Raw genomic sequence first — 230,686 nt, 5'->3', positions numbered from 1 at the left:
TGGAACTGGATGGCTCCAATGAATTGGATATCCGCGGATACATCGGCGCCCCGCTTTTTGGCAGAACAACAACTTGGAAGAGAGCCGATCGTTAGCTTGAGATACGAGTTATCGGAATTGGAAACGTGGTTTGATGGCTGGATGATTTGTCTTCATCAATCCCTGTTGGTTCGAGCATCCAAGATCGGATCAACGCCCGGTGAAACAAGATATCGGAATTTGAAACGGTGTTCGATGTCTGAATGATTTGTCTTCCTCATTCCCAGCTGGTTCGAGCTTCAAGATCGGATCAACGCCCGGTGAAACAAGATATCGGAATTGGAAACGTGGTTTGATGGCTGGATGATTTGTCTTCATCAATCCCTGTTGGTTCGAGCATCCAAGATCGGATCAACGCCCGGTGAAACAAGATATCGGAATTTGAAACGGTGTTCGATGTCTGGATGATTTGTCTTCCTCACTCCCAGCTGGTTCGAGCTTCCAAGATCGGACCCACGCCCGGTTAAGTATTCTAACAATAGTATCGAAAACGAAAGGCACTTACTCCCTGCACTTTAAAGGTCCAGTTGTTGGATTTCTAATGCTGCCGAACACGATGCTCTATCAGCAGAACGTTCCACTATATGGGAGTCCGAGCTTGGAAGCTCGAACTAGCGAGCAGTTCAGGTAATTGAGGATAGCAGGTTATTTTAACGTAAAATTCAAATATCGGCGCCCCGTATTTTGGCAAATAACAACTTGGACGCGAGCCGATCGTTAGCATGAGAAACAATATATCGGAATTGGAAATGGTGTTCGATGTCTGGATGAATTGTCTTCCTCACTCCCAGCTGGTTCGGGCTTCCAAGATCGGATCAACGCCCGGTGAAACAAGATATCGGAATTGGAAACGGTGTTCGATGTCTGGATGATTTGTCTTCCTCAGTCCCAGCTGGTTCGAGCTTCCAAGATCGGATCAACGCCCGGTTAAGTATTCTAACAATAGTATCGAAAACGAAAGGCACTTACTCCCTGCACTTTAAAGGTCCAGTTGTTGGATTTCTAATGCTGCCGAACACGATGTTCTATCAGCAGAACGTTCCACTATATGGGAGTCCGAGCTTGGAAGCTCGAACTAGCGAGCAGTTCAGGTAATTGAGGATAGCAGGTTATTTTAACGTAAAATTCAAATGCTGCATAAGAAAAGCCGGGGCAAGGTTCGAATGCCGGGCTAGTCTTCTGAGAAGGATAGCCAACAGTTCGATCGTTCAAGTTCGAACCGTTGGCCATCATTATCAATAAAAGGAAACATTATTGGGACCAACCGGTGGGTGTTCGATCCCAGCGGTGACCTTTCAATTCTTTTAATAATTCTTTATCCAAGCCTTTACCATCACTACAGCCCATATTGGAGATTACGTTTTTAACTTTCCGCATACCGGGAATCGTAGTGGCAACGGCAGGGTTACTAATAATAAAACGTAATGCCATCTCGGCCATCGTCATGCCCTGCGGAATTACTGGGCGGAGTGCATCCGCATGTTCGACGCTGGAGTTTAAGTTTTCCGGCACGAAATAAGTAGAACGCCAGTCATCTTTCGGAAAGCTGGTTTCCTTGGTGAATGTACCGGTTAAAGTTCCCTCATCGAATGGTACGCGCGCGATGATACCGAGATTCAATTCTTGGCAAAGCGGGAATAGTTGATCCTCCGGCGCTTGATCGAAAATGTTATAAATGACTTGCACGCCATCAATTAATCCGGTTTTTAATGTTTCGAGGCAGTTATTAGGTTCCCAACGGTTTACGCTGAGACCCCAAGCTTTTACTTTACCTTCTTTCGACAATTTTGTAATGGCTTCTTTCCATTCATCCATTTGCGCCCAGTTGTCTTCCCAAACATGGAACTGCTGCAAATCGATGCTTTCTATACCGAGGTTCTTGAGACTTTTCTCGGTGTATTCAATAATATAATCTGCCGGGAATACCTCTTCCAACTTGGCACTGGGTTTGGAAGGCCATTGCCTGTTTTTAGGCGGTATTTTAGTGGCCACGTATAAACGTTTCTGTGAATGCCGCTTCAGGGTATCCCGTAATATTTGTTCACTCAAACCATCACCGTAAGCCCAGGCGGTATCGAAGAAATTACAACCTAATTCGATCGCTTTATCCAGCGCCGTATTAACTTCGGTTGTTTCGGAACCCGTCCAACCGGCCATGCCCCACATGCCATATCCCACTTCGCTAACTTCCCAGCCTGTCCTACCAAATTTTCTATATTCCATTTACAAGTAGTTGAATAGTGAATAAAATCGAAGCATTAAACTACTATAAATTGTTTATAATTGAAAATTATCTGCTTTTTATACAAAGCGGCGAATTCAGTATCATTCATTACGGGCAATGGCGGATTATGCGGTTTTAATTACCCCGGCAGGCGTTCCTTTAAACATGGCGCAAAGGGCCAGGATATTAATGATAAATACTACGATTGATAAAGCCGTGCGCCAGGTATGGGCCAGGTTCCACTTGCCCGAGAACTGATGCCTTACAATAGATAATTGTTCACCGTGTATAGTAAGGGTAGCTAGCTGGTTATTCAGCGGAACATTGACAGCGATGGTCAGCCCAAATACGCCAATAATATAAAGCAGGGCGGCGATTGTAAACAGCCAAGCGGCGGCAATAGCACCCTGTTTAAAATTTAACCAAGCAGAAACCGGCAACAGGAAGCAGGGCAAAAGAAAGCATGCCAAGAATAACAGGTTTTGAATGCTTTCATTGATATGTTGCATCGCCTTGATATAAGCCAGGTCGTCCAATTTGCTGAATGCCGGGTTGATCGCGATACTGAATGCGAAAAAAATGCCCGCAATTAATCCGCAGGTTATGATGCTGATAATAGAACTGGTTAATCCCATGACAAAAATATATTAATATGAAATACCCGGGGTTTTATGTAAATATTGTGTTTGCGTCAATTCTTTTAACATCAGATGTGCGACATCCGCGCGGCTTACTTTCACCTTGATTTTTTTCAAATGCAACTGCTCGCCGTGCTGGTATATCCCGGTCAATGGCCCATCCGTAAGGTTTCCCGGCCTGATGATTGTCCAATCTAAACCGCTTTTCTTGATATAATCTTCCTGTACGGCATGATCATCGAATGCATTTTGTAAGAAAAATGGTACGATAATATGTTTAAAAATAAATGATGTTTGATTTAACACTTCTTTACCGTCACCGAAGCCGAGGGAGGTTTGACAAATGAGCCGCTTGATACCCAGGGCTTGCATACCTTGTATAATATTGAGACTGCCTTGTGAACGGACGACCCCGGTTTTATTGGCTGGGGCTCCCAAGGTACACATCACGGCATCCTGGTTTTTGAGGGCGGCATGCACGGCTATCGCGTTTAATACATCCCCTTGTACAACGGTCAGGTTGGGTGCTTTCAGCAAAATTTTTGCCGGGTCGCGAACGAAAGCCGTTACCTCGTAACCTGGTTCTAGTGCTTGTTTCAAAACTTGTTGACCGGTAGCGCCGCTAGCGCCAAAAATGATAATTCGTTTCATAGCATATTAATTTGAAACAAAATTATTGTATGGCACTACGCAGGAATTGTACAAAATCGACAAAATTGTAGGCAAAAGCGAAGGGGGCAACTGGGGACTTACAGGGTTCCGGTAACGCTACTATCCATTACGGTTTCTTGTAATTGTTGTAATTGTAACGGTGAGCATCCGGCAAATTCCTTGAAATTGCGGATAAAATGGGATTGATCTGTATAATCGTGTAAGTACGCGATATCAGATAATTTGTCAAAATTGGCTGTTCGTAGATAATGTAAGCTGGACTGGAATTTTGCGATCCGGGCAAACATTTTGGGTGGGAGCCCGATGTATTGTTTAAACTTCCGTTCAAAGCTTCTTTCTGTTAAGAACAGTTCTGCCCTTAATTCATGTAAGTCGATGTTCCCTTTTAACATCCAGATCTTTTCAGCGGCGTACATGATGGCTGCATCCTGTTTTTTCCGTTGGCGAACAATTTGTTCTTCTATGTACGAAATCAATCGATGAATCCTTACTTCCCTGGAAGTGGCCGCTTGCAAAATACCTGCTAACGAATCATTCATAGCTGCCTGGTAAGGATTAAATTCCTGGCAATCATCTGTCAGCTCGCCTGCATCGATCCCGAAAATGGCTTTCAGGCCGTATGGCTGGAAAAAGATGCCGACCGTATCAAAATCGCCTTCAATTTGAATACTTGCCGCCCGGGTAGCTTGCCCGTATAGGAAGGTGCCGGGTAACTTTTTATCAAATTGATATAAAGTGCCCCTGTCGCGGTTTTGAAAGATAAAACCCGGTGTCCCATCGGCCAATGTACGGAACGAAGATGGGGTTTGAGGCGCAGCAACATTCCCTTCCAACACCCAGAAGTGTTTAATATATTTCTGCAAAGCAGCAGGCGCCGGAATCATTGAATAATGCATATGGATAAAGATATCGAAATTTTCGGAACAAGTAAGTTGCATGTTCGGGAACAAGGAAAGCTTACCGGAAATATATCATGTTGAATTTCATGGAGATCATCTGGTCCTAACGGAAATTTTCCTAATTTCGGCTCATGCAATCGATATCCCGAAAGAAAGTATTTTTTCCATTAAACCCTGCTTTTAGAAATTATTTGAAGATGTATGATAGGGAGATAAAACTACCTATCTCGTATGAAGATTTAAGATATTTTGATACCGGGATTCCCGTATATGATAAAGAAGGCAAGGACACCTTGTGGGAAAGCGTAATTTATCCGCCAAGCATGATCCAACGCTTGCATGGCGGCCTGAAAAGGATATATTCCTTGTTGAAAGCAGGTGGCGACCAGGCCGCGGAAGAACATTTGCATATTGAAAGGATCGATTATTGCACTTTCGGAAATTCTAATCCATTCCGGATTAAAATTGTCAATAATTACAACGAAGTATACGATTATTTTTATATCAAGATAGCGGACTCCTCCAGGATTTACGGCTTGGAATTAGAACACATCCTTTCACCATACTGGATGAATTTCTTGATCGATGGCGATACACTCGTGGAAGAACATATTGCCGGGGTGCCGGGAGATGTATTTGCCATGCATTATATCAATCGACCGGAATTTAACCCCAAGCGTATCGCGAAGGAATTTGTCAAGTTCAATGAACGTTGCTTCGTCCGCTTATTGGGTGACATGCGGTCTTACAATTTCGTCTTCGATATCACGCAGGATTTCGATGATGTGCAGTTCCGTATCCGGGCTATCGACTTTGATCAACAATTTTACGAAGGCAAGAAAACTTTGTACATGCCCCAATTCTTTAAGGAGAACCGGGTATTCGTAGAATTGGCGATGAAGCATTTGAATGCCGAGGTTGTGAAGCAATACCAGCAGGAAGAACGCGCGTTGATGGCACGTAGGATCAAAGCGCAAAGGCACCGCATCAAGGATTTAAGGGATGTGATTATGACAGATCGTGTTTCATTGCCCGATAAAATCCAGCAGCTGGGAGAAGAATTAGCAGAACATTATGAAGATGCTGTTTTCTCAAGATGTAAAACGATGGGGGAGATCATAGAACGTAGTTTGAAACGTTTGTTAGTCAGGCGATTTAAATGATTTTAGTCCGGGTATTACTACAAGCATGTATGTTTTTAAATTGTTTTGCTCTTGCAAAATGTTGTTAACCTCTGAACCCTCGCTAGTTCCGGCTTCCAAGCTCGAACCAGCCGGGATTTTCGACATTAGGGCAAAGTAGTCAAATAAACAAACCGGGGTTTCGAACACCTGTAGCTGGAAACGCCAAAGGAAAATGGAAGACGGGACACATACCCTGGATAAGAGCCGGAAGATTTAAATAATTGCTAATATTTAACGAAGTGCCGGGTGAGAACTGCCAACTCTTTCCTATCTTTGACCATTATGCAGTTTAATTTTTTCTACATTTTCGGTAGGTACCTGATGATGCTCAAGGGCATGTTTAGCCGCCCGGAAAACGGAAAGATGTATTGGAAGGAATTCATGCATCAATGCTCGGAAATAGGAATCGGATCGCTAGGCATTGTATTAATAATCTCGCTCTTCCTCGGGGCGGTAACTACCGTGCAAACGGCCTACCAACTTGTTAGCCCGATTATCCCTCGGTCTACTATTGCCCAGATCGTTAGGGATACCATGATCCTGGAGATGGCGCCCACCATGGTTTGTATCGTATTGGGAGGCGTAATCGGCTCTAAAATCGCATCAGAACTTGGAAATATGAGGGTATCGGAACAAATCGATGCCTTGGAAATCATGGGTATCAATACGAAAGCATACCTGATCGGGCCCAAGATATTAGGAGCCCTAGTAACAATTCCTTGTTTAGTGGTCATTGCCGCTTTCCTCGGTATATGGGGTGGAAAGATGGCAGGTTACTTATCAGGTATTTTGTCTAAAGAGCAATATATGCAGGGCCTGCGCCAGTCGTTTAACGGCTACAACGTGTTTTTCGCCTTGGCTAAAGCGTATACTTACTCCTTCATTATTTCGAGTATCCCGGCTTATTACGGTTATTACGTGCAAGGCGGGGCGCTGGAGATTGGCCGGGCAAGCACGAGGGCCGTGGTAATCAGTTGTATCTTGATACTATTTGCAGATTATATATTAGCAGCAATCTTATTATAAGGCTTGGAAAAATATAAAGGATGATCAAACTGGAAAATATTCGTAAAAGCTTCGGGGAAAAGGTGGTTTTGCAAGATGTGACGGCAGAAATGGAAGCCGGGAAAACGAATTTGATCATTGGTGCCAGCGGTAGCGGTAAAACCGTGCTGATGAAATGTATGGTTGGCTTAGTAAAGCCCGATAGCGGTAGGGTTCTCTACAACGGGCAGGATTTTACAGCCATGAATGATAAGGAAAAGAAAGGAATCCGCCAGGAAATAGGGATGCTGTTTCAAGGTTCCGCTTTGTTTGACAGTATGACCGTAGAACAAAACGTGATGTTCCCGCTCGATATGTTTTCGATGGGAAATTATAAAGAAAAACAGAAAAGGGTTGCTGAATGCCTGGATCGTGTAAACCTTTCGGATGCCGCTAAGAAATTCCCGGCAGAAATCAGCGGCGGTATGAAAAAGCGCGTGGGCATCGCTAGGGCCATCGTATTGAATCCCAAGTACTTATTTTGTGATGAACCCAATTCCGGCCTAGATCCGCAAACCTCCCTAGTTATTGATAAGCTCATCAGTGAATTAACTAAAGAATTTAACATTACCACGGTGATCAATACCCATGATATGAATACCGTGATGGAGAGCGGCGATCATATAATTTATATGTATCAAGGGTTAAAACAGTGGGAAGGAACCAACAAGGAAATTGTTTTCGCGAAGGATGAGAAGCTGAATGACTTTATCTTTGCCTCCGAATTTTTACGGGATGCCAAGGAAATGCGCCAGATGGAGATGTTCCAAGATCAAAATTGGCGCTCCAAGCTGCCGGCTAATAAGAAAGAAGACCCCGGAACGGGAGCTTAACATTTTGGGTAATTGCTATTTCCCCATTATATTTTATTTTTGCCGCACCATTAGAAGAGCAAATAATCATATTTAAACCAATAAATCAAAGCGCGATGAGTGTTTTAGTAAATAAGCATAGCAAGGTGATTGTACAAGGATTTACCGGCACTGAAGGTACTTTCCACGCAACACAAATGATTGAATACGGAACCAACCTGGTGGGTGGTGTAACTCCCGGTAAAGGTGGTAACACGCATCTGGGTAAACCAGTATTCAATACCGTGGCTGATGCCGTAGCCGCTACCGGGGCCGATGTATCTATCATCTTCGTTCCTCCAGCATTTGCTGCCGATGCCATCATGGAAGCTGCTGATGCCGGTGTGGGCTTGGTGGTATGTATTACTGAAGGTATTCCCGTTCAGGATATGATCAAAGCTAAAAACGCCCTCGTTGGTAAAAATACACGCCTTGTTGGCCCTAACTGCCCGGGTGTTATCACCGCCGAAGAAGCAAAAGTGGGTATCATGCCCGGCTTTATCTTTAAAAAAGGACGTATCGGTATCGTTTCTAAATCCGGTACCTTGACATATGAAGCTGCTGACCAGGTGGTTAAAGCAGGTATGGGCATTTCCACTGCCATCGGTATCGGTGGGGACCCAATTATCGGTACCCCTACTAAAGATGCAGTAGAATTATTGATGAATGACCCCGAAACTGATGCTATTATCATGATTGGAGAGATCGGTGGTGGTATGGAAGCTGAAGCGGCTAAGTGGATCAAGGAAAATGGCACTAAGCCCGTTGTTGGTTTTATCGCCGGGCAAACTGCGCCTCCGGGTCGCCGTATGGGACATGCCGGGGCTATCGTTGGCGGCGCCGACGATACTGCTGCTGCCAAGATGAAAATCATGGCTGAATGCGGCGTGCACGTTGTAGAAAGTCCTGCCGATATCGGTAAGAAAATGGCCGAAGTTTTAGGTGTTACCGCTTAATATTCGTCGAAATAATATTATAGAAACCCGTGTCCTTCAGGATACGGGTTTCGTATTTAAAGTATATAACATAAAAATTTTTCTAATTTTTACTGCCTTTACCCACTTAGCAAGTACCCCTACCCACCTCCGAAGTACCCCTACCCACTTCAGAACTCCAACGGAGGGTCTTTTAACTCGATATTTGGATAAAATAGGTGGGTATTCAAGGTTACAAAGGCTTAATTGGATGGAAAAAAGGTAAAAAATCTCCCTGAAAGGACATTTTTTAGCATATACGACAAAAGATACCCACCTCGGGAGTACCCCCCACCACTTGCCGGGTGGGTATCGACCTTAAAATAATCCCGGGATTGGAGTTCAGAAGTACCTGCCCCCACTTCCTAGGTACCTATACCCACTTCTGAAGTACCCCATAGGGCTTCGAAAGTGGGTAACCAGGGATTCATTAACCTCAATTTTTTCGGAAATTGCCCTTTTAGGGTTAAAAACGCATTTTTACATTCGACTTGATTTTTCGCTTTTATATTCAACGTGGTTTTCGTTCGCGTAAACTTGTAGAGGAACCAAGCCGATTGAGGCCCTCCTGGCATCAACGCCAGGTTTATTCTCGATAGGATAGAATTTTTTCACACCGTTTTTCTCGATAATGGCCTGTCCAAACTTTTGTTTATGGTTGGTGTTTCTACAGATACGGTCGTATAATTCTGCGTATAATACAGGTTCGGGTTCATTTGTTGCCAGGGTTTTCTCTAATAATTTCAAACATTTTCGTTGGAAGTGGATGTCCTGGGAGTGTTGGGCTATTGCCCATGCCATCCAAGAACCATCCGGATACACTTTATTCCTGTTCTTGTTAAAAAGCCCCAGCTCCTAAATAGGAGCCGGGAAATTACTAGCCAAGATCTAAACTATTCGGAGAAAATCAAAGAAGGCCAATTTCCTTGATCAATCTCCATTTGGGGTTAATTTACATTGCGATGATAGGAGCTTGATATCTTGATTGCACATCGAGGGAAAGTGTATTCCACAATGCACGGTTCAGCTCCTGTACCTTTTTGGGGCTACAATCAATGTATGAATGCGCGAAGAATTCGTACCAAGTTATATCTGCATTTTTATGGGCCAAGGTGCTGCCATCTTCGAACTTTAATAGGATGTGATTATGGACTGGTTTCATTTCGAACCGGCCCTTGTGTTTTCTTAGGAAAGTAGCCAAATCGCTATCGAATAAAAATATGATTGCTTCATCGGGTTTGATGCTGTATAAGCGCTCAAACATTAAGAAGCAGACGAAGGTGCTGGGTACCTGTTGCTGTAATGCTACATGCTTACAGATTCCATGCAAATCGGTTCCAGGAAGTTCATGGTTAAGCATCATCATGGATTCAAGTTTAAATTGCCAATGATCAATGTAATTCAGGGTGTCGGGAATTTAAATGCCAACGTATTCGATCCAGTTTATCGTCCTATGCTCGGGTAACAAATCCGTACTAAAAAAACTCCTTTCGGTTGAGCCTATGAATTGTTCACTTTTTTATTCTAGTAGAAATGCACTTTACCATCCTGCATATAGTATTTCACGTTAGCAGTGAGTGACAAGTTTTCCAAGAAAATTTTCAAGGGTTGAACGCGATCCATGGAACCGCTAAAAGGGATATCTTGTATCTGCTGTTGATCCATGATAACAGTTACACCATACCAACGTGGTAATATCTTGCAAATATCTTCCAGGCTCGCATTTTCAAAATAATATTTACCATCCCTCCATGCCGTGGTCTTATCAATATCAAAATCCACGATCTTGTTTGATTTTCCCCGGGTCATTTGAAGTTGTTTGCCGGGTTGTAAACGAATGGAAGTAGACTTATTGACATACTTGATGGCGCCTTTCACCAGCGATATCTTCACGGACGGCTCTTCATATGCATTCACGTTAAACTCGGTACCGAGAACCTGTATATCTCCATCATCCATGTGAACGATAAACGGTTTATCAGCATCTTGCGCCACTTTTACGTAAGCCTCGCCGGAAATAGATATTTCCCGGCTCGCACCATCGAACCTGAATGGGAAGTCGAGCAAGGACTGGGAATTTAGCCACACCTCTGAGCCATCGCCCAATATTACTTTATAGCTTTTCCCAACCGGAACGATCACCGAGTTTATGCCACTGGGAAGCGGCAAGTCTTCCCGGAAGCTAAGGGTACTGTTTTGACCATTCAGGGAAACGCTATCAACTATGAAATTACCGCTGACCTTACCCAGGTTAACGACCCTGCCGTTCGAAAGCTGTAGTTGCGTAAACTGTGCCGTATCTTCCCATCCTTGCCGGTGGTAAGTATAGGTAACGGACTGGTCCACTTGCCGGTTACCGGGTCTAATCACCAGGATAGAAATTATGATGGCCGCAGCAGCAGCGCATGCAGCAAGCAGGTACCTCGTAATACTGCTTTGGGGTTTTTCCAAAACATTGGGGGGTATTGAGGCAAAATCAATGGGATGCAGCTCCCCGTTAAAGCGGCTGCAAAGTTGTTCCCTGTCCTCCTTCGTAAAATTCTTTTGCAGTTCGAGCCAGGTATCTCGAACCACCGGGTCACTTTTTATCAAATCATCCAGCCACTGCTCTTCGGAAGCAGGAAGCATTCCCGCGAGCTTTTCAGTCATTTTACGATGGATGAAATTTTGTGAATATTTCATTTTCATAGACACCAATTTTATGGTGTTCCATATATAAATGTCTTTTTTTGCGAATAAGGGTTATAAAAATGTCGATTATTTTTTCAGATCGACGATTTTTTTTCGGATGATTTTCGGAAATAAGAGCTTAGGTAAACTCTTTAAATAGTTTGTAATGAATGTTTTACGGCTATGTAAATACCTTGATTAACAGCCCCAAAGAAGGATAAATATTTTTTATTTTAATTTGACTCAAGCGAGTATAAATTGACTCTAGTGAATAGTTTGTTGCAAAAATTGAAAGATAGCTTGTTAGGTCACCTGGGAATTTAAGGCAGTAATATGGAAATAATTAGTGTGCATCATATAATAAGGTACAGAGCTATATTAAATACTTTTAATAAATCCTTGCGGTAATAAAAGGGGTATATATAGTTGTAATACCCGGAAGCATATGCCGGTAAAAAAATATCTTATATCGGCGGCATAAAATTGCTTGATACAAAATATTTGATAAGGGGTTGAGATTGAAATAATTAAGATCGGTTTAGATCGAAGATGGAATGCCCAGGTTAAATTTTTTTTAAAAAAAGTTTAATTTTTTATCACCCTTTTGAGTAGTTAATAACATTTATAAGTGTAAAGGGGAATAAAAACATTATACACCAATAAACATCATCTCCGGTTGGAGGTGGGTTACGAGTGAGTTACCATTTTTTTTTATTTGATTGACAAGTCTTCTAATGTGACTTTTCGAAAAGTCTAAAATAATTAGGGCCATTTATAAATTGATTTATCATGCCTTAAGAATCTTGCGTTACACATATACTAATAACGAGTGAATGTTAAAGACACAACATGCTTATTAAGAAGGATTTTTAATTCAAATTATTGCAGATGTGAGATGCATGTGATGAACAAGAGAATTGCAATGTCTCAATATGACAACATTCCATTAAGGTGGTTTCCTGTGTAGTCTTGCACGGGAATTTACTTATCACGTTAAAGTTTGCTTGTTATTAATTCAAGTTGTGTTTTCACAACGATTATTTATCAACCAGAATGCAAGATTACCGATGAAAAAAATCCTGTGTGTAACATTTCGGCATCTCTTCATTAGCTTGATAGGCATATGTCTACTAGGCGCCACTGCAAAGGCTCATAGCACCGAGCAGGGCGACAAGCTGGTGAATATCCCAACGGGGAGTATGCCGCTCAAATCGATCTTCCAGATGATCGAGGATCAAACGGGTCTCAGCTTTTTTTATTCAACCAAGTATGTAAAAGACCAGGAAGAAGCGAGCGCGCCCGGCAACAACCAAAAATTGGATGCTTTACTGAAGCGCCTTTTCGAAGGTAAGAGCATCACTTGGCAGTACAAAGAAGAGCGGATCGTATTGATGCCCCTGAAACCGGAAAAATACGATATGACATTACAGGACATCCGGGACATGTTGGTTGATACATTAATTGATGTAAAAGGCAGGGTAAAAGGCCCTGACGATTTGCCCATTGAGGGTGCTACCATTTCTATTGTGGGTACCCTCCGTGGAGCAAAAAGTGACGCTAAAGGAGATTTTACTTTAAACAATGTCCCCTCCACCGCGAGGATAAGGGTAACTTACCTGGGGTTCGACACGGTAATGGTAAGAGCGAACTCGGCGAGTATTTCGAATGTAGTATTGAGACCGAGCATGGTGATGTTGAAGGCAGTAGAAACCGTTTCGACAGGTTACCAGGATTTGAATAAGGATCGGGCGCCGGGATCGTTTTTTAAGATGGATAATAAATTAGTGAACAGGGCCGTGTCTACAAGCGTGATGGATCGTTTAGTAGGCGTGGTGAGCGGTATGAATTATACGACGAGCTCGCAATTGAGGCAAGGGCAAAGTAGTTTTAGTATTAGGGGGTTTAGTACAATCAGGGCGAATGCTAACCCTTTAATTGTAGTAGATGGGTTTCCGCTGGGAAACGATGTAGATCCCAACGGGTTTATTGCCAGTTTAAATCCAAATGATGTTGAAAGTATCACGGTATTAAAGGATGCCGCCGCCGCGTCAATCTGGGGAGCTAGAAGCGGAAACGGCGTAATAGTAATCAATACAAAAAGTGGTAAGAGTGCAAAAAAAACAAATGTTTCATTTAATGGAAATATTACGGTCGTTTCTAAACCGGATTTATATTATCTACCCCAGATGGATGCAGCAAGCAGTGTAGAGTTCGAATCAATTTTATATGATCGCGGCTATTTTGATTTGTACGATGATTTATATCCCTTGCTCAATCGCTATCCTGCGATACCCTCGCTTTCCGAACAATATTTAAAGTATAGAAAAGGTGAAATTACTGATGCGCAATTAAATAGTATTATAGATGATTATAAGGATAATGATTTAAGAAAGGATATAAGTAAATACTTATATCAAGATGGCATTAACCAGCAATATGCTGTGAATGTAAGCGGTGCAAGTCTTAAGCATAATTACTATTTATCTTTTGGTTATGATAAGAATAGGGGGAATTCGGTGGGAGATGAGAACGAGCGATATACAATTGCTGCTAGGAATACGATGAAAGTAGGGAGTAGGGTTGAAATCAGTTTAAATACAAATATTGCAAGGATTGAAACTAAATCAAATTCTGAAAGTTTTGGATCACTACCTAATTACTATAAATTGAAAGATAAAGATGGGAATAATTTGGCTGTTCCGGTTTTAGGTAGTGGTTTACGTGATGCTTACATTGACACTGTAGGTTATCCGGAATTGCTAGACTGGCATTATGTGCCGTTGAATGAACTTGAGTATAACGATATTAGTTCGAAGTTGAACGATATAAGAGTTGGAGCAAGTATCAGGTATAATATTATATCTGGACTGAATGTTGAGCTCAGATCGCAATATCAATATAGGAATACCAAGAATGTAAATAACAATTCCATTGAAAGTTATTATGTAAGAAATTTAATAAATAAATTTCAGTATGTAGATAATAACGGAAACGTGCAAAATCCAATTCCCATTGGAAATATTTTAGGCAATAGAAACAGTGATTATAATTCTTGGAATGTTAGAGGGTCGATTAATTATATTAATAATAGCTTAGGTGATTTTAAGATTAATTCTACGACTGGAGCAGAGATGAGAGAAGGTAGTACGGATGTTAATGGCTCAATTTTTTATGGATTCAATCCAAGGACTGGACAGTTTAAAGATATTGATTATTTGAATCGATATGCTGTAAGACCCAGAGGTTCATCTACTTTAGGAAACTCATTAAGTACCGCCTATTTAATAGACCGAGCAATAAGTTATTTTACATCTAATGCAGTTACCTTTAATAATAAATATACACTTTCCTTAAGTGCCCGTATGGATGGTTCTAATTATTTTGGTGTTAAAGCAAATCAAAGGATTATACCACTATGGTCAGTGGGGCTTTTATGGAATCTTTATGAGGAGGATTTTATTAAGAATAAGACTTGGATAAATGAATTGAAATTTCGAGCTACATATGGTATAAATGGTAATACCTACAGTGGAGTTGCTAATTATGCAACTATCAGCTATTCTTCAACAGTAGATTATGTTAGTCAATTTAGTTATGCTTATTTAACTACTCCGCCAAATAGAAATTTGAAATGGGAACGAGTACAAATGCTAAATTTTGGAATTGATTTTTCATTCTTTAAGCGTAGAGTGTCAGGAAGTTTGGAATATTATAATAAGAGGGCTACTGATTTAATTGGAAATCAAAGGCAAAATGAAACTACTGGGATAAGTTCATTATTGACAAACTATGCATCAATAAAGGGGTATGGTATTGATTTGGTATTAAATAGTTTAAATGTTGATCGCGAAATGAAATGGAGGACAAGTTTACTGTTGAGTTATAATAATGATCGTATAATTGATTATGATGAAGAAGCTACGAGTGCAGCTGGATATGTTGCAACACAAGGGATATTGCAGAAGGGGAAGCCTTTATACTCTTTATATGCATATAGGTGGGCTGGTTTGAACCCTGAGAATGGTGATCCAATGATTTATGTAGGTGATAAAAAAACAAATTTTGACGAAGTATTATCTAAGATAACAATTCAGGATGTCAAATATATTGGACCTATTACCCCTCGGGTATACGGATCAATTAGAAATTCGTTTTCTTATCGAAATTTGGAATTATCTTTTAATATGCTATATAAATTCGATTATTTCTTTTTAAGACCATCATTGATTTATAGTACTCTATTGTCGAAGTATGTTGGACATAAGGATTTCAGTCAAAGATGGAAGAAAAAGGGGGATGAGGTGCATACTAATGTTCCATCTTTTCCTGAATCGATCTCAGGTCCACGGGATTCTTATTATAACTATGCAGATATAAACTCTGAACGTGGTGATAATATTAGATTCAAGGATATTCGACTTACATATTCAATACCAAGAAAGTTGAATAAGTTAAAGAAGATGCCTTATTCTATTAGTGTATATAGTTATGTAAATGATATAGGGTTGATTTGGAAAAAGAATACGGTTGGGATTGATCCTGATTATGTTAATAGTCTTGTTAGTCCAATAAGCTACTCATTAGGAATTAAAGTAGATTTTCTTTAAAATATAAAGTATGAAATACATTTATATATTAGTTACGGCTTGTTCGGTTATGGTTTGTTCATCTTGTAATGATTGGTTAGATATTAAGCCAGATAGATCTTTAGTTATTCCAGAAACTATAGATGATTATTACTCTTTATTGAATAACGGAGCAAAATTAAATAGCTCATATCCGTGTTTGGGTTTATTTGCAACAACATCTTTCTATGTTACTGAACAAGTATTTGGGAATGGTTTTATTGATTGGCAAAAAAATGCTTATTCATGGACAGAATCGACACCATACAACAATTTGCCGGATTGGAATACGGCATATTCCAGAATATTGTTATGCAATCTCGTAATTGAGGGAATGAATGCCATTAACCCTCCAATATCAAATACGGAATATGAGCGTTTCAGGTCCGTAATTGGGCAAGCACATTTTTTTAGGGCTATCAATTATTTTGCACTAGCACAAATATTTTCTAATCCCTATAATCCTTCTTCAGATAATCAAGAATTGACAATTCCTATAAAAATTAGTACGAACATAAACGAAGTATTAAAAAACTCAAGAGTTGTCGATCTATATAATTTTATAATTAATGATCTTAGAATAGCTGTAGATTATCTACCAATGGGTTCGGAATATTTTACAAGACCTAATAAATTAGCCGTTTGGGCATTATTTTCGAGGATATATCTAAGTATGTCAAATTATGAATCCAGCAAAAAGTATTCAGATTCTCTATTGTCAAATTATTCTCATTTAATGAATTACAATAATATTGATAATGTTGGAACTTATCCTTTCAGTAGAATTGAAGAAAATAGTGAAATTATATTCTATAATACTCTTTATCCTTTTTCTAGCAGTAGACTAATTATTGATTCTAATCTAATAAAGAAATTTGATGATAATGACCTGCGAAAGGAGCTGTTTTTTAAATACAATGCAAGTGGACAGGCTTCGTATATCGGTTCGTATGCTGGTAGTGGGTTACAATTCGGCGGCTTAGCTGTTGACGAGATTTATCTAAATAGAGCGGAATCTAATGCTAGGATTGGTAATTTAAAAGAATCTATTGAAGATATAAATACCTTATTAATACAAAGATTCAAGACAGGGACATACATACCTGTATCTCATTCAATTGGTAAAGACAGTATTATTAAACTAGTTATTGAAGAGAGACGGAAGGAGCTGATTTTTAGGGGTGTTCGCTGGTACGATGTTAGAAGACTTACTACCGTAGGAGAATACAATAATACAGAAAAAAGAGTTATTAACGGAGAAGAGTATTTATTAGAACCAAGATCTTTTAAATATACATTTCCAATACCTCATAGTGTAATTGAAGGTACCAAATTGGCTCAAAATGAAGGTTGGGATAAATAATGTTATTAAGTAGAGGATTTTGGTAAAAGTTAAATGTGTAATTATGAGATTAATATTAGTATTAGCTTTTGTTGTATTAGCTCAATTTAACAATTTTTCTTTGGGTCAAGATAGACAGGTTGAATCCAATGAAATCAAAGACTCAAAAATTGTTCTAGAGGGGATTGTTCCAAGAGAGTGGTTAACTGTAAGAATTCAAGGTAAAGATTTTATAAAAGATTTTGGAGCTGTCACAAGTTATGATCCTAATAATATTGATACGGTTATTAAGGTTAGTAATGGGCGTTTTTATTTTACAACAAACCTTAATTCCCCAAAATTTTTTATGATAAATGCTGTTCCATCGATTGATTTCGTTGCTTTTGGTGTTCTCGATAGTAGATATGCTGGTTTTCATCTATTAGTTGAGCCAGGAGATAGTTTGAATTTATTGTTTGCGGTTGGAAATAAACAGTCGGGAAACTACACTTTCGGATTAGATGTGTTTGGTAAAGGGGCTGAGAAATTTTGGTGTACGCAGCAAATTGTAAATAATATTGGATTGTTTAAATATCCTATATATAGCCCTAGATTTGATGCCGATTACAAAGGAGATAAAAATCTATTAGTTGATTCAATAATGAAAGTGTCTAGTCAGGTTCTGAATGTTATCAATAAAACGATGGACATTTATAAAGATCATGTTACAAAAAGAGCTATGAATATTATCCGAGCGCAATATATACCAATGTTTTGTTATGATATTGATGAATTCTTCTATTATAATAAAAAGATAGGATTAAATTATAGAGACAAGAAATCACTCTTGTTATATAATAAATATAAAAACTTAATTAGTAGTTCCATCGTGTTAGACTCTTCAATTCTTTATCCTCCACGTGGATTTAAAGAGTTGATTTATAAGAAAATATTTGTTAGGTATAATATGGAGCATCCTGAAAATTTAATTGAAAATAGTGATAAATTTTCTAATAGGTTATACGAATATATGTTGAATAATATTGACTATGAGCCTGTAAAAAATTGGATTGTTTGCAATTATTTATGGAAATGTATGTACCGTTTTGATGAATCAAGTAGAGAATTATATACTGCAATAGATAGTTTCGTTGGTAGATTGCCAGATGAGAATAATAATAGACTTAAAGAATCCCTGGAATTAGAATATAAAAAATTTATCAAAAGTTCATCTGGCGCAATTGCTTATAATTTCAATTTGCCTGATACAAATATGTTTTATCATGAACTGAAGGATTATAAAGGAAAGTTAGTATTAATCGATTTTATGTTTACAGGTTGTAGGGGATGTATTCAAATGGTGCCTTCGTTAAAGAAGGTAGAGGAGGAATATAAAGGTAGGAACATTAAATTTGTTTCCATTTCTATATCCGGATCAAATAATCTTAGAGCTAATTCTAGCCATCCCGCCTTTGTGCCCGGCAGTCTGTATCTATTTACAGAAGATAAGCATCAATATCATCCAGTAATTGAACATTATAACATAGTCGCATATCCGACTATAGTATTAATCGGTAGAAATGGTCGTATTATTGAAAGGTTCAAGAATATTCATGCTGATGACGGAGCTCATTTGCGGAGAGTATTGAATGAAAATTTGTAACTCTCCAATTTATTAGGGTAGATTAGCATTTATGATCAGTAATTTATTATCACATAATAGAATAAGTTTGTTGTGGTATACTTTGAAATCATGTAAACTTTTGGTTCCGTTTTTTGGGATTGTAATGCTTGATATATAGTTTCCATTTAATGCACTATATATATCAAAAATATAACTATTTTGAAGTAGATTCAAAGGATCATTGTCCGCAATCAAACTGGAATTAATAATAAGTTTATCTTCATAAGAGTCTGCATATTTATTAATAATTTTGAGTGGAACTTCGGGCATGAATTGACCGCTTTTTTTTGTGTGAAATTTGCCATTTTCAATAGGGTTATGATATATTGTGTCTATCGTATGGCTTTCATAAACTAATTCTAAGTTTTTATTTAAGCAGTAGAATTTATTAGTATAATATTGTATATATAGTATTAAAGAGTCATTATGGTTAGATACGAGCATTCCATCAGTTGAGAAACCACTCTTTATATCACTATCTAAAATATTCCCCTTTGCTACTTCCTTCCCATTTTGATTGTTTATTTTTATAAATGATTGGGAATTATCTTTATTGAATATTCTTAATGTTGAGTACGTATTATCTAATGTTACAGATTTTGTAATCAGTTTTGATTCTGTACTAAATGTATTATAGGTGTCTGATCCAATATTATGTCTTATAATAAATCCCCCATTTTTTGCATAAATTAAGAGTACTGAATCAACAACGGAGGCATCGAATCCAGATTTTACATATTGAGTTAGCTTTGTGTCAAAGCCTATTTTTAAAGTATCCAATAAGTTCAAATTGTCATCAAATATGAAATAAAATCTTGGATCAAATGTTGAAATATATAAATATTTATTTTTATCATCGATATTGCATATATCCTTAATTTTTACGGGTAAGGATTTTAGATTGAATTCCTTACTCAGAACAATATCATTTGAAATGTAAATCCTTTTGAACCCATTTCTACTATTAAATGTGTTTAATAATAGAATTGATATTGTTATTAAACTTAGTAGCAATATTCCAATTATTATTATATTTTTTCTCATTAATTTTAACTATTTCAGATATGTTTATTAAGCCTAATTGTTAAGAGATTGTAGGGTACATACCCTACAATCTCTTGAAGTATATTAAAGATTTTGTTTATAATATACTCTTTTGATTTCAAAGACATTTGGTGATGTTTCTTTAAGTTCATAGCAACAAACTGTTTGTTGCGGTTCCAAACATTCTGACACTGGATTATCAATTTCCAAAGGTGCTTGAAAATCATCTAAGACAACGGATGTTGTAATATCCACATATTGATTACCACTTGTATTAGTTGGAGCTGTCCATCCTATAGGATCAGTAACGATGGATGAAGATTCAAAGCATCCTTCTTGAGTAGGAGGTACTGCACTAACTTTTGCCTGTGATGCGATAGTTGCACCTACAGCAAATAAAGCGATGATTGCTGCTAAGCTGTTTCTTAAAATTTTCATGATTAACTTTTTTAGAATTAGAAAATTGGTTTTCTCAATTTAGGCTTGAGAGTTACAGTTCGTCAACCGTGCCTTTCACTAATAGCTATTGGAAACTCTTAAAATTATTTAATAGGAATTGGAGGATTTGTCAATGTTTTTATGCGAGATAATTAGAGAGTTACTTGTTTGTTTTACTTATAATTAATATTCCAATTATAGTCAGAATGGTATATCCAATATTGAAATATAAATGGTCCTGCCATGTCATCTTATTTAATACTCCTCCACATGAGCAAGGCAGATAGTAGCTGTAATTCAACATGGCATATATATATATAGTAAATGATGTCAATAAAAATAATGAGATATAATACCCAATTAGTCTAAATTTATTGATAGATAGTAATACTACCAGAGATAATTCTGTAATGGGTACTAACCATGATAAGAAAAGTGCATATTTATCAATAAACGGAGATCGTGCCATGTTAAACAATGTTTCATCATGATCCATTAATTTAGAAATACCAGTGTATGCCCATAAAATGATTAAGAGCCCTGTAATAATCTCTTGTATAGCTCTTGAAATAATTGATTTCTTATTTATTTTTCTTTTCAGCGTGATTGATTTAGTATCCATTGGTTTTTATAGTTTAAATTCAATTATTTAGCTTTTGAAGTACACCCTATATATTTTGTAAGTTCCTGTACTAGTTTCATATTCTACATCATAGCAGCAAACTACATCCAATGGATCTAAACAAGTGAAATGGGGACCTTCGATCAAATGATCGAGTTGAGTATCCAGCACATCTGTATTGTATGGTTCTTCAAACACATAAATAAATTGATCTCCAAGTGGATTGCTAGGCCCATTATTCTCCGCATAAATTCCATGTATAGTATTAACTTGACTAAAACATCCTTCCATTAGGGACATTGATCTTTCAGCAGCTTTAATAGATCCGCCTACTACTACAATCAAAAAGAGTATTTTAAGAATTGTAAAAAATCGTAAGTTCTTCATGATAGTGAATTTTTAAGTGATAGAATCATGAGTCCTTCCTTGGTTAACGACAATGATTTATTGTTTTATTTCCTGGCATTGGTTTTAGTTATTTACTCCGGGTTTTGAAATCAAAATTACCAGGACTCAATGCTTTTAGGTTACAGTTGTTATTTATAATTTATAATATCAGTCTTGTTTGTAGTATACCCGTACTATTTGAAATACACCAGGGGTGGTTTCCTCAATCTCATAGCAACAAACGGTTTGCTGCGGATTAGGACATTGGAAATCAGGTTCAGAAATCACTATTGGGACTTGTATGTCAATTATAGTAACCGCTGGAACGATTTCTTGGAACTGCTGTTCATATGGATTTGTTGGTGGTACCCATCCAGGATCCAGTGGAGTTTGTAATCCATGAGCGACAAAACAGCCTTCTATCGGTGTAATAGCCCTGTTCTCTGCCCCAATCGCAATACTACCGCCAACCGCAAAAAGTGCAAGGACAACCCCTATGCTATTTTTGATCGTTTTCATAATTAACTAATTAGATTTGGGAAATTCATTTTGCCGACCTGGTGCCAACTATGATTAGTATCCATCAATGATGGATGATTATTTTTACTCCCCGAATCTTACAAGATAAAATCATACATCCTTTCTTTGGTTAACGTCAATAAAACAATATCAACTCCGGGCATTGGTTCATATAACCCCTTGCGGTTACAATCACTAAATTAAGATGCTTGGGTGCTTTTAAATTGCAGTTTCAAAGAAGCATATATATATTTTTTTTGAAAAGGAGTTTTAAATTGATTGTTAACCTGTTAAAATGAGAGAGGCTGAAAAAAAAATTATCCTGTTGAATTGATAGTGTGATTTTCATATCAAAAATTATACTCTCAAGTAATGATTTGGTGTAAAAGCAATGTGGTCGAGGGTTTATAGGGATAGTGAGAGCTGATTTTAATAAGAAATTTAAATCTGAAAAGTTAATTGCAAATTATTGCGAATCAATCGATAAGGTTGATTTTTTTTATCATGCACGGTTATTCTTCCGTACCTTTAATTCATGCAGAAAAAGTATTATTCCATAGACAAAACCCTCGCATTAATCGAGCAAAGGGTACAAGGCAGCTCCGTAAAGCAGGTATGCAAAGACGCCGGCATTACTACTTATACCTATCATGCTTGGCTGAAGGAATACCAAGTAGAGATCAGCTTTATGTTGGAGATAATTAAATCGAGATACAAGGAAGATCCGGAACTTTACGAGCACTTCCTTGTGTTTAACGCGTTGTTGCTAAAGATTATTGAAGCCAATAACCCTAGTATTAAGAAAACCCGGTCAAGAGGTAAAAAATAATCTTCAAGGCATAGATGCTAAAAATATTATCTCCTTTCGTGAAAGTCTGATTGTTATTTTGAGAATTTGAATAACAAGTTTTGCAGCATGATTCATCTACCTGTGTGTTCAGCCCTCCTGCTTAGCATTCACTAAAAATCTCACCGAGCTCTTGCCTGGTAAAGCGCTCATCCAGGCCATTAGGATATTCCAACATCTTCACGATATGTTCACCGGCTTGCAGGCAAATAGAGATACCCGTATTGGGAATATATCCTTCGAACATATCATTTCTTAATTCCAATTCCCCGGGTATACGGCGGTGCCTTACACGGAGTACTCCCTTGTATATAACTACCTGTGCATGGAAGGGCATGATGTTCCAAAATTTTAGCTCCGTAGTAGTACTAATCCTGAAACGGAAAGTCCACACCCGGTATTTTCCATGCCGGTGACCCAAGATCATCCATTCATGCGACTCGATTTTTACGTAGTTGGTATGGAAAGGATTGCCGGTTACCCAATCGAGTCGTTCTTCCGGGATTTTATTGGTGTTAATAAACTTGTAAGAAGGCATGGAAGGTTTTGTGATTAAGAAGATCATTTTTAATGATTGAAATTTAAAAATAAACGATCTTAAACTAGGTTATCAGTAACGTAATTACCAGGGAGTTTTAGGGTTAAAAACTCTGCTTGCAAATGTAGGTAAATTGATTATAATAGCGTCACTTTTTTGAAAACTAAATTGTTAATGACTTTTTCAAAAAAATTAATTAATTGATAAACATAGTATTGTGCCGGGTTCTTAATCTTTTTTCGATAAAACTATTTTCCTCTTTTAAAGAATCGGTTTTATTGGATGAATTATTTGAACACGACAGTTTTTATAAAGCTATGTAAGCCTTATAGATATTGAATTGTAGCAAAAAAATTTTATATCGACTTACAATTTTGTAAGACGTGGATCAATCCGGTAAAGTTTACTGGAAGGTCATTTGAAAAATTGAAATCGATCGCATTTGTAATATTTTTTTTATATCCTCCGGAAGAAACTATCCAGGTAATATTGTGGATATGCAGGGCAATCAAGAGGTCGCTCTATCCATTTGATGGCATAAAATCCCTGGCGCATATTTAACCTGATTCCCTTGTAAGGAAGGTAGGTGTCTATAGTAGTTCCTTCTTTTAAATACAGGCCTTTATAATCTAATTTATAATGCTCTGCAAGGATAGGGCCACGGTGAATATAACATTGGGCAAGGTATGATTGATCGTTGATCGCTGTTAAAACCATCGGGTTGGAGATATAGCAATAAAACGATTTCACCCAACCGTCTTTATGCCTGATCTTTTGTATCAGCCATTGATTCAGGTGTTCATAATAAAAGTCTATCGATGCTGCGGTAGGTATCACCCAGTCTTTCCAGTCGTAAGGGAGCTTCTTAGAATGAGTTGGATGCCGTCCAAATACGCGGTTGTCGATTTCAAAATACATGGGTCTTAATTTTGGTTGATTGTAATTGCATTGTTGATATGGTATAACCGGTTTCCAAGGCGACTGTAAATAAATGAAATTATCGACATTATTTTGTTAATCGTTTGTTATTGAAGCTGAAATTTTCGAAATGAGAATGAGAGTTTCATAATTGGGTATTCAGTGGTGGATTGTTTACCGTGTGCATCCAAGTAAGGCAGTCGTGTTACGCCAGGGAAGCAGTAATTGTTGGTAACAAAAAATCCCGGGCATTTGCCCGGGAATGACTTTTGCACTTTCGAGTGCATTGTATCAAGTCTGAGAATCAGGGGATAATCGGATGAATAATGACTTGATTGATGTATGTAGATAATTAGACGAATGTTCTATTTGCTATATTAGCGAAATAATTTGACATATCCATAATTTATTTTAAAAATAATTCTGTTGAGCACGATAAAATTTTGTCATGATTCTTTGAAATGCAATATTCCTTTGCTATCAAAATAAGATTGAACGCCGGCTGTTAAACTAAGATTTTCCAAGAATATATCGATCTTTTGATTTCGGTCCACTGTACCGCTAAAGAGCGTACCGGCGATCGTATTGTTATCCATCACCACCGTTATGCCGTACCACCTGGGCAGTACCTTGCAAATTTCTTCCAGCCTGGCATTATCAAAATAATATATGCCATCGCGCCATCCCAATACTTTCTTTGCATCGAAAGGTTCTTGTTTTAAAGCGGACTTTTCCCCGGGCGTAACGGTTACTTGTTTGCCCGGCTGCAACACTATGGATGCATCGGCGGTATGCATTTTTACGGAACCGTTTACCAATGAGACGGCAACTTTATCCTTGTTATAATCATTGACGTTAAACTCTGTACCTAATACTTCCACGCGCTTATCATCGAGATGTACTATGAATGGGTGTTTCGCATCCCGCGTTACTTTTAGGTAGGCTTCGCCGTGAATGGCTACCTCCCGTTGTTTGCTGTTAAATTTAAAGGGAAACTGCATGCGTGTCTGCGAATTGAGCCAAACTTCGGTTCCATCGCTGAGGGTGATCTTGTAGTTTAAGCCTATAGGTACCATCAGGGTACTGATACCCGCGGGTAGATCTTCATTTACATGGTAGCTTAAAGTACGGTTTAAATTATTCATCTTGCTACTTCCCACGGCTACGAGGCCGGTATCCATACCGAGGTTAATGATATCGCCGTTGGATAATTTTAATTGCGTGTAAGCCGCTGTATCATTCCAAGTTTCGGAATTGCTGAAAATCATTGAATTGTTCCGGTTAGGGTTCAACAAAAAGAAGACGATAGCGATACAGGCCGCAATACTGGCGGTAGTAATGATAACCGGTTTGATGATATTGCGCTTTCCCTTTTTTTCGCCGGGGATGATACTGGCAAAATCGATCGGGTGGTTTTTTGCACTAAACCTTTCGAAACGGTTGTTGATATCTTCCGTTTTGAAGGGTTTGGATATTTCTTCCCACTTTTCCCTGGCAACGGCATCATTCTCGATCAGCTCATCGAGGTATTGTTCCTGCGGTGCGCTGATGGTGCCTGCCAATTTCTCGGTCATGAGTTGGTGAATATGTTCTGGCTCCCAATTCATATTGATATTGTTGTGAACGGCCTAGTTATGATATTAGCAGTTCAATTTGTAAGATTTAATACTTCCCGCATTTTCTTGAGGGCAATTCTTAATTGTGTCTTTACCGTATTCTCACTCACCTGCATTTGCGAGGCGATCTCGCGCCTGGTTTTTTGGTGGATGTAGGCGAGTACGAAGGAAGTTTGTTCCCTGGGTGTAAGGCTGTCCAGGGCGCTAGAAATCCGGTTGGTTAATTCTTCCGGCTCCAATAGATCATTTTGTAGTACATGATCTTCCGGTATCATTATTTCGGCAATTCTTTTTTTGCGGGTGCTTTCCTTCCTGTAAACGTTGAGGCTTACATTCTTGATATACCTATGAAGATAGGCTTTAAGAGCTTCGAGCCTCGTAAAAGTTGTCCCGGTAAAAGTTTGTTCCTTCCAGCAATTAATGAAGAAGTCCTGTACGATTTCTTCGGCGATAGCTTCCTCTTTCACGATCGTAATTGCAACGACCACGAGCCATGCACGGGTGTCCCGGTACAATTGCTCGAAAGCCTGTAGATCCCCGTCCTGCAATTTCTGTAGGAATATTAGTTGATCTTGTACCTCCATGTTAAAGAAAGGCTTTACGAATACCTGTTTTGTTATTCTTTGGCAAATGGGTAGGCGTTAGACGATGATTCAATCCCCTACAATTAGGTTACGTGATTATACATAGCAAAACTCGACCCCGGCTCCATGATTATGTTGACTTTGATTGATGTATTCACCCCCCTCGCAAAGTTGAAAACAGGCGATTCCTTGTTTTAGACTTAATATTATTAACGTAAAGTTAGAAATAACGGTTTTAATTTTTACGTTATTATTCATTACCGTTATTTGGATTTTTTTCAGAACAATATTGTATTGAGTGTTTAATATATTATTAATATCTTAACTATTGACGTTAGTGAAGAATTTGGAAGCCTAACTGGTACTTAGTTTGTAATTTAACAATATATTTAAATAGTTTTTTTATATGATATAATAGTTTGTAATTATTTTTATTATGTGGAATTGAACTTTTATTTTGCAACTTCTATTTCTCATAATGAGAATTATTTTTTCATTATGAGAATAATTGCTGTTGAAAAAGGTCAGGGAAAAAATAGCTGAATTAATTATGCTAACCATACAATGTTAAGTCTCACTTGAGAAATTTGTCTTAATGTCAGTTCCACTTATATACCCCGGATTTTCTATAACTTCATTCCTAAATCCATACTTTATGTATTTGAAACTACGCTATCCTGTGCTACTCTTAGGTCTTGTATTTCAAGCCTGTCAACCCAAGTCTACCCCGGCGGAATCGACCGGCGCTTCTGCCGAGCTGCAAAAATTACTCGATCAGTATTACGAGGAAAAGGTTAAGCTATTTCCTGTCGATGCTACTTTCAACAGCGATGACCGTTATAATGATCAACTTACACTTGATATCAGCGCGGGCTTCCGTGAAAAATTAGATTCTATTTACGCGGTTTACCAGCAGAAACTTGAAACTATCGACACAACCGGTTGTACTGATAATGATAAGCTCAGCTACGAAGTATTACAGCGCGAATTATCTACCGGGCGAGAAGGTCTTACATTTCATGACAACCTGATGCCCGTGCAACAATTTACAGGGCTGATCTTAAGTTTTCCGCAACTCGGTTCCGGCTCCAGTGCACAGCCGTTTAAAACGGTGCAGGACTATGATAATTTTATCTCCAGGATGCGGCTGTTCCAAGTATGGGTAGATACGGCGATTGCCAATATGCAAACCGGTATGAAAACGGGGTATGTTCAACCTAGGGCATTGGTCGTAAAAACGATCCCGCAGCTAAAAAGCTTGGCCACAAAAGATTCGGCTAGTAATATTTTTTATGCACCCTTGGCTAGTTTGCCTTCCAAGCTAGATGATGATGAAAAAATGGCCTTGGCTAAACGTTACAAGGAGGCGATCGAAACTTATGTTGTCCCGGCATATGGAAAGCTCGCGGATTTCTTACAACATGATTATTTACCGGCGGCGAGGAAATCTTCCGGTATTGAGGATGTACCCGGTGGCAAGGCTTATTATAAATTCTTGATAAAATACTGGACTACGACCGATCAAAGCCCCGATGAAATTTTTGCTACGGGACAGCAAGAGGTTGCCAGGATCCGCTCGGAGATGGAGAAGGTCAAGAATCAAGTAGGGTACCGCGATGATTTATCGTCTTTCTTCCAGTTCATAAAAACGGACCCGCAGTTTAAAATATTTGAAACACCGGGTGCTATTATCGATTCTTTTAAGTCGATAGAACATAAGATTATGCCCAAGGTGAAAGAAATGTACGGCAGGATTCCCAAAACACCTTTCGAGGTGAGGCAAACCGAAGCCTTCCGCGCGGCTTCTGCAAGCGCAGAGTATATCCAGGGGAGCGCTGACGGTTCCCGCCCCGGCATATTTTATGTGCCGATTTTAAACGCCAAGGAATTTAGTTATACCGGGATGGAATGCCTCTTTTTACATGAAGCAATACCGGGGCATCATTTCCAGATTTCTTTACAACAAGAGAATACGAACCTTCCAAAGATTCGCAGGTTTAGCTGGATAGGCGCCTACGGTGAAGGGTATGCTTTGTATTGTGAAGGACTAGGTAAAGACCTGGGCTTATATACGAATCCTTACATGTATTTCGGCCGCCTTACGGATGAAATGCACAGGGCCATACGCTTAGTTGTTGATGTTGGAATGCATCATAAAGGTTGGACTAGGGAACAAGCCATTTTTTACATGATGCAAAATGAGCCAATCTCCGAACAGGAAGCCACTGCCGAAATTGAACGTTACATGGCTATCCCTGCGCAAGCATTATCTTATAAAATCGGTGAATTGAAGATACTGGAGCTAAAGCACAAGTACCAGCAAATGCTCGGTGACAAATTTTCTATTGCTGCTTTCCACGATGCCCTATTACTGGATGGTTGCCTACCGCTGTCGGTCTTGGAAAGGAAGATGGATAAATGGGCTGATGGTCAAAACAGATAAATGTTATAGTTAAAAAAAGAGATCGCAAGTAAGGTAAACTTCTTGCGATCTCTATATATTAATACGCTACAACCTGTAGCGGTTATATGGGATCATTATAATTGATATGTTATACTTTAGGCGCCCATCCGTTCTCGTATTCCCTTCCCCAGTATAACTTGGCAGCTTCATCGTTATTTAGGATGTGCCCGTTACTGGGATCGCATTCTAAAATGCTACCGCTTCTTTGGGCAATATTACCTAGGTGACAAAGCATGGTGCTTTTATGTCCCTCGGTAACAGGTGAATTTAAGCTCGCTTTACCACGGATAGTTTCCAAGAAATTCTGGATATGGATGGCATCGCTTTGCTCACCGGCAGGACTCACGGTATTAACCACGTTTTGATTTTCACTAGCGCCGGCTTGCTTGATTTCACGAACTAATTTACCCTTAGCATCGTAAATTTTAATGCCGTCGCCACCGTTATTATAAAGGCTACCATTTTCACCGAATAATGCGAAGCCACGGCCACTGCCTTCTAATTTGAAAGCATTGCAGCTTCGTCCTTCCCAGGAAATAGATTTCCCGCCGTCAAATTCGAAGTTCAGCGTTTGGGTATCCGGGGTTTCCCAATCATCACCGCTATATGCATAACGACCACCTGCGGAAGTGACCTTGGTGGGGAATTGCACATCGAGGAACCACCGCATGCAATCTAATTCATGCGTGGCATTATTGCAGGTTTCTGAGGTGCCCCAATGCCATCTCCAATGCCAATTATAATGAACGATGTTATCCAGGAAATCCTTTCTCGGTGCAGGACCTTGCCAAAGGTTCCAATCCAAGGTAGTTGGAACTGCAACTTTCTTACCAACCCCGATAGGTCCGCGGTTATTAGCGTACCATCCGCGGGCGTAGTAAACTTTACCAAGTATATTTTGATCGCGAACTTCCTTTACGGCCTGGTTAATGTTTACCCAGGAGCGCCTTTGGTTGCCCATTTGTACGAAACGGTTATATTTCTTTGCAGCTGCAACGAGCATTTCGCCTTCAGCGGCATTATGGCTGCATGGCTTTTCCACGTAAACGTGTTTTCCCGCGGCGCAAGCCATGATGGCTGCCGGTGCATGCCAATGATCCGGAGATGCGATCATGATGGCGTCTACATCTTTTACCGTTACCAACTTCCGGATATCTTTTATTACGGTAGGCTTTTTCGATTGCGATTTAGCTACGGCATCAAGTCCTTTCTTGATGGCACCATCTTCCACATCGCAGATATAGCCTATCTCAGCGCCCGGTAGCTTGCTGGCTACCTGTGCCAGCCAGTTTCCGCGGGAGTTTACACCCATTACGCCAAGTACGATTTTATTGCTGGGTGCGTTCTTGCCGAAAACTGGGAAGTTCAGGATCGTCATCCCGGCAGCACCAGCCCCGGCGATTGCACTGTTTTTTATGAAGTCTCTTCGTTGCATGTTGTTGAATTAAAGGCTCGTTAAACCAGTTTAAAATAACGTGAACAACCCCAATTTACTATTTAAATCTATTTATTGCAACCGATTGCAAGCATTTTTGTATGAGTGGGAAATATTAAAGGATGAAACGTTGATTTATAAAAAATGGGAGTGTTGATGGATAGGCGGGTTATACCTTAAGGCATGCAGGTATATTCGGGGAATGGTGTTCACCGTATGGAAAAGAAGAAATATTTATATCCTTTCAAATTTACAGAATAAAAATTCCTGGCGTGTATTGAACGGGGTGATATGCTCTTCGGTAAAACAGCTTGCTTTGGGAAAATAAGCCTGCCATGCCTGGCTTAAGCTCGCTGCATCATACTGTTGTACCTTTAGGCCGCTACACTTAGCGGGACCATTTTTTGAGAAGGTGGCAATGACGGCGGCTTTGTCTACGCATGAATTGGCAATTTGGATATATTTTTCTTGCAGCGAAGGTTCGGTCAAGAAATGAAAGGTGGCCCTGTCATGCCATAAAGCGTACCTCCGTTTGGGTTGAAAATTCAAGATATCCGTAACGATCCAGTTTATTTTACCGGCGGCTTCACCGAGCCTTGCTTTTGATTTTTCTATAGCAGCACCTGAAATATCCAGGACCGTAATATCTTTATAACCTAGCTGTAATAATTGCTCCGCTAATCTTGAATTACCCGCGCCGATATCAATGACCGGGTCTAGGGGTGATAAATTCAATTCTTGAATCAACCTTATGGAAGTTACCGGTGAGGCTTGCGTCCAACTTACTTCCTCGTCTGATTTGGATTGGTATATTTGTTCCCAATGTGTTTTGTTTTCCATTGTCAGTACTTTAATTGATATAACAAATAAGTAGCATTCGTTAGGAATTCAAATGGTTCCAGATGAGTGAATAAATATCCACTGCTTCCAACTCCTTGTTGGCCGCTTCAAAATTACTAATAAAAACCGGGTGATAGTCCTTATCCGTTGTAACTCTCCCGTGTGACCCTTTTACTAGTGTAGCATCCAGGGGAATTACATCCATCAGGTAACGGAATCCTAATTTTTTCTTCAATAATTTCCAGGCAACTTTCAGCATGACGAGCTTATCCTCGGGGTCGGTAAACATTTCAACCGGATCATAGCCCGGCTTGCGGTGGATATCTACAATCCTGGCAAAATCGGGCGCCTTCGCATCATCCATCCAGTAATAGTAAGTAAACCAACTATCTTTATCTGCCATCAATACAAAATCGCCGCTCCTTTCATGTTGCATGAAATAATCCCTTTTACCCTCGCGGTTAAGTATCAATTCTAAGCCGGGTACCGACTCTAATACTTCCCTGGCTTGGTTGATGATCGACGCATCGTTGACGTATACATGTGCCACCTGGTGATCTGCCACGGCGAAAACTTTAGAAGCACCTGCATCTAATAGTTCCAAACCACGCTCTTCACGGATCGCGATCCAACCTTGTTGCCTGAAAATTCGGTTCAGGTGGATGGGTTTGGAGACATTCGTAATACCGTACTCGCTCAAGATAATAACACGGCTGCCTTCGGATTCGAAATAACGCACCAGCTCTTCCACCAGTGAATCGATCTCATTCAATTCCTTCGAAATTTTGGACAAGTCCTGCCCGAACTTTTGCAGGCAGTAATCCAGGTGCGGCAGGTATATTAATTGCAAGGTAGGGTGATGCCAACGATCTACCATTATAGAAGCATCGGCAATCCATTTACTTGATTTTATATTGGCATTGGGTCCCCAAAAATTGAATAGCGGGAACTGCCCTAATTCTTTTTGCAATGAATCTCTCAAACTCGCGGGATGGGAATAACAATCCGGTAGTTTTCGCCCGTCCGACAAGTAATTAGGTCGTGGCGTTACACTGAAATCAACATCGGCATACATATTATACCACCAAAACATCTTCGCACATGTAAATAGCGGATCTGCCTGCTTGGCTTTTTCATATAATTTTTCACTTTCCACGAGGCGGTTAGACTGTTTCCAGAATTTCACCTCGCAATCGGTTCGGTCATACCAGCCATTTCCCACGATGCCATGTTCATTCGGCAATTTGCCGGTTAGGTAAGTACTTTGTACGCTGGTGGTAACAGCGGGAAACATAGGTTTGATGGTAGACAGGCCATGTTGGGCTACATATTGTTTCAAGAAGGGCGTATGTTCACCGATTAGTGAAGAAGATAAGCCTACGACATCGATTACTGTTGTCTTTTTCATCATGGATCATTAAAATTCCTATAAAAGCTAATGTTTCTTAATGCTCTAAATGTTGTTGTACCCAGCTTAGCTCCCGGGCTATAGCCTGGTCAATATTAACTTGTAACTTTTCCGGTAACACATCCCAAGTATATGTTTCAACTTCGAGGTGCTTGGAAAATGGTTTCTGTTTTTGTCTTTGTAACACTTTTATTATCTCGTCTTGCGTGGAAGCCAACGCCCCGTATTCCTGTAAAAATACAGGGACATGGAAGTGCGCTCTCCATTCTGAAACTTCCGGGTTCATCCCGTCTTCCAATGCTTGTGGCATATCCGGGTAATGAAGTAATTGACCATTTGATTTCCTGGCGATCACCTGGTGGAGATACGTTGGTTCATCAAACTTTTTAAATGATTCAATTTGCGCTTTGCGTTGATCCTCTTCTTTTGACATGATCGACTTTAATGCGGCGCTGACCTGTATCTTCCCGGTTTTTAACCCGTAAGAACTCATCCTGTTCAACACCAGGATAGGATCTTCGTAAGAGATGGCGAAGTGGCAAACATCGTAACATAACTGGATATGTGTTTTGATCGTATCTATGGCGGCGGCTTCATCTATGCCCATCTTGTCTTGCAGGAATGGGATCCCGGCTGCAAGTAAATATTGAAAATACCAATCGGTGTATTCCTTGGAATTTTCGATCAGTCCACCCGGTTCAGGTTCGATATCCAGGTGCAGCAAGGGCCCACCGGATCGCCTGAGTTTGGCAAGGTGTTCTACTACCAATAATATGTTCAAGGTGCAAGATTCCATAGTCATGGCGATGGATTCATGGCAGCGTGTATGCCACAACTTGTAAGAAAGGGGTGAAGTGGAGATGCCTCCCTCCATGCCTGCCGGTAATAAGGCCGCGAGTATTCTGAAAAGCCGGATCGTATAGGCAACCCTTTCGCTGGTGCTCCAGTCGGGTTCATGCACTTTATCTTTAACAACGGTATCGTGGAATCCCCCATAGGGGAAACCGTTCATCGTAAACACGTAAGCATTCTCGGCATTAAGCCAATCTTGGAATACTTGTAAGTTTTTTTCTTTACTTAATTCCAGGCTAGCCAGGTTAGACAGCCTTAACCCGATCCCGAAAGGGCCTTCTTGTTTCAGGTTTCTTTTTACCTTCGGGATATGCTCTTTCAGTTGGGAAAAATGATCTTGCCAGTTTTCGCCTGCGTGGATATTCGTACAGTATGTAAGATGGCCGTATGATGTTTGCATATTTGTTTACAATTTGGCTAATAAAAACAATGAAACAATTACTTGTTTACTTAATCTTGGGGCCAAATTTTTACCAAATAGATGAAAGGTATTTTAAAATTGATCTCTTAATATATTTACTGCTTCCTGGAGTAATTTTGCATCGATTTCGTGAATCTCTACTCCTTTACCGATTCCCTGCAATAAGGTTATGGTTAATTCTCCTCCCAAGTGCTCCCGGAATTCCTCCAAACCCGCTATGATATTCATATCGGCACTGCTTTCATCTTCATCGCCGGTAGTTTCCAGCAATGGATGATACAGCGGCAAACGTAATACCCTTAATAAGTCGATGATCCGCACCATCGAAGATTTATCTAACCAGCCTAATAAATAAGAATACACGCTGTCCAACGCGATGCCGATCGCTACCGCTTCACCATGCCTGATTTCGAAATCGGTAAGCTGCTCTAGTTTGTGTGCGCTCCAATGACCAAAATCCAACGGCCTATTGGATCCACTTTCGAAGGGATCTCCCGCTTTACCAATATGGGCCATATGCAGGGCTGCACATCGGTAAATCATGTATTGCATCGCGCCTGGTTCCGCTTTCGATAATCCGCCGGCATTAGTTTCCAGCCATTGAAAAAATTCTCCATCACGGATTAAGGCTACTTTAATGGCTTCTGCCATCCCGCCACGCCAGTCCCTTTCGTCTAGAGTCCCGATGAACTTATAATCGTTAAAAACTGCAATTGGCGGTGCAAAAGCTCCTATAAAGTTCTTTTTACCATGGTAATTGATCCCGTTTTTTACCCCGACGCCAGAATCATTTTGCGATAAAACCGTCGTTGGAATACGGATATGCTTTACTCCCCGGTGCGCAACAGCTGCAACAAATCCTACCAGGTCCAGGACCGCTCCACCACCGATCGCAACGATGATAGAATGCCGGTCGATTTTAAAAGTATCGATAGCGTTGAGCAACCAATAAAATAATTGCAGGTCGTTCTTGGCCGGCTCCCCACCCGGTACGATCAGTATTTCTTCGACCAATTCAAAGCCTTGGATCTGCTCACAATAAGCCGCGATCTCCTTATCCAATTCAATATGGGTGTTTTTCACGCCCTCGTCCATCACGAAAATTAGTTTCTTGCGGACGTTTGGATGGGCTTGTGAAGCTAGGAAGTCTGAAAAACTTGCATTATCGATCCCGAAAAGGTTCTCTGTAAAAAATACCGGGTATCTGAATGCAACACTAAATGATTGTTCTATTTGCTCCATCACTGGTTCCGTATAAAATCGAAAGGATAAATTAGTTTATAAAGGAAGCTAATGTACAAAAAAAACAGGAAGCGACCCCAGGTTGATCCGCAAATGGTCTTGACTGGATCCCGGTATGAATTTATAGCCTGTTGATGCCAGTTGAACAACGGAAAATTGCCGTGTCATAATGTTAATTAATGCACTATGAGAATTAAAGTAGCCATTTTTAGCGAGCAGTGGATTGTCATTCATGGGCTTTCCAGGATGCTTTCTTTTGACCCTTCTTTTGAATTAGTGGCTTCCGGCCTTGATGGGCAAGCGCTTTTAAGGGATCGTCAAATTTTGGAGCAGGTAGATGTTTTTATCTGGGATGGCGAAGCCGCTGTGAGTGCACTTGTAGGCTGGGAAAACCCGGTTAAGCATATTAAGATAGTATTGCTCTCAAGAAATTACAATAAGGGCCTACAGCATCATTACGGCAATGTAAAGGTAGATGGATTTATTCATAGAAATTGTGATGACACAACCTTGCACCGTACCATCCGGGAAGTACATAGGGGAGAATTCCCCGATAATGTAGAAGCGGCCGAAAATTTACCGGCTGAAAATAAGCGTAAACCTTCTCCAGTCAATGCGGTATCCCTTACCAAGCGGGAGCGGCAAGTATTAAAGTTGATAACAGAAGAATTTACCAACCAGGAAATTGCGGATCAATTATGTATTAGCTTAAGAACCGTAGAAACACACCGGCTCAATATGACTCAAAAATTGGCCGTAAAAAACACGGCAGGTTTAGTAAAGGAGGCAATCCGGATGGGACTGTCGGTTTATTAATTTAGTGCTCAATTATTTTAAAATTATCAAGTAAAGTGCTATCTTATGATCTATATAATTAATATTTATTAGATTATTTGAACCCTTAACCTATGCGTATCTTTTATTCATTATTAGCATTAACCTGCTTACTTCTTTTTATTACCCCGGTTTCCTTCGGTCAGAGATTTGAAAGGGGTACAATCATTCAACTAAACGGCGATAGTTTGCATGGATGGATCAATCGAAAGTCTGGCGCCGTAACCGCCAAGTATATCCTGTACAAAAAAGCTAGAAAGGATCGTTCGGAAAGGTTTAACCCTGATCAAATTGCCGGTTTTAGATATGAAAAAGATCAGAAGCTTTACCTTTCAAAGAAACTTACCCTGGATATCACGGATCGAAATATCTCCTATGCAACGGGCGCCAGGAAGACATCGAGAGATATCGAGACCGAACATGTATTTATAGAACTGGTTTATAACCATAAACTAAAACTTTACAGGTATTCGTTGGATGGACCTTATTCTTATTATATCCTGGAGGATGATGGTGGCGCATTCGTCCCGTTAACGAATTACAGTGTTTATGATGATATTACTAAAACCGTCGTCGATCATCCCGAATATAAGAATGAATTGGTAAAGTCAATAGGAAGTTGTCCTGAAGTGAATATCGGGGGGCTTACTTATACTTTTGAGAGCCTTACTAATGCTATTGATATTTATGTTAAATGTAAATACGGGGATGCTGCCGGTAAACCGGTGGCTGTACTAGGTAATGATGATGAATACCACATTCGCTGGGGGATCGTTGTAGCGCCAACTTTTGCAAATTACTATAATGCAAGAAAATTAATCGGTTCCGGTGAGTTCTCGAAATTCCTGGTCGAACCGGGGATATTTCTACAGTTGCCACTTACCCGTTACCGGAATAATTTCAGTGTGATTGGAGAGCTTCTATACCGTAGTTTCGACATTCATAAAGAAGAGAGCAAGGAAGTGAATGCCGCTGTTACGGAAACACGGAAGTTTCATGTGGCATTGTCATACCTGGGTTTAAATGTTTTATTACGTTATCAATTCACAAGTAAGAAGGTGCAGCCATTTGTAAATTTGGGTATAGCGAACAATTTTAAAATAAGTGAATCCAACAATGAGTTCAGTGTTGAGAAAGAAGATTTTCCGGGTAACGGGAAGGAAATCGACGAAATATATGGTGTGGAGCAAGCTTTGTTATTCGGGGGAGGGATTCATATTAATAAGTTTGAAGTAGAAGCGAGATATAACTTTAGTAATGGCATCGGTTGGACTAGCGGTGATAAAACGCGTTTTCATAGTACGCAAGTTTTGTTAAAATATAGTTTCAGGTAATCGCTATTTGCCGGTAATATTTTGCCACACTTGTTCTGCTGGGTATAAATCAATACGATGAGTACGGGTGTAGTAAACGGAACGGCTGCTAGAATTTATTTTTCCAGCAGCCGTTCCTTATTTATTTATACTTGGTAACAGGATTGAATGTATGTCAATTAAGTCACCGATATCCATTTAGAAATTATTAGGGAAACCGGTAATAATAACAGGACGGAAACCGCATAAGGTAAAGTTGCAAACGAGGCAGCCCATGCAGCATCCATTGCAATTAGCGCGATGATTCCGCCTTTTACCGCCGCCCCTATATTGGGGCCTACCGGGTTTTTGATAGCTTTTAATAAAGGCCGGTTTGTTAAGAAAATGAATATGGCTATAAATGGTAGCACTTGCCATATCTTACCATTCATATAAGCGATGAACAATATCGTTGCATACACCAGGAAATAACAGGTAGCCGCAATCCTCAAGGGGCCTTTTTGTCCCCCATGTACCTCGTCCCGCGAAATCAATGTGATCGCGCTGATATATACAATTGGCAAAATAGCGACCCAGCCCATGCTATCAATAGATTCATTGATAATACTCATGCCGAGTAACAAGTTTAATCCCCTGCAAATTCCCATGTTGACTGGCCCGAGGAATCCCCGGTGTTTACCCCATTTATTGTATATCAAGGCACAGGCTGCTATTGCAATAGCGATATAACCGGTCAATATACTAATGGTGAAGGCTGCAAAAATTCCGATCAACAGCAAATAAATGCCCAGTATAATAGCTTGTGTTTTTGATACCGCGCCGCTGGGTATCGGTCTTTCCGGTCGTTCTACACGATCTAGTTCCGCATCAAATATATCGTTGAAGACGACGCCGCCGCCATACAACCCGGCAGTTGCTATACATAAACAGGTGATTTGTAATATTGAATCGATATCTACAATCAAGGGGACTTTTGCCCAACCGGCAATGGCAACGCCAGCCATTACATCTGCAACTGCTGTCAGGATGTTGGCAAAGCGCATTAAGCGGAGGTATGCTAATAATTTATACTTTATGTATTGCACAAAAATTCTATTAGGTTTTCATCTATGGTATAAGGGATAATAGTTGATACTAGCGTATGATAATATCTTCTTTATCTATTCTCGGTTGCTGCCCGCCTCTTAATATTTTATTGCCTTGATAATCCAGGCTTTGGTTGACCGGCTGCGCCTGTTCAAAATCAGCCACGTTAATTTGGCCGCTTTGCGCGAAAGCGGTAATCGCATTTTGATATGTAACGAGGCGGATATCGGCATCGGCAATATTATTAACCTTCATAAGAGCGGCAGTTTTTGGTACGGCAAGGGGATCACTGATGCCCCAGTCTGCTGCGGAATTAATCATGATCCGCTCGCTTCCGTATTGTTGTACTACGGCTACCATCCTTTCATTTCCCATCTTGGTAAAGGGGTAGATCGTAAAAGCTGCCCAGAAGCCCCGGTCTAGCACTTCTTTCACCGTTTCTTCATTATTATGATCCACGATTACCATGGAAGGATCAATCCCATGCTCAATTGCAATATCCATACTGCGTTGTGTGCCCCTTTTTTTATCACGGTGAGGGGTATGAATTTGAACTGGCAATTGCGCTTCCTTGGCCAGTTCCAACTGTGCGCGGTAATATTTTTCTTCGGCGGCAGTTTGATCGTCGAACCCGATTTCACCTATGCCCACTACGCCTTCTTTATAAATAAAAAGGGGTAATATTTCCATTACCTGCTCTGCCAGCCTTTCGTTGTTAGCTTCCTTGGAATTAAGCCCTATCGTACAATAATGCTTGATGCCAAACTGCGAAGAACGGAACCTTTCCCATCCTACCAGGCTGGAATAATAATCGCGGAAACTGTCAAGCCCTGTCCGCGGTTGACCAAGCCAGAAGGCCGGTTCAATGATGGCTGCCACACCGGCATCCGCCATTGCTTGGTAATCATCGGTCGTCCTGGAAGTCATATGCACATGCGGATCAAAAAATCGCATGCCTTTAATATTTTCTTGCCAACCTGCGTGAACAGTTATTGGTTGTAAGTCTTTTTCTGATAATTCGTGACTGCAACACATATCAAATGTTATTAAATTTTGAAGGTGGATGTGCTGTCCAACCTGGTTCTAATTTTATCTTACCGGATTTTATATCTTCCCCGAACCCGGTAGCATCCAGCCATTCCTTGATAGGCCCGGATGGACTTAACGATAGTCCTAATGCCATTTCTTTCTTTTCTTCCCCCGGTGACCCGTCATAAAAAGCCGTTAATTTTTGCCAATCAATGGTATCGGCAAATGGACCTACCAAGTTCCAGAGCCCGTTAGGTACCCTGCGCCCGGCGGATCTCCGCTCGTTTGCATAATCCCATAAGATTCTCGCTAAGGTAGGGTTCGCCCTTTCCATAAGACCATTTATAGCGCTTACTTTCATCTCTGTAAAAAAGGCTTTTAGTACGAGTTGGTTCCAGGCAGCTTCATCCAGGTATTTGGCAGGGTAAGGATTATGTTCCATGATGGCGGCCAATACGTAGCCGATATTGGAACGGATTCCTTCCTTCGTTTGATGAACCCAGTATTCCGGGTAAGCGTAATAAGGTAAGAACTTGTACAGCGCCACCAGCTCGCGCATCTCGGCAGAAAGGAACAGTTGTTCAATGGCTTTACAATAGGCTTCTTTCGAGTTCACCTGTATTTGCATTAGCCACCATAACCGCGCCAGTTGATCCGTTGTAAAGAGAGTATATGAATAATAGCATCCCGGTATGATGCGTTCGAAATGATCATTATCTAAATAATTGCTGATATTAGCTTTCCCTATAAACCTTGGAATAGCCGTAAAAGTAGTATTGAATATCTGCAATTGAGGGTTTTCCTTATAACGGGTCAATTTCTCATGTAGCCATACCAAGGACTTTTCATCCGAGTTTAACTTGATGATTTCTAATAACAACGATTTTGCCGTATCTACATCATATAAATACTCCATACATTAAACCTTAAATTAAACCAGGAGATAAAGCTACTGGAAACAAATATTTACATCCCGGAAAAATGTTAAACAGTTAAATTCAAGCTACAACCGTTAATTATACCTTACAATCGGTTGATAATGTGTGAATTTAAACACAGGTATACCAGTTTTCATGGAATGCGAGGTAATATACTAACATCTACCAAAATGTTCCTAGCGTGTTTTCACCCCGGAATTATTGAAAAATCAATTGTTATGAATCTTATTTTTTTCTCTGCTCTTCAAAATAACAGAAAAACTTGCAATTTTAAACCCCTCTTTTCGTGTGATTAATATCAAGTTATGAAAATTTATAATTTATAAAAGGGCTGTAATTGCCGGGTTTCCCGTGATGTAAGGATATCGGGAAATCCAACTTAGGTGGTAGTACTTTGTTTATGTTGCCTGTTTGGGATTCAGTTGATAATATTTCATTTTCTAAAAGCTCGTTAGGACTTTTAACCGGCCAATATTGTAGGAACAATTGCAATATGGCCTGTTGAAATTATTTTAGTAATAGTTGCCTAATATTTAAATAATTACCACTAAGCCCAAATATTTAAGAACTTTGCGGCTTCTTTAAATGCCCGGCCGACAGGTTATATTGCTGGCCCCGTTAAATAAGATAATCATGGTAGATAAAAGAGTGCTCCCTTTAGCAGTAGGAGGTTTAGCCATCGGAACAACGGAATTTACGATCATGGGTTTGTTGCCATCTATCGCGGATTCATTGCAGGTAGATATCCCAACCGCGGGACACCTGATCTCTGCATATGCCCTGGGGGTGGTGGTCGGTGCGCCTTTATTCATCCTGTATTCCGTGAAGTTCCCCCCGAAGAAAGTGTTGATGGTACTGATGGGGATTTTTATATTATTTAACGGTTTGTCTATCGTGGCGCCTAATTATACCCTGATGCTCTTGGTAAGATTTTTATCAGGTTTACCACATGGCGCTTTTTTCGGCATCGGTGCAGTAGTCGCTTCCAAGTTGGCCGCGAAGGGTAAAGAAGCGCAATACATTTCGATTATGTTTTCAGGACTTACGGTGGCCAACTTGGCAATGGTGCCATTGGTGACGTACGTCGGTACACATTTCCATTGGCGCTGGTATTTTGCGATTGTGACTTTCATCGGTTTATTAACCTTACTATTCCTGTATACCTGGTTGCCATCGATGGAAGGGAAAGAAGAATCAAATCCACTGCAAGAGTTGCGTTTCCTGAAGAATAATCAAACCTGGATGGTATTAATTATTACCGCGATCGGTTTCGGCGGGCTATTTACCTGGTTCAGTTATATCAGCCCTTTAATGACGGGTATTTCCGGTTTTAAGCCGGAGAATATGACTTACATTATGGCATTAGCCGGGGGCGGTATGGTAGTTGGTAACTTGCTGGGGGGCTATTTATCCGATAAGATTGGCGCCTCTAAAGCAACGACGATCTTATTGGCATTGATGATGGTTTCCCTGTTAGCGGTTTTCTTCTTTTCGGAAGATAAAACGGTATCCTTGTTATTGACGTTTATTTGCGGCGGCTTATCAATGTCTACCGGTTCCCCTTTAAATATCATGTTAATGAAAGCGGCTCCCGGTTCGGAGATGATGGCGGCGGCGTTTTTGCAAGCGGCCTTCAACGTAGCTAATTCGGCAGGCGCTTACCTGGGCGGTATCCCGTTGACCTATGGTTTAGGGTATAATTATCCTTCCCTGGTGGGTGTGTTCATGGCGTTGATCGGGGTTATGGTAGGATTGAGATATATGTATAAATATGATAGGGAAAAACCGGCGAGGGTTAAGACAATAATGGTTAATTAAAGTAGCATAAGTATATATAAATTTTCATTGTTGTCCGACTAAATTTTAACCGGGGAGCAATTTGATCCCTCAATAGTTCGATTCAATGTTCATCTGCTCGTTTCTTGTACTTTTTTGTTTACCCAAAAAAGCACGAAAAATGGGCACAAATTGGCATTACGGCCGCCAATTTGATCGCTCGATCTGGCCTTTCTACTACTGTATGGCCAAGCTACCCTTCGCTATCAACGGTGCGAAGTTCCACGGTTCTCTTGGCGGGGGGTGAATGTATCATCCTTCGCTTATATCCTTGACCAGGTAAGGAATTCAAGTGCCTTTAAAGCATTTTTAGTCGGACAACAATGATAAATTTTCAATGCTGTTGCTTTATTCAATGAAAAGAAAATTTGAAAGAGTCCTGTAGATGTTTAGCGTTACTGCAAGGGAAATATAGCAAGTATCAGCAATTGTATTTTTTAAGTACCGTTTTTTAATTTTATAACCGTTAAAAAACTGCCGGATATGAAGCCACTAGTGGGTCGTAAAGAAGAAAGAAGAATGCTCGTATAATATGCACGAAAACTAAAAAACCGCTCTAGCAGCGGCTTTTTAGTTTTTAAAAACTTCGCGGTGAGAGAGGGATTCGAACCCTCGGTACAGTTTAACCCGTACGACGGTTTAGCAAACCGTTCCTTTCGGCCACTCAGGCATCTCACCGTTCCCTTGTGTGGGGATGCAAAAGTAAACAAAGTTTTGAAATCTCCAAAAGACTCGTTCACTTTTTTTAAAATTTCCAATTTCCGATATATGAAAAACGCCGGGTTACGTAACCCGGCGTTTTTCAATGAGTTATGCTCTCTCGAATTACATGGCGGCGAGCTGTACTTTCTGTTGCAGTTCGATCACGCTATCGCGGAAATTATTATCCGTATCCATTAAATCTTTCACGGTTTGGCAGGAATGTATCACGGTAGTGTGATCCCGGCCTCCAAAATGTTCCCCGATGGTTTTCAGGGAATTCTTGGTAAATGATTTCGCTAGGTACATGGTAATTTGCCTGGCTTGAACGATCTCCCGCTTGCGGGTTTTCTGTAAAAGCTTTTCATAAGGCACATCAAAATATTCGCATACCATTTTCTGTATGCTGTCGATCGTGATTTCTTTAGATGATGTTTTCACGAACGATTTCAACACTCTCTTGGCTAAGTCCAAATCTATTTCTTTGCGGTTCAAAGACGACTGCGCGAGCAATGAGATCAGGGCGCCTTCCAGTTCGCGAACATTGCTTTGAATATTATAGGCAACGTACTTCACAACTTCCTTCGGCATCTCCAATCCATCGTTGCGCATTTTCATTTCCAATATTTCCATGCGGGTCTCGAAGTCAGGTACCTGGATATCTGCACTTAGTCCCCAGCGGAAGCGGCTCAACAGGCGTTCCTGTACACCGTCCAAATCCTTGGGAGGCTTGTCGGATGTTAAGATCAATTGCTTGCCGGATTGATGCAAGTGATTAAATATCGCGAAGAAAGCGTCCTGCGATTTTTCTGCCCTTGCAAAGAATTGAATATCATCAACAATCAATACGTCTATTAATTGATAGAAATGTATAAAGTCGTTGATGATGTTATTCTTGGAGTGATCGATAAATTGATTGATAAATTTTTCGGCACTCACGTATAATACAGCCTTGTTGGGGCTTTGACGTTTCACTTCATTACCGATCGCTTGTGCCAAGTGGGTTTTACCTAAACCCACACCGCCATATATAACGAGGGGGTTAAAGGAGGTGCCACCGGGCTTATCGCTGACCGTTTTGCCGGCCCTGCGGGCTACGCGGTTACAATCACCTTCAATATAAGAATCGAAAGTGTAGTTCGGATTCAACTGGGAATCAATCTGTACCCTTTTAATGCCGGGTATTACAAACGGGTTCTTGACCGGGTTGTGGATGGTCAAGGGAAAGTCTACTTCACTTTCCTTTTGAGACCTGGTAAACTGTGTGGGCATGTTCACGGTTTTGGCGTGTTGATGGGGGATGCTGTTTTCTACAACGATCCGGTATTCCAATCTCGCTTCTTTCCCTAATTCACGTTTAATGGTTTTTCCTAATAATCCAACATAATGCTCTTCAAGATATTCATAAAAAAACTGGCTGGGGACCTGTATCGTCAAAACATTATTTTCGAGCTTTACAGGTTTTATGGGTTCAAACCAAGTCTTGAAAGGCTGCCATTCCACTATATCCCTGATTATATTCAGACACCTATCCCAAACTTGTTCGCAAGTTTTATTCATGTAGATATAATAATTAGTCGTTTATTAATTAGGGTGTTCTCGAATTCAAACTTTCCAATCGAAAGTGCATTGAAAAATTTTAGACAGGATGACGAATATCTGTAGAAAATGTTGAAAAAAAAAATTTATCTGCCTTGTTTTTTTTCGAATAATTACAATATGAATAACGTCATGCAAGCTTGCAAGTCGATTTGTTCAAACCCTTATGCCATCTGCATTCTATCAGTTTTTTCAAAGTTTATAGTTGTATGATTAACAACCGATTTGAAAAACAGTTTACCTTATAATAGAAATTAATCACAATTGCTGGTAAAATAGCATCGATGGTAATATCTAAGTCCCGTTCCCATGTCCAGGATAAATTCCCAGGACCATTTTTGCAGTACATATATAAATATGTTCTACCGCATTTTTTAGAAAGCGGACGCAAATGTATGAAAGGTTATTTAATTTTGAGAATAAGTTGTGTAAAAGTAATTGTTCGTACCTAAGTCGAATAACTTATCTTTGACGCTATCGCATACTTTTTTAAAATTTTTTACCCATGAGCTTTGAAATTACCGGAAAGCTGATTGTGAAATATAACACGGTACAGCGCAGTGAAACTTTTAAAACAAGAGAGTTTGTTATCGAGAAATCGGAAGATTTCAATGGCCGCGTTATTACAAACTATATTAAATTTCAAGCAGTTCAAGATAGAACTGCCATCGTTGATCGATTCAACGAAGGAGATATGGTGAAAGTGTATTTCAACATCAAAGGTTCCCGCTGGGAAAAAGATGGCCGCGTAAACTATATCACCAACCTCGATGCTTGGCGCATGGAATCCATGATGCAAGCCGCTCCTGGAGCTGATCCTCAACCGAATTACAACACTTCGCAAGAAGCTTTTAACGGCAACTCTTCCGAAACTAATGATGATCTTCCATTTTAATTCTATATAGATTATTTATAAGATATTTATTAGTGAGAAACATGAAGTCCCGGTATTTGCCGGGATTTTTTGTTGCCTATAACCCTACACTCCAACCTTTAACGTATCTTTGTTCCCACAATTTTTTTAGGATAATTACCTAACAAGTTAACAGATGATCCAACAAATCTCTCTCAAGTTAAAGCCTGCCGAAGCAGCTAACAACGCTTTTATCTTGGAAGCTGCCGCTGCCGAGCTTGCTGTTAAAAAACAAAGCATCTCCGGTATTCAAACCTTGAAACGCTCTATTGATGCACGTTCTAGGCAAGCTTACTACGTACTTACACTGAAAGTTTTTATCGATGAACCTTTCCAGCAAAGGGAACATCTTGAATTTAATTTTAATCAAGTCCGGGCTAATGCACCCCGCGCTATCATCATCGGCGCCGGCCCAGCGGGTTTATTTGCCGCGTTGAAGCTGATAGAACTGGGCATCAAACCCATCGTGTTAGAAAGGGGGAAGGATGTTCGTGCCCGCAGGAGAGACCTGGCTCAACTGAATAAAACCGGTACCGTGAACCCCGACTCGAACTATTGCTTCGGGGAAGGTGGCGCCGGGACTTATTCCGACGGTAAATTATACACCAGGTCTAATAAGCGCGGTGATATCAACCGTATTTTACAATTGTTCCATCACTTCGGTGCTGAAGAGAATATCTTATTTGATGCGCATCCGCATATAGGTACCAACAAGTTGCCGCATATTATCACCGCCATGCGCGAACAAATTATTGCCTGCGGCGGGGAAGTACATTTTGAGCAAAAGGTAGATCGCCTGGTGCTGACCAAGGGTAAGGTGAAAGGTGTACAAACACAACAATCGGGTGTTTTCGATGCGGGGCACGTAATACTGGCCACGGGACATTCCGCTAGGGATATTTTCCGGATGTTGCATGAACAGCATGTTCTTGTTGAAGCAAAACCTTTTGCACTGGGCGTACGCATTGAGCATCCCCAATCTTTAATTGACAGTGCGCAGTACCATTGCGCAACAAGGGGCGATTACTTGCCCCCGGCTAGTTATAGCCTGGTAGAACAAGTAGAGGGCCGCGGTGTATTTTCTTTTTGTATGTGCCCTGGTGGCATTATTGCGCCTGCATCAACAGATCCGGGTGAGCTGGTAGTGAACGGTTGGTCTCCTTCGAAAAGAAATAATCCGTATGCCAACTCCGGCATGGTGGTAACGGTAGATGAGCAGGATTTCGAGATATTTAAAGAAGCGGGACCTTTGGCCGGAATGCTTTACCAGCAATCTGTTGAACGTGATTGTTACGAAGCCGGGGGCGGTAAGTTTGTTGCGCCGGCACAGCGGATGGCAGATTTTGTAAATAATAAAACATCGGCATCATTGCCGGGTTGTTCATATATACCGGGATTGAATAGTGTAAACCTACGGGAAGTCCTACCGGCGGCTGTTCATACGAGGTTGGCCGGCGCCTTCCAAGCCTTTGGAAAGAAGATGCGCGGCTATTTTACCAATGAAGCGGTATTGGTGGCAACAGAATCGAGAACATCTTCCCCGGTGCGGATTCCGCGTGATAAGGATACTTTGATGCATCCACAGGTGCAAGGATTGTATCCATGCGGAGAAGGGGCAGGCTATGCCGGTGGCATCGTTTCTGCCGCGATGGATGGGGAGAGGGTCGCATTGGCTATCAGCAGGGCGATTTAAGCCTGATCTAAATATTATTTACCGGGAAAAGCCTTTCCCCTTCTCATGGGAAAGGTTTTTTTTGTACCTTTTATACCGTTAGCTGGTACACTGAATCCGGCTGTTCGTTTCTCAAAAGCTCCTTTTCGTGTAATTTTATTGCAGTAGCTATATACTTCATGTAATTTGGTCTTATTAATTCTTGCTATGAACCTATTAGAAATTAATCACCTGGAAAAAAATTATGCTACCAAGAAAGCGGTAGATGATATTAGCTTCTCGATTCCGAAAGGAAGCATTTTCGGTTTGCTTGGGCCTAACGGCGCCGGTAAAACAACTTTGCTGCGCATGATCACGGGAATATTTTATCCTGATAACGGGCAGATTTTGTTTGACGGCCAAACTTTTGATCCTGCCAGGGATATTGCCGATATCGGTTATATGCCGGAAGAAAGGGGCTTGTATAAAAAGATGAAAGTTGCTGAACAAGTCCTGTACTTGGCGCAATTGAAAGGCATGTCTTCCAAAGATGCCCGCCTGAAAATGAAATATTGGTTTGATAAATTTCAAATCAATAGCTGGTCGGATAAGAAAGTGGAAGAACTTAGTAAAGGGATGCAGCAAAAGGTACAGTTCATCTCTACCGTGATGCATGAGCCGAAGTTGTTGATCTTGGATGAGCCATTCTCCGGCTTGGATCCGATCAACTCTGTCTTGATCCAAAACGAAATTTTTGAATTGGCCAAGAAAGGGATCACCATCATATTCTCTACGCATAGGATGGAGCAAGTGGAAGAAATTTGTGATCATATCGTATTGGTCAATAACGGTAAGAAAATCCTGGACGGTAAAGTACAGCAGATCAAGCAGGACTTCAAGAAGCACCTGTTCCAAATCAAATTGGGGCTCGTACCCAATCCCGCGCAACTCGCGACTTATCATTTTACCATCATCGAACAAGATGGTAACTCGCTAATCGTAAAGGTGAACGAGGACAGTCAAACCAACGACATCCTCAAGCATTTCATTAACCACGATTTACAGGTCACTTATTTCGAAGAAGTATTGCCTACGATCAGTGAAGTATTTATTGAACAAGTAAAGATTACCAACGACGCTGCTTAATTAACTCCAGTTAAAACTATTACCATGAATAAAATTTGGCTCATCATAAAAAGGGAATACCTCGCCAGGGTTCGGAAAAAATCCTTCCTGGTGCTTACAATCTTAACCCCCATTTTCATCATTGCCCTGATGGTTGTGCCGGCACTGTTGGCCAGGACCGGTAATGCTGAAAAAAGAATCGTAGTGGTTGATGAAAGTAAATTATTTGAAAACCGTATTCCTGACGGGCAAAACGAACACTTCATCTTCAATGACCAGTTGCCGTTTGATTCCCTGCGCACGAGCTATGCAGAGAAAGGATTTACCGGGTTGCTGCATATCCCGAAGATGGATAATTTAAACCGTCCTCCCAACATCGTTTACTACGGTGAAGGGCAATTAAACATCATGACGAAAAGTTCCCTCGAATCGAAGATCAACAACGTGATTGAAGATTTACGCATGGAGAAGGCAGGGATCGATAAATCAAAGCTGGATGATATCCGTTCTAATGTGGATATTATCAGTAAAACCGGTAAAGAGGAGAAGGAAGGTAGCGCGGAAATATCCTTGGTAATTGGTTATGCCAGCGGTTTTATCATTTATATCATCCTGCTGTTATTCGGAATGATGGTGATGCGCGGTGTAATGGAAGAGAAGATGAACCGTATCGCGGAAGTGATGGTGAGCAGCGTGAAACCTTTTCAATTGATGATGGGTAAGATACTGGGTATCGGCGCTGTTGGTTTAACGCAATTCATAATTTGGATTGGTTTGATTTACGGTTTGGCCTTCCTGGTGCCGCTGTTTATCAGCCCGGCAGAGTTAGCTGCGGCGCAAGCTAACTCCCCTAATCCCTCGGCTGGAGTGGCCATCGCGCAACAATTACAGCATATCCAATTGAGCGCTAACTGGCCGTTGATTACTTTCTGTTTCGTATTCTACTTCTTGGGTGGATATATATTTTATTCTTCCTTGTTTGCGGCTGTAGGTAGCTTGGTGAACGAAGATCCGAACGATGCTCAAGGCTTAACATTCCCGATTACATTACCGATCATTATAGCGATCCTTATCATGATGAAAGCGGTTACAGATCCAAATAGCAGCCTGGCTGTTTGGGGAAGTATTATACCTTTCACATCGCCGGTGGTGATGATGGCGAGGATTCCATACGGGGTGCCGGGTACTGTCACTTATTGGCAACTGGCTTTGTCGATGGGCATCTTGGTAATAGGATTCTTATTTACTACCTGGGTGGCAGGTAGGGTTTACCGTACGGGCATATTGTTGTACGGGAAGAAAGTAACATGGGGAGAGGCCTTAAAGTGGATTTTCCGTAAGAATTGATAAGACGAAACCAACCATTAGGATGAAAAAGACCAGGTACATCATATTGATTGCTATTTTGCTGATTATATCGCTAAGCTTAATCATGATGGGGGCTTACAGTTTTGTAAAGAACCATGATCCGGTTATTTATAATTTTTGTTTTATAATTGGCGCAATATTATTCTTGATTGCCATCGCTATAATATTAGTAAAATATGTCTTACCGCCGCAGGGTGATAAAAAGACATCATAAATTACCGGGGCAGGCTTTAAGTCTGCCCTTTTTCATGCGCTGTAAGTTTGTATAGACTACCTAGCCTAGAACTTTTACCGGTATATCTGCGAGGATTTTCATCATATTTTTCAGTTCCTGCCCCGGGATGCCGGTTTCGGTTAGTTCAATATGCTTGATACAATAATAGCCGGCATTGAATTGCAGTTCTATGCCGCTGGCAGGAAGGCTGGCTTCCCTAAATTCCCCTGTCTTGACGTGCACGATGGCTTCTTCGCATCTAGGGATTCGTACCGCGAATTTTCCCGCTTCAATGTAAACTAAGGCATGGCAAGACGCGGCGTTATCCGGTAATAAAATAATCGGTTCCCGGATCTTAAACTGATTCACCTTAACCTTGTACCCATCCTGGGCAATAGTTTGCATGTACCATTCATTAGAGCCGTATTTAACATAGCCGAACTGTTCGGCATCGGGTAACTTGATCCCTTGTTGATGGGAAGGAACATGGCTCGTGTTTTTAAACGGGATGTCTGTACTGTTGTTTTTAACCAAGAATATCATCTTACATGTAATTATATAAGCTATAGGATCCTAATGATTGTAATGTTCAGCTAACCAGCTTAAATAAAGTCATTTTCTGGAAATTAATTGTTAAGCGTTTGTTATTGATAATAAAAAAATGATGTTTGTACGATCAGTTTGAATTTGAATTTATTAAAGATGACAGCTGGAAAAGTAAGTGTAGGCGGACTTTTAAATAAAATTATTACCTATTGAGCTACAGTTACTTGATATGTAACAAATAAAGGGGCGGATTCGTTGCGTTAATTTTGGAATGCCTGGGATTAGAGGTATTCTTGAAGATGTATAAATGTTAATAAATGGCTAATTCCCGGGTAGGGTTACCAGAATTTGTACCAAGGTTTAGCATGTTTCTCCCTGATAATGCCTTGGTGAATATGTTCTTCTTCCGCGATATAATGCATTAATCGCCTGTAATTATCTTGCGAAGGGTCAAAAGCAACATCCAGTTGCGGATCATACACGAAATAACCGGCAGTTTCGCGGATAGCCTTGATAAACTTCCCGAGGTAAATAAAAAACTGGTCGCTTTTCTTCAGCGGCCATGATTCGATGGTAATAGTGACGAGGTGATGCAGTACGGATAATTGCACGGGTGTTTCCCCTTCCGGGGAATACATATCTATATGGTCGTACAGGTAAGCCGCCTCTTCAGGGCTCAGTTCTTGTACCAATGCTAAAACGGCATGGTTGAATGGAACAACGACCATACCCGGGTGGATTTCAGAGATCGCGGACACAATTTTATGTTGCATCGCGACGTTCTTTTCGCAATTACCCAATATCTCCAATTGGTTTTTGACCAGGAAAAGGGCTTCTTCCTTCAGTGGTCGACCTATTTTAGATTGATAACAAAAGATACTATGACTCATAGGTCCCAGGCTTTTTCGGTCAGACTAATAGCATTAGAAATATACAAATCCTTTGAATCCGTTATATGATAAAAAACAAGTATTCCATAAAAAAGTTGTATAAGTAAAAGATATGCTTTGAAGTTCCGGGCTAACGATTGTTTATCAATACCTTGCGAGCGTAAAATAAAAGAGAGGCACAAGTGCCTCTCCTTCCGCCATTCTAAAACCTGATTAGTAACCAGGATAAACTTTACACGAGCCCATGAGCGTCAAGCTGGTGCGTAATATCTTGTAGTTTTATTTTCTGATTGATTGTAAGCAATTGAAAATTTAGATCTTGTGTTTTGATACCAGTTTTTGCAATATATCATTAAAATTGATAATTCTCCAAACCGGGCATCATATTTTTAAATTTTCCCCTACAATTTAACCCTTCCGGGAGTTAGCAACACGGCTTATTAACAAACGATAATACGAAACTGATTTGTCTTCTTGTTAGCAGTTGCTTTCTTTATCTAGTACTAAAATAATGCCTAAATTAAGCAGATCTCTATAAAGATTTTGTTTTTATTTGGATAAACTCTGAAATGCAATTTGGCTCAGTGTTCCCTTGCATTTCATAATGTGGAACTTATAAAGTCAAACGCCTTAAATGCTTAGATTCTGGTTTGTTTTTTGTTTAATCCTATTTGCTAGGGATACTGTTTAACTATAGTGTTATACAGTTTAGTGCATTAAAACTATGTGAATATTTTCAAAAATGCAAATATTATGTGAAAAATGTTTTAAAGTTTAACCTTGATAAGTCTGTCAATTGCTGTAAGTTTATCTTATAAAATGATCATTATTAATATATAACTATGAAGGTATTTAATATTATAGCTTGTGTTTTATTTACCATCTTCGCAGGATTACAGTACAATGATCCCGATTTTTACCTTTGGATTCCATTGTATCTTTATACGGCTGTTCTCTGCGGATTGGCCGCCGGCGGGAAGTGGTATAAAAATTTATATAGCCTTGGCATTTTTATTTACCTCTGTTATGCCGCCTACTTGTTTTTTGATCAGAACGGTGTTTTAAACTGGGTTAGCGAGCATCAACATGAAAATATTGCCGCTACCATGCAAGCCGAAAAGCCTTGGATTGAAGAAACCCGCGAGTTCTTCGGACTTTTCCTGATGATAATTACCCTCTTGGTAAACCTCGTGTATGTATCCCAGAAAAATAGCAAGCATACGCGTATAAAGAAAAATCATCGCTAATTTCCTATGCAAACCAATTCCTAGATTGTAATTGATCCAGCTTTCATTTATTTTTGTGCGAAATTTTATAGCGACATGCAAAGAGACCAGCAAATATTTGATATCATTCGCCAAGAATTGGAAAGACAACGTCATGGCATTGAATTGATTGCTTCTGAAAACTTTACCAGCTTGCAGGTTATGCAAGCCATGGGTAACGTGATGACCAATAAATATGCCGAAGGATACCCTGGAAGAAGGTATTACGGCGGTTGTGAAGTGGTAGATCTCAGCGAACAATTGGCTATTGACCGTGCTAAACAAATCTTCGGTATCGAATATGCTAACGTGCAACCGCACTCCGGCGCTCAAGCTAATGCCGCCGTATTATTGGCCATCTTGCAACCCGGCGATAAAATACTGGGCCTCGACCTGAGCATGGGTGGTCACCTCACGCATGGTTCCGCCGTGAACTTTTCCGGTAAATTATATCAACCCTTTTTCTACGGTGTTAATAAAGAAACAGGTCGCGTTGAATATGACGTGATGGAAAAAGTGGCCTTGCAAGAAAAACCCAAAGTGATTATTTGCGGCGCCTCTGCTTATAGCCGTGATTGGGATTATGCCCGCATCCGCGCTATTGCCGACAAGATCGGCGCCTTCGTGATGGCTGATATCGCGCATCCCGCGGGATTAATTGCCAAAGGCTTGCTCAATTCACCATTCGAACATTGTCATTTCGTTACTACGACTACACACAAAACTTTACGTGGCCCACGTGGCGGTATGATCATGATGGGTAAGGATTTCGAAAATCCATTCGGTTTAAAAACCCCGAAAGGCGAAACCCGCATGATGAGTTCGCTGATCGATACTGCCGTATTCCCGGGTATTCAAGGCGGACCTTTGGAGCATGTGATTGCTGCCAAAGCAGTTTCCTTCTTCGAGATTCTCAGTGACGATTATACGCAATATGCACACCAGGTTGTCAAGAATGCGCAAGCTATGGCTACCAGCTTCTTGGAAAAAGGTTACGAAATTGTTTCCGGCGGTACAGATAATCACCTGTTGCTGATTGATCTCAGGAATAAGAATATCTCCGGTAAAAAAGCGGAACAAACCTTGGTGAAATCAGATATCACCATTAATAAGAACATGGTTCCGTTCGATGATAAATCGCCGTTCGTAACTTCCGGTATCCGTATCGGTGTGCCGGCTATTACAACCCGTGGACTGAAAGAAGCGGATATGCCCCAAATCGTTAACTGGATCGATCAATTATTGATGGATGCCGATAATGAAACGCTTATCACGAAGCTGCGCGGAGAAGTGAACGAGTACATGAAACAGTTCCCGCTGTACCCGGAAATGTAAAAGATTTAAGGTACTATTAATGATCAGTACTTTACATAGTTATATAATATGAAGTAAAAGAAAGCCAAGGATTGCAGTCCTTGGCTTTCTTTTTTGTAAGCCGGATTTACCCGCTACGCCCGCCTATTATTATCAAAATTTAATTGCCCTAAAGAAAAATTTGCAGGAATATTTGAAATATCGAAAAGGCTTTTTACATTTGCAGTGTACTAGTTTACTAATACACTAAATATTTATCATTTAATCTAACTATTATGATCAGTATCAAGAATGTATCTTATGCTTATCGCGGTAAAGAAAAGGTTTTGAACGATGTGAACCTGCAACTCGATATGGGTAAGGTTTACGGTTTACTGGGAAAGAACGGGATCGGCAAATCTACCTTGCTAGGTTTATTGTCAGGTTTATTATTCCCGGGTTCCGGCGAAATACTAGTAGGCGGAAATGAACCTAGGAAAAGGCAGCTATCCTTTTTCCGCGAGATTTATTATTTGCCGGATAATCCCGATGCGCCTTCAATTTCCGCGAAGAATTATGCCAAGAGTTTCGGGAAATTTTACCCAGATTTTAACCCCGATTTTTTTGATGAATGCTTGGCGAAGTTTGAAGTCTCACCCGGTCAAAAGCTATCCAATCTAAGCCATGGGCAATTGAAAAAGGCAATGTTAGCGTTTGCATTGTCTACCAATGTACCATATATCTTTTTGGATGAGCCGACAAACGGTTTGGATATCACTTCCCGGAAGAACTTCAATAAGCTGTTGGCCGGGATGGTACAACCTTTTCAATGTATCGTAATCAGTTCGCACCAGATGTTGGAATTGAATAACCTGGTGGATCATATCATCATTTTACAGGATGACAAGGTGCTGGTGAATAGCTCGATCGAAGAGATTGGTCATAAACTGTATTTCAATATCGTGAAGCAATTGGAAGGTAATGATCACCTGGTCTATAGCGAAAACATCCTGCTGGGTTATGCTATCATACAGGAAAACCGGCATCATTTATCATCACCGGTAAACCTGGAGATGTTGTTCAATGCAGCGATGGAACAGCCCGATTATTTCGCTTCTTTATTTTCTGGCCATAAAAATATTGTACATGCCGTTTAACCTTTCCCGTATCTTAAATTTAATGCGTTTGCATTGGAATATCAACCGGAAAATTTTTACCTGGTTGTTTATTTTCTTATCCCTGCTTATCATAGGAATGTTGGCTTTCGAACTGGTGATAGAGCCCTCCGGATATAATCAATCGCGTATCCAGGTAATATTAATTGCCTCGACCATCGGTATCTGTTTCTTGAACATTTTCATATTCAAGCCCTTATTACAGAAAGAAGGCGCAAGCCTGCTCATATTACCTGCAAGCCTAGCAGAGAAAGCCTTGGTAGCTTTCATCATTAGTTATATTATATTCCCCGCCTGTTGTATTATAACCGGTATGATCATTATCAAGCTTACGGATTTAATTTACATAAACTACCTCGGTGGTATCACCGATACGATGATATACGACAAATTCCAGTACTTGGTAGCGCCATATTTAAGGTTTTGCATGGTATTTACTTTGTTGATTGTTTTCATCCGGAAATATTTCTATGTCAAATTGGGTTTAGGGATTTTGGTTTACATGATTTCCACGGAAATCGTGGACAATGGCTTGGCAAGATGGATCGCCGGGGGGAAGCAACCCCCGGAGGGTAGTCCCCGCAGGCATATGGATTTGCCGGTAAAGGATTTATTCGTGGGTGACAAGAATGGACTGAATAAAATTCAACTCCAATATAATACTCACAATGGGTTCCACGCCGATGAAACCGTGTGGATGCCGCTAAATTATATGAATATCATGATTATCCTTTTCTTGCTGTTGTTGATATTTTCGTTTTATATAGGCTACAAGAGGACACAGGAACAAGAATTAACCCGTTAAATTACTTACAATGGATTTTAATCAAACACAGGCTATCTACTTGCAGATTGCTGAATATGTTTGTGACCAGGTACAATCCGGCGCTTGGTTGCAGGATGAAAAAATTCCTTCTGTAAGAGAATTGGCTGTACAACTTGCGGTAAATCCCAATACCATCATGCGTTCTTACGAATATTTACAACAGCAAGGTATTATTTATACAAAGCGCGGACTAGGATATTTCATCGATCCGGGCGCTAAAAATATCATTGTTAAAACACGTAAGGAACATTTTATCAAAGAAGAATTACCTGCTTTTTTTCACAAGGTATTCTTATTGGATATAGATTGGAAGGACTTACATCAACAATATCAAACATATTTACAATCTCAAAATAATTAGGTTTATGAAAACCTCTATATATCTATTAATCGCTTTTATACTTGTCCTGGCCGGGACACTGGTGTTCGGCAATTTCATTATGGCTAAGGAATACGAGGCGGGGCATTTTGACAAACCGGAAATGAATAGAGTTCCAGTTAAAGAAATAATCGAAGCGGCTCCTGGTTTCCACCATATATCCGTAGACGGTACCTTTAATATTTACAAAAAGGACCTAGTAACCGGGGAAGATAAAAAGGTAGAAACCTGGGGCAATACCCGCGCACTAAACGTATTCGTCATTATTGCTCCCAACGATACCCAGCGGATCGTAAGAAATAATTATTCTAAAGGTTGTGTTTCATACAATATAAAAAATGACACCCTTTTCGTAGATCTAAAAATTCCCGAGCCGTTAAAATATGATTACAACGGTTTTAATAGTGCATCTACAATTATATATGTTAATGAATTGGAGTCAATATCGAGTAATAAAGCCGATCTGCATTTGTTGAACCAATCTGGCCAAGACGACTATCCACGATCTGTATCGGTAAGTTTAAATAACCAGGCTTACGCATTTATGAGCCATTATTTCGTGGACACGCTCCGTTTGGATGTGTCTAATAATTCAAGTGCACAAATCGATACGTCTTGCAATATCAAAACATTATTCAGCAATGTAAATGGTGGAGAAATGATTGTACCGACAAAATATTGGTCTCAAATAAAAGACAAAGAATCTATCATGTTGAAATATAATAAATAAAAAACGGGACATTTTTATGTCCCGTTTTAATGTAAAATAAATCCTTGAAATTCCGCAATCCGTCATCAATCCGTAATCAGTTTGATGCCGGTCTGGGTAAAAATGATTTTCTTCTGTTTATATAAATTCCCGGTGATCATCTTGAAGGTCTTCTTACTCATACCGAAGAAATCATAAATCTCTTCGGGGTCGCTTTTATCATGATAAGGTAAGTAACCATCATTTTCATTGAGCAGGCGCAGCACTTTGTCAACCTCATCTTCTACCTTGTCATAACCGGGTTTACCGAGAACAACATCAATTTTATCCCGCTTGATATTCTTGATATATCCATCGTAAGTTTCACCGGTATCGACAGGGCGGAATATCTCATTTTTATGCAAGATTCCGGTATGTTTATTATTGATGATGACAACAAAGCCGAGATCCGTTCTCCTGTAAATAGTCACTTTAACCGGGTCGAGGATATTGACGCTCAATTCATCATTCGATAAAAATCGTTCTAACTTCTCGGTTGCAGCCACCCTTCCTGTTCTTTCATCGAGATAAATTTTCACGAGATATTCTTGTCCCGGGATCATTTTATGTACTTGTTGGGAAAGGGGGACAAATATATCTTTCATCAAACCCCAATCCAGGAAAGCGCCTTGCGGCGTAGTGCTAACGGCTTTCAGGTTTACGATATCGCCTACAATGCCTTTCGGTTTTTGCGTGGTGGCCGTCAGGCGGTTCTCCGAATCATGATAAATAAAGACTTCCAATTCATCGCCCACCTTTGTATCCTTCGGGACAAAGCGCTTGGGCATTAAAATTTCCAGCTCCCCGTAACCATCGAGAAACACGCCAAAATCGGACAGCTTCTTGACTCTTAAATGGTTGTATTGACCAATTTTTACCATGCGTGTAGCAGTTTATTATATAGCTGAATTATTTAAAATTGTGTTGCCAGGTAAGCCATTGTACCCATACCGACTTCGATAGCAGATTCATCCACATCGAATGTGGGGGTATGTACGCCGGAAGTAATGCCGCGCGACTTATTCCCTGTTCCCAGGCGGAAAAAGCAAGCCGGGATTTCTTGGGAATAGAAGGCAAAATCTTCAGCGCCCATCCGTAATTCCGTGTCATCAACTTTTTCTTTACCCAAGTATTCTTCTGCCAAGCTACGGGCTTTACCGGTAACGGTCTCATTGTTGATTAAGGTAGGGTAGCCCACCAGTATTTCCATTTCAATCTCCGCACCCATCGCGTGTACCAGTTCTGTAGCCTGCTTCTTGATTAATTCATGGGCTTTAAAACGCCAGGTTTCATCCATCGCCCTGAATGTTCCCATCAATTTCACTTCACTGGGGATCACGTTGGTTGTAAATCCGCCATTGAACGCGCATATGGATAAAACAGATGGTGTGAATGGATTGTTGTTTCGGCTGATGATTTGTTGCAAGCTCACCACTAAATGCGAAGCCACCAAGATGGTATCCACGGTAAGATGCGGGGCGGCGGCATGACCGCCTTTACCCTTGATCGTGATGTAGATCTCATCGGCACTGGCCATATATTCTCCTGCACGGAAACCTAGTTTTCCCGCTTCCATGGTAGGTTGAACATGTAAGCCTAGAATTGCCTGGGGATGGGGATTTTCCAATACGCCTTCCTTAATCATCAGGCTGGCGCCGCCCGGATGTTTTTCTTCGCCGGGTTGGAAAATTATCTTAACGGTTCCTTCAAACTCATCCTTAAGTTCGTTTAAAATTTTGCTGGCGCCGAGCATACAGGTTGTATGCACATCGTGACCGCAGGCGTGCATTACGCCCTCGTGTTGCGACTTGTATGGAACATCGTTGGCTTCCAATATCGGCAAAGCATCGATATCGCCACGTAGCGCGATGACTTTTTTCCCGGGATTTTTACCTTCGATAATAGCCACGATGCCTGTTCCGGCAATACCGGCTTGGTAAGAAACCCCGTATTGATCGAGTTGTTGTTGAATGAACTTACTGGTTTCGTATTCTTGAAATGAAAGTTCCGGGTGTGAATGTAAGTGTCTTCTTACATTGATAAATTCTTGTGCATATTGTTTTGCTAGGGAATGTATTTTAGTTTTCATTGATCATTTCTTTGCCTGGCGTTACGTTGATGATGCTAGGCACTACGAATACGCCAGCGGGAAAAAAGTTGGATAGTTTATTACGAAGTTCCGTGGCTTCTTCCCGGCTGCGGAAATCGCCCACGCGAACTTTGAAATAAGGCGCCTGGTAATCCAGGTAAGTCCTGTAGTCAGGAAAGGCTTGCATCAACTTAGTTTTAGCAGCGGTAGCCTCATTTCTTTTGTTGGTGGAAAGAACTTGTACCCGGAAACCGGGTGGGTTGCGTAGTGCTAGGGTGTTCACGTATACTTGCTTCTTGATCAATGCTTCGATTCGACCGTCTTTTACAACCTTGATGGAACCATCACTCACTTCTTGAGCACGGGCTACAGTTACAAATAAAAACATCAAGGCCGGTAAAAAAATAAATTTATGCATCATATATATTTTTAATCACCAGTTAAACCGGTTTATGATTGAGCTAAGCTTTCTTTCATGATCTGCACGCTGGCACTGGCTCCTATCCGGTTAGCCCCAGCCGCGATCAATGCTTCTGCAAAGGCAAAGGTACGAATCCCGCCCGAAGCTTTTATCTGAATATTTGCGGGTAAATGTTTTCTCATCAAGGCAACCGCTTCCAAAGTGGCACCCTTCTCGGCATAGCCGGTGCTGGTTTTAACGAAATCAACCCCTAACTTCCCGTAAATTTCGCAACATTTAATGATTTCCTCATCCAATAATATGCCACTTTCGATGATGATTTTCAACACCTTCCCTTTACTGTGAACCAACGACAGTACCGTGGCGGCTTCTTTCTCAATAAATTCCCAGTCCCCGCCCTTAATCGCGATAATGTTGGCGACCATATCAATTTCATCGGCGCCATCTAAAATCGCCATCACGGTTTCGGCTACTTTGGCCTCGATAGCGGCATAGCCGAAGGGGAATCCTACAACGGTGGCTACCTTGGTATCGGTATTTCCGACAAAAGTGCTTGTAATCCTCACGAATGGCGGTGGCACGCATACGGCTGCAAAATTGTACTCCACGGCTTCCATGCACAACTTCTTAATCTCGTTTAGCGTGGTTGTAGGTTTTAGTATCGTATGGTCAATATAACGGTTGATGGTCTTCATCCGAAAACGGTTTTATATAAAACAAGACAGCGTTGCAAACTCTTGAAAGCTGTGCAACGCTGTGACTATAATGATTTATTCGTAATTATTGGTCTTTACCGTGACACTGCTTGAATTTCTTCCCGCTACCACAGGGGCAGGGATCGTTACGACCCACCTTGGGGCCTACGCGAACGGGCTCTTGTTTTACGTCAGTATCCGGTCCATTGGTATAATGTTCCGCTTGTTGTTCCGGTTGCCCGTTAGAAAATTCCTGGTGCGATGCCCTCATGCGGCTCATATCGGTTTTTTCTTCACGACCTTCACGGATTTGTTGCGGTGGCGCTGCTTGCCTTTGCTGGTTGGCCGGTTGATCTTGGCTCACGGGGATGCCTGACTTACACAAGAATGAAACAATTTCACGGCTGGTATTATCATCCATTTCCTTGAACAACTTGAATGCTTCAAGTTTGTAGATCAACAACGGGTCTTTCTGCTCGTAAACCGCACCTTGTACGGATTGTTTCAATTCGTCCATCTCGCGCAGGTGCTCCTTCCATGATTCATCGATCAAGGCCAGCGTGATGCTGCGTTCCAACGCACCGATGGTTTCTTTACCTTTCGTATCAACTACTTTCTTAAGGTTTGCCAATACGTTGATACCTTTTTTACCATCTGTAAATGGAATGGAGATATTCTCGATATTTTGACCTTGTTCGCGGTAGATCTGTTCAATTACAGGTAAGGTACCGGTAACCACTTCGGAAGTTTTGTGAGTGTAATGTGCTTTCGCCTCTGCATATAATTTTTCAGCGATGGCATTCATATTACCTTTTTCAAATTCTTCTTCGCTGATCGTGGTATCGACGGTGAAGTTCAGGATAGCATCCAGCTTGAAGGTCTCGTAATCGCCTTGAGCACGGTTCTTCTCAAGGATGCCCATCGCCGCATCATAGAAAGCATTGTCGATATCTATTGCTAAACGTTCACCGAACAAGGCGTGGTTACGTTTGCTATAAATCACGGTACGTTGCTTGTTCATCACATCATCATATTCCAACAAGCGTTTACGGATACCGAAGTTATTTTCTTCTACTTTTTTCTGGGCCCTTTCGATGGATTTGGTAATCATGCTGTGCTGGATTACCTCGCCTTCTTTATAACCCATCCTATCCATCAGGGAAGCGATCCGCTCGGAACCGAACATCCTCATCAAGTCATCTTCCAACGAAACGAAGAATTGGGAAGAACCCGGATCACCTTGACGTCCCGCACGACCGCGTAACTGCCTGTCAACACGGCGGCTTTCATGGCGTTCTGTACCTATAATAGCCAAACCGCCAGCTTCTTTCACACCGGGGCCGAGCTTGATATCCGTACCACGACCGGCCATGTTGGTGGCGATGGTGATGGCGCCGGCCAAACCAGCTTCGGCAACTACCTGTGCTTCACGGGCGTGCTGTTTCGCGTTCAGTACGTTATGAGGTATCTTCTCGAAGGTGAGCATCTTGCTCAATAATTCGGAAACCTCAACGGAAGTTGTACCCACCAATACCGGGCGACCGGCTTCTTTAAGTTTCTTCACTTCCTCGATAACGGCCCTGAATTTATCGCGCTTGGTTTTATAAACCAGGTCTTCAGAATCTTTACGGGCAATCGGGATATTGGTTGGAATGGAAACCACGTCCAACTTGTAAATTTCCCAGAACTCGCCTGCTTCCGTAACCGCGGTACCCGTCATACCGGCTAACTTATGGTACATACGGAAGAAGTTTTGCAAGGTGATGGTGGCGAAAGTTTGCGTAGCAGCTTCTACCTTCACATCTTCCTTGGCTTCGATCGCTTGGTGCAGACCGTCGGAATAACGGCGGCCTTCCATGATACGACCTGTTTGTTCATCCACGATTTTAACCTTACCGTCAATAACAACATATTCTACGTCTATCTCGAATAAGGTATATGCTTTCAACAATTGTTGTATGGAGTGTATCCTGTCGGATTTTAAAGCAAAATCCTGCAACAATTGATCTTTCTTCTGAAGTTTTTCCTCGGCGCTTAACGGTAATTTTTCAATTTCCGCTATTTCGCTACCTACATCCGGCATGATGAAGAAGTTGGGATCTTCACCTGAACCGGTGATCATGGCAATACCTTTCTCGGTAAGATCCACGGAATTATTCTTCTCATCGATATGGAAGTATAACTCTTCATCAACTTTGGGCATTTCCCTTTGTTGATCCGCGAGGTAATAGTTTTCCGCTTTCTGCAACAACACTTTCATCCCCGGTTCACTTAAGAACTTGATCAGGGCATTACTCTTCGGCAAACCGCGCCAAGCGCGCATCAATGCTAATCCGCCGGTTTTAGGATCATCCTTACCTTCGGCAATTAATTTTTTCGCTTCGATCAGGAATTGGTTGGTCACTTTCTTTTGTTGATCTACCAATTGTTTGATCCTCGGCTTTAAAGCGTAATATTCCTGTTCCTCACCGCGGGGCACCGGGCCGGAGATGATTAAGGGGGTACGGGCATCATCGATCAACACGCTATCCACCTCATCGACCATGGCGAAGTGGTGTTTCCTTTGCACCATTTCTTCCGGGTTGTGCACCATGTTGTCACGCAAGTAGTCGAAACCGAATTCGTTGTTCGTACCGTACGTGATATCTGCTTGGTAAGCAGCACGGCGTTGCGGGGAGTTCGGTTGGTGTTTATCGATACAATCTACCGTGATACCGAGGAATTCGAACAGCGGCCCGTTCCATTCGGAGTCACGACGGGCGAGGTAATCGTTCACGGTAACGATGTGAACACCTTCACCGGCCAACGCGTTGAGGTAAGCAGGTAGGGTAGAAACGAGCGTTTTACCTTCACCTGTTGCCATTTCCGCGATTTTACCTTTATGCAGAACGCTACCACCGATCAACTGTACATCGTAGTGAACCATGTTCCAGGTTACGATGTTGCCGGCGGCGGACCAGCTATTTTTCCAGGTGGCATTATCGCCATCTATAGATACATAATCTTTTGTAACGGCCAACTTACGATCCAGCTCGGTGGCTTTGGATGTGATGGTTGGGTTTTCGGAAAGGCGGCGGGCCGTTTCTTTTACGGTTGCGAATGCTTCCGGCAATAATTTTTCGAGGATCACCTCGATTTCTTTATCGCGTTCTTTTTTGAGTTTATCAATTTCTTGATAGGAAAGATCTTTTTCGTTTACATCTTCTACCTTGTCGGCTTCGGCTTTAAAATGGGCGATTTTTTCGTCGATAGAAGCAAGATGCTCCTTGATTTTTTGCCTGAAGATCTGTGTTTGGTTACGCAGTTCGTCTATAGTAAGTGTAGATAAGCGGGCATATTCTTCGTTAATCTGCTGGACCATCGGCATCACTTCCTTGATGTCCCGTTCAGATTTATTCCCTCCAAATAGTTTTGTTAAAAAACCTAACATGTTTAATTACGTATTACGAATGATCAATTTCCAATATTTTCATACCGGTTTTTATACAGTTGGCTGCAAAAAGTTGGGCCGTAAAGATAAAAACCAGTCAAATATTGTGCTTGCTTACTTTTTAATGCCAAGCTGACAGTTTTGCTACAATTGTAGTAAGGCCTGTAAAATTAAGCTAAAAGATAACAAGAATCGGTGCGAAATATAGAAAGATTAAGTTAAAAAGCATATCAATTCACATTTTTTTATTATGTAATTCATTTTTAGCTAAAGTACAGCAGGCTTTGAACGGGCGGATCATTAACCAAAATTTAATCGCGCGATTATTATGGCGGCGGTTATTTTGCGGTGATACCGTCAATTTGAGTGCTAAAAAGTTGCAGTATATGCAAAAAAGGCATATTTCCCTGTCCATTACCGCTGGTGTAATAGTCGAAAATTGAATGTATCCATTCCCAAGAGCCGAAGCATTGTCCCCGGGAAACCCCTGGCGATTTTATGGTTTCATGTTGTGTTTTTCCAAATATGGATTATCTTGTGCTGTACTAATGTGTATTTTAGACACATTGTAGTTTGAGTATTTACGTAAGCCGTTTCCCCTGAAAATTTGATGTCAGCGTGCAAGAATCAGTCACCGTACTTGGTTCATCTATCATATAGTTTATATGTTTTATTTATATATCTATGCTGTCCATCATAAAAAAGATGGGAATATGTAATTACTTTTTTTAAATTTAAAAGTTCGTAAACACGCTTAAAACAAAAAAAATTCACGTTCATGAAACAGTCTATCCAACCGCAAAAACTATTCGTGGCCAGCTGCTTGGCGTTATTGGTGACGTCATTGTCGTTTGGTATCCGTGCCGGGATATTAAACAACTTGGGAGTTGCTTTCCATCTTGATATGAAGGAATTGGCCATTATCACCAGTACTGCTTTTTGGGGGTTCCCCCTGGCGGTGGTGATCGGTGGTTTTATAGTTGATAAAATTGGTATGAAAAACCTGTTGGTGGCTGCATTTATCCTGCACCTTGCCGGTATCTTGTTAACTATTTTCGCGACCGGTTTCTGGGAATTATTTATCTCTACTTTATTTATCGGTATGGCCAACGGTACCGTGGAAGCGGCCTGTAACCCGCTGGTAGTGTCTATCTTCCCGGAGAACAAAACAACGAAATTAAACCACTTCCACCTTTGGTTCCCCGGCGGTATCGTGATCGGTACCCTGATATCGTATTATCTCGGCGGCCAATTGGGTGTCAGTTATAAATGGTTGATGGCAACCATGTTGATACCTACTTTCTTGTATGGTTATATGTTCTTACGCTTGAAGTTCCCGCTTACAGAAAGGGTGGCTTCGGGTGTATCCAACACCAGGATGTACAAAGCGATCGGTAGCCCTTTATTTATTATCATATTTATCCTGATGGCTGGAACCGCTATTACCGAGCTGTATACCGGCCAATGGATCGAAATCCTGATGAGGAACGTGGTAGAAAACAGTATCATCATCTTGGCCATCACGGCCGGTGTACAAACTTTGGGACGGGCTTTTGCCGGGCCAATCGTACATAGGATGTCTACGACCGGCGTACTGTTATGTTCCGCGATCTTATCCGCGATCGGTCTTTACCTGATGGCAACCGTTTCAGGATCCATGGTATTCGTTGCCGCGATCATCTTCGGTATGGGTGTGACTTATTTCTGGCCTTGCATGCTGGGATTCGTTTCGGAATATATCCCTGAATCCGGGGCTTTAGGTATGAACCTTGTGGGTGGTATCGGGATGTTTGCCGTATCGATCTTCACTTATTTTATCGGTGGACACTTCGATACGATCATCGCTGAGAAATTACCTGCCGGCGCCGCTTACGATGTATATGTGAAGGCTGCTCAAGGTACCACGGAAGCGATGGCTTATGCACAGGCGCAATCTGCATCCGGACCGGAAGTATTGAAGATCATCCTGATCATTCCATGCATCCTGATCGTAGCATTCGCGATCCTGTATTTCGCGATGAAAGGCAAGAAACAAGTAAAATTAGAAACTCAAACTGCATAATCTTTAAAGCGATTTAAATTTATGAATAGGAAACTTAGAATGGGAATGATCGGCGGCGGAAAGGATGCTTTTATCGGGGCCATCCACCGTATCGCTGCTAACATGGATGGTTTGATCGAGTTGAAAGCGGGCGCGTTGAGTGTCAATCCTACTATCGCGGAAGAATCCGGTGAAATGTTATTCCTGGATAAAGACCGTATTTATACAGATTTTAAAACCATGCTGGAATCGGAAGCTGCAAAACCTGCGGATGAGCGCTTGGACTTTATCACGATCGTGACGCCGAATTTCGCTCACTTCGAACCGGCTATGATGGCATTGGATAAAGGTTTTCACGTGGTAATCGAAAAACCGATTACCCTTAACCTGGAAGAAGCGAAGCAATTGGCTGCCAAGGTGGAAGAAACAGGTTTAAGTTTGTTGCTCACGCATACCTATACCGGTTACCCGATGGTAAAACAAGCCCGCCAGATGGTGGCTTCGGGCGCTTTCGGTAAAATTCGTAAAGTATGGGTGGAGTACCCTCAAGGTTGGTTGAGCCGTTTGAGCGAACGCGAAGGAAATGCGCAAGCCGCATGGAGAACAGACCCCAAGCGTTCCGGCAAAAGCGGTTGCATGGGTGATATCGGTACACATGCTTTTAATTTGGCAGAATATGTTACCGGTTTGCAAGCTGAAAAAATTTGTGCAGATCTGAATATCATGGTGGAAGGCCGTATGCTGGATGATGATGGCGCTGTATTGATAAAATATAACAACGGTGCCGCGGGTGTATTAATGGCTTCGCAAGTAGCCGCGGGTGAAGAAAATGCTTTGAAGCTCCGCGTGTACGGCGAAAACGGAGGCCTGGAATGGGCGCAACATGAACCCAACACCTTGCTGGTAAAATGGTTGGATAAACCTACCGAAGTATACCGTGCCGGCAACGGTGGTGCGCACCTGTCGTCTTTCGCTACGCATAATGCCCGTACGCCCGGTGGTCACCCGGAAGGTTACCTGGAGGCATTCGGTAACCATTACCGCAACTTTGCATTGAGCTTAGCGGCAAAAATAGATCAAACGGAAGCTAGTCCCGAAGCCTTGGATTTCCCAACGGTGAAGGATGGTGTTCGCGGTATGGCTTTCATCGACAACGTGGTTCGTTCCAATGAAAGCGATGCTAAATGGACAACTTTCGAAGTGTAATTTCTTGATGCTTAAATTGGAAATCGTATTATGAAAACAATAAAAGGTCCCGGTATCTTCTTGGCGCAGTTCATGGGAGATCAAGCCCCTTTCAATAATCTTCCTGATATTTGTAAATGGGCCGCGGGATTAGGATATAAAGGTGTTCAGATTCCTACTTGGGAAACGCGCCTGATCGACTTGCAAAAAGCTGCGGAAAGCAAGACGTATGCAGATGAATTGAAAGGTGCCGTGCAGGAGGCAGGCTTGGAGATAACGGAATTGAGTACGCATCTGCAAGGGCAACTAGTGGCCGTGCATCCTTCGTTCAACGAAATGTTTGACGGTTTCGCCCCTGAAAATTTACGTGGAGCTAACAATGTGAAAGCCCGTACCGAATGGGCTGTTCAACAGTTGAAATACGCTGCCAAAGCCAGTGCGAACCTGGGTTTGAAAGCCCACGCTACCTTTAGCGGGGCGCTCTTATGGCCCACGGTGTATCCTTGGCCGCAACGTCCCACCGGCTTAGTGGAAACGGGATTTAAAGAGCTGGCCAACCGCTGGCTACCGATCTTGAATACCTTCGATGAAAGCGGTGTGGACCTCTGTTATGAAATCCATCCGGGTGAAGATTTACACGATGGTATTACCTACGAACGTTTCCTGGAAGCAACGGGAAATCATAACCGTGCGTGTTTACTCTATGACCCGAGCCATTATGTATTGCAATGCTTGGATTACCTCGAATTTATCGATATCTACCACGAAAAGATCAGGGCTTTCCACGTAAAAGATGCGGAGTTTAACCCTACGGGTCGCTCCGGCGTGTACGGCGGTTACCAATCTTGGATCGATCGCCCCGGGAGATTCCGTTCTTTAGGCGATGGACAGGTAGATTTCAAGGGGGTATTCAGTAAGCTCACGCAATATGATTTTGATGGTTGGGCAGTGATGGAATGGGAATGTTGCATGAAGCACCCCGAAGACGGCGCTAAAGAGGGCGCGCCGTTTATTGCCAGCCACATTATCCGCGTAACGGACCGTGCTTTCGATGATTTCGCAGGTACGGGCGCCGATGAAAACTTCAATCGTCGTATATTAGGTCTTTAATATAAGCAGCCGGGCGATTATCCCGGCTGTAAAAATGGTAAGGATATTTATTACAATACAGTAATTAAACAGTCAAGCAATGAGAAAAAGATTATTGGCACCGTTTTTTTTGAGTGCCTTATTCCTGGCGGCTTGTGGTGGTGGCGCCAAGGAAGAAAAAAAGGATGAGGGTGCAGGTATTGCCCCGGCAGAAGATCATTCCATGGTGGCCCCGCAACAAAGCGGCCAAGAACTAATGGATGGTTCCGATTGTAAAACTTGTCACAAACCGGAAAGCAAATTGGTGGGTCCTTCTTTCAAGGATATCGCGGCTAAATACGAATTGAACGACAAGAATGTAAAATTCTTAGCAGATAAAATTATCAACGGGGGGAGCGGTAATTGGGGCGAAGTTCCCATGGCGCCGCATTCCAACTTTACAGAAGATGATGCTAAAGAAGTAGCCAAGCATATCTTGGAAACTTACGGCCCGGCTAAATAGGAGCCGTTTAGTATCTATATTATTTTAAAAATCTTAGTGATTCTCTTTGTGTAAAACTTACGGGTATTGCTAAGGTTTTTTCTTTTTTATTAGGGTTCAAATGCCCGGTTTGGGATGAACGGTAAGGCTGCATTATGAATGACGCTTAATTGTTATGCAAAACCGAATTTTATCAATACTTTTCTAACGATTTTTAATTCGCTCCTGTTGCTTTTTTATTGCAGGAGAAGCTTAATGATAAAAATCACAAAAACAGGAAAAAATATCCGATTATGAAACGTTTCTTTTCTACTGCGTTGGCTCTTGGTGCTATCATGTATGTATCTACTGCCGTTGCGCAAAAAACTAAACTTAGCAAAAAAGAAAAAAAGCAAGGTTGGGTTTTATTGTTCGATGGAAAAACAACCAACGGTTGGCATAGCTACCTGAAATCTGATGTTGGGGATGCTTGGAAAATCGAAGACGGCGCCCTCGTACTCGATAAACAAAAAGGTAGCCACGGTGGCGACCTCGTTACCAACGATGAATATACAAATTACGAGTTGACTTTGGAGTGGAAGATCTCCGAAGGCGGTAACAGCGGTATCATCTTCAGCGTACATGAAGATCCTAAATACGGCGCTACTTACTTGACTGGTCCAGAAATGCAGGTGCTGGATGATGACAAACATCCCGATGGTAAAATCTACAAGCACAATTCCGGCGATCTCTACGATCTGATCCCTGCTCCTAAAAGGGCTACCAAGCCTGTGGGACAATGGAATAAAGTGCGTATCGTTAAAAATAATAAGCACCTTACTTTCTACCTGAACGGCGTAAAAACTGTTGAAACTACGATGGGAACCGACGAGTGGAACAAGTTAGTAGCTGGTAGCAAGTTCAAAAACTGGGCAGGCTTCGGTGTGTATGATACCGGGAAAATTGCTTTGCAAGACCATGGCAACAAGGTTTGGTACCGCAATATCAAGATAAAACAATTATAATGATATCAAACAACGGCAACAACATGTTGCCGTTGTTCTTTCCAAGCTACTCTTATCCTGATGAATAAACAATTCTTCTTTTCTTGTTTGCTTTGTTGTTGTAGCCTTCTCGCTTTCGCGGTCAAACAACCCAAGATCTTGGTCTTCAGTAAAACTGCTGGATTCCGCCATAGTAGTATCGATGTAGGGAAAAAGACTTTTATTGAACTCGGTAAGAAATATCATTTCGATGTGGATACCTCGGAAGATGCTTCCGTTTTCAATAAAAAAAGTTTGAAACAATATAAAGCAGTCGTATTTCTGAATACGACGGGCGATATTTTCAATGAGGTTCAGCAAGAGGCTTTCCAACAATATATTAGATCAGGTGGCGGCTTTGTAGGCGTGCATGCGGCAACAGATACCGAGTTTGATTGGCCTTGGTTCGGGCGTTTTATAGGCGCTTATTTTACGGATCACCCGCAACAACAGGTGGCGACTACCCGTGTTGTAGATCCCGATCATCCCGCTACGGCGCATCTGCCTAAAGAATGGATCAGGAAAGACGAATGGTATAATTTTAAGGATATCCGTCCAGGTATCAGGATATTGATGTTATTGGATGAATCTACTTACAAAGGTGGTAAGAATGGCCGTGAACATCCATTGGCTTGGTGCCAGGAATTTGAAGGCGGCAGGATGTTTTATACCGCTATGGGACATACGGAAGCATCTTATGATGACCCGTTGTTTTTACAACATCTTTGGGGTGGATTGCAATATGCTTTTGGTAAAAATTCTTTTAAATCAAAATAACCACTTAAATTTATAAGGCTGGTATTTTCCACGTTCATTTATAATCAACTAAGCGTACACAAACTTCTCATTACCATGAAAAAACTGTATGTTCTTCTACTATTGGCTATCGTTGTCGTTTCGGTGAGTTGCTCTAAGAAACGGGAAGGAAAACCCAAGGTGCTCGTTTTTTCGAAAACGGCAGGCTTTCATCATGAGTCTATACCGGCCGGTATAGCAGCGATTCAAAAACTAGGTGACGAGAATGGTTTCCTGGTGGATACTACTACGGATGCCACGAAATTCAACGAAGATACTTTACAGCAATATGCCGCTGTGATCTTCCTGAATACTACCGGGAATGTATTGAATAACTATCAAGAGGCGGATTTCGAAAGATATATCCAAGCCGGGGGCGGTTACGTCGGTATTCACGCCGCTACGGATACGGAATACGAATGGGGTTGGTATAACAAGTTAGCCGGCGCCCAGTTTGCCAATCACCCGCCGGGAGTTCACAAGGCAACAATTCACATCACGGATAAGAATTTTCCCGCTACCAGCATGTTGGGAGATACTTGGGAGCATACCGATGAATGGTATAATTTCAAGAATTTAAATAAGGATGTAAAAGTGTTGATGAACCTCGACGAGTCTACCTATAAAGGTGGCGCCATGGGTAAAGATCACCCCGTGAGCTGGTACCATGATTTCGATGGCGGCCGCGCGTTTTATACCGCTTTAGGTCATACGGTAGCATCTTATACTGAAGATAAATTCTTACAACATATCCTGGGTGGTATCAAGTATGCCATCGGTGAAAATAATTACTTGGATTACAGCAAGGCTACTACTTTGCGAGTGCCGAGTGAAGATCGTTTTACCAAGCAACAATTGGTAACCGGGCAGTTCTTTGAGCCTACCGAGATGACGATTTTACCTAACCTGGATATCTTGGTTGCACAAAGAAGAGGTGAAATCATGTTGTTTAAGAACGCCACGCAGAAGCTTTCCCAAGCAGGATTCTTAAATGTTTATTATAAGACGGATGTCCCGAATGTGAATGCGGAAGAAGGGGTGTTAGGGATCGTTGCCGATCCTAAATTCAAGGAAAATAATTTTATCTATATTTTCTATTCTCCTAAAGATACTTCGGTAAACCGCCTGTCAAGGTTTATTTATAAGGATGATAAGATTGATATGTCTTCAGAGAAGATGATCTTACAATTCTATTCACAAAGACAAATTTGTTGTCATACAGGTGGTTCATTAGCTTTCGGACCCAATGGTTTATTATACCTTTCTACGGGTGATAACACCACGCCATTCGATGAGCCAAACCAAAAATATACTACTAAGAGCTTTGCTCCTTTAGATGATCGCCCTGGTCATACGCAGTACGATGGCAGGCGTTCTTCCGCAAATACTAACGATTTGCGTGGTAAAATTCTTAGGATTAAAGTCAATGAAGATGGTTCTTACAGCATTCCAGAAGGGAACCTCTTCCCGGGTAAATCTGATAAAACAAGGCCTGAAATTTACGTGATGGGTACCAGGAACCCTTACCGTATTTCCGTAGACCAAAAAACAGGTTACCTGTATTGGGGCGAAGTTGGTCCTGATGCTAACGAAGACAACCCGGATCGTGGCCCGAGGGGGTATGATGAAGTTAACCAAGCAAAGAAACCGGGTAACTACGGTTATCCATTATTCATCGCTAATAACCAACCGTACCGCGATTACGACTATGAAACAGGTGTAAGCGGCCCGGCGTTTGACCCGGCAAAACCGATCAACGATTCCAAGAACAATACCGGTTTGAAAGAATTACCGCCCGCGCACCCGGCTTTCATCTGGTATCCTTATGCCGAGTCACCGGAGTTCCCGATCGTGGGTAGTGGAGGTAGGAACGCGGAAGCAGGCCCGGTTTATTACCCTGAATTTTATCCTGAAAAAACACGTTTCCCCGATTATTATACCGGCAAACTTTTCATCTACGATTGGATCCGTGGTTGGATCATGGCCGTTACGATGGACAAAGACGGCAACTTCTCCAAGATGGAGCGCTTTATGCCTTCTACTAAGTTTAACGCGCCGATCGATATGGAAATGGGGCCTGATGGTAGATTGTATGTACTGGAATACGGTAATGGCTGGTTCTCTCAAAACCCTGATGCCGGTTTAGCCCGTATCGATTACAACGGGGGCAACCGTGCACCCGTGGCTACGATGGAAGTAGAGAAGCTAACCGGCGCTGTACCTTTCAAGATGGTAGCGAAAGTGAAAGCCTCCGATCCTGATGGCGATAAACTGAAATACATATGGAACTTCGGTGGTGGAAATAAAACCTCTACAGAAGAACCCAAAGTTGAACATACTTTTAACGTTCCAGGCGAATACGATGTAAATGTTGAGGTTTATGATGATAAGGGCGCGTATGTTCGCAGTAACTCCGTAAAAGTGTACGCTGGTAATGAAACACCGGATGTTACGGTTAAGATCGATGGGAACCAACAATTTTACTTCCCCGGCAAAGCTGTCAAATATTCAGTTGATATCAACGATAAGGAAGACGGGAGCCTCGCTGCCGGGCAGTTAGATATTGCGAATGTTTTCGTGAAAACCGATTACATGGAAGGGCATGACAAGGCTGCCTTACCACAAGGGCACCAAATCATTTCGGGTGCCGTGGCAGGAAAAAGCATCATGGAATCCTTGGATTGTAAAACTTGTCACAAGGTAAATGAAACCTCTATCGGGCCTGCATTTATGCTGGTTGCAAATAAATATCGCGAACAACCCAACTCCAGCAAGTACCTGGTTGAAAAAATCATCCATGGTGGCGGTGGCGTTTGGGGCGAAACGGCGATGAGCGCTCACCCGGACTTGAGTGAAGGCGATGCAAAACAAATCGTGGAATACATCTTCTCATTAGGGGAAGATCCGAAGAATAAGCCGAAGTCTTTACCGGTTGCCGGAACAGTGATGCCTGTTTCCGCGAAAGATATGAAGCCGAACGGCGTATTCTACCTATTTGCCAGCTATACCGATAAGGGTGGTGTAGGTATCAAACCATTAACTGGTACAGGTGCTGCAACATTGCAATCTCCAGTAATCCAAGCTGCGAATTATTCAGAGGCTGAAGGTGCCTCCGCTGTCGAGTATAACGGCCAACGTTTCTTGATCCCGGGTGCTAAGAGCGAAGTGCTTTATAAAGACCTTGATTTGGGGCAAGTAAACGGTTTGGAGATCATCTACTCCGTACAGGCGCCGCTGGAGCATGGTTACAGGCTGAAGGCATTTGCCGAATCTAACGGTAACTCCGAGCCTTTAGGTGAAGCCGTGATCGGAAGTGGGAACGTTAAGCCGATGGAAGCTAACAAGGTAACCTTCACATTTGCTGCTTTAGCAGAAGGTAAACGTACCTTGCTTATTGAAATCGAACCTACCGATCCATCTGAATCTAAGCCGTTAGGAATCATGGCATTCCAATTATTATCTAAGTAGTTTTTTGATATTTATAACCGTCCCGGTAATTCCTGCCGGGACGGTTATTTTTTTTATTAATATGAGGGTAGATCGATGGAAATCACACAAAAATATCAGCCTAATAAATGGTCATAAAGTATGGTTTCCCTAAATTTACAGTAATTTCACCCTTGTTGGATTCGTACTTGGGAGGGTACGAACTATAATTTATAAGGATTTTTCGTATCATTTATTGATACAACAATAAACCTAATTCACTGCAAAAAATGAAGGCAATTATACCTGTAGCTGGAGCTGGCACCAAGCTACGTCCGCATACATACACACAACCGAAGGCATTAATACCATTGGCGGGAAAAACGATCCTCAGCATTATCGTGGATCAGTTGGTAGAAGCCGGTATCCGCGAATTTGTTTTCGTTGTAGGTTACCTCGGCGAGAAGATTCAACATTATGTTGAAAAAAGATACCCGGAATTAACTTGCCATTTCGTACAGCAAAATGCCAGGGAAGGTACCGGTCACGCGATCTTGTTGACCCGTGAAGTGGTAAAGAATGATGAAATATTAATTGTATTGGGAGATACGATTTGTGAATGCGATTTTAAAGAGGTTATCGATGCGCCGACTTCCATACTGGGTGTTAAAAAAGTAGACGATCCCAGGAATTTCGGGGTTGCCGAAGTGGATGATACCGGAACGATCACCCGTGTTATCGAGAAGCCGCAGATACCTAAGACGAACCTGGCTTTGGTAGGACTGTATAAAATCAGGGAAACGAAACAATTATACGATTGCCTGGAAGAGAATTACAAGCAGCAGATTAAATCGCATGATGAGTTTCAGCTTACGGATGCATTGCAATGCATGATCCAAGGCGACGTGAAATTTCATGCTTTCAAAGTGGCCAACTGGTTCGATTGCGGCCGGAAAGATACCTTGCTGGAGACCAATGCCATCATGCTGAAAAAATATCGTCCATATAATAGTTCGCCAATTATTCCTTTTGAAAATACAATCATCATCCCACCGGTAAGTATCGGTGAAGGATGTAATATTAAGAATGCCATCATCGGCCCGAATGTTGCCATCGGCGATAATTCCGTCGTTAACTACTCTATCGTCAAAGATTCCATCATCGGGTCTTATAGTAACCTGTACGAAGTGGTTTTGAAATCTTCCTTGATCGGGAGTGATGCCAATATCCGTGGCTTAAGCCAAAGTTTGAATATCGGGGATAATACCGAGATCGACCTGGGTTGATACTTAGGTGAATTGCCTATATTTGGCAGATGCAACAAAATCGAATTACCCGGTTATTTAATATTCAATATCCCATTATACAAGCGGGTATGATCTGGGCTAGCGGCTGGCGCTTGGCCTCGGCAGTAAGTAATGCCGGCGGCCTGGGGCTGATAGGCGCAGGGAGCATGTACCCGGCAGTATTACGCGAGCATATACAAAAATGTAAACAAGCTACGGCGAAGCCATTCGGTGTAAACGTACCCTTATTGTACCCGGATATCGATCAATTGATGGATATCATTATAGAAGAAAAGGTTCCTATTGTTTTTACATCTGCCGGTAATCCTAAGACCTGGACCGGGAAGTTGAAAGCAGCGGGGATCAAAGTAGTGCACGTAGTATCCAGCGCCAAATTTGCGAAGAAAAGTGAAGAAGCCGGTGTAGATGCAGTTGTGGCTGAAGGATTCGAAGCGGGCGGGCATAATGGTCGTGATGAAACCACTACGATGGTATTGATTCCCGGTGTTTGTGAAGCCGTTGGGATTCCCGTAATTGCAGCCGGTGGCATTGCTAGCGGTAAGGCGATGGCGGCTGCTATAGCCCTGGGGGCGGATGCCGTGCAAGTGGGTTCCCTGTTTGTTGCAACACCGGAAGCCTCCTCGCATTTAAATTTTAAAGAAGCTATTGTCAAGGCGCAAGAAGGGGATACGCTACTTTCGTTAAAAAAATTGGCGCCTGTGCGTTTGCTCAAAAACGACTTTGCTGCAAAAGTAAAAGAGGCCGAACTGCGCGGTGCATCAGAAGAAGAGTTGAAAGCATTATTAGGAAGGGCGAGGGCCAAAAAGGGCATGTTTGAAGGTGACCTGGCCGAAGGTGAGCTGGAGATCGGGCAAGTATGCGGGTTGATTCAATCGATCCGCCCGGCGGCGGAGGTGCTAGTACAAATGTGGGAAGAATATAAGGATACTTTGAAGCGGATGTGCGATAGATGAAGGCAGGCTATTAAAGATCCAGTAACCCGAATGTTTGGTGATGGGGAATATGAAGGTCTATAAAATTTAAAATTGGCCTTGATTTCTTTTTTTAGAAGGGTATAACTAGAAGTGTCAGATGATAAATAATAACTTATTCTTTTGTCAATATCGGCTTGCGCAAATAGTTTTGAATCGTTTGGAATTATATTTCTATTATCTAATCGAAGATTATTTTTTTGTTTAAAGCAAATCTTGGCATAAGCACCCGCTTGTTTGGCATGATCTAAGTTGAAGGGTATAATCTGTAAATTTCTCAATGGTAATTCATTATAGTCGCCCCCGACACAATATTCAGCTATGCTGATAGTTGAAATCAGCATGGTTATTTCTTTTTCAAGGAAATACCTGGAATAGCCATCAGCATTTTTAAATAGCGGATCTGCATCATTTAAAAATCTAATAAAGAAACTGCTATCTAATAAAACAGCCTCATGCATCGTAACCTCCCCTTATCTCTTTTAACCATTGCTCCGGATCAATCGAATTTAACCAAGACTTTTTAGCACTTCCCAGTTTAATTTTAAATTTTACCTTGGAGGGGCACAAAAAAAACATCCCGAAGAATCGGGATGCAAATGAAAAACAGTGAACAATGAAATAGTACTACTATTTCAAAAAAGGTATGATTATAAAACTTTAATCTTAATACTTTTAAAGCTTACCGCATTACCATGATCTTGCAGCAAGATATGCCCGGTTCTGGCCATGCCGAAATTCGGCCACTTCGCATATTTACTGCGGGCTACCAAGGCCTTGTAGATATTATCGCCACGTACATAACTCACTACCTTGTGCCCATTCAACCAATGCTCCACGCGGTTGTCAGGATAAACTACCACCCTACCGTGATTCCATTCACCTACAGCTTTGTGCGAGTTCGTGAAATGCATGGACGGTATCAGGTCATAAAGTGATGCCAAGGTACGGTTACCTACGGCGCCTAATTTCGCATCCGGGTGCTTCGCATCATCAAGAATTTGGTACTCCAAACCGATGGCCGAACCGCTATTGTTCTCGCTTTCTGTAACAAAATATTTAACACCGCTGTTGGCGCCTTCTGTTAACTTGAAGTCAAACTCCAAATCGAATGCCGCGAACTGTTCATTAGTTACGATATCACCACCGTTGGTTGACTCTGCACCATCACTGGCCAATACGCTCAGGATACCATCCTTGATACTCCAGCCTTTAGCGGGGAAGGCATCTTTATAAGCGCCTCTCCAACCCTTGCTTGATTTGCCATCCCATAATAAGCGGTAACCATTTTTAGCTTCCTGTGCAGAAATATTGTTAGGTATATTATTGACAACATAAATATCATCTAAAGGACTGAATTGTGATGCGCCGGGATTTTCGATGATACGGATGTTTCTCCAGCGGATCGTTTTCCCTTCGTCAGATTTATGGTTCCCGATACCGTGTACTTGCAAAGCGATAAAGCCGCTGGGTAATTCCTCATCGATCACGTGTGCAGCGGGAACACCGTTAATAAAAGTACGGATGGTGCTACCTTTACATTCGATACGGTATTTATTCCATTGACCCGGTTTGTAAGCATTTTGTGCCACGGGATTCAAGTCTAATGGGTACAACCAACCGCGGCGGCCTTCTTCGTACACACCTCCACTCCAACGCCTGCTGGAAGGATCAATCTCCATTTGATAACCGAATACGCGGCCATTTTGATAATCGGCTTTACTTTGGCTACGGAACTGTATGCCCGAGTTAAAGTCTTGATCCAATTTATATTCCAACTCCAGGATAAAATCCCCGTAGTCTTTCTCCGTAGCAAGGAAAGTATTAGGTGTCCCGGTGACGGTTTTACCGATGATTTCGTTGTTTTGCACAACGTAGGTGGCCTTCCCGCCCAGTTTTTTCCAACCATCCAAGTTTTTTCCGTTGAATAGTGATGTCCATTTTGCTTGTTGGGCCGTGGTACCCAGGGCAACCATTAGAGCTGCACCAAGCAGGATGTATTTTTTCATTAACTGAAATTTTGTTGGCATTCCTGTTATACGGGGAATATAACATAGCCGGTCGATGGTGTAATATTTTAAGATAGTCCAGGTAATCCCCCAATACCGAGGACTTTATTTCGTAAATTAATCTAACCGCAATATAAGAACATTCCGAATAAATTGCAATCGTTTGCAATTTTATAAAAGCTAGAATGGTAGCCGTTTTTGTTGAATGATGATTTTTATTGATGAACGGTCTGAATTGAACGGCTTCCCGGCAGATGTGAAGGTTTTGTGAAGATATGTTTCCTTCAACGGGTAGCTGGGTGCAATTTAGTAAATTCATATGCCGTTAACCTAATCTACGAAAGAATTGTTAATAACCGGGATTCCACAACATTTAAAATATCTTACAATGGCTCAAAAAAAGATCTTGTTTCTGACCGGCGATTACGCCGAGGATTACGAAACCATGGTGCCCTTTCAAATGCTGCAAATGGTAGGTCATGATGTGCATGCTGTTTGCCCGGGTAAAGCCGCCGGTGAAAAGGTTATTACCGCTATTCACGACTTCGAAGGCGACCAAACCTACAGCGAGAAGCCGGGACATTTCTTCGTCTTGAATACCACTTTTTCAGATGTTAAAGTGGAAGAATATGACGCGATCGTATTAGCTGGTGGCCGCGCTCCAGAGTATTTAAGACTGGATAAAAAGGTGATTGAATTTGTAAAACACTTCGCGGAAAAGAACAAACCCATCGCCGCCATTTGCCACGGCATCCAGATATTAACGGCGGCGGATGTTGTAAGGGGAAGAACTTTAACCGCATATCCCGCGGTTGGTCCCGAAGTTACTATGGCCGGAGGGAAATATGAATCTGTAAATGCCAGCGAAGCGGTGGTAGACGGCAACCTGGTAACTTCACCTGCTTGGCCGGGGCATCCGCAATGGATCGCGGAATTTTTAAAAGTACTCGGCACGCAGATCATCTTATAATTCCCTAAGGGTAAGTGCTAGAAATCCCGGCTAGGATCATGGCCGGGATTTTTTATAAATTTAAATCATTGTTGTCCGGCTAAAAATGCTTTAAAGGTACTTGAATTCCTTACCTGGTCAAGGATATAAGCGAAGGATGATACATTCACCACCCGCCAAGAGAACCGTGGAACTTCGCACCGTTGATAGCGAAGGGTAGCTTGGCCATACAGTAGTAGAAAGGCCAGATCGAGCGATCAAATTGGTGGCCGTAATGGCCAATTTGTGCCCTTTTTTGGGCAAGCAAAAAAGTACAAGAAACAAGCAGATGAACATTGAATCGAACTATTGAGGGATCAAATTGCTCCCCGGTTAAAATTTAGTCGGACAACAATGAATTTAAATATTGCCGATTTTCCGCTTATCAATTGATTTAATGATAAAAGCTGACCGAAGTTGACATTAACTAACCTATGTATTATTTTTAATCTGTAATGATGGAAAACCCTTGAACCCATCTGTGAATCCGCTTTTTCAAAAGACTTCAACTCGCGTTATAATGATGAGAAAACATGCCTTTATATGCATCCTAAGTAGCAGTTTGATACTTGGTTTATTTACGATTACGGCCAGGGCACAAATACAAAACCGCGCACCCTTACATCAAAATCCTTACATGGAATTACCCCTGGGGCAAATTAAAGCGCATGGTTGGTTAGAAGAACAGTTGAACCGGATGAAATCGGGGATGACCGGTCACCTCGACGAACGTTATGCCGAAGTAGTCGGTTCCAGGAATGCTTGGTTAGGCGGCGATGGCGATGCCTGGGAGCGTGGCCCTTATTGGATCGATGGTTTGCTGCCACTGGCTTATCTTACAAATGATAAAGCCTTGCAAGAAAAAGTACAACATTGGGTTGACTGGACATTAGAACATCAGCGCAAGGATGGATATATCGGCCCTTTACCACCCAAGGAGAAAACTGCTTATGAGCCGGGATTACAAAAAGAGCCCGCGGAAGACTGGTGGCCGCGCATGGTGATGCTGAAAGTGTTGAAACAATATTATGAGGCTACCGGGGATAAAAAAGTGATCAAGGCTTTATCCAAATATTTCAAATACCAATTGGAAACATTACCCCAAAAACCCTTGGACACCTGGAGCTTTTGGGCGAACCGCAGGGGTGCTGATAACTTGATGGTAGTGTACTGGCTGTACAACATTACCGGGGAAAAGTATTTGTTGGACCTGGGGACACTCTTGTACGAACAAACATATCCTTATACGGATATTTTTATGAATGCCTTTCCGAAAGCTTCGGCCGATCTATCGCATTTATATCCTTATAATATCCGGAACTCTTATCCTTACGATAAAAGAATTACCCGGCAAATGCATGTAGGGCAGCTTCAAAGCTTCCATTGCGTAAACTTTGCCCAGGGATTAAAAACACCGGTGATTTACTACCAGCAAGATCCCGATTCAATTTATATCACGGCTGTAAAGCGCGCATTGAAAGACATCAGGCTATTCCACGGGCAAGCACAAGGTATGTACGGCGGCGATGAACCTTTGCATGGTAATGCCCCTACGCAAGGTATTGAGTTTTGCTCCATCGTGGAAATGCTGTTCTCCTTGGAAAGCATGTTGCCCGTTACAGGCGACGTTTCATTTGCCGACCAGGTGGAAAAAATAGCCTACAATGCTATGCCGACACAGGCAACAGATGATTTTAACTACAGGCAGTACTTCCAATCTGCTAACCAGGTGATGATTACCAAAACGAAAAGGAATTTTTTCGAGGATAATTCACACAAAGCTACGGACCTGGTTTACGGCTTATTGACCGGTTATACATGCTGTACCGCCAATATGCACCAGGGCTGGCCTAAATTAGTACAAAACCTATGGTATCAAACCGCGGATGGTGGAGTGGCCGCCTTGATTTATGGCCCCAGTGAACTTAATACGACATTACCCGGCGGACAAAAAATCAGGGTCGTAGAAGAAACGCAATATCCATTTGATGACCAGGTTAGCTTTAAAGTGAACACTCGCAAGGACGTAATTTTTCCTTTACACCTGCGCATACCTACCTGGGCAAAGAAAGTAAGGGTTTCAATAAACGGTAAGCCGATTGAACAGATTGCACAAAGGGGTACAATCCTTAAATTGAACCGTCTTTGGAAAGATGGTGATATCGTGAATGTCACGTTCCCGATGGATATTGAAATTAGCCGTTGGGCAGAGCAGTCGGTCGCAGTAGAACGCGGTCCACTAGTATATGCACTTAAAATAGAAGAGCATTGGCAGAAACATCATGATGATGAATACGGGGAATATTTTGAAGTGCTGCCGGGCAATGATTGGAATTATGGTTTAGTTGAAAAAGCGATCCAGTCGCCCAATACCAGCTTCGAAGTTGTTAAGAAAGACATACCGGGAGATCAATATCCGTGGAATTTAAGCGGTGCGCCCATCCACCTGGTAGCTAAAGCGAAGAAAATTCCTTCTTGGACGATCTATAATAATATGCCGGGGCCATTACCTATGCCTTTCGTAGCAACCGAAGGGGCTGAACAGGAGATTACCCTGGTGCCTTACGGTTGTACTACCTTGAGAGTTACCGAATTCCCGGTAGTACATTAGTAAATAACCGGGAACTGGCTGCAATATATTATTTGTAATTCGTTGGTTATCAGTGTTTAAATCTTTCTATAATTTTCATTGATATTCATTTTCAAATTAAGCTGCCTTTACTTACCTTTGCAGCCAAATTGAGGGGCGAAATATCGCCTTATAAATATTTAAAAGAATATGTCTGGACAACTTAAAGAGGTTCGTAATCGTATAAAATCCATTCAAAGTACGCAGCAGATCACTAAGGCCATGAAAATGGTAAGTGCCGCTAAGTTGAAACGTGCACAAGATGCCATTACGCAAATGCGCCCTTATGCTGTAAAATTGCAGGAAATGTTGCAAAACATTGTCAGCAATAGCGAAGGTTCTATCAATAGCGCGTTAGCTGCGGAAAGAGCCGTTGAAAATGTGTTGGTGGTGGTGATTACTTCAGACAGGGGCTTGTGCGGCGCTTTTAATACCAACTTAATCAAGTTGGGAAAACAGGTGATCCGTGATAAATACGCCGCTCAATTCGCTAAAGGTCAAGTAGATGTAATGCCAATCGGTAAAAAGGCTTACGAGCACTTTACTAAGAACGGTTACACCGTTGTAGATAGCCATTGGACGATCTTTACCGATCTTACCTTCGATGCTGTAAAAGATGCAGCTACAACTGCTATGAACGGCTTTGTTTCCGGTAAATACGATGCCGTAGAAATTATTTATAGCCAGTTCATCAACGCTGCCACGCAAGAATACGTTGCAGAACAATTCTTGCCGATCGCAAAGGTTGAAAATGAAAGCAATAGCGGTTTAAAAGCCGATTTTATCTTCGAACCTGAAAAAGATACCTTGATCGAAGAATTGATGCCTAAAATCTTGAATACACAATTCTTTAAAGCGGTATTAGATTCGCATGCTTCCGAGCATGGTGCCCGTATGACGGCGATGGATAAGGCTTCAGAGAATGCCAACGAATTGTTGCGCACGCTCAAAATCTCTTACAACCGTGCCCGCCAGGCCGCGATCACTACAGAACTTACCGAGATCGTTAGTGGCGCTGCTGCCCTCGAAGCATAATGCAGGGTTTTTCACAAGAAATCAACATACTTTATTTTATATTTTTTAGAGAAGGTCAAAGACTGTAACTTAGTCTTTGACCTCTTTTTTTAGAAGCATAATATCGTATAACCTTCTTAATCGGCGATTATGGAAATTTCACAATTAATTCCCCATGTTGAAGCCCTCATTTTTGCGGCTGACAGGCCATTGCCAGTACCGGAAATCTCGGAACTGTTGAACAATGCCATGGCTTTCTTGGAAGATCGCGCCACCAACGAACAGGTGGAAACTGCCATTGAAGCGATCAAAGAAAAATATAATAGTGAATTCTATGCCTTCGAAATAAGGGAAAGCGGTGGTGGCTACCAGTTCCTTACCAAAAAGGAATATTATCAAACGGTAGCTCAATTAAATGGTGAAAAATTCTTGAAGCGATTATCTACAGCGGCTTTGGAGACTTTGGCGATCGTGGCTTACCGCCAGCCGATTTCTAAGGGTGAAATTGAGTATATCCGCGGGGTAAGCACTGATTATTCTATTCAAAAGTTATTGGAAAAGGATCTGATCGTGATTTCAGGAAGGAGTGAGGAATTGCCTGGAAAACCATTGTTATATAGCACTTCTAAAGCATTTATGGACTATTTCGGGCTCAACTCGCCTGATGATCTGCCTAAATTGAAAGAAGTATTCGACGAAGATTTAATCCAGCCCACCCTGATTGACGGGAATGGCGATGCAATAGCGGCAGATGCCGCAAATGGTGAATTGGACGAAAGCGGTCGCTTCGTTGTGTCTAATGATGGAGAATTGAGGATAGAGGCCGAAACGATAATATTAGAAAATGATGATGCTGCCGAGTTCCCGCAACTTTCCATAGATGAAAATGCAGCGCCCCCGGATCCCGAATTGTTAGACGAGCCTGAAATTTGGACAGAAGAGAATCTCTCCGCTGAAAGTCAGCCGACTAATGAAGCGATTATCCCCGGGGATGATGATGATGACGATGACAGCGACGAGGATGATTTCGAAGAGTATGAAGAATTTGAAGAATCCGGTGATTTCGAAGATCGTCCCAGCGAACTGGACGAATTTATTGAACATGCCGATGACGATGAAAAGGAAGCCTACGATGAAGCTGAACAAGAAGAAGAGGAAGAAGATAACCGCGAAGGAGATATAGAAAGATCCCTAGAAGATGACGAGGATGATTGACCGCCGGTCGCGACCGGCGGCGGCAACCGTGACCGGGCGGCAGCAACCGCGACCGGCGGCGGCAACTGCGACCGGCGGCGGCAACCGTGACCGGGCGGCAGCAACTGCGACCGGCGGCGGCAACCGTGACCAGACTGCGACCGGAAGCTACCTATGCAACCTCCGTTTATAAAACTGGATGATCTTTTGTTGAGGAAAGCCCGTCTTGTACATAAGTAGTACGATCAAATTCACGAATTGTACCTTGATATAAGAATGCTCATCGAATTTTTTACTGCTAGCGATAATGGGTCTTTTAATAACCTTAAACCTGAAATAGGCCCTGCCCCGCTGGATAAATTCATAATCTTCCAAGATAGGGTTGTCATTGTTAAAACCACCCAGCTGCTCAAAAACATTCCTGCGTATAAATAAACTTTGCCGAACGGAATTGCTAAAGATCGCGCTTATCCTGCCAAGCCATGCCCCGATCTTAGGTATGATCTTCCCCGTTTGATATTTGAACCGGAAACAACCCAGGTCGGCATGTAGCATCAACTGTAAAATATCATCAACATAACCTTTGTAAATGCGGACTTCGGGATGTAAGAATAGGAAAATATCCCCCTGCGCCAAAGCGGCGCCGTAATTCATTTGCGCAGATCTGCCCTTAATGGGTGACCGCAAGGCCCTGGCGCCACTTTCACAAGCAAGCGTGACGGTTTGATCCGTGCTGCCGCCGTCAACAACGATCAAATCGCATATAGCGGGATGCCGGGAAGCAAACAAATCATGAATCAGGTCCTTGATGTTGGATGCATTATTAAATGTGGGTATGATCACACTAATGGTCATGCATATAGATTAATACATTGGTTGTTCATAAGACTGGAACAGCCGCATCTCTTCGAAAGAGGTGCGGCTGTACTATTGGAAATATCCAAAATACATCAGTATAATAATACGTAATTGGATTGCAGAAAGTTCTGGTTGGATGCAGATTTACACTTTCGTGTGATATGCCTCAAATTATAATTTAACCACTTCAATGTTTTTCCAACGAACCTTGATACCACCACCGGCATGGATTTGCAAAGCAATTTGACCATCTACGGAACCGATCTTGGCATCTTCTAAAGTAATCATCTCGTGGCCGTTCAACCAAGTGGTTACTTTATTACCTACAACGCGAACTTTCATCTTGTTCCATTGACCCATTTTCAGGTATTTGTCTTTAGCCGGATCAGGTTTAATCAACCAACCCCTACCGTAAGATTCATAAATACCGCCAGTTGACATGTTCGGTGGCGCTACTTCTGCTTGCCACCCGGTGATTTTTGTTCCTTCTATTGAGCAATGGAAGAACACGCCGCTATTGCCATCAGCTTCTTGTTTGAATTGTAAGCTCAGTTCAAAATCTTTAAACTTTTGATCGGTACCAAGGTAGCCGTATTCTTTATCAGGGCCGCTTTCGCAAACCAGCTCACCGTTATCTACATACCATTTTTCTGTGCCGTAGATCGTCCATCCGGTAAGATCTTTACCATTGAATAACTTAATTTTTTTACTTAGAGTAGCGCTGGTAGCGATCACTAGGGCCAGGCATAAGCTAGCTACCGTAATTGCCCTTCTCATGGCCAATTTTCTCATAATCGGAAATTTTGTGTGGATGATTAGTATGCTAGTAAGATAGTATTTTCTTTCAGTGCAAGCAAGCGCCTGTTTATTAAGGGCTAATTTCAAGGAAGAATGTTAATGATTGCCCTGTCAATAAAACAAAACCCGTCACTTGGTCAATTCCAAATGACGGGTTATAAATATAGTTAGATGCTGTTATCTTGCTACGTTTACGGCGCGGCGTTCGCGGATCACCGTAACCTTGATTTGCCCGGGATATTGCATCTCGGTCTGAATCTTAGTTGCAATGTCGAATGACAAGCGATCTGCATCTGCATCCGTTACTTTTTCACTTTCAACGATTACGCGTAATTCACGACCGGCTTGAATGGCATAAGCTTTTTCAACGCCATCGTAGGCCATGGCAAGATTTTCCAAGTCCTTGATACGTTGCAGGTAGCTTTGCATGATTTCACGGCGTGCTCCTGGGCGGGCGCCGCTGATGGCGTCACAAGCCTGTACGATCGGGGAAATAACGTATTGCATTTCCATCTCGTCGTGGTGTGCACCGATAGCATTCACTACTGCCGGATGTTCACCGTATTTTTCAGCCAATTTAGCACCCAGTAGGGCATGGCTCAATTCTGTTTCTTCATCCGGTACTTTACCGATATCGTGTAGCAAACCGGCACGTTTTGCCAGCTTAGGATTCAGTCCTAATTCTGCCGCCATCACGGCGCAAAGGTTGGCCGTTTCCTTGGAGTGCATCAGCAGGTTTTGACCGTAAGAAGAGCGGAAGCGCATCTTACCAACCATCCTGACCAGCTCTTTGTGTAAGCCGTGGATACCGAGTTCGATGATGGTACGCTCACCGATTTCCATCACTTGCTCCTCTAATTGGCGCTTCGTTTTATCGACCACTTCCTCGATACGGGCAGGGTGGATACGTCCATCTTGCACTAAGCGTTGCAAGGACAAGCGGGCGATCTCGCGGCGTAACGGATCGAAAGAAGATAATACGATGGCTTCAGGGGTATCGTCAACGATCAAATCAACACCGGTGGCAGCTTCAATGGCACGGATGTTACGACCTTCGCGACCGATGATTTGACCTTTGATCTCGTCACTTTCCAAGTTAAATACCGTGATGGCATTCTCGATGGTTTGCTCGGCAGCAGTACGCTGGATAGACTGAATAATGATTTTCTTTGCTTCCTTGTTAGCTTTCAGCTTAGCTTCCTCGATGATGTCCTGGATATGCGACATAGCTTGGGAGCGTGCTTCTTCCTTCAAACTTTCGATCAGCTGCGCGCGTGCTTCTTCGGCAGTTAAAGCGGCCACTTTCTCTAGGCGGCGGATATGTTCTTCCTGGTGTTTTTCCAGTTCTGAACGCTTGATGTTTACCAGTTCAATTTGGCGGGCCAAGTTTTCCTTGATGGCCTCGTTTTCCTGGAGTTGCTTCTGTAAGTTTTCGGTTTTTTGATTGAGGGATTGTTCTTTTTGTTTGATGCGGTTTTCTGCTTCGCCAACTTTCTGATTGCGTTGGAGCACTTCCTTCTCGTGTTCACTTTTCAGTTGTAAGAATTTTTCTTTCGCTTCCAACATCCTGTCTTTCTTAATGTTTTCCGCGTTCACCTTGGCATCGGCCACTATTTTCTGGGCCTGTTGTTCCGCTTCATCAATTTTGTGCTGCGTGTTCTTGGCAAATATCACTTTCCCTAAAAAAATACCTGCTACTAGTGCAACTACAGCTATTATGGCAGTTATTAATAAATCCATATATCTATTTTATAAAATTTATTTTAATGCTTCTCAACCTGTTATCTAATTCTGCATCTTCAACAAGGTAGAGAGCCGACCCGCGAAAATACAAAAAAATGGCAGCAAAAGTCAGGAGATGTTGTGATAATGAATAAATTAAGACACAAGGAAGGTGTGTGACCGGGGCAAAACTTGGAATTTCTTGGGGGAAAGCCGTGAAATATTAACCCAAATGTGCGTTCAGTAACTGTTCTAAGTGCTCTAATTTTTCTTTTAATAAGGGTGATGTTTGTGCTTGTGCTTTACCCGCGTTCGTAACGGGGTGGGTAGCATACATAATCAGGGCCATGGCAATGAAATCTTGCATGTCTTTGCCGGCGTAGGCCGTTTTAAATTCAATGATTTTTTCATTGACCTCTTTCATAACGCGCCTTACGTCGGCTTCTTCTTCCGGGCGGATCTTGATCCGGTAAGACCGGTCTGCAACCACGATATTCACTGGAATAAGTTCGTCCATACTGTTTTGGTTTGTTGGGTGTGTTAAGCACTGAGCAGTGCTATACACCGGTCAATTTCTCGAATGTATTCATTGATTTTGCCCCTGATCTCCTTCTTAAAAGCTTCATTATCGTCGGATTGGGAATGGGCTGCATGGGCGATGGCCACCGTTTTAAGCCGGTTTTCCATCTCAGCAATAGCCTTGTACTGTAATTGAATTTCCTGTTCTTGCGAGCCTACCTGCTCTTTCAGCAACGCATTTTCAGCCTGCACCTGTTGCAACTTTTTTAACACCAGGTGCAGTTTGTTTTCAATATTTTGTATGTACTGGTCTATTTCCATTTACTTATTTCCGGATAATCGCCTGTAATTTTGATTCATAAGTCTGTACGAGCTTATCCATTACGGCATCAATCTCCTTATCTGTCAATGTTTTTTGTGGATCTAAGAATGTGAAGCTCACGGCGTAAGACTTTTTATTATTTCCTAATTTCTCACTTTCAAAAACGTCGAACAAGTTGATTTGTTGTAATAAGTTCGATTTAACTGCCTTGGTGGCGGCTTCTACATCTGAGAATTTCACTGATTTATCCAGCACCAGGGCTAAGTCCCTGCGTACTGCCGGGAATTTAGGAATCTCTTCGTAGAATTTTTCGCTCTTTTGTACCAGTTGTAATACTTCATCCCAATTTATATCGGCGTACCATACCGTAGGTTTTATGTCGAAGGCTTTTAGTTTTGCCCTGTGCACGGAACCTATTGTTGCCACGGCGCGATTTTTCACTTTCAACTCGTAGGCTTGCTGTAAATCTGCATATTGCGACTCGCTCCAGCTAAATTTTTGCATGCCGAGTTGTACCATGATATTGAGAACGTATCCTTTTAAAAAGAAGAAATCCACTGCTTCGGGCTTGTGCATCCAGTTTTCAGGGAGTTTATTCCCCGTTAGGTACAAGGCCAGGTGATTCTTCTCTTCATATTCTCCTACGGCCTTTTGCCTGTAGGTTTTCCCGAATTCGAAGAATAATAAATCTTCATTCTTCCGGTTGATGTTATATGCAATTCTTTCCAAACCTGTTTCCAACATAGAAGGACGCATAACATCCAACTCAACGGTTAAGCTATTCAACATTTTCACCGTGGTGGCTTTCACCTCCTCGCTAAAATATTGACTGTTGGTGATGGAATTCGTGAAAATCTCGTTGAAACCATTGCTGGCCAAATAATCCGCGATTTTCTCTTTCACCATCTCCGGGTTGGGCTGCGCAGCCATCGAGGGGGCAACTTGTATCATGGCCGGGATCGGAACATTATCTAATCCATCTATTCTCAATACTTCCTCCACGATGTCTGCCGGGATACTGATATCGGTCTTATGATAAGGTACGGCCAATTTAAGTTGCGCGCCATCATTCAATAATATTTCGAATCCCAATGCTTCTAATATACGAATTACTTTCGCAGGATCATAAATATGCCCGCTTAATTTATTTATATATGCAAAACTTACTTCAACTGTTGCCTTGTCAACTGGCTTAGGGTAAGCATCACTCAAGTCGGATGCCGTACTGCCGCCGGCTAATGCTGCCATTAATGCTACGGCTCTTTGCAGGGCATAAGGTACATTACTGATATCAACACCTTTTTCAAAGCGGGTCGCGGCATCAGTTCTTAATCCATGGCGCAGTGAGGTACGGCGCACACCATCAGCGGCGAACAGGGCGCTTTCCAGGAATATTTCGGCCGTGTCATCGGTCACGCCGGAGCTTAGCCCTCCGAATACCCCGGCAATACAGAGGGGAGTATCTTTTCCATCGCAGATCATTAAGTCCGCTGCATCGAGTTTCCGCTCTTTCCCATCTAGCGTAATAAAAGGTGTTCCCGCCGGTAGGTTCTTAACACGGATGGTATTGTCCTGGATTTTAGAAGCGTCAAAGGCATGTAGTGGCTGCCCGGTTTCGTGCAGGACATAATTGGTAATATCCACGATGTTGTTAATCGGGCGAACACCGATTGCCGTCAACCTTTCCGCCATCCAAGCCGGGGACGGCCCTACCTTGATCCCTGTTAGCGTGATACCGCAATAACGTGGACAAGCCGCGGTGTTTTCAACATGTACATTGATATTGAATTGCGTGCTGGCTTGAGCTACGCTTGGAATTTCCGGCTTTTTCGCCAGGTAAGTGATGCCTTCATCGTTATGGTTGCTGAGATAGGAACAAACATCCCTGGCAACGCCGATATGGCTCATGGCATCCATATGGTTGGGAGTAAGGCCGATCTCGAAAATATAATCCTGTGCGGGTTTGAATATGTCAGCCGCCGGGGTGCCGGGTACCAGGTTTGCATCGAGTACCATGATACCGTCATGGCCAGATCCGAGGCCTATTTCATCTTCGGCGCAAATCATCCCGAAGCTTTCTTCCCCGCGAATTTTAGCTTTCTTAATCGTTAGGGGCTCAGCGTTTTGGGGATAAATCGTTGTGCCCACGGTGGCTACCACTACTTTTTGACCGGCAGCAACATTGGGAGCGCCGCAAACGATGGACAGCGGTTCGGTGCCGCCAACATTTACCTTGGTCAACTTCAGTTTATCGGCATTCGGGTGGGGGGCCGTTTCTAATACTTCCCCGATCACCAAGCCTTCGAGGCTGCCCTTGATGCTTTCAAATTTTTCAAGATTTTCAACTTCCAGCCCGATGCTTGTCAAAATCACGGAAAGCTCTTCCGGTGTTGGTTTTACCGGCAAATAATCACATAACCAGTTGTACGAAATCGTCATTTGTTTTCCTTCTATTATGAACCCTTCCGGGGGGAAGGGTGTATTACATTTTTGTAAATCGATTAAATTGTTCCACCTTTGTAGGCTTCCTTCAAAACTTAGAATTGCGTAAAGTTAACAACTTCTACACAAGCTGCGTTCGGAATTTTAGTTCTAAATTGTGTAAAATCTTTTTACACAATTTTTTGTGAATAATCGGACATTTGTAGTGGATGAAGGATGGGTAATGTGGATAACATGGTTTGTGGCGGTGGATAACCGCTGTTTTGTGTGCTTAAGCCTGTGGATCACACGCTAATAAATTTTATACGCCCCGGATTTGAAAGTGATAGAAAATGCCGTTACCTTAGTTTTCCGGCCCAAAAAAATTTCAATTTCTTCAAATGCGCAGGTGTATAGGTGAGTAATTAGCATGAAAAAATGAGCCAGGAAGGCCTAAGCAGTAACCAAATCTTTTATAACTTTTTTTAAGCGCATGATATAAATGGATGTAAATCTGAAGAAAGACCGCAATGTTCGCAGGAAGCCCTCGGTGGATATTTCTACGATGGTTTACGGTAAAGTACCCCCACAATCAAAAGAACTGGAAGAGGCAGTGTTAGGCGCCGTTATGTTGGAAAAAGGCGCCTTCGATTCGGTCATCGAAATCCTGAAGCCTGAATGTTTTTACGTGGACGCTAACCAAAAGGTATTCTCGGCGATGACCCGCCTAGCGGCTAAGTCTATGCCTGTGGATATCTTAACCGTCGTGGAGGAATTGAAGCTATCGGGTGAGCTGGAAATGGTAGGTGGCCCCTTTTATGTTACCCGGCTTACGAACATGGTGGTGTCTTCGGCTAACATCGAAGCGCATGCCAGGATTGTACTCCAAAAGTTTATTCAGCGCGAACTTATCCGTATCTCCGGCGAGATCATTTCCGAAGCCTACGAAGATACGGCGGATGTGTTTGACCTGCTCGATACGGCGGAATCCAGGCTGTTCGAGATCACCAATAACCACTTAAGGAAAAATTACGATTCCATCGACCGCGTATTGGTAAATACCATCAAGCGCATCGAGGATCTGAGAAATAAAGGTGAAGACATGACCGGGGTTCCTTCCGGTTTCCCTTCCCTCGACAAGATTACTTACGGCTGGCAGCCAACCGATTTAATCATCATCGCGGCCCGTCCTTCCGTGGGTAAAACGGCATTTGCTTTGAACCTCGCGCGTAACGCGGCTTTACATCCCAAGTATTCAAAAGGCGCCGCCATCTTCTCGCTGGAGATGTCGAGCGGGCAGATCGTAATGCGTATCCTCGCGGCGGAATCCGAAATACAGTTAGAAAAAATTTCGCGTGGTAAGCTGGAAGAATACGAGATGAAGAAGTTGATGACCCACGGTATCGAACGGCTCGCCAAAGCGCCCATTTTTGTGGATGATACCCCGGCATTGAACATCTTCGAGCTAAGGGCCAAGTGTAGAAGGCTGGTGCACAATCACGGCGTAGGTATTATCATTATCGACTACTTGCAACTGATGAGCGGCTCCGGCGATGGTAAAAACTCGAACCGCGAACAGGAGATCAGCAAGATATCCCGCGATTTGAAAGGCTTGGCGAAGGAGTTACAAGTGCCCGTAATTGCATTATCGCAGTTGAGCCGGGATGTGGAGAAACGGAAAGACGGAAACAAGATGCCGCAGTTGAGTGACTTGAGGGAATCCGGTGCGATCGAACAAGATGCGGATATGGTAATGTTCTTATACCGTCCAGAATACTACGAGATCACGACCAATGAAATGGGAGAATCCAACAAGGGTGAAACGCACGTCAGGATCGCGAAACACAGGAACGGGCAGTTGGACACGGTGAAGCTCCGCGCGGTATTGGAATACCAACGTTTCGAAGATGATGGTTACGTGGATGGCCCCGGCCCGGGCAGCAGCCCATTTGCAGGGATGAGTAAAGGTAGCGGTGGCTTCGATAATAATGATGAAGCGAAACTTTATATCCAAAAGGGATCTAAAATGAACGATATGGACTTCACGGATGAAGGGTTTGGAGATGCTCCCTTCTAATTCGGTCAACGATATTTATACGAGCCGGCATCTCCACGATGCCGGCTTTTTTATTTGAAAACTGGTACGCAGCTCCCCTAATTGTTTGATTATTTAGTTTATGAAAAGGATTTATTTCAAGTACAGGGATTATTACAAGGATAATTTTGCCCTGGCTTACCCGGTGGTGATTTCCCAGTTGGGACATACGCTGGTGGGATTGTCGGATAGTATCATTATCGGTCACACGGGTAAAGTGCCGCTGGCGGCCGTATCACTGGGTAACAGTATTTTTACCACCTTCATGGTGGCAGGCATCGGTATGTCTTACGGTCTAACGCCGCTCATTGCACAGGAAAGCGGGAAAGGCAATAAAAAACGTTGCGGCCGGTTATTGAGCCATAGTTTATTGATCAACTTGTTGGTGGCTCTCGCCATGTTTTCTATCATCTTCACCGGTAGTAGTCACCTGGATCTGTTGAAGCAAGAAGCGGATGTTTCCGTGCAAGCCAAACCATTTTTGCGCTTATTGGCATTCTCCATCATCCCCTTGATGGTATTCTTAACCTTTAAACAATTCGCGGAAGGCTTGGGATTTACCCGGCAGGCGATGAATATTTCCATTATCGGGAATATCCTGAATATATTATTGGGGATAACCTTGGTATACGGCTTGTTCGGTATTCCCAAAATGGGGGTGCTGGGCGTTGGTATTTCTACCTTCGTTGATCGGCTGGTTATGGGAGTAACGATGGCTTGGTACGTGCTGAAAGCGCCCCGCTTCAAGGCTTATCTCCATTCATTCCGCTTCGGTAATTTTAAAACGGAATTACTGAAAAAGATCACCGGGATCGGTACTCCGGTAGCCATGCAATATATTTTCGAGGTAAGCGCCTTTAGCGGTGCTGCCATTATGGTGGGTTGGATCGGTGCAACAGAATTGGCGGCACACCAGATCGCGTTGAGCTTGGCTGCTATGACCTATATGATGGCTAGCGGCATATCGGCAGCGGCGGGCATACGTAGTGGAAACAACTTCGGTAAGCAAAATTTCAGCGCGCTCCGTTTATCCGCGATTGCCAGCTATCACCTCGTAATTGTATTGATGAGTTTCTGCGCCTTGATATTCCTGGTCGGTAACCAGGTATTGCCGGGCTTTTATATCCAGGATGATTCTGTGATCAAGGTGGCCAGCGGCTTGCTGATTATCGCCGCTTTATTCCAATTGTTTGATGGAACCCAGGTGGTAGGGCTAGGAGTTTTGAGAGGACTGGGGGATGTGAAAATCCCTACATGGATCACCTTCCTGGCTTACTGGGTGATTGGTATCCCGGTAGGTTACCTGTTGTGCTTCCATTGGAACTGGGGTGTTAACGGGGTATGGTGGGGATTAACATTCGGTTTAATGACCGCTTCCATATTGTTGTTTTTCCGTTTCCATTACAGGACGAAGCAATTGGAAGCCAATAGCTAAAATTGACCTGGAAAGTGGCATCGAAGATTCGTTGGATGTTAATGAACTGATAATCTAGCCTGATTTTGATGCCATTTTTCATAATTCATTACATTTGTTACTGATGGAAGTACCTACTTTTTATGCTAAAGGCTTGGAAGCAAATCCAACCGAATATACGATGGACGAAGCTACTTCGAAATACTGTATCCAGGTATTGCGAAAAAGCAATGGCGACACCGTGAAATTAACAGATGGGAAAGGCAATCTCTATGATGCTACTATTGTTGATGACCACCGCAAACGTTGCTCCGTGAAGATCAATTCCGTGGAACATACAGAGCCCCCGGCAAGGCAATTTACGGTAGCTATTTCATTTACCAAGAACATGTCGCGCATAGAGTGGTTCTTGGAAAAAGCCGTGGAGATAGGGATTCAAAGGGTCATTCCATTAGTGACTCAGAGAACGGAAAAGGAAAAATTCAAACAAGAACGGTTGGAGAATATCTTGGTTTCCGCGATGCTGCAATCCAAGCAATCTTATTTATTGGAACTATGGGACCCGATAGAGTTCAAGGACCTGTTAATGTATGAACAGGATTGGGCAAAATTCATCGCGCATTGTATCCCATCATCCAAAACCTATTTCCTGGATGCGATGGATGCTGCTAAAGACACGATTATCTTAATTGGGCCTGAAGGTGATTTTACGGCTGAGGAAATAACCGCTGCCCTAGAACGCGGGTTTACCGCTGTTTCCCTCGGTGATACCCGTTTGCGTACAGAGACGGCGGGCGTCGTTGCTGCAACCTTGATGGCTGCCAAGCAGTATATGTAATTTGTTATTAAGCAATCATAAAAAAATCCCGGTAATATTTATATACCGGGATTTTTTATGTTATGTTCTTTATAGTATTTCTTCTTTCTTGAGGTGGGGTTCTCTCAATTGTACCGGCGGCGCAGATTTTTTGCGGATGCGCATATTCAATAATTCTACAACGAAGGAGAATGCCATCGCAAAATATACATAATTCTTCAAGTGCATGTCGTGCGCGCTCTCGGCGCTCCATCCCTCGATAATCAATACTACGCCCACCATCACGAGAAAAGATAAAGCCAACATTTTCAAGGTTGGGTGCTTATTGATGAAATTGCTGATCTGCGCTGCAAATAAGAACATCACGAACATTGCGACGATGACCGCGAAGATCATGATTTCCGTGTGTTTGGCTAATCCCACCGCTGTTATGATACTATCGAAAGAGAAAACGAGGTCGATCATGATGATTTGTCCCATCACTTTTGCCATCGAGGTGGCGCTCTTTGATTTTTTGCCACCGCTTACATGGGTATCTTCTTCCCCTTCCAGCTTATGGTGAATTTCGATCGTTGTTTTCACAAGCAAAAATAGACCACCTCCCAACATGATTAGATCGCGGATGCTTAATCCGTTGCCGAATACGGTTATTACCGGTTCTGTTGCCCTGGCGATATACCCGATGAAAAGCAATAAGGTAATGCGTACCAAGATCCCTGCCACCATCCATATTTTTCTTGCGAGTGGCCGCTTATGTTCCGGTAAGCGGTTCATTACGATGGAAACAAAAATAACGTTATCAATGCCCAGAACCACTTCCATTACAACTAACGTTAACAAGCTCACTAATGAATCGAAAGTAAAAAGATGACTAAAGTCCATTTGGATGAATTCTTATTGAATTAAATAATATCGATAAACTTAATCATTTATCTTCTTAAGCCTGCACAAATTTTCTTTACAATGGTAGGTCCCTCATATATAAACCCGGTATATACTTGCACCAGCACCGCGCCTGCATCCAGTTTTTCTTGTGCATCGGCCGCAGTAAAAATACCGCCTACGGCTATGATCGGAATTTGATGGTTTGATTTCTCAGCGATATAACGGATCACTTCGGTCGACCTGCTTTTTACCGGCAATCCGCTTAGGCCGCCTGCGCCAATTTCTTCCAATTGTGCTACCGGTGTTTTAAGTCCTTCGCGGCTGATGGTTGTATTTGTCGCAACGATACCGGCCAGCTTGGTATCCTGGACGATCTCGATAATATCATCCAGTTGCTCCGCCGTTAGATCAGGGGCGATCTTAAGCAGGATGGGTTTTGGCTTAATTTTTTGATTATTAATCGTTTGTAAATGATGGAGCAGTTGTTTTAAAGGTTCTTTCTCCTGCAAGGCTCTTAAACCGGGCGTATTGGGCGAACTCACGTTCACCACGAAATAGTCAACGACATCAAAAAGCGACTGGAACCCTTTTTCGTAGTCATTGATCGCTTCCCCGTTTGGCGTGACTTTATTTTTCCCGATGTTACCGCCCACGATGATATTGGACTGCTTTTTCAGTAATCTCTTGGCAGCGGCGGGAGCGCCCTCATTATTAAAGCCCATACGGTTAATGAGCGCCTGGTCTTCCGGCAGCCTGAACAAGCGGGGCTGATCATTGCCCGGCTGAGCCTTCGGCGTAACCGTGCCGATTTCTACGAAACCGAAGCCCAGTTGGGATAATTCGTCTATATATTTGGCATCTTTATCGAAGCCGGCGGCTAAACCTACGGGATTTTTAAATTTTAACCCCCATAATTCGCGTTCCAAGCCCTTGTTATCCGGCTTACAAAAGGCGCTGATGATAGATTTGCCCAAGGGCATATTGTATATCATCTTTAATCCACGCATGACGCCGTGGTGAATGCTTTCCGGTTGAAAGCTAAACAGTATTTTTTTAATAATCGAGTACATGAGTGCTGCAAAGATATAGTAACAAAAGGAATCTTTTACCGTGTTTCAGCGGCTGTTTTTGATTGATTTTTACTATTTCTTTGTGTTGATAATTACTAGAACAATTAAAATATTCATAATATCTTGCGGATCAGGAAACCTATTTTGGCAATTCAAATCTGATCGGGCTGACCTAAAAAAAGGAGTATCCATTGTTTTGTTTATATATCGGCATATAGAATATTGATATAGATGTAATGTAAAATCCTTGTTATATATGCCGGTATAAGGTATTTTTATTTTTTTTAAACGGAATGCTTATGTCCCCTAATCTTAACGGACCAGGTGATGTACCTGCCATGAAACTATGTTAATTTATGAGGTTCCCAGCTATTAGATGCTGTTTTATAATATTACTGATTTGGCTCCCTATGCAGGCGATGGCTTGGAATTGGCGTACCAAGATAAGTTTACATGTGAAGAATAAAACGCTTTCAGAAGTTTGCCGCTTATTGGAGCAGCGTTATGATATTCACTTTTCCTATAGCCGCGATATTCTCCAGATGGAACAGGTGGTCTCAATCGATGTAGATCATGTTCCATTGAAAAAAGTAGTAGAAAGGATATTTGAATCTAAAGGAATTACCTGTAAAAAAGTAGGGGATCAGATCGTTTTATCTGCCTACCGTAGTACGCATAGGACCATCAATGGTTACGTGCAGGATTCGCGCACGGGGGAGAAGCTCATCGGTGCAACGGTGGCCGTACCCAGGTTTAAATCGGGTACCGTTACAAATGAATACGGCTTCTATTCAATCACTTTACCGAAAGATACCTGTAGCCTGTTGATATCTTTTATCGGCTACGAACAGCAACAGCTAAAACTCCAGGAGACAGATAAAAATAAACAACTCACTTTTCAATTGAATCCTTCCAATACGTTGAAAGAAGTAGAAGTGACGGACGATGGGATCCCGTTACAGGAGCAAACCCAGATGAGCAAGGTCGGCATCGCCTTGAAAGAAGTGAAAGCGATGCCCAAATTGTTAGGTGAAAGTGATGTAATCCGCACGATTCAAAGCTTACCGGGCATTTCGGCGGGTGGTGATGGCGCCAGCAGTTTACATGTTCGCGGGGGTAGCCCCGATCAAAACCTGGTTTTGATGGATGGAACGCCCGTTTATAACTCTACCCATATTTTCGGAATCTTCTCCGTGTTTAACCCGGCATTAATTAAGAACGTGGATTTGTATAAAGGCGCTTTCCCGGCGCGTTATGGCGGCAGGCTTTCATCCGTGGTTGATATTGCTATGAAAGATGGCGATATGAAAAAATATCACGGGGAAGTATCTATCGGTTTCCTGGCTGCTAAATTCATGGTAGAAGGACCGATCTTTAAGAATAAAACTTCTTTTGTTATCACGGGGCGGCGAACGTATGCCGACTTGATAGCAGGCCCCGTATTTGCTGATCAACTGGATCTGGGTGAAGGAGGTAGATTGTTTGCCTATTTTTACGATGCGAATATCAAGATTAATCACATCTTTTCTCCCAAGGATCGGATGTACCTCAGTGCTTACGGTGGACAGGATAATTTCAGGATGCGCAAAAGACCATTGCTGGAAAATCCGAAGGATTATGACGAACAATTGGACTTTCAACTGGGCTGGGGCAACCAGGTTTATTCTTTGCGATGGAACCATATCTTTAATCCCAAGTTATTCTCCAATGTCAGTACTGGGTATTCACAATATTTCTTTTTAACGGATTACAGTTATTTGTTTAACACCAAGGATAGCTCCGAGGTAGATGACTGGTATGGAAAATATTTCTCTAAAATTCATGACGGTACTTTTAAAGTAGATTTCGATTACAGGCCAAGTCCCAGGCATTCCGCCCGTTTCGGTTTGCATGCAATCACGCATATTTTTGAGCCGGGAATTACACAGTTCAGGAATAAATCAAGAACGGAAACCCCTACGCTTGATACAACTTATAACAAGGAATATACCACCAGCTTGGAACTCATGCTATATGGCGAAGATGATTGGAAGTTGACAGATTCTTTGTATGTCAATGTAGGCTTACATGCCTCCACCTTTATGGTCTTTCCGAAAACATACGTTTCCCTTCAACCGAGGATCGGCATGCGTTACGTGTTGCCCAGAAATTGGGCCATGAAATTATCGTACACCCACATGGCGCAGTATATTCACCTGCTTACAAATAGTACGAACTATTTGCCGACGGATTTATGGGTGCCTTCAACCGATAAAGTGAGGCCGATGACCAGCAAGCAAGCGGCATTCGGCCTAGGTAAAACAAGTAATAACAAAGCTTGGGAAATGTCGGCGGAAGTTTATTACAAATCGATGCGCAATGTTATCGAGTATGTAGATAACTACGATAACTTCCAATCGGCCACCAAGCAATGGGATGAAAAAGTAATCATGGGCGATGGTTGGAGCTATGGAACGGAACTCCTCATTCAAAAAAAGAAAGGAAGTTTTACCGGTTGGATTGGTTATACCTGGGCGCATAGTCAAAGACGTTTCCCGAATGTCAACAACGGGGAAGCTTTTCCTTATAAATATGATCGCCGCCACGACTTGGAAGTTACCTTGATGAAGAAGTTTAAAAAGCATTGGGAGATAGCCGCTAGTTGGGAATATACATCCGGTTTGCCATTAACCTTGCCAACTTCAAGCTATGAAAGTATCGACAACGGTTCCCCGTTCGATCCGCCGCCATTAGAAACTGGAAAGCCGGTAGACTATGTCAATCAACGGTATAATCTCCGCATGAAAGAAATGCATCGCTTGGATCTTAGCTTTACATATTCTTGGCAGAGAAGGAGGGTGAAAAATGCATTTAACCTGAGCTTGTATAACGCGTATAATAGGAGGAATCCTTACTTCTATTACTATTCATATAATAAGGATTCAGGGAAACGGGAGCTGACAGAATTTAGCATTCTGCCGGTGCTTCCCAGTTTAACATATACCTTAAGTTTTTAGAAAAATATCGATATGAAACAAGTATCTGTATTACAGGAAATATTTTTATTGATATGTATATCTCTTTCATGCATCGCGTGTGAAAGAACGGTGGAGATAGATGTGCCCTATGATGGGGATAAGCTAGTGATCAATAGTTTTATACAGCCGGACAGTATTGTTTACATCCGTGTTACAAGTTCCGCTAAGGGCGGCGCCCAGGACTTTATCGAGCCGCAAGGTGTGCAGGTCAATTTGATGGCAGGCGACTACCCGATGGTTTTGCATTACCGGCTTATTTCTGGGAAAGGATATTATGTTTCGACGGAAAAAGCACAACGAGAGGAAGCTTATTTGGTTACTGCCAGTGCAACCGGCTTTGATCCGGTTGATGCTTATGATACGATACCCTTTCCGCCACAGATATTATCTTTTACGGCAAATAAAGGTAGTATCCGTGCAGCTTTTGCCATGAAGGACGATCCTGCCAATAAGGACTTTTACCGTTTCAGGATTTATAAAGCCGATACCCTTAACGGTAAAGTAGTGCCTTACGAACGATTAAAGTTCCGCTTTGACCCTTCTTATAGCAACGTGTTTACCGATATCATGATCGATAGCTATTACGAAAGCGCATTGATTAAAGATGACCGCTTCAATGGTAAAGAAATTAGCGCTGTCATACAATTCGAGAACCCCATTGTTGATACGGGTTACCTGGTATTGGAAATTACATCGCTCAGCGATGCCGCTTTCCAGTATTTAAAAACGCTGGATATTCAAAACCTCAATAATGGAAATGTATTGACGGAGCCATCAAAGGTGTATTCTAATGTTAATAACGGTTACGGGATTGTTGGTGGCGTGAATGCCAGTTTCAGCAGCGTGGAATTATAAGTTTTTTTGTGATGGCAAATGCTTATATTTAATAAGCTAAAATTTGCGTTATGAAGTCCATTCAACAATGGCTTTCCGAATATGGAGAAAGCCACCAAAATGTGACCAACAAAACAATCCATTGGATCTGTGTTCCTGCAATTTTTTTTAGTATTGTTGGCCTGCTCTTTTCTATTAAGCTGGGTGTTATGCTCACCCCGGCATTTGAATTAAATGTTGCTATAATCGTGTTGTTGTTAGTCGTATTGTATTATGTCCGTTTGTCCCCGTCTTTAGCCGTTGGAATGCTACTATTTTCCTTGGCCTGCCTGGCTATCGCGCAACAAATTGAATCATCCGGTGCAAAACTATGGTTAGTTTGCACGATCGTTTTTGTATTAGCTTGGATCGGGCAATTTTTCGGTCACAAGGTAGAAGGTAAGAAGCCTTCATTTTTAAAAGACATACAATTTTTGATGATAGGCCCCGCTTGGTTAATGAGTTTTATTTACAAAAAATTAGGTATCGGTTATTAGTTTTAGCGGGTATAAACCTGAAACGTTAAAGCTATGTAAAGTTGAACGTTAACCTGTTATTTTATCTTATATTTGGTTATATAGAACGGAATTAGATTTTTTCATTATAAATTTTTGACCATGCAGGATGCATATATTGTAGCGGGCTACCGCACTGCTGTAGGAAAGGCGAAAAGAGGCGGCTTCAGGTTTTATAGGCCGGATGATTTAGCGGTCGACGTGATTAACGGTTTAATGAAATCAGTGCCCCAATTAGATGCCAAGCAAGTGGATGATGTGATCGTCGGGAACGCGGTACCTGAAGCAGAACAAGGTTTGCAAATAGGCCGTATGATCTCCGTGAGAGCATTAGGTATAGAGGTGCCTGGCATGGTAGTTAACCGTTATTGTGCTTCGGGCTTGGAAACAATCGCGATAGCTACCGCGAAAATTCAAACCGGTCAAGCTGATTGTATCATCGCCGGTGGAACGGAAAGTATGAGTCTCGTTCCTGTTGCCGGTTGGAAAACGGTTCCAAATTACACCGTTTCAAGCACCACGCCTGATTATTATCTCAGTATGGGTCATACCGCGGAAGCCGTTGCCAAAGAATTTAACGTGAGCCGTGAAGAGCAGGATGCTTTCTCTTTACGATCCCACCATAGAGCCATCAATGCTATCGAAAATGGCTATTTCAAAAATGGCATCTTACCGATCGAGGTAGAAGAAGTGTATGTTAATGAAAAAGGGAAAAGAGCTACTAAGTCATATACCGTAGATACCGATGAAGGCCCGCGTGCCGATACTTCGATGGAAGCATTAGCCAAGTTGAAACCGGTATTCGCAGCAGGCGGAAGTGTTACGGCTGGTAATTCATCCCAAACTTCCGACGGCGCGGCTTTCGTTATCGTGATGAGCGAAAAATTGATGAACAAATTGGGGCTTAAACCAATCGGAAGACTGGTTTCCTGCGTTTCTGCCGGCGTGCATCCTAGAATTATGGGCATCGGGCCGGTAGCGGCAGTTCCAAAAGCATTGGATCGCGCGGGATTGAGCCTTTCCGATATAGATTTGGTAGAACTCAACGAAGCCTTTGCTTCCCAATCGGTGGCAGTAATCAGAGAACTGGGTCTTGATGAAGAAAAGGTAAATATCAATGGTGGGGCAATCGCATTGGGTCATCCGCTGGGATGTACCGGGGCGAAGCTTAGCATACAGATTTTGAATGACTTACAAAGGTTAAACAAAAAATATGGAATCGTTACGGCCTGTGTCGGTGGAGGGCAAGGTATTGCCGGCGTGATTGAACGATTGTAATTTAAAATCATAGTAACAACCAATATTGTATAGTGTTTTACGGTGTAAACCAGTTCGGCTGTTTGCACCGTATTTTTTTGATTTCCTACCAAATATTAGGATTTGGATGAATGGAAGGAAACTTTTTACTATTTTGCTTTCGGAAAACCGATTTAAAACCTGTGTAATCCTATATATTGTCAACCGTATCGCATGGATCGTAGAGCTTTTTTAAATTTAGCTACCCCGCCGTCCCGTAAACCATTTACCAAGGTACAATATGGTAGAACTAGGACTGGTATGGCTCCCTATACTGGGGAATGGACTACTGCTCAAGTTGTTCACCTATTAAAGAGGGCCACTTTCGGCGCAGCTCCCTCCGATGTTAATTATTTCACGGGATTGAGCATGGATGCTGCCGTTGAGGCTTTATTAACAACGGGTACGGCACCTAATCCCCCGGTAAATAATTATAATGTAGACGGCTATACCGACCCTACGGGAATACCCCAGGGCGCTACCTGGGTAACTGCCGCCCCCGGTGATGAAGAATTACAGCAATTCCGCATTCAATCTTTAAAATATTGGTGGATCGGCCAAATGATTCACCAGGAAAGGAACATCCGCGAAAAGATGGTGTTGTTCTGGCACAATCATTTTGCCACGGAAACCGATATGGTAAGGGAAGCCCGTTACTTATATGCCAATAATGCCTTGCTAAGATCTTACGCCCTAGGTAATTTCAAAGCGCTTACGAAAGCGGTAACTTTGGATCCTGCCATGCTGGTGTATCTCAACGGCTACCTCAACGAAAAGTCCGCGCCGGATGAGAACTATGCAAGGGAATTGCATGAACTCTTCACGGTTGGGAAAGGGCCGGATTCGCATTATACTGAAGGTGATGTTCGCGCAACGGCAAGGGTTTTGACAGGCTACCGCATCAATAGCGAAACGATCACTTCCTATTTCGATGCTACCTTGCATGATATTGAAAACAAAACATTCTCCGTGTTTTATGGCAACAAGGTGATTTCCGGGAAAACAGCCCAGGCCGGCGCTACGGAACTAGATGATTTATTAAATATCATTTTCGCTCAACCGGAGGCCGCGAAGTTCATTTGCCGCAAGCTGTACCGCTTTTTCGTGTATTACGATATAGATGCGCAAGTTGAAGAAGAAGTAATTACCCCCTTATCAGAAATATTGATAAGTAACAATTTCGAGATACGCCCGGTGTTGGCAACGTTATTCAAGAGTGAACATTTTTATGACCCCTTGAACATGTCCTGCTTGATTAAAAGCCCGTTGGATTTCGCCGTGGGTGCCTGCCGCGAATACGGTGTCGTTTTTCCTGCGGAAACGAATTACCAGGATGCTTACCCGGCATGGCGTGTCATTCACCACGTGGCTGCCAACTTGCAGCAGGATGTTGGTGATCCGCCGCTAGTATCGGGCTGGGAAGCTTATTTCCAAGAACCGCAATTCCACGAGTTGTGGATCAATACAGATACGTTGCCGAAGCGGAATATGTTCACTGACCTGGCTATTTCTTCAGGCTACAATTATATGGGATCAAACATCATTATCGACCCGATTCATTTTGCGGAATCGCTGCCGGATCCCGGCGACCCTGTAAAGCTGGTTTCAGATTCGCTGCATATCTTATACCGGATGGATGTTTCCGATAATACGAAGCAATTCTTGAAAGAGATGATTTTACTTTCGGGTACGGAATCGGATTATTACTGGACCGGAGCTTGGAATAATTACGAAAGCAACCCCGGGAATATGGCTTATAAAAGTGTTGTCACCACGAGGTTGCAAGCCTTGTATAAATACATCATGAACCTATCAGAGTATCAACTGGCATAAACTGCCTGAAAAACCTACACATGAAACGTAGAGACTTCCTCAAATATACGGCACCTGCCTCCCTATTGCCTTCATTTATCAATGGCTTTTCTATACAGGCCTTTGCCGCTTCCCCCATGTTGAGCGCTTTGCAAAATGTTGCGGATGATAATGATCATGTCCTGGTCATGATTCAATTAACGGGCGGAAATGATGGGTTGAACATGGTTATCCCGCTGGATAAATACGGACAATATCAAAATGCTCGTACGAATATCGCGATACCGGAAGGTAGCGTACTGAGGTTACAAAATTATAATAAGGCCGGGTTACATCCTTCTATGACAGGTGTACAGGAATTATATGATAATGGTAAGGTGTGTCTTTTACAAAGTGTCGGTTACCCTTCACCGAATTTCTCGCACTTCAGGGCAACGGATATCTGGTTAACAGGCTCGGATGCCAACGAGGTATTGTCGACCGGTTGGGGCGGACGTTATTTAAATTATGAATATCCTAATTATCCTGCCGGGTACCCGAATGCGGAAATGCCGGATCCTTTGGCGATACAAATAGGTTCTATCGTTTCCCCGGCTTTCCAGGGGCCAGCTAATACGATGGCCATGGCAGTGACCAGCGCCACGGATTTTTATAACCTGATTAACGGGATCGAAGACCCTGTGCCGAATACAAAGGCCGGTAATGAATTGAAGTACATCCGCTTGATTGCCAAGCAATCCAATAAATTCGCTGATTCAATCAAGCTAGCTGCCGGAAAAGTCACCAATCAAGGTGAATACCCGCAATACCACCTGGCCCAACAGTTGAAAATTGTTGCGAGGTTAGTTGCCGGCGGACTAAAAACACGGTTGTACATGGTTAGTATGGGTGGCTTTGATACCCATGCCAGTCAAACAAATTCCGGGGATACTACCACCGGTCTACATGCAAACCTGATGGAGCAATTATCATCATCCATTAAAGCATTTATGGATGATTTGACGGCATTGAGAGCTTCAAAGCGGGTGATGGGGATGACTTTTTCGGAGTTCGGTCGCCGGATCATGTCTAACGGTAGCATGGGAACCGACCACGGGGCAGCGGCACCAATGATCGTTTTCGGTGATTACGCCGAATCCGGCGTATTAGGAAATACCCCGGAAATCCCGGATGCAATTTCTGCAAGCGCCAACATACCGATGCAATACGATTTTCGTTCCGTTTACGGATCTATTATAGAACAATGGTTTTGTGTAAATTATGGAGATGTTCAATCCGTCTTATTGAAGGATTACCAAAGTTTACCTATCGTGCGTCCGCAAGCCTGCGGTTTAGTGACCGGGGTGGATCCAAACAACCCGATCGGGGATACATTGATTAGTAATTATCCTAATCCGTTTACGACTAAGACAAAGGTTACTTATACTACGAAAGGCGGTTATACATTGATACAGGTTTTCGATACTACTGGTCGACTGATAAAGAACTTGGTAGACAGTCACCAAGCTGCGGGCGATTATACCGTTGATTTTGACGGGGAGCGTTTGCCCAACGGTGTTTATTATGCCCGTTTCCAAAATGGTATGCATCAACAAGTCCGGACAATGTTAAAAGTTAGATAAGCTTGCAACTTTGTTGCAAATAGTGTTATATTTGTAACTTCTTACTTAATCGGTGCAGGTGAAACTTAAATGGATGCAGAAAATATGGTCTATTATCTTGCTCGGCGCGTTTGCTTTCCATACGCTTCCGGGAGATTTTATACACGATATTTTTGCAAACCACACTGATACCAAGGACGATGAAATTCACCATATTGATGGTGATTATGTTGGTATACCGCACCGCCACTGTGAATTTATACAGATTGGTTATTCTCCCTACGATGTATATGAAGTGGAACATGTGATGACCTTTACGGAGGTAAGATGGTTTTACGCGATCCCTTCATTAACATACCATGTTCCTTCTCTTGAAGGACTATCTTCCCTGCGGGCGCCCCCGATCGTTTAACTTCATATTTACTGGCTTCCCTTGTAACTACCGGGGAAGCATATCAATTTTCATGTTCTGAAAATTCAGACCTGTATTAAAGTTATCCAATCTCTTGCTGAACCGTCTGGTTGTGGGCAAGGTGTTATACAATGATATATGAATAGATTGAGGCGCATATTGCCTATGCTTATTTTGGGCGTACTGATTTCCCAATCTGTATGGGCGCAATGCAATTATACATTAAGCGGAAAAATACTGGATCAAAATTCAAATGCCAACTTAATCGGTGCAACTATTGCCGTGAAGGAAACACAGCAAGCGGTGATGTCCGATGAAAATGGTAATTATAAACTGGATGGGCTTTGCGCAGGGGAATACACCATCAGGGTTTCCCATATCGGTTGCCACCCTTTGGAATTTAAGATTAGTATTAATAAAGATACCCGTAAGAACATCAGCTTGGAACACGCGGTGAGCGAATTGAGAGGTATTACGGTGGAAACCACCAATGCTGCCAAATCCATGACAGGACCAGTCTCTGAAGTGAGCGGGCGCGACTTGGAAAAGCTACGCGGTTTATCGCTTGCTGAATCTCTTAAGGAAGTGAACGGTGTGACCATGCTACAAACCGGCGCCACGGTTTCTAAACCCATGATCAACGGCTTACATAGCAACCGGGTATTGATCTATAACAACGGTGTAAGGCAAGAAGGACAACAATGGGGCAGTGAACATGCGCCGGAAATTGATCCTTTCGTGGCTAATAAACTCGTTGTGATTAAGGGCGCCAACGCGATCCGCTACGGTGGCGATGCCGTGGGGGGCGTTATCCTGGTTGAGCCTAAACCTTTGACGACTACGCCCGGTATTCAAGGAGAAGTGAACCTCGGTGCTTTCTCCAATAGCCGTATGGGAGTAGTTTCAGCCTTGGTTGAAGGCAACTTTTCGAAATTGCCGGCCCTTAGCTGGAGAGTGCAAGGAACTACAAGGAGAAGTGGTTCTATCAGGGCGCCGGGATATTGGATGAATAATACCGGGATGGATGAGAAGAACTTTTCATTAACCGCGGGTTGGCGGAAACCATCCTATGGGATTGAATTATTTTATAGCCAATTCAACACGGATATCGGTGTGTTCACAGGGGCGCATATGAGTAATAGGAATGATCTGAAGGAAGCCATCAAGCGGGGACGCCCCTTGGAGGAATTTACAGGGGATTTTTCTTATGATATCAACCGCCCGGAACAGATAGCCGAACATGAATTGTTTAAAGTAAAAGCCTATCTCAACACCGGTAAAATAGGTAAGTTGAACTTAAACGTAGCCCGTCAATTTAATTATCGTGATGAATTGGATCGAAATTCTGCTTTATCTGTAAACAGTCTTACCCTCAACTTAACCACTTACACGGCGGATCTGACCTGGGATCATTTCAATTGGCATGGCCTTAAAGGTACGATCGGTGCAACGGGAATGTATCAACGAAACCATTATCTCGCCAGGAGGTTTATACCCAACTACGAGCTGGAACAATGGGGACTTTTCGTTTCCGAAAGATGGGAAAGCAAGGATAATAAATGGATGTTAGAAGCAGGGGGACGTTTTGATAGCAGATCGTTTTATAATATAGATGATAACCTTGGAGAGATCAATTTTCCCGAAAGGGATTATAATGGATTTACCGGTATCCTTGGCGCCACTTATTATGTAAACGATAGGTTGTCGATAACGGCTAATGCCAGCCATGTTTACCGCGTACCCGGTGTAAACGAACTATATGCCGATGGCTTGCACCATGGTACGGGTTTGATCGAGAAAGGGAATGTAAACCTTGATGCCGAACATGGCTGGAAGTTTAATCTTTCCGGTAATTACAGGCTCAACGATCAATTGGAGGCCGATGTAAATATGTATTATAACCGGTTCAATAATTTTATCTACCAGCAATTATCGGATAGCATTATCGTAACCATCCGGGGGGCATTCCCCTTTACTTATTATGCGCAGTCCGATGTCAATATGAAAGGGATCGATGCGCAGGTGAAATGGTTGTTTTTACCGAGATGGCGATTTAGTAGCAAGGCCAGTATCTTGCGGGCTAAAAATGAATCTATTGATGATTGGTTGATCAGTATGCCATCTGACAGGTTCACACAAGAGCTGAGTTTCTATCCGGTAAATACGAAAGCCTGGAAGGATAATTTTATTTCATTAAGTATGACAAATGTTACCAAGCAAACGAGGGTGCCGTTTGAAGCGGGGAAAGATGGCGAAAATGCATTGGATCTAATGCCGCCACCGGATGCTTATACCTTGGTCAACTTGGAAGGGGGAACCACGCATAACATCGCTAAACGTCCCGTAACATTTACGCTAGGCGCCAGCAATTTATTAAACACCCGTTACAGGGAATATCTCAACACTTTCCGCTATTTCGCAGATGAAGCAGGTATCAATGTTTACCTGAAGGTAAAAGTGCCTTTTCAAATTAATCCGAAGAAATAGCGGTGCAATCAACAATTCACACACAAATTCTAATCACTTATGTTAAAGAAATATTCAACACTTGCCTTATTTGCAGCCTTAATGTTGGCTTTTGCTTCATGTAAAAAGGAAAGTAACGATAAACCTACAGAAAATGAGAACGAAGAAATTTCAACCGTAAAATTGACTTTCGTTAACGATGCAGATGCCAATGACAAAGTAATTGCCACTTGGAGAAGCATTGATGGTAATGTTACGATTGATAGTGTAAAACTAAAGTTAAACACCACATACACTGTTAATACAGATTTTATCGACGAAAATGCTAGTCCCGCCGATACGATCACTAACGAAATCAGGGAAGAGTCGGATGAGCACCATGTATTTCATTTGATTTTTACCCAGGCAGATGCGAGTATCGCGGATGCTTTAACAACGGTTGCCACCATCACGCCCTTGGATAAAGATGAAAACAACCTGCCCGTTGGATTGGAATATTCTGTAAGCACCAAGGAAGCATTTACCGGGTTTTACCGCGTAATTGTTCGTCACCAACCCGATGGTGCGAAAGATGGTACCTTCGCCCCGGGATCAACGGATGTGGATACTGAATTTCCGCTTGTAATAAAATAATCAGGATCATTAATATAATCTTGGCGCTGCTTTTTGTAGCGCCATTTTTTTACTATGATTTTAAATTGACGTAGCCCGATAGATAATGGTCGAGTTAAATATATACGGGGCGGCCGGTAAGAATGCAATAGCTTTACAGATTATTAAAATATCATTAAAAAGGCGCCTTAGGGTGCCTTTTTCGTATTTTTGTGAGGTGAATGAAAGAACTTTGCATACTGTAATCAATTGAAAACTTTGAAAGTATCCCGCAGGGCTAAGGTTTATTTTGATTAAATTGTCGGAAAAATTATTCTTTATATAAAAATCTTATCTGGCTAACTGCTCAGATTTTGGATGAAAAGGAAAAAGGGCCGTTTTTACGGCCCTTTATAGTATGAGAAATTGTATTCCTATTAGTTATTGGATATAATATCTTGATTTACCGGTTTATGAACGTGACTTGGTCCAGGGTTGGGTAAATCGCAGGTGCTTTCATCATAAGAGATAAAGAAATATAAGTAAATCACTCGGGAAAGCCGCATTAACCATGGCTGAACACCGACCAAGATCACCCCGTTGATAGCCAACCAATAGAATACGCTATTGTCTTTCCATGAGAAACCGAAAAACAAGGCGTACCAGATAAAGTTAAATACCGATAAAGCTACTCCCAGCGCATAACTCACATATCCCGTTCCAAACCAAAACCCTGTTTCCAACTCATATTTTTGACCGCATACCGGGCAACGATCATACATATTAAATATTTTAGATATGCTTAGGTGGAATGGTTGTTTATCTTTGAACATGTCCCCCCTTCTACAATGGGGACATTTCATCTTGATTATACTTGCAAAGTAATTGGGCTTATTGCTCATAATATTGTTTTATTGCATCAAATTCAATCACAAAAATACCTGTATAAATAAAAAATATTATTGATCTTGATCAGGTTTACATATGAGTTTACGTATGTATTAACTATTGACGGCCGCAATTGTTGATTTCCGCTCCCCGATTTGTTGGCGCCACATTGCGTAATACAAACCTTTCTCTGCTATTAGGCTGTCATGGTTGCCGGTTTCGATAATATGACCCCGTTCTAGGACAAAAATCCTGTCTGCATGCATAATCGTACTGAGCCTGTGGGCAATCATCACGGTAATATGTTCCTTGTTAGATGTAACTTCCCTGACGGTTTGCGTAATTTCTTCCTCGGTGATGGAATCCAATGCAGAGGTGGCTTCATCGAAAACCAACAAGGTCGGTTTGCGGAGTAAGGCCCTCGCTATCGACAATCTTTGTTTTTCTCCCCCGGAAATTTTTACTCCGCCTTCACCGATCACGGTATTGATGCCTTTATCGGCACGGGCCAGTAGGTTTTGCGCCGATGATTGTTGTAATACATTCAGGATTTCTTCATCTGATGCAGTAGGATTCACAAAGAGCATATTTTCCTTGATGGTGCCGGAAAATAGCTGGATATCCTGTGTTACGAAACCCAGCTGTTGCCTGAGTTCCTCCTTGTTAATCTCTGTTCCATCGATGCCATTATATAAAATTCTGCCATCTTGAGGCTGGTATAACCCTACGAGGAGCTTCACCAGCGTCGTTTTTCCTGAGCCGGAAGGACCCACGAAAGCAATGGTTTCCCCCTTTTTAGCGGTGAAGCTAATATTGTCTAACGCTTTGTTGGGCGCCGTTAGATGCTTGAAACTGACATGCTGGAACTGTAATTCTTTCAATGTTCCGAGTTCTATTGGCTTGCTGGGAACCGGTTCAACGGGTGTGGCTATGATGTTCTCGAAATTATTCAGCGACACTTCTGCTTCCCGGTAAGCCAGGATAACGTTGCCTAGTTCTTGTAATGGGCCGAATAGAAAGAATGAATAAAATTGAAGGGTAATCAACTGCCCAATAGTTGCTACATCTTTATATGCCAAGTAAAGTAATAAAAACAGGATGCTTTGTCTTAATAGGTTGACAAATGTTCCCTGTATGAAAGTAATACTGCGAACGCTTCTCACCTTGCGCAACTCCAATTGTAGAATCTTTAATGTTGTACCGTTTAAGCGACCGATTTCCTGTTGGGTTAAGCCGAGGCTTTTTACCAATTCGATATTCCTGAGCGATTCCGTGGTGGCGCCTGCTAATGCCGTTGTTTCTTTTACGATGCTGCTTTGTATCACTTTGATCTTCCTGCTCAAAATATTCATCAGGAAAGCCAATAATAAACATCCACCGAAATAAACCGGCAACAGGCTCCAGTGAATCCTCAAAGTGTAAATCATAACATATACAACGCCAACCAAAGATGTAAACAGGATATTAATCCCGGAGGTAATAAACTTCTCGCAGTCCAATCTTACTTTCTGTAAAACAGCCAATGTTTCCCCGCTCCGCTGGTCTTCAAATTGTTGGAAAGGCAGCCTCAGCGAATGTTTTAAGCCGTCAGTGTACATGCTTGCCCCCAATTTCTGGGTAATCACGTTCACGAAATAGTCTTGGAAAGCCTTCGCGATCCTGGATACCATGGCAACACCGATCAATATAGCCAAGAACAAGCCGATTTGTTTCAAAAATGGATGAAGCCCCACTTTATCATGTTGATCGTTGAAATAATCCACCAGTTTACCAAATATTTGGGGATCCATTAAAGAAAAGAGCTGGTTGACCGTTGCCATTAGCAAAGCTATAAAAATCAACCATTTATAATGTTTGAGGTACGATAGTAATATTTTCATAGCTTGCAAAATTAGTTAGAAATTCCAAGCAATAGAAGTTGTCACATCAATATGACAATAAGTTTAAATTCAGTGAAATTTCTTAATTTAATAGAAGCTTCGTCTCCCGGTATTTTTTGATTGGTTTTCTTTTTCGAGCTTGGTACTTCCAAAACAAAGCGGTTTTCTTTCTCGGTTTCACGGTACAACCCTACATAATCCTTCATTTTAAGGGCGACGAAATAAATTCCTGGGTATGAAACTCTACGATGAAAAACACATCAAGAACTTGGTGCTAATCGGCGCTGCTAAAAGTGGTAAAACAACCTTGGCTGAAACGATGTTATTCGAAGCCGGAATTATTAACAAGAGAGGTCGCGTGGAGGAAGGAAATACCGTTTCTGATTACCACGAAATTGAGCAGGAGCGCGGGAGTTCCGTTTACGCAACTAATATGCATACTGAATGGAGGGACTATAAAATCAATATTATCGATACGCCGGGTTTGGAGGATTTTATCGGGGAAGTAGTAGCGGCTATCCGCGTGTGCGATACTGCGCTTATAGTATTAAATTCCCAATATGGGGTTGAGGTCGGAACAATGCAGTTATGGGATTATGTGGATAAATATAAAAAACCGACCATCTTGGCAATTAATCAATTGGATACGGAACAGGCTAATTTCCAAGCTACATTGGATGAGGCTTCCGCGTTCTTTGGGAAAGCTGTTACCCTAATGCAGTACCCGGTAAACGCGGGGCCCGGATTCAATTCAATAATTGATTTGCTAAAAATGGTAATGTATCAATTCCCGGATGACGGCGGTAAGCCGCAGAAACTCCCCATCCCGGATGCCGAAATGGAGAGAGCCAAACAATTGCATAATGAATTGGTAGAAAAGGCGGCAGAGAATGATGATGAATTGATGGAGCTATACTTTGAAAAAGGAAACCTGGATGAAGATGAGCTTCGGAAAGGATTGAAAATCGGGATGATGAAACATGAAGTCTTCCCGGTTTTTTGTGTGGATGCTAAAAATAATATGGGTAGTGGCCGCTTGATGGGATTTATTGACAATGTTGCGCCTTCTGCTATTGAAATGCCCCCGGAGAAGTCGGACAATGGAGAAGATATCCCCTGCAACATCGCGGGACCTACCTGTTTATTCGTTTATAAAACGTTATTGGAACCACATATCGGTAAATTGAACTTCTTTAAAGTGCTTTCCGGAGAAGTAAAGGTGGGGGATGAACTCACGAATGACAAAGGTGATACGGTGGAAAGAATCAATCAACTGTTTATCGCGGACGGTAAAAATCGACAAGCAGTGGATCGTTTAAAAGCCGGGGATATCGGGTGCACGCTCAAGTTAAAGAATACCTTGGTGAACCATACCCTCGCGTCGAAGCAATTTCCACTACAAGTCGCCGCAATTGAATTTCCTTCGCCCAAAGTACGGGCTGCCATTATTGCAAAAAAAAAATCTGATGAAGAAAAGCTAGGGGAAGTATTAGCCGAAATTCATATGGAAGACCCCACCTTGGAAATAGAATATAACCGTGAATTGAAACAAGTAATCTTACATGCCCAGGGGGAATTACACCTAGCCGTTACCAAATGGCGACTAGCAAATATTTACGGGATGGAAGTTGAATTGGTACCCGCCAAAATTCCATACCGGGAAACCATCCAAAAACAAGCGATGGCTAATTACCGGCATAAGAAACAATCCGGTGGCGCAGGACAATTCGCAGAGGTATATATGAAGATCGAACCTTATTACGAAGGTATGCCTGCCTTAAAAGATTACCCGGTGCGTGATTCGGAAGAAATAGATTTGAATTGGGGCGGAAAGTTGATTTTCAACAATTGTATCGTGGGTGGGGCCATCGATGCCAGGTTTTTGCCCTCTATCCTGAAAGGTGTTATGGAGAAAATGCAAGAAGGTCCATTAACAGGTTCCTACGTTCGGGATATCAGGGTTAGTGTTTATGACGGTAAAATGCACCCGGTTGACAGCAATGATATATCATTTAAAATTGCTGGAATGATGGCTTTCAGAAACGCATTCCATGAAGCGGCCCCACAGTTGCTGGAACCGATATTTGATATGGAAGCCACCGTACCCAACGAATCTATGGGTGATGTAATGGGTGAAATACAAAGTCACAGGGCCATCATCATGGGGATGGATAATGTTAATGCCCTTCAAATTATTAAAGCGAAAGTACCCCAAGCAGAATTAGATGATTTATACGCAAGCCTGAGAAATGTAAGCCAAGGAAGGGTAAAGATACAAGCCAACTTCTCTGAATACGGCAATGTTCCTTCCGAGATCCAACGCAAACTCAGCGAGCAATACGCCAAACACGAAGAACACGCCCTAACCTCGTAAAAATAAAAATCTAAAACTGATTGCTAATAACTAATAGATAAAATACCATTATTGTCCGACTAAATTTTAACCGGGGAGCAATTTGATCCCTCAATTGTTCGATTCAATGTTCATCTGCTCGTTTCTTGTACTTTTTTGTTTACCCAAAAAAGCACGAAAAAAGGGCACAAATTGGCCATTACGGCCACCAATTTGATCGCTCGATCTGGCCTTTCTACTACTGTATGGCCAAGCTACCCTTCGCTATCAACGGTGCGAAGTTCGACGGTTCTCTTGGCGGTGGGTGAATGTATCATCCTTCGCTTATATCCTTGAACAGGTAAGGAATTCAAGTAACTTTAAAGCATTTTTACTCGGACAACAATGATAAAATACCAATAGCTAAAAGCTAAAAAAGTAAAAAATCTAAAACACAAAAAGCAAAACACAAAAAGCAAAATAAGAAGAATCCGTGCAATCCCTTAATCCCTAAAAATCCGTGAACCGATCACGGTGCCGCATCCCGAAATCCGCGACCCCAGTTTTCCCGATCCAGCGATCTATACTGGATCGCTTCCGCTAGATGATGCGTTTCAATATCCCGTGATTGTTCCAGGTCCGCGATCGTACGGCTCACTTTCAAAATCCGGTCAAATGCCCGTGCCGAAAGTTGTAATTTCTCCATGGCATTCCTTAACAATACCGTGCTGGATCCAGATAAACGGCAATGCTCATTTAACAATCTTCCGTTTACCTGAGCATTGCAATGAACACCCGGCGTATCTTTATAACGGTTTCCTTGTAAATTCCTGGCATTCACAACCCGCCTGCGGATGTTGTCGCTTTTTTCTTCTTCGGCGCCATGCTCCACCAAGGCCGATAAATTCACCGGGGTTACTTCTATATGCAGATCAATCCTGTCCAGTAATGGCCCCGAAATCTTGTTGAGATATTTCGCAACTACTCCGGGCGGGCAGGAGCAGCTTCTCTGCGGATGATTATAATATCCGCAAGGACAAGGGTTCATCGAAGCGATCAACATAAAATTAGCTGGGAAATCCACGGCCGACTTGGCCCTGGAAATTGTTACTTTCCGTTCTTCCATCGGTTGCCGCATTACTTCTAGAACACTTCTTTTAAACTCGGGTAATTCATCCAGGAAAAGTACCCCGTTATGTGCCAAGGATATTTCGCCGGGTTGTGGTAAGCTGCCGCCGCCAACTAGTGCAGCATCGCTGATAGAATGATGGGGAGAACGGAACGGGCGCCGGGTTAATAATCCTGATTCCTTCTGTAATTTCCCGGCCACGGAATGAATTTTGGTCGTTTCCAATGCTTCCCATAAAGTAAAAGGGGGTAAAATACTGGGAAAGCGCTTCGCTAACATCGTTTTTCCGGCGCCGGGCGGCCCGATCAAAATGATATTATGTCCCCCGGCTGCCGCGATTTCCATCGCCCTTTTAATTTGTTGTTGGCCCTTTACTTCATTAAAATCATTATTAATATCCGTCACACCCTGGAATAGATGATCTTCTAATTGGATGGCCGGCATTGCATGCAGCGTTGCAGGATTGGCAAGAAAATCTATAACCTGTTGTAAATGGGTGACACCGTAGATAGAAAAGCCTTCCACTAAGGCGGCTTCCCTTGCATTCTGTGCAGGCACGATTAAACCTTCAAATCCTTCTTCTTTCGCCTGCATAGCCATTGGTAAAGCGCCTTTGATGGGTTGTATCGTGCCATCGAGCGATAGTTCGCCCATCATCATAAATTTGCTAAGATCCAGTTGGCAAGGAGATTGTTCGCTGGCAATTATGATACCTACGGCTATCGGTAAATCATATGCGGCGCCTGCCTTTTTAATATCAGCCGGGGCCATGTTGACTACAAGCCTGAACCTCGGCATTTTAAAACCGATATGCTTGATCGCGGTTTCGATTCTTTGCTGGCTTTCTTTAACGGCATTATCCGGCAAACCTACGAGGTAAAATTTTACGCCGTGTTTCTCTACGCTGACTTCAATGGTAATAGTGAGCGCATCAATGCCTTGGATGGCACTTCCAAAGGTTTTAACAAACATGGGTTAACATTTAATAAAGTAAAAATAACGGATTCTGTTCAATAGAAAAAGGCTACGATGAAAATTACTTATTTTCGTGTAGCCTTTCAAGTTATATTGTAGAATACCTATTTCATCGCATCCAGTAGCTCAAGGACTTTTTCTCTTTTCAATATTAAGTAACCCAGTTTTTCCTTGGCGATGCCGTCTTTTAATTGATATGTAAATCTCATCGTATCATTAAGAACTTCGGATTCAAAATATTTAAAGATAATTTTCTTTTCATCTTTTAATTCTTCCGCGATTTCATACAAATGTGTAGAAAGTATATAAAGGCATGTAGAATTTTTGATCAACCCGCGGATAACCGCCAGCGAGCAGTTTTTAGCGTCTTCCATATTGGTGCCTTTAAACATTTCATCAATCAGGATGAGCCATTTTTTTCCGTCACTTATCTTGATAACCGTATTTTTAATACGCTGCACTTCGTTGAAAAAGTAACTTTCTCCCTTGAAGATATTATCCTGGACTTGTATGTTACTCAAGATGCCGTCAAAGAAACTTACTTCCATACTTCGGGCAGGTACGCCCATCCCGATATGTGCTAAAAATACGGCTACGCCCACGGCCTTGATAAAAGTTGTTTTTCCTGCCATATTAGCCCCGGTAAGGAATAAAAAACGCTGCTCCGGGTCAAGGGTGATATCATATGAAACGGGCTGGGGTAAAATGATATGGTATAATTGCCTGATATCAATCTTCGGGGTGGCGCTATCAACGATGACGGGGAACTGCAAGTTGAAATGTTGAATAGCTTTCGCCATGCTGTAATAAGCATCCAGTTGGGTATATAATTCCAACAATTCCCATAAAACATTTTTATGCTTTTTCCTGACGAAGTGATCGAACTGTAAAATATTTACGAAATTCAGCCCGTTACGGGCATCGACGGCCAGTATCTTATCGAACTCATCTTGCCGTAATAATTTTTGCACCCGTTCCATTAAAGTTCTCAATATAACGGGGGCATCAGGTGTATAATATATATCAATAAATTCATGAAATCCCTTTAATAAGGCTACCAACTGCTTAAACGAAAACTTGATAAAACCAAAATCCGGTGCATAGAAAGTACGCATCATGAATGCCGATACGTAGGAGCCAAGTCCCCTGGCATCTGAAATTGGCTGTATAACGGCTTCAAGGTAGTTCTGGATCACGACAATGGTGCCATTGGAGATCGTCGCGGGCCAAGCCGTATTCCGCTCGTTGATAAACCGCAACATCTCTTGCCGCTGCTGTATCGCTTGTATATTGTTTAGCGGGCGACTGAATAACGTTCGCAAGTACTCCCTGCCTCCCGCCGTAGTCGCGAAATCAAGTTTATGAAATAATGAAAACTCCTCTTCCCGGTTGAATATAGATAGGTCTTGATACGTGGTTTTATCCAATTCCATGCATGTAGGTTTTGTTTGAAATTACACAAATAATTCAAGGTTGTGGTATTAGAGATGCAGTTAACGGGATTATCCATAAAAGTTGGGCGAAACTTTTAAATTATGAAGTAACTCTACATGCATTGCATGCTAAGATTAAAGATATCGAAGATGTACTGCAATATTATGCTGCTATTCATCATGGAATTGATTATTTTAAATTGTTGTCCGGCTAATATTGCTTTGAATTTACTTGAATTCCTTACCAGGTCAAGGATATAGGCGAAGGATGATATATTCAAAATCCGTGGTAGCGCCCCCAAGAGAACCGTGGAACTTCGCACCGTTGATAGCGAAGCCATACAGTAGTAGATATGCTAGATCGAGCGATCAAATTGGTGGCCGTGACGGCCAATTTGTGCCCTTTTTTGATACTTTTTTTGGCATGCAAAAAAGTACAAGAAATGAGCAGGTGGACATTGATTCGAACTTTTGAGGGGAATGATGATTTTTTTATTGAAAATTTAGCCGGACAATAATGATTATTTTATAAATCGAGATAAAGCTTTACATAAAGAATCCATCTCGTCATTGCCGGTTTATACGCCGGCGGAGTTTGTCGAATCGTTCAAGAACTTGGGTGGTTGCTCCCTGGTTTATCTAATAAAAAAACGCCCGCGGGTTCGCAGGCGTTCCATATAAAAGGTAAATTCTTAATCCCGATCAAATAACAACCTTTCCCCTTTCACTTCATCATGGAATTGCCCGTTTTCATATGCTAAATTACCGTTCACAAAAGTGTGGGTAACTTTCGCCGGAAATGTATGCCCTTCGAACGGACTCCATCCGCATTTGTAATAAATATTCGATTTTTCTACGGTCGTTCCTTCCTGTAGGTCAACAATTACCAAGTCTGCATGATAACCTTCCCGTATGAAACCGCGTTCCCGGATCTGGAAACATTTGGCGGGAGCGTGGCTCATCTTTTCAACGACTTTCTCGATACTAATGCGGCCTTCTTTCACATATTGTAACATTAACAGGACGCTATGCTGCACGAGCGGCACACCTGATGGCGCTTGTAAATAAGGTTGTTGCTTTTCTTCCCATGTATGGGGCGCATGATCTGTCGCGATGATATCCAAACGGTCGTCTAACAATGCTTTCCATAGTGCCTCCTTGTTGTGCGCGGCTTTAATAGCCGGGTTACACTTGATCAGGTTGCCGTATTGTGCATAATCATCGGCTGTAAAATGTAAATGGTGTACACATACTTCCGATGTAATACGTTTTTGTTCCAAGGGCATCATGTTGCCGAAAAGTTGTAATTCTTTTTCAGTGGAGATGTGCAGGATATGTAAACGGGAATCGTGTTTTTTCGCTAATTGTACAGCCAAAAATGAGGACTCGAAACAAGCTTCTTCATTACGGATAAGCGGGTGATCCGCGGCGGTAAGTTGATCTCCTTTTTCCTTGATAAAAGCTTCCATGTTGCTTTTGATAATGCGTTCCGACTCGCAATGCGTTGCAATCAATAGTTCGCTTTCCCCGAAGATGTTTTCCAAGGTAAGAAGGTTGTCAACCAGCATATTGCCTGTAGAAGATCCCATGAAAACCTTCACACCGGGTACGCGGTCTTTTTTCGCATTGGTTTTCAGTACTTCCTCGATATTGTCGTTAGAAACACCCATGAAGAAAGAGTAGTTCGCGATAGAAGTATTGGCGCCGATAACATATTTATCTTCCAGCAATTCTTGTGTCAAAGCGGCCGGCTTGGTATTGGGCATCTCCATGAAGCTGGTTGTTCCGCCAGCTACTGCCGCACGAGCTTCTGTTGCAATGGTGGCCTTGTGGGTGAGGCCCGGCTCGCGGAAGTGCACCTGGTCGTCGATCGCACCGGGTAAGAGGTATTTCCCTTCACCGTTGATTTCCGTTACGTTCCCTTCGGTCGTGATTTGACCCGCAATTTTCTCAATCCTGCCATTGCGCAGTAGCACGTCTTGTACGGTAGTTTTGTTCTCGTTGACTACGGATATATTCTTTATCAGGTATGATTGCATAGGGCAAAGATAGGACTTGGCATAAAAAAAGCTGCCTTTCGACAGCTTTTTCATTGATTTATCTTGGGCAACTAGCCTTCTAAGTGGATGGAGAACACGATCATCCTGGATTGTAATTGCTCTACCACGTTGGAATATCGTAGGTTTTTATCTTTTACGTGTACATTCCCGATCCCGTTGCTGATCTTAAATTCAGGGGCGAAGATGAAATTGGGAAAATAAAACTCGAATCCTGCGCCGATCTCGTAGCCGTAATCACTGTTTTTCACTTTCACCAGGTCTTCTGCCCGTCGTGCGCGACCATTGGAAGCCAGGTCATAATCGAATTTTAAGCCCGTGATAGTGTATACCCTGAAGTTGCCGAAGCGGTCGCTTTTGAATTTCAGTTGTATGGGAAAGCTTACGAGGATGGATTCAATCTTTTTCGTGGTTTCGGTCTCGGCCTGGTACTGCTCCTTGTAATATAAATCCTTGTTAGCGAATACCAGTTGCGGGTTAAACCTGAGGTCAAACCGCCGGTTGAGCCGCATGTTAGCCAACAAGCCGAGGTTGAACCCGACTGTTTTCAAAGGTTCTGCCACCATGATGGTATCCGTTTTCAGGAATAGATCTGAATGGCTGAGTTTGAAATTGGATTGATTGGCGGCGAGGGTGATGCCGAAATAAAACAATTTCTGGTCGTGCTCCTGCATATGGATAATTTGTTGAGCCTTTGCAGGGGCCAAGGATTTGCATAGGATTAAAAACACTACTATCGAGTAGCGCAGTAAACGGAACTGATGCCGAATGTGAGTGTTTTGCATGTAACTGCTTGAAAGCCGATGTTTGTTAAGATATCGCACATCACTTGTCCTTGTGGGAACGCTTTTACCGAATCCGGTAAATATTCGTAGGCATCCCGGTTCTTGGAAACGAGTTTCCCCACTCTCGGGGTGATATACTTGAAATAAAAATGATATAATTGCTTGATGGGGAAGGCAGTAGGGTTAGAGAATTCCAGGATAATCAGTTTTCCACCCGGCTTCAATACCCTGAACATCTCGGATAATCCTTTCTCGATATTCTCAAAATTCCTTACGCCGTAGGCCACCGTTATCGCATCAAACGTTTGATCGGCAAAACTTATTGTTTCACTGTCGCCCAATTGAAGGCTAATTTTCCCTGACAACCCGGCATTTTCTATCTTTTGACGGCCGAATTCCAGCATCCCGGCGGAGATATCGATCCCGGTGATATGCTGCGGCTGTAAAATTTTATGGGCCATAATGGCAAAATCCCCGGTGCCGGTAGCCACGTCCAGCATTTTTTGCGGACGATCTTTTTTCAGCATCCGTAAGGCTTTTTTACGCCATATGACATCAATTCCCAACGATAGGAACCTGTTCAAAAAGTCGTACCGCGGGGCGATATCATTGAACATGTGTGCTATCTGCTCCTTCTTGCTTAAATTTGAGGCTTTGAAAGGAACAATTTTCTGAACCGTTTCTTTTTCCGACATACGCGGCAAAGTTAGCTAAATAGTTGTTAGAAAGTTGAAGCAATTAGGTCCTTCAATGAAAATTGAGACCATATAAAAATGAATGCAATATGATAATTAAATCCGCAGAATACCTGATCAGTAGCCCGAATTATACAAGCTGCCCGCCTGATACCTTGCCGGAATACGCTTTTATAGGCCGGTCAAATGTAGGTAAATCATCCTTGATTAATATGTTGACCAATTATGATAAATTGGCAAAAACATCTGCTTCGCCGGGAAAAACGCAGTTGATCAACCATTTTATTGTCAACAAGGAATGGTACCTGGTGGATTTACCCGGTTATGGCTTCGCAAAAGTATCCCAGTCGCAAAGAAAGAGTTGGGAGCGGATGATCGAGGATTATTTACGTAAGAGGCCGAACCTGGTGAATGTGTTCGTATTGCTGGATAGCCGCCTTTCACCGCAGAAGATAGACCTGGAGTTCATCAATAAACTCGGTGAATGGCAAGTACCCTTCGCAATGGTATTTACAAAATCGGATAAGAATTCCCAGGCTGAAACTAGTAAAAATGTAAAGGCTTTCCTTAACAAGATGCGGGAAGATTGGGAATTTTTGCCGCCGCATTTCGTGACCTCCGCCACTAAAAAATTAGGAAGGGAGAAAGTATTGGGGATGATCGAGGAGTTGAACGCTTCTTTCCGGGGGATTGCTTAGGGGAGACAAACCTATTGCCGATATATATTTATATCGACAGGCATTATTGTAAATAAAAAAAGCAATGGATTCTTTTGAATTCGTTGCTTTTTGCTTAGTTCACGATCCTGTTGGCGCAGCTACTACTGGCAAACGCTTCCGGCTTGGCTTTGAAGGCAAATCCCATTCCCAGGATATAGCCCATGGCTTCGCGGAGCGCTAAATTGCTTTTGAATTGCGGATTGGTGTTGATGTCTACATGTACTTCCATATCCACATCATAGGTTGTGAACAGATCGCATAATTCGTAAGCGATCTCGATCGTCTTGGCCACTTCCACGAGCATTCTTTCTTTGATAGAATACTTGTCGCGGGTCTTTTCATTATGAATAAACATGAAGCCCCCGTGGCCTTCCCTAAGGAAAACGATTACCGTGGCAAACTCGGTTTCGGCTCCTTTTACCTGCGAATCCGTGCCGATACATACCTTCAAACGGTAGCCATTATTTACTTCGCGGATGATGGCACTGCGAACTTCCTCTTTGATGGGTAGCTGTATGGCTTCGCCGTTAAATCTCCTCCATTTCATACTGATATATTTTAATGGGTGAATAAGCAGCGCAATCAATTGGGCAAGCGTCTTCTATCGGGTTAATGCCAGGCTATTGGTGGTCAGCTTGCGTTCTTTCGTATTTTCAAATAACTACTTTTCCGAATATACGAAAAAAGTTGATGGTGTAACTGTTCGGCAACGCGGGATTTAATGATATTTTAACTTTATTGTCCGACTAAATTTTCAATGATAAAATGATGATCCCCCCTCAAAAGTTCGATTCAATGTCTACCGGCTCATTTCTGGTACTTTTTCGCTTGCCCAAAAAAGTACCAGAAAAAGGCACAAATTGGTCATCACGGCCGCCAATTTGATCGCTCGATCGAGCTTTTGTACTACTGTTTTGCTTCCCTATCAACGGTGCGAAATTCCATGGTTTTCTTGGCGGGGCTGAATAGATCATCCTTCTCTTATATCCTTGACCAAGTAAGAAATAAAAGTGCATTGAAAGCAATTTTAGCCGGACAACAATGATTTTTTAAGAAAAAAATTGTTAAAGGGGATCTTGTCGTTAGTGATTTATTTTATAATTAATGCAGGGTGGATAGCGCCGTTGTTTTAATATTTGAAACAAGGTATCGCCTATGATCTGAATGTACCTGGTTTTGAAATTGCATCACGTCGGAATCAATCTTCAGCCTCGGTAAATAAGTGGCTTTATCTATATAAAACTCCCGGGTAATTTCTTGCGTTATTAGTCCATCTACCTGCTGTTCTGGATGTTCCAAGGAAACTTTTATAAAATAGCAAGGCACTCCCGCTACGGTGGTATCGGGCATTAATCGCAAGCTCCGGATGTTTTTATGGTAATTATTGGCTGTCATAAGGTATGCATCAACTTTTAGCAAGTTAATATAATCATACAACGCGTCCTTGTAATCGTAATCATGCAAATTGCTGGTTCGCTTCACCTGTTTATGATCTTGATTTATCGTGAATACTTTACCATCGAATTGCAGTGTTTTGGCAGTGGTCCTGATGGTAAAGCAATCTTTGCCATCTGCATGCCAAAGCACAACAAAGGCTTCCAAGTCAGTTGTATCATTATGGGTGAGCTCCTTCTTCCAAAGATGGATTTGATAAGAAACGGAGCTTAGTTTCGATAATGCGATGGCCGATTTATGCAAGATGGCTTGCGCTTTCAAACTATCCTGGGCTGTAGCCGGGAACATTTTCATTATAAAGAAGAATAAAAATAGGATAGGGAACTGTTTCATAAGTTTAAAATTGCCCGGTGCTCAACAGCACGAGTGTGCAAGCTTCCTGTGGTAAGATATCATTGTCCAGCGCTATTTTTTTCAACTCTGGATTTTCGGCGCCGGGGTTGAAAATGATTCTCTTCGGTTTCAAAGACAAGATGTAGTCGTAATACTCTTCCTGGTGCTTAGGGTTTAAATAGATAGTGACCGTGTCAACATCATCTACCGGCGGATGTTCAGTAATGATAGGCGTATCTTCGATCATGCCTTCTTTTTTGCCGATGGCAATAACGGGATGGTGATGCGCTTTCAATTTATGTACCGCTAAATTGCTGTACCGCTCCGGGTTAGTTGAAGCCCCGAGAACAACCGTCTTTTTTTCCATAAGCCAAATTTACAGATTTAGCTTAAAACAAATGGTACTTGGATCTCGGTAAGGATTGTTTGATGTTTTCGAAGGCTGCCCTTGCGGCTGGGAATTGAAATTTAAAACCTTCCTGCATGGCCCGTTTCGGCAATACGTATCTGCTTTTTAATAGTAATTCGGTTTCCGTCCCGATGATAAATGCCCCTATCTTTAACGTCCAGGTAGGTAAGGGAAAACCGAATTTGTGCCCGAAAACTGCCCGCAAGGTTTTCATCATATCCCGGTTGCGTTCCGGGTAGGGAGCGGCGCAATTATAAACACCCTGGCAAGTGGGCGTTTCATAAACCCATTCCATCATCCTGGCCACATCGCGGGCATGTACCCAGCTAAACATCTGCTCGCCATTGCCCTGCTTGCCACCGAGCCCGCACTTCACGAGGTTGAGGTAATATCCGAAAACGCCACCCTGCCGACCGAACGTCACGGCAATTCTTAAAATGACTTTCCTTGTTCCGGGGAGTTGCAAACTTGTAAAACAAGCTTCCCATTTTTTGCAGACTTGCACGGAAAAATCGTTCTTGATTTCATGCTGGCTTTCGGTCATCGGCTGGTTTAATGAATGTGCATATATAGTGGCGGAAGCAGCGTTGATAAATACTTTCGGCGGATTTTGACAAGCTTGTATCGCTGCTCCCAAAACAGTAACTGCATCAGTCCTGCTATCAAAGATGGCCTTTTTATTGGCAGGAGTGTAGCGACAATTAACGCTTTTGCCGGCAAGGTTTACCAGGAGATCACAGTCCTCTAATTGTTGTTGCCAAATACCCAGTGTTTGGCCATCCCAATATACTGTTTCAGCTAGCGGGTGCTTATAATTCTTCTGGCGACTCAAGACAATGATTTGGTTGTGTTTGCCCCATTCATCGCACAGGGCATGACCAATAAAACCACTTCCCCCGGCAATGACAATCTTTTTATTTTTCATTTTATCATGGTTTACTATTTTTCTGAAATTTCAGAAAATATTGAAAATTTATAACAAAAAAAATTATTTCATCAATTTCAATATGGTGCTATAGAACCAATTTTCTTCGGCTTTAATCATGGTGTTGAGCGTATTATCAGTTTGTTGGGCGAACTTGTAGATGCCTTGGATCGCATCGCGGAAAGCTTTCACGGATTTGTCCTTGTTATCCCCTTCTACTTTCTGGAGACCTTGTAACACCCTCAGCATGGGATCAAGTTCACGTTTTTTACGTTCGCGGGTAATGGCTGTCCCTACTTTCCAGATATCTTTTTCGGCCACGAAATATTCCTTGCGTTCGCCGGGAACCAATACTTTATCCACGATACCCCAGTTAATCAATTCTCGCACATTCATATTTGTATTCCCGCGGGAAATGTTTAGTTCTTCCATGATTTCATCTGCACTCAAAGGCTCCGGTGCAATCAGCAGCAAGGCATGGATTTGCGCCATCGTTCTATTGATTCCCCATTGCGCACCCAATGACCCCCAAGCTTGGATAAATTGCGCTTTAGCTTCCTGTAATTTCATACTTCGAAGATATACAAAGTTTTCGAACTTTCAAAAGTTAGTGAAAATTATTTTAAGAAGGAAGGATGCAGCTATTATCCTGCCGAATAAAGGGCCAGGCGGTTACCTTCTGTATCGTAAAAGATGGCGAAGTAGCCTAGTTGTTGATCAAGGGACAAAGGGGTTTTCCCGAGCTCTATTTTGCCTCCTGCATCAGGTATCCTGTCCAAGACCTCTAACAGGTCTGGTTCAGCTGTTAAATAAAGTAAACTTCCGCGTTGGCTGCTGATATAATCCGGGCCTTGCACTATGGCGCCTCCAATTCCTTCCGCTTTAACCGGGAAAAATCCCAGCCTGTTAATCCCCATCTTGATCTCCTGCAATTCGAACTGGAATATCGCGCTGTAAAAATCCCTCGCCCTTTCGAAATCCTTTACGGGGATTTCAAACCAACTAATCGAGTTTTTTGGAATTTCCATACCGGGTTTGTTTTGGGACGGCTTCTATAAATGTAAAGATAAATTCTCATAAAACCTTATATGTGTATGGTTTATAGCGTAATCGGGAGGATTTAACGAATGGATGGCGATTCCTGGCTGGGTATTTACAAAAAAAATCCCGCTCCATTCATGGAGCGGGACCTGATATATTTATCAAAAGATATTTTATACCAACATGGTAACCGGGTTCTCTAGATATCCTTTCAATGTTTGTAAGAAAGTGGCGCCTACAGCTCCATCAATGCTACGGTGATCACAGCTCAAGGTAATCTTCATAATGTTGGTAGCTTTGAATTGCCCTTTTTCTACAACCACCGTTTCCTTGATACCGCCTACCGCGAGGATAGCCGAATCCGGAGGATTGATAATAGCGGTAAACTGGTCGATTCCCATCATACCCAGGTTAGAAATAGAGAATGTATTGCCGCTGAACTCCTGCGGTTGCAGTTTCTTGTTCTTGGCTTTGTCATACAATTCTTTCGCTTCACCTGCAATTTGGCTCAATGACTTCTGATCGGCAAACTTAATGACCGGTACGATCAAACCATCTTCGATTGCAACGGCGGAGCCGATGTGGATATGTTGATTCTGGCGGATGAAATCACCCATCCAGCTACTGTTTACTTCAGGATGTTTACGCAATGCCATGGCGCTGGCTTTGATGACCATGTCATTGAATGAAACTTTTACAGGAGATATTTCATTAATCGCTTTGCGAGCCTCCATGGCCTTGTCCATGTTGATTTCCATGGTCAGGTAGAAGTGCGGTGCGCTGAACTTGCTCTCACCTAGGCGGCGGGCAATTACTTTACGCATTTGGCTCAATGGAAGATCAGTATGGCCTTCTTCTCCCGCGATATAGGTAGCAGCGCCTGCGGTTGCAGTTTTTGCTGCTTGTGCCGGGGCTGCGGATGGAACGTAATTGTCAACATCACGTTTCACGATCCTGCCATTGTCGCCGGAGCCGGTAACTTTACTTAAATCAATTCCTTTTTCAGCGGCTAATTTTTTAGCTAACGGAGAAGCTTTCACCCTTCCTTCTTCACCGGTACCCGTGGCAGCTTCGCTTGCGCTGGCAGCAGGGGCGGAACTTGTGCTTGCAGTTGGCGCTTCTTCTGTAGATGCAGGAGCGGCGCTACCGCTATTATTTTCCATCGCTAAGATGGCATCCACGTTGGTGCCTTTTTTACCTACGATAGCTATGATATCATTTACTTTGGCGGCATCGCCTTCTTTTACCCCGATGTATAACAGGGTACCGTCTGCATAGCCGATTACTTCCATGGTAGCCTTGTCTGTTTCAACATCAGCTAACACGTCGTCGGATTTCACAGTATCACCAACCTTCTTATTCCATGCTACGATTTTACCTTCCGTCATGGTATCGCTAAGCAGCGGCATACGGATTACGGTTGCATTTTTCAATGCTTCGTCGGCTGCGGCCTTGTCGAAAGACGCGGCGGCCGGAGCTGCTGTAGGAGCGGGAGCAGCTTCATTTTTAGCAGGTTCTTGGGAACTGCTGGCGGGAGCTTCTTCCAATAATGGTTTATAATCTTCGCCGGGTTTACCCACGATCGCGATGATTTGATTTACTTTAGCGGCTTGACCTTTTTCTACACCGATGTATAGCAGCGTGCCATCTACATATCCAACAACTTCCATGGTTGCTTTATCTGTTTCCACCTCAGCAATCACATCGTCGGACTTTACGGTATCGCCTACCTTCTTATGCCATTCCGCAATCACCCCTTCTGTCATTGTATCACTTAAGAGGGGCATTCTGATAACTTCTGCCATAGTGTTTCTTCCAAATTTTGCCCAAACCTACAAGTTTTTAAGCAAAAACACAAAGCAAGTATTACAATACCTATTAAAATTTAGAAAATTTAAAATGTGTCGAAGCTACTTACAGGCATGGAAATACAGGACAAATGCCACTTGGCATTGTCGGCCATGTATTTTTTACACGAACTGAAAATTTTTTAGAAATCTAGCTCCATCAATAGGCGGTCTTTCAGCTCTTTCACCAGGGGGTATTTTTCTACCATTTTGGCAAATTGTTCGCGGCTGCTGAGCGGTTGTGGACCGATGTCGGTATTTTCTTGGAGGGATTCATCCAATATCAAGGTCAGGACGATGGCCGGGTTATTAAATTTCTGTTTGAAGAACTCCGAAATTTCGAGTTTTTCCTCCTCCATGAAGCGGTGCTGTACCAAGTTGCGGCTTTTCAGGCCTATTTCTTCTTGACCGAGCATTTCCAGGCTTGCCAATTGGAGGTTACTCACAACCGTCATCTTGTTGGCCTGGCGGAATCTTTCTATAAATTCCTCCCAATATACATGCAATGCGCCTTGGGTTATCGGGATAACCGCGTTACTTTCTTCCCTGGTTTTTTCGGCCAGGGCTTCTTTCATGGCGGCCAGGCCGGTAAGCTTGGTATGGCCGTTAGAAGGTTTCTTGGTAGCTGTTTTTGTATCTGTAGGCTGGGGAACGGTTTTAGTGATGGGCGTTTCAGCCGGCGCCGGTTGTACAGGGGGGCTAGTTAAAGTTGCCGCCGCTGCTTGCGGCTCCTGCTTGGCAACAGGGGTGGAAACTGGCGAAGGCGACGAAACAGGTTGTGTCTCCATCTTCACCCCGGCCGCTTTCATAAAAGGACCTCTTAACTTCTGGGAGGCGCCCCCGTCAGGAACTAAGTTTTTTTTTACCACCTCGCCGGTGGAATCGTTACTGACAAGGTTAACAGCTTGTTGCAGGTAACAAAGTTTTATCAAGGCCATTTCTACGTGCAAGCGTTTGTTACGTGCTTGCCTGTAATGGATCTCGGTATCGTTGAGCAGGTTGAGGGCCGTCACCAGGTAAGCGGGGCTGAGCTTGCCGGAAAGTTCCTTGTAACGATCGCGCAAATTGCCGGAAACTTCTACCAGGTGCAATACCTTTTCATCTTTACATACCAACAGGTTGCGTAGAAACTCGGACCAGCCGCCCAGGAAATTATCGCCTTCGAATCCTTTTTGCAGGATTTCATCGAACAGTACCAGGGCATTGGAGATATCTTGCTGCATTACGGCATCCATCACCTTGAAATAATAATCGTAGTCAAGGATGTTGAGATGTTCAAGGGTATTTTGATAGGTAATATTTCCCGCGGTGAAGCTTACAATTTTGTCGAGCGTACTGAGGGAGTCGCGCATGCAGCCGTCTGTTTTTTGCGCGATCAGGTGCAGGGCATCGGTTTCGGCGGTGATATGTTCCTTGGAAACGATCTCTGCCAGGTGATCTACCGTGTCCTGGATCGTGATCCGTTTAAAATCGAAGATTTGGCAACGGCTCAGGATCGTCGGTAATATTTTATGTTTCTCTGTAGTAGCGAGAATGAAGATGGCGTACGATGGCGGTTCTTCCAAGGTCTTCAAGAATGCGTTGAAGGCGGAAGAGCTCAGCATGTGTACCTCATCTATTATATAAATCTTGTATTTTCCTGCTTGCGGTGCAAACCGTACCTGTTCTACCAGGGTGCGGATATCATCTACAGAGTTGTTGGAAGCGGCATCCAGTTCATGGATGTTGAATGAACTGCCCTCGTTGAAAGTGCGGCAGGAATTACATTCATTGCAGGCTTCTCCATCGGGTTGAAGGTTTTCGCAGTTGATGGTCTTGGCAAGGATACGCGCACAGGTTGTTTTCCCCACACCCCTGGGTCCGCAAAACAAGAAGGCATGTGCTAGCTGGTGGTTGCGGATGGCATTTTTAAGCGTGGTGGTAATATGCGATTGCCCTACTACTGTTGAAAAGTTCTGGGGGCGGTATTTCCTTGCTGATACGATAAAATTTTCCATAAACTTACTTCACTCCGAGTGCCGAAAATAAGCACAAAATTGTAATTAGCCGTCAATAAATTTAACGGTTTGTATTTCAATATACAACTGTCACCCCAAAATTACCCCCGCAGGGAAATACCTGTGGGCAGCGCTATTTTTTATATATAATTTAAAAAAATAATAACACCCTTGGTTCTATGATAAAATGGGATGCCTTTTAAAAGGTTGATTCCTGTCGAATAAATACCGGTAGGTTGTCAGCTTACGGTTGACGAAACCTCCCAAGCCTTCCGCCACGTTAATCATCTTGGGATTAAAATCACCGATCCATTGCATCTCGTATTCCTCGTAAAGTTTTCCCACTTGAATGACCTTTGCACCTTCGACGATCAGGTAAGAATCCAGGCCTTTACCTTGGTATTCCGGTATAAAACCGAACAAGATACCGGTAAATTTAGGGTTGCGTTTGAATGTTTTTATTAACAGGAACTTTAGCTTGGCCCAGAGGTTGAATTTACCGTTGAGGTATTTAAAGTATTGATTAAGTTCCGGGAGGTTCAGCCAACAACCGATCGGCTCATCGTTATGGTACACATACCAAACAATTCTTTCATCCATCACCGGTTTCATGGATTTGAACAATGCCAATGCCTGCGGCAGTTGCATATCCTTACCACCGCCGTGCTGTTTCCATGCTTTATTATATATGCTTACAAAATCTTTCGCATACTTCTCAACCTGGTCTTTTTTCAGGTGTTCGGCGCGGTAACTGGGATCGCTCGCGATAGCCGCATGCCTCCTGTAATGTTTGTCTTCCAGGGGGTTCTTCACATCTAAAGAGAAGCATTTTTGATGGAAGAACGGTTGGAAACCATAGTTTTCAAATAGTTGGATATAATAAGGCGGGTTGAAATTCATACCGTACAAGGGCTCATGAAAACCTGCCACCAATAACCCCCACCAGCGGTCGCGTTCACCGAAGTTGATCGGGCCGTCCATCGCTTCCATCCCTTTACTTTTTAACCATTCTTTGGCCGTATCAAAAAGCAGGTTGGCGGCAGATTGATCATCGATGCAATCAAAAAATCCGATACCACCGGTAGGTTGTTCATCGTCTTTATTTTTATATTTCTTATTAACAAAGGCGGCGATCCTGCCCACCAAGTTGCCCCGGTCATCTTTCAATATCCATCTTGCTGCTTCACCTTGCCTGAAGGCTTTATTTTTCTTCGGGTCAAAAACCTGTTCAATGTCTTTGTCTAACGGACGAATCCAGTTAGGAACGTTTTTGTTGATGATCGTATGCACCTTGAGAAATAAAGCTGCTTTTTCATCATTGTCTACGAAAATCAGTTCCATACTATATTATTGTGAGCGAATTGTGCCGCAACTTACTAAAATTTTATAATTATTCCCCCGTAAATAATCGTTTGTAACGCCCGTAAGCCATATTCAGCGGCGGGTGTATACTTTTCTTGGATGATCCCACCTGTGAATAACCGCGTCAATTTTATCTTCGTTTTACTGGTATACATATCAAGTAACAAGTTTATGGATGATTTGATATGGGTAGTGATAATAAGAAGTGATAAGTTGGCGTTATGCTCTTCGTAAAATGGAAATATGATCAAAATACCAATTATCCCTGAACCAGTGCGTTTGTAAATAATATTAAATGCATGTGCCCTGGATCCGTGTGAATTAACATTTTCTTTAGGTTAGTAAAATTATTTTTATGGAAATCTATCGGAATTGCATCTTAGCATCAATGTAAAAAAAGGCATTATTTAATAACTGTATGTTGAACATCATTTAACCAAGCATCCCAATTAAAATTACACACGTTACTATGCTTAGAAAAAAATGGTGGTTGATTGCCACCGCCCTTGTAGTATTAGCGGGAGTATCTTATTTCGTGTTGGCTGGAGAATCAAGTAGTGTTAATATCCCTGTTACTGTTCGGAAAGGAGATTTCAGAAGTGTGATCACCAGTCCCGGTGAATTGCAAGCTGAAAATACCACCTATATTTCGGCGCCCAGCGATCTGATGAGTAATGATATTTACGAAGAGATCAAGATCCAAGATATGATCCCTGAAGGAACGATCGTGAAAGAAGGGGACTACGTTGCTACGCTCGACCCTGCCGTTGTAAGTAAGAAGATCAGCGACTTTCAAACACAATTGACCAGCGCTTCGACAACCTTGTCGCAAACCGCGCTGGATACGGCGCTCACCCTTAGGGAAGCCCGTAACAACATGTTGAACTTAGAATTCCAGGTGGAACAGAAAAGGATTGCATTGGAACTTTCCAAGTTTGAACCGAAAGCAACCATCCGGCAAGCTGAAATTGATTATGAAAAGGCACAACGTGATATCACCGAGGCCAAGCAAAACTATACGATCAAACAAAGGCAGGCTGAGGCTAAGATGATACAGGCGGCCAACTCCTTGAGCCGTTTCCAAAGAATTATTTCAGACCTGGATGACTTACGTTCCCGGTTCAGGCTAACTGCCAACAAGCAAGGTTTGCTCGTTTATATCCCGGACAGGATGAGCGGTGGTAAAAAGAAGGCCGGTTCGGTTGTGCGCTCTTGGGACCCGAAAGTGGCCATGGTGCCGGACTTATCAAGCATGATCTCCAAAACATATATCAACGAGGTTGATATCAGTAAAATAAAAAAATCGCAAACGGTGGATATCGGTCTGGATGCCTTCCCGGAAGTGAAACTTACCGGGGTTGTAATGAACGTGGCCGGCATCGGAGAAAACCGTCCCGGGTCTAACGCGAAAGTATTCGAGGTAAATATCATGCTTGATAGGGTCGATACGATCTTAAGACCGGGTATGACTACCTCCAACCGGATCTTGGAAAGCAAGGTGGCTAACCAATTAATGATTCCAATCGAAGCAGTTTACGCTGAGAAAAATACCAGTTTCGTTTACCTGAAAAAAGGTGGTACCATCATCAAGCAAGAAGTCAAACTCGGTAAATCTAACGAAGAGGAAGTGATCGTGTTAAAGGGCTTGCAGGAAAACGACCAAATTTATTTGAACGAGGTGGCCAGTGCTAAAGATGACGATATAAAGAAGATTTAACTCACCATCAAAAACTATAGCATGTATAAATTATGGGGCACAAGAAACCTCAATAATCTCCGTATTGCATTAGATTCATTGGTGGCGAACCGGTTGAGATCGTTCCTTACCGCACTGGGCATCATCTTCGGGGTAGGCGCCGTGATCGCGATGCTAGCCATCGGGAAGGGGGCGCAGGAAGAAATCCTGGAACAAATGAAATTGGTGGGTGTGAATAATATCGTGATCAAACCTAAAGTTTCCAATACGAAAGATAACGAGGATAATAACAAGGAAAACTCCGACGGACCTAAAGATCCCAACGCCGTGAAGCGGTTCTCCCGCGGGTTATCTTTAGCAGATGCGAGAAGTATTGCGAAAGTGGTGCCTACTGTAGAAGAAATCAGCCCGGAAATCATGAAGCAAGAAGACGTTATCTACGGTTCTAAAAGCAAAAAACTGCAACTTGTTGGAATCGATACTTCCTTTTTTAATATTAACAATATTGCCATCGCCGAAGGAAAAAACTTTAATAGCGACCAATTAATCGATGGTGATGCCGTATGTATCATCGGGAGCGGTGTTAAAAAGCGTTTTTTCGTCGGTGAAGAGGCTATCGGTAAAAGGATCAAATGTGGTCCGCAGTGGTTAAAGATAGTCGGTGTTACGGAGGAAAAGAATATCAATAGTGCTATGAAGGCGAACCTGGGCATCCGTGATTATAACATGGATATTTATTTACCAATTAAATCTTATTACACCCGGTACATGAATCCTGCCAAACAAACCTTCTTGCAAGATGGGGAGGAGAATATGCAGCGATCCATGTCCGGCAATAATGACGCGGTTGCCAAGGAAATCGACCAGTTAGTGATCAAGGTAAATAAACCCGAAAACCTGACCGTTTCCGCGGATATCATCAACCGGATGTTAACACGTATGCATAATGATGTTGTTGACTTCGAAATTTCAATCCCTGAACAATTACTTAAGCAACAGCAAAAAACAAAGGATGTATTCAACATCGTACTGAGCGCTATCGCGGGAATTTCCTTGTTGGTAGGCGGCATCGGGATCATGAATATCATGCTTGCTTCGGTGTTGGAGAGGACGCGCGAAATCGGTATCCGCATGGCAATCGGTGCACAGAAAAGGGATATCGTGATGCAATTCTTGTTCGAAGCCGTGCTGATTAGTTTAGCCGGGGGAATTTTAGGGGTGCTGCTCGGTGTAGTGGGCGCATACCTGGTTGACAAGGTGGCCGAGATCAACACGATCATCTCCGGCTTGTCCATTTTTGTTTCTTTTATATTGGCCTCGGCAGTTGGTATCGTGTTCGGGATTACCCCGGCGCGGAAAGCTGCGAGCCAGGATCCAATTCAATGTTTACGCCATGTTTAAATTCATTCGCCTAATTATATGCTGCCTGGTATTATTAACACCGATGCTGGTCAGCGCCCAGGAAACTTTAACCTTGAACGGTGTAATCGATGCCGCTAAAGAGCAGTCGCCATCGTATAACCGCGCCAGGAGTAACGCTTTAAACAGTTTATACCGTTACCGTTGGTTCGAGTCGGGATTAAAGCCACAGCTTGTTTTAAACTTTGATAACAATAGTAGTTTCATGGGGCAAACTGTTCCAATCACCCAACCCGATGGTACTATCGACTACCGTCGCCGATCTTACTCTTCTTCCGCCTTAGGTTTGTCATTGCGACAGGTTGTACCATGGACGGGTGGGGTGTTTTCTTTCCGGTCTGACCTGGAGAGAACGGACCAGTTTTCCCCTACTAAAATGCAGAATTATTTAAGTACGCCATTTTCCATTAACTATTACCAGCCTACCTTGATGTATAATTCTTACCGTTGGGATCGGCAGATAGAACCCCTGCTTTACGATGAATCCAAACGTAAGTATATAGAGGATCTGGAGGTGGTAGCACTGGATGCAACACGTTACTTTTTTGCAGCGGCAGCAGCACAAAAACAAGTGGAGATTTTACAGGATAACGTGCGTAATACGGATACGTTATACACGATTTCGAAAGGTAGGTTCGAATTGGGGAAGATCGCTGAGAACGACCTGTTACAAATCGAGCTGAACTTATTAAAGAGTAAAACCAACCTGGAGCAAGCGTTGATACAACAACAAATGGCATATCAAGATTTAGTATTATTCTTGAATATGCCGAAGGATGCCAATATTCATGTTAATTTACCTGAGAATACGCCCAACTTTACCGTTGATTTACCCAAGGCATTTGCTGAAGCATCTAACAACAGGCAAGCCGTCCTTTCATTTAGAAGGAGGCGGTTGGAAGCGGCTAAAAGTGTAGCGGAAGCCCGGGGAAACAATGGTTATGAATTAAATATTTCCGCCCAATTGGGTCGTTCCAATTCCAGCGATATTCTGAAAGATGCTTATACCGGCGGAAATACGCAGCAAAACCTTTCCGTTGGCGTGGCCATTCCTATCGTAGATTGGGGTAGGGCCCGTAATCGTGTCAAGCAAGCTAAAGCCAACCGCGATTTGGCAGAAATTGACATAGAGTTGGCTGAACGTGATTTTGAACAGGAGATTTTCTTGCAAACACAACAGTTCAATATCCAGCAAAAGCTATTAGAAGGCGCTGCCAAGGCTGATACCATCGCGAAATTGCGTTATAATATTACCCGCGAACGTTACCTGATCGGGAAAATATCCATCACCGATTTAAACCTTGCTCAAGAGGAGATGAACCAGTCTAGCCGCGGCTATATCGATGCGTTAAATAACTTTTGGACGGCTTATTACACATTGAGAAGGCTGACTTTATACGATTTCGAGAGAGACGAAAAAATTCAATACCGGTATTCAGAAAATTGATGAAAAATATTCCGTAATTCAGCAACCAGGTGCCGGTCAGACTATTTGTTTGATCGGCATCATTTTTATGTCATCACCTGTTGGCATTATTTTTTCTATGTGAATGATATGCCATGGAATAAGATTATTATAGGGATATTAGCTTTTTTTGTGATATTATTTGCCGTTGATGCTTATAAAGAACGTCGGCATGCAAAGAATCTATTAGCGGCTAACGAGCGCTTATTGAATGAAAACCGCAGCCTGCAAGCCAATCTCAAGCAAACTGCCCAAACTGCACAACAGATTGCCAACCGGCAGGAAGTACAGTTCACACAACAGCAACCTACTTTCGTAGATCGCAGGGTTTATTTCCGGAAAAATTGGGATCAATTTATCACGATTCATCACGGCGATTATAAAACGGGGTTTTTAGGCGGCATCAAGGACTTAAAAATCTCGATCTCAAATCAAACTGAATACCAATTGGATAACGTTGAAATCGAAGTTCGGTACCTGAGAAGTAAAGGAGATGTTTTTAAAACAGAACGTTATACATTAAAAAATATCCGGGAGCAATCTACCGCCAGCGTAAAAGCTGCCGACAGCAGGAAAGGTATGAAAGTAATGGTCAGGTTAATCAGCATCACGAGCCAAGCGATGAACTTTTGTTGGTCATATGATAAGAAAGCTGCTGCGGGTGACGAAGATCCGTTTAAGTGTTCTTGAGCCGAAGAAAATTTAAAGCGTCAAACCTAGCAAATAAGTTTTAATCCTCCGTGGTATACTGTTTCGAACGCTGGGTTCGTTTTTTTTTTTTGAATACTTTGCCTCCACATCTCCCTCCTTGCTGGTTCGAGCTTCCGAGCTCGGACCCACGTACAATTTGAGGACAATTACAATTATATGGAACACTGAAAGGCAGCAAATCATCCACATCTCCCTCCTTGCTGGTTCGAGCTTCCGAGCTCGGACCCAGGTACAATTTGAGGGCGTTTACAATTTTATTGAGCACGGAAATACAGCAAATCATCCACATCTCCCTCCTTGCTGGTTCGAGCTTCCAAGCTCGGACCCAGGTACAATTTGAGGGCGTTTACAATTTTATTGAGCACGGAAATACAGCAAATCATCCACATCTCCCTCCTTGCTGGTTCGAGCTTCCAAGCTCGGACCCACGTACAATTTGAGGACGTTTACAATTTTATTGAGCACGGAAATGCAGCAAATCATCCACATCTCCCTCCTTGCTGGTTCGAGCTTCCAAGCTCGGACCCACGTACAATTTGAGGACAATTACAATTATATGGAGCACTGAAATGCAGCAAATCATCCACATCTCCCTCCTTGCTGGTTCGAGCTTCCAAGCTCGGACCCGCGTACAATTTGAGGACAATTACAATTATATGGAACAGGGAAAGGCACTTACTATTGAACTATAAACTTCCATTTGTGAGATTTCAATCACTGCCGAACACGATTTTCGATCAGTAGAACGATGCGCCCAATAGGGGTCCGAGCTTGGAATCTTGAACTAGCAGCGTTTTTAGCTTATTTTAATAAATCAGCAAGTCCAGAACTTGAAAGGCCAAGTTTCGAACAGCAATGGTATGGAAGCTGGAACCGGCAAAGAACGTTCCGGGAAAGCATCCCGGTATTTTCCTTAACAAAACCAAACTAAAAAACCGCCCCGATGCAATAGCTGAGGCGGTTCGGTAATATTCAGAACGAGGTTTATCTTTTCGATTTTAAGTCAACTTTCCCCACTTCCGTTCCATCATCCTTGAGCATTCTCAAGGACAGGTTTTTATGATCGGCTTTAATCTTGATCAATGTACGTAAACCTTCTTTCGGCCCGCCACCGATAACGATCGGGAAGTCAAATTTGCCTTTCTCCGGCATATGAACACCGTAGCGATGCGTATGCCCTGCAATGAATAAATCGATATTATGCTCGTTGAAGATCGGCCCGAATAGCTCGCGGCAATGCGTTGTTCCGTGCCATTCGCCGGAATGGTAATGCGGTATATGCATCATGACAACGCGGAATTTCGCTTTTTTAAACGCTGGGGTTTTCACGGCGCGCAATAGCCAATCCCTTTGTTGTTCGCGGTAATGATCAAAATCAACGATACCTGCATAAACCGGGTGATCATCCTCTTTGTCTTCGCCCGTATCCAGTACGATGGCATGAACGGGTCCACGGGTGAAGGAGAAATAGTACCTGCCTTCCGGGTTACTGAAATAATCATCGATGTTGCGTGAAAATTTGCCCCGGGTTTCATGGTTACCCCTTACGAAATAAAAAGGTTTTTCAGACGCAAACATGCCCGTGGTGGGTGTGAAAAGATGGTCGATTAACTGTTGTTCCCCGGTTTGATAATCAAACATATCGCCGTTTAGGAACACGAAGTCGTATGGATCGTTCCCGTTCATAGAAATCAAATCCTTGAAGGAGTGCGGGCGATCATGTATGTCGTTAAGCACCAACCAGGAAATTTCCTTGGCATCCGGGTTCACGGTAGTAAATTCAAATACCTCACTTTCAATAGTTTCGCCATATGTAAGTTGATATGGCTTAAACTCTGCAATTTCTTTGGATTTTACCTTGTATTTGTAAGTTGTATTGGGTTTTAGATCCGTCAAAACAATCTTGTGCAAGGTATTATTGGCATCAACAAGCCCGTTGGTCACATGGTGGGCCTTCATATCGAGTTGATCACCTTCACCGAATTCGACCCAGCTATAGGTCGGTTTGTTCGTAATCCACATCACGGTAATACTGGTATCGGTAGGATTTTGCAGGTACGGGGGGCAAAGAAAAACATGGCCTTCTGTTCTTTTTTCGGGATCATGTTCGTTTCTTTGCAGGATGGATGCAGCAGTTCCGGCGAGAGGAGCCATCCCAAAAGCCCCTAGTAGTCCGGCTTTGGAGATGTTTCCCAGGAAACTGCGGCGGTTGACATGCTGGTTTTTTAAGGAAGTCATAAGGGTGGAACTTAATTTGGTAAGCGATAAAGGTAATATGTACACCTTAAAAATGATAACCAGTCATCAAAAATTCATAGAACAGTAACGGGTTATAGCGGATAATCGATTTTTCCCTCTTTATAATTTGGGTTTTCTTTCATTTACGCTTACCTTTGCGCGAAATTTTGCGCAAGCTCATTTATAGCATTTTATAAACTACATAGCAATATGCCTAACACAGGTAAGATCAAACAAATCATCGGTCCCGTAGTGGACGTTCATTTTGACGGAAATTTGCCCGAAATCTACAACGCCCTTGAATTGACCCGTGAAAACGGACAAAAAATCATCCTCGAAGTACAACAACACTTAGGTGAGGACAGTGTTCGTACCGTGTCAATGGACTCTACGGACGGCCTTGTACGTGGCATGGAAGTAGTAGATAAAGGCGCTCCTATCAAGATGCCGATCGGTGATCAGATTAAGGGTCGTTTATTTAACGTGGTAGGTGAAGCTATCGACGGATTGGGTCAGTTGGATAGCAGCAATGGGTATCCGATCCACCGCCAACCGCCAAAATTTGAAGATTTAGCAACTGAAACTGAAGTATTATTCACTGGTATCAAGGTGATCGATTTGATCGAACCATACGCAAAAGGTGGTAAAATCGGTCTTTTCGGTGGTGCGGGTGTTGGTAAAACCGTATTGATCCAGGAATTGATTAATAATATCGCGAAAGGCCACGAAGGTCTGTCCGTTTTTGCAGGTGTAGGTGAAAGAACCCGTGAAGGTAATGACTTGATGCGTGAGATGATCGAAGCGGGTATCGTGAAATACGGTGAGAAATTCATCGAATCCATGGAGCACGGTGGCTGGGATTTAGCTTCCGTAGATAAAGATGCGTTGGCTGCTTCGCAAGCTACTTTCGTATTCGGACAGATGAACGAACCCCCGGGTGCGCGTGCCCGTGTAGCTTTGTCTGGTTTGACCATGGCGGAATATTTCCGTGATGGCGACGGTTCTGCCGGTGGTGGTAAAGATATCCTGTTCTTCGTGGACAACATCTTCCGTTTCACCCAAGCTGGTTCCGAAGTATCTGCCCTTTTAGGTCGTATGCCTTCCGCGGTAGGTTACCAACCAACATTGGCTACGGAGATGGGGCTGATGCAAGAGCGTATCACTTCTACTAAAAATGGTTCCATCACTTCCGTACAGGCGGTTTACGTACCTGCGGATGACTTGACGGATCCGGCTCCCGCAACAACATTCTCCCACTTGGATGCGACAACGGTATTAAGCCGTAAGATTTCCGATAAAGGTATCTACCCGGCGGTGGATCCATTGGATTCTACTTCCCGTATCTTGTCTCCAACCGTAGTTGGTGAAGCGCACTATAACTGTGCTCAACGTGTGAAAATGATCTTGCAACGTTATAAAGAGTTACAAGATATCATCGCGATCCTCGGTATGGATGAATTAAGTGACGAAGATAAATTAACAGTATCCCGTGCCCGTCGTGTTGAGCGTTTCTTATCTCAACCGTTCCACGTGGCAGAGCAATTTACCGGTTTGAAAGGGGTATTGGTGCCGATCGAAGAAACAATCCGTGGTTTCAATATGATCATGGATGGTGAAGTGGATGAATATCCTGAAGCAGCGTTCAACCTTGTTGGTACCATCGATGATGCTATCGCGAAAGGTAAGAAGTTGTTGTCTGATGCTAAGAAATAAGATCATTATATAACCGTTTGAAGTTGTTTATCTTCAAACGGTTATTTATATAGCGGCCGCAACCGCCTAACGTATTAACTTTTATTCATGCTATTAGAAATATTAACACCGGAAAGAAAACTATACTCAGGAGAAGTGTACGGAGTGCAATTGCCGGGTATAGACGGTTCTTTCGAAGTCCTCGATAAACACGCCCCACTCATCGCTGCATTGGGTAAAGGTGGTATGAAGATTTTGAAAGATAAAAATAGCGCCGAACACTACACCATTTCTGGCGGATTCGTAGAAGTGTTGAATAATAAGGCTACTGTTTTAGTCGAAGGTGCAGCGAAATAATGTTGTCTTCGATTTGTAGAGAAATTGATTGATGCATAAAAGACCGTTCCAATTCCATGGGACGGTTTTTTTTATGTCTAAAACTAGTTCAGTTGCGGATCGATGGGATAATTAGCCATGATGGCAATATCGGGGTTGTCCGTATCACGCAATGCCTGCTTCCAGGCTTCCTGCTCTTCCTTGTCAAATACCAGCGGGATATCAATAGCATTGCTCAATATCCAGCTATGTTCCTTGAGCTCCCCGGCCAATTGTCCTTCTCCCCAACCGGAATAGCCGATGAAAAACTTGATCAGGCCCGGGTCTACCGTATTTAATTTTAACTTTTCCATCAACTGATCAAAGTCGCCGCCTAGGAATAAGCCATTTTGCAATTCGACGCTCCCTTCGAGTAAACCGGGCGACCTGTGGATAAACTGCAAGCTGTTCACTTGTACCGGGCCTCCGTAATAAATTGGGAATTGATCGTTGGAAACATCGGGTAATAACTGTTGCAAATTGCCTTCTAATGGTTTGTTGAGAATCAGCCCATAGCTGCCTTCATCTTCTTCATGGTCGCAGAGCAGGACGATGCTGCGATGAAAGTGGGGATCTTTTAAAAACGGATCTGCAATCAACAATTTTCCAGGAGAAATAGAAGCCATATACCACGAATTTGTTGCAATTCAAATGTAAAGGTATGCGTTGTAAATAACAAATAGATTTGCGCACAAAGTAGGGGGAAAAGAAAAAGGAGGCTAGACAACCTCCTTACCATTTTATCAACCAAAATCTAAATCGCTTATGGAACGAATCCACGTCGATGTATGTAGAAAATTTAAACTCTAATTTGTAGTGTTCTTGGAGTCATTTCCAAGTTCATTATGAACTATGCAAATTTAGTACCAAGATTCTGAAGCAAAGGTATGGAATCGGACAGAAATTTCGATATAAATTCTCCGTTAAAATTACGTTAAAGTGATGCCTTTTTCATAAAGCTAGACTGATATGGGTTTTCGAGCTATTAATTTTGTATTATAGTTGCTATAGCAAATAATATTTTTTAACAAATCTCTCGTGGGTGGCTCGGATTTCTTTGAGTATATTTATGCCCCAGAATTAAGCACATGTGGCCTTTAAAGAAAATTTTTCCAGTAATTGTCGTACTAATTACTTTATCCTTACTCGGTAGTATTGCCATCCAGGTCAATTGGATCATGAACGCGGTCCAATTGAAGCACGATTCGTACAACGAACGGATGCAAACCGCTACCAGGCAGGTTTTGGATTCCATTATCGAGAAAATGAAACCTTCGGATATGCCGATCTACGGGGGCAGGACCCTCCGTATCACCGGCTCCACTTTCGACCCTTCGGGAAACCGCTTCAATATCGAGGGATATACCTCTGAATATCGCCTGAATACCACGATCAACAAGGTTTCTGCGCAAGAAATTCACCATTATGTGGACGAAGCCTTCAAGAAGCAAAAGTTGAAATCGGATTACGAATTCGGAATCATCACGAAAGGCGTTTTTGGCAGTACTGTCAGGATGACAACCCCCGACTTTATCCGCCAGTTCGAATTGGCAGATTCAACCCGCTTTATTACTTACTATGGCCCGATAATCAATGATTTAAGTGATCTGGCAGTAACGACGGACGAGTTTTGGCTCATCGTACCCGAACCAAGTTTATGGAAATCCCTAGGACTGATGATCGTGGGGAACGTACTATTTACAACCATCATTATTTTAGCTTTTGCCTTGACAATCAGGACTGTATTCAGCCAGAAAAAATTGTCTGAAATTAAGTCTGACTTTATCAATAACATGACGCACGAGTTAAAAACACCGCTGGCTACCATCTCCCTCGCTATCGATGCCATCGGCAATGAAAAAGTGATGGAAAACAAGGATAAAATCCGCTATTTCTCCGGTATTATCAAGGAAGAAAACAAGCGGATGAACAAGCAAGTGGAAACTATTTTGCAATCTTCCTTGTTGGAAAAGGATGAACTGGTAATGAAACTTACCGCCATCGATGTACACCAGGTTATATCGAGCACGGTAGATAATTTACAATTGCAATTAGAAAGTAAGAATGGGAAAGTAGAATTACAGTTGAATGCCCATCAACCGATTATACAAGCCGATGAAGTGCATTTTTCCAACCTGGTATTCAACCTGTTGGATAATGCTATCAAATATTCGAAAGATGATTTGTTGATAAAAATTCAAACATCCAATACCAAGAAAAGCCTGGTGCTTTCTATAGCAGACAATGGTATCGGCATGAGTAAAGATACGGTATCGAGAATCTTTGAGAAGTTCTACCGCGCCCACACCGGCAACGTTCATAACGTGAAAGGCTTCGGCCTAGGCTTAGCCTACGTTAAAGCGATAGTAGACGCACACAAAGGAAAAATCAAAGTTGAAAGCGCCATTGGAAAAGGCAGTAAATTTATCATAGAATTTCCTCAAGAAAATTAATCCAAGGAAACTCAAAAACAAACAACACAAAAACAAGCAACACAAAAACAACACAAGAATCCGTGTAATCCGTGTAATCCATTTCAAAATAATCCGTGATGGCTTTAACAGAGAAAGAAATATTAAGATACAAACACCCGATGGGCGTACCCGGTATGGGCATCGATATGCAGGAAGGCTTAAAAGCAGCCAGGATTTTGGTTGTAGGCGCCGGTGGATTGGGTAGCCCTATTTTACAATACCTCAGCGCTTCCGGCGTTGGTGTACTTGGAATTGCAGATTTCGGCGTAGTGATGGAAGAAGATTTGCACCGCATGCCGCTCTACCAAATGCAGGATATCCGCAAGCATAAAGCTAAAATGGCAGCAAGCCGCTTATGGGGATTGAACCCGTTCACGAAACATTACCCTTTTTTATTGCAGGTACACCCGGGGAACGTGGGCGACTTAATCGAAAATTTCGACCTGGTTTTGGATTGCTCCCAGGATGCAGCCACGCATTTAGTGATCAATGATGCTTGTATTATAAAGGATAAACCTTTCATCATCGCGGAAGTACATAACTGGATGTCTTGGTTCGGCGGGTTTAATTTACCGTTAAAAGATAATGAAAGAACAGCCAGCTACCGTTGCAACCAAGAATTGATCGATGAATACCGCAATTTTGACGCAGGTGCCTTGGGAACAACGCATGGTGCCACAGCGATATTGTTGGCTAATGAAATCCTCAAATGGATCGCCGGGGTTTCCACATTCGCCGGAAAGCTCTTTACCTACGATTTCCTGCATAATACCCAGCAAATCATCGAGCTTAGTCCTGATATGGCGCGCCTGGAAGCAGTAAGGGTGGTTGGTATCTTGACAGCCGAAGCCTACGGTATGGAATTAGTACCTGAAATAGACGATTAAAGATAATTTAGTAAAATACCGGGGCATCAAGGAGATCATACCTTGATGCCTGTTTTTTAATAGCAAAAGGTTATGGCCGTAGCATCAAAGAGATTATTTATCAGGATTACGCTAATCGCGGTATTATTATATGTACTGGGGGGCCTGGGCTTATATTTTTACCAGGAAAAAATCATCTTTCACCCGAAGGTGCTGCAAGATGATTTTAAGTTCCGGTTCAACCAACCATTCGAAGAAATAACGATCCCAGTAAACGACCATGAACAACTTAGCGCCGTTTTGTTCAAAGCCGATTCCGCGAAGGGGATCGTACTGTATTTTCATGGTAATGCGAACAATATTTCTGCCTACGCGAAATACGCCGGCAACTTTACAAGAAAAGGCTATGACGTGTTGATGATGGATTACCGCGGTTTCGGTAAAAGCAGGGGGAAATTAACGCAGCAAGGGATGTTTGATGATGCATTGGTCATGTACCGGTTGGCAAGAAAAAGGTTTGAACCCGGGCAAATCATCATTTATGGGAAATCCATAGGAACCGCCGTGGCTACCGAATTGGCGAGCATCCGGGATTGTAAAAGATTGATCTTGGAAACACCGTATTACAGCATACCTGATATTGCCGGTACCTACGGAGCTGTTTATCCCTTGAATTGGATATTGAAATTTCCTTTGCCTACATATCAATATTTACCAAAGGTTACTGCCCCGATCAATATATTCCATGGCACTGCCGATGATGTGGTACCTTATGAATCCGGTAAGAAATTGGCAGCATTATTTAAAAATCCCGCCGATGAATTTATAACAGTTCCCGGTGGTAAACATAATGACCTGGCAGGTTTCCCGGTGTTTTTAGAAAAATTGGATTCATTGTTGGAACAATGATCCGGGATTTTGCGGGATTCGGTCGCGACCGAATCCCACATGTGACCGAATCCCGCATGTGACCGGATCCAGCAAATCAGTTTTTAATTTCCCGCAGCAAACAATCTGCCCCGATTTTTAATTCGTGCATCATCCCGTGTTTCAGGGCGTAATTTTCATGTTGATGCCCGACGGGGAAATTATAACATACAGGGAAATCATATTCCTGCACGATATTATGTATGATCTCAAATTCATTTTGTCCAAATGGAGTTTGAGTGTCTTTGGACTCGGTAAATGAGCCGACGATCATCCCGGCAAGATCCTCGAGATAACCGGCTCTCTTGAGGGTGTACATCATCCGGTCAACACTGTAGCGGTATTCCCCGATGTCTTCCAAGAATAAAATGGCGCCCTTGGTCTTAGCCTGGGATTTTGAGCCGCAAAGTCCTGCCAACAAGGTCAGGTTGCCGCCCACCAAATGCCCTTTGGCTTTGCCGGGGCGATTCAGTTCGTGGGCTGCAAATTCATATTTATACTTTTTCCCGGTAAGGGCATCGTGCAAGCTTTGTACGTATTGATTCCCTTGCGTTACCTGCGTAATGCCGGAACACATCGGGCTATGCAATGTCGCGATCCCGGTTTTTTGGTAAATATGCGAATGCAAAGCCGTCACATCACTATAGCCGCAAACCCACTTGGGATGCTTCTTGAACTTGTTGAGATTCAATTGATCCAGCAGGCAAATCATCCCGTAGCCGCCTCTCCCGAACAGGATCGCTTTAATTTCAGGGTGATCCAGCATGTCCTGGAGCTCTTCGAGTCTTAGTTCATCCGGGGCGGAAAAATTATGGAAACTGGTGCCGACCGTGATACCGAGGTATACCCGGAAACCCCAGGATTCAAGCACTTTGGCGGCATATTCGGCTTGGTGAAGCTCCATTTTGCTACTGGCGCAGGTGATGCCGATGAGATCACCTTTTTTAAGATATGGGGGAATTTTTATCATTCTAATACGCTTTATTTACCTTTGCTGATTAATTGTTGTTAGATAAATTTAACTTCCTAGCAATTTAAGGGCTTGAAACCTGCTACAGTATTGATTTTTGTACTTAAATTAGCGCGGTCAATTGCCCTGGTTGCTCTAGCGGCTAAATTGGTAAATTGTTTTGGACATTCCAAAACCGGATCAACGATTAGGGGATTTTTAACATTACGGATTTATTAACAATATGAAACAATTTAACAGGTATCTAGTTACCGCCGCGCTTCCTTATGCAAATGGCCCTGTTCACATCGGCCACCTTGCCGGTTGCTATTTGCCATCCGATATCTATGTTCGTTATCTCCGCGCGAAGAAAGCGGATGTAAAGTTTATCGGTGGTACCGATGAACATGGGGTGCCTATTACCATCAAGGCGATGCAAGAAGGTGTTTCTCCTCAAGATATTGTAGACAAATATTACGCGATCATCCGCGATAGCTTTGCAGCGATGGGAATTTCTTTCGATATTTTTTCCAGGACTTCCAATAAAACGCATCATGAAACCGCCGCCGCTTTCTTCAAGAAGATGTATGAAGACGGCCTTTTCGAAGAAAGGGAAAGCGAGCAGTATTACGATGAGAAGAAGCAAATCTTCCTGGCGGATCGTTATATTATCGGTACTTGCCCCAAATGCGGTAATGAGAAAGCTTACGGCGATCAATGCGAACGCTGCGGCACCGCGCTCAGTCCCGATGAATTGATCAACCCGCATTCTGCTCTCAGCGATGCCGTTCCCATTAAAAAGAAAACCAAGCACTGGTACATGCCTTTACAGCAATATGAGCCCTGGTTAAAGGAATGGATCATCGATGGTCATAAAGAATGGAAAAATAACGTGTACGGCCAATGTAAAAGCTGGTTGGATAATGGCTTGCAAAGCCGCGCTATGACCCGCGACAGCTCCTGGGGTATCCAGGTGCCGATCGAGGGTGCCGAAGGTAAGGTGTTGTACGTTTGGTTCGATGCCCCGATCGGGTACATCTCCGCCACCAAGGAACTTACACAGGATTGGGAAAACTATTGGTGTAAAGAAGATACCAAGCTGGTGCATTTTATCGGGAAAGACAATATCGTTTTTCACTGTATCATCTTCCCCTCAATGTTAAAAGCTCATGGAGGCTTCGTATTGCCCGACAATGTCCCGGCAAACGAGTTCCTGAATATAGAGGGCGAAAAAGTTTCTACTTCACGTAACTGGGCCGTATGGGTGCACGAATACGTGAAAGATTTTCCGGGGCAAGAGGATGTATTGAGATACGTATTGTGCAGTACGGCGCCAGAAACAAAAGATAATGATTTCACTTGGAAAGATTTCCAAGATCGTAACAATAATGAGTTAGTTGCCATCCTCGGTAATTTCGTGAACCGCACCATGGTGCTGATGCATAAATTATGCGGTGGAAAAGTTCCCCCCTACCACGTGGAACTGAAAGATGAAAAGGACGAAGCCATCGTGGCAATGCTGCAACAGGCAAAGCAAAAAGTGGGCGATGCCCTGGAAAACTTCCGATTCCGCGATGCATTGGCAGAAATGATGAACGTAGCCCGCGAAGGCAACCGCTATTTGCAAGAAAAACAGCCTTGGATCGTTGCGAAAAACTTGGAAAGTGATCCCGATGCGCAAAAATTGATCGATAATTGTTTACATGTTTGTTTACAATTGACAGCTAACCTGGCCATCCTGATGAACCCTTTCATGCCTTTCACCGCGAAGAAAGTTTGCCATATGCTGAAAGTGGTAGACCGCATGTTGGATTGGGAAAATGCCGGTAGTATGAAATTGGTTAGCGTTGGATATTCATTGAGAGCCCCGGAATTATTGTTTAGCAAGGTGGAAGATGAAGTGGTGAAAGCCCAGGTGGATAAATTGCACGAAGGCCTGAAGAGGGCGATGGCGGCTAATCCTACTACAAGCGAACCAACCCCCGAACCGGAACCGGAAGTAAATATTAAACCGGAAATTCAATTCGATGATTTCGCTAAGATCGATCTGAAAGTAGGTACGATTACCGCCGCGGAGAAAGTACAAAAAGCGGATAAGTTGTTAAAACTTACCGTGGATTTAGGTTTTGAACAAAGAACCGTTGTATCCGGTATCGCGATGCATTACCAACCTGGCGATATCGTAGGTAAACAGGTGACCTTGGTAGCCAACTTGGCTCCACGGAAAATGAGGGGGATAGAAAGCCAAGGTATGATCCTGATGGCTGAAGATAAAGATGGGAAATTGGTATTCGTGAATCCTTCCGATACGGTAAGCCCGGGTAGCGGCGTAAGCTGATACCGAGGTAAAGTAAAATTATATTGAAAAAGCCAACGCTAACTCCAAGCGTTGGCTTTTTTTGTTTTAAAGTCATGTTAATTATTAGGTTACCATTGGTCGTTGTCACTTCCGGGTTGTCCCATTCTCAAAAAAAACAAGTATATTCATCTATCTAAATTTCCACGAAGAAATAGTATCGTTAACCGATAAAAAGCAAGCTAAATCATGCAAAGAAGAATCAATAAAGTAGCCGTTTTAGGCTCAGGTGTAATGGGATCTAGGATTGCCTGCCATTTTGCAGGAATTGGCGTGAAAGTATTACTGCTTGATATTGCCCCAAAAAGTTTAACGGAGCAGGAAAGCAAGAAGAATCTCAGCCTGGATCATCCTGCCGTTAAAAACAGGATCGTGAATGATGCTTTGCAAGCTGCGCTTAAATCGAACCCTTCCCCTGTTTTTACCAAGGATGCCGTGAAACACATCACCACCGGGAACTTTACCGATAATATGAAAGATATAGCCGGTGTGGATTGGGTGATCGAAGTGGTAGTTGAAAACCTGGATATCAAGAAACAGGTATTCGAACAGGTCGAACAATTCCGTAAACCCGGTACGCTTGTTACTTCTAATACATCCGGCATTCCTATTCACCTGATGAGCCAGGGCCGGAGCGAGGACTTTCAAAAGCATTTCTGCGGCACTCACTTCTTTAATCCCCCGAGGTATCTAAGGTTGTTGGAAATTATTCCCACACCACAGACATTACCCGGGGTGGTGGACTTCCTGATGGAATACGGCGACTTATACCTTGGCAAAACCACCGTGCTTTGTAAAGATACCCCTGCTTTTATAGCAAACAGGGTAGGCGTATTCTCTATCATGGCGATATTCCATATCATGCAACAAATGAGTTTGAGCATCGATGAGATTGATGCCTTAACCGGGCCTATCATCGGTAGACCCAAATCCGCTACTTTCCGCACTGCCGATGTGGTCGGGATAGATACACTGGTGAAAGTTGCGAAAGGAGTAGCTGAAAATTGTCCTGATGATGAAGCGATTGCCATCTTTAAAATACCGTCGTTCCTTCAAAAGGTAGTGGAGAACAATTGGTTGGGAGATAAAACCGGTCAAGGTTTCTACAAGAAAACAAAAACAGGTAAAGGCAAGGAGATATTAACGCTCAACTTGGAAACCATGGAATATGGCCCCAAGGTAAGAGCCAAATTCGCGGGTATCGATGCCGCGAAACCGGTAGAGGATTTGAAAAAGAGGATCAAGATGCTCGCCGCGGCCGGCGATAAAGCCGGGCAGTTCTATCAAATGTTCCATGCATATTTATTCTCTTATATCTCGCACCGCATCCCGGGCATTGCGGATGATTTGTATAAGGTCGATGATGCAATGAAAGCCGGTTTCGGTTGGGAAATCGGAGCCTTCGAAACCTGGGATGTAATCGGCGTAAAAGCCGGTATCGAAACGATCAAAGCGAATGGCTTAACGGTAGCTCCCTGGGTGGAAGAGATGTTGGCTAACGGGAATGAAACTTTCTACAAGGTTGAAGATGGGAAAAAACTTTATTATAATCAAGCCTCGAAGTCATATGAAAGTATTCCGGGCGCTGAGAACTTCATCATCCTGGAAAATAAATCAAGCAACATTGTTTGGAAGAACAGCGTCAGCCATTTGTATGACCTGGGGGATGGAATCGTTTGCCTGGATTGGAAAACGAAGATGAATACGATCGGAGGGGAAGTGCTGGATGCAGTGAATAAAGCGGTAGACCGTGCGGAAAAGGATTTCAGGGGATTAGTGATCGGTAACGACGGCACGAACTTCTCCGCGGGAGCTAACGTGGGTATGATTTTCATGTTGGCTGCCGAACAGGAATACGATGAGCTGGATATGGCAGTGCGCTTATTTCAAAGAAGCACGATGCGGCTCCGGTATTCTTCGATCCCGGTAGTGGTAGCGCCACATGCATTAACGTTAGGCGGCGGATGCGAAATGTGTTTACATGCCGATAGTGTACAGGCCGCGGCCGAAACTTATATCGGCTTGGTGGAAATGGGCGTAGGTCTCATTCCCGGTGGCGGCGGAACCAAGGAAATGACCGTCCGGGCTAGCGATGAATACCATGCCGGGCAAATTGAATTACCGCATTTACAGGATCGGTACATGACCATTGCCACTGCAAAGGTGGCTACTTCCGCGCAGGAAGCATATGGGATGGGTATATTGGATGAAGGGAAAGACCTGGTTACGATGAACTTGTCGAGGTTAATTGCAGATGCTAAGACCCGCGCCATTGAATTAGCGGATGCAGGATATACGAAGCCACAAGAAAGAACGGATGTAAAGGTATTGGGGAGAGGTGCATTGGGCGCACTTTTAGCGGGAATTAACGGTATGAAGTTCGGTAATTATATATCCGAACATGATGCTAAAATCGCGCAAAAATTAGCATACGTGATGTGTGGTGGTGATTTGACTGAAATGTCCCAGGTGAGCGAGCAATATTTGCTGGATCTCGAAAGGGAAGCATTCCTTAGTTTGGCCGGCGAACGTAAGACCTTGGAAAGATTGCTGAGCGTAATTAAAACCGGTAAACCTATCAGGAACTAAAAGAAATTAGAACCGATCAAATTCAAATTATATATTTATATCAACAAAAATCCTATTCTTTGGAAAATAATGTATTATCCCTTAACAATATCTCCAAGAGTTACGGGCCAGTTAGAGCTTTGACGCAAGTTAGTTTCGATGTGCCAACAGGGAGTGTATTTGGAATCCTAGGACCCAATGGTAGTGGGAAGACCACTTTGCTCGGCATTATCATGGATGTTTTGAAATCCGATGAAGGAGCTTACAGTTGGTTTGGGCTGGGCACCAACCATGAAAACAGGAAGCGCATCGGCACCCTTTTGGAAACACCTAATTTCTACCACTACTATTCCGGCGAAAAGAACTTGCAAATCGTGGCTGCTATCAAGGGGAAAGGAGAAGAACGCATCGGTGAAGCGCTGAAAATTACAGGTTTGTACGAACGCAGGAAATCCAAGTTCAGCACCTATTCCCTCGGGATGAAACAACGCTTGGCCATCGCGGCAGCGCTGCTGGGAGACCCAGAAGTACTTTTGTTTGATGAACCTACCAATGGTTTGGATCCTGCCGGTATTGCAGAAATACGCAAACTGATCCAGGATTTAAATAAATCGGGGAAAACGGTAATCATGGCGAGTCACTTACTGGATGAGGTAGAGAAAGTTTGTACCCATATGGCTATTTTAAAGAAAGGTGATATGCTTACAACGGGCATCGTGAACGAAGTGCTTTCGCATGAAGATACGATCGAAGTTAAAAGTGATGATCTTGGAAAACTGGCAGCGGTCATTAAAGAAATGCCTTCGGTAAAACATGTACAGGAGGTAGGCAGTACTTTGCATGTTACTTTCAACGAGCCAGTCGGCACCGCGCAATTAAATCAATATTGTTTCGAGCAGGGAATCGTGTTAACACATCTGTCGATCCGCAAGAAGAGCTTGGAAGCCAAGTTCATGGAATTGACCAATTAACCGTTTCTTTTCCAAATCTAAACCGTCATTTTCCATCACGTAATTAAATCAGTCGATGTATAAACTTCTTAGAGTAGAATGGTTTAAAGTTAAAGGCTATAAAGCATTCTGGATTATATTAGCCCTGTTTGCCATCCCGTTCCCGATCGTATTTGTTCAGGTAGTAAAGAAACTGGATGAGCAATTAAGCGCTTTCAGCACCTTGATAACAGCTTACCCTAACCTTTGGCAATTCACTGCTTATTGGGGTAGTTACAATATTATCTTGCTGGGTATGCTGGTGATCTTAATGATTACCAATGAACATACCTACAGGACCATGCGCCAAAACATAATCGATGGTTGGAGCAGGCAACAGTTTTTCTATGCCAAGTTGATGCCCATATTTATCCTCGCCTTGTTTTCAACAGTGTTGATTGCTTTGACCGGTTGGATCGCAGGTTATGAAGTAGATGACCTGTTGAATGTTAACAAGGGAACCACTTATATTTTTTATAGCTTTTTACAATCATTGGATTACCTGTTGGCGGCATTGTTTATAGGGGTGTACGTAAAAAGGGCGGCATTGTCGATCGCTATATATTTTATGTACGCGATTTTAGGAGGAGAATCCTTGGTTCGTTTCTTATTGAACCGGTATATAGGAGGCGAAGTTGGTAATTTCTTACCCTTGCAGGTATCTGATGAAATGATCCCGATCCCGGGACTTGATAAATTACCGGGCAAAAGCGGTTTTTCATCAGAATATAACACCGAAACCTATCTCATCGCAACACTAATTTACATTGCAATTTTCATTTACCTTATTTACCGTAAGTTGCAAAAATCTGATTTGTAAGCACTTGTTTATATAAAAATAATGTAACGATACCCGGCTTTACCGTAAATACAATTGGTTGCTTGTTACTAAGAACGTACATTTGAATATAAATTTATCTGCCGTGGCAAAGAAGAACGAACCTATAATCTTAGTAACAAATGATGATGGTATTACAGCGCCGGGTATCCGTGCTTTGATTGAAGCCGTGCATGGTAAAGGACGGATTGTTGTCGTGGCGCCGGATAGCCCGCAATCGGGGAAAGGGCATGCCATCACTATCGGCGTACCGCTCCGGTTAGATCCCGTGGATATTTTCGATGGAATCGAGGCTTGGCAATGTTCCGGCACACCCGTAGATTGTGTGAAACTAGCCAGGGATAAGATTTTAAAAGGACAGGTGCCCACTATATGCCTTAGTGGTATTAATCACGGGGCGAATCATTCGATTAACATCATCTATTCAGGTACAATGTCGGCCGCTATGGAAGCCGCGATAGAAGGTATACCATCGGCAGGATTTTCATACTTGGACTATAGTTTTGATGCAGATTTCACGATTTGCAAAGAAGTGGTAGAAGATGTGGCGGATAAAATGTTGACAACCGACTTGCCCAGGGGTACCCTGTTTAATGTCAACATCCCAGAAGTTAGCAGGGAGCAGTTTAAAGGCATTAAAATTTGCCGCCAGGCGAATGCCAAATGGGTGGAGGAATTTGATGAAAGGAGAGATCCGCATGGAAAGAAATATTACTGGTTGACCGGTGAATTTAAGAACCTTGATTCCGGTAATGATACCGATGTTTGGGCCTTAGAGAACGATTACGCCTCGCTGGTGCCGGTACAATTTGATTTAACAAGCTATCAACTAAAGGAAAAGCTTTCGAAAGATTGGAAGCTATAATGAATCCTTATCTATAAAATCCTATTCTATAAAACTATGCTCAAGAAAGACAATCTCACATTAGGTATGATCTTGGGATTTCTAACCCCGGTATTAGCCTTTGTGTTGTATTGGATATATGCCAGGGTGCAGAAGGGGTATTCCTTCTCGCAGTTATTGGATCTTATCAGTATCAACCATTTCATGTTGTTACCTAAAGTGATGAGTTTATGCCTGATCGCAAACGGCCTCGTATTCTACCTCTATACCCGGAAAAGAAGAGATATTACCGCCAAGGGAATCTTCTTAGTAACAATGTTGTATGCAATTATAATTTTGTTGCTCAAAATCTTCCGGTAAATTTGCCTTAGCCACCGTGGCAAAAGAAGAAAAAGGATTTTCATGAAATATTACATAATTGCTGGGGAAGCTTCAGGGGATTTGCATGGCAGTAACCTAATTAAGCAACTCAAAGTTTTAGACCCGGAAGCCGATATCAGGGCATGGGGAGGAGATATGATGGAACAAGCCGGGGCTAAAGTGGTGAAGCATTACCGCGACTTGGCCTTTATGGGTTTCGTGGAGGTGGTGATGAACCTGAGAACCATTTTTAAGAACCTGGATGCCTGCAAGCAGGATATCGCTAATTTTCAGCCTGATGTGTTGGTATTGATCGATTACCCGGGATTTAACCTGAGGATCGCGGAATGGGCTAAGCAGCAAGGTCTTAAAGTAGTATATTATATTTCCCCGCAAGTGTGGGCATGGAAGGAAGGCCGGGTGAAGAAGATCAGGGAGTGTGTTGATAAAATGCTATGCATCCTACCCTTTGAGCAGGAGTTTTACAAGAAATGGAATTATGATGTTACCTACGTCGGGCATCCGTTAATTGAAGTGATTAAAGATGCCAGGGAGCATTTACAAGCGCCGCCTTTTTCAGATAAACCGATCATCGCTTTATTACCAGGAAGCCGCAAGCAGGAAGTAAAAGAGAAATTGCCGATCATGTTGTCGGTCGCTAAATATTTCCCCGAATATCAATTTATAGTTGCGCAAGCGCCTAGCTTGGAAGATAGTTTCCTGGAGACCTATACATCGGCCTACCCGAATGTTTCCACGGTAAAAGGAAAAACGTATTCATTGCTTTTGCAAAGTTCCGCAGCCTTGGTAACCAGCGGCACGGCAACGCTTGAAACAGCCTTGTTCGGTGTGCCGGAGGTTGTTTGCTATAAAGGAAGCCCGGTATCTTATTTCTTCGCCAAGAGGTTGATCAAAGTCAAGTATATTTCCCTCGTCAACTTGATCATGGATAAGCCGGTCGTAAAAGAATTGATCCAACATGATCTTACCGAGGAGAACCTGCTCAAAGAATTGACCCTATTGTTGAAAGATGATCACAAACAGCAACAATTAAAAGCGGATTATGCCATGTTGTGGACGATGTTAGGTGATGGCACGGCCTCAGCGAAAGCGGCCAAGGAAATAATGATCACGGATGACACGGATGGCACAGATGTTTAATGTACAGATGTTTAATGTACAGATTTTTAATGCCCGGATTTTTAGATTGGCTTTTTGATTAAGGGGTGGCATTTTTGTACTTTTGGATAAGTAATTGTACCTGGATATGAAAAAGATTTTCGATCAAATTTTACGTTATTTATATATCAAGAAAAGGGATCCCGATGCCCCAACAAACACCAATATCAAGTTGATGCACGGCATGAACCGTATTTCCATACTCCTGTTTGTCATTGCCTTAATTATTATGATTACCCGTCTTTTTTTTAAGCACCATTAAGTTTTAAATACAAGTCTTTATCCCCCCTTAGCGCCCTTATCCTTTCATTACCCAACACAAAGTATTGAGTGCGGAGTGCCTAATACCCGGTACCAAGTAATCAACCTCCGATTTCCAACCTCCAACTTTAAGTTGAAATTCCTTATCAATCCATCTTTTAATCCTAATAGACACCCTTCAAATAGAACAAATATCCGTGCAATCGGTGCAATCCGTGATTTAAAACGTAAAATTGACGCTTTATAAATGTCGATAAATCCCTATAAATGTCATTAAAGTGCCAGGTTATAGAAGCTAAATCGAAAAAGGTGCTTTTTTATGATATTTAATTGTCACAAAAATTTCATAATAAAAAAAGTAATTAGAACGCTTTATCCTAGCTTTTTATTTTGTGCTTAGATAGGATGGAGAACTATCTATTTATAGTGAGCAATAGATAAAATTGAGTATCAACCAAATAAGGAATATTTAAACCGTATGTAGAGTGACCTCGTGAACATGTTATAATAAACTACAATATTCCCAAAAACAAAATCCAAAAACAAGAACGTAACTAGAGATTAGTTACAAAGATTTATTGTCTGCTTTTTCACCGGACTTGACTTTTTGCAATCGGTCGCAAATAGTTCCAGGGAAAGCTATGCTTCAAAAATCGCTAGGTATAAAATTCATTATGCCGAAAGGGCATTTCTATTGATAAAACTATTCCGTAATTTCTAAAATTTCACCTATGACGAGTATGGATTTTTTATTATAATTAATTTATAATCAATTCATTAGGCGATTTTAGCCTTATTCCTTAATCACATTTATTATGCCGGGAAGCATTTCCCGTGGCAGGTGCCCTTCGTGGACCTGGCTGGACAGCTATTGTTTACATGAAACAGTCTAAAATACTTCTAACGATGAAAGATCACCTGTATATGCGGTTGCCAGGGATATTCCGATTTACAATGCTTACCATAGCATTGTGTTCTTTCGGCATTCAATGGAGCTTTGCATCGGATGGTTTAATGAGTTATAGAGATACCATCCCCGGGGATTCCGGGCAGCCGGTTAATCTAATCATACCGAAAGCTCCCGTAGGCCTTAAACAAAATGATACCCTAGATATCCTTAAAAATGCTATGTATCCTAATCTCTCTGTTCAGCAAATGTTGAAGGGGAACTTAAGGGGATTATTCGTACAAGAGCCGAACGGCGAACCCGGCACCGAACAAAATATGTTTGTCCGTGGCCTTGCAATGCCGCTTTTCAGTAAAAAAGATTTGAGTGCCGTTCAACCAACCGTATTTTTAAACGGGATTCCCTTATTGCAGGATAACGTGTTGGTTTACGATATACAACAATACGAATTTAACCGCCTCGGTCCAGCTACCAACTTCCTCAATAACTTGAACCTCGACAATATTGAAAGTATCGAGATTATCAAGGATGCAGACGGGAAATTAGGACCATGGGCTGCCAATGGGGCCATCAATATTATTACCAAGCAGGCTAAATCCGGTGATAAACTGATCAGTGTAAATTCTTATTTCGGCATGAATTTATACGATCCTATTTATACTACGAACGCGGCATACGAGAATAATTTCCGCAGGCCATTCTACCAGAAATATGCGGGATCCGGCGATTCATTGATATATCCTGCATATTTGAGAGATTCTTCCAACATGGATTATTATGGTCCTGCAAACTGGACTGATAAATACTTTGACAACACTTTTCTTTACGGCATAAACGCTAGTATTTCAGGTGGCTCCGAGAGGGCCAATTTCCGTTTTTTTGCTAATAAGGAAACCAATAACGGTGTTGCCGATAACACGAAGATGGATAAATACAATGCCAACTTCTTGGTAAATATGTCACCGATAAAATGGTTAATGGCTTCTGCTATGGTGAATGCCACGCGCATTGATCGCCAGCGCAATACGAGCATGCGCGATCGTTTCGGGGAAATGAATTATATCCCGGACGTGTCCGCCCCGCTTCCTCCTTCCGCCAATGGCTACCAGAAATACCAGGATGCCCTGGATAAATCTTTCGACAAAAACCACCTTAACCTCGTGCAGGGTTCTTTCTCCCTCTCGTTTGACCTAAAGAAATTTCAGTTCATCTCCCGCATTGGTTACGATTATAACGAAAGCAGCAGGGATGTGTTCTGGCCTTCGATTTTAAGTGATAACAGTAACTATGTTTCCAACTATTTCGGCGGCAACCAAAGGGTGATGTTGGAGAATATCCTACGCTCCGCATGGAAATTGAGCGCCGATAGCCGCGTGCAGATCGAGCTCGGGCAATCATTGCAGTCTGATGAATGGAAATATTCTTACACCCGTGCTTACAGGGGATACAGTGATCGTATCAAGGTGAACCTGGTTGATGGAGACAAAAATAGCGTCAATTACTTGTTGCCTACAAACTTCGGCAACCAGTTAGTATTCCGTTATATCGATAAAACAAAGCATCGCCTCGTTTCTCTTTACGCTAACGCCGTATACTCCTTCAGGGATATATATCAATTATCTGTAACCCTAAGAAATGATGGTAGCTCTTATATGAATGCTGCCAATAGGTGGTTCTTCACGCCTACCATCTCCGGTTCTATGGATATCAAGTCAAAATGGTTTGAAACTAATGACGCGATCAGCGATTGGAGGTTATCAGCATCCTGGGGCAGGATGGGTAGGTTGTTAAATGATGATAGGTTCGGTGCTGGCCCGCAATACAGGGTTGAGCTGGGTTGGGAAGGTAATAAAACGGCCTATTCTTACAATGCTTTTGCAGGGCTTTCGCGCCCTTATACTTCGGGCTATGTTGCTGATGACTTTGCATGGCCTTACACTGATATTACGAATGTTAGTACAGATATTAGCTTGTTTGAAAACCGCTTGATGTTAAACTTGGCGGTATACAACAAGAACGATAAAAATATGATTATCGGGATGCCTGCCATTGCAGAATCGGGTTATACCGTAAATTATGCGAACGGGCTAGAGGTCAATAACAAGGGCTTTGAAATTGGCCTGGCCGCTGCCGTTATTAAAAAGAGAAAAGTTTCCCTCACGCCATTCGTGAATTTCAGCAAGAACAGGAATGAATTGAAGGCCTTACCGGGTGGCGCAACAGAATTTGTTAGCGGTAGCAGGAAACTTGAAGTAGGAAAACCTATTGATGCGTTCTGGTTATATGAAAATAAAGGCATTTACAATTCGGATTCAGAAGTACCAATCGACAGTAAAACCGGCGAACCGATGAACTTTATCGGCGCCCCTTTCCAAGCTGGTGATCCAATCTGGAACGATACTAACGGCGACTTCGTTGTGAACGATGAAGATAAAGTGCTGAAAGGTCACAGCTTGCCTACCTATAGCGGCAACTTCGGGTTTGACTTCGTTTACGGCAAGTTCAACTTGGGTGCAACATTCTATTATGCAGGTGGCCATAGCGCTATTAATGAAAAAACTGCCGCCCGTTATGATTTTATCAACCGCGATGGTCGCACCGATATGAATTCCGTGAAAGACATCACTTTCTGGCAAAAAGACTTGGATATGAAATCTTATCCAGTGTATAACCCTTGGAGCGCAGTTGTGCCTTACCGTGTAGACCAGGATTTGTTCCTAGAGAATGCATCCTTTGTGAAATTACGTGCACTTACCATTGGCTACGACCTGACAGGTTGGAGGTTGATCAATAAGAAAGGTTATTTCAAGAAGTTCTACGTGTATGCGACCGGTAATAATTTACTCACATTCACCAATTATACAGGTGGAGATCCGGAGTTAGTGCAATATAATGGTTATGATAACTTTTATGCATTGCCTATTCCTAAAACATATACCATCGGTATAAAAATGGACTTGTAAAATATTATCATATCAAGATGAATAGTATGAAAAAAATATTTCCTTCAATAAAGAAAACAGCGATCGCCTTGGTGTTGCTATCCATGTTTGCTTCTTGCAACAACTTCTTGGATGTAAGGCCATCAAGGTTAGTAAAGGAAGATCGTTACTGGAGATCGATCGAAGATGCGAGAAGTGCTTTGATCGGCGCTTATGGCCTTTCCAGGGCTGCTTTAAGTGAAAATGCAGCTTTTTGGATGTATGGCGAATTCAGGATGGGTGACTTTGTTGCCACTTCAAGGACGGATTTAAAATCCATTATCAATAATAACTTGGGTGTATCCTTTCCCTTGGTTCAAAAGTTAAAAAACTGGAGAGCTTTTTATGCTGCCATCAACTCGATTAACCTATTCATCGAGCGTTCTCCAGGTATCAAGGAATTAGATGCTTATTATACCGATATCAACAATCGTTTGGACATTGCCCAAATGCGTTGCTTGAGGGCCTTCCTTTATTTTTATATGTCCCGTATCTGGGGAGATGTTCCTTTAATAACATCTTCTTATGATGGGGAGTTTCCTCAATTCGAAAGAACACCGCAAGCCACCGTTTTAGCTTTCGCTGAAAAGGAAATCGTTGAAGCGGCCTTGGATCTACCTTTTATTTATAATGGAACCGATCCGCAGTCGCCGGGTGATTACTACAACGAAGGTTACGGTCGTTGGCGTGGAACGATCTTTAACAAGATTAGCGCCTACTCTGTATTGGCGCATATTGCGGCATGGCAACAACAGTATGATCGCGTGATGTCGTACACGCAGTTTATTTTTGACAACTACGATTATGCAAATATTTCTTTTACCAATCTTACGGAAAACTTAACGAAAGGTAAAGATGGATTCTTCTCGCAAAGTAGTCCCAGCCAGATTTTGAATTTTGCTTTCGATTACCAGAGTGCGGAAGGGACCTTGGCCGGTCATCTGCAAGAGTTTACTTTGGCAGCGCCGATAACAAGTAAATTATTGCCGGATGTATATATGCCGAGGGATACGATCTTGAAATATTTCAATCAACCAAATGATGAACGTTTCAGCATCGATTTAACCACCGGTTACCCTAAAACCGATTACTACTTTTCAAATTATAATACGAATATCCCGGTATTCTCAAAGATCAAGGTGATTGAAGATGGTGGCGAAGATAAGGGCGCTTTCCGCTTGAATAATGCCACGTTGATGTTTACGCGGATGGAAGAATTGTCGTTGCTGCGTGCAGAAGCCGCGGTACAAACAGGCGATAGGGGTGAGGCGGAACTTTTAGTGAGTAACGTGATGAAAAGCCGCGGCATCATCAATCCGAGCTTCAAAGGGAAAGACATGATCGATGAAATTTTCGCGGAAAGGAGAAGGGAGCTGGCAGGAGAAGGATGGAGGTTTTTTGACCAGATCAGGTATCAAAAAATTAAGAAAAATAACCCGGATATGATGACTTTGATCAATAGTGGCGGTATCTACTGGCCCATTGCAGATGAAGTACTCAAATCCAATCCTAAACTTACACAAAACGCTTACTGGTTAAATTAATTTCAACTATGAAAAAAAGAAATGCTTTAACAGGTATAGCCATCTTGAGCTTTGCATTGGTTGGACTATTCTTCTCGGCTTGTCAAAAGGACGGTGGTTATTATGAATTTGAGAAAAATCCAAATGTTATCAACTCCAATATTTACGAACATCTTAAAAGTAAAGTAGGGGTTTATGATTCCATGGTGTACTTGATAGACCGTTTAGGTTTGGAACGAATTTTTAGAAGTAATAAACTCACTGTCTTTGCCATACCCAATGCTTCTTTTGAAACGGCCTTATACAATTTAAACGTACTCCGACAAAGCGAGGGTAAAGAGAAATTATACCTCGCGGATTTGGATAGGGAAAATCTTGATACGTTATTCTGTAGGTACGTGATACCCGGTTCTTTTACTACGGACAGCGTTGCCAGCTTCGTAGATGGACGCAATTTCAATTCGCTGAAGTACAACCAGGAAATGAATATGCAATTATATGTACAACCTGCTTCCGGCTTTGAAGATGGAGGACCGAAGTACATTATTTACAGTGACACCAAGCAATCATTTTATATTGTTCGATGGGTAAGGACGAATACTTCAGCCATGGATACATATCTCTCGAACGGGGTGCTACATACTTTGGCGAGCGACCATGAGTTTGGATTTGATGAATTCATTACACGTTTCAATCGATAAAATTCTAATTGACCAATGAAGAGTTTATATAAATATTTGATGTTGGTAGCCCTGGTAGTTTCGATTACCGTGGGATGTATCAAGCTACCTGCGGATGTCGACTTTTTTAGCCGGGGAGCTAATTACTCCGTGACTACTTACGAGCCGGTATTGGGGCGCAGTAGTATTATGCCGGAAGATGAGTACGGTTCTATATTTAATGCTGATAATTCTACTTATCCACTCACTTTCAAAATTACGAATATCCGCACCGCGAAAGGTGATAGCGCGGATGTTTTCAAGTTGACTTTCCCAGTTAAAGTGTGGAAAACCCCGTATACGGGCTTGGAGAAAACGAGGGAGGAACTTGAATCCAAAAGGGAGATAGAATACCACAAATTATTTGAAGTGAGGGAACACAGCGGGCATTTCATTTTCTGGAGACCGGAAACACTGGAGTACCTTAACCAAGTTAAGATGCAACCGGATCCCGGTTATTTATTTGATGTTGAAGTTTCCAACAGTGGTGGTAGCAAATCTTTCAAGAATTTAGAGTTAAAGCCAATGCGTCCCAGGGCATATGAACCCTCGGATATCGATCCGATTACAGGGAATACCTTGGGTTATATTGTGCCTACAAGTGTTAGTAACATGAAGATGGAAGGTGAAGATGCTTCTTATTTATCAAACTATAATGTACGGGTACTTTTTTATAAAGACCAGGCATCGAAAGGAAATACATTATCATTCGAATTTAGAGATACTGCATACCAACCGATCGATCCATTAAAATTTGAAAGGACGAAATGGAATGATTTATTGCACCATTTCGGTGAGCCGGTATTTACTCCCGTAGATGTGAAGTATGAAGTGCCTTACCCGATCCCTTGCGCCATTAGAAATACACAATACACCAATTTATTGGGCAATATGGCTAAAGTATCCTTCTCATACGATAGGATCAACCAGGGAACTTTTGTTGAAAGCGCCTTCCTGGATTTCAACTTTGCCATTTATGAACCCGGTGATTGGAAGATCGTCTTCTGGTTCAAAGACTTTAACCCGGATTTTGAGGACAATTAATCGGACCGGTAAACTTGTTTCAACACGAAAAAATAATTTGGATGTATCAACAATATATTTTATCACGAAAAGCTAAAGGCCTGTGGGCCCTCTTGGTGGCAATGATGATCATGGGCCATGTTGCAGCGCAACAAAAAATGGTAACCATGAAAGGTATTGCCTACGAAAAAAGTACCAATACGCCCATCCCGGGATTGGGTATCTATACCGGGAAGCCATTGAAACCGATCGCTGCCACGGCGGCTGATGGTAGTTTCTCTATCACGGTGCCGGAAGGGGCGGAAGTTGTATTCCGTTCTATCTCCTATGCTGCCTATTCTATAAAAGCAAAGGAAGGCGCCAAGTATAAGATCATGATGGCGGAACAACAAAGCAAGTTGAAAGAAACGGTGATCATCGGTTACCAGAAAAAATCGCGAGAAGTTGTTTCCGGGGCAACCACCCTGATCAGCGGGAAGGAATTGCAAGACGTACCCGTTGCGAACGTAATGGAACTGATGCAAGGTAAGGTTGCGGGTTTGAATATCCAGAATAATACGGGCGCTCCCGGTTATGCCGGTACAATCCAGATGCGTGGTTTGAACTCCATCGCGATTTCTGGTTCCGGTAGCGAAGCTTTCCTTAGACCAACCTCCCCATTATTCATCATCGATGGTGTGCCGGTAGATCCGAACTCCAACTATCAATATGGATTCGATCAGGCTGGTCCTGGTTTAAGTCCTTTGTCATTGATTCCCCCGGAAGACATTGAAAGTATACAGGTGTTGAAAGATGCACAGGCAACTGCCTTGTACGGTTCAAGGGGTGCGTACGGTGTTATCTTGGTAACAACGAAACGTGGTAAATCAAAAGTGCCGATTGTTCAGTATACCGGTAATTTCTTCGTGAGTATTCCTCCAACGTTACGCCCCGTAATCGGTGGACAAGAAGAGCGCCGCAGACGTATTAACCAATACATGGAATATACCGATTCGCTTTACAAAGCCGCGGAAATTGTCAATGAAACACCATTCTTATCCGATAGTTTAAATCCTTTTTATAACAACTCTACCAACTGGCAAGGCCTGTTTTATGATTATGCTTACAACCAAACGCATAACCTGATCGTTTCCGGTGGTGATGATCGCTTCAACTATAAGGCAAACGTTGGCTATTACAATGAGAAAGGTATCATGAAGAATACCGGTTTCGAAAGGTATGCCTTAAGTACGAACATGACCTATAGGCCAACACAAAGGTTGCGTGTATTCTCCACGATATCCACCAGCTTGGGGCTTAATAAGAAAGGTAGCGGTAACGGGTTATTGCAAACCGATGTCGCGAAGGCGGGCGCCCAATCATCGTTGATGCCTGCGCCATCGTTCTACTCCTCGTCTGCTTCGGCCATAGCGGCATTACGAACGGATAATAATAATAAGACGGCCAACGTAAGAACGAGCTTAGATGTGGATTATGAACTGTTTCCCGGTTTGCACGTTGCAAACAATGTAAGTTTCGAAAACCAATCGGCAACGGAAGAAAATTTCGTTCCTGCCGCGATCAATAGTAACTTCTCCTCGATGTATTCATTTTATGATAAGAAAACTATCTTCAATAACAGGGCTAGTTTATCTTATTTCAAAACGGTGAATAATGTACATAATTTCACGATCGCCGTTTTTAACGAGTTGAACAGGAATACTTACCAAGCCAACACCGTGAAACTCGAGCGGACCCCGAGCGATGATTTCAAGGGGCCTTATGGTAATGATGGTTATTATTCCCGTGGTGGTGTGATGCCCGGTTCTTACGATGAACGCATCGTGGGTAACGCGGCCACCTTCTCCTATAACTATGACCAAATGTATGTTTTGGATTTGAGCTACCGCTTGGATGCCAGCTCTACATCTGGAAAGAAAACACCTTATTCAAATAACCCTTCTATCGGTTTACGTTGGAACTTCAACCGCTTGAGAGCGCTTTCAACTTCCACTTGGCTGGATTACGGCGCCATCCGTGCTACCTGGGGTAAAAATGTAACACCGCAGGGTGATATCTTCGATGCCTACGGGATTTATACCGATCGCAACGGTGCTAGGTATAACGACCAGCCCGTGAGCGGCATAGAGTATGAAAACTTGCCTAATAATGATTTGAAGCCGGTAACCAATACAACGTTGAACTTCGGTTTCGATATGGGCTTATGGAGAAGCCGTATTACGGGAACCTTCGATTTCTATGTGAAGGATGTGGATAACTCATTATACGAAATTGATTTGCCTGATGTCAACGGTTTTAACAAGGTTAAATCGAATGATTTGGCCTGGAGAAACATCGGGTTTGAATATCAAATCACGGCACGTTTATTACCGAGCACCAGCGAATGGAATATGACTTTCAGCCTTAACGGAAGTTATGTGAAAGATAGGATCACGCGCCTGCCAAACGGTAAACGTGAGATGTATTACTACGATAAATCCGCGGGGCAAGATATCCTGTACAGGGTTGGTAAAAATGCCTTGACCAACGTTCTTTATAATACTACGGGCGTATATGCAACAGATGCCGATGTTCCGGTGAATCCTGTAACGGGTAAACCCGTAGTTGTGAAAAGTGTTGTAAATGATAACGTTTATTATACTCCTTTACGCGGCGGAGATCCTATCTGGACGGATATGAACGGTGATTATATCATCGATGAACATGACCGTGTATATGCAGGTAACTCGCAGCCTTTAGTGAACGGTGGAGCTAGCCTGTTTGTTCAATACAAGAATTACTCTTTGAATATTTACGGCGCCTACATTGCTTACAGGAAAATCTTGAACAATGCCATAGCTGAACGTTTTGCCAGCTTCTCTAAACCGAGTGGCAACCTGGCCATGGTGCCGATCGATGAATATAATTACTGGGAAAAGGCAGGTGATAAAGCAACATATCCGAACCCATATGATTATGCACGTTCTCCTTACGTAAGACCTTATAGGATTGATCAAACCTTGTTTGAAGAAGATGGTTCTTACTTCAAGATCAACCAGATCACATTCTCTTACAACTTTGACAGGGCTAAAACACGTAGGTACGGAGTTACTTCGGCCAGGGTGTATGCAACGGTATATAATATGTTCATGTTCTCTAACTATTCTGGTCCGAACCCTGAAAACGTAACCGCTTTAGGACGTGACCAAAGTGGTGGGTATCCTGCACGTCGATCTGTGACAGTAGGTTTGAGTGTACAATTCTAAAGGCAGCAAACAACATTGAATCAAGCAATTAATACTAGCAATATGAAGCGTATAATATTTGCAATCGGGATGATTTTCTTATTAGGCACTTTGCCTAGTTGTGAAAAGTTCCTGGATACGGAGTCGCCGGATAAAGAGTCCGGGGCTAGCTTCTGGCAAACTAGGGAAGATGTGGAAAAGTTTACCAACAACCTGTACGCCGAAATGGCCGACATATTATTGGATAATTCCTTCTTCTTAGCAGCAGAATTTAGAACAGGTATTTACCGTGAAACAAATTTCAGTCGTAGCGGTTTTAACAGGGTTTATTATAATTACCTCGTTACTAATGATCTTAAATCATTAATGCGGGAAACATATTGGAACAGTTTCTTTAGGTTTAACCAAATACCTGAATGGGGAGCTTATTTTAAGGTTATCCAATCCTGCGGCGTTTTAATCGATGCTGTAGAGAATCTCGATGCCGGCATTTTAGATGAAACAGATAAAAAGCGTTACATGGGTGAAGCGGTTTTCGTGCGAAACTTCATGTATTTCATCATGGTACGTCTTTTCGGTGATGTACCATATTACACGGATCCCTACTTCAGCGGCATTATAGGCCGCAGCAACTTTGTAGATGTTCTAAATAGTTGTATCAAGGAAGTTGATGAATACAAAGATTACCTGCCCTGGTCATATACAGATCCTAAAATGCGCGCGGTACGTCCTACGCGGGGGGCAATGTATGCCTTGATGATGCATATGAATATGTGGAATGCAGGGTTTGATGATGCCAACAAGGAAAAATACTACCAGGAAACAGCACGCTTAGGCAAGGAATTACGCGAAACCAATAACGGCGCTTACCGCTTGTTAACCGTAAGTGAGTTCCGCCAACTGTTCAGGGGCGGTTCCCAGGAAGGCTTGTTCGAGTTTACGCAAAACGTCAACTACGGTGAAGTACGTGGCTTGGGATATCAATATTTCAATGACAACGTACTGCGCCAACCGCAATACAGCCAAGCTTACGTTTACTGGTTGAATAAATATATCGAGAAATATTACCCGATCGGTGAAGTCGATAAACGTAAAGAGCTTTGGTTTGATCAAAATATTTACAACGAGAACTCAACCGCGGAATTTTTGAAGTTTAAAGGAAATACCGGCAGCGGCATCGCTTTCGATGGTAACCTGATCGTATTCCGTTATGCAGATGCCATTTTGTTGGAGGCGGAAGCTAATGCCGAACTAACCGGCGGTACAGGTGAGGAGCTCGCCAAGCAATTGCTCAATATGATCCGCAACCGTGCCGAAGCTACTTTATATAATGGCCTTGGTGGTACGGATTTAAAAGATGCCATCTTCTGGGAGCGCTGCAAAGAACTTCAAGGGGAAGGACATGCTTTCTACGACTTGGTGCGTACGCGTAGAATACTGAATAGTGAATATTGCTCTAACCCTATCTCGCAATCAGCATTCTTACGCGGGGCTTGGACTTGGCCGATCACTGAAACGGCGCTCGTTAATAATCCTTACATGAAATTGAACGAATACTGGCGCTAATCAATCACCTAAAAAGCAAAATGATCATGAAATCAACATATAAATGGCTCTTCGCAGTTTTAGGATGTATCCTGGCGTTAGCAGCATGCAAGAAAGATTATTACGATGATTCAGGTACCCACAATGGTAAGTTTGATGGAAACATCATGCAATACTTGGAATCGAACCCGTACTATTTCAGTGATGTAGTGAAGGCTATCGATTTGGCTGGCTTGCGCGAAACGATGGAGAATGAAACTGTGACCTTCTTCGCGCCAGGTAACGTAAGCTTTGATAGTACCATTTATTATACGAACCGCGAATTGTTTAACATCGGGCAAGATACGATCCGCACTTTGGATCAGGTACCCGGCCCGGTATGGAAAGCAATGTTGAGCCGTTATCTTTTTAAAGATAAACGCTTGTTAAACGACTATCAACAATTTGATCCGAACGTATTTAATACTTATCCCGGGCAGTTTTTTAATTCCTACCTGGAAGAACCGATGCATATCGGCGTTTTTTACCACGACGAGGGAGGGGCGAAATATGTTGGTTACCGCCAGTTACAACTGAGTTATAGCCGTGATTATTCTATCTCGCCAATATTTTGGACAACGGTAAATGTAGCCTCCGTAAACATCGAACCTACGAATGGGGCCGTGCATGCACTCCAGTTTAGTAATCATAGGTTTGGGTTTATCGTGAATGATTTTTATCTCCTTATCAGGCAGTATGGCTTGAATGGGCAGTAAGCATTACATCAGTCGAAAAAAATTACAAGATGCAATTATCAAAATATTTTATCCTGGTTCTTTTAGTAGCAATGGGCTTCCTTGCTTGTAAGGAAACTGAAACCGTTTACCCGGATCCTTATGCCGGTGGTTTGCCGCCATTAGGCATCGCCTTCGATAGGGGGCAGCCCACGCCCGCTGAAGGCGGTACTGGCGATATCGTAACCTTTAAGGTAACCGGCCTGCTGCCTTATAAAGATAGCGTTGAATTTTATATGGGCGACCAACTTGCGGAGGTTACCAATATCGGTGAAAATTCTGTTTCCCTAAAAGTGCCGCCATTCGCCAGTTCCGGCGCTGTTACAGTAAAAATTGGCGATGAGTTACTTTATACTCCCGTTTTTACAGTGAAAGGTAAATTGAAGATCGACCGCACTTTCTTGGCTGGTCGCGGTGCAAACGGCGCGATATCCAGTATCGTACCAACCAGCAATAATCGCTACTTGTTAGTCGGCGCCTTCACTCAATACAATGCCGCAGGTGTAAGTAACCCTTTATACGGCATTACGATGACGGAAACCAACGGTGCGTATGTAAGCGCATTCGGTGTGGATTCCGCTGTTGGTGCAACGGGGATCATCCGCCATGCAGCGCAGTTGCCAAACGGTAAAATTCTGATTGGCGGTAGTTTTAGTCGTTATGGTTCACATACTTCTTTGATTTCCGGTATCACGGCGATTAATCAACAAGGATATTTAGATACGATGATCGTTAATGTGATCCCTACGGAAGATGATATTGATGCAGCAGGGGAACATGAAGGGAACGCGGAAGTAGTTACTGTGGATACCGTGCCTGCATTTAACGCTGGTTTCACTGGATCGATTAATAGGATATATTATCACGATGAAAAGGTTTACGTTGTCGGAAACTTCTACGTATACCAACAGGTGTACTACCCTAACTCCACCCGTTATACCAAGGTCTCTGATTATAGGCAAGTGTCCAATATTGCCAGGATGGACATAAACGGTAACCTGGATTCTACTTTCCATTATGACTTGGCAGAACATAAGGGAAAGCAAGGCGTAATCGGGAATATAGGTTCTTCTTATATGACTGAAAACGGCCAACTGATATTGGTAGGTAGATTCACTTCTTACGATGGAACGCCTACGGGAAACATCGTCCGTTTGGATGAAAATGGTGATATGGATCCGACCTTCATGGCCGGCACCGGTACAAATGGCGTCATCAACTCGATCACCTACAACGCGACTACTAAGAAATATGTGATCACCGGGTTGTTCGACACCTATAATGGTCAACCACGCAAAAACATGGCAGTTTTGAATGAAGACGGTTCCCTGGATGCGAACTTTATTCCACAGGCAGTAACCGGCGGTGTCATTGTTTATGCTAAACAAATGTCAAACGGGTACATCATCACCACGGGAACTTTCCAAAAATATGGAGATGTAACCCGGTACGGATTAATGGTATTGAACCCTGATGGAACACTTTCTGCCGATCATAACAACACCGGTAAATTCAACGGTATCGTGACAGATATGGTTGAAACGGTTTCAGCAGAGGGCGATCCTGCCATGATCTTGGTTGGTTTTATTCAATCATTTGATAATAGCGCGGTCGGCAACATCGTACGTCTTGTTTTCGAGAGATAAAATAATTGGTGGTTAATACCACGGTTTCACGGTTTAAAAATCGTTCAAATGAAAAAAATATTCTTATACTTCTTGGCTACCACCGCTTTCTTGGCGGCATGTAATAAATCGGATGATGGACCGAAGAAGGACTATGTTTATAATAATGATTACGGTAAGATGCCCGGCGCTCCTAAATTATTGTTTATTACGATTGACGGAGCAAGGGGTACAGCCGTTCAAGCATTACGCCCGTTAAAATTATGGGAGATGCGCGATAGCGCCCTGTATACCTGGAACGGTTTGTCTGATACTGCAAGCGCTTACGGTGAGAACTGGACGACGATGCTAACAGGTGTACGTTCTGCTAAAAGCGGCGTAGTCGGTGATGATTTCAGCAATGCTGATTTCTCCAGTTTCCCGACCTTTTTCGAAAGGTTAGAGGCGAAAAAGCCGGGTTTACGTAGTGCCGCATTCTGTTCATCTCCTGAATTATTGAACGAAGTAATTCGGAATTCTGCTACTCAAAATCAATCATTCGCATCTGATCTGCAAACCCGCGATGCGGCTATTGCCGAGCTAGGGAATGCAGATGCGGATGTGGTGTTCGTTCAGTTCAATGAAGTTGATAAGGCCGGGGAGCAATACGGATACGATGCCTCGGTGCCTCAATATGCCGCGGCTATCAATACTGCCGATCAATATGTTTCAGACTTGATGGCTGCCATGCAAGGCCGCGCTACATACGGCGACGAAAGGTGGTTGGTGGTTGTTACCTCCAGCCGTGGTGGTGATTATGCCATTGATCCTGAGGATAGTGATGGTACCATCTTCAGTAATCCCCTCAGCAATACCTTCACGATGTTTTTCAACACGAGGTTTGAAGCGAGCGTGGTCGGTAGGCCAGAAAACTTGAGGGTTCCATTCGAAGGTAAGTACATTCGCCTTTCCGGTCAGCCCGGCCAACCTACGAAACCGATGGTAAGGGCCGCCGTTCAGGATAATGGTTTATATAATATCCATAATACGGATGAGTTGACCATCGAGATGAAGTTTAAGCTTAATAAAGATGCAGATGGCGATTATAATTATTCCTATCCCCCGTTTTTAACAAAAGGAGATCGTTACGGTAGCACACCGGGATGGTCATTCTTTAGGAACGGCGCTAAGATGCAATTTTGGGTTGGGGTTACAGCCACTAACCTAAGTGCGCAAACCGTGGATGTGAAAGATGGTGATTGGCACCACCTGGCGGGCACTATTCGTTATTCCAATAACTCTTACTACCTATCGGTTTACCTAGATGGAGAGTTGCAAAATTCATCTCAAATATCCGGTTATGAACCGAATGCCAATTCAAGTTCACCATTGAGGTTGGGGTATAATACTACCGTATTTACCGACAATACGATCGATTTCAGTGCTGCTGATGTAAGAATTTGGAATACGATCGTGGATGATGAAACTATTAAGACCTGGGCGCCCCGTACATATGTGAATAAATCTCACAAATATTTTTCACATCTAATCGGTTACTGGTCTTGCCTGGATGGTGAAGGAGATCAATTTAAAGATGCAACGGCGAATCACATGGATATGACCTTGGAAGGCCCTTACGCTTGGACAGAATTCAATGATTTCAGTAACTATTTATACCCGGTCATTCCTAACCAGGAAAAATATGTTCCTAATACGGTGGATATACCTTTCCGCATCATGGAATGGTTCCAGGTGCCGATCGATAATAGTTGGTCTTTGGATGGACGTAGCTGGCCAGCGACTTTCCGCGATTTTCCAAATTATAACCAGTAATTGAACCTTAAAATTCGATGATGATGAAATCATTCACCATAAAAAGTTTGTTAGGCGCGGCATTCCTAGCCATTGCCATTACGGCTTGCGACAAAGAATATAATTTTAAAGATGGCTATGATGAGCCACCCAAGGTAGATACGGCGGGTTTGTCGAGGTTAGATACCAATATGCTGATTATTGATAGTAGCGGTTTCCCTGATGCGAAGAAATTTCCGGGCTTAGTACCCGTAGTGGAACCGCGCTTGATGGAACAGGCGGTAACCTTGGATTTTTATTATAAAGTTCCGACAGACCAGATCCGTATCAGCGTTGTGCCGGGCAACTGGTTAAGTACCGGCTTTTATGCAGCTCCGGGCGAGCTTGTAAAAGTAGTGGTTCCTGATAACGTGGATGGGGCTTCTATCCAGATCGGCGCCCATACGGATAATGTGAGCGCCAAGTACCCTTTGCTCCGTGCCGGGGTAATTTATACCAGGAAATTGCTTGTACCGGGTGTTAACTACATCCGGAATATATACGGGGGGAATATCTACATATTACCTTCCAAACCTTCGGACAAGAAGGTCACATTTACATTCTCTAACGTTTGCAAATCGCCCGATTTCGTATTGGGCGAAACTTCGGATTCTGAATGGAAAGAATTGCTCCGCAGGTCAAATGTTCCGGTATTTGAAATGCGCAGTAAGCGGGTAGTGTTTACCTTCTACCGCAAAGTAATGCTTTCCTTACTCGATAAATTCAACGCCGAAGAGGTGATGAAACTGTGGGATGAAGCCATCGAAAAAGATTATAACGAGTGGTATGGTCTTTCGGATGAGCCCGCGGATATCATCGACCAGGCTCCAACAACGCAGCACCGTTTCGTATTGGACATTCAAATTAGCTTGGGTAGCGGCCACAGCGGTTATCCTTGCATGGCTTACCTCGATTGGCACGACACCTTCATAGATACCGCCCTGATCAGGGATGGTGCGAGCTGGGGTGCATTCCACGAGTTTGGCCATAACTTCCAGATGGGTAGCATTTGGAGCTGGGGTGGTGCAGATGGTTTAGGCGAAACATCCAATAACTTATTCGTGTTCAAGATTGCGAATAGGTACGGTAGGAAGCCGAGACGTATTTACCAGGAAGATTTTGTGCAACCGGCTTTAGACTGGGCAGCACAGGCTGTAGGCTCCAGGAGGTTCAGCGAGGTGAAGGATGTATTCCAAAGGTTGGTGCCATTTGTTCAATTGTTCCAAAGATATGGATACGGTATGATGACCTACATCGCATCGGAAGGAAGAAGGGAACCGAGACCATTTTTAATCAACGAAGCCAAGAAGAATTTCTTCTTCGTTAAGGCTTCCGAATATGCACAAACCAATTTAAAGCCATTCTTCGATCATTGGGGTATCGTGGTGTCGCCGTCAGCAGTAGATGAAGTATCGCATCTGCCGTTGTTAGACGAAGAATTGTGGACAAATGATATCCGTTAATCATCTGAAAAAAAGAAATTATGCGAATATTTTCCGCGAAGCGAGGCATAGCATTATCATTGATCGGTGCAGCCATCACTATTGCCGCTTGTAAAAAAATAGAATTGGTAAACTCCAATAAAACCGAGGTGCCAAGCATCACTTCCAGCAAGAGTAAAGTTTTGTTGGTCGTGGTAGACGGATTGGTGGGAAAAGAATTGGCTGCCATTAACCCGCCTACTATTCAAACTATATTGCCACATAGTACTTATAGCTGGGATGCGTTGGCAGATACCGTTACGACAGATGGCGCTTCATGGGGAAATATCATGACTGCCGTAGGATCGTCCGTCAATACAATTACCGATTCCACGTTAACAGCTAAAACAGCAAGTGGAGAAAGGTATCCTTCATTCCTACAATTAATGGAGCAAACTAGCTCTAGGAATATACGTACCATTGCTATTACACCTTGGGAGCAGTTGAATCAAACTTTATTATCTAATGCAGATGTGAAAATCAGCATCCCGAATAATGATAATGACCTGGTTCGTGATTCAGCAGTGGCACACCTTAAATCCGATAGCGCCGATTTGGTAATCGTTCATTTCAACAATGTTAATTTAGCTGGAAAGGAAGACGGGTTCTATGCATCTTCGCCTGCATATGCGGCAGCGTTAGAAACTTTTGATAGCTACTTGGCTGACCTTTTAAATGCAATCAATGACAGGACAAATTCTGGTGATGAAGATTGGTTACTGATCGTGCAATCAACGCATGGTGGTGTAGATAAATCGTATGGTGGTAGAACAGATCAAGAGATGAATTGTTTTAGCTTGTACTATAACCCATCATTATACGGAACCAAGATTTCATTGCCGCAATCGATCAAATATAATACCCGCTTGTTCGGTAAAGATGAATCAGCTGTAAATGCCGTTTTGGAAGATGATCAGGCGTATAACTTCGGTGAAACAGGCAATTATACAATCGAGTTGAAAATGCGCACTTTTAATAAGGGAGCAAACGCTTATTATCCTGCATTCTTTTCCAAGAGGCAATCTTTCGATGGGGGAGTTGTTGGATGGTGCATGTTCTTGGAAAGTAATTATTGGATGATCAACTTCGGTAAGGCCGGCTCCGGTAATAGTCAACTAAAAGGTGCTACTATCAATGATGCAAACTGGCATCACTTGAGCGTGGTAATTTATACTAATACAGACAATAACAAACGTTACGTGAGAACGTATACAGATGGAGCGCTAAACGGGGAGAAAGAAATCACAGATAGGGGAAATGTCAACTCCCCGGCACCTTTAAGGATGGGCTTTATTCCTGGATCTGTAAGTACGCCGGCTGACATTTATATGAGTGATGTAAGAATATTTAATGACAGTTTAAGCACGGAAACAATACAGCAGTTCAGCTGTACCAATGTTATAGATGAATCCCATCCTAAATTTAATAACCTGGTAGGACATTGGAACGCTACCGAGGGAACCGGGAATGTTATCCGTAATACTGCCCCGGGAGGCGGACCTAGTTTCGTTCTTGCAAGCGGCGCCCGCTGGGATTTATTGAATTATATATTGCCTTGTGCCGGGAATGAATCTGTAGTGCCACCGTATAATACGGAAGTATTTAACCAGATCGCTTACTGGTTAAACGTTCCGATCAACAACGATTGGCAAATTGCAAACCGCTTCTGGTTGAAATTCTTCTAATATTAATCTCCTTGATATGATCAAACATATTTTTAAATATAGCGCCCTTGCCGCCTTGCTGACTGCAATCAGTCTCTCTTCCTGTGTGAAAGAAGATTTTTTGCCATCGCATTACGACAACGACTCCACCACCCAAGATTTTGGTAACGTGGAATTTAAACGCAGGAAAGTACTCTTAATTGCGATTGATGGATTAGCCGGTAAAACCGTGCAAGATATGGCGCCCCCCGTTATCAGCGGATTATTACCGAAAAGCGTGTACACTTTCGAAGGACTAACAGATACAGTAACGAGCGTTGCTACCGGTTGGGCAACCATGACTACCGGTGTTCCATATATAGATCACCTGATCATGGACAGTACCCTGATTCCTAAAACCGTTGTAGGAAGCCATAGTGAAATCAAATATTACGATAACTTCATTCACTTCCTGAAAAATGATAACCTGGAATTTAAAGTAACTGCGATCACGCCCTGGGATGATATCAACAGTTTTATTATCCCGCAGTCTGATAACGTGGTATCTCTTGGTTCAAGCGCCAGCACGGAAGATATCTCCAATGCTGCTATCGATCGTTTACAAACTACGAATCCCGATTTGATGATTGTAAACTTCAATCAAACTGCATTAGTTGGGCAACAGTATGGTTTCGGAGAAAATGTGGCCGAATATTCAAATGCAGTATTATCGATCGATCAACAGATCGGGAAAATTATGGATGCTTTGGCTGCCAGGGAGAATTATGAAAAAGAAGAATGGTTGGTTGTAATACAATCTACCAGCGGCGGTGCAGGGCATGAATTAGGAGGTAAGCTTTCTGCGCAAAGGAATGTATTCAGCATTTATTACAGCCCCATAATCGTTCCCGGAAAATATACAGGACCGAAAATCTTGGATAAGGGCTTACGTTTGAATGGTACCCCTAGCACTTATGTAAGAGCTGAAAACCCGGATGATCGTTATAATATTAATGGCTCCATGACCTTTGAATTTAAATTGAAAGTGAATCCAAGGGAACCGGGAAACTATTCGTATTCATATCCCCCGTTTTTCTCTAAAGTTAAAGAGCGTTACGGTAGCGCCAATCCAGGTTATTCGTTCTTAAAAACAGGTAACGAGATGGTATTTTGGATGTGCGATGGAGAAAGTACAAAAGAAGTAAAGCAAACAACCGCTATTTTGGATAATAACTTCCATACAGTTACCGGTAGAGCCGATTTCGATGGTCAAACATATACTATGTCTATCTTTTTGGATGGTGAAAATAGGAAAGATATCCAATTTACCCCGGCCAACCCAATCACTAATGACAAACCCTTAGTGTTAGGCTATTGGCCTGCTGTTTTTACAGATCAATACTTTGATTGCTACATGGCAGATGTCAGAATTTGGAATACGGCGCTCCCCGATGAAGAGATCAAGGAACTTGCAGTATTAAGTACTGTTCCTAGCGACCATCCGCATATTAATAACTTGATCGGTAATTGGTCCTGCGATGAAGGTGAAGGCGATCAATTTATCGATGCCAGCCCTTCCCAATCAAACTTTTCCATAGTGGGGAATTACTCTTGGAACCCATTAGGTGAAATATTGGCTTCTTCCAACAGGGCGCCTAATCTTTTAGATGTGACGCCTACTATATATGGTTGGATCGGCTTAACCTTGGAAGGTTCTAACAAGCCGCAAGGAAATAATTATATCAGGATAATTGGTAAAGATAATTAACAAGAAAAGCAGCAAACGAAGAAAAGGCATGGCGTGTTCGTCATGCCTTTCTTTTTACCCCAGCCCCTTGCCATCTAAAGATTATTTCCCATTTTTATACAAACTTTTGAAGGATGAGCATGTTCAGACTATTTCTAGTCATTTTTGTATCAATTTTTGTCAATTTTTCAATATCCTTTGCCCAACAACAAAGAATGCCGTTAGATCAGGGTTGGTCTTTCCGAAGGGCAGACGAACAAAAATGGTTCCCGGCCAAAGTGCCCGGTACCGTTCATACCGACTTGCTGGGCAACGGATTAATTCCCGATCCTTTCTTCGGTACCAATGAAAAATCTTTACAATGGATTGAAAATATAGATTGGGTGTATAAGAGGAATTTGAACATTCCTGCTGATGCCATCGATGCTGATGCCCTGCAATTAAATTTTAAAGGACTGGACACATATGTGGATATCTACCTCAACGGTCAGAAAATCTATTCGGCAAATAATATGTTTATTGAGCATTGGATAGATGTAAAGCCATTTGTACATATAGGCGATAACGAATTGAAGGTGTATTTCCATAGCCCGATCAGGCATGATATGCCCAATTTTGTTAGAGATGGATGGCTGTATCCGGCAGGGAATGACCAAGCACAAATTCCCTTAAGCATCTATGCGCGGAAGGCGCCGTATCATTATGGCTGGGATTGGGGACCCCGGTTCGTAACTTCGGGTATTTGGTTGCCGGTAGACCTGGTGATTACCCGTAAAGCAAGCCTGGAAGATGTATACCTTCAACAAAAATCATTAAGCGAAAAAGTAGCTATCGTAGATGCGCAGCTGCTATTGAATATTATGCAAGCAGGGGAATATGAAGTCCGCATTTCCAGTCCCGCTAAAAAATTTGCATCCGTTAGTAAGCGTATTACATGCCAACCCGGGAAACAAGAGATTGATATCCCTTTTAATATCAAGAAACCGGATAGATGGTGGCCGAACGGACTGGGTAAGCAGGTGCTTTATCCCGTGGAAGTTTCCGTAAGTTATGCTCATAACGTGGTAGATCGACAGGTAAAGAAAATCGGTTTACGCACTGTTGAAGTAGTGAACAAGCCCGATCAATGGGGCGAAAGTTTTTTTGTAAAAGTAAACGGTGTGCCCGTATTCATGAAAGGGGCTAATTATATTCCGCAAGATAATTTTCTGCCGCGCGTGACAGATGAACAATATCAATCGATCTTCCGCACGATGAAAGACTGCCATTTTAATATGGTTCGTGTATGGGGCGGTGGTATTTATGAGAAAGATATTTTTTACGATCTGGCTGATGAAACGGGCATACTAGTATGGCAGGATTTTATGTTTGCCTGTAGCCTTTATCCTTCCGATGAAAATTTCTTTGAAAATGTTCGTAAAGAAGCTGTTTACAACATCCGCCGTTTGAGAAATCATCCTTCCTTGGCGCTTTGGTGCGGGAATAATGAAATTGCAGTTGCTATCAAGAACTGGGGTTGGAAGGGCAGTTATGCTTATACCGATCGACAGTGGGAAGATTTCTTGGAGGGATACGATAAGTTGTTTAAAGAATTATTACCGCAAGAAGTTAATAAAAATGATCCGGGCAGGTTTTATTTTTCTTCATCACCGGTTAGTAACTGGGGAAAAGCGGAAGATTTTAAGGTGGGCGATAATCATTACTGGGGAGTCTGGCACGGCATGGAATGGTTTGAGCAGCTAAATGTAAAAGTACCGCGGTTTATGAGCGAGTACGGGTTCCAGTCCTTCCCCGGTATTGAAACGATGCCGAATTTTGCTACGGAAAAGGATTATGATATTTACGGAAACGTCATGCAAGCGCACCAGAAAAGTGTTACAAGGGGAAATGCCGCGATCAATACTTATATGCTTCATTATTATAAAGAGCCCAAGGATTTTCCGTCGTTTTTATATTTAAACCAGGTTTTACAAGCAGAAGGAATAAAAGTTGGTATGGAAGCGCATAGAAGGAATATGCCTTATTGCATGGGGACGCTATACTGGCAGCTCAATGACTGCTGGCCTGCCGCTTCATGGTCCAGCATGGATTATACGGGACGGTGGAAAGCCTTACAATTCTTTGTAAAGAAAGCTTATGATACGACGATTGTCAGCAATTATATAGATGAAAACATTTTGAAATCTTATATCATTACCGATCGTCTAAATACCGCTAAAGGTAAATTTACCTGGATGTTAAAACGCTTTGATGGTACGGTTTTGAAAGATACCAGTTTGAAGGTCGAACTGAAGGGAAACAGTAGTTTGAATGTTTTTGATATAGCAATAAATGATATTGAGAATATTGCTAGTACTTCCAATGTATTTATTGAAACCACATGGAAGGAAGAAAAAGGAGGGATCGTCAGAAATGTATTTTATTTGAAAGATCCTAAAGATTTGAATTTGCAACAACCTTCAGTTGATGTTGATATCATTGCTAAATGGGATCAGTATATTTTACAGGTTCATTCATCTGGGCTTGCTAAAAATGTTTACCTGCAATTGCCCGCTGATAAGTCCGCAGTATTTAGTGATAATTATATGGATGTTTTGCCCGGTGAGACATTGAATATTTATTTGCGTTCCAATTTGACTTTGAAACAAGTCAAATCGAATCTTATCGTAATGAACTTGTTGGATGCTTATAAATAGAAATGCGTTAAAAATAATAATATGAGAAAATATTTTTTGCTGTTACTCTTTATGGCAGGTTATAACTTGCCGATGTTCGCCCAGGAAGAGCATCCTTATGTCCCGGAAACAGATACCGCCGTACTTCATAAGCTCGACAATTGGCAGGACTGGAAATTTGGACTGATGATTCACTGGGGGCCATATAGTATAAAAGGTGTTGTAGAATCTTGGAGTATTTGCCCGGAAGATGAAGGCTGGACCCAAAGAAAACCATACGGCATCCCTTACTATCAATATCTGCAAGAATATGAAGCTTTACCGACAAAGTTCAACCCTGTAAAGTTTAATCCTTCCAAATGGGCCGATGCAGCAAAAGCCGCCGGAATGAAATACCTGGTGTTTACGACCAAGCATCACGATGGTTTTAATATGTTTGATACTAAACAATCCGATTACAAAATCACAGCGGCTAATGTACCTTTTAGTAAAAATCCGAAAGCTAATATAGCCCGTGAAGTATTTGACGCATTTAGAAATGACGGCTTCCACATCGGGGCGTATTTTTCTAAACCGGATTGGCATTCTCCATATTATTGGTGGCCTTATTTCCCTCCTAAAGACAGGAATGTGAATTATGAGATAAAGAAATACCCTGAACGTTGGAAACAATTTCAACAATTTACTTATAAACAGATCGAGGAGTTAATGTCGGGTTATGGAAAGATAGACATTCTTTGGTTAGATGGCGGTTGGGTACGACCACTTAGTATGCAGACGGAAGAATCGTTATCATGGTCTAAAACGCCACCGCAAGACCAGGATATCAATATGCCGGCAATTACTGAAATGGCCAGGGAGCATCAGCCGGGTTTAATCGTCGTGGACAGAAGTGTTCACGGTCCTTATGAAAACTACCGCACACCCGAACAGCAGATACCTGCCAAACCTCTCTCTTATCCTTGGGAGACTTGTATGACGATGGGCAATTCCTGGTCTTATGTGCCGGGAGATCAATATAAATCTACTAACACCATCATCCATAACCTGGTTGATATCGTAGCAAAAGGCGGCAACTATTTATTGAATATCGGTCCCGGCCCTGATGGTGATTTTGATCCGGTAGCTTACACCAGGTTAGATTCAATTGGTCAATGGATGTCTGTAAATGGGAGTGCCATTTATAATACGAGGGTGATAGCCCCATATAAAGACGGCAAGGTATGTTTTACACAATTAAAGGATGGACATTTGGTAAATGCTATTTACCTGTTGCCTGAAAATGAACAACTACCGGGGATCATTTCCTTTACAGGGATTGTTCCAAGAAGGGGAACCAAGGTGCGGGTACTGGGCAGCAAACAAAAATTGCCATGGAAAGTTTCAGGAAATCAAATCAATATTGTAATTCCTAAATCATTGCAAAAAGCAGCCTGGAAATATGCAGTAGTTTTCCAGTTTGAAAAATAATTAGAGGGGGAAAATGAGGCATGGGGGAAATGAGGCATGGGGTCGCGACCCCATGCCAACAGACTGCCACAGACTGCCACAGACTGCCAGTCCGGGAATTATTTAAACCAATTTCCGATATCAATTGAAACCCCGAAATCGGCCATGAATGATTTAAAATAATCAAAATAATCTTCGTAATAATTGATATTGTTTTGAGGATCATACAGGGTGCTTCCTTTCAGAACAATATTTTGATAGAACTGGGCATGGAATTTTATATACCTGTAACCTGCCCTTACGGTGATGGTTGGCTGCAAAAACGGTATCGTTCCGTCACTGATCTGGTGGAACACAAATTGGTCATCCGGATCGGGCAACGCTTTAGATCCATTCCTCAGTCCGTGGAAATTTACAATCGAAAATTTCGGGGTAAAACCAACTTCCACTGCCCTGTGTACTAAGCCGATAGTAGGCTGAACATAAAATCTTGTAAAGTTAGCCGACAGTTTATAATCATCACGGCGATAATCTTGATCCTTGATATGATCATAAAATATGGGATCTAAAGTTTTGAAAGAGCCTTTCCCAAAACCCGAATAAACATCGAAGACCATTAATTTCTTAACACCGATTGTCGTGAAATAACCGAGCCCGGCCTCGATCGAATAGCCGCGGTTATATGGATCGTAATCTATGAAGTTATCATCATCAAAATCCTTGTGGTAATTGCTGTTATTGCCATAAACATATTGTCCGCTGGCAGCTACTGCGAAGTGATTACTAACGGCATAAGCTGCCGCTGCATTTTTCGTTGCAATCGAGGCTTTAAATTCGCCCGATTCTTTTAGCATGGGAACATTCGGTTGGCTTGGCACATAAATATGCGTAGGTGCAGAGCATGAATAGCAAATTGCGGCAATGCAAATGCCAATCAATGATTTTGAAATTTTCATATGGTCAGTATAATTAATTGTTAGGCTTAATTATTTATAAGGCGAATGATTAGTTTTTAGTTGATTCCCGTTCAATTAGTTCCAAGTCGAAGATGTAATTCTCATCGATGGTCAGCGCATCATTTTTATTGATTAATGCAATTAAGGTTGATACCGCTTTGGCGCCCATCTTGTAACCCGATTGTTCGATCGTTGTTAAAGAGGGGGCGATGATCCGGGAAGAGAGATCATTAGAATATCCGACAACTTTTATCTGCCCTGGAATATCGATACCTTGTTTCTTGGCTTCTTGTATAAAAGCTACAGCAGAGGAATCATTGGCAGAAAATAATCCATCAATATCCTTTCCAGAACTTAATAATTCCTTGGCCGCTACGCTACCGGCGTCCATGGTTAGGTTGTGCACATGCACCAGGCTTTCGTCGTACGGGATATTATATTTCTCCAAAGCAGCTTTATATCCCGCTAGGCGATATTCGTAGAGATTACAAGTTAATGCTCCCGCGAAGTGAGCAATCTTTTTACAGCCCCGTTGTATCAAGTGTTCCGTTGCTAAGAATCCACCTTTAAAATCATTCCCGGTAATGGAATAGCCTTCAAAGCCGATCGGTACACGGTCAAAAAATACCAAGGGAATATTGTTCTTAATAAAAGGATTAAAATGATCATAATTCGTTGTGAACATCGAAGCCGCTGCCAGCAGGCCATCTACCCTTAACGAGTACAAGGTGTTGACGACTTCCTTTTCCATCGCTACCGATTCATCACTTTGCGCGATCACGACGCTGAAACCATATTTGTGAGCCTCGTGCTGTATCCCGCTTATCGCGTTTGACTGGAAATACATCGAAGTACGCGGCACGATGAGGCCGATAATATTAGAGCGTTTCTTCCGCAAGCTGGAAGCGATCCAGTTAGGAACATAACCAAGTTCATTGGCAACTTGCTGCACTTGTTCCCTCGTTTCCTTGTTAATTAAAGCATTGTTTTGAAGGGCACGTGATACTGTAGATGCAGAAATTTGCAAACGTTGCGCGATATCGTATATCGTTATTTTTCCAGGCTGTTCTTTGTTAGACTTAGCCTTTTTACGCGGTTCTTGATTACTTTTTCTTGCTTTCACTTTGTGGATTTAAAGAACGATATTACGAATATATAACGGAAAATAGGTCTTCAATGTTACAATGGAAGGTATCTCCAGGTCGATTAACGTGCTGTTTTTTTGGTAAGATTGGCCCATACTATGGCCAGTAAAATGCAAGCCAGTCCCAGTATCTGCAATCCGGATACCGGCTCCTTTAAAACGATGGCCGCTGCAAATACCGCTACGGGAAGTTCTGCCGCACTCAAGATACCTCCCAGTGACAATCCCACTTTCGGCATACCTTTCGCGTATAACAACGGTGGCAAAACGGTGCCGAATACAGCCAAGGGTAACCCCCATAAAATTAAAGGCGATTCCCATAAGCGACCATTGACCAAATAAGTAGGCGGTAATATGATACTGACGATAATGAATGCCCCGGTCACCATCCAGGCGCTTTTTAACACCGGTGTAAACTGTAAACGGTTAGATGCATTTACCGTCATAAAAACTGTATAAAATGCAGCGGCCATTAAACCGAATAAAATGCCTACCCAGGGTAAAGAGTCATAAACATTGTTTACCATACCGCTAGCCATAGCCGTTCCTGCTAAGATTAGTAAAACACATATTAGTTCTATCCAACCCGGTCGCCTTTTGCGGATGAATGAATCTACAAGTATGTTCATCCAGGTAAATTGCATTAATAATAATATGGCGATACTAGCCGGGATATATTGAACACTATAATAATAACAAATACTCACCAGTCCCGTGGATGTGCCCATGAGCAATAAAACCAGTCCGTGTTTCAAATTACCTTGGAGACCGGTTGACTTTTTCCCAAAGGCAAAAATCAACCATAAGATCAGCATACCGATCCCGGCCTGCATGCCGCAAAGCTCGGAAAGTGTGAATCCTTCCTTGTAAGCAGACTTTACGATCGTTGATAATATTCCGAAACTACAAGCTCCCGTTAAAACTAAGATGGCTCCTTTCCACATGATAAGTCCTGGATGTTTGTGCGAATTTAGTGGATTCCCGGGGCCGGGCAAATTGAATATTGGCTACGCATGTCCACTGCGTTGGGAAAGAATAATTTTACACCTGATACTTACTATAAGTATAGGGATAAATAGCGTAACCGCTCATTCCTGGGCGGTTTTTTATTGTTTAGTTTTTGCCCATGAAAAAGCCCTGGCCGGATGAGCGGCCAGGGCTTTTCTGAAATTTATTGATCAGCTAAATGTTGTTATTTAGCATCTAAGGCAACTGTCAAGCGGTTTGCCAGGTCTTGCAAATGATAACGTGTCAACGCATCACCGCTACCGCTGGCTGCGCGGATTTCGTTCCTCAACACAACGGCATGTGCGCGTGCCAAGCTAGCTACATCCGAAGCGCTAGGATCGTTATTGCTACGACCGCCACGCATCATCGGGTTGGCATTTTCCTTTTTCTTGTCATCTTCAAACAACTTGATCAGGTCATCTACATAGCTTTTCTGTAAATTCCTGCGGTAAATATCGATGGAACCGCGGGTGCGCAATTCTTTCCAGATACCGGCTTTCAAGTCGGTCAACAAGTCATTGGCCGTATAAACGCCTTTACCGTAATTGGTTTCGCTATTTACAAGTTTGGTGAGGGTATAAGCATTTAACAGTCTGCCCAATACCGCATCTTGCAATTTTTTCACGATATCCGTAGCGTTGCCACCAGTTTTCGATAAAATATCTGTGCTGATGACCCAGGTTGGAGTAGTGAATAATTGTTTTTGCAAATAAGCCATGGCATCTTTTTGTTTAGCCTTTGGAACTACCTCGTACACGGAACCGGATTGTTCTACGGTTTTAGGAGTTTCATAGATACCGCCGATATTTTTCGCAACGTGACCATTGTAACGGTTGAACTGGCCAATAACTTCATTGTACAATTCATTCAAGTTACTATAACCTTCGTTTGGTGTGCGGGTCCAAGCTTCCAAATTCGGGATGATGCGTTGCAGGTTTTTAATACCGTAAGTGCTCGCGATCATCGCATTGTCACCTAAATCCTCGTTTTGAGAGCGTGGATCATCGGGGTTCATTTCAGTACCGAACCAGTAGATTTTATCTTTTAACCTGTTGATAACCCAATTGTTCAGGATCGGGGTTTCTTCATCAGCAGTGTTGGCGCCGGGTACATTTTTATAACCCCATTCGATCGCCCATTTGTCATAAAAGTTGATACGTGGGTATAAGTCAGCACCGGTAATGCCATCCCCGGGTTGAGCCACGTAGTTGAAACGGGCGTAATCCATGATGGAAGCGGCGTGGCCATATTTTTTAACCCATTCTTTATCCCTTAATTTTTCCACGGGGTAAGTGGAACTGGAACCGAAGTTGTGACGTAAGCCCAGCGTATGGCCAACTTCGTGGGAAGAAACGAAACGGATTAATTCACCCATCAACTCATCATCAAATTCCATTTTGCGGGCGCGTTCATCGTTCGGGGAAGCCTGCACGAAGTACCAGTTGCGTAATAAGCGCATCACGTTATGGTACCAATTGATATGGCTTTCCAGGATCTCGCCGGAGCGTGGATCATGCACATGGGGACCGCTGGCATTAGGAATAGGAGAAGGTTTGTAAACGATCGCGGAGAAACGCGCATCTTCCAGGCTCCAGGTAGAATCTTCTTCCTTAGTAGGCGCCATGCGTGCATAAATGGCATTTTTGAAACCGGCTTGTTCGAAGGCAGCTTGCCAATCGTTTACACCTTGGATCAAGTATTTTCTCCATTTTACCGGGGTAGCCGGGTCGATATAGAACACGATCGGTTTGATCGGCTCTACCAATTCTCCCCTCCTGAATTTGTCCATGTCTTCCGGTTTAGGCTCCAAGCGCCAGCGGGTGATCATGGTAATTCTCTTGATACCTTGCGGATCGGCGTCAAAGTCGGTATAACCGGTAGCGAAGAAACCTACACGCGGATCGAAATAGCGCGGTTTCATCGGAACTTTCGGTAATAAAATGATGGAGCTATTAATCTCTACCGTGGCGTTACCACCCGGGGTCGGGGGAGCGCCGGGAGAAGATTGCGGAGCTTTACCGTAAGTTTTAACGGTTTTGATCTCGGTGTTCATCGGGAATGACTTAACATCCACGATGTAGGATTTATCGCCTTGAACGCCTGTCAATTTGAACATCCCCTTAACTCGACCGTCAAAAAACAGTACATCGTTATCGCCGGAAATATAATCCGTCATATCGATGATCACACCGTTTTTAGATTTGGAATATCCCTTGACATCGAAAGAAGCAACGATCGGTTGGATATTGGAGTTCATCACGGACCAGTACATCGGTTGTGTAGAATCCTTGGAGACATCAGAAACGCTGATATTCCTTAAGAATACCTTATCGTTAGGGCCTTTTTCGAAACGGATCATGTTTTCGTTGATCTCGTCACCGGCAAAACCCATCATACCGGCACGCATGCCGGCGGCAGATTTAGAAAGCCTGGAAACCACGATCATGTCGCGGTTAAGCAAGGTATCAGGGATTTCAAAGAAATAGCGATCTTCCTGTTTGTAGATGTTGAATAAACCCGTATCGGCTACGGCTTTATCATTAATCAATTCATCGAATTTCTTCGGTTCACTTTTCTTCCCCTGTGGTGGGCGATGAGCTTGCGGTTGTGGAGCAGCAGTCGATGTAGTTTGCTTAGCATCCTTCTTTTTCTTTTTCTTCTGGCTAAAAGCAGGTCCGGCAGCCAGTACAGAGCCGGCACAGATAGCAGCAAGAACAAATTTGCTCTTTAAATGCATTGATTTGAAATGTTTAGATAATAATGATTGTGTTGATTTTACGCTATATTAACTTTAGTATAGGAATGCCGAGCTACTCTAAAGCAGGTGCAAATAAAACTATTCATTAAATTTTGACAATTAAATTCCATAAACGAGACAATCCCAGTAAGAAAGGCATGAATCTGCTCAAAATCGGCAAATAATAGCAGGAAATATATATGTATGATTAAATTATGTGATTTGGGAGAATCGGAGAAAGGGGAATAAAAATCTTTAATTCCAAGAGACAAAATAGCGGTTAAAAATGCCGTAAATCATTGATATTATTGAGTTTGGAGAGATGTTGCCACTTTTTAAGTGGTAATGGCAAATATCCATTAATTATTATATTTTTATATTTAAGTGTGCAATAAGAATGGAAAAGACCTGCTAATATGAAATTTTCTATTTGGACATTTGAAAATTTTCTTAAATTGTGCGTCCAACTTTGAAAAATTACTAAATTGCTGCTGAGAGAGTATAGTGGTCAAAGAAGGGGGGACGGTACAATACTGGGTTATTATTAGTTATAAGTGTTTGCTCAATCAATGTGGAAGTGATAGAAGCCCCTCTAGTGGCGGCTTTGAATAGTGCGTTAATTTTTGGGAAGATTTTTTGAGCTGCACTTGTTTTTTTGAGGTAACCTTATAACTTTGCGAATTACGCGTATGAAAGACGTTATCATCAAAATAAGACTATCACTTAGCTGCAGAAGTAGCAAATTGTGAATTGCTGAATTAATATCTTTTTAAATTTTTATTACTAACAAAACAAACAGTTTAATTTTTAACACTAAAATTCAATCAACATGGCTGAGACTAAAACAACTGTGACTGCAGCTGCTGCTAAGACGACTTCTCATCAAGGTAAAAAGTCTACCAATGTGTTTGCATTGTTGGCCGTACCTGTGTGCTTGGTTATTGCTTTTGTTTTCTACATCTATGTACTAGGTAATCCAAGCAACTTCGAAGGAGGAACTGTAGAAGGGCATCCAGTAAGCGAAGGTATCGGTAAATGGTTTGGCACAGTTTACAAAGGTGGTTATGTTGTACCCGTTCTTATTGCTACATTATTGACTTGTCTTTTGTTCGTTATCGAAAGAGCATTCTATCTTTCTAAGGCAAAAGGTAAATTCAGTGGTGCTGAGTTAGTTAGAAAAGTACAATATCACTTGGCTAACAGAAACGTAGAAGCTGCTTTGGCAGAGTGCGACAAACAAAAAGGATCTGTAGGTAACGTTTTGAAAGCAGGTTTGAAAAAGTACAAAGAAATGATTACCAACACTGAATTGGATACAGACCAAAAATTGTTGAGTATCAAGAACGAAATCGAAGAAACTACTTCCCTGGAATTGCCAATGATGGAAAAGAACCTCGTATTCTTATCCACTATCGCTTCCGTAGCTACTTTGATCGGTCTGTTCGGTACAGTATTAGGTATGATTAAAGCGTTCTCCGCGATGTCTAACTCAGGTGCTCCCGATTCTTCTGCATTGGCCTTGGGTATCTCTGAAGCCTTGATTAACACCGCTTTAGGTATCGGTACTTCTGCTATCGCGATCATCTCTTACAACTACTTTACTACGAATATTGACAGCATCACTTACGCTATCGATGAGTCTGGCTTTACTTTAACTCAAAGCTTTGCCGCTAATCACAAATAATTTTCGTAAATTTTTATGGAAATTTTCTGATTAGACATCTTATTAGCGAAACAACTATAAAAGGAGTGATATGCCAAAAGTAAAAATGCCAAGAAAAAGCACTAACATCGACATGACGGCGATGTGTGACGTGGCTTTCTTGCTCTTGACCTTTTTTATGCTGGCAACCAAGTTCAAACCGGATGAGCCGGTAACTGTGGTAACTCCGTCATCTATCAATACCCAATTATTACCAGATTCTGACGTGATCCTGATCACCGTGGATGAAAAAGGCAGGGTATTCTTCAGCATGGACGGCCAGCCTAAAAGAAGAGAATTATTGACCAACCTGAATGATAATTTCAATTTGGGACTTGGTAAACAGGAGATCGATAATTTTGCTATCGGATCCAGTATTGGTACTGACTTTAAAAGCTTGAAAACTGTCCTGGATATGACCCCGGCAGAACGTAAAGACAGCCAAGTAGAAACAGGTATCCCAACGGACTCTACAGACAACCAACTCGCCATCTGGATCGAGTATGCAAGGTCTGCCCAAGGGAATAACCGTAACTTGAAATACTGTATCAAGGCAGATAATAAGACTCCTTATCCTAAAATCGAAGCAGTATTGTCTACCTTTAAAGAAAAAGGTATTCAAAAACTGAACCTGGTAACAGATTTGGAAGGTATTCCACCGGGAACAGCCGCTGCCGCTTTACAGGAAGAACAATTAAAAAAGTAAACACTAATTTTCCCCGCAAGGGATCTTTAGATTGATAACTTAAAATAGCTTGCATCATGGCTGAAATGGATACCAGCAGTAGTGGCGGTGGCAAGAAGCACGGTGGTACGAAATCCAAGAAACTTTCGACCCGTGTGGATATGACCCCGATGGTGGACTTGGGTTTTCTGTTGATTACCTTCTTCATGTTGACCACTACCATGTCTAAGCCTAAAACAATGGACCTTGCATTGCCAAAGGATACCAAGGATGAAGCAGAACAGAATAAAGTAAAAGAAAGTACTGCTTTAACCATTCTCCTGGGTAAAGATCATAAGGTATATTATTATGAAGGTTTAGCTCAAGATCCGGAAGCATCTGCCGATCCTAATTTCTTCAACGTTTCCTCTTTCGCCAACAAGGGCGGTATCAGGGACGTGATCATCAAGAAAAGGGACGAAGTTTCTCAAAAGCGTAATGCCAAAGGAGAACCGGAAGATGTGGTGGTAATCATTAAACCGGATGACGAATCTACTTACAAGGATTTCGTGGACATCCTGGATGAAATGGCTATCAACCGTATTCAACGTTACGCTACTGTAGATATTTCCGATCAAGATAAAGAATGGATTAAATCTACAGAAGCAGCTAACTCTGCTCAATAATCTTTGGACAAATTTATTTGCATCCAATAAAATTTTTAAACAATGGATTCAGCTAAAATATTAAAATCCGACTTTCTTGATATCCTGTTCGAAAACAGGAACAAGGAATACGGTGCTTATGAGTTGCGCAGGCAATACAATAGGCGTGTGCGGAATTCCATCATAGCAACTGCTTCCTTTGCATTGATCATTATCGGGGGGTACTTGATCTCCAAGTCCTTAAAAGGTAATGAGGATGTGCAGAAGAAGAAACCTGTGATTGAAGATATTAAGCTGGAGGATGTGAAGTTGCCGGATGATCCGAAAACTCCGCCACCACCTCCGCCACCACCAGCTCCGCCACCGGCAGTGAAACCAACAGTTAAATTCACCCCTCCTGTAATTAAGAAGGATGAAGAGGTACCTGCTGAAGAGGAACCACCAAAAGTGGAAGAAATTAAAGACCAAGCTATCGGTACCAAAACAGTTGAAGGTGATCCTAACGGTATTGACCCGGGACTGTTAAGTGATAGTAAAGGTACCGGCGTAGTAGAAGCTCCGCCGCCGCCGCCGAAAGAGCAGATCTTTACTTTCGTAGAAAATCCTCCGACCTTCCCAGGTGGTGAGGAAGCACTGCAAAAATATCTTAGGAAAAACGTTCGTTATCCACATATGGCTTCTGAAAATGGTATCTCAGGTACCGTATTCGTAACATTCGTCGTGGATTCCGAAGGTAAAATCAAGGATGTTAAGACCGTAGGCGCCAAAAAAGGCGGTGGTCTTGAAGAAGAAGCGGTTAGGGTTGTTAAGGGTATGCCTGATTGGAAACCCGGTAAACAAAACGGACGTAACGTATCCGTACAGTTTAACCTACCGATTCGCTTTACTTTGCAAGAGTAGTACACTCGTTACTTTTTCGTAACTTTACATAATTCCTCACCATTAACGTGGTGAGGAATTTTTTTGTATTTCATTGATTACCTGTTTATTAGGATTTAAAAATCTTGACTTATGCTGGGGAAATTGGCGAATTATGATGATACTATCGTTGCTCTAGCAACAGCGCCCGGAATCGGGGCGATAGCGGTCATCCGTTTGAGTGGGGCGGAAGCCATAGAGGTTGTGGACAAGCTGTTCCCTTCGAAGGATTTAACTACGCAAAAAGGTTACACGATCCATTTTGGAGCATTGACGAACCCTGTTAACCAACAGGTTATTGACGAGGTATTGGTCAGCTTATTCAAGGGGCCGAAGTCTTACACGGGTGAAGATACTATAGAAATTTCCTGCCACGGTTCCCCGTATATACAGCAACAAATCATCGATGCCTGTGTGCAAGCAGGCGCCAGGATGGCCAAACCGGGAGAGTTTACCCAGAGGGCATTTATCAATGGAAAATTAGACCTTACCCAAGCAGAATCAGTGGCCGACCTGATTGCCAGCAATACGGCAGCCTCCCATCAAACAGCGATGCAGCAAATGAGGGGTGGTTTTTCCAAGGAACTGAGAGACCTGAGGGAAGAGCTGATAAAATTCTCCGCCCTGGTAGAGTTGGAGCTTGATTTTAGCCAGGAAGATGTCGCATTTGCAGATAGAACCCAACTGTACGAACTGGTGAGCCGCTCCGGCAGCTTAGTGCGAAAGCTGATAGATTCCTTCCAAATGGGTAACGTGATTAAAAATGGGGTCAGTACCGCCATTGTAGGTAAACCCAATGCAGGGAAGTCGACCTTGCTAAACACCTTGTTGAACGAGAACCGGGCCATCGTGAGCGAAATCGCCGGAACAACCCGCGATACTATCGAGGAGATCCTGAATATCCAGGGGATTTTATATCGCCTGATCGACACGGCAGGCATCCGCGAAAGTATCGATGCTATCGAGAGCATCGGTGTGCAAAAGTCGCTGGAGAAAATGCGCAGCGCCGGGTTAGTCATTTATTTATTCGATGCCCTAGAAACGACACCGGAAGCGCTTGCACAACAAAAAGCAGAGTTGGCGCAAGCTAATATCAATTATTTGCTGGTTGCCAATAAGATCGACATCCTCGGTGAAGATGCCGCCAAAGCTAAATTTGCCGATACCCCGGGCATCATTTACATTTCCGCCAAGAACCACGACCATATACAACAATTGAAAGATGCCCTCGTAACCAGCGTAATGGGCGGTAAAATCAACACGGAAGATACGATCATCACGAACGCCCGCCATTATGCGGCCTTGCAGTCCGTCCGCAAATCGCTGGAGGATGTGCGCACCGGAATGGACAATGACTTGCCGGGAGATTTGCTGGCTTTAGATATCCGTCATTGCTTGCATTACCTCGGGGAAATCACCGGGGAAGTGACGAATGAGGACCGGTTGGATTTTATTTTTTCGAAGTTTTGTATCGGGAAGTAATATCGGGTTCTTTGATATGCGTTTTGTTGTCTTTAGTGCGGTGGTATTGGGTTTCCCTTCTTCTAGTATAGCTTTTTTGATTTTGTTTAGCTTTTTCTTGTTGCAATTGTGTTACGAAAATAAAAGGAGGTGGATTTTGGTTACGAAAAGGGACAGTATGGTACGTATGATATCGTTTCCTTACGAGTAACCAAGCGGAATAAAATTTAAACTTGCCCCCAATTTAATAAGTATGAAATATTATAAGATCATCGCATTTTGTTCCAACCGGGTTACAGGCCATTTCAAGTTTAAAGATATTTTTCAGATTTATCCACTGGACACGGTTGATGCACCGACTAGCGACTTTGTAAAGTACTACCCATTTGTGCTGGAATTCCGTTTGTCAGACAACGGCCAGATCGAACTGGACGGTGAGTTGAAAGAAGTCAGCAATATAATTGGAGAGCTGACGGCCGAAGTAAACTTCCAGAACAGGATACTAAAGCTGCTCACTGCTTTCAGCAATTATCGTTTTTTTATTCCCCCGATAGAACCGCAATGGTTTGTCCACGCAGAGGGACTGAGCAAGGATGAAATGGATAACCAGACAAGCGCAGCTGGCTTAAATATTTATTTTTATCCGAAGTTAAAAGAAGTCGTCCCCTTCACAGAATTCACCAAGGTTGATTATCCGCAAATTGATACCGGGGAACATCCCCAGTGCTTTCAGCATATCGATCTGAGTGGAAAGGAGGAAGTAACCTTTTCCCATTATTTGTCAACCGCGCTGCACAATTATTTTCTATTGTCTGATGAACAACAGGCTCCTGTGGACTCCGCTATCGAATTGATCAACCAGGGCGTCGCATTGAGAGCTACTACCAAAAGTCTTTCTTTTATCGCGTTCGTCTCGTCCATAGAAACTATGGTGGCCCATGAAACAAAGGACGTTCCGCTCGAAAAGTGCGCGGCTTGCGGACAGGATAAATACAAGGTCATGGCGAAGTTCAGGGATTATTTGTTTGAGTATGTTGCCGATGGTCCTGATGCCAAAAAGACCATCAACGAAATATATGGTTTGCGTTCAAAAATAGCCCATACGGGTTTGTTATTATTTGGCGACGGTAAAATTGATTGGACTGCAAACGCTGAAGGTGACAAACATTATGATCTCCATCTTAAATCCAGTATGATCAGCCGGTTGAGCCTGATGAACTTGATACTCATGAGGGGCGATAAAGAAAAGAAAGCTGGTGGCGGGACAGTATAATAAGACCGAAGATGTCTGCATGGTGATTGTAAATTTTCCATTGCTCTTTGCTGCTCCTCAAAAATGTGAGGCAGAATGTTTTTATGGTTACGCATATAGAACAGTGCATTCCAGGCTTCGTAGACAAGCTGAAGCATATAGAGACGGAGGCCTATTTGGATGTAAAGGCAGCTAAAATCCCTGATTTTCGATCGAAGCAGCAGAAGGTGGATTGGCGCCGCTTTGAATGGAAACCTTATCCTACATTAAGGAATGCCGCTTTGCTTCTGAATATTGCTCCGTTACACTCCGCCGGTGGGTAAAAGAGGATGTTATCTCAAGTAATCAGGTAGGGAAGAAGTACAGGACGAGAAAGCTGGAAGTAATAGTTGATCATCTAAAACCATTGACTTCAATGAATATGAGAAAAATCAAGTATGTAAGAGAAGAAATAGCTTTGATTGAGCGATTGGTTAATGGAACACCTCGATATTATAAAATAGTTCAAAATGAGGTCGATAACTCTGCGGCGATCTTAAAGAAAGCCTTTACAAAGGGTTTTGACGCATGGATACTAACTCGCAAATTGGAGATTAAAGATGAGGTTAAAAGCAAGAGTTTTACCTTGACAAGGGGAAATAATCTCGTAATTATCAAAGATTTCTTTGTCGCAAATAGATCGGAACGTATTAGACGTGGCCTAGCGCCTTTATCTGCCATCAAAGTCAATGTTAACGAAATGCGTGGAAGTAAGGAACATTCTTCTACTGCTTTTTTTAAAACATTTATTCCTATTTCTAAGGATTTCAAATGGCATTCGATATTTGATGATGATGTAATAGATCTTGATACCGGGAAAAGCGTTCATGGGTTATTAACTGTTAAAGTTGATAACATCAGCTTGGATTTGTATTCTTTTAAGCATAATAGTAAAAACTATCTCGTTCTTGAAGCAACCACAGAAATTGATCTTGAAACATTCGATAATTATTGTTGGTCAACGCTTATCGCAGTAGCATTTATCAATGGGCAGCTATGGCAAGGTGATCAGTTTTATTTTAGTTATCAGGATATGGATATGAAAGTGTTTGATACCTGGTCCTATGTAAGAAGGCGTAATAGTATTACTTCAATTTACCCCGCGATAACATCAAATCCGCACAGTTGGATGAAAGATAGTGATGATGCAGATCAATATAATGACGGCAGTTTGGTGAATATAGGTAGTACACCTCTCAGTAAGTTGTGTCAATGGGTGCATGACAAAGACATGCATAAAAGCATTGCTTTGCTGATAATTGAATCAAAATCGGCTTCTTTGCTTTTGATGCCTGCAGGCTTTGCCATTGCAATAGAAGGGCTGGCGACGTTGTTTGAGTTGAAAGAAGGTGAAAAAGTAAAACCTATTTCGAATAAAGCAAGGGGGGTAGAGTTCGTGAATAAATTACTTCAGGTCCTCAACGATTATGATGATGATGAACATTTTGTTGGTAAGAAAATATTAAGAACAAATATCATGCAGAACGTAAATAGAGCAACAAATCGAGAGCGGCTGCTAATCCCATTTAATTTATTAGGTATTGAAATATCACAAGATGACCGTATGGCGTTAGATTATAGGAATGATCTCTTGCACGGAAATGTCATTTTAGAACCGATCGTAAGGAAAAAGTATGAAATGAATACAACTGAATTATCAATGCGTTTGATGACCCTTGCAAATGCCATAATTATGAAGAATATTGGATATAATGGAAGAATATTGAATCATGTTAAACTTCAAGAGCAGAGTATGGAGAGAGTTATTCAAGAGGATCATTTCAGAAAGATATAACGGCTTTTGAATGCTCATTTTTGCGATTGTAAGCATCGATTTTTTCGCTTCAATTGATTTTCTGGATGCAATACACCAGATTGAAGTGAGAATCGAAAATTCGCGTTATTCAAAGTTGAATTTTAATAACACTTAGACCTTCGGTTAACTTCAAAGGAAGGATAAGCACGGGAGAGTTTAAAAGTTAATTAAGGAGCCTAGCGGCTACATTTAATTCCACACCTTTTCGAACTTTAGTTTCAGTTCAAACGGGGCTGGATAAACAACATATACTGGAATTTGCGGAAATTTTATTTCTTGAATCTCTAATAGCAGCTTATATGCGCTTGGATTGGTGTCAACTATACTATGGCCGATGTAAATAGCTTCTACTGATTCTGGATAAAAGATCATTTCCCTTTCATTCGTAATCTCAGCAATTAATCTCCATTCTTGTTCGTATTCCCAATGTTTGAATTTAGTGGTGAATAAATAATTTTGAGCAAATGGTAATTGCTGCTCTATACTTACTGGGGATGCTGGATAAATTACTTTTGTAAAAGAATGGCGAGGGAATATTTCTCGATTTGCATTTGCATCAATATTATCGCCACGGAATCCTAAGCAAAATCCGTTATAATTGTTAGTGTAATGTGCCCACATTAAATGATTGTCTAATGTTTCTGAAAGACAACATATGCCAATGTTTCTAACATTGTTTCTTTTTACTGAAGTGTACTTTGAAATATTTTGTACATCTTTTATTAAATTGATGTTACAGTCAAAAGGGTCATTAAACGACGAAGGGTTAGCTAGGTAGAAATAGTTCCTAAGTAATGCGTCGATACTGTAAAGATTTAACGAATAATACTTATATAACTGTTTGCAGGATTTTGGATTCTTATTGCCGTTTTTATAAATATCCCATATATTATTTTTCTCATCATTCAACCTGTATACGTATTCTTCGTCAATGATATATTCATTCATTGTTTTCAATTTTATTTTATGATACTTATTTGAGATCATTTTAGCCTAATGAGCCTGAATACTTCTTGAATATTTTTATCCGATTTTTAAGCCTTTTCTCGTATGTTCCTTCGTCCACCTGTATTGATGTAAATACTAAAATGTCGGCAACCTGTAATACATAAAGAAGTAGTGCGGGAAGCCTCGAATAAATATACTCCCATTGGCTATCAATACTTTCTTGGTTGCTGAATATAAAGTTGAAGTTTTGCTTTTCAGTATTGAAAAGTTTGCTACGAGTAGTCGTAAGGTGTAATGCTTTTTCTGATAGATTTATAATGCTATTTGCCACTAATTTATCAAATATCATCGTGTTAAGATCATCTGCTGTGATCGGGTTATTCTGAATTGCCTCGATTGAAGCGTTTATTAGTGCAGTTCTGTCTTCTGGGGAAACGGATGCGGGATCAAATCCTTCTTCATTGTTAAATTTTTCGATGAAATTTTCTTCGAAAAGTAGTCTGAGGATAATGATTAACGTATAGACAAAAGGTTTTCTAAGCAATGAGAAAGTAACCGTAAGCCTTTGTTTAAGGGAACAGACTAGGGCTTCTTGGGTGAAGTAACAGATGTCGCTGAGAAGTCCTACTATTAGGTTCATCTTAATAATATGATTGTAGTCATCTTGCCGTCCTTTCCTTAAAAGATAATCAAGCAAGTGTTCTCCTTCCTGAATATCATTGTCATCCGTTTTGATAACCTGAACGAAAAGCTCTTTAAATTCTTTCCTTAGGAGAAATTCTTCAATTTGAAACGTTAACGACATGCACGTGTCATGTTTTTCATGATATTTCTTAGGTAGATAAAAGTAGTTTCTCATTTAATGTGGGATTGCTGCAAATATCCTGAATTTTTAGTGTTTGAGAGGAAAAGCTGGTATTTTATTTATTTGTAATTTATTACATGTGATAGTGTGGGATAAATTGCATCAATTTCTACTTGGATTAATGCGCTATTACCTATTTGTATTTTTATTTATGGAGATGGTTACGAATGTGTTATTAACTAATATTTATTGTGTAAGTATCCCTATTCTGGTAACAGTTTAAACTTAGATAAAAAAGACTAAATTTAAACTGAACTACCATCATGAAAAAGACCAGATTCACAGAAACCCAGATTGTGTCTATTTTGAAGCAGCAAGAGAACGGGTTTGCTACAAAGGACATTTGCCGCGAACATGGCATTTCTGAAGCCACTTTTTATAACTGGAAAAGCAAGTATGGAGGCATGGAGGCTTCAGACGTGAAGCGCCTCAAAGACCTGGAGGAAGAAAATTCCAGGCTCAAAAGAATGTATGCGGACCTCTCTCTTGACAATCAGATACTGAAGGATCTATTCACAAAAAAGGCTGGGCCCTTCCACAAAAAGACAAGTAGCAGAAGAACTGGTCGCAGACCAGGGTGTCTCTGTGAGCAGGGCCTGTCGAATAGTTTCCTTTCCCCGTTCAAAGTTTTACTATCGTAGTCGTAGAAATGACCAGGTGCTGATAGATGCCCTTCAGGACCTTGCTTTTAAGCATACTTCCTACGGTTTTCGCAAGCTTTTTGCCTATTTGAGGCGTGCTGGCCATCACTGGAATCATAAAAGAGTATATCGGGTATACAGGCTGCTTAAACTGAATAAGAGGAAGAAGCTCAAACGGAGAGTGCCAGCCCGTATCAAACAACCATTGCAGCAGCAAACCAATGTTAATATCATCTGGAGTATGGATTTCATGAGTGATAGCCTGACCGGAAACAAACGCTTCAGGACATTTAACGTGATAGATGATGGCTCCCGCGAGGTCCTGGGTATAGAAATCGATACTTCACTATCCTCATACCGAATTGTGCGGGTATTGGAAAAAATTATTGAATCCAGAGGGAAACCAGCTGCGATAAGAACTGATAATGGCCCGGAGTTCACTTCCGGGTACTTTGAACAGTGGTGCCATCAGCATGATATCAGGCTACAATACATTCAACCAGGCCGACCGATGCAGAATGGTTATATCGAACGATTTAATCGTCTTTACAGAGAAGCCGTCCTGGATGCCTATATTTTTGAGGACTTGTACCAGGTAAGGGAATTAACCGATGCCTGGATCGAAGAATATAACCAGAGAAGACCCCACGAATCTTTGAAAAACATGACGCCTTGCGAATGGAAAACGGAGTTGCAAAAATCAAGAAACTCCATTTAATCGCTGTTACCTAGATGGGGTACTTACAATTGCAATCATATTTCGGGATACAAGCGGAGTTCATATCTTTATGCACTTTCTGTATCGGGAAGTAAGCCGGTGAACAAAATTATAAAGTGGCATAAAGCATCTTCTGATTATTTTATGTTTGTCCCTGCATATTAATCCCTCGATTCCGGTTTTCCTTACTGGTTGTTTCTACAAATTTATTAGATTTACTTATGCTGTAATTCGATCAATGTTACTTGGTGAATACAGCCAAAATAGTGGAATAACATCAAGAATTATCGCCCTGGTATAGTGTCCACGTACCCAGTACCAGTGACCAAACGCGCATTATCTGCCGAAATTGATCGTTGTGACTGCTCTAATTTTGAAAGGTAAAAACAACGATGAAATCCATCCAGTCAATTAGCTTTCCGTTGTGACTGCTCTAATTTTGAAGGGTAAAAACAACAAATTCATCCTCGAAAACTTTCTAGATTAAGGTTGCAACTGCTCTAAACAATAATATTAAATGATCCCTACCCCTGTAAATGACAATATCCCTCTTCCAAATATCTCCTAAAATTGTAAAAATTAGGAGATGTTGGCATTTGGAGTACTCGAAATGTGCCTGAAATCTCCTAATTTTGAAATAAATAGGAGATTTTATGAGATTGCCTGAACGTCCACCATTGATCCCCAAAGGTTTCGATTTTACAAAACTTTTGACCACACTGGCTCAAATCGGGAGGATTGACGAGTTTAATTTCATAGCCAGTGATAAGTATTACTATTATGACAAATGGAAATACAGGGCGAAAGAGTGGGGTATTGACCCAAAATTGCTTTGGGGAGCGGTTAAGATATACAGGCGTTTTTCAAATAAGAAGATGGCTATCGGCGGGCTACGGGAATTGGAGTTCTTCATTAGCTTCCCTTCGTTAGTCCAGGAATATTTGCATGAGTTTGATATGAATTTGGGCGGGTCATTGCAAGGGGAAATGATTATTCCTAGAGAGGACCGGGATAGGTATCTTATAAGTTCCTTAATGGAAGAAGCTATTGCGTCAAGTCAACTGGAAGGTGCTGCCACTACAAGGAAAGTGGCAAAACAAATGCTGGAGAGTAACCGTAAGCCTAAAAATCAAGCGGAGCAGATGATTGTAAATAATTACAATGCTATGCAATGGATTGTAAGGAACAAAGAAATCCCCATTACCCTAAGCAATATTAAACATCTGCATGCTATCCTGACTAAATCGACCATGGCAGATGTAAATGAGGAAGGTGCGTTTAGGACGGATGATGACGTAAAAGTCGTAGATGTGCAAACGGGAACTGCCATTTATACACCGCCCAAGGCGGAAGATTTGGACAGGTTGATGGCGGCCTTCTGTGACTTTGCAAATGATCGGGAAACATATGGGTTCTTTCTACATCCAATTGTAAAGGCAATCATCATCCATTTTTTGGTAGGGTATATTCATCCATTTGCTGATGGTAATGGAAGAACTGCCAGGACGATTTTCTATTGGTATCTCCTGAAGCATGGGTATTGGCTTATCGAGTTTATGTCCGTTTCCCGGATTATATTGTCATCGAAAGCCCAATATAGCAGGGCTTACCTCCACACGGAGCAAGATGATAATGATCTTACCTATTTTCTTAATTATAACTTGAAATGTATCCGTTTGGCTTTAGTAGATCTGAAGTTGTACATTAAGAAGAAGTCAGAAGAAAAACAGCATGCCATGAGTATGCTGCGCTCAACAACTTTAAATGAGCGACAAATTGTATTGGTCCAGGAAGTGCTGCGCACACCAACTGCTTATTTTACCGTAAAACAGGTAGAGATTAAATTCGGCATAAGCAATCAGACTGCACGGAATGATCTGAATGGTTTGGTGAATGAGGGCTTATTTGAAGAGAGAAGATTGGGTAAGAAGAGCCAGTATTTACCTGTCAAGGAATTTGAAAAGAAAATAGTTTCCTGAAATCGATATTTATATAATTGATTATCAATAATTTTTTGTTCTGTTCCCAGCTTGACAGCCTGGTGTATCCCTATTATCTCCTAAAATTTCAAAAATTAGGAGTTTTTAGGAGATGTATTCAATGCACGCTGTTTTTAAATGAAGCCATCATTACGAATTAGAGCCATTATGGTAAACCATACTCCATAATCTACATTCCAGTTTACACCATCCGATCAATTTATCTACTCCTTCATTATTTTACCTGCGGCAACAACATCCTCCCTTTTTATTGTATTTTAAAGCTTCAAACTGCTTTTTTTATGAAGAAATTCCTATTCCTAGCTGCGTTGCTCAGCGCATTCCGGTTATCTGCCCAGACAAGCCCGGTATATTTTTTGTCTAACCCTTGCCTCACCCCGGATGGACAAACGGTCATCTTCAGCTTTGAAGGGGATCTGTGGAAAGCGCCCGTGAAAAGTGGTGAAGCCACCAGGCTTACGGCTATGCAAGGCTATGAAACCAATCCCAGGGTATCTCCCGATGGTAAATGGATCGCCTTTACCGGGCGGCAATTTGGGAATGGTGATATATTCATTATACCGTTCGAAGGTGGTGAAATCCAACAACTAACTTACCATAGCGGCAACGATGAAGTGGCGAGCTGGAGCTGGGACTCGCAATGGATTTATTTTAACAGCAGCAGGATGGGACAATCCGCCGGATTTAAAGTTGCCCTGAAAGGCGGCACCCCGCAAAGGGTATTCGGGGATTATTTCTTCCAATATGATCATAACCTGGTTGAAAATCCCGTTTCGGGCGAGATATTCTTTAACGATACCTGGGAAAGTTCTAACCAGGTACAACGTAAAAGGTATAAAGGTCCCTTTAATCCCGATATCCAATCTTATAACCCTAAGACTAAACAATATAAAAAATACACAACCTGGGAAGGGAAAGACTTTGGCGCCACGATCGACAAACAAGGGAATGTTTACTTTATCTCTGATGAAGGAAATGGTCAATATAATCTTTATACCCTGGATAAGTCCGGTGCAAAGAAAGCGCTGACCCGTTTTAACGCTTCCATTAAAACCCCGCAGGTAAATGCAGATGGCGGCTCCATCGTTTTTGAAAAGGACTACCAACTGTGGCTGTACGATGTCAAAGCAGGGAAAGAAAGAAAGCTGAACATCCCGATCATCAGGAATAATATCCTGCCGAAAGAAAAGGACTTCGATGTTAAATCCAACATCACGGCATTCGATGTTTCTTCCGATAATAAAAAAATAGCTTTCGTTTCCAGGGGAGAGTTGTTCGTGAGTGATATAGAAGGCAAATTCGTTCAACAAATTAACCGCGGCTCTGCTGAACGTGTGCGCGAAGTGAAGTGGATGAGCGATGATAAAACATTGTTGTTTAACCAGACTTATAAAGGTTATACCAACTTGTACACCATCGCGGCAGATGGTAAAGGCGCCATGAAGCAACTTACCAGCGATGCCAGGAATAACCGCCAGATCGTTTTGAATAAAAAGAGGGATAAAGCTGTATACCTGGGTGGTAGGGATGAAGTTCGACTGCTCGACCTGGAGACCGGTAAAAGCAAGCTGTTAGCGAAAGAGGAGATTTGGGGTTTCCAGAACAGTGACCCTAGTTTTTCGCCCGGTGATGAATACGTGATGTTCTCCGTGTACCGCAACTTTGAGCGTGAAATATTCGTACATAATCTCAAGAACAATAAAACAACCAACCTTACCAAAACCGATATCACGGAGTCAGACCCGGCTTGGTCGCCCGATGGAAAATATATTTATTTCACTTCCCAGCTATTGAAACCGTCTTATCCATTCGGTATGCCGGATGCAAAAGTATACAGGATAGCATTGGAGAATATCGATGAACCTTTCCGCAGTGATAAGTTTGAAGAACTCTTTAAGGATGATAAGAAGGATGAAAGTAAGAAAGACGATAAGAAAGCTTCAGATACAAAGAAAGATATGGCAAAAAAAGATGAAGAGAAGGATGCGGCCGGATCTATTGTAATCGATACTGTCCGGATCATGGAAAGACTGGAACATATCGGTCCGAATACCGGTACACAGTTCTTTGCCGGTGTTTATAAAAAGGGTGATAAAACAACCGTTTTATACATAAGCAACCATGGTGGCGGAAGGAATGCCTTGTGGAAAACCGTAAAAGAACCTTTCGAAGATGATAAAACCGAAAAAATTGCCGGTACGGAAGGCGGATTGAGATCTATCGTTGATGCTGGGGATAAATTATACGTATTGTTGAACGGCAGTATCCAGAAGCTCAATTTGGATGCGAATAAGGTTGAACCCATCAGTATCAGCAATACTTTCCGCCGTAACCTCGCTTCCGAGTTCGCTCAAATGTTTGAAGAAGCCTGGGCACAGATGGAAGAAAATTATTACGATGGTAATTTCCACGGTATTGACTGGAAGAAAACCAAGCAATATTATCAACAATTCATTCCTTACTTAAATAACAGGGCAGATCTACGCGTACTTCTCAATGATATGTTGGGCGAGCTGAACTCTTCGCACCAGGGCTTCGGTACTTTCGGCTCCGATGAATCGATCGACCTAAGCAATAGTACGATGGAAACTGGGATTATATTTGAGAATACCGATCCTTACACGGTCAAATATGTTGTAAAACGTTCCGCGGCAGACAAAAAAGGAGTTGATATACAACCGGGGGATGTACTGGTAAAGGTGAATGACGAAGTGGTAGATAAATCAATGGACAGGTACTATTATTTCACGCGCCCTTCGCGGGATAATGAAATTAACCTGGAATTTACCCGTGCCGGTAAACCTGTAAAGGTGAAGCTGCACCCGCAAGGAAGCCTTTATGCAAATCTGTATGATGAATGGATCGACCATAATCAACAACGGGTAGACGAGAAAAGTAAAGGAAGGATTGCTTACGGTTACATGAAAAACATGGGACAAGGGGAGCTAGCCGAGTTTATCATGGATATGACCCGCGAACTGAATAATAAAGATGCGCTCATCTTCGATTTACGCTACAATACCGGCGGTAATGTTCACGATGAAGTTTTGAAGTTCCTCTCCCAAAGGGCTTACCTGCGCTGGAAATACAGGGATGGCAGCTTCGCTTTACAACCGAATTTCTCCCCCGCTGATAAACCGATCGTTTTGCTGATTAACGAACAATCGCTCAGTGATGCCGAAATGACTTCCCAAGGTTTTAAAGCCTTGAAACTGGGTAAGATCATCGGGAACGGTACTTACCGTTGGATCATCTTTACCAGTGGTGTAGGACTTGTTGACAATTCATCTGTCCGGATGCCGGCCTGGGGTTGCTATAGTTTGGAGGGAAATGATTTGGAAAGCACGGGTGTAGAACCTGATATTAAAGTGATCAATACTTTCGAAGATAAACTGAACGGCCGCGATCCGCAACTCGATAGGGCGATAGACGAGATATTGAAGCAATTGCGTTAAGCATTACCTTGGTAGGCAGCAATATATTTTACAGCCGTAAAACGATCTGAATATTAAAGAGATTGTTTTACGGCTGTAATTTATTGTCAAGGTTTTTTCTTCACCGTTATCCTATCAACCCCTTCTTCCGGTTGCAAAATCCTGCATTTTTCTACGCTGCCATCATCTGCCAATATAAAATTGTAGCTGACTTCCGGGTAGAACCCATTCACGATAAACTTCGTTTCCGTAGCCGGCATCAATTCAAATCTCGTGGTAGGACTAAATTGTATCCAGATAGAACGATGCAGCAATACAATTTCCGATGTTTTGCCCTTTTCACTGATATAAGTCCCGGTATATTTTTGCAAGGTACTATCCGGCAAGCGAACCGTACTTTCGAGGGGGAGATCATACAGAATTTTTTGCGTTTCCTGTTTCGGGAGTCGCCTTTTGCCGGTTCCCTTGGCATCGTTTTGCAAGATGATGATGGTTTTATCATCCCTTAAATGCCTTTCAAGCAACGTAAGGTATCCCGGCCAACTACCGCCATGATAAACGATTTGCCCGTAAGTACTATCCTTTTCCAAGAACCAACCGTAACCGTAATTAGTGGACTTGCCCCCGTTTAATTGCCAATTAGTATATAATAATTTCTTTTCAGCAGGAGATATCCACCCGGGGTTATTTAATGCCCTATCCCATAAAAAGAGGTCATTCACAGTTGAATATATTCTTCCCGGACCGTAGATGCTATCAAACTTTTTAACATAATCCCGGTCGCTAGCATCTTCCAGGAATGGCCAAGCAATAGCCGGGTGAGCGCTATTATCCGTATAAGGAGACAATACCCCCGTTTGATCCATCTTTAAAGGTGTAAAAATATGTTCTGCTAAAAACTGGCTGAAGGATTGACCGGATACTTTTTCAACGATAGCGGCAAGTAACAAGTAGCCGGTGTTACTGTATTGCCATTTTTCATTAGGGGCGAAAAGTGCTTGGGGCTTCATTTTAGCCAGCCTTTTTATTACATCAGTATTACTAACTGTTTTACCATTTGGCCAATCTTTATCAAACAGGCCAACATAATCAGGGATGCCCGAAGTATGATGGATGAGTTGATTGATCGTTACACCCTTATAGAAACCCAGTTCGGGAAGAAATTTGGATAATTCATCATTGAAAGAAAGCAGGTGCATTTTTTCCAATAGTAACATAGCGTAGGCGGTAAACTGTTTGGTGACGGAAGCAAGGTAAAACGATGACTGCCCAGTCAATGGAGAAAGATCCGATTTATTGGCAATACCGTATTGCTTATTGAAAATAATTTTACCATGTTCGGCAATCAAAACATTACCATTGAACTCATCATACTTGTATAATTCACTGTAAAGGGAATCCAGTCTATAGTATTTATTATTAAATTGTATATTGTGTTGATTATCAGGTTTTATATGCTGAGATTTAGCCGGTAAAAAAATGTTACAGAGCATTACTATCGAAATGGAGAACAGGTAGTTATTCATGTTGTTGATTTAAATTGGTAATGAAATAGGAAGTAAGGAAGTCCCGTGAAAAACAGGGATAAGTTTTGTATAAAGTACCGTTGTGCCGGGGAAGGTTGCATCAAGGTAACTTGGCTAGATAATTTTTTATTAATTCGGGTCTCGGTAATTTGCCATGGAATAATACTTTTATAAATCACATGAATAGTAACATTGCCCGTGGCAGGTGAATTTTGTACTAGCTTCTGAATGAATTGAAAAATTTTAGAAAATATTATGGGAAGTACTATAATTTTAACAAATAATTATCGATATTTAACATGCGAAGGACGAAGTAACTGAAGGGTAGCTAATTATCTATATTATAAGCGTATTCTTTCCCGTAGTATTAATTGCAATGAAACAAGAACAAAATTGTAAGGCATTATCGAGGATCAACCAAGAAACAATGGGTTTTGTAAAATCTTTTTTTATGATTTAGTGCAAAATCGATTTAGCTGAAAGATGACACGTTAGAATATTTCTATTAGTTATTGTGATAAAAATTCCAACTTAATGCTGGGTATGCATCGTATGAAAACATAAAGATATTTTTTTAAGTACAAGCAAAATCGATTTAGCTTAAAATTTTCCTATACCGGGCTTGCGTGAATGCAAGCTAATGGCGCAGCTATGCCTATTAATTAAAAAGACAAAAACAACATGATATGATTATGCTTAAATCAACCAAAATTAGGACCGTGTTCTTGCTTGGCCTATTGCTACTGGGTTTAGCCAGTTGCGACAAGAAGACCGAACGGACGTATGATTTGCTTCCGCCCTCGCCGGAGGAGGAGAAAGACATGACTGATGTCGGTGACCTATTCGTAAATATTGAAAACAGCGGTGGAGATGCTGCAAACGAAGGTTCCAAAAAAGTTGTGGATGGTGCCGCAGATACCAAATTCCTGACCAATCCATTTATCGATACTATGTGGATGGAACTAAACCTGATCGCTTCCCAAAGAATCGACGCCTACACGCTTACATCTGCTAATGATGCAGAAAGCCGTGATCCGATGCAATGGACCTTAAAAGCATCTACCGATCGAGAGAACTGGGTCGAGTTGGATCACCGTGAAAACGAGTTATTCTCTGCTCGATTTGAAAAACGGCGATTCGAATTCGAGAATCCTGAGAAGTACAAATATTACCGGCTCTACATAGAGAAGGTAAATGGCAGTTCCTTGTTTCAATTAGCTGAATGGCGGATTATCAGTAGGCCGGAGGATGCGGAGTAGCCTTTCTGCCTAGCAAAATGTCCTGTGAGTTAATTCGCGAATAGTTGAATTAAACAGGCTTGTTCAATCTCTCAACAACTACAATTATGTTTAGATCAAGAATAAAGAAATTTATTGTTATGAACACCCTGCTATTGGTTGGGTTGTTGATAACTACTAATATCCTTGCACAGCAAGGGGCTGGTACCATCAAGATTACGGGTACTGTTAAAGATGAACTTAATGCACCGATGCCGGGAGTAACCATCATCAACTTGGCTACAAAAGCCGGTACATTTACAAAGGATGATGGTACCTTTGAAATCGAGGCCAAAAGAGGAGATAGTCTTTCTGCTAGAATGATAGGCTACCAGTCTTTCAATGTCGTAATTAATAATGTGATTCATTTTGATATAAAACTCGAGGCTGCTAATAATAGCTTAAATGAAGTGGTAGTTGTCGGTTTCGGGGAACAAAAGAAAATATCGCTAGTTGGTGCTCAATCTTCGGTAAAAGTTGAAGATATCCAAACCCCCGTTGCGAATCTTAGTGCTGCTTTAGCCGGAAGGATTGCCGGCTTAGTGGGTGTACAACGGTCGGGGTTGCCCGGTTCGAACTCTGCTGATTTATGGATCAGGGGTATTTCTACTTTCAATGGCTCCGGAAATAGCGCTTCTCCTTTAATTGTTGTAGATGGGGTACAAGGACGTGATATTAATTCATTTGACCCTGAAGATATCGCCTCCTTTACAATTCTTAAGGACGCTGCCGCTACTGCCGTTTACGGTGTGGCAGGTGCAAACGGTGTTATTTTAATTACGACTAAACAAGGTAAACCGGGGAAAGTAAACTTGATGTTTAATTATAATCAGGGTATTACTTCATTTACGAAGACGCCAGATTTAGTGGATGGTGTAACCTACATGTTATTGCGTAATGAGGCACAGAAAAATTCTGGAATGACACCTGAATATTCTAATAATTATATCAATAATACTATTAAACAAGAAGATCCATATCTATATCCTGATGTAGATTGGATGGACGCTTTGTTTGGTAGTACCGCTATGAATAGGCGTGCCAATTTTAGTGCCCGTGGTGGATCAGATATTGCTAACTTCTATACTTCATTAGCTTATTATGAAGAAGAAAGTTTATTAAGGACTGATGCTCTCCAAAGTTACGATGCCAGTACAAAGTTTAGAAGGTACAATTTTACTTCCAACGTATCAATGAACTGGACTAAAACTACAAAGTTCGATCTAGGTATACAAGGTTATGTGACGCAAACAAACTATCCAGGTGTGAATCCGGAAGATGCATTTGCAAATGTTATGCAAACTAATCCTGTGTTATATCCTACGATGTACCCTGGAGGTTATGTTCCTGGCGTTAGTACGGAAGGTGCGCAACCTAACCCGTATGCACAGATTACTCAATCTGGTTATCAGAACTTATTTGGAAACCAAATATATTCTAACGCTCGTTTAACTCAAGACCTGAATTCTATAGTACCCGGTTTAACCGCAACGGCGATGTATTCATTCGATGTTAATAATACGCATAATATCAGCCGTACCCGTACCCGTAGCCAATACCTGCTAAATAGGGTAATCCCTTATTTTGATGACGGGACTATGAATTTGAAACTGATCAAGGAAGGTATTGATAACCTCAACTATTCTAGATCAAATAGCGGTAGAAGATCCAATTATTTCGAAGCAGGGCTTAATTATCAACATGATTTTGGTCCTGATCATAAGATTACCGGTATGGTGCTTTACAACCAACGCGAACTTGTAGAAGCTTTCGCCAGTAATGTAACAAGCTCTTTACCGTATCGGAGAGTAGGTATCGCTGCAAGGGGAACTTACGCATATAAAGACAAATATTTCTTCGAAGCTGATTTGGGATATAATGGATCTGAAAACTTTATTCCAAGTAGAAGGTTCGGAACTTTCCCTGCCCTTGGTATTGGTTGGGTAATTTCTAATGAGAAATTTTTTGAACCTCTTAAAAACACAGTGTCTTTCTTGAAACTGCGTTACTCTGATGGTGTTGTTGGTGATGGAAGTGGAGGTAATAGGCGCTTTGGTTACCTAACCCTTGTTGACACAGATGCTGATGGGTTCTCATTTGGCTCAAGAGGTGGCGCGGTTCAGAAAAGTTATGGTGGTACCGTGATTTCGAGCTATGGTACCGATGTAACTTGGGCTAAATCTCATAAGAGGGATTTGGGTTTGGAATTTAACCTGTTCAAAGACCGCTTTACAGTGGTTACGGATATCTTCACGGAAAGACGTGAAGGTGTATTCTTACAAAGGTCATTACCTGGTTATTTAGGTTTGAATAGTATGCCATGGGGGAACCTTGGAATCATTGAAAATAAAGGAATTGATGGTACTGTTACCTTAAATCCTGTTCAAATTGCCAAGGACTTGTTTATCGATTTCCGTGGAACATTCTCCTACAATAGGGATAAAGTTATCGAAAATGATGAACCAATTCCGCCATATGATTATATGGACAGAAGGGGTGTAAATTATCTTTCAACTTTTGGATATGTAGCAGAGAAACTTTTTGAAAACCAAGATGAAATTGATAAAAGTCCGGATCAATCGGCTTTGGGTAATACTAGGCCTGGCGATATAAAGTACAAGGATTTAAATGGTGACGGTGTGATTGATCCTTATGATAGAACGAGAATTGGTAATGGCGATGTGCCAACAACCATATACGGTTTTGGTTTTAACCTTACTTATAAAGGTTTTTATGTAGGTGCCTTCTTACAAGGAATATCTGGTGCTGATAGGGTTATCAGTGGAGATGGCGTAATTCCATTTAATAATAGTACCGGTCCTGAAAGGAGTAACCTATTCTGGCAAGCCGAAGACAGGTGGACAGAGGAAAATCCTAACCCGCAAGCTTTTTATCCCCGTTTAGGATATGGTTCATCTGCGAATAAGATGAATTCGTATACATCTAGCTGGTGGGTAAAAGATATTGATTTCATCCGTCTAAAAACCATCGATTTTGGGTATAATGTACCTAAAAAATTTGCGAACAGGTTAAAAATGAAGAATGCAAGAGTGTACTTACAAGGTGTGAATCTATTTTACTGGAGTAAGTTCAAGCTCTGGGATCCTGAATTGAACACTGGTAATGGTACTAAGTATCCAAATGTGAGAACAGTTAGCCTAGGCGTGCAAGCTAATTTCTAGTGCAGGATTAATTATTAAATGGTGCGTTGTTCATTGAACCGAAAAATAAAATCAAATGAAAAAGATTTTCATAATATTCACAGTCGCTTTGGTAACAGGAATAACCTCCTGCTCCAAGTACTTAGACCAGGTTCCCGATGATGTAATTACGATCGAGGATATCTTCAAATCAAAAGTAAATATTGACAAGTTTCTTGCTAATATTTATGCTTCACTTCCTAATGAAAATACAGAGCGCTATACCAATGTCCAGCACTCCGGTGTATTTACAGGTGCTGCCGATGAGGCAGTTTATAACTGGAGTTTCCCATATAGTACGCAACTAAATTCCAGTACTTGGGCTAAAACGGATGGGAATATTGCTTCTTGGTGGAATGATTACTATAAAGCAATCCGTAACGCTTCGTATTTTCTACAAGAGATAGAAGCAGTGCCTATTAACCAAGCAGGTAAATTGACGCAAGAGGAAAAGAATTCTTATAAAGCAGAGGCAAGGGCATTGCGCGCCATGTTTTATTATTTCCTAGTTCGTACCTATGGACCGGTACCAATAGTTGGAGAAACACCGCTAGATTTGAATACACCTTTGTCAGATTTACAATTGAAAAGGGATCATATTGATACATGTATTAATTATATTGTAAGTGAGTTGGATGCCGCCGCCGAAGTTTTAAGCACTGCGCCTTTGAATGGAGAAATTGGACGTATTACAAAAGGTGCCTGTAAAGCATTTAAAGTTGAGGCTTTGTTACTTGCAGCTAGTCCACTTTGGAATGGTAATACTGATTATGCGGATTTCAAAAATGTTGATGGTACTGATCTTGTAAATACGACGTATAGCGAAGCCAAGTGGCAAAGGGCAGCTACTGCGGCAAAAGAGTTTATCAACGAGTTTGATGGTCCTGTTTATAATTTATTTACCATTGATGATGCCGATCCATTTAAAGCAGCCTACCTTTCATGTAGGGAATTGCATTTAAGAGATTGGAACGCTGAATGGATTTTCGCTAGGGCAAGGTCTGGTCAGTACCAAAGGTATGATAGAACACCGCGACACATCGGGGCATCTGCTGACTTCCAAGGAGGGGGCGCTTTAGGGGCAACTCAAACACAGGTCGATGCATACTTTATGGCTAATGGTTTACCAATTACCGATCCGGCTTCCGGTTATCAAAATTCCGGATTCACATCTTTCAAAGCTCCGTACGATCCAAGTTCAAGAAGTACTTATAACCAATGGATCAACCGTGAACCTAGATTTTATGCTGATATTACTTATAATAACAGCTTCTGGTGGTATAGCTCGAATGTTATAACAAATATGGAATATGATGGTAACTCTGGTAGGAAACAAAGTACATCAGATGTCTCTCCTACAGGTTACATTCCAAGAAAAGCAGTTCAAGGTTCTGGTTTTGATTGGGGCGCTTTATATATCCGTTTAGGGACTATTTACCTCGATTATGTGGAAGCTTTAAATGAAGCTGATCCTACAAATCCTGATATTTTAACGTACTTGAATGCTATTCGTCACCGTGCTGGTATTCCTGGTTACGGGGAAGGTATCGTACCTGTTCCTGCCGGAAAAGAAGCTATGCGTGCCGCAATTCGCGCTGAAAGGCGAGTTGAATTGGCATTCGAACGTGTTCGCTTCTTCGATACCCGTCGTTGGAAAATCGCGGAAAATACGAATAACGCTCCTATCATGGGTATGAATATGAATGCAAATGGGGAAGATTTCTACACTCCGACCATCATTCAACAACGCGTATTCCGTAAAGATCGTGACTACCTGTTCCCGATCCCTAACGATGAAACCTTGTTGAATCTGAACCTTGCTCAGAATCCGGGTTGGTAATCATTTTTCATTCATTAACCTAAATTTATCCATGAGAATCATATTATTAGGATTGGGATTGTTCGCCGCGGTAAGTACTTCTTGCTCTAAAACAAATAGCAAGCATGTCGACCTGGGCGGTGGCTCCAACCCCGGTGTTGATTCCAGTGCTCCCGCCGCCACTTGGCAGGAGCACTGGTTTGAACACAAGCAGTTAGTCAAGAATGTTGCTTATACCGAAGAAGTTGCTTTGTATTATGATGATGATATGGACAGGACGGTGACCTGGCCATTACGCAAAGCGGAAGAAATCTGGAAATACACGAAGAAGACTTATGCCCCATTCAAAGGGGAGGATAAAAGATTGAACGTGATCCTGCATTATGGTAAATATGGCGGTGGCCATCCTTATGGCTATTTCGATGCTAGCCATGATAATCGTACCGGTGTGGATATTGGTTCTAATAACTCCTGGAAGGATAGCTCGGGCTGGAACCTGGATGTTATTACACACGAGATCGGCCATATCGTTGAAGGTGCTTTCAAAGGTGTAAAGGAATCGCCCGCGTTCGATATATGGGGTGATAGTAAATGGATGGAAATATACATCTACGATGTGTATAAAGGACTGGGCTGGGATGCCGAAGCAGAACGTTGTTACAATAGTACGATCAACGGTAGCGATAATTTCCCCCGCCCGGGTACCCAGTGGTTTAAAAACTGGTTCTATCCTATTTACGACCAATACGGCGGCGCGACGGTGTTGAATAATTTCTTTACGCTATTATCTGAACATTTTCCCCAGAAAAAGCATAATTACGGTATGGAATATACCCGTAGGATGAATATGGGTGAATTCGTGCATTTTTGGAGCGGCGCTGCCAATGCTGATTTGAAAGACTTGGCCATAGCAGCATTCGGTACCAAGGATAGAAATGGTGGCGATTGGACTATACAGTTAGAAAATGCGAAAAAGGATTTTCCCGGCATAACTTATTAGAACCAACGGTTAAAATGTTAAGGCGCTCCGCAATTGCGGGCGCCTTTTTATTTATGGGTATTTCTTAACTTCCAATTATGAATGAATGGAGCATCGATACAGGCAAGTATATTGAAAGTACGGCGCTTTTAAAGGGTACCTTTTTTGAGAATACCCGCATAATAATTACCGAGTATAACCAGGAAGGTGCTATGGGCTTCGTATTCAATAAGTTGTTTCCCCGCAAGTTCAATGAATTGGCCGAATTTGCCGATTGCCCGCCGTTCCCTTTATACGACGGTGGTCCCGTTGATCGGGAACACCTATATTTTATCCATAGGAGACCGGATCTCATTGAAGGAGGTATCAAAATTTCCGCGGGCATTTATTATGGCGGCGATTTTGCCACCGCGGTAGCCTGTATGAAAAACGGTGATCTCCGCGAGGATGATATTAAACTTTTTATCGGTTATTGCGGTTGGAACTGGAAGGAGATTGATGGGGAATTAGCAGAAGGTAGCTGGAAACCATTAGAAGGTGTGAATTTATTGCAAGTGATTTTATAAGTATTTAATAGCCAGTCGTTTATTTATAAAATGTTCAGTTATTACAGGTAAAATTCCTTCTCATATCCAAAATTATCCTCTAATTTTACCTGGGCATCCACGTTAAAACGCCCGACTGTAATGAAAAAGACAATCAGTTACCTGCATGCTAAAAAGCACAACCGGCAAAAAATTTCAGTGCTGACCTCTTACGATTATCCTACTACCAAAATTCTTGAAGAAGTTGGTGTGGATATGATTATCCTCGGTGATAGCGTAGGCACCAATATGCTTGGTTACCAAGATGAAACAGAAGTGACTTTAGAGGATATGATACATCATACTAAAGCTGTTTGCAGGGCTATAGAGAATATTTTTCTAGTTACCGATCTGCCCTACAATACATATCAAACCCCGGGTATGGCTGTTGAGAACGCCCGCAAGATAACTGCGGCGGGAGCCGATGCTGTAAAGTTTGAAGGGGGAAGAATCGATATATTACAGGCTTTGAAATCAGAAGGTATCTTGGTAATGTGCCACCTTGGCCTGAATCCGCAACACGATCAAGATAGGATGCGTTCCGGCAAAATTTCGAAAGGGAAACAATTTTCTGAAGCCATCGAACTTATCCAGGCGGCTAAAAATCTCGAATCGGCGGGTGCGGACTTGCTAATCCTCGAAAAGATACCCGGGAAATTAGCCAAGATCATTACCGGTAACGTTAATATTCCAACCATAGGGATCGGGGCCGGCAAGGATTGTGACGGGCAGGTTTTGATCATCCATGATTTACTGGGTCTTAATGATAAGAAGTACAAACATGCACCCCGTTATTTCGATATGAAAAGTATGGTAAAGGATGTAATCGGTCGGTACCAGGACGAGGTAGCTGAAGGTATATTCCCAGCTTTAGAACACACGAACATAATAAAGGAATCGGAGTTGTCGTTAGTCCAGGCTTGGTGCATGGAACATGAAATGGACATCTAAGAAATTTTGGAATTGATTATACTGGTTTAGATTTATTTAATAGCCGACATATAAACCGTTTTTCCCGTTTTTGCTGATTCCCTCGCTGCTTGCAGGATAGCTACTACAATAACGTTATTGTCAGTAGCATATAAATCTTCCGGTTGAATAGTTTGTTTCCCTTTGATAACATCGATCATATATGAAAAGGGATCTTCATAAACGGCTATATCTTGATCGGTGATTCGCTGGATTTCGGCTGCGCTTCTTTCACCGGATTTACGCACGAGCGTATTTTTGTCCAAGGCTTTGATGTATGCTTTGTCGCCGTATATCTCCATGTCTTTCCGGTTAAACGTCCAGTTCCAGGAGGCGTTGATCGTGCATTGCATATCGCCGTAATCCAATAGGATCGTGGCATCATCATCGACTTTGGGGTAAACATCGGGTTTGAATTGCCTCGTGACGGCCGTTACGGAAATAGGTAAGCGGTTATGCGCGAGCCTCGTCATTAAATTCGCACCGTAGCAACCGAAATCCATCAATGCGCCGCCACCGTTGAGTACAGGGTCGGTAAGCCAATCCAGGAATTCCGGTCCGCAACCGATTTCCTTGGGGCCTTTATGACCGTCATTAACGAAGATCTTTCGTGGTTGACCGGTGAAACTGCTGTCTTCAATCAGCTCGAATGTTTTTGCTACCGAAGGATACCAGCTAGTTTCATAATCGGTTAATAAGTATACTTTATTTTTTTTGGCCAGCATATGCATGTAACGGGCATCTTCTAATGTCGTTGCGAGCGGTTTTTCTACCATGATATGCATATGTCTTGGTGCTGCGGCTTCTACAACTTTCCGGTGCTCAAAGGTGGAGCCGAAAGCTAGTACGGCAGTGGGTTTTGTTGCATCCAGCATTTTATCCAGATCCGTATAAAAAAGCTCGGCTGGTAATTTAAATTGCCGCATCCTGAGTTTAGCAACCGCGGTATCCGGTTCATAAATTCCTACGATCTCTAAATCGCCTTTACTGGGTCTGCCAAATATAAAAGCGGCATGACCGTGGGATGTACCGGCTACTGCAACACGCATTTTTTGCTGCTGTGCAAAAATTGGTTGCAATGAAAAATTGCAGAAGAGAAAAAATATGATCAATCGCATTCCTAAAAGTAGAGATTATCCATAAGAATTTACAGCCTCTCATATAATGTTGCCCTTGATGGATAATATTGCCGGAGCGAAATTTTTAAGCGTTTTGCATAGCAACGATTTGTTTGCTAACGATGGATAATATGCTTGTAAATAAAAACCCGGTTGTAGTAATACAACCGGGACTCATGCATCATTTTATCAACGTATTATTGAAGTAATTCTGACAATTTTTGATTCAATGCTTCTCCTCTTAAGTTCATGGCCAATATTTTGCCATCGGGACCTAGTAAGTAATTAGTTGGAACGCCGGTAATGCCATATAATTTGGCCGCGGCATTGCTCCAATATTGTAAGTCGGACACGTGAACAAACTCCCCGATACCATCATGCTCAATCGCTTTTAACCAATCCGCTTTACCGGAAGGTTTGTCTAATGAAACGGATAATACCATGAAGTTTTTATCCTTGTATTTATGGAATGCCCTTAACACGTTGGGATTTTCTTGGCGGCAAGGTCCGCACCAGGAAGCCCAGAAGTCCAGTAATACGTATTTCCCACGGAAATCAGTCAATGATACCGGTTTACCATTGATATCATCCTGTGTAAAGACAGGCGCTAAGGCCCCTACCACGATCGTTTTTTCCTTGATCATCTTTTCTTCAAAAGATCTGCCTGCGGATGTTTTCTTAACCCTATCGCTAATGGAAGCATACAGTGGCTCTAATACTTCCATATTCATGCCGTTCAAAACACTGAGCTCGGAAATACCGACAGCACTGAAGAAATTATCAGGATGCTGCTTGATGAAGTCGATAATCATTTGTTGTTTATCCTTGATCGCTTTCCTGAAGCGTTTATCTAAACCATGGGTAAACGCGGTATCACTTCTCTGCTCGTTAGTTGCATTCCCGAAATCGTGGTTGATGGCATCCATTTGATCCTGGTATCCTTTCAGGGCGAGTTTGTATTCATCGTAGCCCTTGTTGGCAGGACTGATCACTTGTGCCGTTTCCAGGTCTTTTTCTCCTTTGATCTTAATTTTTGCAGGCTCCAGGTAAATAATCCGGGATTCTTTTTCTTGACCGGCTACTTGTAGGCTCAACAGGGCCATCGTGGTATCAGCGATCTTTCCACTAAGTTGGAAGGTTCCGTTTTTTAACACGACGGTATCAATCGTTGCCTCGCCGTTAAATGCACGCCTTTCCAAGTAAACTTTGGTAGGGGCATTGTATTTCCCCAGTTTCCCGGAGATTTCAAATTTGCCCTTTTGTGCTACCAGCGTGGCCGGCAACATAAGCATGGTGGCTAAAGTTGTAAGCTTCATAATTATAAATTATTGTATTTAATTAAGTCTTACGAAAATGTCCTTGGGTTGCCCCGGGATTCCGTCTATCTTATCTTTCATATCTCCTTGGTGACCAACGCTGATATCGAGGTAATAAATACTGCCTTCTACTCCCACGATGAGCAGGTTACCGTTGTCCTGGACTTTAAGCAGGCTGACCGCTTTGCCGTTAAAGTCGGTCGTAAGCGCAACAACTTCTTCGTTGAGCGGGTTGTAACGGTAAACTTTATCATTGGAACTAAAATAAATGACACCGATGGGGGATGTAGCCCAAAGTGTGGCAGCGCTGATTAATTCAGGCTTCACGAAATCACGCATACTGGAAGCGTGAAAAACGGTACCGCCATTATTAAATTCTACGGAGAATTTTAATTCTTTCAACAGGCCGCTACTATCGCATAAAGCATAAATTTCTTCATCGCTAAACCTAGTCATATGAATCAGGTCCATGCCCAGATCCTTGGGATTGAAAGCGGAATCCAGCTTGGTCGGCCCTAGCTCGTAAGTAGTATCCATGAAAGTGTTATTGGTGAATCTCATGAAATAGTGCTTATCTTTTTCAAACGCCAGGTAGTAACCGCCGTAAGGATTTTCTGCAATGTTATGTACGTAGGACTGGTGCATGGCATACTTCCCATTTACCTGGGCGCCGAAATAACCGTAATATGTGGCGAAAGGAGCGGTTTCTTGTGAACCGATATAAAGCTGGTCATTGATGATTCCATTAATTGTACCGAATGGATGGCTGTACATTTGTCCCACATTGATGGTAGCCGGGGGCTCATAGAAATGAGCCCGGAGTGTTTTCAGTTCTTGTAAGGTATTAGCATCGATTTGTACACCGCCATCGGGATCATCTTTCGAGATCAGCCAATAGGCAGTTAATACGTTCATATAATTACGGTTTTGTAAATGCAGCAATTGACTTGCACCTCCAGCTAGTTGCTTGCGGTTGATGGCTTCAAATATACCTGCTTGCACCGTCCCGTCGGGTTTGATGAAGGATAGGGTAGAATGATCGCCGTTATCGCTGAAAACCAAGGTTCCTTGTGTAAACTCGGTTTTGCCCACTACCGTGAAGTTGTAGAAATATTTCATCCCGGTATTTTGGTCGGTAATGCGCAGTAAGCCGGGATACCTGTTCGCGCCGAGACCGAATACGATCCTTAACTCTTTCATCTCGTATTCCAATGCCCCGGTATCGCCGGGGATATAAAATTTCCACTCGCAGATATAGTCGTCATTCCCCGCGGCTAGCGCTACTTTGGGGGCGATGATTAAACTATCTCCGGCATTTACATTGTAAAGGGTATCTAAATTAGTGACAACCGGTGGCGGTACATCTACGTAATCGTAATTCCCTTTGTCTTTATAACAGGATGTTAAGTACAACAATCCTATTCCAAGTATATACAGTATTGATTTTTTCATTAGTTCCGGTTTAATGCTTAGTTAATACGGCTACCGTTTTCATCGCGGATAAAATACTTTCCATCTGAGCTACTGTATTCCAACAAGTATTTCTTCTCCGGATTATTTTTATTATAGAAATAATATTGACCGTCATCTTCTTTCGTAATGACATAACCTTCATCCGGATATTGCGCTACCCAAGCGAATGGATCCGAGATGAACGCGCGGAACCGCCTCGTGTAGTAAAGTACCATCGGTGTTTGCTGGTAATCAGATTGATCGTTTGGTAATGCCGTGGTACCGGTTGTACGGATGAATAGCTCGTGTTTTACGCGGGAATAATCGCCCAGCTCACCACGCCATACATCCCACCAGGTCGGTTTTTCCAGGCGGTTCGACCAGATTATTTTCGCGCTATCTAATTGTGTGAAGCTCGTTGCAAAATCGGATGTTTCCTGTAGTTGAAGCGTCAACCTAACGGTAGTGTCCATTAGCATCGGATCTTGGTTGAGCAATACGATCGGCACCATGATACTGCCGGAATCTGCCGGGATCGTGTATTCGGCTAGCAAAGGCTCATAATGTAAATCTACCGTAGCCGTAGTAAATTGCCCCATGGTGGCAATTTTAAATTTACGGTCGTACGATGTCCTTTCACCGGAAATACGCACTTTCAAGAAGATCGTATCGCTAGACTTGTCGGGATAAAGGGCAAATGAATACCTGAAGCTATCCACCCTATCTCCGGATTCCTCATCTTCGAAATCGAAATAAATGTCATTGTTGGAATTGTACGTGATCTCTTCCGCTTTTTCACAAGCTGTAAAGAATCCTAATGCACAGAGTCCTATGAAAAATAATTTCTTCATATTATAGATTTTATCTGTTGCCAAATGAGATTTCATCATCCGGCAGCGGGAATACAAATATGTTGTTGTTAACCGGGAATGTGCTGCCTGTAGGGGATTGTAAAGGTATGTTTAACCTTTTGTACATATAAAAGATCTGTCCTTCACCATACATTTCCTTACGGGCTTCTTTCACCAATTCTTTCATGAAGAAAGTTTTATCGGGGTCGCTCAGCTCTTGGCCGATACCGCGGTATTTTCTTACCGTGTTGAAATATTCCCAGGCTTTTCCCGGATCTTGGTCGAATAGGCATTCTGCCGCGATATAATAAACTTCCGATAAGCGGATGCCTGGTATCACCTGCGGGTGTAAGTTCGCATCCGGATCCCTTTTGTACTTCTCTAACCTGAGATAAGTTCCCGTGTTTTCAGCTTGCTCGCTAAACCATTGTTTGAAGCGGAAATCCTCGGCGCCTACGCCGGCCACTTCGTAAAGACTTCTGCCGTTGGTAGTGCTGATGGTTAAACTTTGGCTCGGGCTTCTCCTGAATTGATCGTTCAGGGTATTGCTGGAGCTGGCCGCGTAAAAGGCAAAAACCAACTCGTTGTAATTGATACGATCCCTCAGTTCTTCATTTGGATTCATGAAATCCGTTTGCTTCGTGAATGGGAACTTGTTGGAATGAATCACTTCTTCGGCTTCATCCAAGGCTAATTGGTATTCACCTTTATATAAATATACCCTGGCTAATTCTGCACAAACCGCGTAATAATTCAACCTGTGACGCCTATTCTGGATAAACAGATCCCGGCCCTCGGTTTCCGTCGTAGAATCTCCATCCGGGTAACCGACAACGTATGCCGCTGTCAGGATCGGATCGATTGTTTTCAACAGGTCCTTCGCTTCTTTCAAATCCTTGATAATAAAATCCAGGTCTTCGGTGACGGTAGATTGCGGCGTGATGTCTTTGCTAAAGGTGGTGAGGTAGGGAATGCCGTCCTGGTTTGCACCCGTTACAAATGAAGGGGCAAACATACGCAGCAGATCAAAATGGCAGTAAGCACGCATGGCTAATGCTTCGCCTTTGAACATACCGTATGACATATCAGTCATCAGGGAACGTTTCTCATCTACTTTATTTAGAATCTGGTTACTGTTGGCGATTACATTATACAGTCCATTCCAATATTGATCTTTCCTGCTGATGAAAGATTCGTTTTCATAATTGAAAAGAGAAGTTTGTAAATAACCTAAACCGTCATTAAAAGCAATATTGTAGTTCTGCGCTAATACATCCAGTGTTCCAACAGAAAGATCCCTGCCGTATAAATCATGCTGTATGCAACGGCTGTATAAGCCGTTCAGCGCATCTTTAAAACCATCCTCCGTATTGAACAAGCTCGTTTCTGATACATCGGATTTGGGTGTAACATCGAGCCATTTGCTACAGGAAGCAAATACGGTTGATGTTGCTATCAGTAATAAATATTTTTTCATGTCACAATGTTTTAGAACCGGGTGGATAATGAGAATGTAAAGCTCCTTGCAAATGGATACTCGATACCACGTTCGGCTTTAATGCTAGACCAGTAACCGATATCGTTCATATTTAATGAGAAACGGAGGTTTTGCATTTTCAATCTTTTATAAAACTTGGCAGGCGCATCATAAGAAAGGAAAACCGAACTTAGTTCCAGTTTGTTTTCCTCTTGAACGAACCTGGAAGTAACCCTCGTGGTTCCCAGGTCGGAGATGTCTTTATAAATAGCTTTATCGCCAGGTTTTTTCCATCTTTCTGCTAATACGCGGCTGTCTACATTATATCTAGGATCGGCATTTTCTACCCTGTCAACTAATGTTTGATTATACAGGTCGCCACCCAGGCTGGTAAACATCCTTACATCGATCATAAAGTTTTTATACACTAAGCTGGCGCCGAGGTAACCGTAAATATCCGGGGTTTCGTCTCCTACCGGCACGATATCCCTTACATCGTATTCATAAGTCCGCTTCCCTTCCTTGGTCAAGAAAATCTCCTTACCGTTTTCGGGGTCAATACCCAGTGAACGAACGGCATAGATCGTGCGCAAAGATTGTCCTTCCTGGAAGCGTAACAACGGAACGGAACGTAAATCCGGGTTGTCCTGCTGCTCTTTGTCAACAGCATCATTGTAATTTTTCAACGCATCGGATATCTTGGTAATGATATTCGTGTTGCGTACCATGTTGGCGCTTAGGGTTAAAGACCAGTTGCGGCTGCGGATCGGGTTGGCTCTCAACATCACTTCGTAGCCTTTGTTTACCATTTCTCCCAAGTTGGTTTTGTAACTGGAGAAACCGTTGGATGGAGGAACATTGACATCAGCTAACAAGTCGCGGGTATGTTTATAATAATACCTGGGTGTGAAATAGATACGATCTTTAAACAAACCGATATCGGCCCCGATATCATAGTTTTGTGTTCTTTGCCACCTCAATTCAGGGTTGCCGTAAGCTTTGAAAACCGCGCCTACACCTGTTGAATACCAATCGCCGGTATAGTATTGATACGTAGTATTAGATAAGTAAGCCGGGAAAGAAACGTCTCCTGTTAAACCCGTTGTGGCCCTGATTTTCAAGTTGCTAACGGCTGTTCCTTGCAAGAATTTCTCGTTATGCAGGTTCCATCCTAAGCCATAAGACCAGAATGGCGCCATCCGGGCATCTACACCGAATTTAGAAGAACCGTCCAACCTGAAAGTCGCATCCATCAAGAAGCGGTTTTGGTAAGAATAGTTCACCGTTACGAAGGTACCGAACAAACGTTCCTGCCTTTGTTCTCCACCGGGGGAGGCATCTTTTTTATAAATCCTGGCAAAGTTGATATCGGTGAAGCGGTCGTTCGTAAAACCTTGTGCGGCGAGGTCTTTACGATCATAATCGCGGGACTGGAAGTTGATACCGTAAGTAGCATTGATAAAATGGCCGCCGGCCAGCATCTTGTTGTAGCTGAGCGTTGCATTTCCATCTACCTGCGTTTCTTTTTCGGCGGTATAATAATACTCACCGCGATCTTTCAGATCATCGCCCGACCAATCGTAATATTGATTACTGAGCGGGGAGATGAACCTGTCGTTATTATTTTGACGTTTTGTTAAGCTGATTTCACCGCGGGCGCGGAAAGCGCTGGAAATCACGTACTCCATCGAGAAAGCATCTATGAATTCCAGGTATTGCGATTTACTGAAACTCCCGGTTTGTGCATCATACAAGGGGTTCAGAACATAATCCGTCGTAATGGCTCCACCACTATTGGAATAATCGCGGTATTTCCATCCATCGATTTCCCTGAGCAAGCGACCGTTTTCGTCGCGTATGGGATAGTATGGATTCATCTTTACGTAGGTGTCGAAAGAACCGTACGGAGAATCTTTTCCGTTAACTTGCGAGATGGTGAATTGATTACGGAATAATAATTTGTTATTCTTAAGGTTGTACGCGAGGTTGGTAGCGAGGCTATACCTTTCGCGGCCGGATCCCAGCATAACACCGTTATTATTCTGGTAACGGGCATCGATGCCGTACTTCACGGTTTGGCTACCACCTTGCAAAGAGAGGGAATGCCTTTGACCAAATTCGGTGCCTACGGGCTGTGATAACCAGTAAGTATTATAGCCCCGGAGTACATTATCCAGTTTAGCATAATATTTCTGTTCCAAGGCGTCGATATTCTCGGCATCGCTTTGCGAGTACAAACCTGCCAATCTTTCGTACTCCAGTTTATCCTTTGCATCCAGTACGCTGTACGCCGTTAAATCTGGCGAAGTAACATTGAGCTCAAAATTGTAATACAGCTCAAGTTTCCCTTCCTTGGGCGCCTTCGTAACGAAAACCAATACCCCGTTTGCGGCCCTAGAACCGTAAACGGCAGTAGCGGCGGCATCTTTTAATAACGTAACCGTTTCGATCCTGTTAGGGTCTAAATCGTAGATGGTTTGTAGATTTACCTGGTAGCCGTCCAATATGATTAATGGAAGGTTGGTGATATTGTTCATCTCGCTGCGGGTCATCCTTAAATCACTTACATCGCCGGTGCTGGTTGGCAATGCTGTTGTTCCGCGCACGTTGATGTTCGGTAATTTGTTCGGGTTGGAACCGGCAATATTGTTCTCCACGATCCGGAATGACGGGTCGTAAGCCTGGATACTAGCCAAGATGTTTTGCGGGTTGATCTTTTTGAGTTCATCCCCGCTGATGGTGATAGACTGGCCGGTAAAATTATTTTTATCAATTTTTTGGTAACCGGTAATCACCACGTCTTTCATCGATTGTACATTGGTGAGCAACTTTACATCGATGGTTGTTCTTTTGCCGCTATGTACTTCCTGTGTTTTATAACCGATATAAGAAAATATCAAGGTAGCATTGCTGTGAACATTCAGCAGTTTGTAGCGGCCATTGGCATCTGTTTGAGTTCCGTTGCGGGTTCCTTTTTCTACTACGGTTACCCCGATTAATGCAAGCCCGGTTTCATCGATAACTTGTCCTTCAATGGTTTTGGTTTGCACTTGTTGGGGGATGGTTGTAGTAGGGTATTCAGCAGCAACGGCAGTCGCAACGGGTTGTGTGTTCGTTGCGGAATCTTTTTTGGCAGGCGCTGGTTTGGCAGCGCTCCTGTAGATTACGAAAGCCTTGGTGTTCAGCTCTTCCGCCTGTAAACCTAATGGCTCCAGGAACCGGTTGAGGTAATCCACGAAAGTGATGCTTTCATTTTTTTCAGCCGGCATAGTGGCTAAAATCCCTTTAATGGTTGATCCCACGTAGTTGATCTGTACCTGATACTTTTGTTCAATCCTGTTTAAAATAGTCTTTAGGGATTGTTCCTGCCATTCTGGACGTGCTTTAGTCGAGCTATAGATAGCCTCAACTTGGGCCCTGGCTGGGGCTGCAATAGATCCGAAATGGAATAGCATAGCCACGGCCAGGCAGCCGCTTGCGCGCCTGGCATTTTTTACTACCATAGCAATTAGATTTTGATTGGTTGCAAATGATTACTAGTCCGTGGTAAATCACGGAAGAATGCTTATCTCCTTATTTGTTAATTAAATACTACCTTACGATCTTATATTGGTGTTGCCCGGTTTGTTTTACTTGCACGTTGAACGTGCGGTTCAAAGTTGTAAAGAATATCTGTACATCATCCATCGGGATGCTTCCGGTATAGGTTTGATGTAACAAATCAGGATCATCGATCTTGATTTCAATATTCATATTATCTTTTATCGCGGCAACGACCTCCTCTATTGTGGCATCTGTGAAACTTAACACATGACTTCTCCATGATGCGATTTCTACAGGATCTACTTTTTTGCTTTTTAATATCTTGGTTCGTTTCGAATAACTGATCTTATCGCCGGGCTTCATTAATATCGGCGCCCTATCATCGGCCTTTAAAGCTAGCTTTACGGCGCCTTTACAAAGTTCAACCTCGGTTTTTATCCTCCTGGTATTCACGTTAAATTCCGTGCCTACCACGTTAATTTCAACATCGTTCGTATGAACTATAAATGGTTGGTTATTGGTTTTATGTTTTACGGAGAAATACGCTTCACCTTCAACCCAAACATCCCTTGGCGATGTTGCATTCCAACGCTTTGCATACCGGATGTTTGAATGGATGTTCATCCTCACCACGGAACTGTCCGGTAATATTACGGTTCTCAATTCATCTACCGTGGCGGCAGTTAACCAGGATTCCTTACGTTCTAAAATACCTGAGAACCAAACTACGGCGGCTAAAATTGCAGCAGCAGCCACCCATCGCGGCCAATTGCTGGGCCGACCCGGAAGTTTTTTAATCTTGGTCGTTGGTGGAATCCCGGATGATGTGGATGTTTGGTCCGTATTCCCGGCTATCCGCTGCCAAGTTTCTGCCTGTGCAACCGGATCAGCAGGGGTATCCATGAATAGCAATAATTCCTTTGCAAGCAACAGATCGTTTTCCCTGGCAGGGTTCGCCTGGAGCCATTGGCTCCAATACGCCCCGGCGCCAGTGTCTCCTTCCAATACCCACATTTTTAATTGAGGATCTTCTAATATATCTTCAATTGTTGATCGATTTGCTGTCATTTCAATTAGATAAAGCGTTGTTCAGTTAAAATCTTAGCGTCTTTTTGAAAGATTTTTGAAAAAAATATCTAATGAATTAATAATGATAAGATTATGATTATTAATTTGTCGCTATGTTTTTTCAAATGTTGCAAAGCTTTGGAAAGCAAAACATAGGTGGAGTTGATGCTTAAAGACATGATATGCGCTGTAGCATTTGTATCCAATCCTTCATAATAACGTAGATATAATATTTCCCTTTGGCGTGGGGGAAGTTCATTAACGATGGCGGCCAATTTTCGATTCCTTTCTTGCTTGACCTGGTGGTTGATTAATTCCGATTCGTAGGATGCTTCGGCAAAATAATCGTCATTCGTGAACGATTGATTTAATTGTGATTTCTGTAAATGATTAGTTATCAGTCTTTTTAAACTGGCAAGTAGGTAATATTTAATGGAATCGGTAATGGATAATCTTTCTTTACTATACCATACCGTTACAAAAAGATCATGTATACAATCTTTGACAAGTTCATCATCTTTGCTCAATTTCATACCGTAGCGGTAAAGGGTGGGAAAATGCATATCGTAGATATGCGCGAGCGCATTCTTATCCCCTTCAACGACTTTCGTCCATAGTTCCTTATCACTCAAACCGGCATACAAATGCTTAAAATTGAATAGTTTTAATGAATCAAAAATGGTTGTTATACCGCTTAAAGATAAGTCGTTTGTACGGAAGCTGCAAGAGCCGAATAATTTATGTACCCGGTTGCCGTGGGAACAGGAAACCAGTTTATATAATAAGGGGTTGACCTAACCTTAATAAGGATTGGTAAGTACTCGGCGTAATACCCTCGATTTTCTTAAATACCCTGATGAAATAATTTACATCGCTAAACCCGCAAGCGTTGCTGATCGTTCTCATATCGTAACGCATATCCGACATAAGTTTCTTGGCCATTTTAATCCTTTCTAACGTGATATATTCTACGGGGCTGATGCCACATTGTTCCTTGAACCATTTAAAAAATTGATTCCGGCCGAGGTAGGCTTTTTTACATAATAGCTCGATAGAAATTTTCTCGGAAAGATTATCATGAATATATTTCAGGACGAAATGCAAACGGGTATGGTTGCCCTGTTCTTTACTGGTACACGCATACTGACTTAATTTCTGTGTTTGCAAAAGGCGGATCAGCAGTTCTTTCATTGAAAGGTCAACCAGGATGTTCTTCGATAAGTCGCCGCTTGTACAAATCCGTACAATTTTGTTGACCGTTTCGGCAATCTCCGGATCATTAGGGAAATGGTACTGGTTGAACCGCAGTTCCCAAGAATATGCTTCGTCATATTCTTGATAATAGCGGTTTAAAAATTCTAGGGTATCCTTGATATATTTTCTATCGATAGCCAAGGCGAGGCATTGCGTGGGGTTTAATTGGCTGGATGTGGGAAAATCGATCTTCATGGCTTGCTGTGCCGGGATAATCATCGTTTCCCCCGGGAGATAGTCAAAAGGAGAATCGTCAAAAATATGCATGACCTTTTTCCCCCTAACCATGCTAGTGATTACAAAGTCATTAAAAGAAATAGGAATTTGGGATGCTTCCTGGTAGTTCTCGTAAATGTTCAGTTCGCAATTTTTGAGGTTAAAGACGCGCCTATTTTCCAGGAGCCGCTCCAGCTGGTGTTGCTGCGTCAAAGGTACATTGTCAAGTAAATGCTTTTTAGGCACTATAGGTAGATTTAAGTGAAAAATAGGATATATGGCAATGAGTTCTTTAAGATAATAAAAATCAGGTACAATTGTGCTAAAAAAAGATACAATATTGAAGCTGATTATGTCAATTTTAGTTGAAATTAGCAGCAGTTTCAGTGGTATTACCGCGGCGTTATCATATAAGTGTGGACGTATGATTGTTGTTAACCGGTGATGCCACTTTAATTTCATCCAAAAACTGGAGCTAGCCTCCACATGTAATTTACAGTACAAATAGCACATATTGAAGCAACAGTTCCTATAAGGCTGTTGCTTCCCCCTTTTTATGGTTTTTTGTTTTCAGCCCTCAATAGCTTAATTTCAGCTCTTACCTAACCTAATTATTGCCGGCTTATGATGATGCATTTTCCCGAAGGAATACGTTTTAAATACCCCTGGAGAAGTTACCAACAACAAGTTCTGAACGAGTTACAACAACATCTTGAAGATGATCACCTGCACCTCGTGGCACCCCCGGGTTCCGGTAAAACGGTATTAGGTTTGGAAATCGCACTGCGCATCAATAAACCTGTTCTTATACTAGCGCCCACTACCACCACCAAGGAGCAATGGATCCAACGGTTTTGCGAATTATTTCTCCAGGTTGGCGAATGCCCGGACTGGATTTCGGAAGATATCCGCAAACCGCGCTTTATGACCGTCGTAACCTACCAGGCACTGCATGCTGCTTGTGAGAAAGAAACGCTGGATAAAGCTACCGTTAACGCGGACCTGGGCGAAATGGATATCATCGAAGGACTGAAACAGGCAGGAGTAGCTTGCTTGGTAGCGGACGAGGCCCACCATCTTAGGAATGAATGGTGGCATACCTTGTACAAGGTCAAAAAGGCATTGAAGCCGTCCATGATAGGACTTACAGCGACCCCTCCATATGATGTCAGCTTTGCTGAATGGGAACGTTACTTGCTCATTAACGGGCCTATCTCCGCTGAAATTTCCGTACCGGAATTAGTGAAGGTAGGAGAATTATGTCCTCATCAAGATTACCTCTACTTAGTTCAACCCGCAAGGGAAGAATATGAAAAGCTGAAGGAGTTCCGGGAGCGTGCATCCGGCCTGTATTTCGAATTACTCCAAGAGGGCGGTTTGCTGGATGCATTGGCCGAACATCCTGCCATAATCCAACCCGAAGAGCAGTTGGAATGGATATATTCCAATATCAAGGTATACTTGGCCATGATAATTTACTTGCATGCCAGGCAATACCCGCTACAAAAAATTCATGCCAAGATAATTGGTGATAAAGACTGGAATATACCCGCAATGGATGAAGTATGGCTTGCTGAGCTCCTTACATATTTCCTGGATAGCCGGGATGAATTTTTTAAACCCAGCAAGGATTTAATCAAAAAAATAAATGCTAAACTGCATAAAGCCGGTTGTATAGAAAGAAACAGGATAGATTTCAATCATAATATTTCATTGGCCCGGATGCTCACATCCAGTATCTCGAAACTGTCTGCTATCGAAGATATCGTGCAGGCAGAGTATAACAATCTAGGAACTAGTAGCAAGATCGTCATTTTAACTGATTATATCCGGAAGGAATATTTGGTTAACGATTCAAAAAATGACTTGACCCTAAATAAGATGGGAGTGATCCCGATTTTCGAGCAGCTTCGCCGCAATAATGGAACCGGCAAAAGAATAGCTGTGCTTACCGGGAGCTTGGTAATTATCCCGGCAGGTCTGAAGCAGGATGTTGAGGCTTTGACATTAAGTTATGCTAATGCAGTTCCTAGCATGGAGGCGCTACCCTACGATGATCGCTATTTGAAGTTAACGGCTTCCGGGAAGGTTGCCGAAGTGATCGTTGCAACTCTAACGAGTATATTTCAAGCGGGAGGGATCGATGTATTAATCGGCACGCAATCATTACTGGGGGAAGGCTGGGATGCTCCGGGGATCAATGTCTTAATCCTGGCGAGCAATATCGGGTCCTTCGTTACATCTAACCAGATGAGGGGAAGGGCGATCCGGACGAGTAAAATCAATCCCGGTAAAACTGCTAATATCTGGCATATCGCCTGTATTGATATAACGCAAGAATCCGGCGGGGAAGATATTGCTATCATGTCAAGACGCTTCGATACTTTCGTGGGTTTACACCGCGAGAACAATATGATTCGAAACGGGCTGAAAAGATTGGATTTACCTGCCTTGGGTGATATCTATTCCCAATCGGGGAAATATAATGAGCGCACGTTTCTTTTAGCAAACCGCAGGGATGAACTTCATGAAAGGTGGAATGACGCTATCCGTTCGGGCAGTTGCCTCGTGGCGGGAATGGAAGTTCCGGTTGCCGCCGCCGAGAAAGAGCAACAGCAATTAAAATCCTTTCACTTTAAGAGCACCTTGCGGTATTTCCTTAATAGCGCCATATCGGGCTTGTTGTTATATTATGACTTGGTAATCAGGGGAACACTGAAGGCGATGGGGTCAAGGTTGGCAGGAAATTGGCTGCTGGCGATTTCATTGGTACTGGGTTCAGGAGTATTGCTGTTCGGGGGAAAAGCGCTGAAGGCTTTAAGGTTATATTTTAAACACAGTGATATTACGTACGAGCTGAAAAATATCGCCAAAACCTTATTACTTGCTTTACAAGAGGTTAATTTAATTCCGAACAGGCATTCCCTGGAAGATATAGATATCCTTGTAAAGAAGGAAATGGATGGATCATTGCGATGTTACCTGGAGCATGCAGATGCACACACCAGGGAGATATACCTGGATGCCTTAAGGGAACTATTAGAACCCATAGAAAACCCGCGGTACATTATCGTCCGATATAACAGGAAAGGCAGGATGAAGGCAGCGGATTTTCATGCTGTTCCCAAGATTTTAGGACAAAATAAAGAAACTGCGGAAACCTTTTACCTGCTTTGGAGAAAGTACGTAGGTAAATGCGACCTATGCTATACCCGTAGCATTCCGGGCAGGGAATTATTATTAAAAGCCAGGTGGAAAGCACTTTCTAACCAGTTGCAAAAGGAAGCGCATCCGTTTAATGCTTGGCAATAATTATGATAGGGATCATGCTAGCGTGTTTTGAATAAATTATGATAGTTGTTCATGTGTCTTAAATTGAACTTTGGCGGAGCTCAACTGTTTTAATCAGACTACTTTACCGAAAATCAAGTTTATGAAAGATACTGTTTTAGGTCTGCATCATATTACCGCCATTGCTAGCGATGCCCAAAGAAATTATGATTTTTATACCAAGGTAATGGGCTTGAGGCTTGTTAAAAAGACCGTGAATTTCGATGATCCGGGTACTTATCATTTTTATTTCGGTGATGAAGTGGGTACACCGGGTACCATTCTAACCTTCTTCCCCTGGGAACATATAAAAAAAGGCTATCCCGGTACGGGGATGGCCACGGAGATTGCCTTCGCGATCCCGGCGGGAAGCCTCGGTTTTTGGAAAGATCGTTTTGAACGTAAACGGGTAAAACACGGCGATTACGAAGAACGTTTCGGGGAAAGATTTTTGTCTTTCGAAGATCCTGATGGATTAATTCTTTCACTTGTTGAACCTGCCGTTGAAGATAAGCGGCAGCCTTGGGTTTCAGATGATATAACAGCCGATATTGCCACCCGGGGCTTTCACGCGGTAACCCTCAGTTTGAAAAGTATACAACTTACATCTGAAATTCTGACGGATATACTGGGGTATAAGATAATTGCCCAGGATGGCCACCGGTACAGGTTTGCTACGGATGCGGTAAATTGTGCCTCGATCGTGGACTTATTAGCAGATCCGGACGGTAAACCCGGTTCCGTGATGGGAGGAACGAATCATCATGTTGCTTTCAGGGTGAAAAATGAAGAGGTGCTGATGGAATACCGTAAGCGGGTAACGGAGCATGGTTTGAATATTACGCCAAAAATCGACAGGAATTATTTTTATTCCTTGTACTTCAGGGAGCCCGGTGGGGTGCTGTTTGAATTGGCTACGGATAATCCCGGCTTCCCGGTAGATGAGCCGGTAAGCGAGCTGGGTACACACCTTAAATTACCGCCGCAATACGAACCAAGGAGAGCGGATATAGAAAGAGTTTTACCAAGAATTATCGAATAATTATTATGCATAAAAAACAAGTATTCGAAGCGGGTAAAAAAGCCGGGGAAGCATCGAAATTATTGA

The 230,686-nt window shown here is 42.4% G+C and carries 178 protein-coding genes and 1 tRNA gene (2 of these 179 running past the window's edge); 102 read left to right on the top strand and 77 right to left on the bottom strand.

Going from position 1 to position 230,686, the window contains the following annotated elements:
* Window positions 1–95 carry the 3' portion of a DUF2147 domain-containing protein gene (locus COR50_RS02090; RefSeq protein ID WP_098192437.1) on the top strand. It extends 346 nt beyond the left edge of the window, so the window shows 95 of its 441 coding nt (coding positions 347–441); the start codon falls outside the window, past its left edge; its stop codon occupies window positions 93–95.
* 1,195 nt (window positions 96–1,290) lie between these two features.
* On the opposite strand, the gene COR50_RS02085 is transcribed toward COR50_RS02090, so the two are convergent.
* From COR50_RS02085 to COR50_RS02070, 4 genes are all read right to left on the bottom strand, one after another.
* Window positions 1,291–2,262 (bottom strand): aldo/keto reductase, encoded by a 972-nt coding sequence (locus COR50_RS02085; protein WP_098192436.1) that lies wholly within the window; start codon window positions 2,260–2,262, stop codon window positions 1,291–1,293.
* 126 nt (window positions 2,263–2,388) lie between these two features.
* Window positions 2,389–2,898, bottom strand: coding sequence for an anthrone oxygenase family protein (locus COR50_RS02080; protein WP_098192435.1), 510 nt, complete (start codon window positions 2,896–2,898; stop codon window positions 2,389–2,391).
* Window positions 2,899–2,910: 12 nt separating this feature from the next.
* Window positions 2,911–3,552 carry an NAD(P)-dependent oxidoreductase gene (locus tag COR50_RS02075; protein WP_098192434.1) on the bottom strand — a complete coding sequence of 214 codons (642 nt, stop codon included), beginning with the start codon at window positions 3,550–3,552 and terminating at the stop codon, window positions 2,911–2,913.
* 98 nt (window positions 3,553–3,650) lie between these two features.
* Entirely contained in the window at window positions 3,651–4,469 is an 819-nt protein-coding gene (locus COR50_RS02070) for a DUF6597 domain-containing transcriptional factor (protein WP_098196067.1), read from the bottom strand.
* A gap of 134 nt (window positions 4,470–4,603) precedes the next feature.
* Here COR50_RS02070 and COR50_RS02065 point away from each other — a divergent pair, with 134 nt between their 5' ends.
* The 4 genes from COR50_RS02065 to sucD all read left to right on the top strand — a co-directional run bounded on the left by COR50_RS02065 (window position 4,604) and on the right by sucD (window position 8,507).
* The gene (locus COR50_RS02065) at window positions 4,604–5,635 is read left to right on the top strand and encodes a hypothetical protein (RefSeq protein WP_098192433.1); all 1,032 of its coding nucleotides are present in this window, start codon (window positions 4,604–4,606) and stop codon (window positions 5,633–5,635) included.
* Window positions 5,636–5,938: 303 nt separating this feature from the next.
* Window positions 5,939–6,682 (top strand): MlaE family ABC transporter permease, encoded by a 744-nt coding sequence (locus COR50_RS02060; RefSeq protein WP_098192432.1) that lies wholly within the window; start codon window positions 5,939–5,941, stop codon window positions 6,680–6,682.
* A 20-nt stretch (window positions 6,683–6,702) separates the two neighbouring features.
* Complete coding sequence (locus COR50_RS02055; RefSeq protein ID WP_098192431.1) at window positions 6,703–7,533, top strand: ABC transporter ATP-binding protein; 831 nt, start codon at window positions 6,703–6,705, stop codon at window positions 7,531–7,533.
* 95 nt (window positions 7,534–7,628) lie between these two features.
* The gene (gene sucD / locus COR50_RS02050) at window positions 7,629–8,507 is read left to right on the top strand and encodes a succinate--CoA ligase subunit alpha (protein WP_098192430.1); all 879 of its coding nucleotides are present in this window, start codon (window positions 7,629–7,631) and stop codon (window positions 8,505–8,507) included.
* Window positions 8,508–9,005: 498 nt separating this feature from the next.
* Here sucD and COR50_RS02045 read toward each other — a convergent pair whose 3' ends face one another.
* The 3 genes from COR50_RS02045 to COR50_RS02035 form a co-directional block, all read right to left on the bottom strand.
* Entirely contained in the window at window positions 9,006–9,326 is a 321-nt protein-coding gene (locus tag COR50_RS02045; protein ID WP_317044428.1) for a DUF6624 domain-containing protein, read from the bottom strand.
* Window positions 9,327–9,477: 151 nt separating this feature from the next.
* The gene (locus COR50_RS02040) at window positions 9,478–9,891 is read right to left on the bottom strand and encodes a hypothetical protein (RefSeq protein WP_098192428.1); all 414 of its coding nucleotides are present in this window, start codon (window positions 9,889–9,891) and stop codon (window positions 9,478–9,480) included.
* A gap of 158 nt (window positions 9,892–10,049) precedes the next feature.
* Window positions 10,050–11,213 (bottom strand): FecR family protein, encoded by a 1,164-nt coding sequence (locus tag COR50_RS02035; RefSeq protein ID WP_098192427.1) that lies wholly within the window; start codon window positions 11,211–11,213, stop codon window positions 10,050–10,052.
* Between the two features lie 1,205 nt (window positions 11,214–12,418).
* Between COR50_RS02035 and COR50_RS02030 the strand changes: the two genes are divergently transcribed.
* The 3 genes from COR50_RS02030 to COR50_RS02020 are packed head-to-tail and all read left to right on the top strand — an operon-like array spanning window position 12,419 to window position 18,804.
* Window positions 12,419–15,802, top strand: a complete 3,384-nt coding sequence (locus COR50_RS02030; RefSeq protein WP_157760586.1) for a SusC/RagA family TonB-linked outer membrane protein — start codon at window positions 12,419–12,421, stop codon at window positions 15,800–15,802.
* A gap of 10 nt (window positions 15,803–15,812) precedes the next feature.
* Complete coding sequence (locus COR50_RS02025; protein ID WP_098192425.1) at window positions 15,813–17,183, top strand: RagB/SusD family nutrient uptake outer membrane protein; 1,371 nt, start codon at window positions 15,813–15,815, stop codon at window positions 17,181–17,183.
* A gap of 43 nt (window positions 17,184–17,226) precedes the next feature.
* Window positions 17,227–18,804, top strand: a complete 1,578-nt coding sequence (locus COR50_RS02020) for a peroxiredoxin family protein (protein ID WP_098192424.1) — start codon at window positions 17,227–17,229, stop codon at window positions 18,802–18,804.
* 12 nt (window positions 18,805–18,816) lie between these two features.
* Here the strand turns inward: COR50_RS02020 and COR50_RS02015 are convergent, their stop codons facing one another.
* The 5 genes from COR50_RS02015 to COR50_RS01995 form a co-directional block, all read right to left on the bottom strand.
* Window positions 18,817–19,869 (bottom strand): hypothetical protein, encoded by a 1,053-nt coding sequence (locus COR50_RS02015; RefSeq protein WP_098192423.1) that lies wholly within the window; start codon window positions 19,867–19,869, stop codon window positions 18,817–18,819.
* An 84-nt stretch (window positions 19,870–19,953) separates the two neighbouring features.
* The gene (locus COR50_RS02010) at window positions 19,954–20,307 is read right to left on the bottom strand and encodes a hypothetical protein (protein WP_098192422.1); all 354 of its coding nucleotides are present in this window, start codon (window positions 20,305–20,307) and stop codon (window positions 19,954–19,956) included.
* 160 nt (window positions 20,308–20,467) lie between these two features.
* Entirely contained in the window at window positions 20,468–20,929 is a 462-nt protein-coding gene (locus COR50_RS22710; RefSeq protein ID WP_098192421.1) for a MauE/DoxX family redox-associated membrane protein, read from the bottom strand.
* A 27-nt stretch (window positions 20,930–20,956) separates the two neighbouring features.
* Window positions 20,957–21,316, bottom strand: coding sequence for a hypothetical protein (locus tag COR50_RS02000; RefSeq protein WP_098192420.1), 360 nt, complete (start codon window positions 21,314–21,316; stop codon window positions 20,957–20,959).
* A 168-nt stretch (window positions 21,317–21,484) separates the two neighbouring features.
* A complete protein-coding gene (locus COR50_RS01995; RefSeq protein WP_098192419.1) occupies window positions 21,485–21,835 on the bottom strand; it encodes a hypothetical protein in 351 nt (116 codons plus the stop codon).
* 535 nt (window positions 21,836–22,370) lie between these two features.
* Here COR50_RS01995 and COR50_RS01990 point away from each other — a divergent pair.
* A complete protein-coding gene (locus COR50_RS01990; protein WP_098192418.1) occupies window positions 22,371–22,664 on the top strand; it encodes a hypothetical protein in 294 nt (97 codons plus the stop codon).
* Window positions 22,665–22,785: 121 nt separating this feature from the next.
* On the opposite strand, the gene COR50_RS01985 is transcribed toward COR50_RS01990, so the two are convergent.
* The 4 genes from COR50_RS01985 to COR50_RS01970 all read right to left on the bottom strand — a co-directional run bounded on the left by COR50_RS01985 (window position 22,786) and on the right by COR50_RS01970 (window position 26,338).
* The gene (locus COR50_RS01985) at window positions 22,786–23,247 is read right to left on the bottom strand and encodes a hypothetical protein (RefSeq protein WP_098192417.1); all 462 of its coding nucleotides are present in this window, start codon (window positions 23,245–23,247) and stop codon (window positions 22,786–22,788) included.
* A 429-nt stretch (window positions 23,248–23,676) separates the two neighbouring features.
* A complete protein-coding gene (locus COR50_RS01980; protein WP_098192416.1) occupies window positions 23,677–24,138 on the bottom strand; it encodes a hypothetical protein in 462 nt (153 codons plus the stop codon).
* Between the two features lie 446 nt (window positions 24,139–24,584).
* On the bottom strand, window positions 24,585–25,745 hold the full coding sequence (locus tag COR50_RS01975; protein WP_098192415.1) for a FecR family protein: 1,161 nt from the start codon (window positions 25,743–25,745) through the stop codon (window positions 24,585–24,587).
* Window positions 25,746–25,786: 41 nt separating this feature from the next.
* Window positions 25,787–26,338, bottom strand: a complete 552-nt coding sequence (locus COR50_RS01970) for an RNA polymerase sigma factor (RefSeq protein WP_098192414.1) — start codon at window positions 26,336–26,338, stop codon at window positions 25,787–25,789.
* Window positions 26,339–26,993: 655 nt separating this feature from the next.
* On the opposite strand from COR50_RS01970, the gene COR50_RS01965 reads away from it, so the two are divergent.
* Window positions 26,994–28,781, top strand: coding sequence for a DUF885 domain-containing protein (locus COR50_RS01965; RefSeq protein ID WP_098192413.1), 1,788 nt, complete (start codon window positions 26,994–26,996; stop codon window positions 28,779–28,781).
* 109 nt (window positions 28,782–28,890) lie between these two features.
* Here the strand turns inward: COR50_RS01965 and COR50_RS01960 are convergent, their stop codons facing one another.
* The 5 genes from COR50_RS01960 to COR50_RS01940 form a co-directional block, all read right to left on the bottom strand.
* A complete protein-coding gene (locus tag COR50_RS01960; RefSeq protein ID WP_098192412.1) occupies window positions 28,891–30,237 on the bottom strand; it encodes a Gfo/Idh/MocA family protein in 1,347 nt (448 codons plus the stop codon).
* A gap of 234 nt (window positions 30,238–30,471) precedes the next feature.
* A complete protein-coding gene (locus COR50_RS01955; RefSeq protein WP_098192411.1) occupies window positions 30,472–31,077 on the bottom strand; it encodes a class I SAM-dependent methyltransferase in 606 nt (201 codons plus the stop codon).
* 40 nt (window positions 31,078–31,117) lie between these two features.
* A complete protein-coding gene (locus tag COR50_RS01950; RefSeq protein WP_232516254.1) occupies window positions 31,118–32,488 on the bottom strand; it encodes an alkaline phosphatase family protein in 1,371 nt (456 codons plus the stop codon).
* 34 nt (window positions 32,489–32,522) lie between these two features.
* Complete coding sequence (eboE, locus tag COR50_RS01945; RefSeq protein WP_098192410.1) at window positions 32,523–33,737, bottom strand: metabolite traffic protein EboE; 1,215 nt, start codon at window positions 33,735–33,737, stop codon at window positions 32,523–32,525.
* Window positions 33,738–33,830: 93 nt separating this feature from the next.
* Entirely contained in the window at window positions 33,831–35,000 is a 1,170-nt protein-coding gene (locus COR50_RS01940; protein WP_098192409.1) for a 3-dehydroquinate synthase, read from the bottom strand.
* Between the two features lie 186 nt (window positions 35,001–35,186).
* Here COR50_RS01940 and COR50_RS01935 point away from each other — a divergent pair, with 186 nt between their 5' ends.
* Both COR50_RS01935 and COR50_RS01930 read left to right on the top strand, forming a co-directional pair.
* Window positions 35,187–35,816 carry a LuxR C-terminal-related transcriptional regulator gene (locus COR50_RS01935; protein ID WP_098192408.1) on the top strand — a complete coding sequence of 210 codons (630 nt, stop codon included), beginning with the start codon at window positions 35,187–35,189 and terminating at the stop codon, window positions 35,814–35,816.
* Window positions 35,817–35,908: 92 nt separating this feature from the next.
* Complete coding sequence (locus tag COR50_RS01930; RefSeq protein ID WP_098192407.1) at window positions 35,909–37,168, top strand: porin family protein; 1,260 nt, start codon at window positions 35,909–35,911, stop codon at window positions 37,166–37,168.
* Window positions 37,169–37,326: 158 nt separating this feature from the next.
* On the opposite strand, the gene eboC is transcribed toward COR50_RS01930, so the two are convergent.
* The 3 genes from eboC to COR50_RS01915 are packed head-to-tail and all read right to left on the bottom strand — an operon-like array spanning window position 37,327 to window position 40,178.
* On the bottom strand, window positions 37,327–38,232 hold the full coding sequence (eboC, locus tag COR50_RS01925; RefSeq protein WP_232516253.1) for a UbiA-like protein EboC: 906 nt from the start codon (window positions 38,230–38,232) through the stop codon (window positions 37,327–37,329).
* 49 nt (window positions 38,233–38,281) lie between these two features.
* The gene (locus COR50_RS01920) at window positions 38,282–39,268 is read right to left on the bottom strand and encodes a TatD family hydrolase (RefSeq protein WP_098192406.1); all 987 of its coding nucleotides are present in this window, start codon (window positions 39,266–39,268) and stop codon (window positions 38,282–38,284) included.
* 1 nt (window position 39,269) lies between these two features.
* Window positions 39,270–40,178, bottom strand: coding sequence for an EboA domain-containing protein (locus COR50_RS01915; protein ID WP_198405758.1), 909 nt, complete (start codon window positions 40,176–40,178; stop codon window positions 39,270–39,272).
* A gap of 655 nt (window positions 40,179–40,833) precedes the next feature.
* Between COR50_RS01915 and COR50_RS01910 the strand changes: the two genes are divergently transcribed.
* Together COR50_RS01910 and COR50_RS22645 are read left to right on the top strand one after the other, a co-directional pair.
* Window positions 40,834–42,018: an MFS transporter gene (locus COR50_RS01910; RefSeq protein ID WP_098196064.1), complete on the top strand. Its 1,185-nt coding sequence runs from the start codon at window positions 40,834–40,836 to the stop codon at window positions 42,016–42,018.
* A 139-nt stretch (window positions 42,019–42,157) separates the two neighbouring features.
* Window positions 42,158–42,283: a hypothetical protein gene (locus COR50_RS22645; RefSeq protein WP_262496285.1), complete on the top strand. Its 126-nt coding sequence runs from the start codon at window positions 42,158–42,160 to the stop codon at window positions 42,281–42,283.
* Window positions 42,284–42,625: 342 nt separating this feature from the next.
* Here COR50_RS22645 and COR50_RS01905 read toward each other — a convergent pair.
* Window positions 42,626–42,714, bottom strand: a tRNA-Ser gene (locus tag COR50_RS01905).
* Between the two features lie 147 nt (window positions 42,715–42,861).
* Window positions 42,862–44,295, bottom strand: a complete 1,434-nt coding sequence (dnaA, locus tag COR50_RS01900; protein ID WP_098192405.1) for a chromosomal replication initiator protein DnaA — start codon at window positions 44,293–44,295, stop codon at window positions 42,862–42,864.
* Window positions 44,296–44,839: 544 nt separating this feature from the next.
* Here dnaA and COR50_RS01895 point away from each other — a divergent pair.
* From COR50_RS01895 to COR50_RS01880, 4 genes are all read left to right on the top strand, one after another.
* Window positions 44,840–45,229 (top strand): DUF3127 domain-containing protein, encoded by a 390-nt coding sequence (locus COR50_RS01895; RefSeq protein WP_098192404.1) that lies wholly within the window; start codon window positions 44,840–44,842, stop codon window positions 45,227–45,229.
* Between the two features lie 154 nt (window positions 45,230–45,383).
* Window positions 45,384–46,940 carry an NAD(P)/FAD-dependent oxidoreductase gene (locus tag COR50_RS01890; RefSeq protein ID WP_098192403.1) on the top strand — a complete coding sequence of 519 codons (1,557 nt, stop codon included), beginning with the start codon at window positions 45,384–45,386 and terminating at the stop codon, window positions 46,938–46,940.
* 186 nt (window positions 46,941–47,126) lie between these two features.
* Entirely contained in the window at window positions 47,127–48,044 is a 918-nt protein-coding gene (locus COR50_RS01885; RefSeq protein ID WP_098192402.1) for an ABC transporter ATP-binding protein, read from the top strand.
* 24 nt (window positions 48,045–48,068) lie between these two features.
* Window positions 48,069–49,370 carry an ABC transporter permease gene (locus COR50_RS01880; RefSeq protein WP_098192401.1) on the top strand — a complete coding sequence of 434 codons (1,302 nt, stop codon included), beginning with the start codon at window positions 48,069–48,071 and terminating at the stop codon, window positions 49,368–49,370.
* Window positions 49,371–49,665: 295 nt separating this feature from the next.
* Here the strand turns inward: COR50_RS01880 and COR50_RS01870 are convergent, their stop codons facing one another.
* Both COR50_RS01870 and COR50_RS01865 read right to left on the bottom strand, forming a co-directional pair.
* Window positions 49,666–50,148, bottom strand: coding sequence for a hypothetical protein (locus COR50_RS01870; protein ID WP_098192399.1), 483 nt, complete (start codon window positions 50,146–50,148; stop codon window positions 49,666–49,668).
* Window positions 50,149–50,489: 341 nt separating this feature from the next.
* Window positions 50,490–51,041 (bottom strand): hypothetical protein, encoded by a 552-nt coding sequence (locus COR50_RS01865; RefSeq protein ID WP_098192398.1) that lies wholly within the window; start codon window positions 51,039–51,041, stop codon window positions 50,490–50,492.
* 842 nt (window positions 51,042–51,883) lie between these two features.
* Here COR50_RS01865 and COR50_RS01860 point away from each other — a divergent pair.
* The 6 genes from COR50_RS01860 to COR50_RS01835 all read left to right on the top strand — a co-directional run bounded on the left by COR50_RS01860 (window position 51,884) and on the right by COR50_RS01835 (window position 56,709).
* Window positions 51,884–52,288 (top strand): transmembrane 220 family protein, encoded by a 405-nt coding sequence (locus COR50_RS01860; RefSeq protein WP_098192397.1) that lies wholly within the window; start codon window positions 51,884–51,886, stop codon window positions 52,286–52,288.
* Window positions 52,289–52,363: 75 nt separating this feature from the next.
* A complete protein-coding gene (locus COR50_RS01855) occupies window positions 52,364–53,641 on the top strand; it encodes a serine hydroxymethyltransferase (protein WP_098192396.1) in 1,278 nt (425 codons plus the stop codon).
* A gap of 254 nt (window positions 53,642–53,895) precedes the next feature.
* Window positions 53,896–54,756, top strand: a complete 861-nt coding sequence (locus tag COR50_RS01850; protein WP_098192395.1) for an ATP-binding cassette domain-containing protein — start codon at window positions 53,896–53,898, stop codon at window positions 54,754–54,756.
* On the top strand, window positions 54,746–55,579 hold the full coding sequence (locus tag COR50_RS01845; protein WP_098192394.1) for a hypothetical protein: 834 nt from the start codon (window positions 54,746–54,748) through the stop codon (window positions 55,577–55,579). The genes COR50_RS01850 and COR50_RS01845 overlap by 11 nt, the downstream gene beginning before the upstream one ends.
* Before the next feature lie 10 nt (window positions 55,580–55,589).
* Window positions 55,590–55,961: a GntR family transcriptional regulator gene (locus COR50_RS01840; RefSeq protein ID WP_098192393.1), complete on the top strand. Its 372-nt coding sequence runs from the start codon at window positions 55,590–55,592 to the stop codon at window positions 55,959–55,961.
* 4 nt (window positions 55,962–55,965) lie between these two features.
* A complete protein-coding gene (locus tag COR50_RS01835) occupies window positions 55,966–56,709 on the top strand; it encodes a hypothetical protein (protein WP_098192392.1) in 744 nt (247 codons plus the stop codon).
* 65 nt (window positions 56,710–56,774) lie between these two features.
* Here the strand turns inward: COR50_RS01835 and COR50_RS01830 are convergent, their stop codons facing one another.
* The 5 genes from COR50_RS01830 to secA all read right to left on the bottom strand — a co-directional run bounded on the left by COR50_RS01830 (window position 56,775) and on the right by secA (window position 63,362).
* Window positions 56,775–57,608: a CvfB family protein gene (locus COR50_RS01830; protein WP_098192391.1), complete on the bottom strand. Its 834-nt coding sequence runs from the start codon at window positions 57,606–57,608 to the stop codon at window positions 56,775–56,777.
* A 32-nt stretch (window positions 57,609–57,640) separates the two neighbouring features.
* The gene (locus tag COR50_RS01825) at window positions 57,641–58,816 is read right to left on the bottom strand and encodes a M20 metallopeptidase family protein (RefSeq protein ID WP_098192390.1); all 1,176 of its coding nucleotides are present in this window, start codon (window positions 58,814–58,816) and stop codon (window positions 57,641–57,643) included.
* Entirely contained in the window at window positions 58,806–59,237 is a 432-nt protein-coding gene (locus COR50_RS01820) for an SPOR domain-containing protein (protein ID WP_098192389.1), read from the bottom strand. The genes COR50_RS01825 and COR50_RS01820 overlap by 11 nt, the downstream gene beginning before the upstream one ends.
* 29 nt (window positions 59,238–59,266) lie before the next feature.
* Window positions 59,267–59,932, bottom strand: coding sequence for a deoxyribose-phosphate aldolase (gene deoC, locus COR50_RS01815; RefSeq protein WP_098192388.1), 666 nt, complete (start codon window positions 59,930–59,932; stop codon window positions 59,267–59,269).
* An 85-nt stretch (window positions 59,933–60,017) separates the two neighbouring features.
* On the bottom strand, window positions 60,018–63,362 hold the full coding sequence (gene secA / locus COR50_RS01810) for a preprotein translocase subunit SecA (protein ID WP_098192387.1): 3,345 nt from the start codon (window positions 63,360–63,362) through the stop codon (window positions 60,018–60,020).
* Window positions 63,363–64,140: 778 nt separating this feature from the next.
* Between secA and COR50_RS01800 the strand changes: the two genes are divergently transcribed.
* The 9 genes from COR50_RS01800 (at window position 64,141) to COR50_RS01760 (ending at window position 75,661) form a co-directional block, all read left to right on the top strand.
* A complete protein-coding gene (locus COR50_RS01800) occupies window positions 64,141–65,424 on the top strand; it encodes an MFS transporter (RefSeq protein WP_098192385.1) in 1,284 nt (427 codons plus the stop codon).
* 21 nt (window positions 65,425–65,445) lie between these two features.
* Entirely contained in the window at window positions 65,446–66,609 is a 1,164-nt protein-coding gene (locus COR50_RS01795; protein WP_098192384.1) for a Gfo/Idh/MocA family protein, read from the top strand.
* A 30-nt stretch (window positions 66,610–66,639) separates the two neighbouring features.
* Entirely contained in the window at window positions 66,640–67,698 is a 1,059-nt protein-coding gene (locus COR50_RS01790) for a sugar phosphate isomerase/epimerase family protein (RefSeq protein WP_098192383.1), read from the top strand.
* Window positions 67,699–67,777: 79 nt separating this feature from the next.
* Complete coding sequence (locus COR50_RS01785; protein ID WP_098192382.1) at window positions 67,778–68,179, top strand: c-type cytochrome; 402 nt, start codon at window positions 67,778–67,780, stop codon at window positions 68,177–68,179.
* A 272-nt stretch (window positions 68,180–68,451) separates the two neighbouring features.
* Window positions 68,452–69,162: a 3-keto-disaccharide hydrolase gene (locus COR50_RS01780; RefSeq protein WP_098196063.1), complete on the top strand. Its 711-nt coding sequence runs from the start codon at window positions 68,452–68,454 to the stop codon at window positions 69,160–69,162.
* Window positions 69,163–69,222: 60 nt separating this feature from the next.
* On the top strand, window positions 69,223–69,957 hold the full coding sequence (locus tag COR50_RS01775) for a ThuA domain-containing protein (protein WP_098192381.1): 735 nt from the start codon (window positions 69,223–69,225) through the stop codon (window positions 69,955–69,957).
* A gap of 75 nt (window positions 69,958–70,032) precedes the next feature.
* Entirely contained in the window at window positions 70,033–73,443 is a 3,411-nt protein-coding gene (locus COR50_RS01770; RefSeq protein ID WP_098192380.1) for a ThuA domain-containing protein, read from the top strand.
* Window positions 73,444–73,691: 248 nt separating this feature from the next.
* A complete protein-coding gene (locus COR50_RS01765; protein ID WP_098192379.1) occupies window positions 73,692–74,687 on the top strand; it encodes a sugar phosphate nucleotidyltransferase in 996 nt (331 codons plus the stop codon).
* A gap of 29 nt (window positions 74,688–74,716) precedes the next feature.
* Window positions 74,717–75,661 carry an NAD(P)H-dependent flavin oxidoreductase gene (locus tag COR50_RS01760; RefSeq protein WP_098192378.1) on the top strand — a complete coding sequence of 315 codons (945 nt, stop codon included), beginning with the start codon at window positions 74,717–74,719 and terminating at the stop codon, window positions 75,659–75,661.
* 668 nt (window positions 75,662–76,329) lie between these two features.
* Here the strand turns inward: COR50_RS01760 and COR50_RS01750 are convergent.
* Window positions 76,330–77,688, bottom strand: a complete 1,359-nt coding sequence (locus tag COR50_RS01750; RefSeq protein ID WP_098192377.1) for a 3-keto-disaccharide hydrolase — start codon at window positions 77,686–77,688, stop codon at window positions 76,330–76,332.
* Window positions 77,689–78,076: 388 nt separating this feature from the next.
* Here COR50_RS01750 and COR50_RS01745 point away from each other — a divergent pair, with 388 nt between their 5' ends.
* The 4 genes from COR50_RS01745 to scpB all read left to right on the top strand — a co-directional run bounded on the left by COR50_RS01745 (window position 78,077) and on the right by scpB (window position 83,534).
* Window positions 78,077–78,658, top strand: a complete 582-nt coding sequence (locus COR50_RS01745) for a DJ-1/PfpI family protein (RefSeq protein WP_098192376.1) — start codon at window positions 78,077–78,079, stop codon at window positions 78,656–78,658.
* A gap of 538 nt (window positions 78,659–79,196) precedes the next feature.
* Entirely contained in the window at window positions 79,197–81,287 is a 2,091-nt protein-coding gene (locus COR50_RS01740; protein ID WP_198405757.1) for a beta-L-arabinofuranosidase domain-containing protein, read from the top strand.
* 168 nt (window positions 81,288–81,455) lie between these two features.
* Window positions 81,456–82,340 (top strand): ATP synthase F1 subunit gamma, encoded by an 885-nt coding sequence (atpG, locus tag COR50_RS01735; RefSeq protein ID WP_098192375.1) that lies wholly within the window; start codon window positions 81,456–81,458, stop codon window positions 82,338–82,340.
* A 129-nt stretch (window positions 82,341–82,469) separates the two neighbouring features.
* Window positions 82,470–83,534 carry an SMC-Scp complex subunit ScpB gene (scpB, locus tag COR50_RS01730; RefSeq protein ID WP_098192374.1) on the top strand — a complete coding sequence of 355 codons (1,065 nt, stop codon included), beginning with the start codon at window positions 82,470–82,472 and terminating at the stop codon, window positions 83,532–83,534.
* A gap of 147 nt (window positions 83,535–83,681) precedes the next feature.
* On the opposite strand, the gene COR50_RS01720 is transcribed toward scpB, so the two are convergent.
* The 6 genes from COR50_RS01720 to pheT all read right to left on the bottom strand — a co-directional run bounded on the left by COR50_RS01720 (window position 83,682) and on the right by pheT (window position 90,171).
* Window positions 83,682–84,368, bottom strand: coding sequence for a TIGR04283 family arsenosugar biosynthesis glycosyltransferase (locus tag COR50_RS01720; protein WP_098192372.1), 687 nt, complete (start codon window positions 84,366–84,368; stop codon window positions 83,682–83,684).
* Window positions 84,369–84,542: 174 nt separating this feature from the next.
* Complete coding sequence (locus tag COR50_RS01715; RefSeq protein ID WP_232516252.1) at window positions 84,543–85,163, bottom strand: 3-keto-disaccharide hydrolase; 621 nt, start codon at window positions 85,161–85,163, stop codon at window positions 84,543–84,545.
* Window positions 85,164–85,346: 183 nt separating this feature from the next.
* The gene (gene rny, locus COR50_RS01710) at window positions 85,347–86,909 is read right to left on the bottom strand and encodes a ribonuclease Y (protein WP_098192371.1); all 1,563 of its coding nucleotides are present in this window, start codon (window positions 86,907–86,909) and stop codon (window positions 85,347–85,349) included.
* Between the two features lie 205 nt (window positions 86,910–87,114).
* On the bottom strand, window positions 87,115–87,408 hold the full coding sequence (locus tag COR50_RS01705) for a cell division protein ZapA (protein ID WP_098192370.1): 294 nt from the start codon (window positions 87,406–87,408) through the stop codon (window positions 87,115–87,117).
* A gap of 23 nt (window positions 87,409–87,431) precedes the next feature.
* The gene (locus tag COR50_RS01700) at window positions 87,432–87,731 is read right to left on the bottom strand and encodes a hypothetical protein (protein WP_098192369.1); all 300 of its coding nucleotides are present in this window, start codon (window positions 87,729–87,731) and stop codon (window positions 87,432–87,434) included.
* A 4-nt stretch (window positions 87,732–87,735) separates the two neighbouring features.
* On the bottom strand, window positions 87,736–90,171 hold the full coding sequence (pheT, locus tag COR50_RS01695; protein WP_098192368.1) for a phenylalanine--tRNA ligase subunit beta: 2,436 nt from the start codon (window positions 90,169–90,171) through the stop codon (window positions 87,736–87,738).
* Window positions 90,172–90,655: 484 nt separating this feature from the next.
* Here pheT and dnaB point away from each other — a divergent pair, with 484 nt between their 5' ends.
* The 3 genes from dnaB to COR50_RS01680 all read left to right on the top strand — a co-directional run bounded on the left by dnaB (window position 90,656) and on the right by COR50_RS01680 (window position 94,500).
* Window positions 90,656–92,230: a replicative DNA helicase gene (dnaB, locus tag COR50_RS01690; protein WP_098192367.1), complete on the top strand. Its 1,575-nt coding sequence runs from the start codon at window positions 90,656–90,658 to the stop codon at window positions 92,228–92,230.
* A gap of 100 nt (window positions 92,231–92,330) precedes the next feature.
* Window positions 92,331–93,683 carry an MATE family efflux transporter gene (locus COR50_RS01685; protein WP_098192366.1) on the top strand — a complete coding sequence of 451 codons (1,353 nt, stop codon included), beginning with the start codon at window positions 92,331–92,333 and terminating at the stop codon, window positions 93,681–93,683.
* Between the two features lie 103 nt (window positions 93,684–93,786).
* Window positions 93,787–94,500: an RsmE family RNA methyltransferase gene (locus COR50_RS01680; protein ID WP_098192365.1), complete on the top strand. Its 714-nt coding sequence runs from the start codon at window positions 93,787–93,789 to the stop codon at window positions 94,498–94,500.
* A gap of 69 nt (window positions 94,501–94,569) precedes the next feature.
* Here the strand turns inward: COR50_RS01680 and COR50_RS01675 are convergent, their stop codons facing one another.
* Together COR50_RS01675 and COR50_RS01670 are read right to left on the bottom strand one after the other, a co-directional pair.
* Window positions 94,570–95,361, bottom strand: a complete 792-nt coding sequence (locus COR50_RS01675; RefSeq protein ID WP_098192364.1) for a TerC family protein — start codon at window positions 95,359–95,361, stop codon at window positions 94,570–94,572.
* Between the two features lie 47 nt (window positions 95,362–95,408).
* Entirely contained in the window at window positions 95,409–96,434 is a 1,026-nt protein-coding gene (locus COR50_RS01670; RefSeq protein ID WP_098192363.1) for a quinone-dependent dihydroorotate dehydrogenase, read from the bottom strand.
* A gap of 410 nt (window positions 96,435–96,844) precedes the next feature.
* On the opposite strand from COR50_RS01670, the gene COR50_RS01665 reads away from it, so the two are divergent.
* From COR50_RS01665 to COR50_RS01625, 9 genes are all read left to right on the top strand, one after another.
* Window positions 96,845–99,430: a TonB-dependent receptor gene (locus COR50_RS01665; protein WP_198405756.1), complete on the top strand. Its 2,586-nt coding sequence runs from the start codon at window positions 96,845–96,847 to the stop codon at window positions 99,428–99,430.
* A 12-nt stretch (window positions 99,431–99,442) separates the two neighbouring features.
* Window positions 99,443–100,306, top strand: a complete 864-nt coding sequence (locus tag COR50_RS01660; protein WP_098192361.1) for a DUF4249 domain-containing protein — start codon at window positions 99,443–99,445, stop codon at window positions 100,304–100,306.
* A 50-nt stretch (window positions 100,307–100,356) separates the two neighbouring features.
* Window positions 100,357–100,821 carry an Mpo1 family 2-hydroxy fatty acid dioxygenase gene (locus COR50_RS01655; protein ID WP_098192360.1) on the top strand — a complete coding sequence of 155 codons (465 nt, stop codon included), beginning with the start codon at window positions 100,357–100,359 and terminating at the stop codon, window positions 100,819–100,821.
* A gap of 120 nt (window positions 100,822–100,941) precedes the next feature.
* The gene (locus tag COR50_RS01650) at window positions 100,942–102,117 is read left to right on the top strand and encodes a thiolase family protein (protein ID WP_098192359.1); all 1,176 of its coding nucleotides are present in this window, start codon (window positions 100,942–100,944) and stop codon (window positions 102,115–102,117) included.
* Between the two features lie 192 nt (window positions 102,118–102,309).
* Entirely contained in the window at window positions 102,310–103,968 is a 1,659-nt protein-coding gene (locus COR50_RS01645; RefSeq protein ID WP_098192358.1) for a DUF1800 domain-containing protein, read from the top strand.
* Window positions 103,969–103,988: 20 nt separating this feature from the next.
* Entirely contained in the window at window positions 103,989–105,569 is a 1,581-nt protein-coding gene (locus COR50_RS01640; RefSeq protein ID WP_098192357.1) for a DUF1501 domain-containing protein, read from the top strand.
* Between the two features lie 73 nt (window positions 105,570–105,642).
* The gene (locus COR50_RS01635; protein WP_098192356.1) at window positions 105,643–105,960 is read left to right on the top strand and encodes a hypothetical protein; all 318 of its coding nucleotides are present in this window, start codon (window positions 105,643–105,645) and stop codon (window positions 105,958–105,960) included.
* Between the two features lie 138 nt (window positions 105,961–106,098).
* The gene (locus tag COR50_RS01630) at window positions 106,099–108,447 is read left to right on the top strand and encodes a TonB-dependent receptor (RefSeq protein ID WP_098192355.1); all 2,349 of its coding nucleotides are present in this window, start codon (window positions 106,099–106,101) and stop codon (window positions 108,445–108,447) included.
* Window positions 108,448–108,486: 39 nt separating this feature from the next.
* Complete coding sequence (locus COR50_RS01625; protein WP_098192354.1) at window positions 108,487–109,059, top strand: hypothetical protein; 573 nt, start codon at window positions 108,487–108,489, stop codon at window positions 109,057–109,059.
* A gap of 395 nt (window positions 109,060–109,454) precedes the next feature.
* Here COR50_RS01625 and COR50_RS01620 read toward each other — a convergent pair whose 3' ends face one another.
* Window positions 109,455–109,799: a DUF983 domain-containing protein gene (locus COR50_RS01620; RefSeq protein ID WP_232516251.1), complete on the bottom strand. Its 345-nt coding sequence runs from the start codon at window positions 109,797–109,799 to the stop codon at window positions 109,455–109,457.
* 219 nt (window positions 109,800–110,018) lie between these two features.
* Complete coding sequence (locus tag COR50_RS01615) at window positions 110,019–111,785, bottom strand: ABC transporter ATP-binding protein (RefSeq protein ID WP_098192352.1); 1,767 nt, start codon at window positions 111,783–111,785, stop codon at window positions 110,019–110,021.
* A gap of 235 nt (window positions 111,786–112,020) precedes the next feature.
* On the opposite strand from COR50_RS01615, the gene COR50_RS01610 reads away from it, so the two are divergent.
* Window positions 112,021–114,159 carry an elongation factor G gene (locus tag COR50_RS01610; RefSeq protein WP_098192351.1) on the top strand — a complete coding sequence of 713 codons (2,139 nt, stop codon included), beginning with the start codon at window positions 112,021–112,023 and terminating at the stop codon, window positions 114,157–114,159.
* 487 nt (window positions 114,160–114,646) lie between these two features.
* On the opposite strand, the gene COR50_RS01605 is transcribed toward COR50_RS01610, so the two are convergent.
* The 5 genes from COR50_RS01605 to ubiE form a co-directional block, all read right to left on the bottom strand.
* Window positions 114,647–116,218, bottom strand: a complete 1,572-nt coding sequence (locus COR50_RS01605; protein WP_098192350.1) for a YifB family Mg chelatase-like AAA ATPase — start codon at window positions 116,216–116,218, stop codon at window positions 114,647–114,649.
* Between the two features lie 107 nt (window positions 116,219–116,325).
* On the bottom strand, window positions 116,326–117,654 hold the full coding sequence (locus tag COR50_RS01600) for a MutS-related protein (RefSeq protein ID WP_098192349.1): 1,329 nt from the start codon (window positions 117,652–117,654) through the stop codon (window positions 116,326–116,328).
* A 692-nt stretch (window positions 117,655–118,346) separates the two neighbouring features.
* Entirely contained in the window at window positions 118,347–119,693 is a 1,347-nt protein-coding gene (locus COR50_RS01585) for a dihydroorotase (protein ID WP_098196060.1), read from the bottom strand.
* Window positions 119,694–119,764: 71 nt separating this feature from the next.
* Window positions 119,765–120,496 carry a type IX secretion/gliding motility protein PorT/SprT gene (porT, locus tag COR50_RS01580; RefSeq protein ID WP_449384851.1) on the bottom strand — a complete coding sequence of 244 codons (732 nt, stop codon included), beginning with the start codon at window positions 120,494–120,496 and terminating at the stop codon, window positions 119,765–119,767.
* On the bottom strand, window positions 120,445–121,191 hold the full coding sequence (gene ubiE / locus COR50_RS01575) for a bifunctional demethylmenaquinone methyltransferase/2-methoxy-6-polyprenyl-1,4-benzoquinol methylase UbiE (RefSeq protein WP_098192345.1): 747 nt from the start codon (window positions 121,189–121,191) through the stop codon (window positions 120,445–120,447). The genes porT and ubiE overlap by 52 nt, the downstream gene beginning before the upstream one ends.
* Window positions 121,192–121,280: 89 nt before the next feature.
* Here ubiE and yihA point away from each other — a divergent pair, with 89 nt between their 5' ends.
* Window positions 121,281–121,889, top strand: a complete 609-nt coding sequence (gene yihA / locus COR50_RS01570) for a ribosome biogenesis GTP-binding protein YihA/YsxC (RefSeq protein WP_098192344.1) — start codon at window positions 121,281–121,283, stop codon at window positions 121,887–121,889.
* 94 nt (window positions 121,890–121,983) lie between these two features.
* On the opposite strand, the gene COR50_RS01565 is transcribed toward yihA, so the two are convergent.
* The 9 genes from COR50_RS01565 to COR50_RS01520 all read right to left on the bottom strand — a co-directional run bounded on the left by COR50_RS01565 (window position 121,984) and on the right by COR50_RS01520 (window position 131,258).
* Window positions 121,984–122,457 carry a ribonuclease H-like YkuK family protein gene (locus COR50_RS01565; protein ID WP_098192343.1) on the bottom strand — a complete coding sequence of 158 codons (474 nt, stop codon included), beginning with the start codon at window positions 122,455–122,457 and terminating at the stop codon, window positions 121,984–121,986.
* A gap of 554 nt (window positions 122,458–123,011) precedes the next feature.
* Window positions 123,012–123,698, bottom strand: a complete 687-nt coding sequence (locus tag COR50_RS01555; RefSeq protein WP_098192341.1) for a hypothetical protein — start codon at window positions 123,696–123,698, stop codon at window positions 123,012–123,014.
* Window positions 123,699–123,702: 4 nt separating this feature from the next.
* Complete coding sequence (locus COR50_RS01550) at window positions 123,703–124,065, bottom strand: CoA-binding protein (RefSeq protein ID WP_098192340.1); 363 nt, start codon at window positions 124,063–124,065, stop codon at window positions 123,703–123,705.
* A 22-nt stretch (window positions 124,066–124,087) separates the two neighbouring features.
* Window positions 124,088–125,032 (bottom strand): TIGR01777 family oxidoreductase, encoded by a 945-nt coding sequence (locus tag COR50_RS01545; protein WP_098192339.1) that lies wholly within the window; start codon window positions 125,030–125,032, stop codon window positions 124,088–124,090.
* Window positions 125,033–125,095: 63 nt separating this feature from the next.
* Window positions 125,096–125,602: a GbsR/MarR family transcriptional regulator gene (locus tag COR50_RS01540; protein ID WP_098192338.1), complete on the bottom strand. Its 507-nt coding sequence runs from the start codon at window positions 125,600–125,602 to the stop codon at window positions 125,096–125,098.
* 74 nt (window positions 125,603–125,676) lie between these two features.
* Window positions 125,677–126,060, bottom strand: a complete 384-nt coding sequence (locus tag COR50_RS01535; RefSeq protein ID WP_098192337.1) for a VOC family protein — start codon at window positions 126,058–126,060, stop codon at window positions 125,677–125,679.
* Window positions 126,061–126,246: 186 nt separating this feature from the next.
* Entirely contained in the window at window positions 126,247–127,878 is a 1,632-nt protein-coding gene (locus COR50_RS01530; protein ID WP_098192336.1) for a pyruvate dehydrogenase complex dihydrolipoamide acetyltransferase, read from the bottom strand.
* Between the two features lie 185 nt (window positions 127,879–128,063).
* A complete protein-coding gene (locus COR50_RS01525; RefSeq protein ID WP_098192335.1) occupies window positions 128,064–129,917 on the bottom strand; it encodes a DNA polymerase III subunit gamma/tau in 1,854 nt (617 codons plus the stop codon).
* 177 nt (window positions 129,918–130,094) lie between these two features.
* Window positions 130,095–131,258, bottom strand: a complete 1,164-nt coding sequence (locus COR50_RS01520; protein WP_098192334.1) for a hypothetical protein — start codon at window positions 131,256–131,258, stop codon at window positions 130,095–130,097.
* A 490-nt stretch (window positions 131,259–131,748) separates the two neighbouring features.
* Here COR50_RS01520 and COR50_RS01515 point away from each other — a divergent pair, with 490 nt between their 5' ends.
* The 4 genes from COR50_RS01515 (at window position 131,749) to COR50_RS01500 (ending at window position 136,549) form a co-directional block, all read left to right on the top strand.
* Complete coding sequence (locus tag COR50_RS01515) at window positions 131,749–132,996, top strand: efflux RND transporter periplasmic adaptor subunit (protein ID WP_098192333.1); 1,248 nt, start codon at window positions 131,749–131,751, stop codon at window positions 132,994–132,996.
* 21 nt (window positions 132,997–133,017) lie between these two features.
* The gene (locus tag COR50_RS01510; protein ID WP_098192332.1) at window positions 133,018–134,376 is read left to right on the top strand and encodes an ABC transporter permease; all 1,359 of its coding nucleotides are present in this window, start codon (window positions 133,018–133,020) and stop codon (window positions 134,374–134,376) included.
* Window positions 134,369–135,841, top strand: coding sequence for a TolC family protein (locus COR50_RS01505; protein ID WP_098192331.1), 1,473 nt, complete (start codon window positions 134,369–134,371; stop codon window positions 135,839–135,841). Before COR50_RS01510 ends, COR50_RS01505 begins: the two co-directional genes overlap by 8 nt.
* Window positions 135,842–135,949: 108 nt before the next feature.
* Window positions 135,950–136,549 (top strand): hypothetical protein, encoded by a 600-nt coding sequence (locus tag COR50_RS01500; protein WP_098192330.1) that lies wholly within the window; start codon window positions 135,950–135,952, stop codon window positions 136,547–136,549.
* Window positions 136,550–137,554: 1,005 nt separating this feature from the next.
* Here COR50_RS01500 and COR50_RS01495 read toward each other — a convergent pair.
* Window positions 137,555–138,808, bottom strand: a complete 1,254-nt coding sequence (locus COR50_RS01495; protein WP_098192329.1) for a metallophosphoesterase — start codon at window positions 138,806–138,808, stop codon at window positions 137,555–137,557.
* Window positions 138,809–139,018: 210 nt separating this feature from the next.
* Between COR50_RS01495 and atpD the strand changes: the two genes are divergently transcribed.
* Entirely contained in the window at window positions 139,019–140,521 is a 1,503-nt protein-coding gene (atpD, locus tag COR50_RS01490) for a F0F1 ATP synthase subunit beta (RefSeq protein WP_098192328.1), read from the top strand.
* Window positions 140,522–140,608: 87 nt separating this feature from the next.
* A complete protein-coding gene (gene atpC, locus COR50_RS01485) occupies window positions 140,609–140,857 on the top strand; it encodes an ATP synthase F1 subunit epsilon (protein ID WP_098192327.1) in 249 nt (82 codons plus the stop codon).
* 83 nt (window positions 140,858–140,940) lie between these two features.
* Here atpC and COR50_RS01480 read toward each other — a convergent pair whose 3' ends face one another.
* Window positions 140,941–141,501, bottom strand: coding sequence for a YqgE/AlgH family protein (locus COR50_RS01480; RefSeq protein ID WP_098192326.1), 561 nt, complete (start codon window positions 141,499–141,501; stop codon window positions 140,941–140,943).
* Between the two features lie 462 nt (window positions 141,502–141,963).
* On the opposite strand from COR50_RS01480, the gene COR50_RS01475 reads away from it, so the two are divergent.
* The 3 genes from COR50_RS01475 (at window position 141,964) to COR50_RS01465 (ending at window position 145,124) form a co-directional block, all read left to right on the top strand.
* Window positions 141,964–143,328 (top strand): sensor histidine kinase, encoded by a 1,365-nt coding sequence (locus COR50_RS01475; protein ID WP_098192325.1) that lies wholly within the window; start codon window positions 141,964–141,966, stop codon window positions 143,326–143,328.
* Window positions 143,329–143,426: 98 nt separating this feature from the next.
* Entirely contained in the window at window positions 143,427–144,236 is an 810-nt protein-coding gene (locus tag COR50_RS01470) for a HesA/MoeB/ThiF family protein (protein WP_098192324.1), read from the top strand.
* 72 nt (window positions 144,237–144,308) lie between these two features.
* Window positions 144,309–145,124, top strand: coding sequence for an alpha/beta hydrolase (locus COR50_RS01465; protein WP_098192323.1), 816 nt, complete (start codon window positions 144,309–144,311; stop codon window positions 145,122–145,124).
* Between the two features lie 76 nt (window positions 145,125–145,200).
* On the opposite strand, the gene COR50_RS01460 is transcribed toward COR50_RS01465, so the two are convergent.
* On the bottom strand, window positions 145,201–146,112 hold the full coding sequence (locus COR50_RS01460) for a S66 peptidase family protein (protein ID WP_198405755.1): 912 nt from the start codon (window positions 146,110–146,112) through the stop codon (window positions 145,201–145,203).
* Window positions 146,113–146,335: 223 nt separating this feature from the next.
* On the opposite strand from COR50_RS01460, the gene metG reads away from it, so the two are divergent.
* The 22 genes from metG (at window position 146,336) to COR50_RS01355 (ending at window position 180,652) form a co-directional block, all read left to right on the top strand.
* Window positions 146,336–148,429: a methionine--tRNA ligase gene (gene metG, locus COR50_RS01455; RefSeq protein ID WP_098192322.1), complete on the top strand. Its 2,094-nt coding sequence runs from the start codon at window positions 146,336–146,338 to the stop codon at window positions 148,427–148,429.
* Window positions 148,430–148,636: 207 nt separating this feature from the next.
* Window positions 148,637–151,036: a 3-hydroxyacyl-CoA dehydrogenase/enoyl-CoA hydratase family protein gene (locus COR50_RS01450; RefSeq protein ID WP_098192321.1), complete on the top strand. Its 2,400-nt coding sequence runs from the start codon at window positions 148,637–148,639 to the stop codon at window positions 151,034–151,036.
* Between the two features lie 59 nt (window positions 151,037–151,095).
* Complete coding sequence (locus COR50_RS01445; protein ID WP_098192320.1) at window positions 151,096–151,986, top strand: ABC transporter ATP-binding protein; 891 nt, start codon at window positions 151,096–151,098, stop codon at window positions 151,984–151,986.
* Between the two features lie 55 nt (window positions 151,987–152,041).
* A complete protein-coding gene (locus COR50_RS01440) occupies window positions 152,042–152,824 on the top strand; it encodes an ABC transporter permease (protein ID WP_098192319.1) in 783 nt (260 codons plus the stop codon).
* 103 nt (window positions 152,825–152,927) lie between these two features.
* Window positions 152,928–153,707, top strand: coding sequence for a 5'/3'-nucleotidase SurE (surE, locus tag COR50_RS01435; RefSeq protein ID WP_232516249.1), 780 nt, complete (start codon window positions 152,928–152,930; stop codon window positions 153,705–153,707).
* A gap of 36 nt (window positions 153,708–153,743) precedes the next feature.
* Window positions 153,744–154,046 (top strand): hypothetical protein, encoded by a 303-nt coding sequence (locus COR50_RS01430; RefSeq protein WP_098192318.1) that lies wholly within the window; start codon window positions 153,744–153,746, stop codon window positions 154,044–154,046.
* A gap of 42 nt (window positions 154,047–154,088) precedes the next feature.
* On the top strand, window positions 154,089–155,207 hold the full coding sequence (gene lpxB, locus COR50_RS01425; protein ID WP_098192317.1) for a lipid-A-disaccharide synthase: 1,119 nt from the start codon (window positions 154,089–154,091) through the stop codon (window positions 155,205–155,207).
* A gap of 106 nt (window positions 155,208–155,313) precedes the next feature.
* Complete coding sequence (locus tag COR50_RS22400; protein WP_198405754.1) at window positions 155,314–155,487, top strand: DUF6728 family protein; 174 nt, start codon at window positions 155,314–155,316, stop codon at window positions 155,485–155,487.
* A 905-nt stretch (window positions 155,488–156,392) separates the two neighbouring features.
* Entirely contained in the window at window positions 156,393–159,356 is a 2,964-nt protein-coding gene (locus COR50_RS01420; RefSeq protein WP_198405753.1) for a SusC/RagA family TonB-linked outer membrane protein, read from the top strand.
* Window positions 159,357–159,382: 26 nt separating this feature from the next.
* Window positions 159,383–160,918 (top strand): RagB/SusD family nutrient uptake outer membrane protein, encoded by a 1,536-nt coding sequence (locus tag COR50_RS01415; protein ID WP_232516248.1) that lies wholly within the window; start codon window positions 159,383–159,385, stop codon window positions 160,916–160,918.
* A gap of 8 nt (window positions 160,919–160,926) precedes the next feature.
* Window positions 160,927–161,598 (top strand): hypothetical protein, encoded by a 672-nt coding sequence (locus tag COR50_RS01410; protein WP_098192315.1) that lies wholly within the window; start codon window positions 160,927–160,929, stop codon window positions 161,596–161,598.
* A 15-nt stretch (window positions 161,599–161,613) separates the two neighbouring features.
* Window positions 161,614–162,660 (top strand): DUF5007 domain-containing protein, encoded by a 1,047-nt coding sequence (locus tag COR50_RS01405; protein WP_098192314.1) that lies wholly within the window; start codon window positions 161,614–161,616, stop codon window positions 162,658–162,660.
* A 41-nt stretch (window positions 162,661–162,701) separates the two neighbouring features.
* Window positions 162,702–165,884, top strand: coding sequence for a SusC/RagA family TonB-linked outer membrane protein (locus COR50_RS01400; protein ID WP_098192313.1), 3,183 nt, complete (start codon window positions 162,702–162,704; stop codon window positions 165,882–165,884).
* 42 nt (window positions 165,885–165,926) lie between these two features.
* Window positions 165,927–167,429, top strand: a complete 1,503-nt coding sequence (locus COR50_RS01395) for a RagB/SusD family nutrient uptake outer membrane protein (protein ID WP_198405752.1) — start codon at window positions 165,927–165,929, stop codon at window positions 167,427–167,429.
* 26 nt (window positions 167,430–167,455) lie between these two features.
* Entirely contained in the window at window positions 167,456–168,163 is a 708-nt protein-coding gene (locus tag COR50_RS01390; RefSeq protein ID WP_157760584.1) for a hypothetical protein, read from the top strand.
* 29 nt (window positions 168,164–168,192) lie between these two features.
* Window positions 168,193–169,827: a DUF5008 domain-containing protein gene (locus COR50_RS01385; protein WP_098192311.1), complete on the top strand. Its 1,635-nt coding sequence runs from the start codon at window positions 168,193–168,195 to the stop codon at window positions 169,825–169,827.
* Between the two features lie 48 nt (window positions 169,828–169,875).
* A complete protein-coding gene (locus COR50_RS01380) occupies window positions 169,876–171,618 on the top strand; it encodes a LamG-like jellyroll fold domain-containing protein (protein ID WP_098192310.1) in 1,743 nt (580 codons plus the stop codon).
* A 23-nt stretch (window positions 171,619–171,641) separates the two neighbouring features.
* On the top strand, window positions 171,642–173,099 hold the full coding sequence (locus tag COR50_RS01375) for a M60 family metallopeptidase (protein ID WP_198405751.1): 1,458 nt from the start codon (window positions 171,642–171,644) through the stop codon (window positions 173,097–173,099).
* A gap of 20 nt (window positions 173,100–173,119) precedes the next feature.
* Window positions 173,120–174,802, top strand: coding sequence for a LamG-like jellyroll fold domain-containing protein (locus COR50_RS01370; RefSeq protein ID WP_098192308.1), 1,683 nt, complete (start codon window positions 173,120–173,122; stop codon window positions 174,800–174,802).
* 16 nt (window positions 174,803–174,818) lie between these two features.
* Window positions 174,819–176,528: a LamG-like jellyroll fold domain-containing protein gene (locus COR50_RS01365; protein WP_098192307.1), complete on the top strand. Its 1,710-nt coding sequence runs from the start codon at window positions 174,819–174,821 to the stop codon at window positions 176,526–176,528.
* A 194-nt stretch (window positions 176,529–176,722) separates the two neighbouring features.
* Window positions 176,723–179,203: a beta-mannosidase gene (locus COR50_RS01360; RefSeq protein ID WP_232516247.1), complete on the top strand. Its 2,481-nt coding sequence runs from the start codon at window positions 176,723–176,725 to the stop codon at window positions 179,201–179,203.
* Between the two features lie 21 nt (window positions 179,204–179,224).
* Window positions 179,225–180,652, top strand: coding sequence for an alpha-L-fucosidase (locus COR50_RS01355; protein ID WP_098192306.1), 1,428 nt, complete (start codon window positions 179,225–179,227; stop codon window positions 180,650–180,652).
* Window positions 180,653–180,750: 98 nt separating this feature from the next.
* Here COR50_RS01355 and COR50_RS01350 read toward each other — a convergent pair whose 3' ends face one another.
* The 4 genes from COR50_RS01350 to COR50_RS01335 form a co-directional block, all read right to left on the bottom strand.
* On the bottom strand, window positions 180,751–181,587 hold the full coding sequence (locus COR50_RS01350; RefSeq protein WP_098192305.1) for a hypothetical protein: 837 nt from the start codon (window positions 181,585–181,587) through the stop codon (window positions 180,751–180,753).
* Window positions 181,588–181,636: 49 nt separating this feature from the next.
* Complete coding sequence (locus COR50_RS01345) at window positions 181,637–182,710, bottom strand: LacI family DNA-binding transcriptional regulator (protein WP_098192304.1); 1,074 nt, start codon at window positions 182,708–182,710, stop codon at window positions 181,637–181,639.
* Between the two features lie 83 nt (window positions 182,711–182,793).
* Complete coding sequence (locus COR50_RS01340) at window positions 182,794–183,675, bottom strand: EamA family transporter (protein WP_098192303.1); 882 nt, start codon at window positions 183,673–183,675, stop codon at window positions 182,794–182,796.
* A gap of 248 nt (window positions 183,676–183,923) precedes the next feature.
* A complete protein-coding gene (locus tag COR50_RS01335) occupies window positions 183,924–186,476 on the bottom strand; it encodes a zinc-dependent metalloprotease (protein WP_098192302.1) in 2,553 nt (850 codons plus the stop codon).
* A gap of 829 nt (window positions 186,477–187,305) precedes the next feature.
* Between COR50_RS01335 and COR50_RS01330 the strand changes: the two genes are divergently transcribed.
* From COR50_RS01330 to COR50_RS01295, 8 genes are all read left to right on the top strand, one after another.
* Window positions 187,306–188,160 carry a MotA/TolQ/ExbB proton channel family protein gene (locus tag COR50_RS01330; protein ID WP_098192301.1) on the top strand — a complete coding sequence of 285 codons (855 nt, stop codon included), beginning with the start codon at window positions 187,306–187,308 and terminating at the stop codon, window positions 188,158–188,160.
* Between the two features lie 70 nt (window positions 188,161–188,230).
* Window positions 188,231–188,884, top strand: a complete 654-nt coding sequence (locus tag COR50_RS01325; RefSeq protein ID WP_098192300.1) for an ExbD/TolR family protein — start codon at window positions 188,231–188,233, stop codon at window positions 188,882–188,884.
* A gap of 56 nt (window positions 188,885–188,940) precedes the next feature.
* Window positions 188,941–189,528: an ExbD/TolR family protein gene (locus tag COR50_RS01320; RefSeq protein WP_098192299.1), complete on the top strand. Its 588-nt coding sequence runs from the start codon at window positions 188,941–188,943 to the stop codon at window positions 189,526–189,528.
* A gap of 42 nt (window positions 189,529–189,570) precedes the next feature.
* Complete coding sequence (locus COR50_RS01315; protein ID WP_098192298.1) at window positions 189,571–190,407, top strand: energy transducer TonB; 837 nt, start codon at window positions 189,571–189,573, stop codon at window positions 190,405–190,407.
* A 111-nt stretch (window positions 190,408–190,518) separates the two neighbouring features.
* Window positions 190,519–191,907: a tRNA uridine-5-carboxymethylaminomethyl(34) synthesis GTPase MnmE gene (mnmE, locus tag COR50_RS01310; RefSeq protein WP_098192297.1), complete on the top strand. Its 1,389-nt coding sequence runs from the start codon at window positions 190,519–190,521 to the stop codon at window positions 191,905–191,907.
* 232 nt (window positions 191,908–192,139) lie between these two features.
* Window positions 192,140–193,159: a HEPN domain-containing protein gene (locus tag COR50_RS01305; protein WP_098192296.1), complete on the top strand. Its 1,020-nt coding sequence runs from the start codon at window positions 192,140–192,142 to the stop codon at window positions 193,157–193,159.
* Window positions 193,160–193,224: 65 nt separating this feature from the next.
* Window positions 193,225–193,461: a hypothetical protein gene (locus tag COR50_RS01300; RefSeq protein ID WP_157760583.1), complete on the top strand. Its 237-nt coding sequence runs from the start codon at window positions 193,225–193,227 to the stop codon at window positions 193,459–193,461.
* Window positions 193,462–193,553: 92 nt separating this feature from the next.
* Window positions 193,554–194,972: a hypothetical protein gene (locus COR50_RS01295; RefSeq protein WP_098192294.1), complete on the top strand. Its 1,419-nt coding sequence runs from the start codon at window positions 193,554–193,556 to the stop codon at window positions 194,970–194,972.
* A gap of 210 nt (window positions 194,973–195,182) precedes the next feature.
* On the opposite strand, the gene COR50_RS01290 is transcribed toward COR50_RS01295, so the two are convergent.
* Complete coding sequence (locus tag COR50_RS01290; RefSeq protein ID WP_157760582.1) at window positions 195,183–195,941, bottom strand: DUF2971 domain-containing protein; 759 nt, start codon at window positions 195,939–195,941, stop codon at window positions 195,183–195,185.
* Between the two features lie 40 nt (window positions 195,942–195,981).
* Entirely contained in the window at window positions 195,982–196,746 is a 765-nt protein-coding gene (locus COR50_RS01285) for a hypothetical protein (RefSeq protein WP_098192292.1), read from the bottom strand.
* A 323-nt stretch (window positions 196,747–197,069) separates the two neighbouring features.
* Between COR50_RS01285 and COR50_RS01280 the strand changes: the two genes are divergently transcribed.
* From COR50_RS01280 to COR50_RS01270, 3 genes are all read left to right on the top strand, one after another.
* A protein-coding gene (locus tag COR50_RS01280; protein WP_098192291.1) for an IS3 family transposase occupies window positions 197,070–198,165 on the top strand; the annotation gives its coding sequence in 2 pieces (ribosomal slippage) (window positions 197,070–197,332 and window positions 197,331–198,165; 1,098 coding nt in all).
* Window positions 198,166–198,818: 653 nt separating this feature from the next.
* The gene (locus COR50_RS01275; protein WP_098192290.1) at window positions 198,819–200,144 is read left to right on the top strand and encodes a Fic family protein; all 1,326 of its coding nucleotides are present in this window, start codon (window positions 198,819–198,821) and stop codon (window positions 200,142–200,144) included.
* Between the two features lie 302 nt (window positions 200,145–200,446).
* The gene (locus COR50_RS01270) at window positions 200,447–203,620 is read left to right on the top strand and encodes a S41 family peptidase (RefSeq protein WP_098192289.1); all 3,174 of its coding nucleotides are present in this window, start codon (window positions 200,447–200,449) and stop codon (window positions 203,618–203,620) included.
* Between the two features lie 86 nt (window positions 203,621–203,706).
* Here the strand turns inward: COR50_RS01270 and COR50_RS01265 are convergent, their stop codons facing one another.
* Window positions 203,707–205,125, bottom strand: a complete 1,419-nt coding sequence (locus COR50_RS01265) for a serine hydrolase domain-containing protein (RefSeq protein ID WP_098192288.1) — start codon at window positions 205,123–205,125, stop codon at window positions 203,707–203,709.
* 692 nt (window positions 205,126–205,817) lie between these two features.
* Between COR50_RS01265 and COR50_RS01260 the strand changes: the two genes are divergently transcribed.
* The 6 genes from COR50_RS01260 (at window position 205,818) to panB (ending at window position 213,935) form a co-directional block, all read left to right on the top strand.
* Window positions 205,818–206,384 (top strand): discoidin domain-containing protein, encoded by a 567-nt coding sequence (locus COR50_RS01260; RefSeq protein WP_157760581.1) that lies wholly within the window; start codon window positions 205,818–205,820, stop codon window positions 206,382–206,384.
* Window positions 206,385–206,503: 119 nt separating this feature from the next.
* Window positions 206,504–209,584: a SusC/RagA family TonB-linked outer membrane protein gene (locus COR50_RS01255; RefSeq protein WP_198405750.1), complete on the top strand. Its 3,081-nt coding sequence runs from the start codon at window positions 206,504–206,506 to the stop codon at window positions 209,582–209,584.
* A 55-nt stretch (window positions 209,585–209,639) separates the two neighbouring features.
* The gene (locus tag COR50_RS01250; RefSeq protein WP_098192286.1) at window positions 209,640–211,442 is read left to right on the top strand and encodes a RagB/SusD family nutrient uptake outer membrane protein; all 1,803 of its coding nucleotides are present in this window, start codon (window positions 209,640–209,642) and stop codon (window positions 211,440–211,442) included.
* Window positions 211,443–211,473: 31 nt separating this feature from the next.
* The gene (locus COR50_RS01245; protein ID WP_098192285.1) at window positions 211,474–212,421 is read left to right on the top strand and encodes a hypothetical protein; all 948 of its coding nucleotides are present in this window, start codon (window positions 211,474–211,476) and stop codon (window positions 212,419–212,421) included.
* Between the two features lie 77 nt (window positions 212,422–212,498).
* On the top strand, window positions 212,499–212,966 hold the full coding sequence (locus COR50_RS01240) for a YqgE/AlgH family protein (RefSeq protein WP_232516246.1): 468 nt from the start codon (window positions 212,499–212,501) through the stop codon (window positions 212,964–212,966).
* Between the two features lie 120 nt (window positions 212,967–213,086).
* A complete protein-coding gene (panB, locus tag COR50_RS01235) occupies window positions 213,087–213,935 on the top strand; it encodes a 3-methyl-2-oxobutanoate hydroxymethyltransferase (RefSeq protein WP_098192284.1) in 849 nt (282 codons plus the stop codon).
* Between the two features lie 32 nt (window positions 213,936–213,967).
* Here panB and COR50_RS01230 read toward each other — a convergent pair whose 3' ends face one another.
* The 9 genes from COR50_RS01230 to COR50_RS01190 all read right to left on the bottom strand — a co-directional run bounded on the left by COR50_RS01230 (window position 213,968) and on the right by COR50_RS01190 (window position 226,494).
* Window positions 213,968–215,002 (bottom strand): Gfo/Idh/MocA family protein, encoded by a 1,035-nt coding sequence (locus COR50_RS01230; protein WP_232516245.1) that lies wholly within the window; start codon window positions 215,000–215,002, stop codon window positions 213,968–213,970.
* Window positions 215,003–215,268: 266 nt separating this feature from the next.
* Window positions 215,269–216,387 (bottom strand): TlpA disulfide reductase family protein, encoded by a 1,119-nt coding sequence (locus COR50_RS01225; protein ID WP_098192282.1) that lies wholly within the window; start codon window positions 216,385–216,387, stop codon window positions 215,269–215,271.
* An 18-nt stretch (window positions 216,388–216,405) separates the two neighbouring features.
* Window positions 216,406–217,839, bottom strand: coding sequence for a PKD-like family lipoprotein (locus COR50_RS01220; protein ID WP_098192281.1), 1,434 nt, complete (start codon window positions 217,837–217,839; stop codon window positions 216,406–216,408).
* Window positions 217,840–217,856: 17 nt separating this feature from the next.
* Window positions 217,857–218,690: a DUF4843 domain-containing protein gene (locus COR50_RS01215; RefSeq protein WP_157760580.1), complete on the bottom strand. Its 834-nt coding sequence runs from the start codon at window positions 218,688–218,690 to the stop codon at window positions 217,857–217,859.
* A gap of 10 nt (window positions 218,691–218,700) precedes the next feature.
* Window positions 218,701–220,167 carry a RagB/SusD family nutrient uptake outer membrane protein gene (locus tag COR50_RS01210; protein WP_098192279.1) on the bottom strand — a complete coding sequence of 489 codons (1,467 nt, stop codon included), beginning with the start codon at window positions 220,165–220,167 and terminating at the stop codon, window positions 218,701–218,703.
* Between the two features lie 11 nt (window positions 220,168–220,178).
* Window positions 220,179–223,670, bottom strand: coding sequence for a SusC/RagA family TonB-linked outer membrane protein (locus tag COR50_RS01205; protein ID WP_098192278.1), 3,492 nt, complete (start codon window positions 223,668–223,670; stop codon window positions 220,179–220,181).
* A gap of 88 nt (window positions 223,671–223,758) precedes the next feature.
* Window positions 223,759–224,778 (bottom strand): FecR family protein, encoded by a 1,020-nt coding sequence (locus tag COR50_RS01200; RefSeq protein WP_098192277.1) that lies wholly within the window; start codon window positions 224,776–224,778, stop codon window positions 223,759–223,761.
* Window positions 224,779–224,846: 68 nt separating this feature from the next.
* On the bottom strand, window positions 224,847–225,410 hold the full coding sequence (locus COR50_RS01195; RefSeq protein ID WP_157760579.1) for an RNA polymerase sigma factor: 564 nt from the start codon (window positions 225,408–225,410) through the stop codon (window positions 224,847–224,849).
* Window positions 225,411–225,552: 142 nt separating this feature from the next.
* Window positions 225,553–226,494, bottom strand: a complete 942-nt coding sequence (locus tag COR50_RS01190; RefSeq protein ID WP_232516244.1) for an AraC family transcriptional regulator — start codon at window positions 226,492–226,494, stop codon at window positions 225,553–225,555.
* A gap of 378 nt (window positions 226,495–226,872) precedes the next feature.
* Here COR50_RS01190 and COR50_RS01185 point away from each other — a divergent pair, with 378 nt between their 5' ends.
* From COR50_RS01185 to COR50_RS01175, 3 genes are all read left to right on the top strand, one after another.
* A complete protein-coding gene (locus COR50_RS01185; protein ID WP_098192274.1) occupies window positions 226,873–229,560 on the top strand; it encodes a DEAD/DEAH box helicase family protein in 2,688 nt (895 codons plus the stop codon).
* 121 nt (window positions 229,561–229,681) lie between these two features.
* Window positions 229,682–230,620, top strand: a complete 939-nt coding sequence (locus tag COR50_RS01180; RefSeq protein WP_098192273.1) for a ring-cleaving dioxygenase — start codon at window positions 229,682–229,684, stop codon at window positions 230,618–230,620.
* 5 nt (window positions 230,621–230,625) lie between these two features.
* Window positions 230,626–230,686, top strand: partial view of an alpha/beta hydrolase gene (locus COR50_RS01175; protein WP_098192272.1) — the beginning only. Its footprint extends 560 nt past the window's final position; 61 of the gene's 621 nt are visible here — the first part of the coding sequence; it begins with the start codon at window positions 230,626–230,628; its stop codon lies beyond the right edge, outside the window.

It is taken from the genome of Chitinophaga caeni (assembly GCF_002557795.1).
In the GTDB taxonomy this organism is placed as follows: Bacteria; Bacteroidota; Bacteroidia; order Chitinophagales; family Chitinophagaceae; genus Chitinophaga; species Chitinophaga caeni.
This window is presented reverse-complemented; position numbering and strand designations above follow the sequence as displayed.

Coding starts and splice junctions, on each gene's coding strand:
- COR50_RS02085 (WP_098192436.1), bottom strand. CDS start 2,262: ATGGAATATAGAAAATTTGGTAGGACAGGCTGGGAAGTTAGCGAAGTG.
- COR50_RS02080 (WP_098192435.1), bottom strand. CDS start 2,898: ATGGGATTAACCAGTTCTATTATCAGCATCATAACCTGCGGATTAATT.
- COR50_RS02075 (WP_098192434.1), bottom strand. CDS start 3,552: ATGAAACGAATTATCATTTTTGGCGCTAGCGGCGCTACCGGTCAACAA.
- COR50_RS02070 (WP_098196067.1), bottom strand. CDS start 4,469: ATGCATTATTCAATGATTCCGGCGCCTGCTGCTTTGCAGAAATATATT.
- COR50_RS02065 (WP_098192433.1), top strand. CDS start 4,604: ATGCAATCGATATCCCGAAAGAAAGTATTTTTTCCATTAAACCCTGCT.
- COR50_RS02060 (WP_098192432.1), top strand. CDS start 5,939: ATGCAGTTTAATTTTTTCTACATTTTCGGTAGGTACCTGATGATGCTC.
- COR50_RS02055 (WP_098192431.1), top strand. CDS start 6,703: ATGATCAAACTGGAAAATATTCGTAAAAGCTTCGGGGAAAAGGTGGTT.
- sucD (WP_098192430.1), top strand. CDS start 7,629: ATGAGTGTTTTAGTAAATAAGCATAGCAAGGTGATTGTACAAGGATTT.
- COR50_RS02045 (WP_317044428.1), bottom strand. CDS start 9,326: ATGGCATGGGCAATAGCCCAACACTCCCAGGACATCCACTTCCAACGA.
- COR50_RS02040 (WP_098192428.1), bottom strand. CDS start 9,891: ATGATGATGCTTAACCATGAACTTCCTGGAACCGATTTGCATGGAATC.
- COR50_RS02035 (WP_098192427.1), bottom strand. CDS start 11,213: ATGAAAATGAAATATTCACAAAATTTCATCCATCGTAAAATGACTGAA.
- COR50_RS02030 (WP_157760586.1), top strand. CDS start 12,419: ATGATCGAGGATCAAACGGGTCTCAGCTTTTTTTATTCAACCAAGTAT.
- COR50_RS02025 (WP_098192425.1), top strand. CDS start 15,813: ATGAAATACATTTATATATTAGTTACGGCTTGTTCGGTTATGGTTTGT.
- COR50_RS02020 (WP_098192424.1), top strand. CDS start 17,227: ATGAGATTAATATTAGTATTAGCTTTTGTTGTATTAGCTCAATTTAAC.
- COR50_RS02015 (WP_098192423.1), bottom strand. CDS start 19,869: ATGAGAAAAAATATAATAATAATTGGAATATTGCTACTAAGTTTAATA.
- COR50_RS02010 (WP_098192422.1), bottom strand. CDS start 20,307: ATGAAAATTTTAAGAAACAGCTTAGCAGCAATCATCGCTTTATTTGCT.
- COR50_RS22710 (WP_098192421.1), bottom strand. CDS start 20,929: ATGGATACTAAATCAATCACGCTGAAAAGAAAAATAAATAAGAAATCA.
- COR50_RS02000 (WP_098192420.1), bottom strand. CDS start 21,316: ATGAAGAACTTACGATTTTTTACAATTCTTAAAATACTCTTTTTGATT.
- COR50_RS01995 (WP_098192419.1), bottom strand. CDS start 21,835: ATGAAAACGATCAAAAATAGCATAGGGGTTGTCCTTGCACTTTTTGCG.
- COR50_RS01990 (WP_098192418.1), top strand. CDS start 22,371: ATGCAGAAAAAGTATTATTCCATAGACAAAACCCTCGCATTAATCGAG.
- COR50_RS01985 (WP_098192417.1), bottom strand. CDS start 23,247: ATGATCTTCTTAATCACAAAACCTTCCATGCCTTCTTACAAGTTTATT.
- COR50_RS01980 (WP_098192416.1), bottom strand. CDS start 24,138: ATGTATTTTGAAATCGACAACCGCGTATTTGGACGGCATCCAACTCAT.
- COR50_RS01975 (WP_098192415.1), bottom strand. CDS start 25,745: ATGAATTGGGAGCCAGAACATATTCACCAACTCATGACCGAGAAATTG.
- COR50_RS01970 (WP_098192414.1), bottom strand. CDS start 26,338: ATGGAGGTACAAGATCAACTAATATTCCTACAGAAATTGCAGGACGGG.
- COR50_RS01965 (WP_098192413.1), top strand. CDS start 26,994: ATGTATTTGAAACTACGCTATCCTGTGCTACTCTTAGGTCTTGTATTT.
- COR50_RS01960 (WP_098192412.1), bottom strand. CDS start 30,237: ATGCAACGAAGAGACTTCATAAAAAACAGTGCAATCGCCGGGGCTGGT.
- COR50_RS01955 (WP_098192411.1), bottom strand. CDS start 31,077: ATGGAAAACAAAACACATTGGGAACAAATATACCAATCCAAATCAGAC.
- COR50_RS01950 (WP_232516254.1), bottom strand. CDS start 32,488: ATGATGAAAAAGACAACAGTAATCGATGTCGTAGGCTTATCTTCTTCA.
- eboE (WP_098192410.1), bottom strand. CDS start 33,737: ATGCAAACATCATACGGCCATCTTACATACTGTACGAATATCCACGCA.
- COR50_RS01940 (WP_098192409.1), bottom strand. CDS start 35,000: ATGGAGCAAATAGAACAATCATTTAGTGTTGCATTCAGATACCCGGTA.
- COR50_RS01935 (WP_098192408.1), top strand. CDS start 35,187: ATGAGAATTAAAGTAGCCATTTTTAGCGAGCAGTGGATTGTCATTCAT.
- COR50_RS01930 (WP_098192407.1), top strand. CDS start 35,909: ATGCGTATCTTTTATTCATTATTAGCATTAACCTGCTTACTTCTTTTT.
- COR50_RS01920 (WP_098192406.1), bottom strand. CDS start 39,268: ATGTGTTGCAGTCACGAATTATCAGAAAAAGACTTACAACCAATAACT.
- COR50_RS01915 (WP_198405758.1), bottom strand. CDS start 40,178: ATGGAGTATTTATATGATGTAGATACGGCAAAATCGTTGTTATTAGAA.
- COR50_RS01910 (WP_098196064.1), top strand. CDS start 40,834: ATGGTAGATAAAAGAGTGCTCCCTTTAGCAGTAGGAGGTTTAGCCATC.
- COR50_RS22645 (WP_262496285.1), top strand. CDS start 42,158: ATGGGCACAAATTGGCATTACGGCCGCCAATTTGATCGCTCGATCTGG.
- dnaA (WP_098192405.1), bottom strand. CDS start 44,295: ATGAATAAAACTTGCGAACAAGTTTGGGATAGGTGTCTGAATATAATC.
- COR50_RS01895 (WP_098192404.1), top strand. CDS start 44,840: ATGAGCTTTGAAATTACCGGAAAGCTGATTGTGAAATATAACACGGTA.
- COR50_RS01890 (WP_098192403.1), top strand. CDS start 45,384: ATGATCCAACAAATCTCTCTCAAGTTAAAGCCTGCCGAAGCAGCTAAC.
- COR50_RS01885 (WP_098192402.1), top strand. CDS start 47,127: ATGAACCTATTAGAAATTAATCACCTGGAAAAAAATTATGCTACCAAG.
- COR50_RS01880 (WP_098192401.1), top strand. CDS start 48,069: ATGAATAAAATTTGGCTCATCATAAAAAGGGAATACCTCGCCAGGGTT.
- COR50_RS01870 (WP_098192399.1), bottom strand. CDS start 50,148: ATGATATTCTTGGTTAAAAACAACAGTACAGACATCCCGTTTAAAAAC.
- COR50_RS01865 (WP_098192398.1), bottom strand. CDS start 51,041: ATGAGTCATAGTATCTTTTGTTATCAATCTAAAATAGGTCGACCACTG.
- COR50_RS01860 (WP_098192397.1), top strand. CDS start 51,884: ATGAAGGTATTTAATATTATAGCTTGTGTTTTATTTACCATCTTCGCA.
- COR50_RS01855 (WP_098192396.1), top strand. CDS start 52,364: ATGCAAAGAGACCAGCAAATATTTGATATCATTCGCCAAGAATTGGAA.
- COR50_RS01850 (WP_098192395.1), top strand. CDS start 53,896: ATGATCAGTATCAAGAATGTATCTTATGCTTATCGCGGTAAAGAAAAG.
- COR50_RS01845 (WP_098192394.1), top strand. CDS start 54,746: ATGCCGTTTAACCTTTCCCGTATCTTAAATTTAATGCGTTTGCATTGG.
- COR50_RS01840 (WP_098192393.1), top strand. CDS start 55,590: ATGGATTTTAATCAAACACAGGCTATCTACTTGCAGATTGCTGAATAT.
- COR50_RS01835 (WP_098192392.1), top strand. CDS start 55,966: ATGAAAACCTCTATATATCTATTAATCGCTTTTATACTTGTCCTGGCC.
- COR50_RS01830 (WP_098192391.1), bottom strand. CDS start 57,608: ATGGTAAAAATTGGTCAATACAACCATTTAAGAGTCAAGAAGCTGTCC.
- COR50_RS01825 (WP_098192390.1), bottom strand. CDS start 58,816: ATGAAAACTAAAATACATTCCCTAGCAAAACAATATGCACAAGAATTT.
- COR50_RS01820 (WP_098192389.1), bottom strand. CDS start 59,237: ATGATGCATAAATTTATTTTTTTACCGGCCTTGATGTTTTTATTTGTA.
- deoC (WP_098192388.1), bottom strand. CDS start 59,932: ATGAAGACCATCAACCGTTATATTGACCATACGATACTAAAACCTACA.
- secA (WP_098192387.1), bottom strand. CDS start 63,362: ATGTTAGGTTTTTTAACAAAACTATTTGGAGGGAATAAATCTGAACGG.
- COR50_RS01800 (WP_098192385.1), top strand. CDS start 64,141: ATGAAACAGTCTATCCAACCGCAAAAACTATTCGTGGCCAGCTGCTTG.
- COR50_RS01795 (WP_098192384.1), top strand. CDS start 65,446: ATGAATAGGAAACTTAGAATGGGAATGATCGGCGGCGGAAAGGATGCT.
- COR50_RS01790 (WP_098192383.1), top strand. CDS start 66,640: ATGAAAACAATAAAAGGTCCCGGTATCTTCTTGGCGCAGTTCATGGGA.
- COR50_RS01785 (WP_098192382.1), top strand. CDS start 67,778: ATGAGAAAAAGATTATTGGCACCGTTTTTTTTGAGTGCCTTATTCCTG.
- COR50_RS01780 (WP_098196063.1), top strand. CDS start 68,452: ATGAAACGTTTCTTTTCTACTGCGTTGGCTCTTGGTGCTATCATGTAT.
- COR50_RS01775 (WP_098192381.1), top strand. CDS start 69,223: ATGAATAAACAATTCTTCTTTTCTTGTTTGCTTTGTTGTTGTAGCCTT.
- COR50_RS01770 (WP_098192380.1), top strand. CDS start 70,033: ATGAAAAAACTGTATGTTCTTCTACTATTGGCTATCGTTGTCGTTTCG.
- COR50_RS01765 (WP_098192379.1), top strand. CDS start 73,692: ATGAAGGCAATTATACCTGTAGCTGGAGCTGGCACCAAGCTACGTCCG.
- COR50_RS01760 (WP_098192378.1), top strand. CDS start 74,717: ATGCAACAAAATCGAATTACCCGGTTATTTAATATTCAATATCCCATT.
- COR50_RS01750 (WP_098192377.1), bottom strand. CDS start 77,688: ATGAAAAAATACATCCTGCTTGGTGCAGCTCTAATGGTTGCCCTGGGT.
- COR50_RS01745 (WP_098192376.1), top strand. CDS start 78,077: ATGGCTCAAAAAAAGATCTTGTTTCTGACCGGCGATTACGCCGAGGAT.
- COR50_RS01740 (WP_198405757.1), top strand. CDS start 79,197: ATGATGAGAAAACATGCCTTTATATGCATCCTAAGTAGCAGTTTGATA.
- atpG (WP_098192375.1), top strand. CDS start 81,456: ATGTCTGGACAACTTAAAGAGGTTCGTAATCGTATAAAATCCATTCAA.
- scpB (WP_098192374.1), top strand. CDS start 82,470: ATGGAAATTTCACAATTAATTCCCCATGTTGAAGCCCTCATTTTTGCG.
- COR50_RS01720 (WP_098192372.1), bottom strand. CDS start 84,368: ATGACCATTAGTGTGATCATACCCACATTTAATAATGCATCCAACATC.
- COR50_RS01715 (WP_232516252.1), bottom strand. CDS start 85,163: ATGAGAAAATTGGCCATGAGAAGGGCAATTACGGTAGCTAGCTTATGC.
- rny (WP_098192371.1), bottom strand. CDS start 86,909: ATGGATTTATTAATAACTGCCATAATAGCTGTAGTTGCACTAGTAGCA.
- COR50_RS01705 (WP_098192370.1), bottom strand. CDS start 87,408: ATGGACGAACTTATTCCAGTGAATATCGTGGTTGCAGACCGGTCTTAC.
- COR50_RS01700 (WP_098192369.1), bottom strand. CDS start 87,731: ATGGAAATAGACCAGTACATACAAAATATTGAAAACAAACTGCACCTG.
- pheT (WP_098192368.1), bottom strand. CDS start 90,171: ATGACGATTTCGTACAACTGGTTATGTGATTATTTGCCGGTAAAACCA.
- dnaB (WP_098192367.1), top strand. CDS start 90,656: ATGGATGTAAATCTGAAGAAAGACCGCAATGTTCGCAGGAAGCCCTCG.
- COR50_RS01685 (WP_098192366.1), top strand. CDS start 92,331: ATGAAAAGGATTTATTTCAAGTACAGGGATTATTACAAGGATAATTTT.
- COR50_RS01680 (WP_098192365.1), top strand. CDS start 93,787: ATGGAAGTACCTACTTTTTATGCTAAAGGCTTGGAAGCAAATCCAACC.
- COR50_RS01675 (WP_098192364.1), bottom strand. CDS start 95,361: ATGGACTTTAGTCATCTTTTTACTTTCGATTCATTAGTGAGCTTGTTA.
- COR50_RS01670 (WP_098192363.1), bottom strand. CDS start 96,434: ATGTACTCGATTATTAAAAAAATACTGTTTAGCTTTCAACCGGAAAGC.
- COR50_RS01665 (WP_198405756.1), top strand. CDS start 96,845: ATGCAGGCGATGGCTTGGAATTGGCGTACCAAGATAAGTTTACATGTG.
- COR50_RS01660 (WP_098192361.1), top strand. CDS start 99,443: ATGAAACAAGTATCTGTATTACAGGAAATATTTTTATTGATATGTATA.
- COR50_RS01655 (WP_098192360.1), top strand. CDS start 100,357: ATGAAGTCCATTCAACAATGGCTTTCCGAATATGGAGAAAGCCACCAA.
- COR50_RS01650 (WP_098192359.1), top strand. CDS start 100,942: ATGCAGGATGCATATATTGTAGCGGGCTACCGCACTGCTGTAGGAAAG.
- COR50_RS01645 (WP_098192358.1), top strand. CDS start 102,310: ATGGATCGTAGAGCTTTTTTAAATTTAGCTACCCCGCCGTCCCGTAAA.
- COR50_RS01640 (WP_098192357.1), top strand. CDS start 103,989: ATGAAACGTAGAGACTTCCTCAAATATACGGCACCTGCCTCCCTATTG.
- COR50_RS01635 (WP_098192356.1), top strand. CDS start 105,643: ATGCAGAAAATATGGTCTATTATCTTGCTCGGCGCGTTTGCTTTCCAT.
- COR50_RS01630 (WP_098192355.1), top strand. CDS start 106,099: ATGAATAGATTGAGGCGCATATTGCCTATGCTTATTTTGGGCGTACTG.
- COR50_RS01625 (WP_098192354.1), top strand. CDS start 108,487: ATGTTAAAGAAATATTCAACACTTGCCTTATTTGCAGCCTTAATGTTG.
- COR50_RS01620 (WP_232516251.1), bottom strand. CDS start 109,799: ATGTATGATCGTTGCCCGGTATGCGGTCAAAAATATGAGTTGGAAACA.
- COR50_RS01615 (WP_098192352.1), bottom strand. CDS start 111,785: ATGAAAATATTACTATCGTACCTCAAACATTATAAATGGTTGATTTTT.
- COR50_RS01610 (WP_098192351.1), top strand. CDS start 112,021: ATGAAACTCTACGATGAAAAACACATCAAGAACTTGGTGCTAATCGGC.
- COR50_RS01605 (WP_098192350.1), bottom strand. CDS start 116,218: ATGTTTGTTAAAACCTTTGGAAGTGCCATCCAAGGCATTGATGCGCTC.
- COR50_RS01600 (WP_098192349.1), bottom strand. CDS start 117,654: ATGGAATTGGATAAAACCACGTATCAAGACCTATCTATATTCAACCGG.
- COR50_RS01585 (WP_098196060.1), bottom strand. CDS start 119,693: ATGCAATCATACCTGATAAAGAATATATCCGTAGTCAACGAGAACAAA.
- porT (WP_449384851.1), bottom strand. CDS start 120,496: ATGCAAAACACTCACATTCGGCATCAGTTCCGTTTACTGCGCTACTCG.
- ubiE (WP_098192345.1), bottom strand. CDS start 121,191: ATGTCGGAAAAAGAAACGGTTCAGAAAATTGTTCCTTTCAAAGCCTCA.
- yihA (WP_098192344.1), top strand. CDS start 121,281: ATGATAATTAAATCCGCAGAATACCTGATCAGTAGCCCGAATTATACA.
- COR50_RS01565 (WP_098192343.1), bottom strand. CDS start 122,457: ATGAAATGGAGGAGATTTAACGGCGAAGCCATACAGCTACCCATCAAA.
- COR50_RS01555 (WP_098192341.1), bottom strand. CDS start 123,698: ATGAAACAGTTCCCTATCCTATTTTTATTCTTCTTTATAATGAAAATG.
- COR50_RS01550 (WP_098192340.1), bottom strand. CDS start 124,065: ATGGAAAAAAAGACGGTTGTTCTCGGGGCTTCAACTAACCCGGAGCGG.
- COR50_RS01545 (WP_098192339.1), bottom strand. CDS start 125,032: ATGAAAAATAAAAAGATTGTCATTGCCGGGGGAAGTGGTTTTATTGGT.
- COR50_RS01540 (WP_098192338.1), bottom strand. CDS start 125,602: ATGAAATTACAGGAAGCTAAAGCGCAATTTATCCAAGCTTGGGGGTCA.
- COR50_RS01535 (WP_098192337.1), bottom strand. CDS start 126,060: ATGGAAATTCCAAAAAACTCGATTAGTTGGTTTGAAATCCCCGTAAAG.
- COR50_RS01530 (WP_098192336.1), bottom strand. CDS start 127,878: ATGGCAGAAGTTATCAGAATGCCCCTCTTAAGTGATACAATGACAGAA.
- COR50_RS01525 (WP_098192335.1), bottom strand. CDS start 129,917: ATGGAAAATTTTATCGTATCAGCAAGGAAATACCGCCCCCAGAACTTT.
- COR50_RS01520 (WP_098192334.1), bottom strand. CDS start 131,258: ATGGAACTGATTTTCGTAGACAATGATGAAAAAGCAGCTTTATTTCTC.
- COR50_RS01515 (WP_098192333.1), top strand. CDS start 131,749: ATGCTTAGAAAAAAATGGTGGTTGATTGCCACCGCCCTTGTAGTATTA.
- COR50_RS01510 (WP_098192332.1), top strand. CDS start 133,018: ATGTATAAATTATGGGGCACAAGAAACCTCAATAATCTCCGTATTGCA.
- COR50_RS01505 (WP_098192331.1), top strand. CDS start 134,369: ATGTTTAAATTCATTCGCCTAATTATATGCTGCCTGGTATTATTAACA.
- COR50_RS01500 (WP_098192330.1), top strand. CDS start 135,950: ATGCCATGGAATAAGATTATTATAGGGATATTAGCTTTTTTTGTGATA.
- COR50_RS01495 (WP_098192329.1), bottom strand. CDS start 138,808: ATGACTTCCTTAAAAAACCAGCATGTCAACCGCCGCAGTTTCCTGGGA.
- atpD (WP_098192328.1), top strand. CDS start 139,019: ATGCCTAACACAGGTAAGATCAAACAAATCATCGGTCCCGTAGTGGAC.
- atpC (WP_098192327.1), top strand. CDS start 140,609: ATGCTATTAGAAATATTAACACCGGAAAGAAAACTATACTCAGGAGAA.
- COR50_RS01480 (WP_098192326.1), bottom strand. CDS start 141,501: ATGGCTTCTATTTCTCCTGGAAAATTGTTGATTGCAGATCCGTTTTTA.
- COR50_RS01475 (WP_098192325.1), top strand. CDS start 141,964: ATGTGGCCTTTAAAGAAAATTTTTCCAGTAATTGTCGTACTAATTACT.
- COR50_RS01470 (WP_098192324.1), top strand. CDS start 143,427: ATGGCTTTAACAGAGAAAGAAATATTAAGATACAAACACCCGATGGGC.
- COR50_RS01465 (WP_098192323.1), top strand. CDS start 144,309: ATGGCCGTAGCATCAAAGAGATTATTTATCAGGATTACGCTAATCGCG.
- COR50_RS01460 (WP_198405755.1), bottom strand. CDS start 146,112: ATGATAAAAATTCCCCCATATCTTAAAAAAGGTGATCTCATCGGCATC.
- metG (WP_098192322.1), top strand. CDS start 146,336: ATGAAACAATTTAACAGGTATCTAGTTACCGCCGCGCTTCCTTATGCA.
- COR50_RS01450 (WP_098192321.1), top strand. CDS start 148,637: ATGCAAAGAAGAATCAATAAAGTAGCCGTTTTAGGCTCAGGTGTAATG.
- COR50_RS01440 (WP_098192319.1), top strand. CDS start 152,042: ATGTATAAACTTCTTAGAGTAGAATGGTTTAAAGTTAAAGGCTATAAA.
- COR50_RS01430 (WP_098192318.1), top strand. CDS start 153,744: ATGCTCAAGAAAGACAATCTCACATTAGGTATGATCTTGGGATTTCTA.
- lpxB (WP_098192317.1), top strand. CDS start 154,089: ATGAAATATTACATAATTGCTGGGGAAGCTTCAGGGGATTTGCATGGC.
- COR50_RS22400 (WP_198405754.1), top strand. CDS start 155,314: ATGAAAAAGATTTTCGATCAAATTTTACGTTATTTATATATCAAGAAA.
- COR50_RS01420 (WP_198405753.1), top strand. CDS start 156,393: ATGAAAGATCACCTGTATATGCGGTTGCCAGGGATATTCCGATTTACA.
- COR50_RS01415 (WP_232516248.1), top strand. CDS start 159,383: ATGAAAAAAATATTTCCTTCAATAAAGAAAACAGCGATCGCCTTGGTG.
- COR50_RS01410 (WP_098192315.1), top strand. CDS start 160,927: ATGAAAAAAAGAAATGCTTTAACAGGTATAGCCATCTTGAGCTTTGCA.
- COR50_RS01405 (WP_098192314.1), top strand. CDS start 161,614: ATGAAGAGTTTATATAAATATTTGATGTTGGTAGCCCTGGTAGTTTCG.
- COR50_RS01400 (WP_098192313.1), top strand. CDS start 162,702: ATGTATCAACAATATATTTTATCACGAAAAGCTAAAGGCCTGTGGGCC.
- COR50_RS01395 (WP_198405752.1), top strand. CDS start 165,927: ATGAAGCGTATAATATTTGCAATCGGGATGATTTTCTTATTAGGCACT.
- COR50_RS01390 (WP_157760584.1), top strand. CDS start 167,456: ATGAAATCAACATATAAATGGCTCTTCGCAGTTTTAGGATGTATCCTG.
- COR50_RS01385 (WP_098192311.1), top strand. CDS start 168,193: ATGCAATTATCAAAATATTTTATCCTGGTTCTTTTAGTAGCAATGGGC.
- COR50_RS01380 (WP_098192310.1), top strand. CDS start 169,876: ATGAAAAAAATATTCTTATACTTCTTGGCTACCACCGCTTTCTTGGCG.
- COR50_RS01375 (WP_198405751.1), top strand. CDS start 171,642: ATGAAATCATTCACCATAAAAAGTTTGTTAGGCGCGGCATTCCTAGCC.
- COR50_RS01370 (WP_098192308.1), top strand. CDS start 173,120: ATGCGAATATTTTCCGCGAAGCGAGGCATAGCATTATCATTGATCGGT.
- COR50_RS01365 (WP_098192307.1), top strand. CDS start 174,819: ATGATCAAACATATTTTTAAATATAGCGCCCTTGCCGCCTTGCTGACT.
- COR50_RS01360 (WP_232516247.1), top strand. CDS start 176,723: ATGCCGTTAGATCAGGGTTGGTCTTTCCGAAGGGCAGACGAACAAAAA.
- COR50_RS01355 (WP_098192306.1), top strand. CDS start 179,225: ATGAGAAAATATTTTTTGCTGTTACTCTTTATGGCAGGTTATAACTTG.
- COR50_RS01350 (WP_098192305.1), bottom strand. CDS start 181,587: ATGAAAATTTCAAAATCATTGATTGGCATTTGCATTGCCGCAATTTGC.
- COR50_RS01340 (WP_098192303.1), bottom strand. CDS start 183,675: ATGTGGAAAGGAGCCATCTTAGTTTTAACGGGAGCTTGTAGTTTCGGA.
- COR50_RS01335 (WP_098192302.1), bottom strand. CDS start 186,476: ATGCATTTAAAGAGCAAATTTGTTCTTGCTGCTATCTGTGCCGGCTCT.
- COR50_RS01330 (WP_098192301.1), top strand. CDS start 187,306: ATGGCTGAGACTAAAACAACTGTGACTGCAGCTGCTGCTAAGACGACT.
- COR50_RS01325 (WP_098192300.1), top strand. CDS start 188,231: ATGCCAAAAGTAAAAATGCCAAGAAAAAGCACTAACATCGACATGACG.
- COR50_RS01320 (WP_098192299.1), top strand. CDS start 188,941: ATGGCTGAAATGGATACCAGCAGTAGTGGCGGTGGCAAGAAGCACGGT.
- COR50_RS01315 (WP_098192298.1), top strand. CDS start 189,571: ATGGATTCAGCTAAAATATTAAAATCCGACTTTCTTGATATCCTGTTC.
- mnmE (WP_098192297.1), top strand. CDS start 190,519: ATGCTGGGGAAATTGGCGAATTATGATGATACTATCGTTGCTCTAGCA.
- COR50_RS01305 (WP_098192296.1), top strand. CDS start 192,140: ATGAAATATTATAAGATCATCGCATTTTGTTCCAACCGGGTTACAGGC.
- COR50_RS01295 (WP_098192294.1), top strand. CDS start 193,554: ATGAATATGAGAAAAATCAAGTATGTAAGAGAAGAAATAGCTTTGATT.
- COR50_RS01290 (WP_157760582.1), bottom strand. CDS start 195,941: ATGAATGAATATATCATTGACGAAGAATACGTATACAGGTTGAATGAT.
- COR50_RS01285 (WP_098192292.1), bottom strand. CDS start 196,746: ATGTCGTTAACGTTTCAAATTGAAGAATTTCTCCTAAGGAAAGAATTT.
- COR50_RS01275 (WP_098192290.1), top strand. CDS start 198,819: ATGAGATTGCCTGAACGTCCACCATTGATCCCCAAAGGTTTCGATTTT.
- COR50_RS01270 (WP_098192289.1), top strand. CDS start 200,447: ATGAAGAAATTCCTATTCCTAGCTGCGTTGCTCAGCGCATTCCGGTTA.
- COR50_RS01265 (WP_098192288.1), bottom strand. CDS start 205,125: ATGAATAACTACCTGTTCTCCATTTCGATAGTAATGCTCTGTAACATT.
- COR50_RS01260 (WP_157760581.1), top strand. CDS start 205,818: ATGCTTAAATCAACCAAAATTAGGACCGTGTTCTTGCTTGGCCTATTG.
- COR50_RS01255 (WP_198405750.1), top strand. CDS start 206,504: ATGAACACCCTGCTATTGGTTGGGTTGTTGATAACTACTAATATCCTT.
- COR50_RS01250 (WP_098192286.1), top strand. CDS start 209,640: ATGAAAAAGATTTTCATAATATTCACAGTCGCTTTGGTAACAGGAATA.
- COR50_RS01245 (WP_098192285.1), top strand. CDS start 211,474: ATGAGAATCATATTATTAGGATTGGGATTGTTCGCCGCGGTAAGTACT.
- COR50_RS01240 (WP_232516246.1), top strand. CDS start 212,499: ATGAATGAATGGAGCATCGATACAGGCAAGTATATTGAAAGTACGGCG.
- panB (WP_098192284.1), top strand. CDS start 213,087: ATGAAAAAGACAATCAGTTACCTGCATGCTAAAAAGCACAACCGGCAA.
- COR50_RS01230 (WP_232516245.1), bottom strand. CDS start 215,002: ATGCGTGTTGCAGTAGCCGGTACATCCCACGGTCATGCCGCTTTTATA.
- COR50_RS01225 (WP_098192282.1), bottom strand. CDS start 216,387: ATGAAGCTTACAACTTTAGCCACCATGCTTATGTTGCCGGCCACGCTG.
- COR50_RS01220 (WP_098192281.1), bottom strand. CDS start 217,839: ATGAAAAAATCAATACTGTATATACTTGGAATAGGATTGTTGTACTTA.
- COR50_RS01215 (WP_157760580.1), bottom strand. CDS start 218,690: ATGAAGAAATTATTTTTCATAGGACTCTGTGCATTAGGATTCTTTACA.
- COR50_RS01210 (WP_098192279.1), bottom strand. CDS start 220,167: ATGAAAAAATATTTATTACTGATAGCAACATCAACCGTATTTGCTTCC.
- COR50_RS01205 (WP_098192278.1), bottom strand. CDS start 223,670: ATGGTAGTAAAAAATGCCAGGCGCGCAAGCGGCTGCCTGGCCGTGGCT.
- COR50_RS01200 (WP_098192277.1), bottom strand. CDS start 224,778: ATGACAGCAAATCGATCAACAATTGAAGATATATTAGAAGATCCTCAA.
- COR50_RS01185 (WP_098192274.1), top strand. CDS start 226,873: ATGATGATGCATTTTCCCGAAGGAATACGTTTTAAATACCCCTGGAGA.
- COR50_RS01180 (WP_098192273.1), top strand. CDS start 229,682: ATGAAAGATACTGTTTTAGGTCTGCATCATATTACCGCCATTGCTAGC.